We start from the raw sequence: 175781 nt of genomic DNA, 5'->3' as shown, positions 1-175781 counted from the left end.
AATATCTGAAATTCTAGGTAGGGCAGGTTTAGTTTGCGTTTGCCGTTTTTCGGGACACCCCCTGAAAAAGTGACGGTACGCGAGAATCTCCTTCATTCAGGGTCTTGACATCGTACCGCTGCTCTTAATAAGAAAGTATTTTCCATGCAGTAAATGTAACATGGATGGATCAAAAAGTGCTTTGCCAAAATCACTTTTTTCATCAGAAATTTCATTACCGATCCCCCGCCGTCGCCCTCAATGTTGTCAGGTTAAGTAGTAGGCTATGGTTCGATACGACCAACCGCGACAATGATTAAGCCGACTTTTCCGGCTTATTTCGCCCGAATTGGGCTGCGAGAACGATTTAAGCCGACTTTTCCGGCTTATTTCGCCCGGACCGGGCTGAGAGAACGATTTAAGCCGACTTTTCCGGCTTATTTCGCCCGAACCGGGCTGCGACAACGATTTAAGCTGACTTTCCTGCTTATTTCACCCGAACTGGACTACGACGCCATTTTAAGCCGATTTTTTAGGCTCTCAATCAATGGCTGCTTAACCTGACAACATTGCCGTCGTCGCCCCCGCCCCCTCTATCGCACAAGCGCCATCCGCTCGATTCCTTCGCGAATCCGCTCCTCCGGCAAATGGCCAAAACCGAAGCAGGCAAACGGCCGATGCCCGGGCGCCATATCGGAGCCGCCGTCGCTCCACTCGACGCCGGCCGCCCGGCACGCTTCGCGATACAGGCCGTATGCTTCCGACGTTCCCGTCCACCAGGCGAACAAATGCAAGCCCGCATCGGACGGCACGACCTCGAAACGGTCGGCCAGTTTCTCCCGAAGCAGCCCGCCGAGCAGCGCGAATCGGCGGCCGTAGATGCGCTTCATGCGGCGCAGATGCCGCTCGTACATGCCGCCGCTCATGAAAGCGGCCAGCGCGCGCTGCTCCAGCAGCGACGCCGGGTGCGGCTCGAACAGCCGCTTCGCCGCAACGAACGGCCGCACCAGCCGCAGCGGCAGCAGCACGAAGCCGATACGCAGTTCGGGCGGCATCGTTTTGGAGAAGGTGCCGATGTAGACGACCCGGCCTTCCTCGTCCAGCACCTGCAGCGGCTCGACCGGCCGCCCGCGGTGGCGGAACTCGCTGTCGTAGTCGTCTTCGACGACGAAAGCGCCGCGCTGCCCCGCCCAGGCGAGCAGCGCCTGCCTGCGTTCGAGCGGCAGCACCGCCCCCGTCGGATACTGCCGCCCCGGCGTAACGAACGCCAGCTTCGCCTGCCAGCCTTGGACAACGATGCCGTGCGCGTCGACCGGCGCCGGAACGAGCCGGCCGCCGGCCGCCGCAACTGCGGCGCGAATGCCGCTGTAGCCCGGCTCCTCGACGACGACGCCGTCGTCCGCGCCGGCAAGCAGCTGCGCGAGCAGCGCAATCGCCTGCATCGAGCCGCCGGTCACGACGATGCGTTCGGCGTCGGCATCCATGCCGCGCGAACGGCGGAGATGCGCGGCGATCGCCTCGCGCAAGGGCAAATGCCCTTGGGCGGCGAACGCTTCCGCCCGCTCCATTCGCAGCTGTTCGCGCGCCGCCGCGTACAAGCAACGGGCCCATTCGCGCTGCGGGAACGATGCCGCATCCGGCAAGCCCGGCGCGAAACGTACGGCATCCGCGCCGCCGACTGCCGCCGAGAACGCGCGCCCGCTGTCCTGCGTCGCACGCGCGACCCGCTCCCCCCACGCCGACAGCCGAATCGCCGCCAGGTCCGTTGCCTCGCGTCCCGCCTTCAGCTCCAGGAACGCGGCGAACGTGCCGCTGCCGACGCCGGCCGTGACGTAGCCCTCCGCCGCCAGCATGTCATATACCTGGTTGACCGTACCCCGCGACAAGCCGTACGTCGCCGCCAGTTCCCGACTCGAAGGAAGCTTCGCGCCGTATGGCACAAGTCCCGTCACGATCGTTTCCCTGACGGCGTGGTAAAGCGCCTCGTATTTCGTGCCGTACCGCTGCAAATGTGATTGATAAGCGAGCTGCAGCTCCATGGCGCACCTCCCGGTATCGCAATAATTGGTCCAATAGAAATAACCTAAATTGGATCTTATGATTTGTCAATCCAGCCGCTACAATCGTTACCAAGACGAATAAAGGGAGGGCTTGCGATGAGAAGAAAAGAATTTTCCGTGGAAGAGTCGGCGGAAGTGGAGCAGTTTCTGGCCGGCATGACGTTCGGCTTCCTCGGCACGATCGACATGGAAGGCTGGCCGCACATCACGCCGCTCAATTTTGTGTACGAGCAGGGGAATGTTTATTTTCACGGCAGCAAGGTCGGCGACAAAATGAAAGAAATCAAGCACAGCGACCGCGTCACGTTCGCCGTGGCGAAGGAATACGCACTCATCCCTTCGTACTACACCGATCCGAAGCTTGCTTGTCCGGCGACGGCCTTCTTCAAATCGGTGCACATGCGCGGCAAAGCGTCGATCGTCACGGACTTGTCCGAAAAAGCCGCCGCCTTGACCGCTTTCATGCGCAAGCTGCAGCCGGAGGGCGGTTATGCGACAATCACGACGGAGGACGCCGACTACGCGGGACAATTAAAAAGCGTGGCCGTCGTCAAGATCGAAGTCGAAGAACTGACCGCCAAATTCAAATTCGGGCAAAATTGGCAGGAAACGCAGCGCGAGCACGTCGCAACGAAGCTTGAGCAGCGCGGCCAAGCGCTCGACGCGGAAACGGCGGCACTCATGCGGCAATACTGTCCGGCCCATCGGGAATGACAAATCCGCGCGCATGACGACGCAACCTTTTGCCCATTGCGACAGTCTAATGAGGAAAATGATGGCAATGGAGTGATCCCGGTTGCGTCGTATATATCCACTTGGTATGCTGTCGTTGCTTTTGCTGCTGACCGCTGCGGCTTGTCATGAGGAAGTTGCGCCGTCGCAAACGGGAACCCCGGCCCCCTCGCCGGCCGTCAGCCTGGCGCCGATCGCTTCCGCTTCGCCCGTTTCCGCGATTGTACAGGATGATGCGCCGCTGACCGCCCGAATCGAAAATCGCGACGACGGCTTTGCAGTCAAGCTGGAGGACGCCTCCTTCGCCTCCGTCCTGCAAACCGTCGTTTCTGCCGACCGGAACATGCCCGTTGTACATCTGGTGCGGCGATTGACGGCGCTGGACGACGTCAGGCAGCGCTACCGGCTCGATCTTGTCGCCATTGACCCGGACGATCGCAGCGTGCGCGTTTACCCGCTCGTCGATCTTGCGCTGGCGGATACGTATGCCGCCGATTCGCTTGCTTTCATCCGCGGGTTTGCCGATCCGGCGCACCTCGTCCTGACGAAGCTTCGCCAGTCGGCCGATTCGAGTGCGCTCCTGTCCGACATCGCGCTCTTCGACATCCGCAGCGGAAAGACCGAAACGCTGATCGAAGCCGCCGTTCCCATCGCGACGAACGATTTTGTCGCCGTCGCCCGGCTGAGCGCCTCCCGCGACAAGCTGGTCCTGAACAGCTTTACCGGCGGCAAACTATGGATCGCCGATTTGCAGGCGCGCACGATTCGTTCGCCCGAGCGGTTGTTTCGCAATCATTGGCCGCTCGCCAATCTGTACCTCTCTCCGGACGGAGAACGGTTCTGGTATCCGGTTATGGACGTCGGGTTGAAGCTTTACGATACGGAAGGTCGCGAGCTGGCGACAATTGCGGCGGACGGCGGATTGCGCGAATATCCTCCGCTGAAATGGAGCCCGAGCGGCAACTATGCGCTTGAGGAGTACACGCTTACCGATAGCGGCGAGCATGTGTTCTACGGAGAGGAAGGCGTTGCGTTCATCGCCGCGCAGGCGATGAGGATTTATGACCGGGACGGCGGCGTCGTGTGGCGGTACGAGCAGGCGAGCGCGGACGAATTTTTCGAATGGAGCGGCTGGCTGCCGGGAAGCGACAGCGGGGTATTGCGGAGCTACGGCCTGCAGCAGCGTCAGGATCAGCCGCCGCAGCGCACGAACGTCTCCTACCGCCTGACCGACATCGCAAGCGGCAGCATGACTACGCTTGCCCGGGCAAGCTCCTTGGAGCAATTGGATCAACCGCAAGCGTTTGCGACGGAAGAGGGGGACATCCTGTTCGTCGATGCCGCAAATGCCCGCATCGTCTCGCTGCACAACACGCTTGGCTCCTCGCCTTATGCCGAACTGCTTACCGCGCCGGACGACGCGACAATCGTATGGGCAGTTCCCGACTGGGAGCAACAGACGACTTCCGTTTACCGCTACGATCGGTCCACCCGAACGACTACGGTAACGAAGTGGAGTCCCGCGGGCAACCGTTTGCAATTGGTCGATGACGCCTACACGGTCGATTCGGAACTGGTCTATCATTTGCTGCACAAACTGCCGTAACCCCTTGTCACCGAAAGCGAGCGCCGTTTCCGCCTACGGCTACATGCTGGCGTTGCGCCGCCGTTTCTGAATTTCGTGCATGCCTAGCACAACGGCGATCCATTCGAAGCTGTCCACGGCGGACGTCCGGTTGTCGAGGCAATAGGCGGAAGGCTCCAGCCAGCCGCTCACTTTCCGGAACGATGCGGCGAGCATGCCGTTTTCGGCGGTCACTTCATATTCGCCGGAGAAGGCCGGCGACGTAATTTCATATACTCCTCTGCCATAGGCATCGTATTCGTAATGCTTGGAGAAAAACGACATCCGTTGCCGCAATTCGCCGCACTCCTCGCCGGCGCCGTCCATGACCGTCCAGCGGTTCGACAGCAGCGGAAACTGGCCGCCATACAGCCGGTTGCCGCCCCTGCCGTAAATATCGAGCGCCGAACCGAACGCGCTGCGAAGGTCGACCTGGCCGACCGGTTCCCCCGCATCGTTGCGAATGTCCGTCAAGCCGGCATTAAAGAAGTTGTCGCGAAAATAAAGTTGCATGAATGTACCGCCTCCTTGCTACCATTACGTGCGAACCGGCGGCAAAGTTGCGAAACGCCTTCCGGCCCGCGCCTGGGCGGCTCGACGGCCCGACGGCTCGACTTCCGGCCGACACACGCGCCGCCACAACAAATAGGCCATAAAAAATGGCCTATTTGCGCTTTTTTCCTCCGTCGGTCGAGAATAACCAGTGAAAACGCTGGCTATTTGGATCAGACCGCCTCATTTTGGACTTTTCAGCCGAAATAACCAGTGAAATCGCTGGCTATTTCTTCACCGTTGGCCATTTTTAGCGAAATAGCCAACGATTTATGGCCTATTTTCGAAAGGGATCGGTTCCCGTAAAGCCGCTAGCCCGCCTGCTTCATTCACTTGCCCCAATACGCGCCGAACTCGTGCAAAAAAGCGTCGATCATCCGCTCCTCGGCGGCATCCAGCCGGTAGTCCGGCTGGCGGCAGTAGCTGCTGGCGATAAGGCCGCGCTTGTGCAAAATCACCTTCTCCGCCTTGACGATCAACTCGACGCTTTGCATCCAGTAGGTGATATACGGCAGCAGCCGCCCGAACAGCGCGTTCATCTCTTCAAGTTCGTCGCGCCGAAACATCCCGTACAGCGCGACGTACACTTCGCTGAACGAGCAGCCCGGCTGGATGCCGACCGAACCGCGCTGCAGCACGTCGATCATCTGCACGCCGGCATAACCGACCAGAGTTTCGACGCCGCCGCCGGAAAGCTCGTGCAGCCGGGAGGCGAATTTGCCCGGCGGCTGCGTCTCCACTTTGACATAACGGGCGTTCGGGCAATCCTCCCGCAGCCGGACAAACAGCTCCGGCTCGATGCGCACGCCGGTCTGGTTCGGCGCATACTGGACGATGACGGGAATCGACACCGCCTGCGCCACCTTCCGCGCATGCGTCAGAATCGCATCTGCGGACGGCGCGAGAAAAAACGGCGGCAGCAGCATCAGCGCGTCCGCGCCCGCCTGTTCCGCTTGCTGCGCCTGCACCGCCGCGACTTCCCAGCTGTGGTGCGTAATCGAAACGATGCCCGCCACATCGGGCGAAGCGCTCGTTTCGGCGAGCAGCACGCGCATCATCCGCTCTTTCTCTTCGTCGGTAAGCTTGTAAAATTCGGTCGCCAGTCCGAACAAGGTGAGCGCCTTGGCGCCGGTGCCCGTCAAATGCCGGACGAGCCGCGCAAAACCTTCGAGATCGACGCGTCCCCGGTCGTCGAATACGGCTGCGACAATCGGGACGATGCCCGCGATTGTTTTCATCTTCGTTTCCTCCTGCCATCCGTAATCATAGGATCAATTACCTAAATCATATGATCTTTCATTGGCTGCGTCAACGACTTTATGCTACGATGTCATTACGTGAACATAGAGCCACTTTACTGCGATGGAGACGAATAGCGATGAAGAAAATGACTTACGCAACCGCACTGGAACAAATCCGGCGCAAAATCGAAACCGGCGAATGGAAGCCGGGCGACCGGATTCCGACGCTGCAGCAAATCGCCGCCGAACTGGCCGTGGGCGTATCGTCGGTGCGCGAGGCGCTGCGCATCCTCGAGAACCAACGCGTCGTCAGCATCGAACACGGCCGCGGCATGTTCGTCCGCAATGATCCGCAGCTGCTTGAGGACCAGGCCGGCAAGCTGCGCGAGCTCGGCGGCATGTCGCTTCTGACGCTGATGGAGGCGCGGGCCGTTCTGGAGCCGGAGCTGGCGGCGTTCTGCGCGGAGCGGGCGTCGCGGGAGTTGGCGCGGGAGCTGCGCCGGCTGGCCGATCTCATGGCGGAGCAGATGGACAAGGGCGGCGACTTCTTCGCCACCGATCTGCGCTTCCACAGCCTGATCGCCGAAGGCGCCGACAATCCCGTATTGGCCAACATGCTGGCCGCCATTTCCGATCAACTGCTCGAAAGCAGACGGCAAACGAACACGCTGCCGAACATGCGCACCAAGTCGTCGAATTATCACGTGCTGATCGCCATCGCCATCGAGGAGCGGAACGCCGAGCAGGCGCGTTCGCTGATGAGGGCGCATATTCTGGACATGGGCGCCGCGCTGCGCAAAGAGCGCGCCGCCCATGCCAACGACCGCAACTGAACAGGGAGCGGTCTTTTTTTTGCCTCCCCGTTATTGACAGCTGCCGCAAATAGATAATATGATTCATTTTAAAGATCATATCTATTTTACAACGGGAGGCTCAATTATACGTGAAAATCAGTAAAGTCGACGTATGGCTGGTAGAGGGCGTCAAATATAATTGGACGATGCTTAAAATTTACACGGACACGGGGTTGACCGGCGTCGGCGAAGCGACGAACTGGCCGGGAAGCCCAATCGTCGAGGCGGCGGCCAAACACGCCGGCGAACGGATTGTCGGGCTCGATCCGATGCGCACGGATTTTATCTGGACGAAGCTGTACCGCGATCTGAACTGGATCGGGCCTTACGGGGCGAGCCTGTGCGCTATAAGCGCCATCGACATGGCGCTGCTCGACCTGAAAGGCAAGGCGCTCGGCGTCCCTTGCTACGAGCTGCTGGGCGGTGCCTACCGCACGGAAATTCCGCTTTACGCCAACTATTGGTTTACCGGCGGCGGCCATACCGCCGAGGAGTATGCCGCGCAAGCGGCCCGGGTCAAAGCGGCCGGCTTCGGCGGGCTCAAATTCGACCCGTTCGCTCATACGAATTACTTGTACGGAGACGACTTGTCGACGAACCTGTCGCTGACGCCGGATGCGCAGCGCCGGGCAGTCGACGTGAGCCGCGCGGTGCGCGAAGCCGTCGGCGACGACACGGACATCATGATTGAAACGCATGCGATGCTCAACCTGAAAACGGCCATTCAAATGGCCGACCGGCTGGCGGAGCTGAACATTGCCTGGTACGAGGAACCGGCTGGACCGGAAAGCGCGGAAACGCTGCGGGCGATCCGCGAACGTCTTCATCCTGCCGTTTCGATTTGCGTCGGCGAACGCCATTACACGCGCTTCGGCATCCGGCCGGTGCTGGAGAAGTATGTCTGCGATGTGATCATGCCGGACATCACCCGCTGCGGCGGTCCTTCCGAGATGAAACGCATGGCCACGATGGCGGAGGCGTACAACGTGCTGCTGGCGCCGCACAATCCGAACGGCCCGCTGTCGACGCTCGCCAGCGCCCATGTTTGCGCGTCGGTGCCGAACTTGTTCCGCCAGGAATTCATGTTCCATGACGTGCCGTGGCGCGACAGCATCCTGACGCATCCGATCGAGGTGCACGACGGCAAGCTGGCGCTGTCGGACCGTCCCGGGCTCGGCGTCGATCTTGTCGAAGCGGAAATGGAGAAGCATCCGGGCGTACGAGCGGCACGCGCGGGATTTTACGTGTAGACTGGCTTCATAAAACGAAACAGCAGCAGCCTTGGACGAGAAAATAGTCCGGGACTGCTGCCGGTTGATGAAACGAACGTGCCTGTTAGCTTAATTCTTAATCCTCATTCCATAGTCTTATTGCTTCTTTTAATTCTAAATCTTCAAAACTTAATTTATAAATATCCGGTTTCTTTACTTGATTTAAAAAATCCAACCCATAACTTGAATCAAAATAATTCATCATCAAAGTCATTACAAGTCCATGAGTTCCTAAAGCTATTTTTTTCCCGGAGTGTTCTTGCAACAGGTTTTTTATCACTGCTACCGCTCTATTCTGGCAATCGGAATTAGACTCCCCGCCCGGCAAAGAAAAATCAAAATCATAAAATTTCCCTTTAATAAGGGACATTAACTCATTACTCTCAATCATTTCATCGGCAAAATGCCTTTCTCTGAGATCTTCAAATGTTTTGATGTCCGATCCCAAGTTTTGCGCCAATCCCTCAACACTCAGGATTGCTCGCTTATACGGGCTTGATATAACAACATCTATTCCTTCTTCTTTAAGAATTTCTGTAACTTTTTCAACATCGACCTTGCCCTTGACGGTGAGTCCTCTTGTTCTTTCGGTTCCTTCCGTGTATGGTGATTCAGCATGCCTGACCATATAGATGATAGTCTTCAAACAATCCTCCTTGGAATGCTAACTGCCCCCTCTAATCACTTGCACTTAGGAGTATTCGCGAAGTCATTCCATTATCCTTCCCGTTACTGCAATAAAACAGGGAGCCATGTGAGGGCATGTGCTCCCCGTTTCGGTTGAAACCAACATGGCAATCGCTCGGTAGCCCAGTTTGCGCCTCCAAGTATTCACGATGCTCCCCCCCTCCGCCGACAAGGATATCCCAAGATCGACGAAGAACTACTAATAGTGCCACGAATCGACATCTAATTGAGCATTGGCAAAAAGCAAAGGCTTTGCGCATTCATTAGCTGTTGCGCAAGGCGGGAAAAGCGGTGCAACGACGAACGGGGGAGCTTTTTTTGCTGCGAAAACAAGGTTGGGGTATCGCGCTTGCGCTGGTGATGATCGGCAGTTTGTTCGCCTTCTGGAGGCCGGCGGCCGGGTTGGCCGCGTCACCGGCTGCGTCCGGCGCCGCCGCGGGCGGTGTTGTCGATCTGCGGCTCGACGACAGCCCGAAGGGCGAGCAGTCCGTCAAGCTGGACGGCGAATGGCAGTTTTATTGGAAGCGGCTGCTGGGGCCGGCGGACTTGCCGCAGGACCCGGCTTCCGCCGCTTCCATCGAGGTGCCTTTATCGTGGAAAACGAAGCCTGCCGGCGTCGACTCGGCATACGGCTACGGCACGTACCGGCTGCAATTGCGCATCGCCAAGGAGCAGATCGGCCAAAGCAAAGCGCTGTTCGTCCGTTCGATCGGCAGCGCCTACCGGATCTGGATCGACGGCGACGAGAAACCGGGGCTCGGCACCGTCGGCACGCGCCGGAGCGAAGAAGTGCCGCAGTCCCATATCAATCTCCTCTTTTTCCAGCCGCAGCGGGAGACAGTCGATATCGTCATTCAGACGTCGAACTTTTCGTTCCGCGAAGGCGGCATCGTCGGCGACATCGTGTACGGCGATACGGCGGCGCTCATTCCGTCTATCGTGCGTTCGCTGCTGTACGATTTGTTCCTCGTCGGCGGGTTTCTGCTGATCGGCTTGTATCATATCGTCATTTACCGGCTGCGCCGGAAGGATATGGCGGCCTTGTTCGTCGGCATCGCGTATGTGGCGTTCGCCGCGCGCACGCTGTTCCTCAACGGATACGTGTCGTCGCTTGTGCTCGGCATCGACAGCTGGGAACTGCTCGTCAAGCTGGAATACGGCTCGGAAGTGCTCATTTTCCTGTTCCTTGCCCTGCTCATTCAGCGAATGTACCCGCAGGAGACACACCGGCTGGCGATTCCGGCGACCGGCGCGTTTGCCGTTCTGGTTGCCGTATATGTCATCGCCGCGCCGGCTCGCGTGTTTACGCAAACAATGACGATACAATCGGCGGCGGAAGCGCTGATTATGCTGTATTTCCTTTTTTACGTCGGGGCGAAGGCCGTCATGCGCAAGCGGGAAGGCGCGAAGCTGCACCTGATCGGCATGCTCGTGCTGGTTGCGGCGCTGATCAACGACACGCTGTACTGGGCGCGCGCCGCGGAGACGAGGGAATGGCTCGGCGAAGCCGCCATCCTGTTCCTGCTGCTGCAGGCGGTCATCATTTCCTACCGGTATTCGCTGCTGTCCCAGCGCAACGATACGCTCGTCACCGAGCTCGGGCGAATCAATACGACGCTGGAGGATCAGGTTGCGGCAAGAACGCGCAAGCTCAATGAAACCAACGAGGAGCTGTCGGCCATGAAGGCGATCCGCACGAAAATGCTGGTCAATATCGCCCACGACCTCGGCTCCCCGCTGATCGGCGTGCAAACGTACCTGCAGCTGATGGCGGAAGGCAAGCTGACACCGGGCAACCACGAGATGACGAAGCTGCTGATCGACAAAACGGCGTATATCCGCCACCTGATCGACGATTTGTTCGAGCTGTCCAAGCTCGAGTCGCGCTCGCAGCCGCTTCAGCTGGAAACGGTCGACGCCGCGGAATGGATGGCGGTGCTGAAGGAACGGTTTGCCGCCGATCTGGAGGCGAACGGCATGAAGCTGGCTTATGATGCCGCACAGGCGAACAGCGAGGGATTGCCGATCCGGCTGCGGATCGACCGGCAGCGGCTGATGCAGGCGCTGCACAACATCGTCGACAACGCGGTCAAATTCAGCCGCGGCCGCAGCGATACGATCATGCTGCGCGGATATGCGCAGCACTCGGCCGAGCTGGGCAGGATGGCGTTCGTCATCGCGGTAACCGATTACGGCGTCGGCATTGCGGAAAGCGAGCTGCCGCTCGTTTTCCATCGCTTCTACATGAAACGGGAAGGCAATGAGCGGGGAAGCGGCCTCGGCCTGGCGATCGTGCGGGAGATCGCCGAGCAGCACGGCGGCGCCGTCTCCGTCGACAGCGAACCCGGCCGGGGCAGCACGTTCCGGATCGTGCTGCCGGTTGCGGAGCAGGAAGGCGGATGAAGCGAACAAGGCAACGATCCACGCGGCTCCATGCCGGCGATCGTTGCCTTGTTCGTTCATTGCGGTCCGCGTCCTTCGGATCAGATCAGCCCGGACTGTCTCAGCAGCCGCTGCAGCATCGCAGCCGCTTCCGCTTTGGTCACCGACGCTTGCGGCGCCAGTTCGCCGTCCGCTCTGCCGGTTATGATGCCGACTGCCACGGTGTCGGCCGCACCTTGCCGCGCCCAGGCGGCGAGTTGTCCGGCATCGGCGAACGGATGCAGCCGCGCGTCCGGATCGGCCGAAGCGAGCCGGTCCTTCAGGCCGGTCAGCACCATCGCACCCGCGATCATCGTCATCGCCTGTTCGCGGGTCACTTCATCATTCGGCCGGAAGCTGCCGTCCCCGAAGCCGCCGACCAGACGATGCGCGTAAGCGGTGCGTACCGCGTCCGCGTACCATGCGGCCGCGCCGACATCGGAGAAGGACGCCGCTTCGCGCTCCAGCCGCAAACCGAGCCCGCGCACGAGGATCGAAGCGAATTCGGCGCGCGTCACCGCCTGATCGGGTGCGAAGCGGGTCTCGTCAATGCCGTTCACGACCATTCGCGAGCCCATGTCGTTCACGATGTCTTGTGCCCAATGGCCTTCGGCGTCGGCGAACGTCAGCGGATGCCATACGACGGAATACGTGCTGTTCGTCAAGCTGTTGACGATCGCCACATAGCGGCCGTCGGCAGTTCGCTCGACCCGCGTCGGGACATGACGCGCGGTGCCGTCCTTGTCGACGACGACGGCTGTTGTGATGCGCGACGGATCGACGTCGTCAGGCAACACGATCGTCCGTTCCACATAAGCGTTGAACGTCGACACGTCGATCGAACGATCGCCGCTCTTCGCCGTGATCGTAAATTCCAGCGGCGGCAAGAGGAGTTCGAAGCCTCCCTCGACAGCGGCCAGTTCGACATCCTTTACTCTTTCCGCCGGCGGTTCGGCGATTTCGATCTGGATCACGATATCTTCGAGCGCCACTACGCTGCCCAACTGTTCGGAGATGGCGGCAATATTGATTTGTTTGGCTGGCAACGTATACGTGGCTTTGTCGGTCTTGAATTCGACGACCGCTTCCTTGTTCTCCATGTTCCGCACCATTTGCCCGTTCAGTTCGCCAATGACGACCTGGCTGTCGGTGCGAACCGGAATCGTTACGACTGCGCCTTTGCCTTCTTCGGAGAGCTTCTTCTCCAGCTTGGCCGCGTCAATCGCGACCGTCATCACCGATTGGCCATTGCGTTCGCCCTTCGTGGCGGTGCCCGCTTGTTCCGGCTTGCCGTTCACGAGCACTTCCGCGCCGCCGGCAATCGTCGGCGTTGCAGACGGCTTCGCCGTTGCGGACGGCGTCGGCGATTGCGTCGGAGTCGAGGACGGTGTTGGCGAAGGAGTCGGCGTCGGTGTTGGCGTCGGCCCCGGTACGACCGTTACCTTGCCCCCCGACCACGACTTGCCCATTTCCAGTCCGTCGACGTTAACGAACGTCATATTCAGTGCATCCGACGTCGATGCGGTCAAGAGTTTGTCGCCGGCCGAAGCACCGGACTTGATTTTGAACGAAATTTCAAACAATTCGGTGCCGGCAGACACGGCGTTGTCGCCGCCCAACTCGTCTGCCCATCCCGCCGTCATCGTTCCCGAGCCGTTATCGAACGATGAATCGAACCAGTTGCCCGTTTTGCCCTGAATCGATGACACTTCCAGCGCGGCAGCGTCGAAGCCGATCTTGATGCCATAAGCGGCAACGTCCGCGCTCGTGGTACCGATCGACACCGGCACGACAACCGTATCGCCCGGGCTGCCGGACTTGTCGGCCGCCCCGACCGACAAGCTGTATACGGAAACCTTGCCGGAGGTGATATTCGCCTGCTCCACCGGTACGGGATCGATTTCTTCCGTCGTCGTCGCCGACAGGACGGTGATCGGCGAGTCGCCTCCGGCGGCGCCTTGCTTAATTTTGAACGAAACGGTGAACAATTTCATATAAGATTCGACGAATAACAGGTTAACTACGTCGACCTCGGCGTTCAAGCTTACTTGACCGCCGGTCGCCGACGACTTAAACTTAACCAACCCCGGTTCCAACGTCAACCCATCCGCAATCGGCTCCAGCACATTCTCGTCGTACGACAGCTTTACCGCAAACTTATAGAAAGGATGGTCTCCAGGGTCGGCGTAAACTGCAATGCTCACCGTTTCACCCGGTGCGCCCGCAGCGTTGCCAACCGTCAAGACCGGCTGGAGGTCACTCGCTTGAACCCGATAAGACATCAAGCCACAGCACATTGCAATAACGAGCAACAGCGCAAGAACACGCTTTTCCAACCGCGATTTCGAATCTTGCCTCATCCTACTCCACCTCCAACGTACAACTGAAGAATCAGCTTGGCATCTTCCTCGTCGACGACATGGTCGTCGTTCATATCAAGCACTTGCAATTGCTCATCCGTAAGCGTAATTTTGCTTTGCTTATACTTCGTAATCATCAACGCATCGGCCGGAGTCACCAATCCGTCTCCGCTGGCATCGCCTTTTTTCGCGTACACGTTTTGCGTAACCGTAAACGTCACGGGCGTCATTTGCGCCGCCGATACCGTTACCGTCGCCTGGTAATTTCCCCGCGCCAAACCGGCTTTCGCCTTGACCGTAAACGTAGCAACCGGGTTCGTATCGTCGAGGAGCGAAGGCAACGGCTGCGTCACTTCAAAATTGGCGTTGTCAACGGAAACGGCGAGGTTGGCCAAATTGCCGGTCCCAGTACGTGTCACCGTAATCGTCATCTCCTCCTGCGAACCGGACGCATATCCCGCGTTCAGCACCGCGCCTTCCTTATCGGCGATTGCACCGATCGTATAGGAGACCAGCTTCCCCGAAGTGGCGATCGTGCCTTTCTGGCCGACCATAACGAAAGCGCCGTCAGCAACCACCATGTCGTACGTAAGAATGCCTTCAAACGGTTGAATGGTCGCGCGTTTTGTCCAGCTTTCCAAATCCGTCGTCGTATAGATGTCGCCAGCGCCATTCGTCACCACATAAGTTCCCGAGTCATACGCCATCGCTCCGATCGAGCTGATGCCGCTTAACGGCTTTTTATTCAAGGTCGTTCCGTTCGTGTATACAGCTAAGGTTGCCGTATTGCCCGGAAAAAAGAAGTCGCCGTTCAGATAATACACTCCAGAAACGGAGAAACCCGTACCGGCCTTGTCGACCTGAACATAATTGATGCCGTCCGCGGATTTATATATGTCGTTGTAGTATCCACCCACACCGAAATAGTTGCCGTTGCCGTAGGCGATCGAAGTCATACTGATCGGCCCGAGCGAATTGTGATAGGTCCAATTGATGCCGTTATGAGATGTGAACAACACGTTTGTTAGCTCGCTGTTGATGTAGGCGGTTCCTGTCGCGATGAATTGTTCGTCTCCATATGTGACGTTGTCGAGCATATACGTAATGTCGTCGCCCAAATGCGAGGCGTTCCAGTTGTTGCCGTCGCCGGAATAATAGATGTCTTTCCCGGTTCCAACCGCTATAAACTTGCCGCCGCCATACACAACATCCTTAACACCGCCCAAATTGGTATTGAACTTGTTGAACGTAACCCAGTCTGCGGAAGACACGATCGTTGCACTTTCGCCAACCGTTACGAAATTGCTTCCGTTGGTGGCAATCGCCTTCAAATTGAATGAAACGCCGATTGGATAGACTAACGTCCAGTTCTCAAGGTCGGTCGACGTTTGAATCGTGCCGCCGTCGCCAACGGCGTAGTAGCGAATGCCGTCATACGCCGCTTGTCGCAGCGCCATCGTCGAACCGGAATGCTGCTTCGTCCAGGCGGTGCCGTTCGTCGACGTATATACGTCCCCCTGAGCGCCTAACGCCACGAGCTGATTGTTCAGCACCTCAATCCTCGTGACGTTGAAGTCGGTGTCAATCGTCTGGCTTGTCCAACTGGTCAAGCTTGGGTCGCTTGTAATCCATGCCCCCATGCCCATTCCTGCATAGCCCGTCAACACGTAGGTGCTGCCCAGTACAGTAACCGACTGGAAGATGCTCATCAGGCCGGTCGTAATGTCCTGCCAATTCTGTCCGTCGCTCGAAATCCGTAAATTGCCCAACTGGCCGGTGGCGATGAATTGACCGTTGTAAAAACCGAGATCCAAATAGGAAACCATCATTTCGTTCTTCATTTGGGTCCAGGTGATACCGTCGGGAGAACGGTAAATCGAGCCGTAGTTCATCCCCATGTCCGACTTGACGCCCACGGCAACGTACACGCCGTTGCCATATGCCACCGCTTTAAAATCGGTGTTCGCGTTCGACGTCCGTTCGGTCCACTCGTACCCGTCCGCCGACGTCATGACGCTCCCCCCGTTGCCGACCACAACGAATTGGCCTCCTCCGAACGCCACATCGTTAAAGTAGTAAAATCCGGTTTCCTTCACCTTCTTGGTCCACTGCAGTCCGTCCGGCGTCGTCATGATCAGATTGCCGGCGGTGACGCAGACGCCGTTGCCGCAAGCGAGGTTGTACAGATTCACGTAAGTCGGAAGCGCGCTGCGAATCGTCCAATCGTCAAGCGGATCGGCCGGCGCCCCCGCATAAGCTCGCGGCAGTCCGGCGAACAGCAGGGCGTACACAAGCAGCAAGGCAAAAACCCGTTTCATCCTCATCTCATCCTTTCCATTCCCTGGTTCGCTTCGAGTATAAAAGAAGGCACGAGGAGAAGGAAGTGACGTTTCGTCACGATTTTACAGATACCGACAAAATGAGGGGCTGCCCGCGCCGCTTATAGCTGCCAGACGGCGGAAATGGTACTATAGAGGAAGCAACAGGATGTGAGGTGTAGACGATGGACAAGCTGAAGGTGTTGATCGCCGAAGACGATCATTTGCTGCGGACCGGGCTGGCGCTCATTATTGACGCCGAGCCGGATATGACCGTGGTCGGCGCCGTCGCGGACGGCGAGCAGGCGATCGCCGCGATCGAACGCAGCAAACCCGATCTCGTGCTGCTCGACCTGCAAATGCCGAAGATGGACGGCCTCGCCTGCATCCGGCACATTCGCCGCCTGCATGCCGATCTGCCGATATTGATCCTGACGACCTTCAACGAAGAAGAATATATTTTCCAGGGGCTGGCTTACGGGGCGAACGGCTATTTGCTGAAAAATCTCGATTTTCGCCAGCTGACGCAAACGATCCGCGACGCAGCGCAAGACAAGATAATGCTTCCGGGCGAAGTGGCCGCCAAAATCGCCCGTTACGTCATGAACGACGGCACCTATATGAAGGAGCGCGGGCTGGCCCGTTTTTTCGAGCGCAACCCGAACTATACGTCCAAGGAGCAGCAAATGATCAAGCTTCTGCTCGGCCGGCTGTCCAACAAGGAAATCGCCGCTCAGCTGTTCCTCGCCGAAGGCACGGTCAAAAACGCCTTGACCGCCCTCTACGAAAAATTGGATGCCGGAGGCCGCACCGAAGCGATCCACAAGCTGGAAGCGATGATCCAGGAGGCGAATTGACGAAGGAGCCCGTTGGCTTACACCGGGATCGGTGCGAACACGGGCAGCGGAATGCCCAGACTGTCGCGTACGTTCACAACCGGATTTCGCCCGAATCCGTGCCGTATCGTCGCTCCTTGCGGTACCGGCCGATCGAAGGCAAACACGACGCGCCGGCCGTCTTCGGCCACAATTCCGCTGCAAGCCAAGCAACAGCCTTCCGCCTCCACCCGAAAGCCGAATACTTGCCGCACTTCCGCAAGTCTGCCGTTGATGCCGGCGAACGATAACGACAATTCCGTGCGATCCGCGTTCCAAGCGAACGAGCCTGGCCGCGGGCCGGACAACGCCGCCGGCCGGTTGTAGGCCTGACTCAGCGCCGCCCACGCCATTCTTCGACCCACCGCCTGCAAAGACCTGGCGTCCAGATGAATGCCGTCCGACAAAGAAGCGTCGATTGTCGGCACCATCCGAATACCGTCAAGCTGACTCTCCAGCTTCAACTGCTCCTGCTGAACGAAATTCCACCAGTACGGATCTTCCTGGCTATAATGAACCGACAGCTGCGCGTAAAGGAACGGCAGTTTTTCATCGCCGGTATCGCGCCGCAAGCTGTTGATGAACCCGTTCGTCCGCTCCCGATACATCGGGCCGAACGATTCGTTGGCGTCGCTTTCGCCCTGATACCACAGGCAGCCCTTGATCCGTCCGCCCAGCTTGCGTATTTTGCGAAGCATGGCGCCATAGAAGGAATGCCAGCCCTCGTTCGCACGCGCGGGATCCCATTGCTCCATGCGGGTACCGCCATGAGCGGCGATCACGAGACCGATCGGAATGCCGGTTTCCCGCAACAGTTCCTTGGCAAACGTCAACCCGAGCCCGGCTCCGTTCGCCCGCTCGCTGCGCTGTTTTGCCGCTTCCTCCGCCACTTCGCCGGCAGGCACGCGCCAGTGCACCGGATCGATCGCTTCCTGCAGCCAGCAGAGCGGCTCTTCGGCAAGCGCCCATCGGTCTCCCAGATAGAAGCAGCTGACCCCTTCCATCGGTGTTTCGGCGTCGATTTCCTTGCCGCAGCCCTCCATGTTCGATTGGCCGGCAAGCAGCCACAAATCGCCGACAAATACCGGCGACACCGTCACCATCGCCGTATTATCGCCTTTCGTTACCCGGAATTCCAGGCTATACTTGCCTACCGGGATGTTTTCCATTTTGCCGCTGAATGATCCTTCTTCCATTACCCCCATCAGCTGCCAAGGGGCCGAATAGGCGGCGGAGCTTATCCGCGCCTCCACGTTTCCTGTTGCCCGTTCCGATGCTTGCAGACGAAACGGAATGTCGCTCTGTCCCCGGTCGTCGCGCTGATAGACGCGATAGGCTTCCACTTCCAGCAAAGTCAACTTCATGTGTCGAATTCCTCCATTAGCGATTTTGAGACTCTTGAAGAAACAAAACCAGCTTGTCCTTTTGGCGTCTTCCCGTTCCAAGTCGGAGCTGCTGCGCGAAATCGTCGTTGGTTATTTATTTGCAACGTGGTGCTGCCGGCCAAAGCTTTGTTCGAGACCGTGCGCAGACTGTCTCCCGGCACGCTTGTGATCGCCAAAGAACCGAATTTGCGCGTCACCGCCCGCTCCCATTCGACCGTGTTTCGCCTGAGCGGAATGGACGCCGCCTTGTTCCCGGCCTTCGAAACCTCCGATCCGGACGCCTTCGCATTCACCTTGAACATTGCCGACTTCGCCAAAGCGATCAGCCGCGTCGTTTTCGCCGCTTCGCTGGACGAGAACCACCCGCAGTTGACCGGCGTCTCCTTCCGTTTCGTCGACTCGGAACATTTGACAATGACGGCAACCAACGGTGTACGACTTGCTTCACACACCGTCCCCGTCTCCGCGCCGGGACGGAACAGCGGCAACCGCTCTGCGATTGTCCCGGGCCCCTATGTGCGCTGCCTTGCGCAGCTGGCGGCTGCTCCTTCCGAATGCTGCAGCATGACGCTAACGGATAAGTATCTCACCGCGTCGACCGGTGCACGAATCATGCAAACCGCGCTGATCGCAGGTTCGTATCCCCTGTCGGCTGCATTCCCGCCCGCGAGCTTCAGAGCGGAAGTGGCGCTGGATGCGCAGCAGCTTGCCGACGCGCTCGAACGCGCCACACTGCTGGCCGGCTCGACAAAAACCGTGCACCTTTTTTCCGGAGAGCACAGCAGACTCCGATTGTTCGCCAGATCCGGTGAACTCGGCGACATTGACGAAGCTTTGCCTGTCCTCCGCGCCGCCGGCGAACGCTTCTCCGTGCATTGCAACGGCGTTTATCTCAAGGAAATCGTACGGGCCGCACAATGCGAAGCCGTCACGCTGCGCATCGGCGGCCCGTTGGAGCCGATCCGCGTGCTTCCGGTCGACGATCCGGCTTGTTTCTACTTGCTTTCCCCCATCCGCACGAACGATACCGCATAATTGAAAAATAGGCCACAAAAAATGGCTTATTCGTCCCTTTTTATGCGGTGCGTCGGAAATAGCCAGTGAAAACACTGGCTATTTGGAGAAAATCGTGCTCCGGTCGGCCTTTTCGACGGAATAGCCAGCGATTTCACTGGCTATTTTGTTGCTGCCGGCCATTTTATGCGAAATAGCCCATAAAATCGGGCCTATTCCGAAAATTGCGGTGCCGTCACCCCGTCAAAACTCGACGCCTCTTACCTTGGCGAAAATTTTCGTGCTTCGCGGCTGCCCCTCCACGTCGAGTTCATCATGGCGAACGATGCCTTCCAGCTTAAAACCGAGCCGCTCCGCCACGCGGCTGCTTTTTTCGTTTCGCTCGTCGCAGCGGATCACGATCCGGTTGGCGGCCAATTGCCCGATCGCAAACTGCGCGATCGCCTCCACCGCTTCTGTCATGTAGCCCTGGCCCGTGCACGAGGTGCGCAGCCAATAGCCGATTTCGAAGCGGCGAACGCGCCAATCGATCTGGTGCAACCCGCTGCTGCCGATCAATTGCCCGTTCGCTTTCGCGAACAGCAGCAGCCTCATGTCGGTTCGCTGCAGAAAGTGCAGCCGCGCATGGCGAATATTCGCTTCCGACTGCGCGGCGGTGGGCACGCTCTGCGCCCAGGGCATCCACGGCCGCAGCTCGTCGATGCTTTCCCGCACGGCTTCGTTCACTTGCCGCCCGTCGTTCGGCAGCGGCGCGCGAATCAGCAGCCGCTCGCTTTCGAACGATTCGGGGATATCGAATAAAATCGGATCCGGTTCCATCGCCTCTGTTCACCGCTCCTTTCATAATGAAGGGGGAATGCTGTATTTAGCACACTATACCGCATGCCGGGTATCCCGACAAGCATCGCCTTGTCAAAGCGCGCCGCTGTCGTTATGCTGGAATGGAGACAGCAGACAGGCCCATTTTTCGGAAAAGAGGGATCGTATGGAGACGTACTTGTTCGACCAGGTCGCATTCGTCCGCAACCAAACCTTGCGCGCCGTGCAAACGTTGACGGAGGAAGCGCTCGACCGCGTGCCGGAAGGCTTCAACAACAACATCCGCTGGAATTTGGGCCACATTTATCAATCGCAGGAGCGGTTTGCGTTTCAGTTCGCCGGCGAGCCGACTGAGCTGCCCGACGCTTTCCCCCGCCTGTTCGCCAGAGGCACGAAGCCGGCCGACTGGAACGAGGAGCCGCCGAGCGGCGAAACGCTGCTGGCCATGATGGCCCGGCAGCCGGAGCGAATCCGGCAAACGCTGGCAGGGCGTCTCCACGAGACGGCAAGGGAGCCGTTTACGACCAGTACGGGGCTCACGCTGGACACGGTCGGCGCATTCCTCACCTATACCCTGTACCATGAAGGTATGCATTACCAGGCGATTGCGCTTCTGAAGCGGTTCGGCAGCCGCTAAGGTGCCCGGCCCGCGCCGGCGAACGCGCGGCGAAGCTCGCGCCGATGCGTATACGCGAGCAATGCCAGGTTGCCGAACCCTAACCCGAGCACGGGCGCCGGATCCCCGCGGACGGCAAGAAAGATGATCAGCAGAAGCAGCCCGCCCACAACCTGAGCGCCATCGGCGGCGGAGGACACGGGCTGCCCTTTGTTCAGCGCCCTTCCCGCAAGTAACATCACCGCCAATACGACCGCATAAACCAAAGAAGCCGCAAACGAAGCGGCGCTCCACACTCCGAACGTCACCGCAATCGCCTTGCCGCCCCGGAAACCGAGAAAAGGAGAAAACGCGTGTCCGACGATCGGCGCCAGCGCAACCGGCACGAACCAGACGGACGTCGTTTCTCCCCCGCCGGCCAAGTAGAGCCATACAGGCAAATACCCTTTCGCAAAATCGAGCGCCACGCCGGCAAGGCCGAACCGGTAACCGCGCGACGCCCACAAATTGCGGGCGCCCGGGTTGCCGTCGCCGACCGTGCGCAAATTCGTACGGGCGAGCCTCCCGAGCCAATAAGAAAACATGCACGCGCCCGACAGAAAAGAAACGATCGTCCATATCGCATTCATGCGCCCGGTTTGCCTCCCACCTTGACGTTCCTCCCTTTCCAGGCTACGTGCCCGAGGAAAAGAACCTGGTATGCGGAGTACGCCATCACCACAAGGAAAAACAACGTCGATAACGGATGCAGCAGCGGAACGAACCAGCCGAATTTGCCGACGTAACGGCCAAACAGTACGATTTGCGCCGTGTAGAGGGCATAAGCGATCCCAAGCGGAACGGCCCACGACGTGCCCCAGGCGAAAAGCGCCGATTCCGCGGCTATCAGGCCAATCATCCATAACGCCACGCAAACGATCGTCCCCGGCCGCAGCTTGCCCGTGCTGAGCACGGCGCCTTTGCTGAAGCCTTCTAACTCGCTCCTGATGCCTTGCGGGTACATGCGGAACGACACCAGCCCGCAGCCGAGAAAATTGGTGACCGGAATGCCCGCTTCCGTGTATTTGGCGCCAAGGTTCAAGTCGTCCAGCAGCTCGCCCCGCACGCTGGAGTGGCCGCTGACCAGCTCGTAATCCTCCCTCGTCGTCACGATGCAGGAGCCGTAAAGCCCTTTGCGCGGATTGCGCCGCTCCGCCGGCGACGTAAAAGCGAAGGCGCCGAGCAGATTGGTCACCAGCGCCAGCCGTTCGTACAGCTTCTCCGTGTAGTGGAACGGTACGACGGAAATAACGCCGCCGCAGCGGTCGCGCGTGGCGATCAGCGCGGCCAGCGCATCCGGCGCCAGCCGAATATCCGCGTCGAGAAACGCGATAAGATCGCCCGTAGCCTGCCGGTAGCCGTTCCAGACGGCCCAGTTTTTGCCCGTCCAGCCCGGCGGCAGCTCGGTATTGCGGATGACGGTGACGCCGAATGAGGCGGCGATTTCGTACGTGCGGTCGTCCGAAAAATCGTCAACGACGATAATTTCGTGGGGGGTGAACGTCATCTCCCGCAACGAGCCGAGCAAGTGGGGCAAATTAACCTGTTCGTTGCGCGCCGGAATAATGACGGACAGCTTCCGCTCCTTAGGAGCTTTCCCGTCCTCTGCACCGGACGCAGCATCCGCGGCAAGCCGATTGTTTCGGAACAGCCACATTCCCGCCAGGCAGCCAATAACGCACAATACCAACAGCACCATCGCGAACCGCCTTCCGTCGCCTAAGCGAGCCGTATTCGAGCGCAAGTTTCTGTTGTTTATGATTATTTGACTTCCGGCCGGATAATCCTTCTTTTTTGTGCAAAGGCTTTCATGCCGGATCGATCAATAAACCCTGTCGATGACGTCCTCGAAATCGGGCTCCTCCATATGCACGTCTTCGATGACGCCCCATTCGCTTGCGATGCGCAGCACTTCCATGGCCGTCATTTCCTTGCGGTTGCACGCGACGGTAATGCGCCTGTCTTCGGCTGCGACAATTTCGAATGCCCTGCCGCTTCCCGACGCATTCTCCGGCAGCCGCACCTCGTCCCGATAGGCAATCTTCATCAACGTCGGCAGGCCGATCCGGTCGCGCAGCAGGTCTAGCGAACCGTCGTAGATGACGGCGCCGTGGTTGATGACAATGACGCGGCGGCACAGTTGCTCGATATCGTCCATATCGTGCGTCGTCAGCAGAATCGTGGTCCCCTGCTCCTGATTCAGCCGGCGCAAATAATCGCGAATCTGCTTCTTCGCATGCACGTCGAGCCCGATCGTCGGCTCGTCGAGGAACAGCACCTGCGGCTCGTGCAGCAGAGCGGCCGCAAGATCGGCGCGCATGCGCTGGCCAAGCGACAGCTTGCGCGCCGGCGCGGCGAGAAATTCGCCGAGCTGCAGCATCCCGGTCAAATTGTGCAGCTGCCGCGCATAACGGGCGCGGTCCAGCTTGTACAGCGCCGCCAGGATGTCGAACGAGTCGCGCACCGGCAAGTCCCACCACAGCTGCGACCGCTGCCCGAACACAACGCCGAGCCGGCGGACGACTCGGGTGCGGTACAGCTGCGGACTCAGCCCGCCGACTTCGACGGAGCCGGACGTCGGGTGGAGGATGCCGCACAGCATTTTGATCGTCGTCGATTTGCCGGCGCCGTTCGGCCCGATGTAGGCGACGAACTCGCCTTCGGCGATGTCGAACGACACGTCCCTGACCGCCTCCACTTCCTTGTACTCGCGCGAGAACAGCGTCCGCAAGCCTGACATTTTGCCTGCTTTGGCCGCGGAGAGGCGGAATGTTTTGCGCAACGCGCGCGCCGCAATCATCGTCATCGCGATCCCCCTCCTTCAAAGGCCGCCAGCCAGTTGTCCCGGTCCGCGCGGTAAAGCACGTGCTCCCGCAACGGGTGGCCGGGCTCCACCTTCGGATGATCGAACAAACCGACCCGCTGCAGACCGATTTTGTTCATCACATTTTGCGATGGGAGGTTGACGGTTGCCGTAAAGCTGTGCACTTCCGAAAAGCCAAGCTGCCCAAAGCCGTGCCGCAAGCACGCTTTGGCCCCTTCCGTGGCGTACCCTTGCCCCCATGCCGCTTGCTGCAGCCGCCATCCGATTTCGATGCACGGGGCAAACTCCGCTTCGAACGTCACGCGCCGGAAGCCGATAAACCCGATCCAGGCGCCGCTCTCTTTTTCCTCCACCGCATATCGCCCATAACCGCATTCGTGATGCTCCGCCCGAATCGATAGATAGAACGCCGTCGTTTCTTCCGTCGACAACGGTTTCAGCATGAACCTCATCACTTCCTCATCCGCATTCATCCGGCAAAATGGCGCCAGATCCGCTTCCTTCCAGTCGCGCAGGCGAAGCCGCGCCGTTTCGATGTGAATCATGCCGCTCCTCCTTTACGTTCCTGTGCTTTGATAATGCGCGATGCCGAACCGCCAAAACTTGAGCGCCCCCGCAAGCAGCACCCCTGCTACCGCCAAAGTGGCCAGCAAAACCCAGACGCCGGCTTCGTGGCGGATAACATACAGCGACGGCACGTAAGCGGCGAAGCCGGTCGGCACCACCGTCAGCAGGCCGATGCGCAGCCAGCCGGGGTAAATCGTCAGCGGCAGCCGGCTTGCCGTCGATGCGGCGTCGTCGGTCATGCGCTGCAAATCGTCGATGCGATGTGTCCAGAAGCCGACGGTCGCCGTCGCTAGCCCGATAGCGAACAAAATGGTCGTGCCGCTGACCACAACGACCGCCGTAAGCGGGATCGCGATCCACGTCACCTGCTCCGCCGCGATCATATGGCCGATGCAAATCGCAATCGTTGCGCCGCCCAACACCAACTCGCCGAGCATCGGACGGAACTGCCGCGTCGTCAGGACGAGCAGCACCGGTACCGGCCGAAGCAGCAATTGGTCGAGGTTGCCCTCGACGAGGTATTTTTCGAAATAATTCACTTCGCCCGCCAGCATCCGGTAAAACGCCCGAACGAACATCATGATCGCAAACAAATAGCCGACCTGGTACACATCCCAGCCTTTGATCCCGCCGAAGCGGGCGACGACGATGCCAATCGTGGCGAATTCGATGCCGAACATGAACACAACCATCACGCTGGAAAAGATGAAGTTGAACTTGTATTGCATTTGCCCGCGCAAACTGGCCCGCGCCAGCTGTACATAAAGACGAAGCATGTTCACCCTCCCTGCACCTCCAGTTTGCGCCGCATGACATGCGTAAAAGCAAAGCAAGCGCCGGTCAGCAGCGCGCACCAGAACAGCGGTCGCCACAGCACGAGCGGCGAGTCCATTTCCAGGTACAGGCGGGTGGGCAAATATTGCAGGCAGGAATAAGGCGTGTAGACGGCCATGACGCGCAGCCAGCCCGGCAGCCATTCGACCGGGATGAGGAAACCTCCCAGCAGTATGTTGAGGGAATGGTGGACGTAGCCGAGAAACCGCGACTCCGTCGTCCAGAGCGCCGTAACGCCGATCAAATAAGCGATGGCGACTGACAGGTAGGCGGTGCAGGCCAGCGCCAGCATTGTGTACAGCCATGTCGCCGGCCGTTCCGGAGTGCGAATGTGAAGCAGGACCAGGTAAACCAGGTAGATGGGGATCGAGGTGTAGACGAACTGATACGCCATCTGCCCCCATTCCCGGCTGGTCAAATAGCGGTACAGGTGCATCGGCTTCAGCAGCTCGAGCGAGATTTGGCCCGTGCGCACGAGTTCGTCCATGCCGAGGCCGTTCGTCGGAAACATCAGCCAGATGCAGGCCTGATTAAAGGCGATGTAGCTGATCATGCCCTGCATGCCGTATTCGCCGAGCGCCTCCGGCTTGCCGACGCCGGTCCACACCGACACATAGATGAAGCCGAACACGATGCTGGCGAGCGTGCGCATCACATGCGCCTTGCGGTACAACAAATTGCGGGCATACGACTTGCGTGCGACCGTAATCGAAACCATATCCACCTCCGGTTTACATTGTGGCCCTTCGAAGCAACAGAAAAAATATAGCGAAAATCGCAAAAAAACACTAGACTGTTTCTTTGCCGTGTGTTATTCTATTATTATAAGAAACGAAGCACCACCAACTCCTGCTTGGAGTTGCATATTGAATATTTTTTGAAACTTAACTCGATGCGAGGTTTATTTGTATCGTTTTTTTCGTTTATGGGTGTGGTTTTTCTTTGGCTCCGTTTGTTCTGCTGCACCCGCCTCGGTTTCGTTACCTTGCCGCTGCCTTGCCACGCTTCCCTTCCATCGTCCGTGCCCTCGTTGCGCCATCTATTCGCTATGCCGCCTTATCCTCCGTCACCATTCGTTTACTCGTCCGTGCCCCTGATACCGCTCGCCGCTCGCCGCTCGTCGCTCCCTCCCTTCCTTCGTCAGCCTTTTCCGGCCGGTCCACTTGAACAGAACAGCCTCTCCGAAATTCTCACCGTCATGGAACACAGCCGCTCCACATCTCACTCCCCGTTTGCCGCGACGCCAGTGCTACATGAGCGCGCCCATCACCGCTCCAACAATACCTTCCCTCTCCAACTTCACACTATGCCAGTTAACCCCCTATGCAGGACAAACACGTTACTCTCTTTTGTTTTCCGGCCTGTTGTCGAAGCGAAAAACGGCTCTCTTTGGCAGGCTAATTGGACGTGTTTCAAAATAAGCCATGTTTGATTGGCTATTTCGCCCGAAACGGGCCATCGCAACAAAATAGCCAGTGAAATCGCTGGCTATTTCGCTGAAATGGTCGATTCTGCGGTGAAATGGACAAAATAACCAGTGTTTTCACTGGCTATTTTCGACGAGCGTTGCCGAAAAGGGCAAATAGGCCATTTTTTATGGGCTATTTTGGGAGGCGGCACGTTTCGAATCGTTTCCCGCTCAACAAACGGGCTTGCCCGGCACCTGCAGCCTCCCGGCGGGATGCCGGCGAAGCGACAGGCGATCTATCCGTGACTCGTGCCGGCAAAAATGGTATAATATTGAGCGAAAATGACGCTTTGGAAGGATGACCTCCCATGAATCCATTGGCCAAACAGGCGAACGACACGCTGGAACGCGAAAACAAGCACATTCTCGACATGCTTTCGAACTTGGGCAAACAAATTTACTTTCCGAAGGAAGGCATTCTGAGCCAATCCGCGGAAGCCAAAACGAAAGCCAAAACATACAACGCCACCATCGGCATCGCCATCGAAAACGGCCAGCCGATGCACCTGAAAGTGATTCAGGACACCTTGTCCGCCTATGCGCCCAAAGATATTTACGAATACGCGCCGCCGGCCGGCAAACCCGAGCTCCGCGCCGCATGGCGCAACAAGATCGTCGCCGAAACGCCGTCGCTCGCCGGCAAGAAGTTCGGCAACCCGGTCGTCACGAACGCGCTGACGCACGGCCTCAGCATCGTGGCGGACCTGTTCGCAGGCGAAGGCGATGCCGTCATCTACCCGGACAAAAACTGGGAAAACTACGAATTGACCTTCGGCATCCGCCGCGGCGCCGTTACCGTCAATTTCCCGCTGTACAACGAGTCCGGCACGTTCAACGCAACGGGCCTTCGCGACGCCATCCTGGCGCAGAAGGACAAGGGCAAAGCGATCGTCGTGCTGAACTTCCCGAACAACCCGACCGGTTACACGCCCGGAGCGGAAGAGGGCAAACAAATCGTCGCCGCCATCAAGGAAGGCGCCGAAGCCGGCATCAACATCGTTGCCGTCACGGACGACGCGTACTACGGCTTGTTCTTCGAGGACTCGCTGCACGAGTCGCTGTTCGGCGCGCTGGCCGACGTGCATCCGCGCGTGCTGGCCGTGAAGGTTGACGGAGCAACCAAGGAAGAGTACGTGTGGGGCTTCCGCGTCGGCTTCATCACCTACGCGGCGAGCAACGACGCCATTCTGGCCGCGCTGGAGCAGAAGACGATGGGCATTATCCGCGCCACCATTTCAAGCGGACCGCACCCGTCGCAGACGTTCGTGCTGAAGGCGCTGCAATCGCCGGAATTCGAAGCGCAGAAGAAAGAGAAGTACGACATCATGAAAGGCCGCGCCAACCGCGTCAAGTCGTTGCTCGACAGCGGCAAGTTCGACGGCGTCTGGGAGTACTATCCGTTCAACTCCGGTTATTTCATGTGTCTGAAGCTGCTGACCGTAAATGCCGAAACGCTGCGCGTCCACCTGCTCGACAAGTACGGCGTCGGCACGATTGCGCTCGGCGAAACCGATTTGCGCGTCGCTTTCTCCTGCATCGAAGAGAAGGATATCGAAGACTTGTTCCAAACGATCCACAGCGGCGTCAAGGACGTCGAAAAAGCAGTCGTCGGCTAGTGCTGCAAGCCGCACGATCATTAAAAAGGCCGTCTCCCGCGAGACGGCCTTTTGCCTTTTGCCGCGCTCGCAAGCCGCGCCCGGTTACAACGCGATAAGCCGCTTCTCATACCGGAAGCAGCGAATCGGCGGCACGTATTCCTGCATCGTGTAGTCGCACCGGTCATAGAACCGCTGCGCGCCTTCGTTCTGATGATCGACGTACAACTGCACCGTCCGGCAATGTCTGGAGCGCCCGAACAGCTCCGCTCTCGCCAGCAGCTTTTTGCCGAGTCCATGCCCCTGCTTGCTCCGATCCAGCGCCACCATGTCGACCCAGAGCACACGCTCTCGAACAAACAGCGAGATGAACCCGCTCGCCGCGCGGCCCGGCTCCGCCGAAACGAACACGACCGCATTTCGAAGCCGTTTGGCCATTTCCTTGCGGGTCACCGTCAGATCCGGAAACGACTCGCGCGCATAAGGCAGCAGTTCCTTGCGAATGATGCGGGTGATGGATGCGTCGTCCTTACGGGGGATGCGCAATCGAATCATAGGCCGCCTCCCTTCTCGCACCGGCATTGACGTCTGCGGACGCGTTTGCCATATCGTATTCGCGCCGCGGCGGAAACGAATGGTTATCCGCACATTTGCCAAGGAGATAGCGTTCGAATCCAATCGTTTGGACGAAAGTCGCATAGGATAAACATGCAACCGGATCGAAACTGGCGGGAGGAGGTGGATGTACATCATGCAAACCATCCAGCGGAAAGACGTCTTGCCGCTCGTCGGCAAAACGATTTATGCAATCAAAAAAGACGGCTCGCGCATTTCCGGCAAGCTTGTGCGCATCAGCGGCAGCAAGCTGATCCTGGAACAAGCGAAAGGAAAAGTCCGCACGAAAGCGATTATTCCTCTCGTGCTGTTCGATTTGCTTGCGATCGGTACGAGGCCTTTCGGGTTCGGAGGTTTTGACGGCTTTGGTTTTGGCGGTCCCGGCTTCGGTTTTGGCGGTCCCGGCTTCGGCTTTGGCGGATTTCCCGGCAACAACGCATTCTTCTTCTAAACACGCCCGCCGCCGCGCAAAAAGGCTACCCGGCGATCGGGTAGCCTCCTCGTGCCGCTGCTTGCGCACCGCTTACTTCACGCCGGTGTAAATGCGCACCGCATCCCGCAGGAACACGGCAATGCCCGGCTGGTCCTTGTCGTAGTAGGCGGTGAAGCGTTCGTCGTCGACGTACATTTGCGCAAGACCGGCATGCGCTTCCTTGCTGTAGCTGTCCCAGTAGTAACACAGCCATTGCCGGTGCAGGTCGGCGGCCTTCTGGGCCAGCTCGCCGGCCGGATCGCCCGTCGCAAACGCGGTCGCCAGCGCCGCATGCACATCCTGCGCCAATTGCTCGACTTCGGCATATTGCTTTTCGGACATGCCTTTGATTTTGGCGTTCGCTTTGTCGACCTGCTCGTCGCCGTATCTGGCCCGCGCCTCCCGGCCGTATTGCCGCTCGTTGTCGTCGATCAGCTTCTGCTTGAAGCCTTCGAACTTCATCTTGTCGCTCATTGTTGCTCTCCCTTCCCGCTGTGCCAGCGTCATATCGACATTGGCGATCAGCGCGTCCAATTGGTCCCGGCGCGCCAGCAGCTTCGCGCGATGCTGCCGCAGCGCCAGGTCCGCGTCGTAATCGGGCGAGGCCAGCAGCTCGCCGATTTCCTCCAGGCTGACGCCCAGCTCGCGGTAAAACATGATTTGCTGCAGCCGGTCCACCTCTCGCGAACCGTAAATGCGGTAGCCCGACGAGCTGACCCTCGCCGGCGAGAGCAGCCCGATGCTGTCGTAATACCGCAGCGTCCGGGTGCTGACGCCTGCCAGGAGGGCCAGCTTCTGCACGGTATATTCCATGTTCATTCCTCCCCGGATGCATGGGCGAGCAGTTCGCCGCCAGGTTGGACGCATACCCGAGCAGTCAGCGGAGCTGACGACCAGGGCGAACGACCAGCCTTGGCCTTTTCATCGTACACGTTGACGCAGCGTCAAGGTCAATACCCAAATCTTAAAAAAAAGCCTCCGCAAAGGAGGCGATAGATACATTTCGCTGTCAGCCGCCCGACAGATTGCGGCGGAATTCGCTCGGCGACAGGCCAACATATTTTTTGAACGTGGTCGTGAACGTGGTCGAGTTCAAATACCCGATCTTTTCTCCGATTTCGGCAACGGACAGCTCCGGATTTTTCAGCAGCTCTTTCGCATGGGACAACCGCACTTTATTGACGTAATCGACAAAGTTGACGCCGAACGTTTTTTTGAAATAATTCGAAAAATATTTCGCGCTTGTCTCCATCTGCTCCGCCATATGGTCCAAATGCAAATGATCCATGTAGTGAAGATCGATATACCGGGCCACGGAAGCCGCGTCCAGTTTGCTTCTGACTTCGCGCCGAACGTTGTCCGCTATCGCCCGCATCGCCTGCAGCAGCGCCTCGCGAATGTCCTCGTGTCCGAATGCGTCCTCCGTTCGCCGCGCAAACGCCGCCTCCAGCGCAAGATTCCCCTTCGGTTCGCCAGCCTCAAGCAATTGCAGCATGTCGTAGAACATCGTTTTGGCAACAGACAGCAATTGGTGATAGTGAATGCCGCGTTCTGCATTATGGGCGAAAATGTCGTCGATCAACCGTTCGCATTCATGCAAGTTGCCGCCCGCGAGATAACGGGGCAGCTTCTCCGCCTCGTCGAGCGGAAAATAGACGCGCCACACCGGGCGGATCGCCGGCACGTCGATGACGGTTTCCTTCGCCCCGATGTTGCGACGGGCAAAGCCTTCCGTGACGTCGCGATACGACTTGCCAAGATGCTCGATCTTGGCCGGATACGTCCGGCTGACCGCCGCAAGCACGGCAAAACCGCTCCACACGTCCTTCTCCGCCAGCTTGACGAAGCAACGCAGCCGCTTGAGCGTTTGCTCCCGCTCCGCCGGCGAGCCGACGCCAATCGCTGCGAGAAACAGATTTTCCCCGGCCTGAAACGCCGCCGCGCTGCTGTCCGTCGCGAGCAGGCCGCTGCGGATCGCCGCAAGCGTCCGGCCAGGTTCGATCGGCTGCTCCAGCTCGCCGCTCCCTCCCGTCTTGAGCTGAAACGCGGCCATCACAAAATAAGGCTGTTGCACCTGTTCGGCGATCATCCGCCGCAGCCGCTGCTCCCCTTCCCGCGACAACGCGCTGTTCGTCAGCGCACCTACGAACGCGTTCCGCGCCAGATCCGCGTCGGCCTCGTCCAGGCGGGCCTGAAACGCCTCGTTTTCCTCCTTCAGTCTGACGATCCCCGCGCCGATCGCGCGAAAATCGATTTCCCGCGGGTCGCGCCCGCCCATCAGCTTGAAAAGAATCCGTATCGGCTTATACAAGTAAAGGCTGAGCACGCCCGATAACAGAACGGCAAAGGCGATCGCAATCATAATAATCCGCTGATTGGCCTTCGTTACCGGGTTCAGGTCGGCGAACCGATACGGCACTTTGTTGATATACGTGAAATAGTCGGTTTCGTAGATCGTGTACTCGTAGCCGGTTTTTTTGACCGTCGATTCCTGTCCCGGCTTGTCGCTCAGCTCGCTCAGCACATCCACGAGATTCAGCGATTCCTCCGTACCGAGAATGACATTGCGCTCCTTGTCGAGGATCACGAGCGAGGTTCCCTGCATCATCGCTTTCTGATTGACGTGCTCCAGCAGCTTGCTCACATCGAGAAACACCAGGACGTTCGGATTGTAGAGCTGATTGCCGCTCGACACGACCAGCAGCTTGCGCGGATTCTGGTTGACCGCTCCCGAATCGCTGCTCCATTGGCTATACCAGCCCGCGGGAAACACTTTGGACGCATGCATGCTGTTCCCGTAAGTAGTCCAAAACTCATAGTTGTACAGCGGATTGCTGAAGTTCAGCCGGAACAGTTCCTTCAGATGGATCGTTCCGGCTGTGGTAACGGCAAGATCGGAGTAATTGTTGAAGACGACAACCTCTTCGATATAATCGATTCGCGGCACGATTTCGCCAAGCGAACGTTTCATCAAATAAATTTCCGCCATGTCGTCCGCCCCGGAATTCGCGCCGCTTGCATTCCAGGTCGAATACGGCAGCTTCTGGATCGTTTCGGTCATGTCGCGGATGTTGACGAAGCTCTCTTCGAAGATACGGACGATATTGCGGACGACCAATCGGTTGTTTTCGCTCACCTGGTCGTAGATGCCGGAGATGGAGCGTTTATAAACCATATAATTGGAAACGAACATGATCGCCACAATCAGCAGAAGCGCCGTAAAAATTTTGAGGAAGCCCCTGTTTGCCATCCATCTCATCGCTGTCATCCGTGCTTCCCCCCTATGGAAACAACGGGAAGCCTCCCGCGTCCAACCTAAGTTTCGACAAAGGGGGGCGTTATCCCTTTTCGGATCCGAGCATAATGCCCTGGGCAAAATATTTTTGCGCGAACGGATAAATCAGCAGCACCGGCACCATCGAGATGAAAATCGTTGCATTCTTCAGCGCTTGCGGCGCAATCAACGCCTGCTCGATCGCCCCCGCCTGCTTGTTCGTATCGAAGAGCAGCATGTCGCGAAGCACAACCTGCAGCGGATAAAGCTTGACATCGTTGAAATAAATCATCGGGAGGAAGAAGCTGTTCCAGTGGCCCATGAAAAAGAAAAGGCCGATAGACGCAAGCGCCGGCTTGGACAGCGGGATGACGATATGGAAAAGCACACGGTATTCGGATGCCCCGTCCATGACCGCAGATTCGCGCAGGGCAGGCGACATGTTTTCGTAGAAGCTTTTCATGATGAGCAGTTCGACCGTCCAGATCGCATTCGGCAGCACGATCGCCCAGATCGAATCGATCAGGTTCAGCTTCTGCACAATGAGGAACGTCGGGATGATGCCGCCGTTCAGAAACATCGTCAGCACGATCGCCACCATAAAAAACTTTCTTCCAACCATGCCCGGGCGCGACAACGGGTAGGCCGCCACCGCCGTCATCAGCAGGTTAATGAACGTCCCCGTCGAGGTATACTTGATCGTGTTCCAGTAGGCGCGCGGAATTTTCGGGCTCTCGAGGATTTGCTTATACGCGTCGAGATTAAAGCCCCTCGGCCATAAAACCACTTTATTCTGCACAATATAAGCCGTATCGCTGAACGATACCGCAACGATGTACAACACCGGATAAAGCGTGACGACGGCGACCAGGCTCAGCACGACGGCAAGAACGACATCGAAGAAGGAGAAACGTTTGTCCCATCCGCCCCTTGTTACGCCTTTTGTTACCATAGCCCTCTTCCTCCCGCTCTCTTGCTGACCGCATTGGAAATGAGCAGCATGACGAGCGCGATGAGCGCCTCGAACAAGCCGACCGCCGCCGCGTAACTGTAATTCGTCTCCAGCAGCCCTTTTCGGTACACATAGGTCGAAAAGACGTCCGCCACTTCATAGGTCATCGGGTTGTACAACAGCAGCACCTTCTCGTAGCCGATCCGAAACACCGAACCGCTTTTGATAATAAATAAAATTAAAATCGTTGGCATGATGCTCGGCACCGTAATGTACCGCATCATATGCCAGCGTTTCGCGCCGTCCACCTTGGCCGCTTCGTACAAGGTCGGATCGATTCCGGCGATCGCCGCCAAATAAATAATCGCTTCATAGCCCATATGCTGCCAAATTTCCGAAGAAATAAACACCGTGCGGAACCATTCCGGCGACGCCATAAAATAAATGCTGTTCAATCCCAGCGCCTTGAGCGCAGTATTGATCAGGCCGTGCGTCGGCGACAGGAAATCGGTCACCATGCTGCATACGATCACAACCGACAGAAAAGCCGGCAAATAGCTGAACGTTTGCACCGCCTTCCTGAACTTGACATTGCGCACTTCATTCAACAAAACGGCGAAAATGATCGGGAACGGGAACGCCCAGAGGAGCGTAAACAAGCCGAGCAGGAAGGTGTTTTTGAACAGCAGCCAAAAATCAGGACTGTCGAAGAACCGGCGAAAATGTTCCAGGCCGACCCACTTGCTGCCAAGGATGCCCTCGTACACGTTGTAGTCCTTGAATGCGATAATAAGTCCGTAAATCGGGCCGTACCGGAACAAGGCGTAGAATGCTAAACATGGCAGAAGCAATATCAGCAATTGCCGGTCTCGTCTTATATGGTTCCATAGGGAAGAAAGCCCGGAACGAGGTTTGCCGGGGGGCCGCAGCGGGCCGGGGCCGATCTCCGAATGTGTGGTTGGCATAAGTTGTCCCTCCGCGTGTCGCAACAGAGAAGGAAGGGCACCCGAATCCGCTTCACCCGGGTGCCGCCGATCTCAAGCGGTGACGCGTATCCTGTTATTTGGCTTCCCTGTTATTTGGCTTCGTTGAACCGTTTTTGCGCCGAATTGTAGGCGTCGACGTACCTCGCGGCACCCAGCTTCTGGGCCGATTGTTTCCATTCTTCCCATTGCGCGTCGCCAAATTCTTTCTTCATGATATATTTCGTGGAAAACTCGTTGGCCGCCTTGACCATTTGCGCGCGAAGCTCGGCGATCGTTTTCGTTTCTTCGTCGGAAAATTTGAGCACCGGGTCAAGCGCTTCGAACTTCTTCGCCTTGTTGATCTTGTCCTGCGCTTCCTGTTCTTTCTCCGTAAAATTGTAGTAGACGCTGCGGTGATCCGGACGAAGATACATCCCCTGCACCCACATGCCGTACTTTTGCTCCAGCGTTTTGATGTCGACGTTCGGCGCATCCTTCAGCTCCGGATAAACCGGTTTGCCGTTTACGAGGTTATACGTTTCGCCCTCGATCCCCATTGTGATCAACTCGCTGCCGGACGGGCTGGTCAAATAATCGAGCAGTTTCAGCGCAATGTCTTTTTTGTCGTTGTTTGCGACCGCGATGCCGAAATTGTCCACCTTCGGAAGCGAACGGATGTTGCCAGTCGGTCCTACCGGATTGCCGTAGCGCAGATTGTAGGCCGGATTTTGCGATTTGACCTGGTTTGCGAACTGATCCAGCCGTCCGATCCAGTCGAACGTCACGAACGATTTGTCCGTCGTCATTTTTGCCGTCCAGGAAGCGTCGGTATCCGTAATAAATTCCGGGTCGAGCAGCCCTTCGTTGTACAGCTTCTTCATGAAATCGAGCATCGCTTTATATTCAGGCTGTGTATACTGGAGCTTCCACGTTTTGTCCTTCTCGTCGTAGTATGCCGGGAAGCCGGCGCTGCCGATCCCCCAGCCGTACGCCCAGTCAACGAGAATGTTCTCCTTTGTTTTGGACGCATACGGGAACGATTGCGGGTACGCTTCCTTCAGCTTCTTCAGCGCATTGTAGAACTCGTCATTATTCGTCCATTCCTTGATGCTCAGCTTGTCGAAAATGTCCTTGCGGTACAGGAAGCCGTGGTTGACATCGCGCTGCAAGCCGTAAATCGGCCAGGAATAAATATTGCTTTTATCATCCGAGAACGATTTCATCACCCAGTTGTTATCCGCATTGTCGACGTAAAGCTTCTTGAAGTTGGGCAAATCGTTCAAATGTTTGTTGATCGGCTCAAGCGCCCCTTGCAGGCCCATCTTGTTGACTTCGCTCAGCGACAACCCGTGGAAAATATCGGGCAGTTTGCCGGAAGCGACGACAATTTTCAATTTATCGTTAAACGTTTGGGCTGAATACGCTTGCACGTCGAGCTTGACACCGGTACGTTTTTCGATTTCCTTGACCACCATGGAATCGTTAAGGTTCGTATTGTCGGCAACGACCATAATGGACAACGTTGTCGGCTTGTCGACGATCGGCAGCTTCAGTCCTCCCGTATCGCCCAGCTTCGCGTTCGGCGCAGCCGATGGAGCCGCGGATGCGGCGGTCGATGCCGCCGGGGACGACGAAGCGGTCGATCCCGCATTTCCTTTCGTTCCGCTTCCGCCGCCGCAGCCGGCGACGAAGGACGCTACCAACGCGACCGCGGAAAGTACCGCTACCTGTTTTTTCTTGTTTGGCACTTCTTGTTTCCTCCCTTTGATAGATTCCCGAAATGAGGTGCCGGTTATTCCTTTTGGTGATTGACCTGGTGCCTGACCGGTACAGTCCCCATTGTAAAAACGCTTTCATCGTCTGTAAACGAAGCGTTTTCATTTGGCTTGGCTTTTTCGCAGCAAAATGGTGGATATTGCGAAGAACCCTTATGTCGCAAGGGTTTCGCCTTGTAGAAAATGCTAAGCCGGTAGAGAATAGTAAGTTTTTTGCCCGGGAGGAGAGCAAAGAGCAACCGGCGAAATCGGCTCCCGCTGCGCCCGGGGGGTGGTATTCCGATCGCTTCTTGTTTTCCGGATTCTTTGAACAATTACGCCAAGGAGGAATCCGGAAAACAAAGGCGAACGCTATCGCTTCTCCATACCACCCCCCGCTCTCCGCTCCCGCCCAATCGCCTCTATTTGAAACACCGCAAAGCTGGCACGTTGCAAAAACGCGGCATTCTCCCCTAACGCCAACTAACAAATTCGCTTTTTGTGCCGCTCCGAACAAGCATCCTGCCAAAATAGGCCCTATTTGTCAAAAAAAAGAGACCCCGCCGCAAGGCGAAATCTCCTCTTCTCCTGCTTACAACGGCAACAGTTTGAGCTCTCCGCGCTCAGCGAGTCCGTCCATCATCGCGGTCCACGATTCCGGCTTGTTCGGCAAAATCGCATAGTACCACGATAAGAAACGATGAACGAGCGAAGCCGGCAGATCGGCCTGCTCGGGGTCCTCGCTCAGGAAACACAAGTCGAGCCCGCTTACCGCTTCGCCGTCGTTGTTCCACGACGGATGCACGTAAGCGAAATCGAGCCGGCGGTAACCGAGATGCGCCAGCACTTCGCGGCGAACGAACGGGTTCATCGCTTTGACGCCGCCGAACTCATGGTCGCCCGACACGTAAGGGTTGTATATCTCCGCGAACATGCCAAGCAGCTTGCCTTTCTCTGCCGCCACCCAGCGCAGCAAATCCTCGCGCCGGCGCCGCGCCAGGAACGGTCCGACGCCAAGCTGCTCGCGGCCGATGATCGTAAAGTCGGTCATCGCCACCTGCAAGTCCGGCACGTAGCGGTATTCGGTGGCGCCAACGACTTCGCCTTCGCGGACGGCGACATACACGCGCAAACCTTCGTCCGCCAGCGGCTCCGCCCACAAGTCGAACGCCAGCACCTCCTCGCCGGGAAAAATCGTTTGCATCATCCGATGCATTTGTGCAAACAGCGGGTCGTCAATCGTTTGAATGCGTATGTAATCCATTATTTCGTATTCTCCTTCGAACATGTTTGTAAGGGATTCTGCAGCGAAGCTTCAGCCGTGCCGGAACGGGTTGCGCCATTCCATCAGCAGGCTGTAATTGCGGCTTTCCTCGTCGGGCAAATAATCGGGCACAACGGCAACCGGCGTGCGCCCGCAGCGCAGCAGGAACGTAATTACCGGATCGCGTTGCTCGCCGGCCACCACCGCTTCGGCATAACGTTCGGCGCTCATCTCGTGCGCCACTTTGCCGTAGCCGGACATGCGTCCGCCGCCAAGCAGCCGGTCGAGATCGAGGTGCACGACCAGCGCGTACATCCCCTGCATCAGCCATTTGCCGATGCCGTGCCTGCGATACGAAGGCCGGACGCTGATATCGACGACGTACAGCGTATCGCCGGCCATGTCATGGTTGCGGATGTAGCCGTTATCGGTAATGTCCGCCCACGTATGCAACGGATGCGCCGGATCGTAACGCACGATCAGCGCGGTCATCGATCCGACGAGCTTGCCGCCGATTTCCACGCAAAGCGCGCCCTGCGGGAACCGGTCGACATGCTGCCTCAACTGCTCCTTGTTCCACCACAGCTCGGACGGAAACGGCGGCGGGAAGCATTCGCGCTGGATGTCGATCAGTTCGTCGAAGTCGGATGCCGTGTAATTGCGGATCGTCATCGACACCGGTTTATTGTGTTCGTCGAAGGTGTAGTACGTCTGCCGATACATCGCCTTACCTCCTGCCTGGCAAGCTTATTTCCTTGCTCATTTCCAATCGGGGTACAGGTCGGTCCGCCGGTCGCGCCACGTCGTAACCGAACCGCTCTCCCGCACCTGGTACAGCAGCGAAAGATCGAGGTCGCCCGTCACGATCATATCCTGGTTCAGTTCCCCTTCGGCGACGATGCCGCGCGGCGGGAACGGGATGTCGTTCGGTGAAATGATCGCCGCCTGCCCGAAGTTGGCGCGCATGAAATCGACCGTCGGCAGCGAGCCGACCGTACCGGTCGTGACGACATACAGCTGGTTCTCGATCGTGCGGGCATGGCACGTGTACCGGACGCGGTGAAAGCCGTGTCGGTCGTCGGTGCACGACGGACAGAAGATGATGTCCGCCCCTTTGGCCTTGGCCATGCGCACGATTTCCGGAAACTCGATGTCGTAGCACGTCAGCAGCGACACGACGCCTTTGTCCGTCTCGAACACGTCGAACGTTTCGCCCGGCTGCATGTGCCACTCCTTGACTTCGGTCGGCGTAATGTGCAGCTTCGCCTGCTCCGCCACCCGGCCGTCCGGATAAAACAGATGCGCCACGTTGTACAGCTTGTCGTTTTTGCGCAGGACATGCGTGCCGCCGATAAGATACATGTTCGTATCCGCCGCAAGCTTGCGGAACAACGCCGTGTACATCACGGTAAAATCGGGCAGCGCGCCGATCGGCAGCGCATGGCCTTGTTCGTCGCCGATAGACAGCAGCTGCGTGGTGAAAAATTCCGGAAACAGCACGAAGTCCGCTCCGAACTCCTGCGCCGTCTTGACATAGTGTTCCACCTGCGCGGCAAATTCGCCAAAATTGCGAATCGTGCGGAGCTCGTATTGAACGGCGCTGACGCGAATTTTCATAAATACGGTTTCTCCCCTCTTGTGTTCAGCGTTCCGGCTTGTCGGCGATCAGCGTAAACGACTTCGGAATGCCTTTGTCGTACACGTCCGACGACTGGTTCGGCTCTTCCTTGAGCGCCTTGACGACAAGGCCGGCTTCCGCCGCCGAAGTGACGATTTCGCCGAGCGTCCAGAACCGCTCGCGCACTTTGCCGAGGTCGGTCCGTTCCGCTTCGGGCAAAAATTTGCCGTACGGCACCTCCGCCTCATGCACCGTATCGTCGAAATAATCGCCGCTTATTTTGTGCTTGCGCGTCGTATGGCGCGTGCCGCGCGACTCGATCAGCTTCGTGGTGAACGGATGGAAATCCTGCAGCGCGAATCGTCCGCCCGGCGCCAACAGCCCGAAGACGACGGTCATGAGCGGCGCCAGATCGAGAAAATAGTGCAAAATGCCGAACTCCATCAGCACGATGTCGTACTGTCCGGTCAGTTCCGGCTCCGGCAGCGCAAGCACGTCGGCGACGATGTAGCGCAGCGGCACCCCTGCCGCTTCGGCCAGTTCGCGGGCGTATCGCGCGTTGCCTTCGGCGATGTCGACGACCGTCGCTTCGGCGCCGAGCAGCGCCATCGCCACCGCCTTGCCGCCGAACGACCCGAGCGGGTTGATCGCCCGTTTGCCGCGCAGCTCGCCGAGGTACGGCCGCACCGTGCCGAGCCGGGATGCCGGATCGCGAGCGATGCGGGCGGCGGCTTCGGCCGGCGTGCCGTGGCGGTTCAGCCAGGCGGCGTAAGGCCGGTCGTTCCACGCCGCCACGTTGGCCCGGCTCATCTCTTGATTGTCTGGCATGAAAACCTCCGTCGCTTGATTCCTAGGGCGTGTTTGAATACTCCGAAGACAGCAGATTGGACCGAATTTTCGTTCCATGCAAGGAAGTTTTGCGCAGGCTTACCGGGGGTAAGTCAAGCAAAACTGGGTGTGTCTGGGGACCCCGAGGACAGCAGATTGTGCCGAATTTTCGTTCCATGCAAGGAAGTTTTGCGCAGGCTTACCGGGGGTAAGTCAAGCAAAACTGACGCAGCAGGGGGCGAAAAGGCGGTGCAAGATACCTGAGCGGGTTACCAGACACACCCTCACGCAGCAGGGGGGCGAAAAGGCGGTGCTGGATGCACCTGAGCGGGTGTTCAAACACGCCCTAAGTTCTGCGGTGCCAATTCCTGCTGTCATTATACAATGCCGGACGCCGAATCCCAAACGTTTGCCCGCAAACGCAAAGAACCGCCGAAGCTTGTCGCGCGGGGCGACAAGTCGGGCGGTTCTTCCTTTTTCACAGGCTCCCCATCCAATCCGAATCGGGTCTATTTAATTTCGATCGAGGTGACGATGGAATTGCTTCCTTTCAGCTCGACCGCCTGATTCGGAACAAGCAGCGCCGCATTGCCGATAATGGTCAGGCTGGGCGATACGTTGTACAGCGATACTTGCGTCCCGCCGTATACCGCCTGGTTGATGGCAACCGTGGCGATCTGGCCTTGCGAGTTGTGCGTGATCGCGTTCAGCGTGCCTGCGGCCGTAAACGTTTGCGGCGTTGTCGTTGTGCCGGCCTGCTTCGTTACATCGACGAAGATGATGACGTTGTTGTACAGGCGCACTCTCACTTCGTCGCCGACTTGCAGCGCGGACGCTGCCACTTTGACGCCGCCGCGGAAAATGAACGCGTTCGGATCAAGCGCCGCCGTATACGTTTGACCGTCTTGTACGACGGAGAGCGAGTTGCCGTTAGGAATGGCCGCCAGCGTGCCGGCGAGGGCGCCGTCCTGCGGCAGTTGGTCGCTCGTGCGGTCCAGCAGCGCAGCCAGCTCGGCGCGCGTTACAGGGCGGTCCGGACGGAACGTATTGTCCTCATAACCGTTTACAAGACCTTTCTCGACCGCAACCGCGATATAACCGACGGACCCGGCGGGAATTTTGTTCGCGTCCTTGAAGCTCAGCTTCGTGTTCATTTTCGCTTTGGCTTCGTCCTCGAGCTTGAGCGCCTTCACGAGCAGCGTCGTTGCCCACAGACGGTCGGCCGGCTTTTCCGGTTCGACGGCGGTATCGGTTTCCAGGAAAAGATCGTTTTCCGCGGCAACGGCTACATAACCGATCGCCCACGGATATTTTTGCTTCACCTTGTTCGCGTCGCTGAAGTTGAGGTCGGTCGCCATCTCTTCGGCCGATTCCGCCTGATCGCGCAAGCCCATCAGCCGCACCGCCGCCGTAATCGCTTCAATATGCGTGATCGTCTGGCGCGGACGGAACGTGCCGTCGTCGTAGCCTTCGAAGACGCGTTTGGCGGCCAGGCTGGCGATGTTTTTGATCGCCCATTCGACGTCGCCGCCGGTCACGTCGCCGAAGTTCATAATGATTTGCGTGTTATGATTGCCGATTTGGATGTTTTGTTTGCCGCTGGAGGCCGGAATTACTTGCAGATTGCCGGACTTTTTGTTGTCGCGGTCGTTTTTGCCGTTGTCCTTCTGGCTGAAGTTGAACGCATTTTTTGCGTTGCCGTTGTTGCCGCGATCATTCCCGTTGCCGTTCGCAAACGCAGAGCCTGCGCCGCCGACGAGCATGGCAGCCGTCAGCCCCGTAATGAGCATCTTTTTGTAAGGTATATACCGTGTCATATGATTAGATCTCCTTTTTACGTGGAATAAGTATTCGACTTGGCCTTGCTTATCCAAACCGCTTCGCGAAGTGTCCGGTTATGGTAAAGGTTTCGCCCGGTGCGATCGATTTGAGGGGGTGCTCGAAAAAATGTTAAAATAAGATTAGAAGCCATAATCGAAAGAGGGAATGGTATGCGCGGCAAGAAGAAGCTTCTCGGAATAGGAACGATCGTTGTCGCGCTGATTGTGGTGCTGGCGTCTGCGCAATGGCTGCTGAAACGGGGCGACGACAAGCCGGAAAGTGCGGCAACGGGCAGCGCCTCGCCGCTTCCTTCGGCATCGGCATCGACCGCACCGACGCCGACTTCGGCACCGACGCAAACGCCGACGCCGGAGCCGCCGACGGAGACGGTCGACGTCGCACTGATCGGCAGCGAAATCGAAGGGATGTATTTGGCCCGCGCGGCAGCGGACGCCGGATTGACGGTCAAGGTGATCGATCCGCGCGACAAGGTTGGCGGTCAGGTGCTGCAGGGGGAAATGCTGTTCCTCGACGAAACGAAGGACGCGGCGGGGCGTTCGCTTGTGCAGGGGTTGTCCAAGGAGCTGTTTAGCGGCTTCCTGAACGCGAAAATCCGCAAGCTGCCGGAGTTCGAAGCGTATTATGCGAAACTGGCCGCCGGCATTCCGATCGAATCCGGGATCAAGCTGGACAAGGTCGAGGCGGCGCCGGGCCGAACGGCCGGCGAGCAAACGATCGCCGCCGTCGCCTACACCGACAAGAGCGGCGCGCGCAAACGGCTAAAAGCTTCTTATTGGGTGGAAAACAGCGACTTCGCGGCGCTCGTCTCGCGCTTGCAGGCGGTGCGGATGCCGGGATTGGAAGCTTTCTACGGCCAGAGCAACATCGAATACATGAGCGCCGGCTTCATGATGAAGTTCAAGCATGTCGACTGGAACGCGTTCATGAGCGGCATCAACGGGCTGCCGGACGCCGAGCGGAACAAACGGTTCGGCTGCTGCACGGTCAGTGGCAGTTTCGCGATCGGGCTTACTGGCGTCACCAGCGCCTACAAACCGTCGAACGACCGGGTGTTTCTGCGCGGCCTGAACGCGGTCAACCAGCGCGACGGCGACGTGCTGATCAACGCGCTGCTGGTGTATACCGTCGATCCCGCGAACGACGCGTCCGTCGCCGAAGCGATGGAGCTCGGCAAGAAGGAAATGCCGCGTATTCTCGACCATTTCCGCAAATCGTATCCGGGTTGGGGCCAGGCGGAATTAAACGGGTTTCCTTCCTACCCGTACATCCGGGAATACAATCATTACGAAACGGATTACGTGCTGAAAGTGTCGGACATGCTGGGCGGGCGAATGTTTTACGACAACGTGAGCATCTCGGGTTATCCGCTCGACCTGCAGGGGACAAGCGCGAACAAGTGGGGCATCGAGATGGGGCGGCCGGACAAGTACGGGATGCCGCTGCGCAGCTTCCTGCTGAAAGGCTACGACAACGTCGTCATGGCCGGCAAAAATGTCGGCTCCTCCGCCATCGCCTACGGCAGCGCGCGGATCCAGCCGAATACGATGATGGCCGCCGAGGCGATCGGGTTTCTGATGGGCCAGCTGAAGGGCGGCAAGAAGCTGAAGGAGTTGACCGAAAGCGACTGGCCGCAGCTGCACGCGGACTTGCTGGCGAAGCGGCAGCTCAAGTTCACCGGCGTGACCGGCACGAACTACCTCGCCGGCTGGACGGCCGACGAGCTTCGCAAGCTCGACACCGGCGAAATCAACTACCCGGCGTACGCGCCGAAGCGCAAGAAATAGCGCCGATCCCGACAAAAAACCGGCTTCGCCTGGGGAGATTCCCCGGCGGGCCGGTTTTTTTGGACGTGCAGCGCGACAATGGCAGCGCGCAGAAGGCGTCGGCAGCGCTGAAGGGCATCGGCGCGTCGTTAGCGCAGCTTCAGCTCGACGTGCACGCCTTCGCCGTTAAATTTGACGTCTTTGACGGCGACTGCTTTCGGCAGCAAATCGTTCAGGTTGACGTCGATCGGCTGCGGATCGAATTGCGACCTGGGCAGCGATATGCTTTTGATGCGGGCGTCGCGGAAGACGATATGCAAATTTGGCTCCTGCCATTGCAGGTCGTATACGGCGCTTACTTGTGCCGGAATTTTATTTTTGTAGCGGACGTTGGCGGCGATATTCAGGCGATTGCCCGCCAACTCGACCCGCGCGCCGGTGAGCCGCATGTCCGGCGACAGCTGCGGCTGCTCGGCGAGCTGTTTTTTGACAATGTTCTCGACATCGGCTTCGGTCAACTCGACGGCAAATTGCCGCTTCACGATCATCTCGGTCACTTTGGCGCCGATGGACAGCTCCTTGTATTGCAAATCGAGGGTTTCGGTCGGTTTGATGTAACGGATGATGCCGAATGCGATGATCGCCAGCAACAACGCCAGCGTCAACAGCGCGAACAACAATCGTTTCAACTCGGTTGCCCTCCTCGCCTAGAAATGGGTGTTCCCGCCGCATGAAGCGAATCGCTGCTTGGAAATAGGCCATGTTTAATGGGCTATTTCGGTAAAAACGCGCGTTGGCAACGAAATAGCCAGCGATTTCACTGGCTATTTCGCTGAAAAGGTGCGATTTGGGGTTGCCAGGTTGCAATAGCCAGTGTTTTTGCTGGCTATTTGCGATCAGGCGGGAAAAAAGGGGCAAATAAGCCATTTTTTATGGGCTATTTTGACGGAGTAGTGTATTTGTCTGTTGCGCGCCGGCTTTGGCCGGTGCCCGTGGCCCAAAATTGCGGGAAAAGCTCCCGCTAATTTGGCGGTTTGGGCCCGTTTCAGGAAGATAGCAGGAAAACCTCCTGCTATTTTGACCCATTTACGCGTTTAGCGGCATCTTGCGCGATTTTAACGGGAGGTTTTCCTGTTAAATCGGCCAAACAGGCGATTCCGCCAATAATAACAGGAGGTTTTCCTGTTATTGTTTTTTTGTCGGCTCTGACGGAGGCGATCCGCCGACCGCTAAGGGCGCTTGCTCTCTTCGGCTGCCTGCTGCTGCTTCTGCTTCAGCCAGCGCGGCGCGCCTTTGTTCTTGCGGTCGCGCTCCCGCTCGCTTTTGCGCTGCGCCGCAGCGCCGCCGGCTTCGCTCCGCGCACGCGCTCCCGCGCCGCTGCCGCTCCCGCCGCCGACTTCGCCCCGCGCACGCGCTCCCGCGCCGCTGCCGCTCCCGCCGCCGCCGGCTTCGCCTCGCGCACGCGCTCCCGCGCCGCTGCCGCTCCCGCCGCCGGCTTCGCCTCGCGCACGCGCTTCCGCGCCGCTGCCGCTCCCGCCGGCTTCGCTCCGCTCGCGCGCTTCCGCCCGCGCCCGCTTCGCGGCGGCGCTGCGATTCTGCTCGGGCGCAACTACTTTGCCCGCGTACATCGCTTTCTCCGCGAATGTAACGCCGAGCTGCTTCGCCAGCCGCTCGATGACGTAACGCTCGCGCTCCTCCACGATGGAAACGACGGTGCCGCTGCGCCCCATCCGGCCTGTCCTGCCGGCGCGATGCACATAGCGATCCGCTTCATGTGGCGTGTCGAAGTTGAACACGTGCGTCACCTCGGGCAAGTCCAGTCCGCGCGCGGCGATGTCCGTCGCGAGCAGCAGCTTCCCGCGCCCGCCGCGGAATCGGTTCATCACGTTCGTCCGGTCCTGCTTGCCGGCTTCGCCGTACAGCGCTTCGACATCAAGCCCGCCGTAAACAAGCTTGGCCGCCGCTTCGCCGACATCTTCGGTGTCGCTGACGAAGATGATCGCCGACACCGGGTCGTACAGGCGGATCAGCTTGCGCAGCGTATCGATCTTGTCCCGGCGATCGCTGACAAAAAACAGATGCGTCAGCGTATCGGCGACGCGCCGCTCCGTTCCCGGACGGATGACGGCAGGCGTCCGCAGCCAGCGATCGGCGACGCTCTGCAGCGCGTCCGGCATCGTCGCCGACACGAACGCCAGCTGCCGATCGCGCCTGGCGCTGGCCATCACCGCCTCCGCGTCCTGCATCGAACCAAGCTCGAACACTTGGTCGACCTCGTCGACAACAATGGTCCGTACCTCGTGCATAGACAGTTTCTTCTTCTTGATCAGCTCGAGCACCCGTCCCGGCGTACCGACCACAAGCTGCGGATGAAGCCGCAGCTTCTCGATTTGCCGCTGCAGCGCCGCACCGCCGATGAGCGGCTGCACGCCGATGCCGCTGCCGGCCGTCAGCGCCTCGGCGACCCGCACGATCTGCATGCCGAGCTCGCGCGTCGGCACCAGCACGACCGCTTGCGTCCGTTTCGACGCCGCGTCGATGCCCTGGAGCATGGGAAGCAAATAGGCCAATGTTTTGCCGGTGCCGGTCTGCGATTGCACCAAGGCGTCCCGGCCGGCGATCAGCTGCGGAATCGCCTCCGCTTGCACCGGCGTCGGTTCGGCGATGCCAAGCTCCCGCAGCCGTTCCGCCCAAGGAGCAGCGGCAGGCAGCAACGTGTCGAATCCGCATGCCCCCGCTTCGCCTCCCCTCTCGTCCACGCGATCGGTTGCGCGCTCGTCTTCGCCCTTGCCGGTGTCGAATCCGCCCGTCATCGTCATGGCCGCTCCCCTCTTTCCGACAAATGCAAATAACGTTCGCCGGGGACGAACATTTTGAACCGCTGCATCGGGTAGGCGCGATGCAGGTAGTCGACAAAATACGCCGGATTGTCCGTATTGTGCGCGAACAAGTCATAGTGCATCGGGATCACCAGGTCGGCGCCGATCGCATCCGTCAAGTCCGCGGCTTCGCGGAAGTTCATGTTGCCGATCAGATGCCGGGCAAACCGTTTGAAATCGCGGCCGTTGATCGGCAAACAGGCGATCTCGACCCGGTGCGGCCGCAGCGATTCGATCAGCTCCGGGAACGGTACGGTATCGCCCGCATGATAAAAAACGACGCCGTCCAGATCAAGCACATAACCAAGAAACCCGTGATTGCCTTCGGCGTCGAGCATAAACTCCTCGTGCTTCGAGGCGATGCCGGTCGCCGTAATGGCGCCAAGCCGCAGCGGCTCTCCCGCCCGGCAAGCGACAATTCTTTCCGCGGCGATACCGGCGGCGAGCAGCAGCCGGACGTGCGGCACCGGGCACAGGAACCGCGCTTGCGGCGATGCCGCAGCGATGCCGCGCAGCGTCGCCGGATGCAGGTGGTCGTCGTGATGGTGGCTGACGAACACGTAGTCGGCGTTCGTGACGTCTTCCGGGCGAAGCGGCGCCGCGAAGTTATGCTTGGGCGACGAAGTAAAATACGGGTCAAAATAAACGATCGTCCCGTCCTTTGTTTTGACTGCCATGCTTTCCTGCCCGAAATGCCAAATCGCGATGCCGTGATCCGGCACCGCGGTACGCTTAAGCTGCGCGATCAGCGCCGCGCCCGTTTTGCCGCGCAGCGCATAGCGTGATTGTTCCTCCAACAAAACCCATACCCCTTCCGCAGGGCAAGCCAAGGCAACCTTGCGCCTTCGTTTGCCTTCGTTTGTGCCATTATATCACAACGGGGCATGCTATGCTTCGCTGCCGTTCAATCCTGCCGTCAGGTGATGTTCCATTCTTTCTGCAGCTTGTTTTTGATCTCTTCGCGCGCGCGGTGCAGTTTGTGCCGGATCATCCCTTCCTTGACGTTGAGCGTAGCCGCCATTTCCTTATAGGAAAGATGGTGAACAAGCCGCATTTCGAGAATTTGCCGGTATTCCGGCTTCAACTGATGGATGTAGCGGGTGATCGCTTCTTCCATCATTTTCGTCTCGACTTCTTGTTCGATCGGCATTTCGTGCACCGACAAGGCCGCTTCGATCGATTCGAACACTTCGTCCGAATCGAGCTCGCCGCGGCTTTTGCGCCACTTGCGCAAATAATTGAAAGCGACGTTTCTCGTAAGCGTTTTCAACCAACTGGCTACCTTTTCCTGTTCCTGCAGTTGGGACGCCTTGCGAATCGCGCGCAAAAAAGCTTCCTGTATAATGTCTTCCGTAGCTCCGTGATCCTTCATGATAAAACGGACCATCGGGTAAACGAGATGGTAAAATTCCTGATAAACGTCCTGCTGCGTCGTTGCGGGAAGGGAGTCGAACTCCGCCGCGAACAGGTTATGCAGATGACTCGACATATGCACCCCCACTAGTTCACCGATCGAGGTTGTTCAAAAAGCGGCTTTTGATCACGAAGCTATTCAGGAAGCCTATTCGACATCGAATCTTGCGTTCACCCTCGAAGTCCGTTGCTCATTTAGGTATCGCCTAAACTCCGCTACTCCTTCTTCAGGTTCTCGCAACCTTCTCGGTGCTGAAAAGCCGTCCGGCTTTTGATCACAGCTTTTGAACACGCAACGATATCCATTTTCTCCGTATATGAGTCGCTTGACAAAAGTAAACAAAAAAGGACATCTCCGGCGCTACGCATCACCATGCAGTACCATTATTATGCAATGGAATGATCGGAAAAGCTAGCCTGTCGCCGCAACTATTCCGAAATGGCTGTAACCAGTTCCACTAATTGGATTTCCTTCTGCGCAAGCTGCGCAGCGGATGGAGAAAGCGACAAGAAACGACACCCGACAGGGGATTGAATAGCAATCAGTCGGACCATGCACCTGCCTTCGACTCGGCCGGTGGCCCTCCGGGTGCTTCTTATCGCTCCATCGCCTTGCTGGAGCTGCCTTATTAACGGCCTTCGGTTGCCGAACCGACGATTGTCCAAGGCGATCGATCCAATTCTGCCATGCCTCCCGTTCGACGGCATATTCGCAGCGCAGGACGCAACCATCGGGCTTCTCCGGCGTAATCATAACCGTATAAGCGGATGCGCGAATAGTATGATTTTTGAACAAGCCATTTTTTTTGCGGCCTATTTTCGAAGATGAAGTTGAACTAAGCTCATTTACTATAAATAATGGATTCGGAGGGTTAATATGGCCGTCAAAACATGCCCGGGATGCGGGGAAGCGAACAAGGAAACGGCGCTGCAATGCGTCGTATGCAGCCGTTCCTTGAGCGGAGTCAGGCTGGAAGGAACACCCGAAGAGGACAAACAATTCAGCGGCATCTTATCCCGGGGGCAGGCGCCGTCCCACTGCCGCGAATGCGGCGAGAAGCTGGCGGCGGACGCGACCCGCTGCAAATATTGCGGCAGCGTCGTCATCCGCGCGCCTCGGCGCGCGACCGCCTACTACAGCGGCGAAAGGAGCGGCGGCGGTCCTGACGGCTGCGCGTTGGCGCTGCTGTTCGTGGCGACGGTGATTATCCCGCTCGTGGGGCTCATCGTCGGCGGCATCTTTGCGTTCAGCGACGACGACGACAAGCGCGCAACCGGCAAAGGCTTGCTGATCACGGCGCTTGCCGTCATTTTCATCTATATCCTGATTGGCATATTGAGGTAAACGCCGACGCCGCACTTGGCGTCGGACAGTGATAGAAGGAAAACCTCCCGCTATTTCGCGCCAGAACCGCCGATTTGCCAAAATAAAAGGAAAACCTCCCGTTAGGGCGTGTGAAGGCGCTTAAATAACGGGAGGTTTTCCAGCTAAATCCGATTTTACGTTAAAAACCGCCAAAATAGCGGGAGGTTTTCCCGTTAAGACGGGTAATTACTCCTTCACCCACTGCCCTCGCAGCATCACCCGCTGCACGTCCACCCGGTCGTTCACGACAACGACGTTGGCGAGCTTGCCGCACTCGAGGCTGCCCATCTCGCGATCAAAACCCATCGCCCGCGCCGGATTGAGCGCCGCCATCTTGAACGCGTCGACGAAGCCTACGCCCGTATGATCGATCATGTTGCGGACGGCGCCGTCCATCGTCAGCTTGCTGCCCGCGAGCTGGTTTTTGATGTCCCAGTTCAGATCGGACGGCGCGTCCGGATCGAGGCAAGCCCCGTCCATCGCGTCCGTGATGACGATTACCTTGTCCGCACCCTTCGCCTTCAAAATAAGCTTGAGCATCAGCGGCCGGACGTGAACGCCGTCCTTGTCCGGGATCACTTCGGCGAAGATGTCGTCGTGCACGAGAATCGCTTCGACGACGCCAACTTCGCGCGTACCGCCGTAGCGGCTTGGCGACGGCGTCGTGCCGCAGGCGTTCGTCGTGTGGCAGCCGATCATCAGACCGTTGCGCACGAAGCCGAAAATCTGCTCCGCCGTCGCCTCCGAATGGCCGACCGACAAGATCGTGCCGTTGCGGCCCGCCGCTTCGGCAAACCCGGCCGCGCCTTCCAGCTCCGGAGCAAACGTCCACAGCTTGATCCGGCTGCCGCCGGCCGCAATCAATTCCTCATACTCCTCACGATCGATCGGCCGGATCGGCGAGAGGATGGCGCCGTATTTTTTATTGATGAACGGCCCTTCCAGGTGAATGCCGGCAATGCTGCTGCCCGGCTGCTCCATCGCCGCGATAATGCGGCGCACGCCTTCGAGCGTCTGCTCGCGGCTCTCGTTATAAGACGTCGTCGGCAGAATCGCCGTCGTACCGAACATCAGATGCGCCTTGGCCATCGTCGCCGGGTCCAGATAGGCAAGCGCGCCGCCGCCGCCGTGCACGTGAATATCGACGAAGCCGGGGCCGACGAGCGCGCCGCGGACGTCGACGATGGCCGCACCGTCCGGGATCGGCGTTTGCGCCCGGTCCCCGCAGGCAACGATGCGCTCGCCGCTCACGACAAGCACGCCGTCCGGAATGATGCGGTACGGCGTCACGACGCGTCCGCCGACAATCGCGATCGGGCGGGTTTCGCCCTGCTGGTTCAACATGCCGTCATTCCTCCGTTTTCCGCGATCAATTGAATTTTACCGGCCATTTGACCGGGTCGATGATGGCTTCCGGCAGCCCCGACAGTTTCTGCATGATTTCGGCGCGCAGCGCTTCCGGCATCGCCGGACCGTCGATCAGCTTCACGTTGTCTTGCACCTGCTCCGCCGTCTCCGCGCCCATCACGAGACTGTCCACTTCCGGCAAGTCGCGGACGAACGAAATGGCCGCTTGCGCCGCGGACAAACCGTACCGGGCCGCCAGCTCGCGGAAGCGGGACAGCGGTTCCTTCGCGTCCGCCAGATGCGGCGGCACATCGTTCTCCTGCATAACCAGCAAGCCTTGCAGAAACACGCTGCGCACGAAAATCGTTTTGCCCCAGCCGCGCAGTTCGGCCAGCCAGCCATGGTTGATCAGCCGATGATCGAGCGCGTTGAACGCGACCTGGATCGCTTCATAAACAGGCAGCTGCGTATAGCGACGGATGTCCATATATTGCTCATCCACATTCGAGCCTAGCGACAGACCGGCGCGTTCGATCAGCCCTTTTGCTTTGGCCTCCTCGAACAAAGCCGTCACTTCGTCGCCATGCCGCTTCAGAATGTCGGGCTGATGCAGCATCAGCACCGGCAGCGACTCGTACCCAAGCTCCGCGCGCGACTGCTCGACCGAGCGGAAAAATTGCGTGGCCAGCGACTCGTCGGTTCCCGCTTTCAGTACGACTTTCGTGACGATCAGCGGCTTCGTTTTCCCCTGGAAAAAGTGGCCGAGCACTTGCTCCGACTTCCCGTAAGCGCCGGCGGTATCAAGGCAATTGACACCGCCGTCAAGCGCGGCTTGCAGAATCGCGGCGCTCTCTTCCTGGGTAGGCATTCCCGTTTTGTTGCCGATGCCGTACGGCAGTCCCAGCTGCACCGTTCCAAGCGTCAGTTTGGAAACCGAAAGACCGTTCGTTTGCTGCATGATCAGCTTCTCTCCTTATAGAGCGGCGGCGCGCCTGCTGCCGGCTGCGGCGAAACAGGCGCGAACGGCCGTTTATTTTGCGGTATAACCGCCGTCGACCGGCAGATTGACTCCCGTCACATACAGCGATGCGTCGGAGGCGAGGAACACGATCGAGCCCATCAGGTCGGTATCGTTCGCCATGCGGCCGAGCAGCGTTTTTGACGAGTAGCGTTTGATGAACTCCTCCGGCGTGCGGTACGAGGCGATGCCGCCGGGGCTGATGCAGTTGCAGCGCACGCCCTTCGGGCCATAATAGCTCGCCGCGAAGCGAGTGAAGTTGACCATGCCGCCTTTATGGAAAAAGTAGTCCGGCACGAAGCCATGGAAGCCCAAGCCTTCGTACAACGTGCCGTCCGGGCCGATCATGCCCTGGATCGAACCGATCTGGATGATCGAGCCGCTGCCCTGCTCGGCCATCACGTCGCCGAATGCGCGTGTCATCAGAAACAGGCCGGTGGCGTTGATGCGCATGCTTTCGTCGAACTTGGCCGCGTCGTCGTTCCAGCCCGACATCGTGCGGGCGACCGCGTTGTTGACGAGCACGTCGACCCGGCCGCTGCGCCGGATCACTTCGTCCTTCAGCGCGACGATCGATTCCTCGCTGTCCTGCTGCAGCTGCAGCCCGGCAGCCGTTACGCCCGCCGCGGCGAAATCCTGCTCCAGCCCGGCCAGCTTCTCTTGATCCCGCGCCGTAAAATACGTCGTCGCCCCGGCATCGCTCAGCGCCTGCACGATTTGTTTGCCGTACAGCCCCGAACCGCCCGTTACGACCGCCACCTTGCCTTGAAGCGAAAAGCTTGCGAGTGCGTTCATATCGATTTCCCCCCGTAAATGCTGTCGCCCGAGCGGCCTGCGGTTCCTTGCGCAGCGGCTTGCGCCAGCGTCCGTCCGGCCACGGGGCTAAGCTTGCCCATTGTGGAAATGATGTTGTCGAAGTAGCCGCTCAGCGCGACAACGTCGGCGCCCAGACTGATGAACCGATAGCCGAGCCCGATCAGCTCCTCCGCATTGCCGAGGCCGCCGACGGTGCCGGCGAATTTGCCGTGTTTGGCCGCCAGCTCGCCGATGCGCTTGCGCGTCTCCAGCAGCTTCGGATGGGTGAAATTGCCCGGCTCGCCGATCGATTGGGTGAAATCGCCCGGCCCGAAGAAAATCATGTCGAGGCCCGGCAGCTTGATGATTTCCTCCAGCTCGTCAAGCGGCTCCACGTCCTCGATCTGCAAAATGTTGAAGCGCTGCTCGTTGGCCACGCGCAAATATTCCATAAAATCGAGCCGCGTATACGCGCCGTCGGCGTTGCCGCCGTCGATCGGGCGCATGCCGAGCGGATGGAATTTCGTCGTCTTCACTACGGCGCGCGCGTCTTCGAGGCTCATGACGTGCGGCACCATGATCGCCGTCGCGTCAAGCTCGAGCGGACGCACATAATCGCTGTATCCGCCTCTGTCGACGCGAACGACCGTGTCGACGTCGTGCATTTTGGCAGCCATGACCATCTTCTCGATGACGTTCCAGTCGTTGGCCACATGCTCGCGGTCGGTCCAGATGCAGTCGAAGCCTGCCAGGGCGGCGATTTCCGCCACACGCGAATCGGCCAGGTTCAATTTGATGCACAGCGCCACTTCGCCGGCGCGCAATTTCTCAAGCACTCTGCTTCTTCTCATTGCTGCTGCTCTCCCTTGTCTGGTTTGTGATTGGTGCCGCATTCGGCAGGCGATCCCGTTGCATCAGCGGGCGGAAATTTCGCTCAGCAGCACTTCGCGGCCGCCTTCCTCGCGACTGCGGATGCCGGCGATGACCAGCTTCATCAGCTCTTCGGTTTCGGCAAACGGGAACGGATACTCGCCGGTGCGCAAATAGTCGATGAACGCCGCCAATTGCGCTTTGAACGAAAAGAACGAATCGCTGCTCGGCACGAACGCGTTGCCGGCCGTGCCGCACAGCTGCAGCAGCCCGAACGAGCCGTACATATCGGATACGGCGGCGACAACGACGTCGACGCCGCTTTCGTGCGTCAAGTGAACGATATTGCGGTCGATCGAACCGGTATTGCGCACCGAAACGAAGCCGGGTCCGATGATCGGGTACATGCCCTCGAGGGCGTGAATGCCGTAGCGTTCCCATGTTTTGGGCGTCGTAATCGTGGCGAACCGCAGCTTGCCGAGATTGTGCGTCGACATGCGGTACGGCGCAAACTCTTTGGTATACCTCATCGAGCTGGACGACATGATCGGCTTGCCTTCGTCTACCCAGCGGCAGAACGTGCGCAAATCCTGTTCGTTATCGACAAGCGGCTTATCGACGAAGACGGGGATGCCCGCTTCGACGAACGGACGGCAGCGCTCCACATGCTCATGGCCTTTGTCCGTGGCAACGATGACGGCATCGACATGGCCGATGACGTCCTCCGCGCGGCTAACGACGTTCGGCACCAGCGACGCCTTCGACACTTTCTCCGCGTCGGCCGGATCGTCGGTCCAGACGTGCGTCACCTTGGCTCCCGGAATCGAAAGCGCCTCCGGCGGCTGCAAATTGAGGTAAGCCGGGATGCCCGGGAATGGGCATTGCTGCATCAATTCCTTGTTCATTCCATTGAAGATTGCGCTCCAAGAGTACGGATGGCCGTTGCCGTCCACCATGCCGAGCATTGCCAGTCGAATCGTTTCCCCTTGCACAAGCGGTTTGGCCATGATCGCGTTCGTTCCCCTTTCATTCTTGCCATGCTCGTGTTGTCTCTTATTATGAGACTACGTCTCGTAATTTCAATAAAATTATACACCTGCCGATTCAGGTGTGTAAACCTCCATTTTCGCTTAACGCCAGGGTTGTCAGCGGCCGGAATAGCCCAGCCTGCGCGACAACAGGTTGGCGCAATCCACCGTCATGCCGCCGTAAACGTCCGTCTTGTCGGACGGAATCAGCTTCGACGTGCCGCTGATGCTGATCGCCGCCACCACATCGCCCGTGTAGTCGCGCACCGGCGCGGACACGCAGCGCATGCCGAGCACGCTTTCCTCGTCGTCGATCGCATAGCCGCGCTCGCGCACCGCTTGCAGCTCGCGCGCGAACTGCTCGAAGGAGCCGATCGTTTTGCTCGTGCGGCGTTCAAACACGTAGTCCCGCATCGTTTCGGCGATCGTTTCGCTCGGCAGCCAGGCGAGCAGGCTTTTGCCCAGCGCGGTCAAATGAATCGGCCGGCGCTGCCCGTGCGCGGCGTTGCGGGTTCGCGCCCTCTCCTGCTCGATGCTGGCCAGGTACAGCACCGAACCGTTCTCGAGCACCGCCATGTTCGACTCCATGCCCGATTCGGCGACGAGCTGCACCATCGCCTGTTTGCCTTCTTCGATCAAATTGGTCGAATTGGCGAAAACGGAGCCAAGCTCGAACGCTTTCGCCCCGACGTCGTACTTGTCGGTATCGTCGTTCTTCTTCAGGTAGCCGTGGTACTGCAGCGTCGCCATCATGCGGTGGGCCACGCTTTTGTGCAGCTTGAGCCGGGCTGCCACCTCGGTGACGCCAAGCGGTCCGCGCTCGTCGATGAACGCCTGCAGGATGCTCAGCACGCGGTCGACCGATTGCACGACGTAGTAGGGCTGTTCCTCGCTTTTTTTCACGTGCCTTTTGCCTCCTTTCCCGATATTCCGATTTTAGTGGATTGCAGCGCTTCCGGCAACTCCCAATAATCGGACCGTCGGCGGGCGCCGGCCGTTCAGGCTTCGCCAAGCAGACACGTTGCAAAAAAACGCGGCGCTCTCCCTCCGCCAACCAACAAATTCGCGTCTTTGCAACATAGGCCCTGTTTTATTGCCTATTTCGTCAAAAACAGGCCTTGTAGCCGAAATAGCCAGTGAAATCACTGGCTATTCCGGCCAAAATGCCTGATTGGAGGCGTGACGGAGCAAATAAGCCATGTTTCCGCTGGCTATTGCAGGCGGGGCAGGCGAAATCGGGCAAATAAGCCATTTTACATTGGCTATTTTGATTACCCGGCCCGGGCTCGTCGCAGCTGGCGAACCGCTTAGCGCTCGAACGCTCCGATGTCGATCGCCGCGCCGTTCGCGCTGCGCGCCGTACCGTTGCCGGCCGCTTGTTGCGTATGCTGCGGCGGCTCGTATGCCGGCAGAGTCAGCGCGTTCGGCACTTCGTGGCCGGCGTACGAAGCCGGCGCTCCCGTGCCGGCGTCGACCAGCGCGCTGCCGGCGGCCGGCCGGAAGTCGTTCGCCGCCGCGTCGGCGAAACCGGGATCGGCGCCGGACAATGTGCCCGTCAGCTCGGCCGGCGCATATGCCATCCCCGTTTTCCGCCAGTTGTTTTTGCCTGCCACTTTGCGCTGCCCGTCGGTCCAGGCGACGGTCGTCGCATTTTCGAAATAATCGTTGCCGAGGATGACGTTATTGTCGTATTCGACGCCCCCCCCCCCCCCGCTTTCCCGTCCGCGCCGCCGAGCAGCGCGCCGCCGACGATTTCCTTCAGCGCAAGCGATGCCGCGCCGATAATTTTCGAATCTTCGACGAAGCTGGAGAAACGGAACGTCACCCGGTGGTTGGACGGCACCAGCGCGCGTTTGCGCACGATCGCCGTTACGGTGTCGAGAAACGGCTGGCCGAGATGGCGAATATCGCCGTGCAGCACGATCATTTTCGGATTGAGCGCGTTGACGATGTTGACGATGCCGATCGCCAACATCCGGGCGTATTCCCGCACTTGCGCACGCAGCCTGTTGTCTTTGCCGGGATAAATGCTGCCGTTCACAATAATCCCGGTGCCGATCCCTTCCTTCGTCTGAATCGTCACGAAGTGGTTCGATTCCTTGCCGCAGCCGAACCATTTTTCCGCCACCGCCATATTTCGCGATTCGTTGTCCGCCCAGACGGGCATCCGCCGCTTCTCGCCGAGATAGGCGCCGATCGGCACCGCCTGCCACCTTTCCATATGGGCGGCATTAATCAATACGCCTTGGCGCGATTCGATAACGCCGGGTATGCTGGCCCCGATGCCCAGCACCGGTATGCCGCTGCGGGTGCCTGAAGAGCGCAAGCCGCGAGGTCGAGTTCGCGGCTTGCGGCTTATTCGGCGAAAATTGTGCATGGGTTCGACGGCGGTCGCAACCGGTGCCGAAATGTCGATGATTGCGGGAAGCCTCTTCATACATTCGCTTCATTTATGATAATCCGTACCCGTATGGAAATGACGAACCAATCGTAATCGGCAGCTTTCCCGTAGTGGGCATTTGGCCGAATACGGCGTCTACGCAGGCAACGATCGAATATGAATCGTCGCTGTAAGCGCACAGACAATTCGCGGGGCGGCGTACGGAATGGAGGACGTATGGACTTCCGAACAGCAGAATCACCGTTTTATCTATTGCTCCAACCAGCCAATCCGCCAGGTCGGCTTGTTCCTTCGGGATCGCGGCACTGCCGGGTTTATAGGATACGACACGAATGAACGTAGCAAAAACAACGGCATCGTACCGTTCGCTTTGAATGGCTCGCTCCACCTTCCTCCGATCTTCCTCCGTCGGTTTCTCGTGAACGAGGAGCAGCTCGGCATCCGGCGAGAAGCGGCGAACCCTTTCGTATACTTGACCGGCCCTGCTTTCGATGACGAAGCTCATGTCCTCGACTTCTGTGCCTTCCTCATCCCCGATAACCGCGATCAGCAGCAGGTTATCGGCCCGCAGCGGCAGATGGCGGCCCGTCAGCTTCGTAACGGATTGAGCGGCGATGTCGCGCGCGGTCGTCCGATGCTCCTCACAATCCAGCACTTCCCGGGATTGACGAATGTCGATTTCCTTGTTGTCCATTATATTGAACCTGGCCTTGTATTGAAAAATGCGGGATACGGCTTCATCGATCCTTTCCACATCCACCCGGCCGCTTCGGACGGCATGGCAAACGGCCCGTAATGTGATCTCCGGATCGGACTGATAATCTTGCAGAATAAGGTCGTGCCCGGCTTGAATGGCCATAACGGCAGCCTCTTCAATGCCGTATACGGACTTTATTCCCCTCATCGTCAAGCTGTCGGAAACGATCAGGCCTTCGAAGCCAAGCTTCTGACGAAGAATACCGGTGATGACGCTTCTCGACAAGGTTGCCGGCAGCGGCTCATCTTCCTCCTGCAAGGCAGGCACGTACAGATGAGCGGTCATGACGCCGGTGAGACCCCTTGCGATCAGCGTTCGATACGGCTTAAGCTCGATGTCGTACAAACGATCGGAGTAATGGGGCAATGCAGGCATTTCCACATGCGAATCCTGCGACGTATCGCCGTGGCCCGGATAATGCTTGGCTAATGGAATAATGCCCGCTTCCTGCATCCCGGCTACGTAAGCGGCGGCGAGCGACTCGACCAGCGCGGGATCTTCTCCGATGGAACGTATGTTAATGATCGGATTATTCGGATTCGTATTGATATCGACCGTCGGGTTGCTGATCATATGAAACCCCGCTGCCCGCACTTCCCGGCCGATCGCATGTCCCATCCGGTACGCCAGCTCTGCCGAACGGGTCGCCCCCAATGCCATCATGGAGGGAAATCTCGTCCCGAAATCGAATACCGCCCCGAGTCCGGCCTCGCCGTCGCAGTAAAACAAGATAGGGCAACCAGCCAATTTGCGATACTCATTTATTACGGCGATAAGCCGCTCAAGCTTTTTGTCATGCGTCTTGTGGAGCAGAATGTGGCCGACGGCGCCGATCTCGCCTGTTGAAAGCCGCCTGCGAATCGCTTCCTCGAATCCGTGCGCCCGAACAATAACCATCTGACCGACTTTTTGCTCCAATGTCATCTCCCGGAGGTCGGGAACCTTGTGAATCATATGAGAACCCTCCTGTCAGGTGTTCGAGGCGGTGGCGGACCCGCCGGGGATGAAGCCGGAATGTTCCCCTCTTAATCCTTGATAGTAGCCTTCCATCACTTCTTTCGTCCGTCTTGCATCGCTTGTCAGCAACGGAGACCGCGTCTCCGGACTGGAATACAATCCCAACCGGTGGAACAGCATCTTCGTCGCCGGAATTTCGTCGCCTGGCCCGAACATGCTGATGAACGGCAGCAACACCCGGCAGTACAGATCGAAGCTCGCCGCGCCGTTCCCGCTTCGGAACATTTCCCAGCATGCCTTGAAGCTCGCGGGATAAATGATCGGCGCAATGATCATATTGCCGTCTACTCCCGCTTCGAAAGCGCGATAACAAATAATATCGTCGCCGCCGAATACGGAGAGTCCAGTCCGTTCCTTCAATTCGCGAATTTTGCCAAGGTTGTGATCCGTCATCTTGATCGCGGTCACCTTGGGGACCGCATTCGCGAGCGCGATCAGCGAATCGGTAGTGAAAACCGTCTTGGTTGTAACGGGATTGTCGTAAAAGACGATGTCGAGTCCGGTCTTCAGCGCCAATTGTCCGACATAATCGATGATCATCTCCAGCGAATTCGGAAAATAATAGGGGCTCGGAACGAGCGCGGCTCTCGCTCCGGCTTCTGCGGCGGCTGAACCGATGCGAACCGCATCCTCCAGGGAGGAATGCCCTAAACCTACTACCGCCGTCTTCCCCTTGGGCGTGATCCGGGCAACGTAATTCATGATCTCGATTCGCTCCCGAGTCGTGAGCGCCGGCGCTTCGCCGGTGCTCCCGCAAACAACGTACCCGTCAAGATCCTCCAGCACACGATCGAACAGCTTGTCGAACCCCGCATATTCAATCCCGCCCTTCGTGAACGGGGTAGGGATGACGGGCAGATTGCCTTGCAATTTCATAGTCTCACACTCCGTTGTTTGTCTAATTCAGGCCAATGCCAGAAGGTATCCGGAATTGCATCCGCGACTTCACGCCGACGACCGACTCGATCGAAGGGAGCCGTTAAGCCGGAAAAAACCGCCATGAGTTCTCTCCGGCTCGCCCGGTTACTTAACAAGATACGATTTCAGATCCTTACTTTTGAATTTCGCATTATAATCCTTGATTTTGCGGGCGCCGTCCTGCGCCAGCCATTCCTTGACTACGGAGTCCCATTGGGACATCGGCACTTCGCCCCGAATCATCTTCACAATCGTCCCGTACATATCCGGCGGCTTCAGACCGGCAGGCGTGGGGTCGATCTGAACCGCCCACGTCGGGTCGACGAAATGCTGAACCTTTGCGTGCATATCGATCAAATCCTGACTAAGCTTGCGCATGATGTCGGTGTGAAACCACTGCGGATAATTCAGCTTGGATTCGTCCTCCGGCCAGCCGACCGCGCCAAAGTTAAAGTAAATGTTAGGAGCCATGCCGCTGGCGGCGGCGTTCGCCTTCGGCACGGGAACCTTCTTCGCGGCATCCCAATCGTAAGCTGCGCCGTTCAATCCGTTCATCCAATCCCAATCCTTGTTGTCCGGAGTGGCTTGGTCCAACGGGATACTTTTGCGGAACAGGTCGATGATGTCGAGGATGCGTTCAACTTTGCCTTCCTCCTGCTTCGCCTTGGCGCTGATCGCAACGATCGCGCCCCAGCCTTTCGTCGACATCTCGGCTCTCGTCCCGTCAGGCGCGGTGAATGTCGGAATCGGAGCAAGCTTCAGACCGGGGATTCTTTTCAACAGCGGCTCAATATAGGCTTCATTCAAGTTGACCGGGTCGGCATGGTAAATGCCCGCCTTGCCTTCCACCCAGAATTCCTTGTTCAAGTCGGAGCTGCTCAAGGTGACGAAATCCTTCGAAAGGCCGCCGCCCTGATATACTTCATGGAGCCACTGCACATGATCGCGGAAAGCGTCGGAAATATAGTTCGGAATGAAATTGCCGTCCTTGTCTTTATGATAATAGGCGTTATAGAACCAATAAGGACCCATTCCGTAGCTCGGATACAGCGCGTTGCGCATGACGAAAGCGTAGGTGTCGTTGACGCCGTTCTTGTCCGGATCCTGCGTCGCGAAGGCGATCGCCACTTTCTTCAGCTCATCATAGTTTGTCGGCATCTTCAGCCCGAGATTGTCCAGCCAATCCTGACGGATGATCGGCGTCTGCTCGTATCTGGTCAAGAACTCCGGAATACCGTAAATTTTGCCGTTCACGCGGAACTGGTCCCAGATCCATTCCGGTACGGCTTTTAAGGTCGGATATTTGGCGATGTATTCGTCAAGCGGCGCGAAGGCGCCTTGTGCCGCCAGTTCGGCATATTTGGCGAGCTCGTAATTTTTCATCCCCACGATGTCCGGCAGCGATCCCGACGCGATAAGCACCGACAGCTTCTCGTCGTGCGCCGCTGCGGGCACGATCGTCGCCTCCAGATTGACGTTGAACCGCTCGTTGATCATCTCCGCGCCTTTCCCTTTCAACGCCGGAGGGGTTCCCCATGTGAAATCGTGCATCGTGATCGTAAACTTCTTCTTTTTCAGCTCTTCCGCTTTCTTCTCCTCGGCCGATTTTTCCGACGCCGACGGCGACGTCGACGGTTTCACCGACGGGTTCGCCTGAGGCTCTCCATTGCCTCCTTTCGAACACCCGATCGTCCCGACGGCAAACGCCAGCGCCAAACTTGCCGTCAACCATTTCCTGAATGCCATTGCAATCCCTCCATCGTTAGATTTCACTGTCTGGAACCGACAACCCGCCTTGGACACTTTCCCGCTATCCTTTTAGTGAGCCGATCATCACCCCCTTGACGAAATGCTTTTGCAGGAACGGATAAATAATGAGGATCGGTGCCGTCGCCACGAGTATCGCAGCCATTTGAATCGTAATCGGCGACGGAGCCGGACCGTTGAACCGGTTTTCGGACAGCATCATCATCGGATCGTTCTCGATAATCATCTGCCGGAGCACGACCTGGATCGTCCATTTGGCCGGGTCGTTCAAATAAATAACCGCGCTGAACCAGCTGTTCCATGTCCCGACGACGTTGAAGAGAAAGAAGGCCGCCATGATGGGCTTCGACAAGGGAAGAATGATCCTCGTGTATATTTGCCATTCATGCGCTCCGTCGATCATCGCCGCGTCGATCAGCTCCTCGGGGATGCCGAAGATGAATTGCCGAAAGATAATGACGGTCCATGCGCCGACAACGCCGGGGATGATCAAGGCCCCGTACGTATTGATCAAACCGAGCGCCTTGACAAGCAAATAGGAAGGAATCAGTCCGCCGGAGAATAACAAAGTGAACACGAACAGGAACATGATCGCACCGCGGGCTTTGATCGGCCTCGTGAGCGCAAAGGCGGTCATCGAATTGAACAGGAGCACAAGCAGCGAGCTGGCCAGGGCGACTCCCGCCGTGATCCCCATGGAGCGAACAAACGCGCGGGATTGAAGAATATACTCATACGAGCTGGTGGTCCATTGTTTAGGCCAGAGGACGAGCGGATTCTCGAATATTTCTTCATAGGTGGAAAACGACACGGCGAAAATATAAACAAACGGAAATAACATGGTCATCATGAGAACGATCAGGAATAATCGCAACGCGCCGTCTATAATGAGATCGGACGTCGATTTCTGCCGCATGTCGATCCCCCTCCCGAACGATAGTAGTTAGAAGATGCCGTTGTGACCCAATTTTTTGGCGATCCGGTTGGAGCTCCAGATGAGAATCAAGCCTGCGATGTTCTTGAGCAAATTGACTGCTGTCGTGAAGCTGTATTGTCCGCCGCCGCCTATACTCTGCTCGAATACATAAATATCGATCGTACGAGCGACGCTTGCATTGGAGGAATTCATCTGCAGGAACGATTGTTCGAACCCGGTATCGAGCACATCGCCAAGCTTCAGAATGAGCAGGATTACGATGACGCCGCGAATGCCGGGCAGCGTCACATGCCACATTTTCCGGAAACGTCCCGCACCGTCGATGGTGGACGCTTCGTACAGCTCCGGGCTGACAGCTGAAAGCGCTGCCAAAAAGATGATCGTTCCCCAACCGACTTCCTTCCAAATGACCTCGGCCACAATAAGCGGCCGGAACCAGCCTTCCGATGTCAGGATTGGAATCGCTTCCGTATGGAACAATTGTTGCAGCAGCAAATTCAGGAAGCCGTCGGAACGCAACAGGATCAATACGATGCCAACGACAATCACCCAGGACAAGAAGTGAGGCAAATACAAGATCGACTGCGACAACCGCTTGAACAGCCCGTCTTTCAATTCGTTCAGGATCAAGGAAAGGATGATGGGAGCCGGAAACGCGAACGCGATCTGCAGCGCGGATAAAATGATCGTGTTGCGAAGAATGATCCAGGTTTCCTTATACGAGAACATATTCTGAAAGTGCTCGAGCCCGATCCACGGGCTTTTCCAAAATCCCAAAAATGGACTATACTTCTGAAAAGCGATCATGATGCCGAACATCGGCACATATCGAAACAAAATCAAGTGGACCAATCCGGGAAGCAGCAGAAGGTACGCGTATTTGTACTTCAGAAGATGTCTCTTGAACGCTTCGCCTCTGGAGTGTTTTGAACCGGCACTGGATATGATGCTGTTCTCCATGCAATCCCCCGTTCCTTTCCTATTTGCGGATAACTTGGTGAAATCGGTTAAAACGCAAGCTGTCCGCCGTCTACTACGATCGTTTCGCCTGTGATAAATGCGGCGTCGTCCGAAGCGAGAAAAGCGAACACCCCCGCAACATCTTTCGGCTTGCCGACGCGCCCGAGCGGAATTTTCGCCCGGATGTACGCCGCCACAAATTCCGGGTCATCGATCGCTTCCGACATCGGCGTCTGAATGTAGCCGGGACATACGGCGTTTACGCGTATATGGAATCGGGCCAGTTCGATCGCCATTGTTTTGGTCAGCAGGACGACGCCGCCCTTGGAAGCGTTGTAGTGCGCGTAGTTGGCTTCGCCGACAAGACCGTTGGTGGAAGCCATGTTGACGATGATGCCTTCCTCTTGCTTCGCCATCTGCTTTGCCGCATGCTGGGCCATGTTGAACATCCCGTTCAAATTGACGTCCAGCATCTTTCGCCAATTTTCGCGGGTAATGTCGAGAAACGGTTCCTCCCAGGCGATCCCCGCATTGTTGATCAAGATATCGATTTTCCCGTACCGGGCAACGACGCGCTCAACGACTTGCGCGGTCTGCGCGTATTCCGATACGTCGGCTTCGCAAGCCATCGCGCGGTATCCTTGCCGGGTCAGCTCATTTGCGGTGGCGGCCAGCTCGACCGGATCGTTGGATACGATCGCGAGTTGCGCCCCTTCCGCAGCAAATCGTTCCGCCGTCGCTTTGCCGATCCCCCTGCTGGCGCCGGTGACGACGACAACTTTATTTTCGAATCGATTCATCGCCTTGCCCCTCTCTATCGTTTGGTTCAGCGCACTTGTCCCCTCGCCGCGACCTTCCAGATGCTTTCGACGCGATCTCCCCGGACCGCCGCCACTTCATCCGTCAGGCTGATTACGCCACAGCAATGGACGGGTACGATCTCAAGCCTGTCGCCGATCCGCAACCGCTGCTCCTCCGGCGCCAAACGAAGCATGCCGTGCTCCTCGGTCAACCACTCCAAGGCAATGCCGGGATGGCCAATCACCCAACCTCTGCCCGTGCCGAGCGTTGTCGGATTGCCGTCCATCGTAAACAGCTTCGTCCCCGCGTCGATGACGGCGCGATCCGGCGCCGGGCGGCTGACGACCGTAACCAGCACCGTCAGCGCGCAATTCGTCAGCGCATGCGCCCCGATGTCCACTTGCATCAGATCGCCGAACAGATAGGCGCCGGGACGAATTTCCGTTACGCCTTCGCATGATGCGGCATAGCGGCTGCTCGGCGTCGATCCGACGCTGACCGTCTCCATCGCTATGCCGGCGGCTCGGCACATTGCCGCTGCTTCCGCCGCCGCCGCCCCCTCTTGCGCGGCGGCAGCCCGCAATTGTTCACTGCCGCGCGCTTCGTAAGCATGACCGGCAAATGTCAGCACGCCTCGAAGCTTCAACCCGGCAAGGCCGGCGACGAACCGGGCCAAGCGGAGCAGCGGCTCGCCGCGAGGCACGCCCACCCGGCCAAACCCGCAATCCAGCTCGACAAGCGCATCGATCGTGGCGCCGCTCGGCGCAAGCGCCCTGGATAAAGCGGCAGCCGCTTCGCAGCTGTCGACCGCTACCGTCAGCTTGGCGGTCCGAGCCAGCGCAACCAATCTTGCCAGCTTCGCCTCGCTCACGATCGGGTAAGCGATCATAATATCGTTGATACCGGCGGCTGCCATCACTTCCGCCTCGCCAAGCTTGGCGACCGTGATGCCGATCGCCCCGGCCGCAATCTGCATATGCGCCAGCTCCGGCGTCTTGTGCGTTTTGGCATGCGGCCTCAGCCTGACGCCATATCGATTCGCCACAGCCTGCATGCTGGCGATATTGTGCTCCACTTTGTCCAGATCGACGAGCACATAGGGGGTGTCCAACTGACCTTTGACCATATCGACCTGTCACCTCCGCACCGCCATTCGCCATCGCTTCGCCGTATCGCCCCGATCCGAATGTCGCGATCAGGATGGAATTTCGGCTATCACGTCGATTTCTACCAGTATGCCGTCCAGTTCGGCGCCAATACAGGACCGGGCCGGCATCGGATGGTGAAAATGCCGCGCATATACCTCGTTAAATCGGGAAAACAATTTCATGCTGGATAAATAAACATTTACCTTGACCACATCGTCCATCGAACAGCCGGACGCTTGGAGAATGGATGCAACGTTCCGCAGCGTCGCATCCGCCTGTTCCTCGATCGATTCGCCAATAATGACATTCGTCGTTGGATCGAGCGGCCCCTGACCGGATACGAATACGAATCCGTTCGCCGACACAATGGATTGCGAGTAAGGTCCGTCGCCTTTCGACGCGGCATCCGTCCTAATCGATTTCCTCATCCTTCTTCCCCCTCGCACCAGTCTATTACGGTTAACGCATAAATCTCGACCAATTGGCAAAGCCCGGGAATATCGACGAATTCATCGGGAGCATGCGCATGGCCGCCCGGCGGTCCGAGAATAACCGCCGGTGTCGGGCTGTGCAGGTTAAAGACGAACGCGTCGCAGGCGAACGGCGCTCCGCGGACGACGGCGGGCTGGCGCGTGACGCTCTCCACCCGGGAAGACAGGGCCGCGATGATCGGACAGTCGGGCTCCAGCTGCGCTCCTGGAAGGAAGCGGAGCATTCTGGCAAACCGCGGCTCTTCCATTCCCTTCTGTATGCCGTATTGCCGGCGATAACCGGCCATGATCTCCTCCTGCAGCTGCTCCTCCGTCGTGCCCGGATAACATTCCACCCATACGTCGACATGGCATTCGGCAGGCCCGGTATCGCAAAGCGGAGCGCTCATGTCCCCCGCCTCCACACGCGTGATTACGACAGGCAGTTCCCCGCCTTGCTCGTACCAGGGGGCGGGACCGATGCCGCGGGAGCGCTCCCGCTCGTACTGTTCCAGGTAATGAATAAATTTGCCTGCCGCGTAAACCGGGTTCACGATCGTTTCCCCGTTGAACGAAAGCCCCGAAGTGCCCGAGAACGTCACCCGCCATAACGCGCCCCCCCGGCTTGCCGGACATATGGCCAGATTCGTCGGCTCGGGTATGATCGCGGCATCGGCATGAAACCCGCTCACGCGTCCGGCCAGCGTGCCGTTCGCGCCGCCGAACTCCTCGTCGACTACGGACTCGAGCAAGACGTCGCCCGCCAGGTGCACGCCAAGTTCTTGTACGCACCGGACCGCCATAATCGACGCCGCCAGACCGCCCTTCATGTCGTAGGCGCCCAGGCCGTACAACCGGTCGCCCTCCACCGTCGGCTTCCAGGGATCGCGCGTCCAGCCGGGAGCCGCAACGGCGGTGTCCGCGTGGCTGGAGAACAGCAGCGATCGACCGCCGCCGACGCCCTTCAGACGTCCGATCACATTGGGGCGATTCGCATATCGTTTGCCTGGATAATAAGCCGGATGCGCATGCAGCCCGGCCGCATCGTCAGGCGAATAGACCGACGTTTCCAGCCCCATGGACGCGAGCAGCCGCGCCACGTGAAGCTGGCACGCCTTCTCCGATCCATCTGTGAAGCGGTTCACGCTGTCGAAGCGGATCAAGTCCGCCGTCGTCTCCACGATCGCGGATCGGTTCTTCTCCACCCAGCTGCGGACAAGAGCCGCCATCTCCTGTCTTCTCAACTCCGCTCGCCTCCTGCAATCTGTACCTTATGTACCATAATGAAACCGGTGCCGATCTTTCAGGATACTCCTACCCCTTCGCCAAACTCCATTTTTTACTTTTCGGTATACCGAAAGTTAAATCGGTATTTCGCAATTCTTTTACAATATATCATTCAGCAGCGTAAGGAGTCAATATTGTATCGGACGAAAAATCGTCATTCGATCCATTCGCGCGCTTCGCCTTTTTTTCGCATAACAGAAATCTTTTCCCTAATGATCATGTCGGAATAACGCGCTGCAACGAATGAATCGCGCCGAATTGCCCGCCGCATCCGCGATTTCAAATTGAAACAGAGGGCATTATATGTTTAAATAGTACTGAAATAACAATCGATAGTTTGGAATATCGAAAAAGGAGATAGGCTTCATGGCAAAAAGTCGGTACACCGTACCCGCTCTCGAGAAAGGCATTGCGATCATTGAAATGCTGGCTAATTCCGAAAAGCCGCTTGGCATTACGGATATTTATACCTTGTCCGGCGTGCCCAAATCCTCCATCTTCATGATTTTAACCACGCTGGAAAGCTTGCAATACGTGGAGAAAATCGACGGAGACAAATATCGGCCAACGATGAGAATCTATAATTTGGGCATGATTATATTATCCAAGCTCGGTATTCGCGAGGCGGCTCACCCGATCATGGAAGAGATAGCGAAGGAACTGCGCTTTACCGTCCACCTGGCTATGCTCGAGCAAGGGAAAGCGGTCTATATCGAGAAGGTCAAAAGTCCGGGTTTCGTGCAGTTCTCGACGGAAGTCGGCCAGTCTTGGCTGCTGTACAACTCCGCAGTCGGGAAGGTGCTCGCCGCGTATATGCCCGAAGATCAGTTGGACAAAGTTTTGATGTCGACCGAATTCACATCGTTTACGCCGAACACGATGACATCCAAGGAGCAATTAAAGCAATTCCTGCAGTCTGTACGTGAGCAAGGATATGCAGTCGAAGATGAGGAAGGCGAGCTAGGCATTCGCTGTATCGGCGTCCCGATCTACAATCATACCGGAAACGTCGTTGCGGCTCTGAGCATTACGGCACTGCGCAACGATTTGCCGGTGCACAAATTCGGCGAGATCGGCATGCTCATTCGGGACAAGGCGAACCGAATTTCGGAGAGGCTCGGTTACAGACGAGCGGCAGAGTAAAGAACTGAGCTTTCCTGGAGGGCGTGAGCCCTCCATTGTTTTTACGGCCCCCTTCGACAAATCGGGCGGGAGGCTGCCTAACGCCTAATCAATCGTCATGCTTGGCTCACATTCAGAAAAACCCGGCCAGTGGCCGGGCTCTCTTATGGTTGCGCGTTATCCATTAGTTTGTGCTTATAGCCATGAATACTTTTGTAGTATAGGGGGACATCTCGCCTCCGCGCGCTACACATGCGAATCGCGGAGGCACGGATGGATCGCCGGTATCCATGAGAAGCTCACCTGCGCCTGCTTTTTTTTTGTGGATTGCGTTGCCGCTTGCGCGGCAGTTGTGCCGCTGCTCCGGCCGGGCCGTTATTGGGCCAATCCGACGCCGTCGGCAAACACGCCGCTCATCCGCAGCGGCGACGGACTGCCGGTGCCGCCCAAATGGTCCAGCCCGCTCACTTCGACCCGATCCTCGCCGAATGTGAAGCGCGCTTCGGCATAGAACGGCGTTTCCACGGCGCGAATGCGCAGCAGCAGCGTGTGCGGGTCGGTCCAGCTTGCGCCGGCAGCCACCAGCCGCGGTTCGTTATACCACATTCGCGACGAACCTGCCGTCCAGACGTCATAGCCGCAGCGGAACGAAAATTCGCCGCGATCGTTCACAATCGTGACCTCCGCTTCATCCGCGCCGAAGCGGAACGCCAGCTTCCGCATCCCGGTTTCGTTCGCGGAGAAAACATAGGCCTTGTCTTCCGGCCTGGCGGCGGCCCGACTGTCGCCCTCCGCACTCGGATGCTGCAGCGCCAGCAACGCCAGCCGTTCCGCAAGCTGCGCATCGGCCTCCGCATTCTTAGCGCCGGCCGTCGGCACACTATTCAACGCGGGTAGAACGTGCGCCCACACGGCGTCGAGCACCGCTTGCATATCGCCGACGCCGCTCGTGATCGCCAGCACGGCATCCTGCTCCGGGAACACGATGCAGTACTGGCCGAACGCCCCGTCCCCGCGATAAGCCCCGTACCGGCAGCGCCAGAACTGGTAGCCGTATCCGACCTGCCAGTCGGAGTTGCCGGTGTTGCTCCCGGACGCGTCGCCGTTGTCGATTTGCGCCGAAGTCGCTTCGCGGATCCATTCCTCGGCGACAAGACGACGGCCTTCCCATACGCCAAGCTGCGCATACAGCCGGCCGAACTTGGCGATCGCCTCCGTTGTCGTCCACAGCCCCCAGCCGCCTGTCGTCACGCCTTGCGGGCATTCGTCCCAGGCCGCGCCTTCGATCCCGAGCGGCGCAAATAATCGTTGCTGCAAATAGTCGCGCAGCTTCTCCCCCGTCGCCCGCTGCAAAATGGCGGACAGCATGTAGGTTGCGCCGCTGTTGTAGACGAATGCTGTTCCCGGCTCGTGAACAAGCGGCGATTCAAGAAACGCTTTCACCCAGTCGCCGTCCTTGCGGTCCATAAGCGCCGGCAAGGTGTCGACGCCGTGACCGCTGGCCATGGTCAGCAAGTGGCGAACCGTCAAACGGCTCAGCCGGTCGCGATTGTCGGCGAAAGCCGGCGAAGCCGCCAGCTCATCGGCCCGTTCCGGGAAAAAGCTTAGCACAGGATCGTGCAAGCCAAACCTGCCTTCTTCGATCGCGATTCCGATGGCGGTGGAAGTGAAGCTTTTGCTGAGGGAAAACATCATGTGCGGGAGATGTTCGCCGTACGGCGCCCACCATCCTTCGGCGACGACATTGCCGCGGAGCAGCAGCATGAAGCTGTGCAGCTCAAGCCGCTTCTCCGCCAATTCGTCCAGAAACGCCGCCAATCCGGCGGCCGAAACGCCCATCTCCGCAGGCGAGCTGCGCGGCAGGCGAGTCGATGCGTTGCCCATATCGGCCAGACTCCTCTCCTCTTGTCCGTTCGGATGCAGCGCATCGCCGAAGTTGCGGCGAACGACGCTTCCCCTCTATTTTGGCGGAAGCTTCCATTGGCAGTCAACCAGCGGCAAAAAGCCGCCCCCGGCCCAAACGCCGGAAGACGGCTTGCTCTTGCTATCGTGCAGCGCCCGCCACCGCTTACAAACGAAGCGCTTGCTGCCCGTACCCGCCGGCGCCGCGAAAATCGGGCATATCGACCGCACGCCCGCCGTTCATCACCGACAGCTCCGACAGCATCGCCACCGCCGTCCATTCGCACGCGTCGTACACGTCGATCGCCGGCGGCCGCTCCCCTTTCATGGCATCGACAAAATCCTGCACGATAAAAAAGTCGCCGCCCCAATGGCCCGCCGCCTTCTGCGCGTCGCTTGCATGTTTGTACCGGTCCGGCAAATAATCGTAATAGTCGCTGAGCGGCCGCCACTTGGGGCGCTCCGGATCGTCGCCCATCGAGTCGAGCCAAATCTTGTGCGTGTCGCCCAGCCCGCGCGGCGCTTCGAACGCGCCCTTGGTGCCCTGCAGCGTATAGTACGACATATTGTGCGGCCGCTGCGAAATGCAGTCGATGCGCAGCTTGATCAGCTTGCCGCTTTCCATTTGGCAGAGCGTAATCGAGGTGTCCTCCTGCCGGAAGCGCTTGTCCGTATGCCAGCCGCTGCCGAAACAGGATACGGAACGGATGCGGTCGCCCGCGAACCATTGCATCACCGGCCCCAGGCTGTGCGTCGGATAAAACGCACCGCGTTTGCCAAGCTGCCAGTAGTTGCGCCAGGTCGGTTTGCCGTCCGACGCCGCGCCGGCCCGGTTCACGCGGAAAGCGAGGTGGCGGATATCGTGCATATATTCGCCTTCGCCAAAGTAAACGTCGCCGAACAGTCCTTGCTTCACCATGTTGGCGATTAGCTGGTTTTCGGGGATGTAGCAATAATTTTCCGCCAGCATGTACACCAGCCCCGTCTGCTCGACTGTCTCCTTCAGCCACCACAGCTCGTCGAGCGTAACGCCCGCCGTCACTTCGCTCATCACATGTTTGCCCGCGTGCAGCGCGGCAATCGCCTGCGGCACGTGCAGCTGCATCGGCGTCGCAATGACGACGGCATCGATGTCCGATGCCAGCATATCCTCGAATACCCGGTATGTATGCGGGATGCCGTGTTTGGCGGCGGTTTCCTTCGCGTACGCTTCGTCCAGGTCGCACAACGCGACGACCTCCGTGTCTTCAATCGCCTGAAACCCTCTGAGCGTACTAAGCCCTCTTGCCCCTACGATGCCCACTTTGATCGTCATGATTCCCTCCGCACGCTGAAATAGGAATTCATTTTCACACCGGTTGCAGCCAAGAAGGCCGACCCTCCGGGTTCGATGGGAACCCGGGGAACAGCCTGGCCAAACCGCTTATTTCATCTCTTTCAACACCGTTTCGATGATGTCGAGCGTCGTGTCGATATCCGCGTCCGTGTGGCTGTAGCTGACGTGATTGCGTTTGATGTTCATCGGCATTTTGAAAATGCCGCGCTCGATCAGCTTCTTGCGGTACGTCACATACGTTGTCGCGTCGTTGTGCTGCAGGTCGGTATAATTTTTCGGCAGAAAGTCCATAAAATAAGTCGTCCACACCGAACCGAAGCCGGTGACGATCGCCTTGACGCCCAGCCGCTGGTGAATGTCGCGGATGCCGGAGCGCATCTTTTCGCCCAAGCGGAATACGTGCTCGTGCACCGGCTCGTTCTCCATCAGCTCAAGCGTCGCAATCGACGCCGCGGTGCCGACGGCATGGCCGTTGTACGTGCCCGCGAACCAGACGTCGCCGCCCGGATTCGTGTTGAAGCGCATCATATATTCCTTCTTGCCGGCGACGGCGGCGATCGGGAACCCGTTGGCCATCGCTTTGCCCATCGTGGTCAGGTCCGGCGTCACGCCGGCAACCTTCTGGAAGCCGCCGATGTCATGGCGGAAGCCGGTGATGACTTCGTCGAAAATGAGCAGCGTGCCGTTCGCGTCGCACAGCTCGCGCAACCCTTGCAGGAAGCCCGGCTCCGGCAAAATGCAGCCGATGTTGTGCGGGATCGGCTCGACGATCAGCGCGGCGACTTCGCCTTTGTTTTCGTTAAACGTCCGTTCCACGTCGTCAAGATCGTTAAACGTGCAAACGAGCGTGTTGTCGATCGCTTCCTCCATCATGCCGGCCGAACCGGGATCGCGTTTGCCGATCATATCCCAGGCGCTGAGCATATTGCGGGCCACGTAGTCGTGCCAGCCGTGGTAGCAGCCCTGGAACTTGATCAGCTTCGTGCGGCCGGTGATCGCGCGCGTCAAACGAATGGCATGGTAAGTCGCCTCCGAACCGGAGTTGCAGAACAGCACCTGCTCGGCGGAAGGCACGTGGGTCGTGATTTTGCGGGCGGCTTCGACTTCCAGCTCGGTGCAGCCGACGCCGTACAGGTCGGTGCGGCCAAGCGCTTCGATCACTTTGCCGTTGACATACGGGTGGTTGTGGCCGAGAATGAACGGGCCGAAGGCAGCCTGGTAGTCGATGTATTTTTTGCCGTCGGCGTCGTAAATATACGCACCTTCGCCCCGGACGAACACCGGGAACGGATCCACGTTGCGGATCGACGTGTGCACGCCGCCCGGCGTATAAAGCTTCGATTCTTCTTGCAGTTCTTTGTTGCGGGACATATGCGCAAGCCTCCTTGAGTTGAATCGGAACATGAACTCGTTCAATATATTGAACTAAGTTTATAATTTAGCATGATTTTATTATAATTTCCCTTCCGATCTTCGTCAACATGCAAAAAATGTGGCAAAACCTGCCTGCCGATTTATAATTGTCATTCCGAATGTTGAACGATCCGTCATTTTGCGATAAGCTTGCAACAATTTGCCCGCCAAGCGGATATATAGAAGTGACGGCCGTCAGGAGGTGTTGCGCCACGCTGGATGAAACAACGTTGATTATTCGCTTGAAACAGCGGCAGCAAGCCGCGCTTGCGGAAGTTATCGACCGCTATGCGGCTTATGTCGGCACGATCGTGCGCAATGCGATCGGCGACTTCATGAAAGCGGAAGATGTGGAGGAAGTCGTCGCCGACGCTTTCGTTCTGCTCTGGCATCATGCGGAGCGGCTGCAGGAAAGCAGTCCGCTGAAGCCGTACCTCGCGGCGATTGCCCGCAACCAGGCGCGCAAAAAGCTGCGAGGCTACGATCCGCGGCTGAATCCGCTGGACGACGACACGCTCGTTGTCGAAGGAGCCGAGGACGCCCTTGCCCACGCGGAGCGCAAACAACTGCTCGAATGGGCGCTGTCGCAGATGGGCGAAGCGGACCGGGAAATTTTCATTCGCTACTATTATTATATGGAGAAAACGGCTGCGATCGCGGCCCGGCTCGGCATGAAGGAAGCAACGGTTCGAAGCCGGCTGTCCCGCGGGCGCGATAGGTTGCGGCAGCTATTGACGGAGAGAGGAGCACGGCATGAACATTCGCATTTCCGACCTGTTTGACGACAACGAAAACGAGGAAGCGAAGAAGTACGCGGAGAAATTGCAGGTGGATGAAACGAGCGTGGACAAGGAAAAGGTGAAGCGGCTTGTGTTTGCCCGCATCAGCGGCGAGCGGGAGCGGGAGCAGCCGCAGCCGGCGCGGCTCACGGCGCGCAAGCCGGCACGCGCCCTGTTGGTGGCGGCGGTTGTCGCTGCGCTGCTCGGCAGCGCGCTTGCAGCCAACGCGGCCTCCGGCGGCAAGCTGTTCGGCGCCGTTGTGCTTGACAAGAGCAACCGCGGTTTGGCGAAGGAGCCGGCTGTCGCCTCCATGAAGGAAGTGCCGCCAGGCGCCACGCTGCAGCCGGAGCCCAAACCGCGGCTGGAAAGCGGCATCATCCGCCCCGAGCTGCTGCAAGCGGTCAATGCCGCTTCGGTGACCGCGATTCCTGTTGCCGCCGGTTCCGCGAGCGCGTACAGCATCCCGGAACTATTGACCGGCAACGGGCACCTGGTTATTTTCACCAAACCGGACGGCACCGGCTGGCGTTTGCACCAAGGCGACAAGCTGACGATCCGCTACGAGCTCGATTTGCGAACGAACGCGCAATCGGACCCGAACGGCGAATACATGGAGGTTGGTTATGTTCGCAACGGCACGCCCGTCAAGCTCGACGTTCGCAAAGCGCCGTCGTTCGCCTACACCCTGACTGCTGACGAGGGCGGCGACTATTATTTCTACGCCGAGAACTATTCTGCCGGCACGATCATCGTGGCAAAGGGCACGATAGCGTCGTTGCCGTGAGGAAAAGGAAATAGTGTCGGGTGCTGAACATTCTGGATGATTTTTCGGCTATAATTGTTCGATTGGTGCGAATGCTCACCTGCGCCGAAATAAGGCTGATTTCAGCCTTACAGCGACGTTTTGGCGAGCAACGTGCGAAATAAGGCTGATTTCAGCCTTACAGCGGCGTTTCGGCAGGCGGCGGGCGAAATAAGGCTGATTTCAGCCTTACAGCGGCGTTTCGGCGGGCGGCGGGCGAAATAAGGCTGATTTCAGCCTAATATTAGTTCGGTGCAGCCATCACCGCTTAACCTGACAACATTGGCTCACACCCCCTCGCCTCCGTTTACCCCACTCCCCGATACTCGCTCCTGCCTGGCTTCACTCACCATTCCCCTATCTTTCAACTAACACCTTGCAAATAAGCCATGTTTTCTTGCCTATTCCGCCCAAAACGGGCACTTCAAGCGAAATAGCCAGCGATTTCACTGGCTATTTCGCTTAAAGTGCCTACTTGAAGGCGATCCGGAGGAAATAACCAGTGTTTTCACTGGCTATTTCCGTCGAGCCGGGCGATCTGGGGCAAATAGGCCATTTTTTATTGCCTATATTGGTTGCCGGGCACTACATCGGGCCACTTCAGGGGGCAGCCCGCCAGGATCGCTTCTTGCAGTACGAAAATAGCCAGTGTCTCCACTGGCTAATTCGTTGTTGCGCCATTTTTGACGCATCGGCCGGGGTTCACCCTTTAACCGCGCCGAGCGTTGCGCCTTCGATGATCCAGCGCTTGAAGAACACGAACATGAGCACCGACGGCACCATCGCCATCATCACGCCGGCGAACAGCGTGACCCAGTCGGATGTGTACTGCATCATCTGATTGGCGCTGTACATGCTGACGCCGATCGTATACTTCTTCTGATCGCTCAAATAAATGAACGGCGACAGGAAGTTATTGTACAGCGCGAGAAATTTGAAAATCGCCACCGTCACAATGCCCGGCATCGACAGCGGCACGATGATCCGCCGAAACACCTGGAACAAGGTGGCGCCGTCGATATAAGCGCTCTCCTCCAGCTCCTTGGGCAGCGCCTGCATGAAGCCTCCCAGCAGCATGAGGAAAAACACGTTCTCCCCGAAGCTGTCGAGAATAATCAGCCCGGTCAGGCTGTTGGTCAAATGCAGCTCGCGCATGACGACGTACTGGGGGATAAGCGCGTTGATGCCCGGCAGGAACAACGACAGCATAATAACGCCCCAGAGCAGCCGGCGCCCGCGGAATTCCATCCGGGTGAGCGCATAAGCGTTGATGGTCGTGATGAACGTGCCGACGAGCAGCGTGACGCCGACGTAATACAGCGTGTTCACCATCGCGTCGCCGATGCCGTATTTGCTCCACGCTTTCCCGTAATTCGCCCACTGCAGCTGCCCGGGCAGCGACCACACGTCCTGAAAAAACTCGCGGTTCGTTTTTAACGATTCGTACAGCACCCAAACGAGCGGAAACAGGATCGTCAGCGACCAGACAATCAGCACGAGCCACCAGAACCAGTCGATTAAAGAACGTCTTTCCTTCATAGCCGTCTCTGCCCTTTCCAACTGCCAAGTTAGTATTCGACGGACCGGTTCGGCATCGTTTTGTCCATGACGAGCTTGGCAAGCACCAGAATGACGAACAGCAGCATGCCGATCGCGGACGCGTAGCCGTAATTGTGGTAGTCGTTTCCGAAGGCAAGGCTGAACATGTACAGCCCGATCACTTCCGTCGAACCGGCCGGCCCGCCATTGGTCAGGATCAGCACGTGCTCGAACCCTTTCAACGTCCCCAGCACGAGGAACAACACGCCGACGCGAACGATCGGCAGAATCAGCGGCAGCGTAATCCGCACGAATCGCGTGGCGTGACCCGCACCGTCAATGATCGCCGATTCGTAGAACGATCGTGGAATCGTCGTCATGGCATTAACGAAAATAATCACGTACAAGCCAACCCCGCCCCACACGTAAGGAGGGATAACCGCCCACAGCGCGGTGTTCGTTTCGCCGAGCCAATAAAAGCCGCCCGTATCGATGCCGATCATGCGCAAGATTGCGTTCAGAATGCCGAAGCTGCCGTCGTAAATAAAGGCCCACAACAGCGCGATAACGACGGTGGAAAGCACGTTCGGGAAAAAGAACAGCACCTTGAAAAACGACGTGCCGCGATACGTTTTATTGGTCAGCAAATAAGCGAGCAGCAGCGAAATCGCCACAACAAAAAACGGCACCGTCGCCATATAGATCAGGTTGTGCAGCAGTGCGTTCCATACGTTGCGGTCATGCACCATCGTCACGAAGTTGTCGAAACCGACGTATACCGGCTTCGTCATGCCGTCCCAGTTCAGAAACGCATAATACACCGACAACAGATTCGGATACAGCGTAAACAGCAGATAACCGCCAAAAGCGGGCGCAATCGCAACCAGCAAAAAAAGCCGCTTCTGGATGCGGGCCTTCTGCAGCCTGCCTTGGCGCACGGGGTAATGGTCGGTTGAAGCTGCCTTCGGCGAATGCATGGCCGGCCCTCCTTTCTTCGGGCGGAAGCGGAGGAGAATCGACTCCCCCGCCCCTGTTCCCCGCTCCTACTTGGCCTGCGCCTCGACCGCTTTCTTCATCAGCGCTTCCGCTTCCTCCAGCTTCGGCAGCGGATCCTGTTTGCCGGAAGTGATTTCGGTCGTTGCGTCGGTAATGACTTTTTTCGCTTGCGCAAAAGACGGGTCCGTCAAGGTGACAAGGCGGTACTGGCTTTCCATATGCACCTTGTTCGTTTTCGTGTATTCGAGCAGCGCTTTCGGCGCGTCCTGCAGCTTGCTTGCCCGGGCGCTGTCTTCCATGTAGTCCTTGCGCACCGGAAGCTGGCCGCCCTGATCGGCGACGCGCTGCTGGACGTCAAGATTCCACAGCCAGGCGCTGAACTCCTTGGCCCACTTCTTGTTCAGATCCGGCTTGGCCGCCCAGATGTAGAAGCCTTCGCTCAGGTTGTTCTGCACCCAGATCGTCTGGTCCGGGCTGTTGCCCATCGGCACGGCCATGAAGCCCCATTTGAAATCGGCCGGCGTCGAATCCTTCATTTCGTTCTGCACCCACACGCCCGTCGACACCATCGCCGCCTGGTGCTGGATCACCTGCATTTGCGATTGCGTATGAGTCAGTGCGGCTACGCCCTGAGGGAAGAAGCCTTTTTTGGCCAGATCGGCGATCCGCTTCCACAGCTCGATCCGCTCCGGCGACAAGTATTCGGGCAGCTTGAAGTTGCGGTAGTTGTCTTCGAATTTCGCCAGGTTGCCGCTTTGTTCCGCCAGCTCGAACAGCTTGTAATCGCCGAAGCCGGACGAGATGTAGCCGGGGTATTTGCCGGGATACGTAATCGGGATGATGCCTTTTGCCTTGATCGCTTCGCCCAGCTGGACGAATTCGTTCCACGTTTTCGGGTTCTGGTTCCAGCCGTTTTGCTGAAAGAGGTTTTTGTCGAAAAAGAGGCCGCTTCCCGATGCCACGATCGGCAAGGCGTACGTTTTGCCGCTCACGCGCGGAGCGGAAGCGAATTGCCCTTCCAGCGACAGCTCCTTCAACGTTTTGTCGCTGTCGAACGCTTTATGGTTCCATACGTCTTCCTGCGGCTCCACCTTGCCAGCCTTCGACAGCGAAATGATATCGACGCTGTTCGTGGAGAAGATGTCGAACATGTCGTCGTCGTTGCCTGCCGATATTTTCGTCGTAATCAGCTTGGCCATTTCCGGCGAGTACGTAACATCGAAGCTGACGTTCGGAAACTTCTTCTTGAACGTGTCGATCGCATAGTCGATGTACGCCCGGCCCATGCCGCCTTCGAAGAAGCCGACCTTGAGCGTCACCTTCTGATCGTTCGGCAATCCGTTCTCCGGATAACCTTTCGGCGCAGCCGATGCCGTGGGGGCGGCGCTTCCCGTCGCCGTGGGCGAAGGAGAAGCGTTGCCGCTTCCCTGCTTGCTGCTGCAAGCGGCAAGCGACAACGACAGGATAAGAAAAAGCAGCCAAACGGTAACCGCACTCGATTTCCTTTTCAAAACGACCCCTCCTTAAATTGGCTTACCTGGTTATTTGAGGTTCTTTCGTTCGGCATAAAGCTTGTTGGCTTCGTCCGTCGCCGCGAGCAGCCCGGCCTTGTTCAGCAGTGCGACAAAATCGTCGAACCCTTTGGCCGGATCGATGGCGCCGGTAACGAATTTGAGCTCGTATTCCTTGATGAGTTTGGTAATCGCGTCGCTATTGGCCGCCCAACTGGGGAGATACGCCTGCGGCAGCGCGTCGATCAGCCGGATCACGTCGTTCCGTACAATGCCGGCCCGAAAGTCGAGCTGGCTCTTCGGCCGATCCACCGTTGGAAACGTATTCAATTTGAACAACCCGTAATAATAGCCAATGCCGGCAATCGCTCCCGCTTTTTGCTCGTCCGTATACGCCGGCTTCAGCACGGCGGCGCCGTCTATTTCGTCGTAATGAACGCCTTTCTCGCCGTACACGGCGGCACGATACACCTCGGGGTCCATCGCCAACGCGTCCATGATGCGATAAATCGTTTCCCGCTTCTTTACGTCCTTGTGGGCGTCGGCGCTCATGATATAGGGCACCTGGCCGAGCCCTTGCGCACCGGCGTACCGTTTGCCGCCCGGACCTTGCAGCGGCTGTCCGACAACGAACGTCATGCCCGCATTCAGCGCGTCCGCGCCCAGCGTCCCGCTGGGGTCGAGATGATACCAGAGCGCCTGATCGGACATGCCGACTTTGCCGCCGACGAACTTGACCCGGTACTGGTTCCAGTCCATGGTGATGAACTCCGGATCGATCAGCTCCGCCTTGTACCACTTGTTCAGCGTGATGAACGCTTGTTTCGCGCCTTCCAGTGTAATCCCGAACTGCAGCTTGCCGTTCGTTTCCATCCAGGCGTTCGGGTTGATGCCGTACGCGCCGAACACGGTGTTGAAAATCTGGTTGGAACCGAGCGTATCCTTGCCGCGAGCCGAAAAGCCGTACGTATCTTTCTTGCCGTTGCCGTCCGGGTCGTTCTCGCGAAACTTCGTCAGCACGTCCTCCAGCCCGGCAAGCGTCCGCGGCGGCTCGCTGTAGCCGATCGCCCGCAGCCAGGCCGCATTGTAGGCCGGGACAAAATAGGCGTCCCCTTCGGCATACGTTTTCGGGATGCCGTAGTTTTTGCCGTCGATCATCCCGATGTTCCAAAGCGATGGGTCCATGTCGTCGATAAATTTGGCGTACCTTGGCATATAGTGGCGGATTTCTTCCAAGGGGAGCTCCGCCGCAATTCCCTGCTGCACCATGTTGGCATAAGCGTTGATATCGACGTACGGGGGAATGATGTCGGGAATGTCGCCCATGGCCAGCTTCACGTTCAGCTGCTGGGCCGACGCCGTTCGGTCCAGCCTCATGTTTTTGATGGCGACGTGGAATTTCTTTTCCAGGTATTGCTGCACATACGAATTGTCGCTGTCCGGGGGATAGAAGCCGATCCACTTGATTTCAACCGGCTCCTCCGCTGCCTCGGCCGAAACGCCGGACGTCGCCGCGTTCGCCTCCTTCGCGCCGTTCGTCTTGCCGGAACAAGCCGAAAGCGACCAAGCGGCGATCAGCGCCGCCGTCATCACCGTCAACCCCTTGCGGACGTTCATGATAACCTCCCGTTCGATTGGAAACGTACGACACGAATGCCGCTTTCCGGCGCGTCCGCCAGCTCTGTGTCAGGGCCTACTATAACGTAACGCCCGTGCGATTGACTATTTCAAATACCTCGAAAATGCTTCGAAAAGCCACAATTGGCGGAAAAAAACGATCATTCCCCCGCCGCGGACGATTCCGCGGGAATGTACTTTCCTCCGCCGGCCGCTTGCCGGTACTGGATCGGCGTAATGCCGTACTTCGCCTTGAATTTGGTGCAGAAATACGGGACGTTGCGGTACCCCGACTGCGCCGCGATATCCGCCACCGTCGCTCTCGTCTCCTGGAGCAGCTGCGCCGCTTTTTCCAGCCGTACCTTGTTGATGTAGTCGACCACGGATGTGTGCAGCACTTCCCTGAACAGCAAGGACACATAATTGGGCGTAAGCCCCGCCTTGGCCGCCAGCGAATCCAGCGACAGGTCCTCCTCCATATGGCTGTCCACATAAGCTTTCAACTCATGGATCATCCGCGTATGCCCGTTGGTAGCCCGCTGTGCGAACAAGGTGGCTACCGGCAGGCAAATTTCCTTCATCCGCTGCACGGTTTCGGCGAAGGTGGGTTTCTTGACGTCCGCGAACAACGCGGAGCTCGGAAACTCGGCTTGCAGACCGTGGTCGATAATAAACCCGGACAACGACATGACGAATTGCATGATGTTGACTTCGAACGATTCCAGCGACATGTCGGCGACGGCCAGCTCCTCGGCAAATTTGTCGATCATCGGCAGGGCGGCCCGCCAATCGCCGGCGAGCAGCGCGTTCGAGAACGGCTCGAACGGGAACGGCACATGCTGCGGCCTGCGCTCCTTTACATCGTCGTATGCGACGACGGCGGGGCAGCCGAAGATGAAGCTGTACTTGCTGGCATATGCGGCGTTCACCCACGACCGGTGCACCTCTTCCGGGGTTTGCGCCGCGTGCCCGATGCCAACGACGATTTGCCGGTCGCCGGCCGTTTCGAACAACCAGCGCTCCATTTCTTTCCTGACGGCCCGCACCGGCTCCTCCTCCGCGCTGTCGCGGTAGAACAAAATCGCCGTGGATTGCGCGTTGACGCTTACGGTATCGCAACCCGCCGCGCGGGACGGTCCGGCGAATTCGTTCGTGAACCGTTCCCGGACGCCCGCGGCGCCTTTTACATAAACGGCTACGTATTGGCACTGCGTCGGCAAGCTTGTAATGTCGTCGATATCGCCGACGTTCCCGTTGAGCAGATGCACCACGTTGCTGCTGCGGGTTTGTTCGCCCATGCGCAGCACCAGCCGCTTCAGCGGCAAAGAAAACCGGTTCGAGATGAACAACGACGACAACAGGCCGGCAACAAGCACGATCAGGCAGCCGCGCAGAATGTCGTTCTTGAATTGATCCGTCGTCAGCAGGAACGAATTCACCGGCTTGACGAGCACGTAGCTCCATTCGTTGCGTGAATCGCGATTGGGCAAATAGGCGACGATGCTGCCTTCCTTCGTGTCCTTGGTCACGAACGGCTCGGAGCGGTTTTCGCGGACGATGTCCTGCACCAGTCGTTGCGAGCTGTCGCTGCCGGGCTGATTCTGGAAGACGAGCCTGCCGTCTTTGTCGAAAATGAGCAGCCTTTCCTGGGACGAGCTGGTCATCTGGCGGATCATTTTGTTCATATAGTCAAGATCCATATCCAGATACAAATACCCGAGGGCGTATTTATTGATCGATTTGTAGGGAAGCGAATACACATAAGTCAGCACTTCTTTGCCCGTAGAGCCTTTGGTCCGTTTCGTCCAGCGATTGGGCGCCGTTTCGTCCAGCGTGCGGATAAAATCGTAATCCGGCGAGTTGGCGGGGGTGTGATAATAATATTGCTCGTCGATCACGTAATTCGCTTTTTTCAGCAGCACGGTAATGCCGGACATGCCGTCGTTCGCGGAAGCGATCGCACCCATGTCATATATGAAACGCGTAATGCGGTAGGCGTCTTTTTCCGTATCGTGTTCAAGCAGGTATTGCAGTTCATCGAGACTGTCCCGGTTGACGGTCGTCATCACCTTGCTCATGAACGTATCTTCGTATCGCTGCAGAAACGTATTTTCCACGTAATCCTTGATATTGTTCAAATTGTGCTGGCTGTCCTTGAACATTTCGTCGATCATGACCCGATTCGCGCGGTTGAACAAATAGCCGCCTGCAGCGCCGATCAGCAGGACGGCCAACATGCCGTATGAAAGCGCCAAACGAATAAAGTAACGGTTTCTCCACTCCCGGGCGATGATCATGCCGCTTCCTCCTCGGGTGAGATGAGGGGACATGAACCGTCCATGTCCCCTTCTGTTTCTTTATGGTGCAAAATCGGGCGTCGTCGCCAAATGCCACGTATCCCCGCCGTCGTCGGACGTCAGAATCGTCATTTCCGTCGCGGGAATGCTCGCCATCGTGCCGTAAGAGCCGCGCGGCGTTTTGTAGGAGCCGACCGGTCCGGCCACGTTGCGCGGATTCATCAGCTTCTCCCGATCCGGCCAAATGTACGTATAGGCGTCATACTCGTCCTTGTAAATTTGCACCGAACGCGATTGGCCGTAATACGATACGAACAATTTGCCCGTTGTCGGATCGATGGACATCCGCTGGTTCGCCACCTCGTAATACGGCTTGAACCGTTTCACGAGATTGACCGGCCCTTCCCAAGGCTGGCCCGCTTTCTTGCGGAAATACGACTGGTCGAACCGATAGCCGCGCGCCGAATCGCGGGTAACGACATGAATCGTATCGTCCGCGTCCATCGTAATCGCCGCGTAGGAGTTGGCCAACCCGACCAGCTCCGGCACCGACCACGAGGAAATATCGTAGGCGCTGTTCGTTACCGTGTGGGTGAGCGGATTGTGATGGCCGTTGATGAAAGCGTGAAGATGTCCGGTACTGTCGATTTCGATCGCCGGCCAGTCATGGTCGTCGTACGGAACGCTGCCGGCATACCCGATGAAGACGGGAGCGGACACTTGCCCCGTGTTGATGTCGTAGCTGACGACGAACGCGGGAGAGCCGTTTTTGCTCTCGTACGTACGGCCGTTGTACGTCCACGACATCGTATTCGCCGGATGGTTCGCCGGGATCGCCGGACTGCGTTCGATTTCATTTACGCTGTAAGCCAGGTATACCTTGTCTCCTGCCGTTACCGCAATATTGGCGTCGCCGGAATGGTAAACCGTCGTCTGCAGGCAGCTGTCGCAAAACTTCGTGCGCGGCGGAATGACCAGCGTGCCGTCCGGCTGCTTCTGCGGGATGAGGAGGTAGCCGCTTTTGTTCTGTCTGGCGTGATACCAATAATCGTGCAGCGTGATGACGGGCGGCCGATTCAGCGCATCGGCGTTGTTCGAGTCGATGTTCTCGAATTTGGAGAACGGATTCGGCAGCGCGTACGCGGTCCATGTTTTCATCTTGTCGTGCGAATACAGCAGCACCCCGACGATGTCTCCGGTAGTGCCGTTCGCTCTCACTTCCAGCAGCGTGGACAAGATATACGCGTCGCCGTCGTTGTCGAAGCGGATTTTGACATCGTTGTAGAAGCCGTCGTCGCGATGCCAGTAACCGTACCAGCCAAGCGTGTCGGTGACGTACTTGCGATAGACCGGCTCGATGTCATGGTAGAGCCAGCGGTCCGCCCCGGCATGATACGTTTCGATGATCGAATCGCTGTATTTCAGGTACTTGTTGCCGTACACGTCAACCGATACCGGCGCCACCTGGAATTGCGGGTTGTAGCCGTACAGCGCGCGTTCGTTTTTCCAATACGACTGGTATTCGACCGTGCCTCCGGCCGGCGCGGCGTGCAGCTCCGCGAAGCCGTGATTGAGCGCGCCCGGGTCGAACGGCATGACGTCGTGCGACGTGGCGATCGCCGGCTGCGCATCGACGAACTGGTTCAGCGCATAGTCGCCGTCCGTTCCCGCGATGCCGTACTTCGCCAGAATCGCGTTATTTTCCGCCCGGATTTCCAGCTGTCTGGCGGATGCTGCCGTGTCGTACTCGATCTTGTTGTTCACGTACAGCAGGTAGTCCTCCAGCGACACCGCCTTGAAGCCGGCCGGATATTTCGTCATGTAGTTGACCGGCTGCGGCGAAGAAGCGGCAAGCCCGGCCAGCAGCGTGTCCAGCGTCGTCGCCGTTTCGCTGCGCAGATGAATCGCGTCGAGATGAACGACCGTGTCGGGACTCGGCTGCTTGTTTAACGCTTTGGTTGCAAAAGCGAGCTCGCTAACGTCGTTCCAGCCGGCAGGATCGCCGTACGGCGTAAAGGCGGCGAACGGAATGTCGAACGTTTTCCAGCCGGTGAAATCGATCGTGAACGGGAAGTAGTAGAACTCCTCCCAATACGTAGCCGCATTGTCGGAGAAGGCAAGCAGATGGATCGTTTCCCCGGTGGCGACCTCCGAATAAACCGCAAACGAAATCGTGTTGTACGTCGACCAGTCGTGTTCGATCGAACGCGTCGAAATGGTCGGATAATACGGATGATTGCTCCATTTGCCGGAAAGCGCCCCTTCCGCTACATGCTCGTTCGTTTCCACTACGCCGGCGGACAATGCTGCCAGCGAGGTGGTGCGGGATTCCCACAAGTCGGATTCCACGAGATTCGGATTGTCTTCGAGGATATACGCCTCGCTGCGCCATGCCCCGTCCGCCTCGAAGCCCATCGCGTCCGCTGCGGTGAAGTGCGGCGGCGCAACAAACGCCGGATCCGACTCCCACGGCGTAAACTGGCCGATGCTGACATCGTCGAAGAAAACGTTGGCGGTCGAACCGTCCGGCCAAAAGTCGCCCATAGCCAGTCGGGTGAACGCCGTTATCGCCGTTGTCGTCGCCACCTGATGGCCGTCAATGGACAGGGTGACGCCGGTACCGCTGCGATAATCGAACGTCAGGCTGTGCCAGCCGGCCGTACGATCAAGCGTCGTTGCGGTCGTGGTCGCACCGATCCGGTACACGTATTTCGCCGCATTGACCGGCGTGCTTACCCCAAGCCCGACAATGGTAGCGCCGTCGGCGAACGCCATCGCCTGCAGCGTCGGCGCGGCCGTGTCGTAGAACCAGAACGTCGCCGCGCCGTTCGTGCCGGCGACGGTGCGGGTAATCGCGTCGACATCTTCGTTCACCGCGTAGGCGTTATTGCCCGCGTGCTTCTGCGACGAGCTTGCCGAAGGCGTGCCGTACGCTGCCGTCCAGTTGGCAAAGCCGGCTTCGAAGCCGTCGTCGAAGCTGTGAATGACCGGAAGCTGGTCCTGCACCGTCACATCGTCGAAGTACATGCCGTTCGAAGTGACGCCGAGTCCGTAATCGCCAAGCCCGATCCGCGTAAACGATGCCGACGTTGTCGTCGTCGTTACGGTGCGGCCGTCGATATACAGCGTTACGTCGCGGCCGGAGCGGTAATCGAAGACGAAGCTGTGCCAGCCCGGCGTTCGCGGCACCGAAGAAACGCTCTGCGTGCTGCCGATCCGGTAAATATAGTGGGTCGCGCTTGTGGCGCTGACCGCGCCCAGCGCAACCAGCGACGAGCCGTTGTCGACGAAGGCGTACGACTGCACGGCCGAATTGTTGGCCGTATCGTAGAACCAGACGACGGCCACCTTGTTGGCGGAGATGCCCATGTTGTGCTGGATCATCACGACGTCCTGATCGAGCGCGAAGCTCTTCTGCCCGTCATGCGCCTGCGCCGTGCCGAGCGTCGGCGTCCCGGATTGCACGATCCAGTTCGTCAGCCCCGATTCGAAGCTTTCGCGGAACAGCGGCTGTCCGGGCGGAGCAGGAACGGTGTCCTGCACGGCGACATCGTCGAATTCGATATAGCCGGTTACCCCGTCGCTCCAGAAATCGCCGAACGCGATGCGGTTGAACACGGTTTCCGAAGACGAAGCGGCGACTTGTTTGCCGTCGATGTACAGCGTAACGCCGGTTCCGGACGTATAATCGAAGGCGAGGCTGTGCCACCCCGTCTTGCGTGGTACGGAGGAAGCGACGGTTGTGCCGCCGATATGGTACACATAGTTGGCGGCGCTGACGCCCGTATCGACGCCGAGACCGATCGCCGTGACGCCGCGATCGACGAGCGCTTCCGCATGCAGCGCATCCTTCTCGGCATCGTCGTACATCCAGACGACGGCGACTTTGTTCACTTTGTAGCCCATGTTATGCTGCACGGCATCCGTATCTTCGTTCAGCACATAGCTGAAGTTGCCGTTATGGGCGCGCATGGTCGTCGTGTCCGCATGACCGGCTGCAGAGGCCCAGTAGGCGAGCCCGCCGTCGAAGCCGTCGACGAACGGCGCGATTGCCGTATCCCAGGGCAGGCCGTCCTTGACGCTGACGTCGTCGAAATAGACGTTGCTGGTCGTGCCCGACCAATAATCGCCCAGCGCGATGCGATTGAATGCATTGACCGAAGCGGTGGTGCCGACTTGCTCCCCGTCGATGTACAGCACGACGCCGCCCGTCGACCGGTAGTCGAACACGAGCTGGTGCCAGCCGGAGCTGCGCTTGACGGAGGTCGTTGCCGCGGTTGCGCCGATGGCGGAAACATAATACGTTCCGCTGACTGACGTATTGACGCCAAGCCCCACAGCAGCGGACGAATTGTCGACGTAGGCATATGCCGTCGAATTGGCGTTGGCCGCATCGTCAAACAACCAGACGGAGACGACCTTGCGCAAGCTCGATCCCATGTTGTGCTGGATGGCCACCTGGTTCTGGTTCAGAACGAAGCTGTTGCGGCCGTCGTGCGACCGATCCGCGCTGGCGGCGGGAGTTCCCAACTGGGTCGTCCAGGCGGTGAAGCCGTTGTCGAAGCCGTCCATGAATGTGATGCCGGCAGGGGCGGTCGGCGTTTCCCACGGCAAATAGTCCTGTACGGCGACGTCGTCGAAATAGGCGCCGCTCGTGTTCCCGTCCGGCCAGAAATCGCCTAGCGAAATCCGGCTCACGGCAACCTCGGCCGTCGAGGCGGCAATTTGGGTGCCGTCGATATACAAGGTCACGCCGGTTCCCGACCGATAATCGAACGAGAGGCTGTGCCAGCCGGTGCTCCGCGATACGGCGGAAACCGATTCGTCGGTGCCGATCCGGTAAACGTATTTCGTGACGCTTGCGGCACTGTGAACGCCGATGCCGATGAGCGCGAGCGCCGAGCTGTACGCGTCGGCATAAGCCATCACTTGCGTCGACGGTTTCGACGTATCGTCGTAGAACCAGGCGACGACGACTTTATTCGTTTTGGCAATATCGTAGCGAATGGCGCTCTGGTCTTGCGCGACGGCATAACTGGAGGCGCCGCCGTGTTTTTGAGCCGTGCTCGTTGCGGGAGCGCCGTACAAGACGGACCAGCGTCCGAGGCCGTTCTCGAAGTCGTCCCTGATGGTGATGCCGCCCGGCTGGCTCGCCTGCAGCAGCGGAGCCAGCGGCGTCGGATGGTCGACTGTCTCCGGATCCCACGGCAGGCGCTTCTGCACGAAAACATCGTCATAGTACACAGTTCCCGTTTTCCCGTCGGCCCAGAAATCGCCCAGCCCGATCCGGTTGAACGACGTTTCCGCCGTCGTTTCGGCGATCTTCTCGCCGTCCACGTACAGCACCGCCTTGCTGCCGGAGCGGTAATCGTACGACAGGCTGTGCCAGCCGGTCGTTCTCGCGGCGGTCGACACGTACGTGTTGGCGCCGATCCGGTACACGTAGTTCGTCACGCTGACCGTCGTATTGACCCCGATGCCGACGACCGATACATTGCGGTCGGCAAACGCCATCACCGCCATGTCCGAATCGCTCGCGTCGTCGTAAAACCAAACCGCGGCCACTTGATTCGAATTGCTGCCGAGGCTGTATTGAATCGCTTGCTGATTCTGACTGACGGCGAAGCTGTTGCGTCCGTTGTGGGCGCGCACCTTGCTCGTCGCCGGCGTTCCGGCAAGTGTCGTCCAATTCGAGAACCCGTTCTCGAATCCGTCTTGAAACAGTACCGCCGTATCCGAATTATCCGCACTTGCCGGCGTAATCAAAGAAACATTGATAACCCCCGCAAACAAGATGCAAACCAGAAGCCCGGCCAGCTTGCTTTTCCATCGTTTCATCGTCGCGAATTCGTCCTCCTTTAACGCTGATTGTTCGACATTCTCCGCTGCTGCTCGTGCTGTCGACGCAGACGGGACGTCCGTCCCCTTGATGCGCTCCCTCCTTTCGCCCGGATTGGCTTTACTATACCTCTTCCTCCGAACGATTGACTATTTCAATAACCACGAAAACGTTTCGAAATGCACGAAACACGGCGATGTTTCGCCGATGACGAGAGTGGCGGCACCTTGATTGCAAGCGTTTACATCCTTGTGGCAATCGTTGCCGGCTTTAACTGCACCTGCGGCGGATTACATGTAATTTTTATTTATTCTATATAATCATACACTATAAAGAATCCGGTCCGGTTCGTCAATTCTTCCGGTCCCTCCGCGCTGTTTCGCCAAAATAAGCCAAAAAAACGCAGCCTCTCCAAAAGGAGCAGGCTGCGCCATGTGTGCTGCCGTTATTTTTTCACCGTCTTGTACCAATCGTTGACTTCCTTGACGCTGGCGTCGCCGCCCGACGACTTGTACTTCGCCGCAAACGCGTCGTAGTTCGCAAGCGGGTCCGCGCCGACGATGAATTTCACCGTTTGTTCGTTGACCAGCGTATTCAGCGACAGGTTGTTCTTCGAATAGTCGGCCAGGTACGGGCTCAGGCCGAGCGGATCGATTTTGCGCGTGTCGGCCGGCTGCTTCACGTTCAAATATTCCCAAGCCTCGAACAAACGCGGATCCTTGCGCACGCGCGCCTGCCAATACGTCGGGTAATTTTTCTCGTCGACGCCCATCAGGAAGTTGTTCGCGAAGTTGCGCTCATCCGTGAAGATCGGCAGAATCGGCGTATAGGCGCCGTCCTTGAACGTATAATGCTTGTTCTCTTCGCCGATCGCCATCAGCTTGAACGTGGCCGGATCGAGCTTGGCGTTCAGCCATTTGACCGCGTCCTCCGGGTGCTTCGACGCCTTCGGAATGAAGGTCAGGCGATCGAAGCCCGCCGTGGCGGAATAGCCGTATTTGCCGTTCGGCCCCTTCAGCGCGGGGATGTAAACGACCTTGGCGTCGGGAACGGCTTTCTTCAACGCGTCGGAAAGGGTCGGCACGTCGGCCCAGTTGATCGGCGCCATGCCGGCTTTGCCGCTCGAGAACTTCTCCTTCATGTTCGCGTCCTTGTTGATCGCCGCTTCCTTGTCCAGCAGGCCGTCCTTGAACAGGCCGGACAAGTAATTGACGTACTCCTTGTAGCCGGCGTCGAGCGCGCGCGGCACGAGACTGCCGTTTGCGTCGTTCCAGCCGTTCGCCAGCCCGAAGGCGCCGGCGATGCCTTCGATGAACGGCACTTCGCCTTTCATCGTCAGCGGCACGTTTTTGTCGCCGTTGCCGCCCGGATCTTTTTCCTTGAACGCCTTCAGGACTGTCGTCAGTTCGTCCGTCGTCGTCGGCGCCTTGAGCCCGAGCTTGTCGAGCCAGTCTTGCCGGATCATCAGACCGGAGCCGCTGAATTCGAGCGATTTGGTCGGAATGGCGTACAGCTTGCCGTCCACCTTGGCCGCGTCGAGCGAAGCTTGCGAAATGGCCGCTTTAATATTCGGGCCGTACTTGTCGACAAGCGGGCCGAGATCGACAAGCGCGCCGCGTTTCGCATAGTCGGAATAAAGCGCTTTCGCATCGCTGCTGCCCAGCGTCGTAATCGCGTCGTAAGCTTCCCCGGACGCAATCAGCAAATTCAGCTTGTCTTCCGGCTTGTCCGCCGGCAGCATGTCGTATTGCACCTTATAGCCGGTTTTCTCCTCGAGCACTTTGGCGACCGGATACGTGTTGTAGTCGGCGCTTTGCGATATTTGTAGCGAACGAAGCTGCGGCTTGGGCCCTTCGCTCGGTTTCGCCGACGGTGCGGCGGAAGCGGATGTCGCAGCGGAAGGCGACGCGCCGGGGGAATTGCCGGATGACGACTTGTCGGACGAGTTGCCGCAAGCTGCGGCGGAGACGGCCATCGCCGTAATCAGCGACCATGCTGCCGTGCGTTTGACGACTGGTTTCACAGAAAAACCCTCCTTGTTCTGATTCTTACTATATCATTAAGCGCCGGCGTTTGACTTGGCGCATTAATGGCAGCGGGCCATCAGCCCTTGACGGAACCGATCATGACGCCCTTGATAAAATACTTCTGCAAGTACGGATACACCAGCAGAATCGGAATCGTCGACGCGATAATCGTGGCGGCGCGAATGCCTTCGGTCGACACGTTCAAAATATCGTCGGCCGACCGGGTCGCCGTCGTCACCGGAGCGCTCGCTTCCATGACCATATCGCGCAGGTGAAGCTGCAGCGGCTTCAGGTTCGGGCTGTTCAAATACATCATCGGATGGAAAAAATCGTTCCAGTAATACACCGCGTAGAACAGCGCGATCGTCGCCAGCACCGGCATGCTGATCGGCAGAATGATGCGAAACAGCACCGTCAGGTTGCGCGCGCCGTCGATCCGGGCCGATTCCTCCAGCGCTTCCGGCACCGTTTCGAAATAGCTTTTGACGACGAGCAGGTTGAACACGCTAATCATCGCCGGCAGCACAAGCGACCAGAGGCTGTTGATCAGATGCAGCTGCTTCATCAGCAAATAATTCGGAATGATGCCGCCGTTGAACATCATCGTGAACACGAACAGCACCATGATGACGCCGATGCCGGGCAAGTGCCGCTTCGACAGCGGGTATGCGGTGAGCGACGTGATCAGGATCGACAACAACGTGCCCACGACCGTAACCAGGACGGAAATCAGAAAAGCATGCTGGAATTCATGGGAAGTGACGACGAACTTCATCGTCTCCAGTTGGAAGCCGATCGGGTAGATGCCGACTTTGCCGGAGACAACCGCCCATTCCGCGCTGACCGACTTCGACAAAACGTTGGCGAACGGCAGCAGCGTGATCAGCGCGGCAACCAGCAAGCTGCCGTAAATAACCAGGTCCAGGCTCCAATCGCCTCTCGTCCGTTTGCGCATCGTTGCTCCTCCTTACCAGATGCTGCGACGCAGCCATTTTTTGCTGACCAGATTGCCCGACATGATGAGCAGGAAGCCGACCACGGAGTTGAACAAGCCGACCGCCGTGCTGAAGCTGTAGTCCATTTTGCCGAGACCGACGCGGTAGACGTAAGTGCCGATGATGTCCCCGGTTTCGTAGACGACCGGATTGTACATCGTCAAAATTTGCTCCGTACCGGCCTCCAGCAAATTGCCGATCCGCAAAATGAACATCAGCACAATCGTCGGCGCGATTCCCGGCAGCGTAATGTGGAGCATCATCTTGATTCGCCCGGCGCCGTCGACGCGGGCCGCTTCGTACTGGTCCTGATCGATGCCGGCGATGGCGGCGATGAAGATGATCGCGTTCCAGCCGGCTTCCTTCCAGCCCGCCGTAAACACCAGCACGCTGCGAAACCAGTCGTTGTCGATCAGGAACGATACCGGTTTGCCGCCGAGCGCGACGACGAGTTGGTTGACGAGCCCGCCCGAGGGCGACAGGATGTTGACGAACAGCCCCGCAATAATGACCCAGGACAGAAAATGCGGGAGATACACGACCGTTTGCACCGTGCGTTTGAACGCCATGCTTGCCACTTCGTTCAGAAACAGGGCCAGTACGATCGGAACCGGGAACAGCAGCACGATTTTGTAAAAGCTGATGATGAGCGTGTTGCGGAACACCTGCATGAATTCCTCGGAATGGAACAGCTTCTGGAATTGATCCGAGCCGACCCATGCGCTGCCCCGGATGCCGTCGAATATGTTGAAGTCCTGAAAAGCGATGACGACCCCGTACATCGGGGTGTACTTGAACAGCAGCAGGAAAGCGAGCCCGGGCAGGAGCAGCACGTACATCTCGTAATTGTTGCGGAACAGCTTCCAGCGCCGTTTCCGCTCCGCCCGAGCTCGTGCCGGCGCGGCCGGTCGGTTCGGCTCTTCGGCAGCCAAACTCATGTTGTCGCGCTCCTTTCGGTTGTTGGTTACTGGTGTGGAGGTTCGGCGTGATAGTGCCATTATAACGGCGCCGCCGTCCGGGCTTGTAGAAGGCAAACCTTTAATTTCTGGTCGTATTCTTCAACAAACACGCCCCCCACGCACCACGCCGCAGAAATAGGCCATGAAAAATGGCTTATTCGCCCATTTTTCGGCGGTCCGCCGGAAATAACCAGTGAAAACGCTGGTTATTTGGGTCAACTTGCGCCAAAATCAGGCTCCGCGGCCAAATAGCCAGTGAAATCGCTGGCTATTTCGTTGGCAGTCCTTCTTTTTGGCGAAATAGCCAATAAAACATGGCTTATTCCAGCGTCACGTCGAATTGACCCGGCATCCGCCGCTAACATGGCTAAATATGGCGACAAACTGGTGCCTCTGCGGGGCAGATCGTAGCTTAACCGCAAAACACACTTAACCGCCGCCTAAAAACACGTTCGACGTCCGACGCTTCCCGAAGCGCCGCAGTAAGGCTGAAATCGGTCATATGTCGTCCGCTACTCACCAAAATGCTGCTGTAAGGCTGAAATCAGCCTTCGTTTGCCGACATGCCAAGCCATGCTAAAGTGGCTGTCTCAAGTACGTATTTGCTTGTTATCCCATTGACTCAGGCCGGCGCGGCGGCGAGCGCGCGTATACTCAGTAGCAGTTCGCGACTGTTGGTTATCCCATTGGCTCAGGCAGGTTCGGCAGTGAGTGTATGGGAAGAGGAGGGAGCGAGCCGGCGGTGGTCAATGGAAGGCTGTGTTTGCTGGTTATCCCCTTGGCTCAGGTTAACGTTTGGATGTATCAAGTTTGAAGGGGGGTACCTGAATGGTGTCACTGCATCGTAGGGGGTACATTTCTTGAAATGGGATAAAAGTTATTGATGCGTGGGGTTGAGTCAAGGGGATAGCAGGCAGAAAGGAAGTTCCGGAAAGGACAGCCCGGTTCCAGTCTGAGCGAAGGGGATAGCGGGCAGAAAGGAAGTTCCGGAGAGGACAACCCCGTTCCAACGGAGCGAAGGGGATAGCGAGCAGAAGGGGCTGTCCAAAGAAGATATTCCGTTCAGGTCTGAGTCAAGGGGATACCTGACAAAAGAAGCAGGCTCATAAGGGGGCAGGTGCATTGGGAAAGGAGAATGATTGGTTTGTCCGCTAGCGTCTGGCCTGCAGCCGCACGCTGACCGTGGTGCCGACGCCCGGCTCGGACTCGATGGTCAGGCCGTACCTGTCGCCCGCATACAGCTTGATGCGTTCGTTGACGTTGTACAAACCGTACGAGCTGCCCGATTGCCCGGTGCCGGATTTTGCCTGCGGCTCGGCAAGCAGCCGCCGGACCAACTCCGCATCCATGCCGATGCCGTCGTCGGATACGGTCAGCAGCAACTCCTCCCCCCGAATCGCGGCGGAGATGCGGATGACGCCCGTGCGCGACTTCTTCTTGCGGATGCCGTGCATCAGCGCATTTTCAACGATTGGCTGCAGCGTCAGCTTCGGCATCGCATACGCGCCTACGCCCTCCCCGGCGTCGATCTGCAGCTCGAACGAACCGGGAAACCGCGTCATCTGCAGCTCCAGATACACGTTGGCCAGCATCAACTCGTCCTCCACGCTGACTTCGTCGCGTCCGGCGTTCAGGCTCAGGCGGAAATATTTGGCCAGTGCGTCGATCATCTGGCTGATGTCGGTGGCGCCGCGACCGATCGCAATCCAATTGATCGTGTCGAGCGTATTGTACAGAAAGTGCGGGTTGATCTGCGCCTGCAGCGCACGAAGCTGGGCTTCGCGTTCCGTCACGCGCGCCCGGTACGTTTGCTCGACGAGCGACCTGACGCGGTGCACCAGATTGTCGACGCTGCTCTCCAGCATGCCGAAGTCGCCGGAGCCGGCGGACGGCAGATCGGTCAACCCTTCGATGCCTTCGCGCCGGATCACGCCGATCACCTGCTGCACGCGGCGGTTCATGGCCCGGATGATGAAAGCGAGCAAAACGAACACAAGCACGAGAAACAGCGCAAAAATGGCCAGCAACGTGGCGATGCCCGTATACTGCGTCTGGTTCTGCGTGCGGCTGGCGATTTCCGCGGCCGGAATTTCGGCGACGACCCGCAACCCCGCCAGCGGCAAAGCGGCGGACAGCACGTAATCGGCTTGTTTGGCGCCGCCGAGCAGCTTCTGCACCGATTTGCCGGTTGCGAGGGCGCTGGAGGTACGTTCATCCACGGTCGTGCCGATCCGCGCTTCATCCGGATGGTACACGACCGTACCTCTGCCGTCGACCAAATAAACCGCGCTCTGCCAGGTCATCGTCAGCTTATCAAGAAAATCCGCCAACGTTTTCACTTTGACGTCGATCATCATGACGCCGGCAACCCGATCGTACACCAACGGATCGCGCAGCATGCGCGCGCAGGAGATGATGAACGGCGCCGGCTCGTCGAAGCGGTCGACGAACGTTTCCTTGTAGACGCTAGTCCATACGATTTGGCCGTTCCCCTCGATGATGTCGTTATACCATGGGCGCTCCTCCAGGCTGTCCAGCGAAAAAAAATTGATTCGCTCTTCCGCGTACAAACGCGACCGATCGACGAACAAGCGGAATTTGAACACGTCCGCGTTCGTTTGGATCGAATCGACCAGTTGGCGAAAATCTTTGACGATTTCCAGTTGCTTGCCGATCGAGTCGTCGCCGTTGGCGTCGCCCAAATAGGACTGCAGGTTGTAGTTCATCATAGCCGAATTGCTGATGTCCTCCACCCGCTCCATCCGGTTGCCCAGGTTGAGCGCCACCTGTTGCAGCGTTTGCTGCATCGATCGCGTCACTTCCTGCTTCAGGACGGAAGAAGATCGCTGATAGTAAAAATAAAACAGGACCGACGCCGGGACGACGATCAGCAGCACATAGGCGAGCAGCCATTTCCGCGGCATGCTGATGCGGCGGAATAGGCCGCCCGGATGGCGGAACGAGACGTTCTCCTTCAACAAGCTCACCGCCTTACGGAAGTTGATCGCGAAATGCGCTTGGCGTATAGCCGGTCATTTTTTTGAACAGCTTGCTGAAGTAGCTGGGATCCGCATATCCGACCGCGTAACAAATATCGTAGAACTTGTAGCGCGGGTCGCGCAGCAGCTCCTTCGCCTTGTCGATGCGCACCTGCGTGACGTATTCGTTGACCGTTCGGCCCGTTTCCTGCTTGAAGAGCAGCGACACATACGTGTCCGTCAAATAAACCGCCTTGGCGATTTCGGCGACCGTCAGCCCGTTGTCGGCGTATCGTTCCTCGATGACGGAGCGCACGCGTTCGACCACATTGCTCGAGCGGCCGCAGCGCTTCTCGCGAATGTGCGCCGCAGCTCGCAGCAGATACGATTCGAGCCACTCGCGCAGCTCGCCGATCGTCTCCAGTCGGTCCGCTTCCAGCCACAGCGGCGCGGCGGGCTCCTCCAGCCCGGGCGTCCGCACGTTCAGCTCCAGCAGCAGTTGCCCGGCTTGCAGCAGCGCTTGCATACACACATTGCGGGCATATTGAAAACCGTCGCGGCGATGTTGCGCCAGATCGGCGAACAGTTCGTCCGCCGCTTCCCGCAGCGGTTCCTCCTCCGCGGCGCGCAGCGCGGAGACGAGCCGGCCGATGAGGCTTTGATCGGTACGCCGAAACGGTTCTTCCTCCTGCTCCAGGCTGTCCATCGTGATGATCCGGTTTTTGCCGAGGTACCACTTGCGGCTTGCCGCTTCCTTGCCTTGCTCATAAGCATGCGCCAGCCCGGCAAGACCGTCCGCCCGTTCGCCGATGCCGATCGTAACGCTCAGCTTCAGCCACAGCAGCAAATTGCCGCGTATGTCGCCGGCGAGCGCCAGCAATCGTTCCTCCGGACCGCTTTCTTCCGACTGCGCTGGGGCATCCGCATGCAAGATGCCGACGAACTCGCCGCTGTCGTTCTCGAACGCGTACCCGGCCAAGTAGCGATCGATCAGCTCCTGGCAAACGTTCTGCACCGCATAGGAAAGCAGTTGCCGATCCCGCACGGAGCGGGTTTCGTTCCATTCGGCGCTGCCGTCGATCGACACGACGATCACCCAATAAGCCGCCTCCACGGGCAGGGACAGCCCGAGAAAATCGATCCGTTCCTGCAACAGCGCCTGTTTCGGCGCGCCTTCCCGGACAAGCGCCATCAGTTGTTTCTCGCGCAGCAGCGGCATGCCTTCCTTCAATTGCTGCTGCATGTCCTGCAGCAGACGCTGTTCCGAACGTTTCGCATCCAGTTCGGCGACGACCCGCTCGATCACCGCGCGAAGCTCCTGCAGATTGACCGGCTTGAAAATATAATCGACCGCATTGACTTGCAGCGCCGACTTTAAATACTCGGCGTCGTCGTGGCCGCTGATAAACACGATTTTCACATCGGGGTACCGTTCGCGAACGATCCGCGACAGCGTCAGCCCGTCCATGTCGAGCATGCGCACGTCCGTGAGCATAATGTCCGGCCGGCTGCGTTCGATTTCCGCCAGCGCCGGTTCGCCGTCGTCCGCCTCGCCGACAATGCGGATGCCGAAGCGTTCCCATTCGAAATAATAGCGCAGTCCGTAGCGGACAGTAGGTTCGTCGTCCACAATAAGCATGTTGTACATGAGCGCAACCTCCACCTCCCGTCGTCCCTTCATTATAAAAGGTTTTCCCGGAAGACGGCAGTAGACAGTTCTATAGTTTCAGGTGGGAATCTATAGGCAGCCGCCGCGGAATGCACTATAATCGGAGCTAACGATCCGTTTTTTGCGAGGCAGGTGCAGACCCATGATTCTCCGCAGCGAAAATTATTTCGAAAGCGAAGATTATCCGTTTTCCGCCTCGCCCTACCGGGTGCGCGAAAACGAGCCGATCGAACCGCATACGCACGATTTCACCGAACTCGCCTACATCGCCGAAGGCAGCGGACAGCACAGCTACAACGGGCAATCGTCGGCGATTTCGACCGGCGACGTGTTCGTCATCGAGCCGGGCGCCGAACATGGATACATCGTCGACAACGGCTCTTCGCTGCTCGTTTACAACGTCCTGTTCTTCCCGTCGTTTCTTCGCTCCGAGCTGGAAACGCTGTCGGCGGTAACGCCTTTCGTCGACTTCTTCTACGTTGAGCCTTTCGTCCGCAGCATGGCGCACTTTCGGCCGCATCTGAAGCTGCAGCCGCACGAACGAATTGAAATGAAGACGCTGCTCGACCATATCGTAATGGAATTTCAAGCCAAAAAACTCGGTTACCGCATCGTAACGAAAACGCGGCTGATCGAGCTGTTCGTATTCCTCAGCCGCTGCTGCGCGGCAAGCTTGTCCGGCGACCGCGCCGTGCGCGCCGATGACAGCATGCTGCTGCATATCAGCGAATTTATTGCGCGGCATTATGCCGAGCCGCTGACGCTTGCCCAGGTGAGCCGCATGTGCGGGCTCAGCGCCTCCGCTTTTTCCGCCAAATTCAAGCAGCATACCGGCCGCACGTTCATCGAGTACCGCAACGGCGTGCGCGTGCAGCAGGCGATGCGGCTGATCGCCGAAACCGACCGCAAAATGCTGGCGATCGCCCAGGAAGTCGGCTTCGACGACCTCAGCTTCTTCAACAAGCTGTTCAAACAAACGACCGGCCTGTCGCCGGGCGATTATCGCCGCACGTTTCATTAACGAATCAGATCGCCTTCATTCTCTGTAAAATCGACCAAGATCGGCGGCGTCGAAAACCGTATGCTTAAACCAGTTAGTCAACTTCAGGCTGGAAGGGTGCGGAATCGGACATGGCGAACGTACTGACGCAGGAACAGATCGATTTTTACCGGCAAAATGGCTTTTTGCATGTAGAAAACGCTCTCACGGAGGACGAAGTGGATGAGCTCGCCTCCTACATGGATGAAGCGATGGAGGAAACGGACGGCAAGTCCGTCCATAATAGCCGCAATAACGGCTCCTATTACCGTGTGCTTAACCAGAAAGTGAATACGTGGCGCGACCATGCCGGCATGGGGCGTTATGCGACGCATCCGCGGATTTCCCGCATGGCGCTGGAACTGAGCGGCGCGAACGGCATCCGGCTGTTCCACGATCACGCGCTGTGGAAAATGCCGCAGGACTCGAAGCCGACGCCGTGGCACCAGGACTTCCCGTACTGGCCGATGAACGAATCGGGCGCGTTGTCCGCCTGGATTCCGATGCACGACGTCGACGAACACAACGGCTGCATGATGTTCGTGCCGGGCTCGCACAAGGCGGGCAAGCTGACCGGCATCAATCTGGCCGAACCGGAAAACATCTTCGATTTCGTCAAAGGCACGGAGTTCGAAACACGCAAGCCCGTAATCGTGCCGCTGAAAAAAGGCAGCCTGACGTTCCACAACGGGCTCACGTTCCATGCCGCAGGCTCCAATATGTCCGATGCGCCGCGCCGCGTGCTGGCGATCATTTTTATGCCGGACGGCACCACCTACAACGGCAAGCCGCACTTGTGCACGAACGGTCAAAACTTCGTCGAAAACGAACCGCTCCACGGCGGGTTGTTCCCGCTGCTCGCAAAAGCATAGCATCGAAACGAAAAAACTGCCGGAAGCCCCAGGGCCCGGCAGTTTTTTTGCATCAGACTTCCTCTCTCGTGCCGCCATTCCGCCGCGACCGAAGCAGCGCATCGGCCACATAGGTAGGGAAATTGCCGTCCTCGACCGTACATACCGGCTCCGTACCGCGATCGAGAATATCGACGATATGCGCCACCGCGTTCTGGATGTTGCTCGGTTCCCCGTCGACGCCGGTTTCGGTGCGCTCGTGAATCAGATTGTAAAACTGCGGCATATTCGGCACATCGCCCGCACGATAATAGCGGACTTCGTTGCCGGCGTTCGCCATTTCGATTTTGCCGCGCTCCATGTACAGGTCGATTTCGAAAATGCTGTAGTTGCGGTCGTCGAACGCTTCCGCATAACCGGAAACATTGCCGTCAACACCGGCGGCAAACAGAAACGCATATGTCGGATCGACTTCCGCGTTCAGCGCCGTCGCCTGTTCCCGCAGCACTTGCACGCTTGTGATGCCCCCGGTAAAATAACGGACCAAATCGAATAAATGCGAACCGGAGTTGTAAATGCCCCGGGTATAGCGGAGATGAATGGTCAGCAGCCTGCCGTAAAGCTCCTCCCGAACCGCGGCGCGAAGACGGGCCAGCATCTTGTTGTAGCGGCGCGACAAGTTCGGAAGCAGCAGCGTGTTATGACGCTGCAGCAAGCTGACGATGTGCTCCGCTTCCCCGATCGACGTCGCCACCGGCTTCTCGCAGAAAATGACGCGAGGCTTGGCCTGCTCCAGCACCTGCTCGATCAAGTCGTAGCGCACATGGGCCGGTGTGCATATGCTGACGATGTCGAGCTTGTGCCGGCTCATCATTTCGCCGGGGTCCAGATAGAACGCAACATCCGGCGCCACCTTGTGCAGGTTGTCCCGCTGCTCCGTCCGCACGCCGACGGCTGCGGTCAGCTCCACATGCGGATCGCGCAAATAGGCGACCGTATGGCTTAAAGGCTGCTTCCGTTTGCCGTCCAGGTCGAACAGCAGGCCGATTTTTCCAAGTCCGATAACCGCTGCGCTGTACATGGAATTCCTCCTAGGGAACATGGTCGTTCGCAGCCATTATACCGTACATCGCAATTTTAAAACACTGGTTTCATTATTTTTATGACGGGCTGGGCGCCGCCTGCCTATTTGATCGCGCGAAACAGCCGCTCCGTCTCTTCCCGCTGCAGCGACAGCTGAGTCTCGTCCCAACCGAACCGTTCGCTCATGAACGCAAGCACGTCTTCGACCGCTTCCCTGGCCCGATCCGGCTGAAAATACGTCCACCCCGTCCGCAGCCGCAAAAAATCGGCCGCCGTCGCCGTCATCTCCTCTTCCGTCGCATAACGAAGCTGCGCGTACAGCGGCTGTTTCCGCTCGGGCACGCGCTGCTGGCCGGCTTCCAGCCAGTACGCAAGCAGCCGCGACGCATTCGTGCCGTACAGCCCGATCCAGTCCAGCATCGTTTCGCGCGAGACGCCTTGCTGCACTCCTGCCGCGAGCAGCTTGGCGCAGGCGGTTTCGTACGACTCGCCCGCCGTTTCCGCACCGCCTCCGCTGATCGTGATGCGGTCCGTGCTGCAGGCAGCCCGCGCCGAGCCCGCACCGCCTGCCAGTCGCCGCGCGACAAAGTCGACGACCTTCTCCGCCATTTTGCGAAAGCCGGTCAGCTTGCCGCCGGCTATGGTGATGAAACCGCTGGCCGACTCGAACACCTCGTCCTTGCGGGACAGCTCCGACGGCCCTTTCCCTTCCTCGTAAATGAGCGGGCGCAACCCGGCCCAGGCGGAGATAACGTCCTCCGGCCCAAGCCGCGTCTGCGGGAACATGTCATTGACGGCCCGCAGCAAATAGTCCCGATCGCCCGCCGTTGCCGTCGGACGGTCCGTATCGCCCGAGTAAGCCGTGTCCGTCGTGCCGATATAGGTGATGCCGTCGCGCGGGATCACGAAGATCATCCGCCCGTCCGGCGTATCGAAATACGCCGCCTGCCGCACCGGCAGCCGCTCCGCGTGCACAACGAGGTGGACGCCTTTCGTCAGAAACAATCGTTTGCCTTGCAGCGAGCCGTCCATCTCGCGCAGGCCGTCGACCCAAGGCCCGGCCGCGTTGACGATCGTTTTGGCGCGGATGTCGTACGTCTCCCCGCCGATCCGGTCGCGAACGCGCAAGCCGACAACCCGGCCGCCTTCCTTGAGAAGGCCGACTGCCTCCGCATAGTTGACTGCCTTCGCCCCTTGCCGGACGGCCGTTTTCAACGTATCGAGCGTCAGCCGCGCATCGTCGGTGCGGTATTCGACATACAGGCCGCCGCCCCGCAGCCCGTCCCGCCGCAGCAGCGGTTCGCGCTTCGCCGTCTCCGCCGCGCCCAGCATGCGCCTGCGCTCCTTGCGCTTCACGCCGGCGAGCCAGTCGTAGATGGATAAGCCAATGGAAGACGCCCAGTAGCCGTAAGTGCCGCCTTTGTAGATCGGCAGCAGCATCGGCACCGGCTTCACCAGATGCGGCGCGTTGCGGTGCAGAATTGCCCGCTCCCTGCCGACCTCGCGAACAAGCCGCACCTCGCCCTGCTTCAAATAACGCAAGCCGCCGTGCACCAGCTTCGTCGAACGGCTGCTCGTGCCCGAGCCGAAATCGGCCTTGTCGACCAGGCCGATGTTCATGCCGCGGGCGCTTGCGTCCAAGGCGATGCCGGCGCCGGTAATGCCGCCGCCGATAACCAGCAAATCAAGCTCCGCCGTTGCCATCGCGCGCAGCAGCGCGGGACGGCTGGCTGCCGCAAACGGCCGATGGGTCGTCTTCATGAATGTATTCCTCCCGGTTCAGGCTTCGTTCGTCAGCAGCGCCTTCAAGCGCGCCGGATAATCGTTGATGATGCCGGATACGCCGGCCGCGATCAGATCGCGCATCGTTTCCTCGCGATTGACCGTCCACGGATACATCTGAATGCCGCGTTCCGCCGCCTCGCGAATGTCGCTGGCGTGCAGAAGCCGGTAATTCGGGTGCAGCGAATAGACCGGCACCGGCACCGCATCGGCCACTCGCACATGGCTGGCAAAATCGCTTGCATAAAGCAGCCCGATCTTCGCTTCGGGCAACAGGTGCACCAGCTCCACCAGACTTTTGTGGTAAAAGGACGACACCACCACATTTTCCACGCGGTTCGCCCGTTTCATCAGCTCGGCCAGCTTGCGACCCACCTTGCCGTCAAACACCGTATCTTTCGTTTCGACATTGATCATCATATGCGCCGGCAAGGCGGCGAACACTTCCTCAAGCAGCGGCAGCCGCTCCGCCGCGTACTTCTCGCCGAACTTGGCGCCGGCGTCGGCCCGTTTCAGCTCGGCAACGGTCAAATCGCGGATCGTACCCGAACCGGTCGTCGTGCGATCGATCGTTTCGTCGTGACAGACGACGAGCTCCCCGTCCTTCGACAAATGCACGTCGAGTTCGATCGCGTCACAGCCTTGCTCCACGGCGAGCAGAAAGGCGGCAAGCGTATTTTCCGGCGCTTCTCCCGAGGCGCCGCGATGGGCGATATTCAGCGGTTGAGTCATGGTCATGGCAGTAATGCCTCCTTGTGATAGTATGCCGGGCCGTCCGTTCGGCTACGGCGTTTTTGCCGCGGCGGCGACGGCGGCCGGTTTCGCAAGCTGCGGCTGGATCCGGTAAGACTGGACGGAAATGACGCCCTCCTGCAGGGAAATGTCGCCAAGCGCGAGGAGCAATTGGTCGCCGTCATCGCATTTCCCGTCCTTTGTCCAGGCTTACCACAGCTCGGCGCTGCCTACCGACACGGCCAGCGCGCCTGCTTCGAGCGCTTCGTCGATTTCGTGCCGGTAGGCGAACAAACCGCCCGCAATGATCGGCAGCGGCGTCAGCGCCGTCATTTCGCGCACGATGCGCGGCATGATGCCGGGCATTACTTCAATCGCGTCCGGGGTCGCCTGCTCGGCCATCTTGATGCCTTTGCCGATCGCGTTGCGATCGATCAGGAACATGCGCTGGATCGTCAGCAGCTTCAACTCCTTGGCCGTGCGAATCACCTGGCTTCGCGTGGAAATGATGCCGTGCGGCTGCACATGCTGCGCGACGTAAGCGATGCCGCCCCGGTCGGCGGCGATTCCTTCGATGAACTCCATATGAAGGAAAACGACCTTGCCCGCTTCCTTCACCCGGTCGACCATCGCTTTCACATTCAGAATCGACCCCGTCAGCAAAAAAATGACGTTGACCTGGCTCGCAATCGCCTTCGCCAGATCGTCTTCCTTCTGCACGGCGGCAATCGTTTGATGCTCGACCAAATCGACAATCGGATACATGCGTGATCTGCTCCCTTCGGCCGTAAACTAACAAAAAAAGAGCCCCTGCACCGCAGCAAACAAACCTACGACTTTCGTCGCTGATGTGTTTGCCGGTAAGGGTCTCTCTTTGGGCTCCGCCTGACCGTCCTTATTTGATTGCATTATACGGCCGCGGGACGGTTGTTGTCAACCTGGCGAACCGCCTCTCATAAGAAAGGTAAAAAGTAACCTTTGATGCACGCTTCATTTCGAATGCAGATCTGGATATGGTTCTTATCGTGAAATCCAGCCCCCGGGTATAGCTCATCGCCTTCGATAAACATGCCGCGTACACTGTCGTAGGCCGGTTTAGTCAGACTTTCGTTCGCGGCATGAATGAATTGGATTACAGCGCAATCCAGATCCCTGACCAACAGATCGTTCGTATCTCTGCCTCTGCGATTGACCGGGATCGGTTTTTGCTCCTTTTCCAACGTTGCGATCAGAAAGTGGTAATGGGCCTTTATAATCTCCAACGATGCCGCCTCAATCGCATTCAAACAATGTCCCAAATCCAATACGGCTCCAATGACAGCCGGTTCCTTGATCGGAGGCAAACCTTTTTTGCCGCGGTCGGGACGATCCCTCAAATATTCCGCAAAATGCAAAGCCCGATATGGATCGTCCTCCCAAAAATAAACACCATGCCCCAACCAGTCATAACTATTTTCACTCTTCAATAATTTATCTTCGTGCTGCAAAATTTTGTCTGCAACCGATTTGTCGCAACCATGAAACCCTAAAACAAAGCTGGGAAGATTCGCATACAACCGACTTCACTCTCCGGCGTATTGTGGAGCAAGATTGCCCTCTTCGTCAAGTATTCCTGCACAAACAAGCAATGCATTGGCCTTGTCTTCCGAGCTGAGAATTTCACGTTCGAATCGACGAAGTTCCTCCAGGTAAGCGTCCAACTCCTGCTTCGACATGCCGAACACTTCCTTCCCTCCCGTGATCTCTATAGTTTAACACGTTATTACTTTTCAATCTATCGCCTTTTGCATCATCTTCTCTTTATATTTTACGCCAAGTGCCGAAAAAACAACCGAATTGCCGTCACTTTTTGTCCAGAAAGCGGCCGAACAACCATTCGCTGACGCTCGGGAACAGCTGAAACAGGCGCGCGCCGACCCCGGCCGTGCGCGGCAAATCGATTTCGCCTCCGCGCCCGCTGGCGATGGCGCAGACGATCGCGCGCACGACACGCTCCGGCCGCAGCATGTACGGCCGCACCCGCTGCGTGTACTCGCCGCCCGGGTCGGCGCGATCGAAGAATGGTGTGTCAACCGGCCCGGGGTTGACGACCGCCACGGCGATGCCGCTGCCCTTCAGCTCCCGCCGCAGCGCGTTGCTGAAGCCAAGCGCAGCGTGCTTCGACGCCGCGTAGCCGGCCGATTTGGCCGTGGCCAGCTTGCCCGCCAGCGACACGACATTGACGATCGTGCCGCGCCCGGCTTGGCGCATCGCCGGCAGCACCGCTTTCGTGCAGCGGACGACGCCCATATAGTTGACGTCCATCATCGCTTCGAACGACGCGAGCGACGCCGCCTCCACACGTTCGAATTCGCCGAAGCCGGCGTTGTTGACCCAGGCGTCGATGCGGCCGAACCGATCCAGCGTCTTCCGGACGCCCTCCTGCACCTGCTCCGCGGAAGCGACGTCGACGACGTAAGCCGCATGATCGCCGCGCAGTCCGGCCGCCACTTCGCGCAGTTTGCTTTCGCTGCGCGCCATCAGCACCGTCGCCGCACCCAGCCGGTCGAGCTCGCGGCACAGCGCCGCGCCGATGCCGCTCGACGCGCCGGTCACGACGACCACAAGGCCGGCGACGCCACGTTGTCCAGCCATAGTTGACACTTCCTTTTCCGCCCAATTGTCCCGAATAGCGACCGTCACAGGCCAAAACACGCCTCTGGCCGTCTCCCGCCGCCAAAATAGCCCATAAAAAATGGCCTATTCGCACGTTTTCCCCCACCGCGATAAAAATAGCCAGCAAAAACACTGGCTATTCTGACCAAATCGCCCCGGAATCGAACATTTCAGCGAAATAGCCAGCGTTTTCACTGGTTATTTTGCTGCACCCCGCCATTTTGAGACAAATAGCCAATGAAACATGGCTTATTTCATAGCGGGCCCGGCTGGAGCCGTCAAAAAAAGGAACCCCGCCGGATTCCCTTCCTTCTTTCGTTATGTATGGTCCACCGCTTCCGGCAATCGCTGCTATGTAATGACCACTTGAATGTCCAGCTCGCCGATCCCTTCCATAATGAGCGGAATCGTCAGCGCCTTCTTCGGCGTGAAGCCGGCGGCTGTGGCCGATTCGACCAGCTTCGGCGGCGTAATGTCCACCCGCACGCCCTGGTTGAACAGCATCGTGCTCGCATTGCCGCTAATCATATTGCCAAGCTCGGAGATGGCGCTTTTGCCCATTTCGTCCATCTCGCTCAGCACATAACCGCCCATCATGGCGGAAACCAGCTTAAGCGCAACGCTTTCGTGAAGGCCGAACACGATATCACCTTTCATTTGGCCCGTCAAGCCGATCTGGATCCAGATATATTTCTCGGCAAATTTGACGTCTTTGATGCCGAGCTGGCCGGTCGTCGGACGCACGCTGATCATCTGCTCGATGACGATGCGGGCGGATTCCAGGAAAGGATTGATGTATTCTGCCTTCATTACTACGTCTCCTTTTCGACAACGAGTTGTGCGCATGCATAGGATGACGACGCCCCCGAGGGGCACCTCCCGTTCTACCTTTTTCCATTATAATCGAAAAAGGTGCGCCGCGTATACAAGATTTGTAGGATCGTGTCGACGCACCCGGAGGCAGCCGGCGCCGATGGGACGGTCAGCCGGCATGTTGAACGAACCATTCGATCATCCGGTAGGCGTTCTCCTTGCGTTTCGTGTCGAAGCGGAGCACCGCAATTTTCTCCTTGCTGCCGGCGATGCGCACGCCGTCGAACAGGCTGCTGCCGGTCACATCGATGCCGTAAATATGCTCCGACGTGTCGTCCGGCCCTTTGCCTTTGTAAATTTTGTCCTCGGGCAGCGCCTTGACCACGCTTTCCAGCTCATCCATCGGGAAGTAAGCGCCCTGGTTCAGCAGCTTCGAAAAATTCGCCTTGTCGACAAGATACAAGTCGGGTTTGATCTCCATCAGCGAAATCATGCTTTTCTGCTGCATGGCAACGTCAAACTCGTTTTTGGCCTGCTCGGGAAAATAAATCGTGCTCACCTTGACGCGCTGCCAATCGGGGAACGTTTGCAACAAATTGTTCTCCAGCTTGGCGGTTTCATCGCTCTGGTAGTCGCCCATCAACGTCATTTCGAGATTGAGCGGCGGCAGCTTCGCCAGTGCGGCGCGCTCCTGCTGCTTGTCGACAATGCCGATCACGATATACACGATGGCTACGACCAGCACGATCGCGCCGAGCACATGATACTTGTAATAGTGGAAAAAATGATCGATTTTTTCCCGGCGTGCGGAAGAAGAATACGCCTTCTCGTTGAAAGAAGCGTTCGCTTTCTGCTTCTCGAGTCCCATGAGCAGGCGGTACGCCTTGTTCACCTCGTCGAAAGCGGCCTCCGCCGCGGCCGTGTCCCCGCCTTCCTGAACCGCACGCTTATGCTGCTTGACGAGAATAAAATACCGGTTCTCCACCTGCTCTTTCGTCGCGTCCTCCGGTATGCCGAGAACACGATAGGCTTGTTTGTTGTCATCCATCGCGACTTCCACTCCATCCTTTGCGAGTCAGATCGTATTTTAGTAGAAAAGAGGTTCTCTCTCCATTCTACAAAATTACGACCCCCACAAACAAGCGGAGAAAGCAGGAACGCTCTCGCGGCCGTCCCCGGCTACATGCGCGCGCCGATCCGGTTGCCCGAACTGTAGCGCCGCAGGCCGGCGTAGAACAGCCCGCTGCCTCCCGCCGTCAGCACCGCGCAGGCGGTCAGCGCCGCCGCCATGAACGGCGCGTCGAAGCCGCGCAGGAAACCGATCGGCATGTAGCTGATGAAGCCGGCCGGCAGCGCCGTAAACAACAGCACCTTGCCGAAACCGCGGAAAATGTCCGAGGGATAGGTGGAAAAGGTGATGAACGTAATAAAGAACTGGTATCCGAGCCCTTCCGCATTGCCGATGAAAAAGGCGAGCGACTGCGTCAGCACGTGAAAAAACACGTAGATCAGCATCGCCAGGAGCGCCGCGGCGGCGAACTTCAGCGCGCCGACAAGCGACAAGTCGCCGAACCGCAAGTACACCAGCACGCCGAACAAGAAGTCGCCGATCGCCGTAACCGACATCCGGCTGACCAGCACGTGCGGCAGCACCGGCTTCGGCTGGGCGAGGAATGTGTCGAGGTCGCCGCTCGATACAAGGCTCGCGATGCGCAGCGAGTTGCCGAACAGCGTCGCCGACAAACCAAAGCCGGTCGTCGCCACCGCCCACATCATCATCACATCGGCGAACGACCAGCCGTTCACAACCGGGAACCGGTTGAAATAAAGGCCCCAGAAAAAAATCCACACCACATTGTTGACCAGCATCATGCCCGCCGTCAGCAGGAAGCTCAGGCGAAATTCCATCGCGCCGGCCAAATTGAGCTTCCAGCACGTCCACATGAGGCGGCCGAGCTTAACCGCCGTTGACATTGAGCTTCTTCACCCCCTTGCGGTAGACGAACGCAAGCAGCAAGCCGAGCGGCAGCAGCCACGCCGCCTGCGTGCCGAGCATGCGCAGCGCCGCTGCCGCGTCGAACTGCACCATCGTTTTCGCCGGAAAATAGACGATCGCCTGGAACGGCAGCCAGGCGCATACCGCGCGCAGCGCGTCCGGGAACAACTCCAGCGGCAGCATCATGCCGCCGATCGTAAACAGCAGCTTGTCGTACACGAACGTCAGGCCAAGCGTTTCTTCGATCCAGAACGAACACAACGCCAGCGTCATGCGGATAAGGAAATTGATCGTGAAGGCGAGTACGACGACAGGCACGAATACGGCCGGCCCCCAGCCGAACGACGGCGGACCGAACAACAGCAGGCCGAGCAGGCCGCCCATCAGCAGATTGACGGCGAGCCGCACGGACGCTTCCCCGACGTAAGCGGCGTAGCGGTAGCCAATATAGTGCATGGGACGCGTCAGCATATAGGCGACGCTGCCCGACTTGACTTCCTCTTCTACCTCGACCGTCACCCGCGGCGATGCCATGATGATCGATTCGGAAACGATCAAATACCAGATGATCTGCTCGAATGTGTAGCCGGCGATGACCGTTTGACCGACGCCTGCGAAGGTCACCGTCCACAGCTGGACGAAAATGTATAGAATAACAAGCAGAAACAAGGAGCGAACGACCAGGTCAATCGCGTAGGCGAGCTGGTTGCTGACCGTGATGCGGCCGATCGCCGTATATTTGGCCAGCTTGGCGTAAACGTTCATCTCAGCCGGCCCCCTCTTCCTTGCCGAGCCCGGCGGCGTAGATTTGCGTAATGATTTCCTCCATCGGCGGATCTTCGATCGTCACGTCGTCGATCGCATAGTGGCGCACGATACGGCCGAGCACTTCCTCCATCGTCACTGCCGCCGTATCGACGGCCAGCTGCAGCTCCGCGCCGCGGCGATACACGAGCGTGACGCCGTCCATGCCGGCGCCGAACGGCTCCGCATCCGCGGCTTGCCCGCTCCCGCCGGCTTCGTCCGCCCGCAGGTGCAGCCGGATCGTCTTGCGCGTCAAATAATCGCGCTTCAGCCGCGCCACCTTGTCGTCGAGGATAATGCGTCCGTGATTGATCACAATCGCCCGCCGGCACAACTGCTCGATGTCGCCCGCGTCGTGCGACGTCAGGAACAGCGTCGTGCCTTCCTCGCGGTTCATCTCGCGAATCAATTCGCGGATGCGCTGCTTCACGACGACATCGAGCCCGATCGTCGGCTCGTCGAGGAAAATAATCGCCGGCCGATGCAGCAGTGCCGCCACGATTTCGCAGCGCATCCGTTCGCCGAGCGACAATTTGCGCACCGGCGTCTGCAAGTACGGCCCGACCTCGAACCGCCCGACAAGGTCGTCGCGGCGGCGCACGAAGTCGGCGCGGCCGATTTCGTATATTTTGCCCATCAGCTCGAACGAATCGACCGGCGGCAGATGGTACCACAGCTGCGACTTCTGGCCGAACACCGAACCGACGCGGAACGCCAGCCTGCTCCGCTGCTTCCACGGGCACAGACCGAGCACATCGGCTTCTCCCGCCGTCGGATGCAGAATGCCGGTCAGCATCTTGATCGTCGTCGATTTGCCTGCGCCGTTCGGGCCGAGAAACGCCAATACCTCGCCCTGCTCCACGGCAAAATCGATCGGCTGCACCGCCACCTTCGCGGCGAACTGCGGCCGGAACAGCGCTTTGACGCTGCCGGCAAGGCCGGCGGTTTTGGTTTTGACGGCGAACGTTTTGCTCAGCCCGCGCACTTCAATCGCCTTGGCGCTCATACGCCGCTCCCCCTTTGCAAATAGGACCCTTCCGGCGAATCGCCAAATCCGGGTATACCAAATAACCTGCCGCCAGTCCGCACGAATGCGGAGCGTAACGGCAAGCTTAAGCGAAGCTCGGCCTTTGCACGGGCGGCCGGTTTCGGGTTAATTGCTATATATTAACATGGCTTTCCGGCGAGTTCAATGGATTTGTCAAAATTATTTGGCAACTCCGCCGGCGTCTTCGCGATACTCGCCGGGCGGCAAACGCAAACAAACCCCGGGACTCGGGAAGCGAGTTCCCGGGGTTTGTTGTGCCCGCGGCCACTTTCCGCGAGGGCGCGTCAGAACGTGGGCAGTTGGTCGAGGTTGTTGTCTTTCCGTCCATCCGGATCGGAGCGAAGATGTTCGTCGCCGTCGCGGCCGCGGAACACGTTAAGGTGCGCAATTTCGTCGTTTTTGACCATCGTTTGGGCGGTTTTGTAATCGACGACCTTGCCCGACGTCAGCTTGAGCTCGATGATGTCGCCGTCGCCGTTTTTCCGCACCGCCACGACTTGCTCCTGTTGCCGATTCGATTCCATCGCAAATCGCCTCCCGCTATTATTATCGGACAGGCAGCACGCAACTATACCCCCAAAGACCCATTCCATAGTATAGTAAAGATATTCGAACTATGGCGAGTTTTGGCTTTTGAGAGGAGAAGACGATGGCAATTATCGAAGTCGTCAAGTTTGACGGTCCCCCGGACTTGTTGGTGTGGAAATATCCGAACAGCGAACTGGGCACATGGACCCAATTAATCGTCAACGAAACGCAGGAAGCGCTGCTCTTCAAGGGCGGACAGGCGCTTGACCTGTTCCAGGCGGGCAGGCATACGTTGACGACGCAAAACATCCCGTTTCTATCTGCCCTGGTAAATTTGCCATTCGGCGGCAAATCGCCGTTTTCCGCGGAAATTTGGTTTATCAACAAGCTGCTGAGGCTCGATGTCAAGTGGGGAACGCCGACGCCGATTCAACTGCAGGAGCCCAAATACCAGATGGTCGTCTCCGTCCGCGCCTTCGGGCAATTCGGCATCCAGATTGAGGATTCGCGCAAATTTATGCTCAAGCTCATCGGCACGCTGAGCGAATTCGATCAGACGTCGCTGGTCAAATACTTCCGCGGCATTCTGCTGAAACATATGGTGCAGCTGATCTCCTCGTATTTGGTACATAAAAAAATCAGCATTTTCGACATAAACGCCTACCTGTTCGAAATATCCGACCATATGAAGGAACAGGTTGCGCCGGCTTTCGCGGAGTATGGCCTGCGGCTTGTCAACTTTTCGATCGATTCGATCAATTTGCCGGAAAACGATGCCGTCATGTCGCGGATCAAGGAAACGCTGGCCAAAAAAGCGGAAATGGACATTCTCGGCTTCTCGTACGCACAGGAGCGAACGTTCGATACGCTGGAGCATGCGGCGAAAAACGAAGGCCGGCAAGCGGCCTTTATGGACGCCGGCATCGGCTACGGCATGGGACAAGCCGCAGGCGCCGCGTTCGGCGGCACGTTGTCGCATATGACCGGACAAATGGGCATGCCGCCGCAAAACCAAACGTGTCCGAATTGCCGGGCGAACAACGCGACGGGAGCCAACTTTTGCGGCGGATGCGGATATTCGTTCAAACAAGCTGCGGCCCCGATCGTTTCGTGTTACGAGTGCAGGCAGCCGTTGCCTGTCGACGCGAAGTTTTGCACGCATTGCGGGAATCCGTACCGTCCTTGTCCGCAGTGCAAAGCGGATCTTCCGCCGGATGCCGTGAGCTGTCCGAATTGCGGCAGCGGGCTACTGCCGTCCTGCAACCGTTGCGGGAAATCGGCGCAGCCGGGGCAAAAATTTTGTCTCGAATGCGGAAACAACTTGACTCAGTAGGAGAATGCCATGTTGACCAAACGTCTTTCCGGCACCCTGTTCGGCGTTGGCGCGGCAGCAACGCTTGTAGTCTTCCTGTTGCTCATGCGCTCTGTCGGCGATCCGGGGCATGGATGGGTGTCCATGCTTGCCGTCGTTTTTGCCGAGGCGGCGGTTTACGGTAGTTTCGCTTCCGTCGGCAAAGCCCGTCAGGCGCGGGATACGCTCCCCGCCTACTTGCCTCTAGTGATCGTGTCCGCGTTGTACGGGGCCGCCGCCTTGTTCCATACAGTCGTATTCTGGCTGCTCCTGAAGCTGAGCTTTCCGGTTTACGTCTGGATTCATGCAGCCACGTGGATCGTATGGGCAATCGCGGCTACAACTTGTTACCGGATGGCGGGATACATATCGGCTCAGGAGCGGCGAACGGCAAATCGGACGCAGCCGATCAAGCAATTGCAGCAACGCCTCCGGACGATCCGCAACCATCTCGAGCGCGATGCCGCTTCCTCAACAGTCGGCCTGCTGGCCGATATCGGCCAATTGCAGGATCAGCTTGCCTACAGCGATCCGTTCTCTCACCCGTCGCTGTCCGCCCTGGAAGCAAGCATGCAGTGGCAGGCGGAGGAACTGGAGCGCTGCGCGGAGCAAATTGCCCGGAACGGGCCGGATGAAGGCAGCATTGCGCTTTGCCGCAGCCTGGTCGCGGATATCGCCGCCGACCTGGCCAAACGGAGCAAACAAGTGGCGACGGATGAATAAAGCGCGTATTGGCGCCTATAAAAGGGGAAATTACCGTGTACCGTGACGATCGGCCTTCCATTTCGGGGGCATTGCTCTTGCTGATATTCGTTTTGTTTTTTCCTGCCGGCATCGTGATGTTCATTGTTCGCCTTATCAACCATCGCAATCTCAGCTACCAGAGAATCGCGGACTGGAAATTGGCCGGTACCTGGGCGATCGTGCTGTTTCTTGTGTTTGCCATAATGATTTCGTTTCTTCTTGAACCCGAAGACCGAAGCAGCTTGCCCCCTGTGCTCATCTTGTTGGGGATCATGTTTTTATTGCCCGGTCTGCTCCTGCACCTGATGGCGCGGCGAAAAGGAAGACAGCTCGCCGAACGCTACGACAGGTACAGGGATTTGATCTTCAACCAGGGAATCGCATTCCCCGTTAATATGGCGGAGCTGTTGCGCTTGCGGCTGGCCGTCGTGCAAAATGACTTGCGGCGCATGATCGCTTTGGGCTTTGCGAGAGGGGTTTACCTGGATGAATATTCGGGGCAGCTTGTATTTGAGCAGACGTTCTACCACGATCATGTCGACAACCAAGTGTTTGCCAATTCGGTTACGTTCAATGTAAACATGGCCGCAGCCGCGGAGGAAGAACCTGTTCCGTCGTATACGTCGCACAAGCAACCGGAGCCGGTCAAGCGGCCGCCGAAAACCGTAACTTGCTCCGGCTGCGGCTCCAATAGCTTGCTGCAGCCCGACCAGACGCTCTCTTGTCCGTATTGCGACAACAAATTGACTTATCCCGCCTGAAGGAAAGGACGCGTTGCGGATGCGAGGATTTCTGATCGACCTGGACGGCACGATGTACGCGGGGAACCGGCCGATCGAACATGCGGCCGCCTTCATCGACAAGCTGAAAGAAGAAGGTTCGCCGTATTTGTTCGTGACGAACAATTCGTCGCGGCGGCCTGAGGAAGTTGCGGCGCATTTGCGCGAGGTGGCCGGCGTGGAAGCGGCCGGCCGCGACGTGTTTACGTCCGCGCAGGCGGCGGCGCGGTACATCGCGGACCGCAAGCCGGGGGCGCGCGTCCACTTTATCGGCGAAGCCGGGCTTGAGCATGCGCTGCGCGAAGCGGGGCTAACGGTAACGGAGCGGTCGCCCGACTTCGTTGTGCAGGGCATCGACCGCGCCTTCGATTACGCGAAGCTGGAGCTGGCGGCGCGCCTCATTCGCGAAGGCGCCGCTTATGTGTTGACGAACCCGGATCATCTGCTCCCGTCGGACGACGGGCCGAAGCCCGGGGCGGGTTCGATCGCCGCCGCCATCACGACGGCGGCGCAGCAAGAGCCCATAATAATCGGGAAGCCATCCCCGATTATTATGGGCTATGCGGTGGAGCGCCTCGGCTTGCCGGCGTCCGCGATCTGGGCGGTCGGCGACAACGTGCGCACCGATATCGGCGGCGGCGCCGCGGCCGGCTGCCGCACCGCGCTGGTGCTGACGGGCCTGGCGACCGCAGGCAACGCCCTGGCGCACATCGCGGCAGCCGGCGTGCGCCCTGATCTGATCTGCGCGGACCTGCTCGCGCTGCATGAACGGCTGCGCTAAGCCTGCGCCGGCATAAACCGGCGCAGCCACGCGTCGATTTCCCGCATCGCCGCTTCGCGCGCCAGCGGCGGGAACTGATGGCCGACGCCGTCGTACAGCGACAGCGTGTAGCGTTTGCCGGCGTCGTCCAGCGCGCGGCCGAGCAGCCGGGCATGCGCCGCGCTGACGTTGTCGTCGGCGGTGCCGTGAATGAGCAGCACCGGCGGATCGACTTCGCCCGCCCAGGCGACGGGCGAACGCTCCGCGTAGGCCTCGGGATGTTTGCCGGGATGGCCGACGACGCGCCGCAGCATGCGGCGCAGGTCGGTCCGCTCCCGGTACGTGAGCCCGAGATCCGCTACGCCGCTCCATACGACGACGGCGCCTACTTCCGCGCACGTCCTTGCCGCTTGCATCGCCATAATCGCGCCGCGCGAGAAACCGATCAGCGCGACCTTGGCAGCGGCGGCCGCACCGGGCAGCGTTCGCGCCAGCGCTATCGCCGCGGACACGTCATGCCGGTCGGCGCCGCCGAATTCGTCGCGGCCGACGCCGCTGCCGCTGCCGCGGTACAGCGGCGCCAGCACAACATAGCCGCGGCGCGCGAACGGCAGCAGCTGCGCCGGCCCGACCATGCCGACGCTGCCGATGCCGCCGCGGCAATACACGACGACCGGTGCCGGCTGCGCAGCCGGCACCGCAAGCAGAGCCTTGACGCGCAGCCCCTGACTGTCATAGCTTACTTCGTACCAGGCGATGCCCGGCTCCGGATCGGGCAACCGGACGAACGATGCCGCCGGCCGTTCCGTTTCACTCATGATGTTCCTCGAGCGGCCGGCCCACCTCGCGCAGTCGGCCGTCAACGGCGTCGCGGTGGATGCGGCGCAGCCAGTCGAGCTCGAGCCGGGCATGCTCGTAGAAGCCTTTCATGATGTACAGAGACGAGCGCGGCACGAACGGCACATGCTCTTCGTAGTTCGTCTTCAGCATGTCCACACGCTTTTCGGTTTCGGCGATTTTTGCTTCCAGCGCCTCTACAACGAGCTTCTCGTCGCCCAGCGGCGTAAACGCAAGCGCGGCATTGATCGGCTTGTAGAACATCGTGCCGACCGTTATATTTTCATACAGCAGCTCATGGAACTTGGCTTTGCCCGCTTCCGTGATGCCGTAAATCGTTTTGTCCGGCCGGTTCGAATTGTCTTTGACGACATCGACGACGACGATGTTGCCTTCTTTCACCAGTTGGTCGATCGCATAATACAGTGAACCGTCCTGTATTTTAATATAATGGTGCATGTCGCGTTCCTTGATGATTTGGCGAATTTCGTAAGGATGGCGATTTTGGTTCATCAACAGGCCGAGAATGACCAATTTCATCGACAAGACGTTCACCCGATTCTTTTCTTCATAATTTAAGTATAACGTACCGAAGCGGTATTCGTTTCATGCGAACCGCATTTTTCGCCCGGCTTGACAAATTCTGTTTATATGGCTGATAATTTTTGAAAAGAAAAGTTTGTTGACCCAGGGAGTTTCCACCATGAATGTGAACCAGCTCGAAACGTTCATCACCTTGTCCAAGACGATGAGCTTCCGCAAAACCGGAGACGCGCTCAACCTGACCCAGCCGGCCGTCTCCGCGCAAATCCGCAGCCTCGAGGACGAATTCCAGACGACGCTGATCGACCGCAACCAGCCGGTGACCTTGACCGAAAGCGGCAAGCTGTTCCTCGCCCACGCGCAGCAGATCGTCCATATGGTGCGCGAGATGAAGCAGAAGCTGGCCGACCTCGAGAACGTGCCGCAGGGGCATATCGTGCTCGGCACCACGACGTCGATCGCGATGCAGACGCTGCCGCGGGTGCTGTCCTATTTCCAGGACCAGTTTCCTCTGATCAAAATTACGATCCACTCGATGCCGTCCTCGCAGATTGTGACCAGCGTCGAGAACGGTTCGGTCGATATAGGCATCGCTTATTTGTTCGACAAGAACCCGCAGCTCGAAAGCTCCGTGCTGTATTACGATACCTACGAACTGGTCGTATCGCCGAAGCACCCGCTCGCCCGCTCGTCGCACGCAGCGATTCATGAACTGCGCAACATCCCGCTCATCATGCTGTCTCCCGAAACGGCGGGACGGCGTTTTACCGACCACATTTTCCGCAAATTCGACATCGTGCCGCAAGTCGTCATGGAACTGTCGAGCAGCGAGGAAGTGAAACGCATGGTCGAGCTGAATTTGGGCGCGGCGATCATCTCCAAGCTGTCCATCGCCGGCGAAGTCCGGCTTGGCACGCTGAAGATGATCCACGTCAACGAGTTGGACGCGACGCATCCGGTCGGTGTCCTGTATAAGTCGGGCCGATATTTGAGTTCGGCGATGCAGCAGTTTTTGAGCGACTTGCGGGGCATGCCGGAGACGCACTTCCTCGGGACGGAGTAGAACGGGCAGAACGGGCAAACAAGGAGGCCGCACATTCCATGAAATTCGACTTGCATACGCACCACGAACGCTGCGGACATGCCGAGCTAGGCATCCGCGCCTATATCGACGCCGCGGTGAAACGCGGCTTGCAGGTGATTGGCATCTCCGACCATTCCCCTTTTTTCGGGGATGAGCAGGAGCAGCCGTTTCCCGGCATCGCGATGGCAAAGCGCGAGTTTTCGTTTTATGTTTCCGAAGTGCTGAAGCTGAAGGCGGAGTACGAAGGCCGGATCGAAGTGCTGCTCGGCGTGGAGTCGGACTTTTTTCCTGAGCACGCGGGCTTGTACGAAATGATCTACGCCCAGTACCCGTTCGATTATATCATCGGCTCGGTGCATCAATCCGGCGGCACCAGCATCTTTAACAGGAACCGCTGGAAAGACTTGTCCGACGTGCAGAAGATCAAGCAGAAGGAGACGTACTACGACTTGATCGAACAGTCGGCGCGCAGCGGCATGTTCCAGATTCTCGGCCATATCGACGCGATGAAAGGGTACTATCCGGCGTTTTCGGATATCAAGACGAAGGCGGTCGAGCAGGCGCTGCGCACGATCGGCGAATGCGGCGTCGCCATCGAAATCAACACGTCGGGCAGCACCAAAGATTGCGGCGGCTGGTACCCGTCGGACGAAATGCTCGAAATGGCGCTCCGGTACGGCATCGCGGTGACGTTCGGCTCAGACGCCCACAAGCCGGGCCGCGTCGGCGACGAATGGGAGCTAGTGCAGCGGCGGCTGCGGGAAATCGGCTACAAGGAATGGGTATTTTTCCGGCAAAAGCAGCGGGTTTCCGTTCCGCTGTAACCGACCAACCGAGAACTAACCAACCGAGGAGGAATCGGACCGATGGGTTCATTTGCTATTGACCATGTCCATATTTACTGCGAGAACGTCGAAGAAACGGTAACCTTTTACAAAAGCGTGTTCGGCGCCGAGGAAATCCGCCGCGTGCAGGCGGGGGACGCTACCTTGGTGCATTTGCGCATGGGGCAAGGGCGCATCGTCATTTCGCGCGGATCGGAGACGAACCCGACCGGCCTCGGCCACTTCGCGCTGTCGACCGACAATCTGGACGAGGCGATCGCCCGGCTGAAGGAACTCGGCTACACGATGACCGACATCAGGCAGGCAGGTGCGTTTACGAACGTGTTCATGCGCGACCCGGCCGGCGTTTCCGTCGAAATCATGTCGCCGTCCACCGAATAATCGAAAGCCCGCACCGGCGGCAGTTTTGGACCAACATCCGAAGCTGCCGCCTTTTTGTATGACGGCAGATGACAAACTTTTATTCTGGCAAACAAACTTTTCGTTTGAAACTCGTCGCATTCGTGATAGAATACTTCTCGTATTGACGCATTACCGCATATATCCGCATTCCGGGAGGGCACAATACCGTTGGAATCCATCCGCGACGAAATCGGTTTTTTGCAGGATTTGGTGGAAGCCGTCGCCGCGCAGTTCGGCGAAGGATGCGAAGTTGTGCTGCACGACTTGACCGGCTCGTACGAAAGCACCATCGCGGCCATTGCCAATGGGCACGTCACCGGACGCAAAGTCGGCGACCCGGGCACGAACCTGGGCTTGGAACTGCTTCGCGGCACGGAAGCGAACGGCAACAAATACAACTATTTGACGCAAACGAAAGACGGCCGCGTCCTGCGCTCCACCTCGATGTACATGAAAAACCGCAAAGGCGACGTCATCGGTGCGCTGTGCATCAATTACGACATCACGAGCTTGATGGTGGCGGAGAAAACGCTGCAAACGCTGACCCAGGGAGGCTCGCGCGGCATCGTAAACGAAACGTTCGTCAGCAACGTCTCCGATTTGCTCGATGCCCTCATCCAGGAGGCGCAGGAACAGATTGGCAAACCGGTAGCGGTCATGACCAAGGAAGACAAGAGGAACATGATCGGGCTGCTCGACCGCAAAGGCGCCTTCCTGATCAAAAAAGGCGGCGAAAAAATCGGCGCCTACCTGAACATCTCCAAATATACGCTTTACAGCTATTTGGAGGAAAGCAAGCAATAATCTTGCGAAGAAGGCTGGTGCATTCATGAAACCATCGTTTGTTGCGCAGCGCGGTTCGGAGACTTCGTCCGATACCCGGCTGCCGGAAACGCCTTGCGTCGTGATCGACGTCGAGCGGCTGGAACGCAACATCAAGGAAATGGCGGCGCTCGCGGCACGTTCCGGCGTTACGCTGCGCCCGCACGCGAAGACGCACAAGATGCCGGGCGTCGCCCGCATGCAGCTGGAAGCCGGCGCCGTCGGCATCACGGTCGCCAAAGTGTCGGAAGCCGAAGTGATGGCCGAACACGGTATTGCCGACATTTTCATCGCGTACCCGCTCGTGACGCGCACCAAGATCGAGCGGGCCATCCGCATCGCCCGCAGCATCGCGCTTACGCTTGCCGTCGACAGCGCCCGCGGGGCGATGCTTCTGTCGGAGATGGCCGTCGCCCACGATATCGAGCTGAAAGTGCGGCTCGAAATCGATACCGGCCTGCGCCGGACCGGCGTGCCTTACGACGATGCGCTTGACCTGGCGAAGCTGATCGCGGCGATGCCGGGCCTGCGGCTGAACGGCATCTATACGTTCCGCGGCGCGGTGCTGGACGGCAAGCCCACGCTCGACCTCGAGCGCGCCGGCAAGGAAGAAGGCCGCCTTATGGCCAAGCTGGCCGACCGAATGCGTGAAGCCGGCATTCCGATCGTCGACGTCAGCGTCGGTTCGACGCCGACGGCCGCTTATGCCGCCGCGGTGCGCGGCGTAACGGAAATCCGTCCCGGCACATACGTGTTCCAGGACCGGATGCAGGCCCGTTTCGGCGTATGCGGCCTTCACGATTGCGCCGGCACCGTACGCGTCACCGTCGTCAGCCGGCCAACGCCGGAGCTTGCCATCGTCGACGGCGGCAGCAAAACATTTGCCACCGACGTGCAGCCGAACACCGAGCCGTTGCGGCTCGAAGGCTTCGGTCACGTGGCGGAGCTGGAGGACGCGGTGCTGGAGCGGCTGACGGAGGAGCACGGCATGCTGCGGCTCGGGCCGGCAGCGCAGGTGGCCGACCTGCGCATCGGCGACACGCTTCATATCGTGCCGAACCATATATGCAGCACCGTCAATTTGCACAATCGCGTCGCTTTCCGCCATGCGGACGGCAGCGTCGAAGTGGTCCCCGTAGCGGCGCGAGGCATGCTCGAATAAAACCGCGGCCGGCAGTCCGGCCTTAAGTTTACCGGAGGAGAGAAACAACATGCTGGATCTCGTCATCCGCAACGGACGAATCGTCGACGGTACCGGCAACCCGTGGCTTCGCGGCGACGTTGGGGTCAAGGACGGCGTTATCGCCATCGTCGGCCGCGTCGATCAGGAAAGCCGCGAAACGATCGATGCCGGCGGGCTAGCGATCGCCCCTGGCTTTATCGACGGGCATTGCCATTCCGACCTGATGATCTTCGATCACCCGCTGAGCGACATCAAACTTCGCCAGGGCGTCACGACCGAAGTCGTCGGCAATTGCGGCCTGGCCCCCGCCCCGTTCGTCCCATCGCAAGCGGAAGCGCTGCAAACGTATATTCAACCGGTGCTGGGCCGAACCGAATGGGCTTGGCCCTGGGAGACCGTGGAGCAGTACATGGCGAGCGTAGCCGGTTTGGGGCCGGCGGAGAACGTCGCCACTTACGTCGCCCACGGCGCGCTGCGCATTGCTGTCATGGGTTTCGTGAATCGCCCTGCCCGGCCGGATGAACTGGCGCTGATGAAACGGATGCTGGAGCACGGGCTGCAAGCCGGCGCCATTGGCCTGTCGATTGGACTTTTGTACGCCCCGGGCAGTTACACGTCGCGAGAAGAGCTGGCGGAGCTGTGTTCGGTGCTGCCGAAATACAACGGCTTGTTTTCGACGCATATTCGCGGCGAAGGCAACAACCTGATCCCTTCGGTGAAAGAAGTGATCTGGATCGCGGAGCGCGCCGGCGTGTCGCTGCACATCAGCCACTTGAAGGCGGCGGGCAAAGCCAACTGGGGCAAAGTAATTGAGGCGCTGGAGCTGATCGAAGACGCGAGGGCCCGCGGGCTCGACGTGACGACCGATGTGTACCCGTACCATGCCGGCTCGACGACGCTCACCACCGTGCTTCCGCCGTGGGTGCTGGAAGGCGGCATCGAAGCGACGCTGCAAGCGTTCCGCGACCCGGCGCTGCGCAAGCGGATCAAGGAGGAGCTTGGCCGCGAGCAGGAGGCCTGGGACAATCTCGTCTGCTCGACCGGCTGGCAGAGTGTATTCGTATCCGCGGTAATGACCGAAGCGAACAAACCGCTCGAAGGCAAACATATCGCCGAAATCAGCGAAACGCGCGGCGTTCACCCGGTCGATTGCATGATGGACCTGCTGCTTGAAGAAAACGGCCGCGTCTCCATCGTTTATTTTCACATGTCCGATGATGATGTAACTGAGGTCGTCGCTTACGAAAAATCGCTCATCGCCTCGGACAGCCTCACCTGCGAAACGGGCAAACCGCATCCGCGGCTGTATGGCTCATTCCCGCGGCTGTTCGCGCGATATGTGCGGGATAAGCGCGTGTTGTCGCTCGAGCAGGCCGTGCGCAAAGTGACTTCGTTCCCGGTGCAGCGCTTCAAGCTCGGCAAACGCGGGCTGATCGTGCCCGGTTATGCCGCCGATCTGGTCGTGTTCGATCCTGATAAAATTCAGGATCTGGCTACCTTCGAAGAGCCGCGGCAATACCCGCTCGGCATCCCGCACGTTGTTGTAAACGGCAAACTGACGCTGCAGGACGAACAGCACACCGGGACGCGCAGCGGCGGTCTGATCCGTGCCCAGCACCATTGCACTCATCATTCCCATCGTCATTAACATGCTATCTTGAGGAGGAGTCTTTTTATGTCGAAAATCGAACAACGTCTGCAAGAGCTTGGCATCACCCTGCCGCCGTCCCCGGAGCCGCGGTTTACTTACATTCCGTGCAAACGTACGGGCAACCTGCTTTATTTGTCCGGGCAGGATTGCCGGATCGACGGCGAATTGATGTTCGAAGGCAAGCTTGGCGCCGAATTGACCATTGAACAAGGGCAGGCAGCCGCTCGCCAAACGATGATCAACTGTATCGCCGTGCTGAAAGGGTACCTGGGCGATCTGGACCGTGTCGTCGGCATCGTCAAAATGCTCGGCCTGGTCAACAGCGCCCCCGGCTTTGCCAATCAGCCGCTCGTCATTAACGGCGCTTCGAATCTGCTTGTCGACGTGTTCGGCGAAGCCGGCAAACACGCCCGTTCCGCGATCGGCACCAACGAATTGCCGTTCCATACTCCTGTCGAAATTGAAATCATTGTGGAAATTCGCGACTGAACCGTTTCTTAAATTTTCCGCTGTGAGAAAAAAGCGAGGCTGCGCTGGCTGCGGCCTCCTTTTTTATGGAATATTTATGCGATCATGCAAGGGACTTGTCGCCCTCAGCCTCTTTTCAGCCACTATCCCCTTCGATCAGGTGAATGCATGCTTGTTCCCCCCTTTGAAATGACGACCCCCACTACCCACTCCGTCTCCTGCCTCACTCCCCGTTCCGCTGCCTGCCTCACTCTCCCATTCCGTTGCCTGCCTTACTCCCCATTCCGTCGCCTGCCTTACTGCTCATTCCGTTACCTGCTCCATTCCCCACTCCCCATTCCGTTACCTGCTTCACTCTCCCATTCCGTTGCCTGTTTCACAGCCTTCATTTCTCCTTCCCCTCGTCTCACCAGTTGCGACCAAAAGCACATTTATTTTGGAAAATTCACCCTATTACACTTGAAAATAAGAACATACGTTTGTTATAATAAAACCATAACCATTCTGAGTGGGGGGTGTTGTTATGTTTCAAATGCCACAATCGCTGGAGCAAATGAACGAGGAATTTGGCACGGAAGAGAGCTGTATCGAACATCTGATCTGTTGCAAATGGCCGAACGGATTCCTTTGTCCGCGATGCGGCCACACCAGCTGCTACCGGATTGCCTCCCGGCGAATGCCGTTGTTTCAGTGCACCTCCTGCCACTACCAGGCATCGCCGACCAGCGGCACCGTGATGGAGGGAAGCCGCACCCCGCTTTGCAAATGGTTCGTCGCCTTGCACTACATGACAAGGCCTTCGCCTGGAACGAGCGCCATGTTTTTATCCAAGGCAATTAAGGTCACCTACAAGACGGCATGGTTGATGCTGCACAAAATTCGATATGCCATCGGTTTGCAAGATGCCGAAACCCAGCTTTGCGGTTTCGTTCATGTCGATAAAGCTTCTTACGCCCGTCCGGATTTATCGGGATTATTTTTGCATCCGCGGGAAGTGCCTGTTTTCGTCGCCACCACCTCACCCGAATTCGAACACGCTCATGCCGTGAAAATCAAAATCGTTCCGAAGGAATGGCTCTCCCCAACCGGAATCGACAGAACAAGCGTGACCTGGTTCAAGGAACGGCATGTACAACCGGATGCCACCTTTTTTTGTACCGTTGGCAAATACACACACAGAACCGAGAAGCGCGCCCTTCCCTACCACAAAATGGCCGTCTCCTGGATCAACTTGACCTTTCGCGGACTGGGCCGCCGCCATTTGCAGGCTTATTTGAATGAATTTTGTTTCATGATCGGCAGCCATCTGCGCCAGTCGAACCCGTTCGAGTCGATCGCTCGGCTATGCGGCTCCAGCAGAACCATTACCTACCGCAATTTGACCCGACCGGCAAGTTGACACTTGTCGAAAGCAATATTGGTATAGCTATATAAGATTTCTAGTTTTGTCCGTCCGCAAAAAGGTGGGCTTTATTCAGATGCATCAACAGGGATAAACAATCCACCTCTGATAAATGAAGCGAAGACCTCAGCCGAGCAAAAAGCCAGCCTCTAGTAATCGGGGGTAAGGCCCGCCTGTAGCATACTGAGCGAAGGGGATAGCGATCAAAAGCGGCGCGAGCCAGATACATCGCCCCCTCCTCCCAGCCTCCTTCAAAAGAAAAAGCCCGCGATCAATCTTCGCGGACCCGCCTCTATAATCTGCCGCCCTACTTCCGCAGTCTGCCCAACTCCAGCACAATAGCGTCCATTTCGCTGACGCTGAAGTGCGGCTTGCCGTTCACATGATCGTAAATATCCTTCAAATCCTCGTATAAAGCCAGGTTAAAATGTTCCGGCTTGATCGCGGCGCCGGTAGCCACACGCAGTTTCGTTTTGATCGCCTCAATCATGTAGGCCGCGTTCTCGGGTGTTGCCGTCGTTAAATCCATCGTCCCGCCCCCCTCTCCTCATATTTCGTTGTCATGCTCCGCTGCCGTCCAGCGGCTGTGCAACATATCGCGCTTCGCCGCGCGTGATGACCGCCTGACCTTGCGTCAAGTCGGTCATCCAGGCGATGAAGGAAGGCGCTTCCGCCTCCAGCGGCAAACAAAGCAGCGTCACGTTTTCCGCGAACAACGTTTCGCCCATCAAGGTGCCGCGGCCGCGCAGCTCGTTTTCAGCTTTGCCGAGCCACGTGTAATCGAGCGCAACCCGCACTTCGCGGTGCAGCATTTGCGCGATCGGCCGCGCCGCGTCTATGCCCGCCACCGCGCCGTCCGTATACGCGCGAATCAGCCCGCCCGCGCCGAGCATAATGCCGCCGAAATAACGAGTGACGACGACGGCAACATACTTCAGCTTGCGGTGCTTGATGACTTCCAGGATCGGCTTGCCCGCCGTGCCGCTCGGCTCGCCGTCGTCAGACTGCTTCTGAATTTCGTCGCGGTCGCCGATCATGTACGCGAAGCAGTTATGCGTCGCGTTCCAATGCTCCTTGCGCACCGCTTCGATAAACCGCAGCGCTTCCTCCTCGCTGTCCACCGGACGCGCATGGCCGATGAAACGCGACTTTTTGATGACGATTTCGCTGCTCCCCGGTAACTGAACCGTGTGGTATCGTTCCAGCATCCGATCTTCCCCTTAGCCGCGAACGGCGACGGCAAACCGCTCGAGCGCTTCGGTCAGCAACGAACGCGGGCAGGCCAGATTGATGCGCAAATAGCCCTCTCCCTGCTTGCCAAATACCGACCCTTCGCTGAACGCTACACGCGCGCGCCTAAACATCAGTTCCTTCAACTCGGGCACGCTGCGCCCAAGCGCTCGGCAGTCCGTCCACAGCAAATACGTGCCCTGCGGCCGCATCGGTCTCAGCTCCGGCAGCCGCTGCCCAAGAAACGATAACGCATGCTCCGCATTGCCTTGCAAGTAAACGAGCAATTCGTCCAGCCAACGATCGCCATACGTATAAGCCGCCTCCGTCGCCACCGGAGCAAAATAGTTGGACATATGCAACGACAACGCTTTGACCCGCGTTTCGAACGTGCGCCGCATCCGCTCGTTCGGCGTCACGGCAAACGACGACTGCAACCCCGGCAGGTTGAACGATTTGGAAGGAGCCAGGCAAGTAAGCGTAATCGCCGCGATTTCATCCGAAAGCGAAGCGAACGGAATATGCTTATGCCCGGCATACACATGGTCGCAATGAATTTCGTCGGAGACAACGGTAACGCCGTACCGCAGGCACAATTCGCCGAGCCGCAGCAGCTCCTCGCGCGTCCAGACGCGGCCGCCCGGGTTGTGCGGGTTGCATAGCAGCAGCATCGCCGCGCCTTCCTTCAGCAAGCTTTCCAAATGGTCGTAATCCATCTCAAACGCGCCATTACGTTCGATCAGCGGATTGTATGCCAGCTCGCGCCCGTTCATGCGCACAACGTCGAAGAACGGGTAATACACCGGAGGCTGCACGACGATGCGCTGCCCCGGCTCGCTGAAGCATTCCACCGCCAGCGCCAGCGAGGTGACGACTCCGGGCGAATCCGTCACCCACTCCGGCCGAATCGACCAGCGGTGCCGGCGAGCAAACCAACCGGTGATTGCATCAAGGTAACTGTTCATCCGAATCGTATAGCCGTATATCCCCTGTTGCGCCCGTTCCACCAGCGCCTGCTCCACTTCCGGCGGGCTGTTGAAATCCATATCCGCCACCCACAGCGGCAAAATATCCGCATCGCCGAACAGCCGCTCCGATTGGTCCCACTTGTACGAACGCGTCCCGCGCCGGTTCACGATGGCGTCAAAATCGAATGCCATTCCGTCAAACTCCTTTCTTTGGCGAAGAAACGGCCCGCCATCCCTTCCGGTACGGCGTCCGTTTCTCCTGTGCGTTCCTGTTTCCCGACTGTGCTCCTTACTTGGCGAGCCGTGCTTCCAGCTCCGCCTTTTCCTTCTCGAAGCCCGGCTTGCCGAGCAGCGCGAACATGTTCTTCTTGTACGCTTCGACGCCCGGCTGGTCGAACGGATTGACGCCGAGCAGGTAGCCGCTGATGCCGCATGCCTTCTCGAAGAAATACACCATGTAGCCGAACGTATACGCCGACAGATCCGGCAGCGTCACGATCAGGTTCGGCACCCCGCCGTCGGCGTGGGCGAGCATCGTGCCTTCGAACGCTTTTTTATTGACGAAATCCATCGTTTTGCCGCTGAGGAAGTTAAGCCCGTCGAGATTGGCCGCGTCCGTGCCGATCACGATCTGCTCCTTCACTTCGGCTACCTGAATGATCGTCTCGAACAAGTTGCGCGAGCCTTCCTGCACAAACTGGCCCATCGAGTGCAAGTCCGTGGAGAAATCGACCGACGCCGGGAAAATGCCTTTGTTGTCCTTGCCTTCGCTTTCGCCGTAAAGCTGCTTCCACCATTCCGAAACAAAATGCAGCGAAGGTTCGTAGTTAACGAGAATTTCGATCGCTTTCCCTTTGCGATAGAGCGCATTGCGCACCGCCGCATATTGGTAGCTTTCGTTGGCCGTTACGTCGGCAACCGCATAAGCTTCGCGCGCGTCGGCCGCCCCCTGCATGATCGCGTCCACGTCGATCCCGGCTGTGGCGATCGGCAGCAAGCCTACCGCGGTCAGCACGGAGTAACGCCCGCCCACATCGTCCGGAATGACGAACGACTCGTAGCCTTCTTCGGTCGCCAGCTTCTTCAGCGCGCCCCGCTCGCGGTCGGTTGTCGCATAGATGCGCTTGCGCGCCGCTTCTTTGCCGTACTTCTTCTCCAGCACTTCGCGGAAAATGCGGAAGGCGATCGCCGGTTCGGTCGTCGTGCCCGACTTGGAAATGACGTTGACGGAAAAGTCTTTGCCTTCAAGCAGTTGCAGCAGGTGCGTGACATAGGTCGAGCTTATATTTTGGCCGACGAAATAAATTTCCGGCGTCTTGCGGGCGCCTTTCGGCAGCAAATTGTAGAATGAGTGCGACAGCATGTCCAGCGCGGCGCGTGCGCCCAGGTAAGAGCCGCCGATGCCGATGACGACGAGCGCGTCGGAATCTTGCTGAATGCGGCCGGCCGCTTGTTTGATCCGGGCGAATTCCGCCTTGTCGTAGTTTGCCGGCAGGTCGATCCAACCGAGGTAATCGGAGCCGGCGCCGGTACCGGCATGAAGCTGCTCGTGTGCAAGCCCGATCGGGGCCGCCAAATAGTCCACCTCGTGCTGCGAAATAAAACCGAGCGCTTTGCTGTAATCGAATTGAAGCTTGGAACCCATGAATGCAACTCCCCCAACATGATTTTCACAACATTTTCACATAAACCTAGCATACTTAGTAACCTGGTCTTTTGCAAGCTATGTACGCCTTTCCGCAAGTCGGAACGTCCTACTGTACAAGCCGCATAGCTATGATAAAATGTGGGGAGAGGTGATGACAATGAAATCCATCGGGTTTATCGGGCTCGGAACGATGGGGTTGCCGATGGCGACCAATCTGCTGGGCAAAGGTTATCCGCTTACGGTGTACAACCGCACGGCGGCGAAGGCGGCCGAACTCGTCGACAAAGGCGCGGAGCTCGCCGCAAGTCCGGCGGCCGTGGCGCGCAGCGTGGACGTACTGTTCACGAACGTCAGCGACGACCGGGCGCTGCAAGAATTGTTTTACGGATCGAAAGGAATCATGGAAGGCGTTCACCCGGGGCTGACTGTCATCGACTGCAGCACCGTAGCGCCGGAAACGAGCCGCGGCCTGTATGAAGAGCTTGGCGCTCACCTCGTCGATTTTCTCGATGCTCCCGTAACCGGCAGCAAAATGGGAGCGGCGGCGGCAACGCTGTTCTTTATGGTCGGCGGCCGGGAGGAAGTGTTCGAGGAGCAGCGGGAGCTGTTGTCCGCGCTCGGCACGAACGCGCTTTATTTCGGACCGTCCGGATCGGGCTCCTACGCCAAGCTGGCGCATAATACGATTGTCGGCATCAATGCTGCCGGATTCATCGAAGGCATGGCGTTGGCGGCGAAAGCCGGGCTCGATCCGGAAAAGTTCGTGCAAGTAGTCGTAGCCGGCGGAGCAGGCAGCAAACAAGCCGAACTGAAAGGACCAAAAATCATCGGTCGCGATTTCAGCGTACAGTTTGCGCTGCAGCTCATGCTCAAGGATCTGCTGCTGGCCTCGCGCGAAACGAGCCGCTTCCAACTCCCTTCGCCCATGCTGCATTCGGCGTCCAGCCTGTTTCAGATGGGGCTGAGCAAAGGGTTCGGCGCGGAGGATTTAAGCTCGCTGGTTAAAGTATATGAAGAATGGCTGCACTTGACGGTGCAGAAGCACCCTAACGAAACGCCGTCGGACGTGCCGATGCAGCTCAGCATGCCGCTTCCCGCCGCCGCGTCGGCGTCGGAGCGGCGCCGCGCGAACCGCGTCAGCGTCGGCATCAAGCTGCAGCTGTCCGTCTACCAATGGGAACAGGAAGGCGCGTTCACGGGACAAACGATCGAAGGCGTGCTGTACGATTTGTCCGAGAGCGGGCTGCAGATCATTTCTACGTTCCCGCTGGCCAAAGATATGTTCGTCGTCATCCATTTCCCGCAGGAAGCCGATCTGCCCCCGATTACCGGCAAAATCGTCCGCATCGAGGCGAAGGAAGGCAAATTCCGCTACGGCTGCATGCTGTCAGGCATCGCGCCGTATATCCGGCTCAAGCTGGAAGCGTATATCGCCGATCGCGAGAAGGAAGTGGAGTTTCCATAACCGCGTTTCGTCCAGGCTGCCTTCGGGCAGCCTTTTTTGGCGTTCCGCTCCGGTTCGCTTGCAAATGAAGGCAAGATCGGTTATTTTTATATCGACATATCAGTAGGTCAAAATAAGGAGTGGTTTCCTTGTCGCCTCGAACAAAGGAACAGAACGATCAAATTCGCGATAAACGCATCCGGCAAATGCTCGAAGCCGCGGCGGAAGTATATATGGCCAAAGGAATGGCGATGGAAATGCGCGATATCGCCGACAAAGCGGCGCTTGGCTACGGCACGGCGTATCACTATTACCGCAACAAGCTCGATCTGCTGCACGACATGCTGGAGGAAGCGGTCGACCTGGCAAAAGCAGCAGCAGACGACAGTCTTGGCAGCCAAGGGGAACCGGAAATGCGGCTGCGGCGGCATTTTCACAAGCTGACGGAACTGTGGACGGAACGAACCTCCGTCTACATTTTGTATAAACTGATTGCAGATAACTTTCACCATTTGCCTGACGAGCGGTTTGCCCTGCTGTATGACCGGTTTCAGGCGGAATTATACCAACCTGTCGCTCGAACTATGCGAGAATGGGCGCAAGGCCATCCCGACCCGGAGAAGCTGGCGAACTGGACGCTTGGCGCCCTGGTTGGCAGCGCCGGCGTGTATAAGCATTATCGACGGTTCGACGATTCGGCAGCGGAAGCGGTCGATCTGTGGTTCGACGGGCTTCGGTCAACGATCGGCAGCGCCGAGCGGCAGCAATAAGCGAGAATGCGGCAAAAACAGGCGAAGGTGCGGCAGCGCCGAGGGAAGGGGAATTACACGGTGATTATTTTAAAATCGAAGGAAGAAATCGCGGAAATGAAAAAAGCGGGCGCGCTCGTCGCCGCCTGTCACAAGCAAGTGGCAGCAATGATCAAGCCCGGCGTGACGACGCTCGAAATCGACCAGGCCGTCGAACGGTTCATGAGAAGCATGGGCGGCTCGCCGGTCACGAAAGGATACAAAGGCTATCCGTTCGCTACCTGCGCTTCGGTCAACGACGTCATTGCGCACGGTTTCCCGAACCGGCAGCCGCTGCGTAGCGGCGATATCGTCAAGATCGACATCGTCGCCGAATTCGGCGGCTGGGTCGGCGATTCCGCGTGGTGTTACGCGGTGGGCGACATTTCGCCGGCCGCGCGCAAGCTGATGCGGGTGACGAAGGAATGTTTGCTCCGCGGCATCGAAAAGGCGGTCGTCGGCAACCGGATCGGCGACGTGATGCATGCGATCCAGTCGCATGCCGAACAGAACGGCTATTCGTCGGTGCGCGACTTGCTTGCCCACGGCGTAGGCCGTTCGCTGCACGAGGAGCCGAACCTCGTCCATGTCGGCAAACCCGGGCGCGGCTTGCGGCTCAAGGAAGGCATGGTATTTACGCTGGAGCCGATGATTAACGAGGGCACCCATTTGATGTATGTGGACGACGACGGCTGGACGGCGCGCACGTTCGACGGCAAACTGTCGGCCCAGTACGAGCATACGATTGCGATTACGGCGAACGGACCGATTATTTTGACCGCGTAATAAAAGTTATTGGCGGTTTGGCGTGAAAAAACGTTGACAGCGGGGTTGTCAGTGTGTTATTTATTAGTCAATAAATGATTTTGAGCGCCGTAACCGAAAGGAGCCGCCATGACCCCGAAGGAAGAGGAGGCACTCTCCCGCAAGCAGCAAATTCTTGATGCCGCCGCCGCCTTGTTCGCCGAGCTCGGATACTACAAAACGACGACCGCCGCCGTGGCGAAAGCGGTAGGCGTCACTCAACCGTATGTGTTCCACTTTTTCAAAACGAAAGAGGAGCTTTATCTCGCCGTTCTGTCGCAAGCGTCGCAGCGGATTTTGCACGCTTTTGCCACCGTGCAGGCGCCTCCCGAAGAGCTGGTTGAAGCGATGGGGCATGCGTTCATCGACCTGTTGCTCGAATACCGCAACGAAATATTGCTCGTCATGATGGCGTTCGCCACGCCGGAAGAAGCCGTAAGGGACTATACGCGGCGCGAATTCGACGCCGTTTATGAACGGGTAAAAAGCCGCTTCGAGAACGCCGGCATTCCGGAACCGGGCCGCGAGGCAAGCCTGTTTATCAGCCAAGGCCTTATCATCGCCATGTCGGAAACGCTCGGCATGCCGAAGCTTTGCCCCTGGCGGGAAAACGGGCCCAAGAGTTGCACCGGTCCGTCCTCTCCCGCGTAACCGTCGGCATGCGGCCGAATCCTCTGGACGCGCTGCATCGCCGTTTTTTAACCAGATCCATTTATTTATCAATAAATCAAGCTTTCAAAAGGAGATGAAATCACATGTTCACCGCTTCCCGCGTCCGGCTGCTTGTCGTTACTTGCGCCGCCCTGTTCATGGCCATGCTCGACAACCTTGTGCTCGGCGTCGCCCTGCCGGCGATCCAGCAATCGTTCCACGCGACGATGTCCGATCTCGAATGGTTCATGAACGCTTACACGCTCGCTTTCTCCGTCTTGCTTATCCCGTTCAGCCTGCTTGGCGAACGGATCGGCCGCAAGCGGATGTTTCTCGCCGGCGTCGTGCTTTTCACCCTCGGCTCCGCGCTGTCGGGTTTAAGCACGAGTTCGATCGCGCTCATCCTCTCGCGTGCGCTGCAAGGTATTGGCGGCGCCGCCGTTGTGCCGCTCAGCCTGACGCTTGTCAACGCGGCGTTCCCTGCTGACAAACGCGCCGCCGCGCTCGGCATCTGGTCCGGCATATCCGGCCTCGGCTTGTCGGTCGGCCCGCTGGTCGGCGGCATGATCGTCGAAGGCGCGCCGTGGCAGCTTATTTTTTGGGTGAACGTTCCCGTTGGCGTTATTGCCTTCCTGCTCGGTCTGAAATGGCTCGACGAATCGCGCGGCGAACGACGGCCAATCCGCATCTCCAGCGTGCTGCTGGTCGCCGGCGGACTATTCGGCCTCGTCTTCGGCCTCGAGCGCGGCAACGCCGAAGGCTGGGGCTCGGCGCCGGTGCTCGTCTCGCTGCTCGGCGGCGCTGCGTTGCTCGTGTTGTTCTATGTATGGGAGCGGGCGCGCCGTTTGCCGCTCATCCGCTTCGATCTGTTCCGCAACCGCCAATATTCCGCGCTGGTGCTTACCGGCTTCTGGATGAATGCGGGCATCTTCTGCGCCATCTTCCTGTTGACGCTGTTCCTGCAGCAGGCGCAAGGTTATTCCGCGCTTGGCGCCGGCATTCGCGAGATGGCGTGGACCGGCTGCACGATGATCGCCGCTCCGCTGGCCGGGCTCGCCGTCTCGCGCTTCGGCACGCGCTCCGTGCTGTCGGCCGGCCTGCTGCTGCAAGCGGTCGCCATCGCCGGTTTCGCCGTGCTCATCCTGACCGTCGGCGTCGACTTCCCCTTCGGCTACCAGGCGCCGATGATGATGGCCGCGGGCGCCGGCATGGGCCTGAGCTTCACGCCGCTGTCGCACGGCATCCTCTCGTCCGCGCCGGACGGCGCTTCCGGCGAAGCGAGCGGCGTCAGCAACGCGACCCGCGAGCTGGGCGGCGTGTTCGGCATCGCCATCGGCGGCCTCATCTTCCAATCCGGCGCCGCCGTCCGTACTCCCGCCGACTTCGGCGACCATATCGTGCCGTCGCTGTTCGCCGGCTCGGCGATGATCGCCCTGGCGCTGATCGGCGTGCTGCTGTTCGTCCGCGGCGCCGGACGCAAGCCGGCGCCGGGTACGGCAGCCAACCCGTCCGCCGCCTCCGCTCCGCTGCATGCGGAAACGGCGGGCTGACCACCCCAAAATCGGACTTTAACGCGTAATAGCCAGCGATTTCACTGGCTATTTCGTTGCGACCTCCCATTTTTAACGAAATAGCCAAGAAAACATGGCCTATATCCAAACTCACGCCGTACGCTCAACTCTCCTCGCCGCCGCTCAGCCACAACCGGTTCTTTTTCCGCGTTTCGCCGGGCGTTTGCTGGAATTGGCGTTTGTATTCCCTGCTGAAATGCTGCAGGTTGGCAAAGCCGTACCGCTCGGCAATCGACGAGAACGTGTCGGAAGTAGCGCAGATGCGGCGATATGCTTCATGCAGCCGCACTGTCTTCCAGTACTCCATCGGCGTCAGCGCAAAATAGCGATGGAACAGCTTAAACAACGCCGTGCGGGAAATCGGGAACCGCTCGAGCATATCCGCGATGGCAAGCGGTCCCGCCATTCGCTCGCGGATGAAGGCGGCGATAGGCGTCAGCAGCTCGTTGTCGCCGTGCAGCAGCAGCTTGGACCCGGGAGCCGGCGAACTGATCGCCAGAAGCGTCGACAGGATCCGGTAAGCGATCGCCTTGCGCTCGGTCAGGACCGGAATGCCCGGCGGTTCGGCCGCCAGCCGGACCAGCTCGCCGATCCATTCGGCGAGCCAGGCGCCGACGGCGGCATCGGTTTTCGGCGGCAGCGCAAACAACGAAAACACGTCGATCGCTTCATACAAGTAAAACTGGACATGAAGATAACGGAACGTCATCCGCGGGGCTCCCGGCTCCGCGAGGTGCCGGATCGCAAGCGGGGTATCGGCCGCGGCCAAAAACGCCTCGTCCCCCGTCACCCGCGTGCTGCCGCCGGGCGAATTCACTTCATAAGAGCCCGTAACGGCCTGGGCGATTATCGTGTACGGAACGGTTTTTTCGTGCAGCCAGTTGTGCAGCCCCGTCCCGCTGCCAACCTCCAGCAACTGGATCTGCAACGCCCGGTCGGGCAGACGCAGCTTGTCCTCCATTCCGCTCCCCCTCCTGTTTGAATACTTTCAGATAAAAAGTCGGCATTGCAAGACCTAACGATTGTTCGAGAAAATCGTTATGCTAATCCTAGCATATCAATCACGCGAACATAAGGAGGAAAGCATGGCGATGGGATTTGCCGTTTGTTTCACAGGAAAAGAAAAAGCCGATCTGCTGCCGCTGCCCGCACCATCCGCAGCAGCTTCCGGGCATGTGCTCGGCCGGACGATTTGCACGCTGATCAGCCCGGGAACGGAGTTGAACCATGGCTATTTGCACAGCCACGAGAAGGAGTATTTCCCGGGGTACGCGGCGGTGTTCGCGGTCGAGCAAATCGGAGAAGACGTATCCGGCATCAAGCCGGGCGATCTTCTGTTCTGCATGGGGCGTCACCAGAGCTTCCAGCATGTCCCCGCGAAGGACGTCATCCCCGTTCCGGAGGGAATCGCGCCCGAGCAAGCGGTACTCGTCAGGTTGATGAATATCGGACTGACCGCCTTGGCAACGACTGCGGCCAAACCGACCGAGCGGGTCATTATCAGCGGTGCGGGGCCTGTTGGGTTGCTCGCTTCCTGGCTGTTCCGGCAATGCGGATACGAAGTCGGGGTATGCGAACCGGATGAACGACGCAGGGGATTTGCCGCGGCGATGGGAGCGGAACGGGTTTGGCCGGCGTTCCCCGCAGGCGACCCGGCATGGGACGGGCAAACGGCGCTCGTCCTGGAATGCTCCGGCCATGAAGCGGCTGCGCTGGACGGTTGCCGCATCGTTCGTCGCCATGGGGAGGTCGTCCTGTGCGGAGTCCCTTGGAAGCGATATACCGATGCAACCGCGCAGGAACTGCTGTCGCTGGTGTTTCACCGCTACGCCGTGCTGCGCAGCGGCTGGGAGTGGTCGATCCCGCTGCACGCGGACGTTTTCTCTCCCCGCGGCATTTTCGATCATATGCGCCGAGGGCTGCGCTTGCTTGGAGAGCGGCTGCCGGACGTCAGTTCCCTGTCGCATCGTTGTTTGCCGGACCAGGCGCAGCAAGCATACGGCAGCCTGGCGGCCCGGGAAATCAAGGAGCCATTCGTCTTGTTCGATTGGAGCGACCAGCCGGCATCTCGCTTTGCATGAAAATCCCGTTGGACCGGCCTATGAGGCAGAAACGCCTCTCATGGAGCAGACACGTTGCTTCATGCGCGCCATTCCCCCTCCGCCAACTAACCCCTTGCCAATTAGGCCCTATTTTCTTGCCTATTTCGCCAAAAACAGGCACCCCCTTCAAAATAACCAGCGAAATCACTGGTTATTTCGATTGAAATGCCGATTTGAAGGCGATCCAGGACAAATAACCAGTGTTTTCACTGGCTATTTCCGTCGAGCCGCCCGATAAGGAGCAAATAGGCCATTTTTCATGGGCTATTTTCGTTGCCGAGCAATCAATCGGATTCTTACATGTTGAAAAAAAAGGACCTCGTCTTCCAAGGTAGCGGAAGACAAGGTCCTTTTCTTTTGCGGCGGGGGCACCGCCACAATCGCTTATTCGGCGATATAAGAGCAGCAATAGTCGGTTGTGGCGGCTACCTGCAGCTTGAACTTCGCGTTCGCAGGCACCGTAAACTCGCCCGTACCGCTGATCGCGAGCCACTCCGTTTCGCCAGGCAGCAGTACCTTCAGCTCGCCGGCGAGAATTTCCATGATTTCAACCGTATCGGTACCGAACTCGTAGTCGCCCGGCAGCATAATGCCCAGCGTCTTCTTCGTGCCGTCCGGGAACACCACGGTGCGGCTCGTTACTTTGCCGTCAAAATAAATATTCGCTTTCTTGACGACGGAGACTTGCTCAAATTGAGACATGGACTCGAACTCTCCTTCGGATCGATTGAATTAGCCGAGCAGCGCCTTCACGCGGCCGACAACATTCTCCACGGTGAAGCCGTACTCGCGGATCACGACCGGACCCGGCGCCGATGCGCCGTACTTCGTGATGCCGAGCACGTCGCCTTCTTCGCCGACATACCGCTCCCAACCCATCGGGTGGGACATTTCCACGGCGAGACGTGCTTTCACTTGCGGCAGGATGACCGATTGCTTGTATTCCTTCGATTGCTTCTCGAACAGTTCCCAGCTCGTCATGCTGACGACGCGCACGGCGATGCCTTCTTCGGCCAGCTTCTTCTGCGCGTCGATCGCCAGCTGCACTTCCGAGCCGGTGGCGATAATTTGCGCTTGCGGCGCGCCGTTCGGCGCATCCGACAGGACGTAAGCGCCGCGGGCTACGCCTTCGCGCGCCTTCTCCGCCGTGCCTGCGAGGTTCGGCAGCGCCTGGCGGCTAAGCACGAGCGCGACCGGGCCTTGCTTGTTGCTGATCGCGTAGCGCCAGGCTTCGCTCGTTTCGTTGCCGTCCGCGGGACGCAGCACCGTAACGCCCGGGATGACGCGCAGCGCCGGCAATTGCTCGATCGGCTCGTGAGTCGGGCCGTCTTCGCCGACGCCGATGCTGTCGTGTGTCAGCACGAAGACCGACGGAACGTTCATGATCGCCGCAAGCCGCACAGCCGGACGCAGGTAGTCGGAGAACACGAAGAACGTGGCGCCAAAAGCGTGCAAACCGCCGTGCAGCATAATTCCGTTAACCGCGGCGGCCATCGCGAACTCGCGTACGCCGAAGTATACGTTGCGCTCCTGATAGCTGCCCGGCTTGAACTGGCCGATGCCGTTCAGGTGCGTCATCGTCGACACTTCCAGGTCGGCGGAACCGCCGAACAGCGACGGCAGGTTCGGCGCAAGGCCGTTCAGCGCGTTGCCGGAAGCGTTGCGCGTTGCCAGAGCCTTATCCGACGGCTGGTAAACCGGCAGCTTCGCGTCCCAGCCTTCCGGCAGTTCGCCGGCAATGGCCTGCTTCAGCTGCTTCGCCAGTTCCGGATGCGCGGCTGCATAGTCGGCCAGCAGCGCTTCCCAAGCGGCGTCTGCCGCTTCGCCGCGCTCCTTGACGCCGGCGAAATGCGCGCGCACTTCGTCCGGCACGTAGAAATCCGGCTCCGCCGGCCAGCCGAGCGCTTCCTTCGTCAGCTTCGCTTCTTCCGTGCCGAGCGGCGAACCGTGCGGTCCGACGTGGCCGCCTTTGCCCGCCTTGTTCGGGCTGCCGAAGCCGATCGTCGTTTTCACTTCGATCAAGGTCGGACGCGACGTTTCCGCTTGCGCTTCGGCGATGGCGCTATTGATCGCTTCCAGATCGTTTTCGTTGTCGACGCGCAGCACTTGCCAGCCGTAGCCTTCGAAACGCGATTTGATATTTTCCGAGAAGCTTAGTCCAAGCTCCCCGTCCAGCGAAATGTCGTTGGAATCGTAAAGCACGATCAGCTTGCCGAGCTTCAAGTGGCCGGCCAGCGAAGCGGCTTCGCCGGAAATGCCTTCCATCAGGTCGCCGTCGCCGCAAATCGAGTAGGTGTAGTGGTCGACGACTGAGAAGTTCTCCTTGTTGTAAACAGCGCCGAGATGCGCTTCCGCCATCGCCATGCCGACTGCCATCGCAAACCCTTGGCCGAGCGGCCCGGTCGTCGCGTCGACGCCCGCCGTATGGCCGACTTCCGGATGGCCCGGCGTCAAGCTGCCCCATTGGCGGAACTGCTTCAGCTCGTCCATCGGCAAGTCGTAGCCGCACAGATGCAGCAGGCTGTATTGCAGCATCGAGCCGTGGCCGGCGGACAACACGAACCGGTCGCGGTTGAACCACGTCGGGTTCGACGGGTTGTGCTTCATCTGCTTCGTCCAAAGCACATAGCCCATCGGCGCAGCGCCCATCGGCATGCCGGGGTGGCCGGCTTTGGCTTTCTCAATTGCATCGATCGCAAGCGTACGGATCGTATTCACCGCGAGTTGTTCGACTGATTTGCTGGTTACCGTCATTGAATAAAGCCTCCTAATCCATGTTATCGCATTTCCCCATCATATCATGCAGCCGGGATCAATGCCAGCTTCAACCAGGCTTCGTCTAGGCTTCATCCGCCAGTTCGCCGGCCTCTTCCGCATCCGCGTCTACCGTGCCGCGCGCCGCCAGCGGGCCAAAAACGAACAGCAGCACGATCAGCGCAAACGCCGTCAGCGCAAGAATCGGGATCGTAATGAAGCCGAGCCAGTCGATATAGTCGACATTGCACGGCACGCCGATCCGGCACGGCGCAATGTCGGCGAAGCCGGGCAGCTTCTGCTCGAGCACGTGCCAGAGCGAAATGAAGCCGCCGATCACGGCAAGCGGCAGGGTGTACGGCACGATGCGGCGGTCGCCGCGATAAGCGGCAATGCTGAGCACGATGGCGAGCGGGTACATGAAGATGCGCTGGAACCAGCACAGATTGCAGGGAATGTAGTGCATCACTTCGCTGAAATACAAGCTGCCGCCGGTAGCGACGAGCGCCACTACCCAGGCCGCATACAAATACGAGGAACCGAGCAGCCGACGAAACCGGGCGCCGCCGCTCATCGGTTATTGGCCGGCAGCCGCTTTGTCGATCGCGGCCTTCAGCTTGTTGTAATCGAACGGCGAATCGTACATCTTGCCGTTGATGAACAGCGTTGGCGTGCTCGTCACCTTCAGCTTGCCGCCCTTGTCGTTGTCGCTTACGACATCCGGCTGGTACGTCTTGCCGTCAATGTCGCTGCGCAGCTTGTCGAAGTCGATCGGCAAGTTCGCCTGTTTGGCCAAATTGACGAGGAAGTCCGTGGTGGCCCACCGCACCTTTTCGTCGCCCTGGTTTTTGTACACCGCCTCGTAGAACGGCCAGAACGCGTCTTTGTTCTGATGGAACACGGCTTCGCCGGCCAGGGCGGCCGTCACCGAGTCGACATCAATGAACGGCAAATTCATGAAATGAAACTGCACCTTGCCGGTATCGATGTAGTCCTTTTTTAGCTGCGGATAAATTTGTTGTTCGAACGCCTGGCAGGCCGGGCATTTGAAATCGCCGAACTCGACGATTTTGACCGGGGCGGTAGCGCTGCCGATCGCGGGCTGCGCCGCGTAATCGAACTCGGCGGGCTTGTTCTTGGCGGTTGCCGCTTTCACGATGGCGAAAATAACGAATGCCACGATCACGACGGCAATCGTGGAAATGACGGCGATTTTGCGATTGCGCTGCTTAAGCGCCTCCTCGCGGCGGTTCACTTTGCGATTCACCTTAACGGCTGGATTCTTGCCATCCATAATAAAGCCATTTCCCCCTTTCGTTTCTTAACGATAACAAACGTACTTGCGCGGCAAACGGTTCGTGACCGTTTCGTGAACGCGCATGACGCCGGACGGCTGCACAGGCAACCGCCGCGGCGCGCGCGATCGATTCAGTTGAAAACGACGGTTTTGTTGTGGTGCACCAGAATCCGGTCCTCCACATGCCAGGCAACGGCGCGGGCCAGCACGATCCGTTCGATGTGGCGGCCGATCCGCTTCAGATCCTCGACATTGTCGCGGTGGCTGACGCGCTGCACGTCCTGCTCGATGATCGGCCCGCCGTCGAGCTCCTCGGTGACGTAGTGGGCGGTTGCGCCGATGATCTTGACCCCGCGGTCGTAAGCTTGCGCGTACGGCTTGCCGCCGACGAACGCCGGCAGGAAGGAATGGTGGATGTTGATGATCCGGTTGGCGTAATTTTCGATGAAGGTGGGCGAAACGATCTGCATGTACCGCGCCAGCACGATCGCGTCCACCTTGCCGGACACGAGCTCAAGCTGGCGGGCTTCCGCCTCCGCTTTCGTTTCGGCGGTCACCGGCACGTAATGGTACGGGATGCCGAACGACTCGACGCGCTCGCGCATGACATTGTGATTGCTGACCACCATCGCGATGTCGGCGTCGAGATCGCCGGCCTGCCATTGCCACAGCAGTTCGAGCAGGCAATGGTCCTCCTTCGAAACGAAAATCGCCAGCTTCTTCTTCCGATCGGCTCTGGCGATGCTCCACCGCATGTTGAACCGTGCCGCCACAACCTCTTCAAAATCGAGCTCCAGCGCGTCAAGACGGCGCTCCAGCTCGTTCAAGTCAAACTCGATGCGGATAAAAAACATCCCGCCCTCGGGGTCCATCGTATACTGGTCGGACTGCACGATGTTCGCGCCGTGCTCATGCAGGAAGCGCGACACCGCAGCCACGATGCCCGGCTGATCCGGACAGGAGATAAGCATGCGCGCGCGTTCGCGGTTTGCGTCCTTGCTTTTGCGCGTCGATGCGGTTGTCATTCGGTTCATAAAGTTGGGTTCCTCCGCCAAAAATAAACTCGATTGCGCCCTCGCCCCGGCTTAGGCTTATGCCGAAACGAGCGCTTCCTTGCCGGCCAGCCAGCCGGTCAACCGGTGATTGATTTGCTCTTCGCTCAGCTCGGTGAACAGGCGCTCTTCTTCGATCATGTCGTACAAGCGTTCCATCGGCTCGCGGCCGTCCGCTTTTTTCGCTTTGGCGTCGTTCTTGAGCAAGTCCCACGTTTCCAGCACGAAGGCGCGATGATGAATGCTGCGCTTGTCGAAGAAGTAGCCGAGCCGCTCGATGTGGTCGAAAAACTCGCCGCCGAACCGTGTCGTAGCATCCCCGCGCAGCAGCGCGATTTCCGCTTCGTACATCGGGCGTTGTTTGGCGTCGTCCTTGCCGATCCACGGCGTTTCGAGAATCATCGGCACATGCTGCAGCTGCGGATGGTTCACGATATAGTGCATCGCCTTGAAGCCGATCAGACCCGAGCCGACCGGGGCATGGCGGTCCTTGGCGGCGCCGCGCATGTTTTTGCTGTCGTTGAGATGAAGCACGGCCAGCCTGTCCATCCCGACGATGCGGTCGAACTGGTCCAGCACGCCGTCAAAATCGTCCACCACATCGTAGCCGGCATCGTGAATGTGGCACGTGTCCATACAGACGGTCAGCCGGCGGTTGTCTTCGACCTTGGCCATGATGGCGGCGATCTCCTCGAACGAGCGGCCGATTTCCGTGCCTTTGCCTGCCATCGTCTCAAGAGCGATGTTGACGTTCGTGTCGCTTGTGCCGCGCAGCACCTCGTTCAAGCCTTCGGCGATGCGGGCGATGCCGTATTCGGCGTCCTTCTCCGTATAAGCGCCGGGATGAAGCACGATATTGCGCACGCCGAGGTAGTCGGTGCGGCGAATTTCCTCCTGCAGAAAACGGACGGCAAGTTCGAACGTGTCTTCCTTATAAGAGCCAAGATTGATAATGTACGGCGCGTGCACGACAATTTCGCCGATGCCGTTTGCCGTCATGAGTTCCTTGCCTTCAGCGATGAACTGCTCCTCGATCGGCTTGCGTCTCGTATTTTGCGGTGCGCCGGTATAAATCATGAACGTACTGGAACCGTATGAAACCGCTTCTTCCGCCGCGTTCAGCAGCCCTTTGTCGGAGAACGATACATGAGAACCGATTTTGACCATTCGTTATCAACCTTTCGTTACGGGGGAACGCCCGGGATTTGTGATCTCGGCGTCCGCCGGAATCGTTTGGCCGCGGCGCTTGAACGCGCCGGACAAGCCAATTTTGCTGCCTTCTATTTTACTAATATTCTCGAAATAAAGCTAGGAATAGGGTATAATTTCATCGGCGCAGGATAATGAAGCATACAGAGGTGATCCCGCTTGGGCGGTTACGGAATGTTTATGTGGTTTCTCGTTTTTTGGGCGATTGTACTGCTGTTTTTCATGTCGGTGGGCGGCTATTTCATGTTCCGCAAATTTATGAAGGTGCTGCCGAAGGCGGACGGCAAGTCCAAGCTCGATTGGCAAAATCATTACGTCGACGCGTCCCGCCACCTGTGGACCGACGACAGCAAGGCGTTTCTGGAGAAGCTGGTGTCTCCCGTACCGGGCCCGTTCCGCGACATCGCCCGCCACTCCATCGCCGCCCGAATCGGGCAAGTGACGCTGGAGAGCGGCGCGTCGGAAGTGACGCGCGACCATTGCATCGAAGGCTATATTCTGGCGACTCCGAAGCGCGATCACAAGAGCCTGATCGAATTCCTGAACAAAAACGACATCGACTACAGCAACATGCGGCATTTGCTGGAAGCCCCATAAGTCGACTTGCCTAAAACCGATTATTATGTCAAAATTAGATGACGATTATTCGGCTTTACCGCAGGATTCGATCCAAACCCAGCGAACAGGAGATCAGAACTATCATGTTACAGACCGAAACCAACCGCGCCTCCGCAGCGCAAGCGTATGTCGCAGAAGTATTCGAGACGGTGAAACGCCGCAACCCGGGCGAAACGGAATTCCACCAAGCCGTCAAAGAAATCGTGGATTCGCTCGTCCCGGTTTTCGAGAAGCACCCCGTGTACATGGAGCAAGGAATCCTGGAGCGGCTCGTCGAGCCGGAGCGGCTCATCCACTTCCGCGTGCCGTGGACGGACGACAAGGGCAAGGTGCACGTCAACCGCGGCTTCCGCGTCCAGTTCAACAGCTCCATCGGGCCGTACAAGGGCGGTCTTCGTTTCCACCCGTCGGTTAACGCCAGCATCGTCAAGTTCCTCGGCTTCGAGCAAATTTTGAAGAACTCGCTGACCGGCCAACCGATCGGCGGCGGCAAAGGCGGCTCCGACTTCGATCCGAAAGGCAAATCGGACGCCGAAGTGATGCGCTTCTGCCAAAGCTTCATGACTGAGCTCGGCAAGTACATCGGCTCTGACCTCGACGTGCCGGCAGGCGACATCGGCGTCGGCGGCCGCGAAATCGGCTACATGTTCGGCCAGTACAAACGCATTGCCGGCGGCAATGAAGCGGGCGTGCTGACAGGCAAAGGCATCGGCTACGGCGGCAGTCTGGCTCGTACCGAAGCAACCGGCTACGGCTGCATCTACTTCGTGAACGAAATGCTCAAATCGAAAGGCCTCTCCTTCGACGGCAGCAAAGTCGTCGTCTCCGGCTCCGGCAACGTGTCCATCTACGCCATCCAGAAGGCTACCCAGCTCGGCGCTACCGTCGTGGCGTGCAGCGACTCGAACGGCTACATTTACGATCCTACCGGCATCAAATTCGAAACCGTACAGCGTTTGAAAGAAGTGGAACGCAAGCGGATCAGCGAGTATGTAAACGAGCATCCGACAGCGACGTATTTCGAGGGCTGCAGCGGCATCTGGACGATTCCGTGCGAGATTGCCTTGCCGTGCGCCACGCAGAACGAAATCGATGCCGATTCGGCAAGGAAGCTTGTCGCGAATGGCGTGCAAGCGATCGGCGAAGGCGCGAACATGCCGTCGACATTGGAAGCGATCGATATTTTCCACGCGAACGATGTGCTGTTCGGACCGGCCAAAGCGGCCAACGCCGGCGGCGTAGCGGTTTCCGCGCTGGAAATGGCACAGAACAGCATGCGCTACGCTTGGTCTTTCCACGAAGTGGACGACAAGCTGCATGCGATCATGAAGAACATTTATACCAGCAGCGTGAAGGCAGCCGATGAATACGGCCACCCGGGCAATCTGGTGATCGGCGCGAACATCGCCGGCTTCCTGAAAGTCGCCAATGCCATGTTGGCACACGGTATCGTTTAATATATTATCCATGCATAAGAATCCCGGGAGGGCCGATGGGCTCCCCCGGGATTTTTGTAGTTGTTGGCTAGCTGGCGAAGGGATGCGACTCAGATTTCCGGAACAAAGTTGCCTGCCGCATTGCCGTTCGCTTCGGCCGATTTGTTGCCGGCGCTGTCAACCACGGCACCTTCCGCAAGATCGATTGTCACCGGTTGACTGTGCGATATCGGCGTACCCAGCAGCTCGATGACTACGGTTTTGCCGTCGGGATCGCTGCCGTCAAGCGTAATGGTCCGATTCGCTTCCGTAACTTCCACGCCGTCAACGTAGATCGTGATTTTGGCGTCGTCGACGCTATCCAGCCGTTCGTCGAAGATCAGCTTCACTTCGTCGCCGGCTACGTTCGTCATGGCGTCCGTCAGTGTTGGCGGCACCATGTCCAGCGTCACGTTGACGACAGCCGCGCCGTCGTCGCCGATGCCGACGTTGAAGGCACTCGATGTGGCATGCGAGTCGCCTTTGCTGACCTCCAGCGTATAGCCGCTGCCAACCGGCACGTTCGGGATGCGGAAATGACCGCTTGCGTCGGTTTGCGCATCGTAAGTGTCAATCCCCACCGTGACGACTGCTGTCGCTCCGGCCACGGCGACTCCCGCCGTGTCCTTCACGGTGCCGGTGATGGCGGTAACGGCCAGTTCCTCCGGCGGACGAGTGCTATAGCTGCCGTCCGACACCTGAATGCCCCGGACGACATTCGTGACGTAACCGTCCTTGCTGAACTTCAAATCGTATGTGCCTGGATAAATCCAGAACGAATAAGTGCCGGCATCTGCCGTCGTATAGGTGGACATCGCCACGCTTGAAGGCGTATCGACGTTGGTATATACGGCAACCGTTACTCCGGTCAACGGCTGATGATCGGCTTGTGCATATACATAGCCGGTCACGGACCCTGGCGACGGGTCGTACACATCAGGCGTCGGTGTCGGCGTTGGCGTTGGTGTCGGTGTTGGCGTAGGCGTTGGGGACGGCGAGCTTGCCGGAGACGGCGTCGGCGTTGTTGTCGTGCCGTCCGCATGCTCGATGACCGCCGGCTGCGATTCGAACGTCGTGCCTTCCGCTGCGTCGGTCATCACCGCTTTGCTCACGGTGCCGCCGCCGGTAACCGTAACGGGCGCCTCCAGTTGCAGCGTGCCGATCGTTGTGTCCGGGTTCAGATTGATCGTCACCGGTTCCGTCACTGCCATCGTGCCGATCGAAGCGTTCTCGACGTTGATTTCGATTGCCTTCGAATTCACGAAAACGTTCTCGTAGTTTCCGCGCAGCACGACCGTCGTATTGTTGTCGAGCTCACGGGGAAGGATCACTTCGGTAACCGCCGGTTCCTCGCTGCTGCCGGCATTCGCATCGATGACGGCCGGCGTGTTCAGGATAACGCGCGTAATGGTCGAATCGCCTTCCACCGCGACGCGCACTGTGCCTTCCTCGCGGTTGACAGTCGCTTCGCCGAGATTGGAATCCTTAACGTGCACCGACTGGTCGCCGCCGCCTTCAATGTAGGTTTTGCCGTACACTTTGACGTGGTCCAGCATGACATTGCCGTTGCCGATTCCATCGGTAAGCGTCAAGTCGCCGCCGATGACCATGTGCTGCAGCGTCACGTCGGCCGCCGAAACGGTAACGTTGCCGCTGATGATATGTTCGCCGTCGTACGGGCCGTACACTCCTGCCGTTTCGAAGGCAAAGTGCTTCTTGCCAAGCGCCCGTGCCAGCGTGACCACCGTTTCCGCCCGGGAAATGTACGCCGTCGGCTGGAACGTCGTATCCTGGTAGCCCTCCATAATGTTCCACTTGGCTACGGCGCCGATGTAGTCCTTGCTCCATGCGCCCATGAGCGCGGCGTCGCCGAACTTTCCGAGCGAGTCGAGCGCCGGAGGCAGCTGCAGCAGCCGGCTGATGATGACGGCCGTTTCCTGACGGGTGATCGGACTGTTCGGGCGCACCGTGCCGTCTTCGTAGCCTTGGATGTAGCCGGCTTTGACGGCGATTTGCACGTCGGCGTTGGCCCAGTCGGATTCGCTCAAATCCGTAAACGTGGCCGCGGAACGCTCCTTGAAGCTGAAGGAGCGGTTGACCAGCGCCATAAATTCGGCGCGAGTCACGGAAGTGTCCGGATGGAACATCCCGTCATTGTACCCTTGAATATACCCTTTTTCGGTCCAGTCGGTGACCTCCTTTTCGGCCCAATGCCCTTTTACGTCGGGCATCGGCGTCGCTGCAGCAGATGCGATGCCAACCGAAGATACGGTAAGCAGCGAGGCTAGTGCGATCGTAAGTGTTTTGCGCGCAATACGGCTTGGCTTCATCGGAATCCTCCATCCCATTTTTTAATCTGCTGTAAACCGGTTCATTATGGGCTTACCCTGCTCCGCTGGCAAGTGAAACCAGTTGCGCGAAAATTGCCATGCGCCAAAAGAAAACAGGGTTGTCCCCTCGTAATCGGAATGACGGGACAACCCTGTTGTTCCTGCGCTGCGGCGGCTTTGCGGGGGTTGAACGAGCGTTCATCGCACCTGATCGTTCGGCTCGGCGAAATTGGCCATCAAACATGGCTTATTGCCCCCGTTTCGCCTGTCACATCGAAAATAGCCAGTGAAAACACTGGTTATTTGGGCCGTAAAGCCCCAATCCGGGCAGATAGACACGTATAGCCAGCGAAATCACTGGCTATTTTGTGTCGACTGGGTGTTTTTGCCGAAATAGGCCATAAAACATGGCCTATTTTGCAATCCCATTGCCGTTTCCGACGGCGGCGGGCCCGGTCGGGCGCTGTAAGGCCGATACCGGCCTTATTCCACTGGCGCCGGCATGGTTCAGCCGGCGATAAAATGCAGCGCCTGAAGCAGCCGCTTCAGCATAACCGCCGCTTCCGCACGACTGGCCGGCTGCTGCGGCTCGAATGCGCCGCCGTCTGCAGCGCGCACGATGCCGGCGTCGATCGCCTGCGCCACCGCGGGCCGCGCCCATGCGGCGATCGTGTCGCCGTCGACGAACGGCGCCAGCAGCTTGCCGGGCTCGCCGGCATACGGCGTACCGCCCGCGAAGCGAAGCGCCCTCACGAGCATCGCCGCCATCTCTTCGCGCGTAATCGTTGCATCCGGCGCAAATGTGCCATCATCGCGGCCTTGTACGAGCCCGGCTTGCGTTGCCTCCGCAACCGCTGCATAAAACCAATCGTCCGACTTCACATCGATGAAAGCCGGCGCATGCAACGCGTCCGGATCGCTCTCCCCTATTGCCAGCGACCTCACCAGCAGGGCGGCGAATTCGGCTCGCGACACGGCGGCATCCGGGGCAAATGTCGTGTCCGACATCCCTTGCACGATCAGCCGCGAAGCGAGCCGCTCGATGTCGCCGCGCGCCCAGTGGCCTTCCAAGTCGGCGAAGGTGCGCCGCGAATGGGCCAGTGTGTAGATGCTGTTGTGCGGCGCCGTGAGGCGAACGAGCTTGGCGCCATTCACCGTTTCCACGACGGCCGGCACGAAAGTGAACAAACCGGTCAGCGGATCGAAAACAACCGCAATCAAATCGCCTGTTGCTTCGCCTTCGTCCAGTTCCAGGAACCGCGAAACATACACATCGCCGAAGTCGGATATTTCCCACTTCTTGCTGCCCGCTTCCACGGCAATGACGAAGTCGTAAGCTTCGCCCGCCAGCTTCAAGCCGGTCTTCCCGGCTTGTTCGCGGAGCTGTTCCGCCAGCTTGTCGTCCGCTTGGCGCAGCGTCACGCTGACAACCGCGTCAGCCGCGTCGATGGCGTCGCTGCCTGTCACATGCTGCAGCCAATCGCCGCTGAACAGGCGCAATGGCAGTTCAAACGCGGTGAAGCCGGTTTGAAGCGTCACCCGCGCCTCCGGCGCAAGCTTGGCCGCTTCGCTCAGCGCATCGGCGGGAAAGTCCGCGCTGGCGGAGGTGCCGCCGGTGCCCGCGAGCGGCACCGCAAGCTGCAGCGGCGCATCGCCGCCGGCGGCTGCGGCTTCGCGAAGCAGACGCAGCAGCTCTTCGCCGCTGACGGCGAAGTCGGCGCCGTCAGCGCCAGGCGCTTGCGGCTGTAGCGTAGGCGCGTCGGGCAGCGCCAGCAGAAGCGGCTGCGGCGCAGCCGACGGAGCGGGCGTGGCGCTCGGCTGCGGCGTCGGTGTCGGCGTTGGCGTTGGCGTCGCGCTAGGCGCCGCCGACGGGGTGCCTCCTGTCGGCGGAGGTGGAACCGGTCCGCCTCCGCCCCCGCCTCCACCTCCGCCCCCGCCACCATCACCAGGCGACGTACTCGGCGTCGGTGTCGCCAAAGGTGTTGCCGCTGGTGTTGCCGTTGGTGTTGCCGTTGGCGTCGCCGTCGGCGTCGGTGTCGCCGTCGGTGTCGGCGTTGGTGTCGGCGTTGGTGTCGCCGTTGGTGTCGGCGTCGGTGTCGGCGTTGGCGAAGGCGTTGGCGGCGGCGACTCCACGAGCGCATAATCCGTAAATGCGATGGCAACGTCGTTCCTGACCGCAGACGGATACTGCGCCGCATTCCCGCTGGCAAAAGCGGTGTTGCGGAATTCGACGCGAATGTTGCCCACATTGTTCGCAGCGGCATGCGCCGCCGCAACGCCGAGCAATTGAACGCTCACCGAACCATCGCCCGTTTTGATGACGCGCGGCTTCAATCCGCCAGGCACGCCGCTGACGGTCGCTTTGCCCGCCGCGATCAGATCGTCCCCTTTTTGACCGGTGAACGTATCGCCGTTTACTTGCACAGCGACGCCCCCCAATATGGTTCCGTCGTTATTGTAAGATTCATGGAATACAGACCCGTACGGGTATACCAAACTTTTTCCACCTGCAAGCTGTACCCCGTTCAAAGAAAATCGACCGGAAAACACCTCTTTAATTGGCACTCTAAAAAATGCGGTATTTGCTCCCAAACCTTGATCCAGTGTAATCCGAACCGCGGACAATCCTGCTTGCAGCTCCGCTTTTTGCACATGAAACGGACCGCCGTTCAAAATGGGAAGCACAATGTATTGATCCGTGTTTTCGGCATCAGCCCGATCCAGCGGAGCGTCAAACAGAAGCATCGCCGTCGTATCCGAAGTCAGATAAGCTCCCGTTTGACGGGGATAGCCGAATGAGCTGCTCAAATACAACGGGCCAAACGGTTCTACCGGCAAGCCGCTGCGGTAACGCAAGCCGTTCTCCCCGCCCGAATATTGAATGCTTATGTTCTTGTCCGGCGCCAACAGGCCGCTGGTGACCAGGCTGACTGCCGAATCGGAAGCAAAAACGGCGAGCGGCCGCACGTCCGCTCCTCCCGTTTGAATCGTAAACAAATCCGGAGAAACGGTCCCGTTGCGAAACATACCCACCCCTAATTGAATGAGCGTGTCATCGCCGTTGAGATAGTAGCCGGATGTGGATTCCGGAGACAAATTTGGCGTAAACGCAAACGTACGCCGGTTTCCGTTCGGATCGATGGCGTTGCCTTCCGTATCGACAACCGACGTCGTCACCTGCAGCTGCATGGGCGGCAAGCCGTTCAAAGCTGCTGCATCCAGCATTAGCGTCACAACAGTCGGATTATTTTGACGGACAGCCTGCACGATCGAAATCATGCCGGACGTCCCGATATTCTGTGCTTCGTAATTCGCCGTATTGCCTGCCGACAACGGGTCGAGCGGCCGATTGAACGTCAACTGCAACGTCGTGCCGTCGATTTGCTCGGCTTTTTCGAGATGCAACGACGACGACGATGGTTGCGTTCGCGCCACAACGACATTGGAGTATCCGTCTATCGTACCGGGCCTGCCGGCGACCCGCTGCCGGAAGCGATAATCGCGATCCGGCTGCAATCCCGTCACGATCACGGGGGTGCTCGTCGGATTGACGGCAATGGACACATTCGTCCATGAGACACCGTCAGTCGATTGCTGCAAATCGACCCAGTACGCGTCAGTCCAGGACCGCTGCAGGGTCACCGCCGTATCGCTCGTCGACGCAACAGCCAGACTGCCGACCTGCTGCTGCGCGTTCCAATAACCGGTACGCACATGCAACGGCGCAGAAACGACATTGTACGCGCTCCCGTAAACGCGAAGGCGGAAGTAGTAGTCGGTATTTGGCGACAATTCGCTTACCGTCGCTCTTTCATCGACTGCGGCTTCATATTGGGCGGCCGGCGTCCAGTGCGTTCCTCCATCGGTCGATTGCTCGACTACCGCCAGCTTCGCCCCTGCCATAGGCTGCCACGTGAATCGCGCTTTTCCATTCGCCTGATCGGTCAAAATAAACCGCTCAACCGCCGGAGCTTCGCCCAGCGTGACAAGCTCAACCGTATTCGTATATCCCGTCGCAACGCCGCCACCGCCGATCAGTTGCAGCCGGAACCAATACGTCGTGCCTGCTTGCAGCTGCCCTACCGCAGCGAACCCCGCCCCGGGCGTCGGAGCCGCACCGGGCGCCACCGACCAGTTGAGTCCGCCATCCACGGACATCTCGATCCTGACCTGCGAGGCTCCGGACACAGCGCTCCAGTATAATTGCGCCGTATTGTTCGTTGCTCCGCCGGCAGCAAGCTGCGCCGCTCGCGGGACGACCGAAAACGCAACCGTTTGCGGCGACGTGTCCTTGGCGGTGGTAACCGACACGTTGTAGCTCCCCGGTACACCCGGATTGCGCACACCGGCGGCGGAAGTGACGACGATCGTCATTTGGCTGCCGCCCGCAATCGCCACCGGAGTGGCAATCGTCGCCGTTTGCCCGTTTATCGCAATGTTCGATGCCGGCACAACCGCGCCGTTGATGCGCACGACCTCGTTCCACGGCTTAAACGTCGGCACGGATGCTTGCGCCGGAAAGGAAATCGTCACTTTATCGCCAACCGCAAGGCCGCCCGAAGCACTTGTGCGCAGTGTCAACGTGTACACCGGCGCCGCATAAACCGTCGAGTCGCTGACGGCGAGCTTGGCTGTCGACGGCTCCGGTGTAGAAGTCGGGAGGCTGATCATCAGGCTGCGGTACAAATCCGCCATCCCGCCCGTTACCGTTTTGCCCGCTAATGACGATTCCGGTTTGGTCCCGCTCTTGAGTCGCGATATCACTTCCGCGGCCGACATCTGCCGCTGGCCCAGCAGTACGGCGGCAATGCCGGATACGAACGGCGCCGCCATCGACGTCCCGCTCAAAAATGCGTATCCGTGCTCCGTCCCCCCGCCCGCTTGCGGAAATGGATACGTGCTGGCAATATTGACCCCGGGAGCGGCCAAATCGACTTTGCTCGCGCCGTAGTTGGACGATCTCGCCAAATTGCCGTCATTGTCGATCGAGGCCACGCTGACGATGTTGCCGGCGCCAAGCCCCGCAGGCGAGTATGGAGTCGCGTCGATGTTGATGCCGTTCCCGTTCTCGTCCCCATTGCCGGCCGACGCAACGAACACCATGCCGGAAGCGGCGATCGCCTCGTTCAGGGCGGCATCGGACGAACCGGCCGGCGAGCCCCAACTGGCGTTGGCGATTTTGACGCCGAGCGAAGCGGCGTAGTTGATCGCTTGAATCGCATTCGCCGTCGTACCCGACCCGTTCGGACCGCCGAGAAACTTCAGCGGCAAAATTTTGACGTTGGGCGCCACGCCGCGAATCCCGTAATTGTCCGCAGCAGCGGCGATAATGCCGGCGACATGCGTGCCGTGAGCGTCTTCGAATAGACCGCCGAACACCTCACTTGCATCGAACACCGTGCCGTCCCCATGGTAAAAATCTTTGCCGCGAGAATCGATCTTGCCGACCAAATCGGGATGATTGATGTCGACGCCGGTGTCGATCACCGCTACGACAACCTCCTGCAAATTGCCCGCCAATGCCCATCCTTCCGGTGCATCGATATCGACATCTGCCGTACCCGTATCGACGGAAGCTCCTACTGTGAGCGATTGACCGATGTTGTGCAGTCCCCACTGCATGCTCCAAAATGTATCATCAATGGCAGTCGTCTGAACATCGTTGGCATAATACAAATAGTTCGGCTGCGCCGAAACGACCTCTCCGCTCGCCTGCAGTTCGGCGATCGCCTCGGGCACCGAACGTTCGCTGCCGATTTGCAGCACTTCCGTTTCCCCGTCCGCCAGCTTCCCGGCAGCTGCCGACGAGAATCGCGCTTTGACGCTGCTTGCCTTCATGGCGCCGGCTTCCTCCGACTTGAACTTGACGAGCACCTCGCCGGGTACATAGGCCGGCCTGTCTTGCGCGCCGTACACCGCCGCTACTGCGCTGATCGGCCCTTCCGCGATGCCGTGCGGAACGTCGGCTGCTTGCACCACACTTTCGACCGCCCTGCCGCCGAAAGGCTGTATTAGCAGCAAGGCCGCCAGAACGACGCGGGTAAACCCATTTTTGACGAACACCGGATTCCCTCCCAAAAGATAATGATGATACATTTCGTAACTGTACAAAATGTATCTTCTCTGTTTGGTCTCCGTTTCCTGCCAGCGATTTTCCATTCGACAAAGGTTCCCAGCGATTCGCCTTTTGCGACAAAATGCGAACCAGCCTTGTCCCGCCCCCGGCCGCGGCAGCAGAAATCTTGCAAAGCAGGTAAACATGCTGTGCCCCAAACAAATTGTCAGTCAGGTTACGCGACTGCTGCGCAACATACCGGTTGCCGGCTCCAAAGAGGGGCGATGTGGGTTCGCTCAAGCGACAACGTTCTCGTTTCGAACTGCCATTCGAGCACTGGAGCGATTCACCTACCTGATCGTTCTGCTGGACCTGTTGGGCTTGTTGGGCTTGTTAGGCTTGTTGGGCTTGTTGGACCTGTTGGGCTTGTTGGGCTTGTTGGGCTTGTTGGGCTTGTTGGGCTTGTTGGGCTTGTTGGGCGCAAAATAGGCCATGAAAAATGGCTTATTCCTCCCATTTCGGCTTTATCATCCCAAATAGCCAGTGAAAACACTGGTTATTTTGGCGAAACACTCCCAATCCGGGTAGATTGACACGAATAGCCAGTGAAATCACTGGCTATTTTGTGGCGATAGCCCATTTTTGACGAAATAGACCATAAAAGATGGCCTATTTCGCAACCGTATCGTCGTGTCATTCTTCTGAGGGAAGAGGGGAAGCGTGGCTGGAGTGGCTGGAGTGGCGATCATTTTTCGTCCAGTGGGTGGTATGTTTCCGCAGCAACTCGAACACGCGACGAGCAACCCCGGCATGGATTACGCCGGCCGTCAGATGGTCTCCTTACTGCTTAACCGGTTTCTTTGCAAGATTCCCGGCTTATTCGCTCCGCCCTGGGCCGCCGGTTCGCCTGAGCGAATGCGTTCATGCCACAATCGGCCGCCTCTCGGCCGCCACACAAAAAAGCCCCTCCACGGTTCACCACCGGGAGAGGCCTTGCATTTCATGTGACGCTTCGATCAACTGCCGGCGCCAGGGCCGGGATCGATAATTTGCCGCAGCAGCGCGAGTACGTCTTCGCGATCGAACACGCCGTCGTGGTTGACGTCCCGGATCGAATCCGGCGCATGCAGGACGACAGCCATCAGGTCGTTGATCCCGATGCGGCCGTCACCGTTGGCGTCGAGCGCGCGGAACATCGTGACCGGCAACTCGACCGGCGCGGACAGCTTCAAATCGTTGCCGCCGGCGTCGTCCGTCCGATTGCTGACAACGTACACTTTGATGCGGTACGTTGCGCCTGCGGACGATTCCTGCAGGGAGAACTGCGCGGTATACGGCCCGGAGGAGCCGCCGGCAAAAAGCTGCACCCGTCCGGTAGTCCCGGCATCGTCCCAAAGCTCGAAGGCGATCGACTGATCGGCGGTAAGCGTCTGCGACGACACTAGCTGCGCGACCGCGGTAATCGCGCCGTTCGCGGCCTGGAACGCCATAGCCGCACCCGACACGCCGTTCAGCAGCGCCCATTCGCTTGCCGGGCCGCCTACCGATTGCAGCGCGACGTTCGCATAGGTGTACCCGGCTACCGCAACTCGAATCTGGTGCTCGCCGGCTGCCAGCACGCCCGCCTTGATGACCAGCTTGCTCCCGCTGAAGCCATACTGGTTGGCCGACAACTCGTAGGTAACGCCGCCCACCGTATGAGTAACGACAGCCCCTGACGCAGCCGCGGTCCACCAGCCGAGCGCCGCTGTGTCGCCCGTTGCGGTCGTAATCTCGAGCGGCACATCGCTGAACGCGTCGATCGTGTCCGCCTGCAGCGACGGCGCCGCCTGGAAATGCATCGCGGTTGCCACTTGGAAAGCAACGATGCGGCCGCTTGTATCCACCTCGGCAATGCCGATCAACTGATTGGCCGCGGCGGCGATCGCCTGCCCGTTCGTCGCCGTCTGCCAGGAGCCGCCTACCGCGGTTATCGAAGCTCCCGCCTGCGGCGGCTGCACGTCGCCGGTGCCGCTGTAAAGCCTGTATTGGTACGTATTGCCGGCCGCTGAAGGAGTGACGAGCGAAATCACCGTTTTCGCGCTGTCCTCGTACGAGCCCGACAATTGCGCGGCTCCCACCGGCAGCGGCGCAAGCACCGTTTTTGCCGTGCGTTCGCTCGCCTCTTTGCCGGTTTGCCTCAGTTCGACGTAGATCGTGCCGAGCAGCGGGCTCAAGCCGCCCTGAACCGCAACCGCGACACTTCCTGCCAACGTCCCCGTATTGCTCGCTTTTCCCAGCTCCATCTCGCCGCTTGCCGCATCGTACACGTACACGAACGCTCCCGCCGGCACGTTCGCGACCGTCACCGTGTCGGCGCCGCTCGCGTTGTTCACAACGGCGATATCCGCCGCGGCCGGTGCCGCCAGTGCGTCGATCACTACCGCCGTACTTGAGCCGTAGGCCACATACTGCGTACCGCTCAGCACCGCGACCTGAATCAGGTCGCCCTGCGCGACGCCGCCAACAACACCGCTCGTAGCACCGGCAACGCCAAGCGCCGTCCAGCCCGTTCCTGCAGCGCTCCCCGCTTGCGGCTGCGGCACAACGACGCCGCCCGTTCTGTAAACGACAACAGCTCCCGACGGCACGCCTGACACCGTCACTTGCGTCATGCCATTATACGCGGCGCCGGACAGGTCCGCTGTCGTTACCGCAAGCGGCAGCGACAGCACGTCGACAGCCGTGCGCTGGCTCGTCTCTTTGCCTTCCTGCGCCAATTCGACGTAGATCGTGCCAAGCATCGGATCCAGTCCGCCTGCGATCGTTACCGTCACCGCTCCCGCGGCAGCTCCGTTCGTTGCGCTGCCCAGCATCGATCCGCCGCTCGCCGTTCCGTAAACGTTCACCGTCGCTCCTGCCGACACATTCGCCACCGTCACCGTATCGGCGCCGCTCACGTTGTTCGCGACGGCGATGTCCGCCGCAGCCGGAACCGCCAGCGTGTCGATTACCTGAGCCGCAACCGAGCCGAACGCCACATATCGCGTACCGCTCTCGCCAAGCACCGCGGCGTAGATCCGGTCGCCCGGGGCGACGCCCGACACCACTCCGCTGGCAGCGCCGGCAGCGCCCAGCGCCGTCCAGCCCGTTCCGGCCGCTCCTCCCGCTTGTGCCTGCGGCAATACCGATGCGCTGACTTTATACATAACGATCGCATCTGCCGGCGCATCCGCCACCGTAACCTGCACTTTGCCGTTGTTCGCCAAGCCGGGCAGGTCCGCTGTCGACACCGTCAGCGGCCGCGCCGCTACCGCCTTGACCGTTCGTTCGCTCGTCTCCTTGCCTTGCTGCGCCAGTTCGACGTAAATCGCGCCAAGCAGCGGATCCAGCCCGCTCGGAAATGCAACGGCGACGCTGCCGAGAGCGCCGCTGTTGTTCAGCGCTTTCCCCAGCTCCGTCCCGCCGCTTGCCGTATCGTATACATAAACGAAAGCTCCTGCCGGCACGTTCGCAACGGTTACGGAATCCCCGTTATTCCATGTTTTCGAAATGACAATATTGCCTTCCGTCGGCGCAGCCAGAGCGTCAATGACAACAGCAATTCCACTGCCAAAAGCGACAATCCGATTCGACTCGTCCACTTCCACAATATTGACGTACTTGCCGTCCTCCGTTGCGACGAGCCTGTCCAGTCCGAGCGTTGTCCAACTTCCTTCCAGTTCGTCCTGATCGATCACGTACGCCGGTCTCGGAAGTGGCGTTCCGGACGTCACACGGTAGCGGTAGGAATGCCCTTCCGTATTTGCCGCGATCGTCACTTTGGCCAGACCGTCGTTGCCGGCCCCCGGGGCATCCGCAATCGTAAACGGCAATAAACTGGCCGGTATCGAAACTTCGGTGCGTTCGCTCTCTTCCATGTTCGGGTTCGTGAGACTGACATACACCGAACGAAGGTCGGCGCCAAACCCCGATGCAATGGATAGAGTTACCGAATCGGCGCTCCCTTCCGTTTGGAAAGCAGAGCCGATGACGTTGTCTCCGATTGCCGCATCGTATACTTTGACCTGTACATGGGGCAACACTCCAGCCACCGTTACGGTATCGGGCCCTGCCGCGGCATTGGTCAGCGTAATATCGCTGCTTAGAGGCGCGGGTGTTGCGTCCATGGTCACCGCTTGTACGGTGCTGAACCGCACTACCTTGCCTTGCCCGTCGACCTCGGCAATACCGAGCTGCTGCGCTTGCGCCGCGACGATCAAACCGCTGACCAGATCGTCCTGCCATGACTCGAGCGTCAGCTCATTCCATGCTGTCGCGTCGTCTCCGGCATGCGGGTAATCGACCGTATCCCCCGTATTCGCCAGCACGTAGCGATAAGCATTTCCGCTGGATGGCGCGCCCAGGACGATTCTCGTTTTGCCGTCGTTCCCGCTTCCCCCCGCATCGACTGCCGACGGAGCAACCGTCAATGCCGGCGGCAACGTCGTATCGATCGAGCCGATGAAATAGCCGACCGGGTGGTTGTTCGCATCGAACAGGATGACTAGCGGGTGCCAAATCCCTTGAGAAGGCACGCCGACGCTATATCCATACTCCTCGTGATACTCGTTCACATCGGAAATCGTTATCCCGTCATTAACAACCGGCGTTGTCTGCCACGATTGCACTTCGATCTTGCTGAAGCCTCGCACGTCTTCAGGCAAATCTTCTCGGTTGATATACGTCCGGTATCCGCCGCTGGCGGTAAGCTTTTGCACGAAACCCGTCGTGATCGGCATGCCCGGATTCCGCGTCGTATTCACCCGGCCTGCACTGAACCGGATCGCGCGATCGGCGCTGTCCACCTCCGCAATCCCGATGCTTCGCCCGCTGTCCGCCGCGATCGTCTCGCCGTCGGTTATTTCTGTCCAGGAATCAAGCGATTGTCCGATAACAGGAGGCGTTACCGGCGAATAATCCGGCGACAGCACATACCGGTATTTATGGCCTCCCCCGCTCAACTCGCCCAGCCCGATTGTCGACTTGACGACATTGTCACTGCCGCGAACATACGTAAACTCCGGTTCTTCCAGAAGGGCCGGAAGAGAAAGCGCAACACTTGTCGGCAAGCTGTCTTCCATGCCCTCCTTCGTAAAACCGACCCGGATTTCGGCAAGCAGCGGAACAAAACCGCCCGCAATCGCAACTTGCTTCGTCGCCGGCGAGTCATCGGTGTTCACTGCTGCCCCGATTCGTGTGCCGCCGCTTTCGTTGACGAATACCGTAGCCCCTGCCGGCACGTTCGCCACCGTCACCGTATCCTCGCCGCTCGCGTTGTTCACGACAGCGATATCCCCCGCCGCAGGCGCCTGCAGCGCGTTGGCAACAACCGCCATTCGGCCGGCCAAAGCGACCACATTGCCGTCCGCATCCGTTTCCGCAATCGTCACAAATAGTCCCGTCGCATCGGCGATGTATCCGTCGCCTCCGAGCAACTGCCATTCCGGTGCGGCAATGTGGCTGGATATCCCGATACCGCTCAGAGCGCTTTCGCTCAGCTTGTAGTAGAACTTATGCCCGGATGCGCCCGTCCCTGCAACCGTCGCCTTCGTTGTCCCGTCGTTCGCGATGCCTTCTACATCCGCGAGCGTCAAACTCAACTGCGGCGTCGGCACATACTGGAGCGTTCGCTCACTGTCCTCCATCCCGTTCCGCGAATAGCCGACATAGAAACTCGTCCGCAGCGGCTCGAATCCGGCGTTAATCAATACTCGCACATCGGCGGCATACGTTTGTACATTGGCGGCGCTGCCCAGTTTCGTTTCGCCGCTTCCCTCGCTATACACGTTAACGGTTGTGTTTGCCGGTACATTGACTACCTTGACATAATCGACGGCGCCGGCTGCCAGGCTGTTCTCAACCGTGATCTGGGTATCGTTCGGCGAAGCCAAAGCCTCCTTGACGACCGCCTGACTGACACTGTAAGCGATGATCGTGTCTTCATCGTCCACCTCGACCACGATGATATACTGGCCGTTCGCCGCATCAAATTCCTGACCGTTCACAATGGCGCTCCAGCCGGTCGCCTTATCGCCCGAGACGGGGAACGGAATTTCCGTCCCCGTCACCTTCCAATACCGGAACGTATGCCCGGCCACGCTGGGCGAACCGATGGCTGCCTTCGTTTTGCCGTCGCTCGCAGAACCCGGCGCGTCTGTGAAAGACACCGGAGGCACCAAAACCGGCAGCGGCAAACGATACTCCATCCGCTCGCTTTCCGCCAAGCCGTTCGCGTGGTTGGTAAGGCTGATATAGACGACATGCAAGCCGCTTGGGAAGCCGCCGGGGAACGTAAGAACAACGGGAACCCCGCTGGTGCTTCCTTGTGTTTTCGTTGCGATCGGAGTGACTGCATCTGCGGCATCGTACACCCGCACTTCCGCATAAGCCGGCACTTCAAATACATTGACGTTGTCTTCGCCCGTCAACGCATTGACGGCCGATACCGTGTATTCCGTCGGCGATGCCGATCGGCCCAGCACCTGCTGGCTCGCATTAGTCGGCGAATAGCCGTTTGCCAGCACCGTTATGTCGTACTCGCCGCCTGCCGCGAACGTGCCCTTGGCCAGCACCACCTTGCTCTCCAGCACGGAATAGACGGCATTGACGACCGCTTGATCGCTGTGCCGCTTGACCGTCACCGACGTCACGTTCGCACGCCAATCGGCATTGTCCGGGAAGCTGAGCTCAATTGGCTGGTCCACATTATTATCGGTCGCATCCGCGGTCAATGCCGGCGGCTCCTTGGCCACAACGGCGGATACGAAGCTGAGGCCAACCATCTGTCCATTCCCGTCCACTTCCGCAACGGCAAACAACTCATGATTGCTCGCTTCCAGCAGATCGCCCGACTGCACGGCGATCCAGCCGTCGGCCCCGGCCAGCAAGTCGCCCACATGAGGCATCAACGAAGAACCGGACCACCGCTTGTACAGGTACGAATGGCCGGAAGCCGGCTCGCCCAGCACAATCTCCGTTTTGCCGTCGTTTGCCGCGCCGCTGGCGTCAATCATCTGCAACGCGCCCAAGATCGCCGGAGGCGGCAGCGGAAAGCTTGATGTTGCAATCGACGAATACGATCCGTCCTCCGCCTGAACGACCACGTACACCGTATAGATCGTATCGGGTGTCAATTCGTTCAGCGATACGGCAATCGAATCGCCGGCCTGAACTTCGGGTTGCACCGCCGTATAGATCGCCTGCTTGCCCCCATGGCTGCCCGAGAGAATATCCGCCAAATTCCAGGGCCATGCGTCGCTGTCGGTTACCACCACATGCGCCGTGCCGGCGCTTGCAGCCGGAATCGTGAAACCAAGCGAAGTCGCGTTCAAGCTGACGCCGCTGAACGACATGCCGGCCGCATCGATCAACTCGACGTAGGCAGGAGCAGACTCGCCTTGCTCGTTGATTGCGACCGCAACCAGTCGGGCCGCTTGCGCCGGTATGGTCGTATCTCCATCGAAAAGGTAAGCAAGCGGGTCCGCAGACTTCGGCAATGTGGCGATGGTAGCCCCGACCTGCGTCAGATCGCTTTTGGCCCAGTACAGGCGGTATCCTTCTATATCGGACTCGTCCTGCGCCCGGCCGATGGAAACGGCCCCCTGAATGGAACCCGCATACTTGTTCTCATCCGTAAAATGGACCAGCCAAGGAGCGTTGGCCGGCGCCGCGGCGCGGTTCTCCACCGCCTGCCTGTTGATAGCCCCTTGCGGGACGCCATCCATAGAGGTTACCGCGCCGGCGTCAAGCGTAATCGTAACCGTGTCGCTTGCGGCAACATAACCGTCAAGCGCTACGGCAAACGTACGGCCCGAATTGTCGGCAACCGTGTCCTTGCCTGATTCGGCCCAGTTGATAGCAACCTCGCTCATTCCAACGTACACATGAAATTTATCTGTATCCCACGATGACGCAAGGGGACGATTGAAGACCAATTGCACCACGTTGCCGATTCGGTTCGTCGTTGCCCCGGTCAGCGCCGGCGCGTTGACCGTCACCTGGAATTGCTGCGGGAACTGGTGGCCGTGTCCGTCGTCCGCCGTAATCGTAACCGTTGCGGTGCCGGATCCGGCGATCGTCAGTGTAATATAACTGCCGGAAACGGCCCATGTGCCAAAAGCGACGACGGCGTCATCGGATGACGAAGCGGAATAGATCAAGTAATCATCGTCGACATCGGCAAAATAGTTGCCAACATACATGGTGCTGCTCGTCACAGACGAGGATTCGAAAAGAAGATCGGGCATCGTAACAACCGCATGAGGCGATACATTTTCGCCGGAGGCATTGTCAAACCCGCTGTACACCGCGAATTGTCGCGAAAGGCCATACTCATTCCGGGCGTACACGGCAAGAGCGACCGCCCCTCCCGGCACGGGATAATTCGAATAAAATTCGAAGCTCGTATCGTTGTCTTTCGCCAAGCTGGCAATTTCTCCGCCGTAGCCGTTATCGATGATGCGGCCATTCTGATCCAGCCAATAGAACGCGTAGTCGACAATATCCGACTCGTCGGACGGCAGTGCCGGAGTAAAGGAAACGGTACCTTTCACTTGTCCCGCATCGGTATCCAGATCGGTGAATGCGATGCTTAGCGGCCCGTGCTCGGGATAACCGTAAGACAAGCCGTTAAATACATGCTGCAGCGACGCGAATCCGAACGAGTTGACAATCGTCAGCGAGGCGTCCGCGCGCGAGGCCGGATGGGGCAGCGTCACCAGTCCCGGTTGGCCGACATAGCGCAGCGTATACGTTTCATTCGCGTTAAGCGCCCCGCCGAGCGGGAAGCGAAGCACACGAATGCCGAATTCATTCTCCGTTGCCAAATTGCTCGGATTCTCCGCCCACGCCACGATTTCGTCCTGCGCGTTCAGCAGCTCGAAGTCGTCACGCTCGAGATCCTGGGAGAGTAAGGTTTGATTGCCGGCATGCTCGGCAGGCAGCTGCACTTCAAGCGTCATGCCCGGCGAAACTTCCTCCGCCAACCGGAAGACGGCCACGTCTTCGCCGCTTTCCAGCAAGTAGCCGTTGTTGTGATCAGCCGCCGGCATACTGGCGGAAGCAAAATCGTCCGCCGTCGCATTCGTAATCTCAGGCTCGTAAAACGAACCGAGCGGGACGCCCGCCCAGTTGCTAAGGCCGCCCGAGTAAGGCGCCGTATAACCGCCTTCGATTGTTTCGCCGACCGCCGCCGCCGTATCGAATTTCAGCGTCAAATAATTGTTGTAGAACGATGCGGCAATGACGTGGGCCGTCCGGCCGCCGATGCCGTCTACTTTGCCGATGACAAAGTGGAATAGCTCAAACGCGTTCGTGCCCAGACTGGTCACACCCAGCTTCTGGTTGTATCCGAGTACGATCGTATTGCCGTAGACGTTGGCGGACTCAAGCTGCGGCTCCCGGTAGTCGACGTTGAAGTAGCCTTGACCCGACTGGGCCAACTTGCCTTCGGCGGCTGCGTTTGCCGTCACGATGAAACGGGTATATTCGTCCGGCCGCTGCAAGGCCGCATTCGGCAGGGTCCATGTCCAGTTGCCGCTCTCGTCGACTGGCACCTCGAACTCGTTCAGCGGATCGCTTCCGCTGACCCAGGAGTACTCGCCTTCGCCGGTTTGACGCAAATACGGCCCGTATCTTTCGCGGATCGTCAGCTTCACGACCGCTATCTCGCCCGCATCCGCTCCCGACACATGCCCGCTGAACGTAAAATTCGACTGAACCGAAGCATATACGGGGATCGGGATGCCCGACATTTCTTCCATCTCCGGCAGACCGTTGACGCTCAGCTCAATATCGCTGTATAACACGGATTGCTGGATCGCTTCGCTCAGCACGGGCACTCCCGTCGTCACTCCGGTGAGCGAAACAGGCGTCACCAGCACGCGGATATATTTTCCCAGATCGGCGGCGGTTGGATGATACTCGGAACCGTTCGCCCCCGCAATCGGCGTCAGCGATCCATCCGCTTCATTGGCGCGGTACCACTGGATCTGGTGCGTTCCTTCGACATCACCGTCGTCATCCTCTACGTAAAACTGCGCTTCCAGCACAGGACCGAACGCGTCGATCGCCAACTCCCGAACCACGGGAGCGACATTCGGCAGCAAATGCAGCGGCCCGGACGTTCCTGTCAGCGCGACTTGTTCGGCATTTTGAAAATGATTCGACGCCATTGCATTCGGCCTCAGCTCTACTGTATCCGTCGCGCCGAGAGCGCCTGCAAGCCGGGCCACGATGCTGCCGCTCTCGACCCGGACGCTTTCGATGTGAACGTGGGCGGCGGCCGGCGTTAAACGGTTGCCCGCCTCGTCGCGCGCGATCAGCGTGAAGCTGTCGGGGCCGATAGTGGCCGGATTCAGCGCAGCCACAACTTCGCTGGCCAGCATCGCGACCTGCCAGCTGGACAATACCGCCGAAGCAATCCGCGGCGACGGCGGCTCTGCTGAGTCAAGCGAGTCATTAGCATCGCTAATCAGCTCTTGCAAACTCGTCAAATCGAAGGTTTCCGCAGCGGAAGCTAGCCCGATCGCCGCCTGATAGGCGTCGAGACGAGTTGCAGTGACGGCTGTCGCTCCCGCATCCAGCAGGTCCTGCAGCGTAACCTCGGCCGCCAACGTCGCATTGCCTCGCGCATGCGCAATTTTGGCCTGCGGGTTGAAGATCGACAACGGGTACGAGTCCTCATAGCCGCCAAAATCGGTCGTAAGAGTATATATGCCTGTAGGCAGCGTGGCCAAATAGTCGTGTTTGAGCCATACCTCTAGAAATTCATATTGATCGTAAGTTTTCGACTCCAGACGGTACTGGTCGCTTGTCACATCGACACCGTTCAACTGCAGCTTCTGCAAACCCTCAATGTAGGATAGCGTGCCAACATAGAAATCGCCGCCATCGGATATCACAGTGTACGAGTCCATAATCGTCTGCTCGACCGTTGCCTTCTGATAGCCGGGCACCGTCACGCTGATCCACCATTCGCCGGCCGGCAACTGGCCGGGCAATATCGTAATCGTCTTGTCGCGGGCCGTAAACTGCAACCCGTCATCGCCTTCCCCCTCGTCGCCTTCGAAGAAGCTGGCCTCCGACATAACAGGTTCAAAGCTAATCTGGATCTGTTGACCGACTGGCAGTTGATCCAGCCTCGAACCGATATTCGGCAATGTCAACGTGATCGGATGGAACGCATCGCTGTACGTCGAATCGGCCACAAGCTCCGGCTCCGGGTAGTCGGTAATGCCCATAAACGAAATGTATTCCGATGCGTATTCATCACCGAATCCCTGAACGCCCTGAAGCTCAATGGATACCGGCAGCATCGGAGTAATGGCGCCGGTAATATGCACGCGAAACGTATGCGCCAAGGAAGACGGCATGACGGGAAGCGCATCGACAGTATAAAGTCCGTTCCAACCCATATCATCAAGCGCAGAAGCGATCTTCTGCGCAGTCGTGTCACTGTCTACCGGCCGGTCGAAATGAAGCAGCAGCGTATCGCCCTTCTTCAGCTGCAGGTCTCCGGGCATCAGGTAAGGAAACAACGCCTCGTTCGCACTGTGCACCTCGTAAGGATCGGGCCAGCCGACAGATACGGTTCCGGCCTCACGCACATAGAAGAAGCTTGTCAACACAGGGGAAATGTTCCCCTCATCGTCCGTGATGACCGCATAAATCCGCTTCATGGCGAACGGATCGAGCCCAAGCAAATAAAATTCGTTGTCTCCCCCGGCCGTCACGTTGAAGCTGCCCGAAACCTCCACGCTTTCCCATTCGCTGTCCGTACCGGAAGCGATTTGTGTCGGCGAAGGGACCGGATCGACGGAATCCAGCACCAGATAGCGCAGCGTTCCCGTAACGGCGGGGTTCAGCTTGAAGCCGGCAGCCTGGTTGAAGCTGTTCACAAATGTCAGCTCGTGCGTGCGATCCTGCTTGTCGATCTGCACCCGGCCGCTCTCGGCCCACCCGTAATCCGTCAGCGTGACCCACAAGTCTTTCCCTGCCGCCCCCAGATCCTCGTGCAACTGATAAGTGATCGTGCCGTCGAATGCCTGTTCCCCGCCCATCAGCTTGTCGCCGCTCAGTATCCGTCCGCCTTCGGCAGCATCATAAACGCGAACCGTTTTATTCCAGAACGATGACAAGCCGGAGATGACAATCGTATCGCCAGTGCCTGCCGCGGGATAATAGTGCACCTGGCTTGCGGCAAGCGCCGTAGGAGCAGACTCCTCGACCGATAGGTTGAACGTCTGGCTGGCCTGGGCGCCGAACATGTCCGTCGCCGTAACGGTTATTGCTGTCGTCCCGTTCTGCCCGCTTAGCAGACTCAATTTGCCGTTGTCGATAAAATAGGCGCTATTGATTACACTTGTGCTGTAACCTCCGGCAAACGTATAACCCAGCACATCGTCATCGGCAAAATAATTCGCCACATCCAGCGTAAACGAAGAGCCTTGCTGAACATGCTGTACTACGGGCTCCCCTGTGAGAAAAGGCACGGCCTTATTGACCAACTTCGCCACATCAGGATCAATGCCGTAAACCGTCTCGTTGTAGCTGTCGTAGAAGCCGCTGGAATAATTCCCTCCCCGCCCTTGCGCAACGACAACCAACTGCTTGCTCGTATCGTGACTCCCGATGTTGAAACGGAAGGAACCGTCCTCGTTGCTGTATGCCCAAGCGATTTGTTGCAGATGATTGTTGGAGGAATCAATCTTTCCCCCCTCGTCAGTCGCCCCGTCCCAGTCATACAACGCAATCGTCGCGCCGGACTGGTTGACGGCTCCCGCCTGGCCGTAAATCTGCGGCGTCCCGTAATAATCGTCCTGATCGAAACCGATTTTGCCGAGATCCAGCACCGGTCGAACATCGCTCCAATCGCCGACGATGTCGAAAGCGATGTAATCGTCGTTCGTACGACCGGAACGGTTCGTAACGGAGCCCGGCGCAAGCGCAATGCGATGGTCCCCTTCCGTCAAGGAAATCGTGTCAAGGGCGATCACGGTGAACTGGCTGGACCAGCCGGAATCGGTACCGTCCTGGGTCGCAATCCTGCCTGCAAAATCGGACCCCAGCCCCTGCCGAATCGCCTCGGCCGCCTGGCCGTTACGGTTGTCCAGCAGCGAGTTGAACTGCAGCTTGAACGATTGTCCCGGGGCGATCGTTCCTTCCTGTCCCTCCAACGGTTCATATGTATAAATAACCGGAACCCCCGCTGCCCCGGGAGCCGGCTCACCGATATTAATTTGCTCCACGTTCGATATGCCGGACTGCGTACCGCCTGAAGCAACAAGCCGGAACCAGTAGTTCTGTCCGTTTGTCAGCCCGCTTACGCCGACACTCGTGACAGCCGGATTCACCGCCTGCTTCTGTCTGCCGTAGAAAGAGGGATTATCGGCATATTCCAGCGTCACGCTGTCCGCACCGACCGGCGCGAAGAACGCAACGGTCGCCTGACCGTCGCCGCCAGCCGCTTTCAAACTGCTTTGCCAAGCCGCGGCAGGAGCAGGCGGCGCAATCGGAATCGCATCCGACGTCAAACTGCCGCCGCCCGCTCCAAAAGCGCTCGCATTCGCCGTAATCGTCAAGCTGTTCCACGGGCTGGCGATGGCCGATCCCGTATAAGCAAGCTTGACATCCAACACTTTATCGCTAATGCGATACACACTGGCGATCTCCATGCCTTCCGGCGCGCCGTTCAAAACAAAGTCGCCGGCGGCGATATTTGTTTTCCACTTGTATGTGTTGCCGAATATATTCATCCGCACAATCGAGGCATCCAGCTGCGACCCGTTCAACGTCAGCGCGGTACCGTCCGTACGGGTGACGAACAATCCCGCTTGCAGCATGCTTTCGTCGATTGTGACCGGCGTGAAGCGCAGCACCTTGCCTAATGCGTCGACCGTATAAACGCCGACATACGGTTTCGCCCTCAAGTCGGCGCCGGTAATATCGGCACCGCTCGTATAAGCAACCGCTCCTTCAGGCAGAGTCGACTGCAGCCCGGGCAGCTGCTTGAACGGCTGGTTCGAGAACACCAGTTGGAGCGCTTCTCCGCTATCGACGGCGGCGACGATTTTGGCGCTGCCCGGCGCGTTGCCCTTGGACGCGTGCGGGCTGTCGTTCCCTACCGTCACGCTGAAATTCAACGAGGTTTGGTTGCCGTGATGATCGTCCGCGCTGATCGTCACCACCACCGTACCCGGCGAATACGTAGGGGCGAACTCCAGCCCGCCTGTCACAAGATCCATGTGCAGGACACACGGGTTCCCGGTATAGGAGTATGTATAGGAAAGCGTGTCGCCATCTACATCGTCAAACAAATTGTCCAGCGACAGCAGAATCGGCGGTTTTTCGTCGCCACCGTTGGAGTACGCCGCAAGAGTAGCCCATCCGGTATACTTCGCCACCGGCGCGGCGTTGAACTGCACCGGCGTGCGGGCGCTTTCGAAGCCGTTCTCCACGAAGGCAATGTATACGGTGTTCAGCGATGCCAAGGAATCGATAGGCACCGTTGCATGGATTTCGTTTGTTCCGACATTCGGCGCGGTGACAATCGGATACCCGGCGCCGCTCGCCCCCGTCGTGTAAATCGCTACCGACGCGTCGGCAGGCACATTCGGCACGACAAACTCGTAGTCGTCCGCCAGCTTGTTTACGGTAATGCCGGCAGGCAACGGAAAGTCAGACGGTCCCGTCACCGTGGCGACAAACTCGGGCAGATACGCACTCCACCTGTGAAGATCGTTCACATGTAGGGGAGAATAATTCACCTCATAAGAAGCATTGCGCATCAACGTCTTCTCCAGCGTGAGCGTAACAACCGCTCCGGCGACGTGTACACTTTGGACGTCCACCGGGGTGTTCCCTCGCTTGACGGTAAACGCATTCTTGTCGGCGTCGATGCCATCAAGCGGCGTGGTCATCACCAAATGAAGGACATTCGGATACGCACTGTCCGTGTCGTCGATAATCGGCAGTTCCCCCGTGTATACTGCCACTCCCGAGAATCCCGGCACGTACAGACCGATGTTGGCGAACACCAACTTATTCTCTGTCGGCGGCGTATAGGACAAGGTCAGTGCTTCGCCGGGTACCATAGCGCGACTGAGGACCAGTTGCATCCTCCCGCCGATAATAGCCGCCGATGCAACATGAATTTCGTCCGCCCCGGTCAGCGCAAAATCCGTTGCCGAAATCGTCCCCGAATTGGCTGCAATCTCATCATTGAAGACCACCTCGATGGAGAGGCTTTCGATCGCCTCTGTCTGGGCGGCAATATCAGTGAACCCAAGGGAAATGCCGTCCAATTCCGCCCCCTCCGACGTGTAGGGAACGACAAACAATCCCGTCGCCCCGTCGGGAATCGCAACACCGTCCATAACATCATTCAAATCGCCGGAGCTGGCCGTCAAACCCGTCCATTCCCGAATCGGGTCCCCCCGCTTAATCCCGCTGTAATCCGCCCAATACAGCCGGTACCCTACAATGCCTTGCGCCGTCTCGGCGGCATAAGTCAACCGTGACACGGTTACCGTCGTGCTCAGGTAACCGAGACGACCGTCCGCGTCGCCGCTCATCAGCACCGAAATCGGCGCCGAACCTCCCTCGTCCAGCAGTACCTCTTCCGCCACCGCCGTTCCCGGCAATATCGGCAGCGCCGCAACGATCGGCGATACCGCCATCGTTGCCGCCATCAGCTGGGAGACCGTTCGCGCGGTTGCCGATGCTTTCGTCCTTCTCTTTTTCGCCATGCACATTCACTCCTCTATTGGGGTAACCGGCTTCTTTTTCCGCTTTCGTCTTTTTCGCCTGACTCATTATCCGCTCAGCTTATCTCGCGAGCTTGACCCGTCTCCATCTCCCTCACCTGAAAAACGCGCCATCCGTCATCCCCAAACCGGATCATGCTGATCCGATATCCTTTCGTGGAACGCCCCGTCTCCGCGTCCTGCCAGAACGCCGACAACTGACATCGCACCATCTCGCTCCCGCGCCGATCCTGCGAAACGACAGAGACGAACACTTCGTTATCGATCGCAAACCCCAGCCTCCAGGAAACCAGTCCCGGATCAGTAGGAAACACATACTCTTCAAGATGCTTCCGAGCCTTATGGATAATCTGAAGCTGTTCCTCCAGCGCAAGAAAAGCCTTGTTCCGCACCACTTCATCCGCCGCAAGCGTCTTTGGATCCGGCAGCGGCGCGCCGTCCCCGGCTTTATCGCCCGTCGACTCGCGATTAGCCAGCCGCTTCTTCCATGCCGCCCAGAAGCTTTTTTGCTCCGCCATTGCCGTCCTCCGCCCCTTCTCCTGCTTTATCAACTGGCCACCCCGGCTTCTTCCGGGTGAATATTCCTTGCCGAAGGCATATCGTCGCGGGTAGCCTCAACCACTTCGCGAACGAATCGCAATCCAATTCCGCCGGTCAGTTCGCCGTCCATCTCGTGAAATCTCCGCCACGTTTCCGCTTCAAACGCCACAATCGGATTGCGCTGCGCGTACCCCATATAGGGAATGCCTTGCCGAACTTGCTCCACTTTGTCCAGATGGTCCATCCACAACCTGTCCAGCTCCCGGATCAGCGCAAGCCGCCATCGCTCCAGCCATTGCTCCGCATCGGTCGCAGCGGCAAGATAACGCTCCAACCGCTCGTGCCAGATTCGAACGAGCCGCGTTTCCGCTTCGTCCGGATTTTCCAACACACCCAGCTCCAACCGAACACTATCGGCAAAAGACAACGCACTGCACAACCCGGCCATATCCCAATCTTCCGGCACCTCGCCAATCGGGCAATACCGTCCTACCGCATCGCCGATCGTTAAAGCCGCAAGCTCCGCCATCATTTCCCGCCGATCCGCGTCCCGCGCGATCAGCTTGTCCCGCCGCTCATAAAAGTGCTGCCGCTGCTCGTGAACGATCGTATCCAGCGCATACACCGACTGGCGAATGCCGTACATGAACTGCTCGACACGCCTTTGTACGGTCGTCACCCATGCCGCAAGGCGCCGCTGCCTTTTGGCATCGTCGTCTCCCGGAGTTCCTCCGACTCCCTCCGCTTTCCTCCAACGCTCGCGTTGCCGCTCCGTCTCCTCCGGCTCGAAGCGTTCCAACCATTCGTCCTCCAGCGACACCACAAACTGCGACGAGCCGGGGTCCCCTTGCCGCCCGGCCCTTCCGCGCAGCTGTTGGTCGACGCGGCCGCTTTCGTGCCGTTCCGTACCGATCACATACAAACCGCCAAGCTCCGCTACGCCTTCGCCCAGCTTGATATCCGTGCCGCGTCCCGCCATATTCGTCGCGATCGTAATCGCGCCCCGCTGTCCGGCGTCCGCGATAATTGCCGCTTCTTCGGCTTCCGTCAGCGCATTCAGCACCCGGTGGGCCATCCCCTTGCCGGCCAAAAAACGGGAGAGCTCCTCCGACTGCCGCACCGAAGCAGTCCCGATTAGCACCGGCTGACCATTATGATGACAGCGCTCGATCAATGCCGTTACATACTCGTATTTCTCCTGCTCCGTGAGCACGATCCGGTCCGGTTCGTCCACGCGCACGACCGGTTCATGCGTCGGAATCGCTACCGTCTCCAGTCCGTAAATGCGGGCAAACTCCGCCGACTCCGACAGAACCGTCCCGCTCATGCCGGTAATTTGCCAGTAGAGGCTCCAATACTTCTGTACCGTAATCGTCGCATGCGTACGAATTTCCGGGCTGAGCGGCACCTTCTCTTTCGCTTCGATGGCTTGCTGCAAGCCGTCGCCGTACTGCCGTCCGGTCAGAATCCGCCCGGTGAACGGGTCGATCAGACGAACCTCGTCCTCTTCCACGATATAATCCACATTCCGTTTATATAGCGTATGCGCCCGCAAACTCTGCAGCAGCGCGTGATACACGTCCGCGTGCTCCGTATCGAACAAATTCTCGATCCCGAAAACCGTCTCCATTCGCCGGATCTCGTCATCCGTGAACATGACTTGCCTCGTTTCCGGGTCAATCTCGTAATCGCGCTCCTCGCGCCAGCCTGCCGCATAATGGGCACAAATCGTATACGTATCGGGAGCCGCCTTCGTCTGCCCTGCAATAATAAGCGGCGTCCGCGCTTCGTCGATCAGAATACTATCCAATTCGTCAATTACCGCATAGGCCAGTTCCCGCTGCACCTGCTGACCGGCATCGCTGACAAGATGGTCGCGCAAATAGTCGAATCCGAACTCCGTACAAGTCCCGTATGTAATGTCGGCCGCGTAGGCGGCTTGTTTGCTCCGAATCGACGCCCCGGCTGTTGTCAGTCCCGCCGACAAGCCCAGCAGGTTCCAGACGCCGGCCATCGCTTCATAATCCCGCCGAGCCAAATATTCGTTCACCGTCGCCAGATGGACGCCTTCCCCTTGCAAAGCGAACCAGAAGGCGGGAATCAGCGATACCAGCGACTTTCCTTCGCCTGTTTTGATCTCGGCGGCGCAGCCGTCGCACAGCAGCCATCCGCCGATCAGCTGCACATCGTGCAACTGCAGACCCAGCTTGCGGCGAACGGCCTCCTTCAGCAGCGCAAGCGTCGCTTGCCGCTCCTCAAGACCTAGTTCCCCTTGCCGTGCCTTCACTTTGAGTTCATTCACAATATCGGCCAGTTGGTCGTCTGCAAGCGATTGATAGATCTGATAGACCCGCTCCACGCCAGGCAACAATGCCAACACCCGCGCTGTCGATATTTGCGATTCATAGCTTTGCCACCGTGCCAGCCAATTTCGCAACCGTTGCTCACTCCCCGGACCCATGTCCGCCCGAACCGTATGTATCCCTGGCACCTTGATAATCCCGTGTCAATACGAAGCTGATAGCAAAAATTATACCGTAATCTGTCGAAAATAGGAATAAAGGCTGGCGCGGCGGAAGCGTTTACGTGAAAATTTACAAAGTAAAAAACCGCCCGGTTGCGGACGGTTTTGCTATATGGCCTTCTATTTGTAATTGCTTAACTGTTTCTCCTTCTCGTTTGCATACCCGCTTTCGTATGTGGCGATGATCGAAGTATCGTATCCGTTGGCCGTCAACTGACTACGAAGCGAGTCCATAATTCCGGCGAACTCGGCGTCGAAGCCGCTCAACGCAGCCGATCCCTGGCTCCTCAGTTGGTTCCTCTCCTCTTGACTGGATGCGAATAAATATCGTAACGCCAAATCTTTAAAATAATCTTGGGCTCGATCGTGCAAAGACGAAATCCGTCCCTCGGCAGCCGACGTCAGCTCGCTATAGCTCGGCTTGCTCGCCGGGCCGGACGCCCCGGCTCCTCCCGGAGCGCCTCCGCCGACAGGAACTCCGCCACCAACCGCTGCCCCTCCGGGCGCAGTTGATGCGGACGGCTTTGGCGACGCCGTCGGCGATGCCGTTGGTGTCGGAGTCGGCGAGGGCGACGGCTTTGGTGTAGCCTTAGCCTCGTCATTCTCCGTCTGAACCGTTGTTTCCACCTTCACCGAATAAGTCTTCGGATCCCAGTCAATTTGCCTGCCCACCGACTGCGAGAAAAAACGCAGCGGCACATACAAACTGTCATTCACAATCAACCCGGGCTGATCCTTCGGCGGCTCCTTGACCTTCCCGTCGAATACATACGTCACATCTTCGAAATACGCCTCAATCCTTTCCGGCTTCAATTGCGCCGCATCCACCGGCTCGGCCTCACCCGGGTTGCTTTCCACTTCATGGTTGGCCCGATACGCGTCAACTTCCTTCTGCCCAAGCCCCACCGGCTTCGAAATCGAAACCGTATACGTCTCGCCGTCCCAAGCAATATCTTTATTCAGCGCGTACGTAATGAACCGAAGCGGAACGTAAGTGCTGTCATTATATAGAAATCCTTCCTGCCCTCCCGGAGGCGCATACTGCTTCCCGTCAAACAACAGCTTCAGCGGGGCAAAATATACCTCCACCCGCTCCGGCGTTTGCGCCGCCGTTGCCGAATACATGCTGATGTTGCCCGTCGCCACGAGCGCCGCCAGCAACCCAGCCAATTTTACCGCCACTCTCCCCTTCTTCATCCATTCACGCAACTTTCGCTTTCAATTTGTGGCCGTTATTGATTTTCCAGCCATTGCTCCTCGGGAACAGCGCGCAGCTTCTTGGCCGGCGCCCCTGCGACAATTTCCCGGGACTGGACATCGCGGGTTACCACACTGCCCGCCGCCACGACCCCATCTTCCTCAATCAGTCGGCCGGGCAGAATCGTCGCGTTGACCCCGATCCTTCCGCCGCGCTTCACCGTCACGCCTTTAAACTTATCGAATCGCGCCTTTGTCCGCGCCATATAATTGTCGTTCGAAGTTACCACGCAGGGGGCAATGAATACATCGTCTTCCAACGTGGAGTAAGCCGTTATGTAACAATTCGTTTCCAGCTTGCATTTCGCACCGATTTGGCAATCATTTTCGATGGCTACGCCGCGGCCCACGATCGTTTTCGCGCCGACCGTAACCCGTTCCCGGATCGTGGCCAGATCCGCAACGAACACATCGTTCCGGAGCTCCGCCCCGGCATATACAATAGCCGACGTGCCGATCGTGCAGCCGGAATGAATAACCGCGGGGGTCAGCGCCGCCCTCGATCCGGACAGAGCTGAATTTTTCGCGCGCATCGGCTGCTTGCCAATTACCGCATGATCGTGAATCGTCACATTGTCCCCGATCCGGGTACCTTCATAGATGATGACATGATTGCCAATGACGACATTTTCGCCCATTTCCACATCATCTTTAATCAATACATATTCACCAGCGGTGACCTTCATCAACTCTGCCTCCTGTCGTGTGCCGCGGCCATTCCCGGCTGCGCCTCTCCCTATTACATTACGGGATCGACAGGCGAATTCCTTCCAGTCTCAACCATTTTCGTTGAAGTGATCTTCTTGCCGGCCTATTTCAAATTCTCTTTGAGCGAGTTTTGATAGTCTTTCCCTTCGCTCAGGCCCAGCTTGGCGGCAATGCCGATCAGTTGATTGTATTCACTCTCCGACAGCTTCTCGAGGAAAACCTTCTTCGCTTCCTTCTTCTCTTCAACCGACAGCCCGCCGCTGGCCAACTTGGCGAACATATTCAGCTCCGAAGAACTGAACCGCTTCATAATCACCGACGTGATGAACGCCTTGTCCTTTAGCGTAATTTGCTCTTCGACCTGTTTCGCCTTATCCGTCGAAATTTCGGCGGAGTAGGTTAATTTGTCGTCTTTTGTCGGCGCCGCGGACGACTGCGCAGGCGCCTGACTCACAGCGCCTCCTTGCTGCGTGTTGCCTCCGCTGCTCTGCTGCGTACTTCCGCCCGAGCCGTTATTCGGCGAAGCGGACGCACCACTTGCTGCTCCATTCGCTTTATCTCCGGCACCAGCAACATTGCCGCTCCCCCCAGCCGGTGCCGTCACTCCATTCTTCTCATCCATGCGTACATTCCCTACACCCTGCAACTCCCGATCCAACGAATCGAGATCGATTCCCTCTGCCATCATGTGAATCATCCGATTTACGGCGTAATTCATTGCGAAATAGCCGCCGACTGCCAACACAATAAGAATAGCCCCTGTCCATAATAGAAGCTTTTTGATTGTTTTTTTCTTCATTGTGTTGGCTCCTTCCGTGAAAATATACATCATACCTAACCAAAAAAATTTATTTGCCGATCAACCTTCGTAACCATTAGGATTATTTTTCTGCCAACGCCACGCATCACGACACATGTCCGAAAGAGTCTTTCTCGCGACCCAGTCTAGTTCAACCTTCGCTTTTGTCGGATCCGCATAACACTTATCAATATCTCCTGGCCTCCGATTAGTTAATGAATAAGGGATATTACGACCCGTGACGGACTCGAACATTTTAATTACCTCAAGTACGCTATGTCCCCTGCCGGTTCCAAGATTATAATAATTGATCCCGGAAACACGATTGATTTTCTCTAGTGCTTTCAGATGCCCTTTTGCCAAATCGACGACATGAATATAATCACGAACCCCTGTACCATCAGGCGTATCATAATCACTGCCGAATATAGACAACCTATCGCTCCTCCCCACAGCAACTCTTGAAATATGTGGCATCAAATTATTCGGAATACCATGAGGGTCCTCACCAATCCTACCGCTTTCATGAGCACCAACTGGATTAAAGTATCTTAAGATTGATATGTACCAATCCGGATTAGATCGATACAAATCACCTAATATTTCCTCTATCATTAATTTTGACCGGCCATATGGATTGTTGGCTTTTAGAGGTGAGTCTTCCGAATTGGGAACGCTTGAGGAAGCCCCGTATACTGTAGCGGAGGAACTGAAAACCATTTTATTCACTTTGTACTTATTCATTATTTCCAAGAGATTCAAAGTACCAGTAATATTATTTTTATAATACCATAGGGGATTATCAACCGACTCCCCTACCGCCTTAAGCCCCGCAAGATGAATTACAGCTTCTATGGCATTTACCTCAAAAACACCTTCCAACGCCTCTCTATGTAACAAATCAATTGCATATAACTTTAACGGCTTACCGGTTATACTCTCTATTCGATTAAGTACCACAGACTTGCTGTTAGAAAAATTATCAACGACAATTACTTCAAAACCCGCATCTAATAGTTCAACGCAGGTATGACTCCCAATATATCCTGCCCCTCCTGTTACTAAAATCGACATATGCACTCTTCTCCCATAACATAGTACCCTAGTTGTATGCCTTTGTAAGGCGTGAAATCGATACTCTTAAAATTCTATGTCCAATCAGCAAAAGCCGATTTATTTGGAAGTCATTCTTCATACTGTAAATTGCCAGAACTTATTAAATTAAGTGTTTCAACAATAACCTAAGTCTTGCTTTATCTTTGTTGTTGAAATTTCAGGAGTTCTATTTAGATAGACTACTTCACAGTAGGTTCGAAGAAAATCAAATTTCCCTTCCCAGTCACTCCCCATAACGAACGTGTCAATTTTGAACTCATGTACATCGTTTATTTTCTGTTCCCAGTTATTTTCAGGAATAACTAAATCAACGAACCGTATGGATTCGAGGAGAGTCTTTCTTTCATTATAGGAAAAATAGCACTTCTTCCCTTTAGTCTCATTGAATTCATTGGTTGAAAGTGCAACAATCAAATATTCACCAAGTGCTTTTGCTCGCTTAAGTAAATTTATATGTCCATAATGTAACAAATCAAATGTCCCATAAGTAATTATTTTTTTCATATTTTCTCCTTAAGCAAGTTTATCGGTAATCATCATTGAGAGTTCAAATCTAGCGTTTCCACGAATTCACATGTTTTTCGATAAGCTTAGCTTTCAAACGGTATTTCAAGTAATAGGTAGCAACAGAGTCTCCTGCTATATCCTATCATATAGATTTGTTGGATTCAGCGGATAAGTTCACTCATACAGGCAATAAACAGTTATTCATGCCTTCCTCACTCTATCTTTTAATAACTTAAATACTTGCAAGTCTCCGACTCTCATAAAATAAATAATCAACCAATAAACAAACACTCCAGCAACAATTGATATGAGTAAAGATAAATTCATATTTTTTGTATAAGAACTTAAAGAATTAAAACATAACTTTGTAATGACCCCCATGATCAATGAAGCAAATACAATCTTTAAACATGATACTGCCACTCGCTTCAAGTTGAAAAAACCTATTTTTCTTACTAGACTAAAAAACATTAGAATTGTAGTAACAATTGCTGAAATACTTGTAGCTAATGCTAGTCCTCCGATTCCCATATACCTAGTTAATATAACATTCAAGACTATGTTTAAAAACATTCCCAGCCCTGCATTGATCATTGGCGTTTTTGTATCCTGCATTGAATAGAAAACCCTTGCCAACACTTCTCTTAAACCAAAACCAATCATTCCAATTGAGAAAAAAAATAGTGCTTCAGATGTTAAGTTTGCCGCCTGAATATCAAAGGCTCCTCTGCCAAATAGCATCACTACAATCGGTTTAGCGAAGAACATAAAACCAACTGTAGCAGGAATCACCAACAAATTTATCCCCGTAATCATATCAAATATTGCTTTTTGAATTCCGGTCTTATTATTATCTACAGCCAACTTTGAAATTATTGGGTACATGACAGTAACCAATGGCATCACGAGTACGCTTTGAACAAACCCATTTAGTGTATTGGCATAATTTAAAGCAGATATCCCACCTTCAATTGTTTGAGAAGCGAGCGTCCTATCAATTAAAATATTTATCTGATTCATTGAAATTCCAATAATCAATGGAACGGAAATCACTGCCATTTCAATCAAGTATTTATTTTTTATTTCAAATGTAAACCTAAACCGATAGCCTATTTTATATAAAAACGGGATCAAAAAAAGTAATTGGGACGCTAACGCTATGACGGTTCCTATTGACAATATTAATACATGCACTTTTACACTTAATAATAATGACAAAATTATCACTATATTAAGTGGAAATCCAATCAGTGCAGGAACTATGTATTTCCCCTTCACTTGCAGTAATCCGCTATATATATATATAATCCCAGTAAAATACATACCATATAGACTTATTCTAGTGAATTTGATTGCTAATTTTAATGTTTCGCCTTCAAATCCAGAAGCAAATAATTTTACAACTTCTTCAATGAAAATATTTCCTAATATACATATAATTGAACATAAAATGACCAAGATTGTAACCAGATTGTTAGTGAATTTCAGGCTTTCTTTTTCTCCATGTTTCTGTTGGATTTTACTGATCATAGGAATATATCCAGTGGATATCCCTATACCAATAAATCCAAATATTGCAGTAGGAATGCTTAATGAAACAAGGTATGCATCAGTAACGTTAGTGGCACCATAAAGATAAGAGAGTATGATATCTCTAAAAAATCCAATCACCTTGGAGAAAACGGTTACCAACATAATTATTATAGTGATTCTACTCATATAGTTACTCCAAACATCTCATCTCTACCCTTAAGTCATTTCTAATTGCTTTTTAATTATTTGTACAGCTTTCTCCGCAGCTATTCCTTCTTCTTTATTTCCAATTTGATTTAAAAGCAAAGACGTTCTTTCTATTAAATTTTCTTTATCAATAGAACGAATCAGATAAACCAGTTGCTCAGATGT

General features: G+C 58.1%; 136 protein-coding genes (1 of these 136 only partly in view). 38 read left to right on the top strand and 98 right to left on the bottom strand.

The genetic code is table 11. The features are described from left to right. Positions 1-572: 572 nt before the first annotated feature. Positions 573-2018, bottom strand: coding sequence for a MocR-like pyridoxine biosynthesis transcription factor PdxR (gene pdxR, locus EXY20_RS20260; RefSeq protein ID WP_135553917.1), 1446 nt, complete (start codon positions 2016-2018; stop codon positions 573-575). Between the two features lie 117 nt (positions 2019-2135). Here pdxR and EXY20_RS20255 point away from each other — a divergent pair, with 117 nt between their 5' ends. Together EXY20_RS20255 and EXY20_RS20250 are read left to right on the top strand one after the other, a co-directional pair. Then, complete coding sequence (locus EXY20_RS20255) at positions 2136-2753, top strand: pyridoxamine 5'-phosphate oxidase family protein (RefSeq protein WP_135553916.1); 618 nt, start codon at positions 2136-2138, stop codon at positions 2751-2753. Between the two features lie 82 nt (positions 2754-2835). Further along, positions 2836-4377 carry a hypothetical protein gene (locus EXY20_RS20250; protein WP_135553915.1) on the top strand — a complete coding sequence of 514 codons (1542 nt, stop codon included), beginning with the start codon at positions 2836-2838 and terminating at the stop codon, positions 4375-4377. A 39-nt stretch (positions 4378-4416) separates the two neighbouring features. Here the strand turns inward: EXY20_RS20250 and EXY20_RS20245 are convergent, their stop codons facing one another. Then, positions 4417-4908, bottom strand: coding sequence for a hypothetical protein (locus EXY20_RS20245; RefSeq protein WP_135553914.1), 492 nt, complete (start codon positions 4906-4908; stop codon positions 4417-4419). 368 nt (positions 4909-5276) lie between these two features. Continuing rightward, on the bottom strand, positions 5277-6185 hold the full coding sequence (locus EXY20_RS20240; RefSeq protein ID WP_135553913.1) for a dihydrodipicolinate synthase family protein: 909 nt from the start codon (positions 6183-6185) through the stop codon (positions 5277-5279). 140 nt (positions 6186-6325) lie between these two features. Between EXY20_RS20240 and EXY20_RS20235 the strand changes: the two genes are divergently transcribed. Together EXY20_RS20235 and EXY20_RS20230 are read left to right on the top strand one after the other, a co-directional pair. Further along, positions 6326-7021, top strand: a complete 696-nt coding sequence (locus tag EXY20_RS20235) for a FadR/GntR family transcriptional regulator (protein WP_135553912.1) — start codon at positions 6326-6328, stop codon at positions 7019-7021. 110 nt (positions 7022-7131) lie between these two features. After that, the gene (locus EXY20_RS20230) at positions 7132-8292 is read left to right on the top strand and encodes a mandelate racemase/muconate lactonizing enzyme family protein (RefSeq protein ID WP_135553911.1); all 1161 of its coding nucleotides are present in this window, start codon (positions 7132-7134) and stop codon (positions 8290-8292) included. 97 nt (positions 8293-8389) lie between these two features. Here the strand turns inward: EXY20_RS20230 and EXY20_RS20225 are convergent, their stop codons facing one another. Beyond that, positions 8390-8959, bottom strand: a complete 570-nt coding sequence (locus EXY20_RS20225; RefSeq protein ID WP_135553910.1) for a histidine phosphatase family protein — start codon at positions 8957-8959, stop codon at positions 8390-8392. Positions 8960-9318: 359 nt separating this feature from the next. On the opposite strand from EXY20_RS20225, the gene EXY20_RS20220 reads away from it, so the two are divergent. Next, complete coding sequence (locus tag EXY20_RS20220; protein ID WP_135553909.1) at positions 9319-11403, top strand: ATP-binding protein; 2085 nt, start codon at positions 9319-9321, stop codon at positions 11401-11403. An 80-nt stretch (positions 11404-11483) separates the two neighbouring features. Here the strand turns inward: EXY20_RS20220 and EXY20_RS20215 are convergent, their stop codons facing one another. Continuing rightward, positions 11484-13703, bottom strand: coding sequence for an S-layer homology domain-containing protein (locus EXY20_RS20215; RefSeq protein ID WP_268966421.1), 2220 nt, complete (start codon positions 13701-13703; stop codon positions 11484-11486). 74 nt (positions 13704-13777) lie between these two features. Next, a complete protein-coding gene (locus tag EXY20_RS20210) occupies positions 13778-16099 on the bottom strand; it encodes a dockerin type I domain-containing protein (protein ID WP_135553907.1) in 2322 nt (773 codons plus the stop codon). A gap of 185 nt (positions 16100-16284) precedes the next feature. Between EXY20_RS20210 and EXY20_RS20205 the strand changes: the two genes are divergently transcribed. After that, positions 16285-16956, top strand: a complete 672-nt coding sequence (locus EXY20_RS20205; protein ID WP_135553906.1) for a response regulator transcription factor — start codon at positions 16285-16287, stop codon at positions 16954-16956. A gap of 17 nt (positions 16957-16973) precedes the next feature. Here the strand turns inward: EXY20_RS20205 and EXY20_RS20200 are convergent, their stop codons facing one another. Beyond that, a complete protein-coding gene (locus EXY20_RS20200) occupies positions 16974-18338 on the bottom strand; it encodes a sialate O-acetylesterase (RefSeq protein ID WP_135553905.1) in 1365 nt (454 codons plus the stop codon). A gap of 126 nt (positions 18339-18464) precedes the next feature. Between EXY20_RS20200 and dnaN the strand changes: the two genes are divergently transcribed. Next, complete coding sequence (gene dnaN / locus EXY20_RS20195; RefSeq protein ID WP_167859385.1) at positions 18465-19394, top strand: DNA polymerase III subunit beta; 930 nt, start codon at positions 18465-18467, stop codon at positions 19392-19394. Between the two features lie 222 nt (positions 19395-19616). Here dnaN and EXY20_RS20190 read toward each other — a convergent pair whose 3' ends face one another. Beyond that, positions 19617-20192, bottom strand: coding sequence for a GNAT family N-acetyltransferase (locus EXY20_RS20190; protein WP_135553903.1), 576 nt, complete (start codon positions 20190-20192; stop codon positions 19617-19619). A 166-nt stretch (positions 20193-20358) separates the two neighbouring features. On the opposite strand from EXY20_RS20190, the gene EXY20_RS20185 reads away from it, so the two are divergent. Beyond that, positions 20359-20829: a DinB family protein gene (locus tag EXY20_RS20185; RefSeq protein WP_135553902.1), complete on the top strand. Its 471-nt coding sequence runs from the start codon at positions 20359-20361 to the stop codon at positions 20827-20829. On the opposite strand, the gene EXY20_RS20180 is transcribed toward EXY20_RS20185, so the two are convergent. The 6 genes from EXY20_RS20180 to EXY20_RS20155 all read right to left on the bottom strand — a co-directional run bounded on the left by EXY20_RS20180 (position 20826) and on the right by EXY20_RS20155 (position 25790). Beyond that, positions 20826-21437 (bottom strand): glycerol-3-phosphate acyltransferase, encoded by a 612-nt coding sequence (locus EXY20_RS20180; RefSeq protein WP_135553901.1) that lies wholly within the window; start codon positions 21435-21437, stop codon positions 20826-20828. The two genes, EXY20_RS20185 and EXY20_RS20180, sit on opposite strands and share 4 nt — an antisense overlap. Beyond that, entirely contained in the window at positions 21434-22546 is a 1113-nt protein-coding gene (locus tag EXY20_RS20175) for a glycosyltransferase (protein WP_135553900.1), read from the bottom strand. The genes EXY20_RS20180 and EXY20_RS20175 overlap by 4 nt, the downstream gene beginning before the upstream one ends. A gap of 123 nt (positions 22547-22669) precedes the next feature. Continuing rightward, positions 22670-23647 carry an ABC transporter ATP-binding protein gene (locus EXY20_RS20170; protein WP_135553931.1) on the bottom strand — a complete coding sequence of 326 codons (978 nt, stop codon included), beginning with the start codon at positions 23645-23647 and terminating at the stop codon, positions 22670-22672. A 2-nt stretch (positions 23648-23649) separates the two neighbouring features. Continuing rightward, positions 23650-24216 carry a GNAT family N-acetyltransferase gene (locus EXY20_RS20165; protein WP_135553899.1) on the bottom strand — a complete coding sequence of 189 codons (567 nt, stop codon included), beginning with the start codon at positions 24214-24216 and terminating at the stop codon, positions 23650-23652. A 12-nt stretch (positions 24217-24228) separates the two neighbouring features. Continuing rightward, positions 24229-25014, bottom strand: a complete 786-nt coding sequence (locus EXY20_RS20160) for an ABC transporter permease (protein WP_135553898.1) — start codon at positions 25012-25014, stop codon at positions 24229-24231. Positions 25015-25016: 2 nt separating this feature from the next. Continuing rightward, entirely contained in the window at positions 25017-25790 is a 774-nt protein-coding gene (locus tag EXY20_RS20155; RefSeq protein WP_135553897.1) for an ABC transporter permease, read from the bottom strand. Positions 25791-26848: 1058 nt separating this feature from the next. On the opposite strand from EXY20_RS20155, the gene EXY20_RS20150 reads away from it, so the two are divergent. Then, positions 26849-28156: an aminotransferase class I/II-fold pyridoxal phosphate-dependent enzyme gene (locus tag EXY20_RS20150; RefSeq protein ID WP_135553896.1), complete on the top strand. Its 1308-nt coding sequence runs from the start codon at positions 26849-26851 to the stop codon at positions 28154-28156. A gap of 84 nt (positions 28157-28240) precedes the next feature. Here the strand turns inward: EXY20_RS20150 and EXY20_RS20145 are convergent, their stop codons facing one another. After that, positions 28241-28690, bottom strand: coding sequence for a GNAT family N-acetyltransferase (locus EXY20_RS20145; protein WP_167859384.1), 450 nt, complete (start codon positions 28688-28690; stop codon positions 28241-28243). 193 nt (positions 28691-28883) lie between these two features. Between EXY20_RS20145 and EXY20_RS20140 the strand changes: the two genes are divergently transcribed. Further along, positions 28884-29201, top strand: coding sequence for a hypothetical protein (locus EXY20_RS20140; protein ID WP_235886113.1), 318 nt, complete (start codon positions 28884-28886; stop codon positions 29199-29201). A 72-nt stretch (positions 29202-29273) separates the two neighbouring features. Here EXY20_RS20140 and EXY20_RS20135 read toward each other — a convergent pair whose 3' ends face one another. The 10 genes from EXY20_RS20135 to EXY20_RS20090 form a co-directional block, all read right to left on the bottom strand. After that, complete coding sequence (locus tag EXY20_RS20135; protein WP_135553894.1) at positions 29274-30035, bottom strand: MerR family transcriptional regulator; 762 nt, start codon at positions 30033-30035, stop codon at positions 29274-29276. A gap of 196 nt (positions 30036-30231) precedes the next feature. Next, positions 30232-32490, bottom strand: coding sequence for a helix-turn-helix domain-containing protein (locus EXY20_RS20130; RefSeq protein ID WP_135553893.1), 2259 nt, complete (start codon positions 32488-32490; stop codon positions 30232-30234). Positions 32491-32560: 70 nt separating this feature from the next. Then, positions 32561-33448, bottom strand: a complete 888-nt coding sequence (locus EXY20_RS20125) for a carbohydrate ABC transporter permease (protein ID WP_135553892.1) — start codon at positions 33446-33448, stop codon at positions 32561-32563. Next, positions 33442-34413, bottom strand: coding sequence for an ABC transporter permease (locus tag EXY20_RS20120; RefSeq protein ID WP_207671304.1), 972 nt, complete (start codon positions 34411-34413; stop codon positions 33442-33444). Before EXY20_RS20120 ends, EXY20_RS20125 begins: the two co-directional genes overlap by 7 nt. 110 nt (positions 34414-34523) lie before the next feature. After that, positions 34524-36161, bottom strand: a complete 1638-nt coding sequence (locus EXY20_RS20115) for a type 2 periplasmic-binding domain-containing protein (protein ID WP_235886108.1) — start codon at positions 36159-36161, stop codon at positions 34524-34526. A gap of 598 nt (positions 36162-36759) precedes the next feature. Further along, a complete protein-coding gene (locus EXY20_RS20110; RefSeq protein ID WP_135553890.1) occupies positions 36760-37431 on the bottom strand; it encodes a GNAT family N-acetyltransferase in 672 nt (223 codons plus the stop codon). Between the two features lie 51 nt (positions 37432-37482). Next, a complete protein-coding gene (locus tag EXY20_RS20105; RefSeq protein ID WP_135553889.1) occupies positions 37483-38154 on the bottom strand; it encodes a GNAT family N-acetyltransferase in 672 nt (223 codons plus the stop codon). A 36-nt stretch (positions 38155-38190) separates the two neighbouring features. Then, positions 38191-39048 (bottom strand): carbon-nitrogen hydrolase family protein, encoded by an 858-nt coding sequence (locus tag EXY20_RS20100; protein WP_135553888.1) that lies wholly within the window; start codon positions 39046-39048, stop codon positions 38191-38193. Positions 39049-39073: 25 nt separating this feature from the next. Beyond that, the gene (locus EXY20_RS20095; protein WP_135553887.1) at positions 39074-39877 is read right to left on the bottom strand and encodes a class I SAM-dependent methyltransferase; all 804 of its coding nucleotides are present in this window, start codon (positions 39875-39877) and stop codon (positions 39074-39076) included. Positions 39878-40386: 509 nt separating this feature from the next. After that, complete coding sequence (locus EXY20_RS20090) at positions 40387-41694, bottom strand: S-layer homology domain-containing protein (protein ID WP_135553886.1); 1308 nt, start codon at positions 41692-41694, stop codon at positions 40387-40389. Positions 41695-41868: 174 nt separating this feature from the next. Here EXY20_RS20090 and EXY20_RS20085 point away from each other — a divergent pair, with 174 nt between their 5' ends. After that, positions 41869-43503 (top strand): FAD-dependent oxidoreductase, encoded by a 1635-nt coding sequence (locus EXY20_RS20085; RefSeq protein WP_135553885.1) that lies wholly within the window; start codon positions 41869-41871, stop codon positions 43501-43503. Positions 43504-43631: 128 nt separating this feature from the next. On the opposite strand, the gene EXY20_RS20080 is transcribed toward EXY20_RS20085, so the two are convergent. The 4 genes from EXY20_RS20080 to EXY20_RS20065 form a co-directional block, all read right to left on the bottom strand. Next, a complete protein-coding gene (locus EXY20_RS20080; RefSeq protein WP_135553884.1) occupies positions 43632-44171 on the bottom strand; it encodes a hypothetical protein in 540 nt (179 codons plus the stop codon). A 540-nt stretch (positions 44172-44711) separates the two neighbouring features. After that, on the bottom strand, positions 44712-46301 hold the full coding sequence (locus tag EXY20_RS20075; protein WP_235886107.1) for a DEAD/DEAH box helicase: 1590 nt from the start codon (positions 46299-46301) through the stop codon (positions 44712-44714). Continuing rightward, positions 46298-47158 (bottom strand): MBL fold metallo-hydrolase, encoded by an 861-nt coding sequence (locus EXY20_RS20070; RefSeq protein WP_235886106.1) that lies wholly within the window; start codon positions 47156-47158, stop codon positions 46298-46300. The genes EXY20_RS20075 and EXY20_RS20070 overlap by 4 nt, the downstream gene beginning before the upstream one ends. 119 nt (positions 47159-47277) lie before the next feature. After that, positions 47278-47850, bottom strand: a complete 573-nt coding sequence (locus tag EXY20_RS20065; protein WP_135553883.1) for an RNA polymerase sigma factor — start codon at positions 47848-47850, stop codon at positions 47278-47280. Between the two features lie 801 nt (positions 47851-48651). Between EXY20_RS20065 and EXY20_RS20060 the strand changes: the two genes are divergently transcribed. Continuing rightward, on the top strand, positions 48652-49119 hold the full coding sequence (locus EXY20_RS20060) for a double zinc ribbon domain-containing protein (RefSeq protein WP_135553882.1): 468 nt from the start codon (positions 48652-48654) through the stop codon (positions 49117-49119). Between the two features lie 207 nt (positions 49120-49326). On the opposite strand, the gene EXY20_RS20055 is transcribed toward EXY20_RS20060, so the two are convergent. From EXY20_RS20055 to EXY20_RS19975, 17 genes are all read right to left on the bottom strand, one after another. Continuing rightward, positions 49327-50484: an N-acetylglucosamine-6-phosphate deacetylase gene (locus EXY20_RS20055; protein ID WP_135553881.1), complete on the bottom strand. Its 1158-nt coding sequence runs from the start codon at positions 50482-50484 to the stop codon at positions 49327-49329. A gap of 25 nt (positions 50485-50509) precedes the next feature. Beyond that, positions 50510-51445, bottom strand: coding sequence for an aldo/keto reductase (locus EXY20_RS20050; protein WP_135553880.1), 936 nt, complete (start codon positions 51443-51445; stop codon positions 50510-50512). Between the two features lie 72 nt (positions 51446-51517). Further along, positions 51518-52300, bottom strand: coding sequence for an SDR family NAD(P)-dependent oxidoreductase (locus EXY20_RS20045; protein WP_135553879.1), 783 nt, complete (start codon positions 52298-52300; stop codon positions 51518-51520). Then, positions 52297-53151 (bottom strand): HpcH/HpaI aldolase family protein, encoded by an 855-nt coding sequence (locus tag EXY20_RS20040; protein ID WP_135553878.1) that lies wholly within the window; start codon positions 53149-53151, stop codon positions 52297-52299. Before EXY20_RS20040 ends, EXY20_RS20045 begins: the two co-directional genes overlap by 4 nt. Positions 53152-53214: 63 nt before the next feature. Beyond that, on the bottom strand, positions 53215-54177 hold the full coding sequence (locus tag EXY20_RS20035) for a Gfo/Idh/MocA family oxidoreductase (RefSeq protein WP_207671303.1): 963 nt from the start codon (positions 54175-54177) through the stop codon (positions 53215-53217). A gap of 138 nt (positions 54178-54315) precedes the next feature. Beyond that, positions 54316-55101 (bottom strand): IclR family transcriptional regulator, encoded by a 786-nt coding sequence (locus EXY20_RS20030; RefSeq protein WP_135553877.1) that lies wholly within the window; start codon positions 55099-55101, stop codon positions 54316-54318. Between the two features lie 404 nt (positions 55102-55505). Continuing rightward, positions 55506-55778: a hypothetical protein gene (locus tag EXY20_RS20025; protein ID WP_135553876.1), complete on the bottom strand. Its 273-nt coding sequence runs from the start codon at positions 55776-55778 to the stop codon at positions 55506-55508. Beyond that, positions 55754-56635, bottom strand: a complete 882-nt coding sequence (locus EXY20_RS20020) for an ROK family protein (RefSeq protein WP_135553875.1) — start codon at positions 56633-56635, stop codon at positions 55754-55756. Before EXY20_RS20020 ends, EXY20_RS20025 begins: the two co-directional genes overlap by 25 nt. A 13-nt stretch (positions 56636-56648) precedes the next feature. Continuing rightward, the gene (locus tag EXY20_RS20015; RefSeq protein WP_135553874.1) at positions 56649-58310 is read right to left on the bottom strand and encodes a glycoside hydrolase family 3 protein; all 1662 of its coding nucleotides are present in this window, start codon (positions 58308-58310) and stop codon (positions 56649-56651) included. 15 nt (positions 58311-58325) lie between these two features. Continuing rightward, complete coding sequence (locus tag EXY20_RS20010; RefSeq protein ID WP_135553873.1) at positions 58326-59249, bottom strand: dihydrodipicolinate synthase family protein; 924 nt, start codon at positions 59247-59249, stop codon at positions 58326-58328. 147 nt (positions 59250-59396) lie between these two features. Further along, positions 59397-61037, bottom strand: coding sequence for a type 2 periplasmic-binding domain-containing protein (locus EXY20_RS20005; RefSeq protein ID WP_135553872.1), 1641 nt, complete (start codon positions 61035-61037; stop codon positions 59397-59399). Between the two features lie 64 nt (positions 61038-61101). Next, positions 61102-61974, bottom strand: a complete 873-nt coding sequence (locus EXY20_RS20000) for a carbohydrate ABC transporter permease (protein ID WP_135553871.1) — start codon at positions 61972-61974, stop codon at positions 61102-61104. Positions 61975-62001: 27 nt separating this feature from the next. After that, on the bottom strand, positions 62002-62955 hold the full coding sequence (locus tag EXY20_RS19995; protein ID WP_135553870.1) for an ABC transporter permease: 954 nt from the start codon (positions 62953-62955) through the stop codon (positions 62002-62004). A 47-nt stretch (positions 62956-63002) separates the two neighbouring features. After that, positions 63003-63755, bottom strand: a complete 753-nt coding sequence (locus EXY20_RS19990) for an SDR family NAD(P)-dependent oxidoreductase (RefSeq protein ID WP_135553869.1) — start codon at positions 63753-63755, stop codon at positions 63003-63005. A 26-nt stretch (positions 63756-63781) separates the two neighbouring features. Further along, entirely contained in the window at positions 63782-64882 is a 1101-nt protein-coding gene (locus tag EXY20_RS19985) for an alanine racemase (protein ID WP_135553868.1), read from the bottom strand. Between the two features lie 69 nt (positions 64883-64951). Continuing rightward, positions 64952-65332, bottom strand: coding sequence for a Rid family detoxifying hydrolase (locus tag EXY20_RS19980; protein ID WP_135553867.1), 381 nt, complete (start codon positions 65330-65332; stop codon positions 64952-64954). Then, on the bottom strand, positions 65329-66618 hold the full coding sequence (locus EXY20_RS19975) for a M20 family metallopeptidase (RefSeq protein ID WP_135553866.1): 1290 nt from the start codon (positions 66616-66618) through the stop codon (positions 65329-65331). The genes EXY20_RS19980 and EXY20_RS19975 overlap by 4 nt, the downstream gene beginning before the upstream one ends. Positions 66619-67027: 409 nt before the next feature. Here EXY20_RS19975 and EXY20_RS19970 point away from each other — a divergent pair, with 409 nt between their 5' ends. Continuing rightward, the gene (locus EXY20_RS19970; protein ID WP_135553865.1) at positions 67028-67804 is read left to right on the top strand and encodes an IclR family transcriptional regulator; all 777 of its coding nucleotides are present in this window, start codon (positions 67028-67030) and stop codon (positions 67802-67804) included. 354 nt (positions 67805-68158) lie between these two features. Here the strand turns inward: EXY20_RS19970 and EXY20_RS19965 are convergent, their stop codons facing one another. The 3 genes from EXY20_RS19965 to EXY20_RS19955 all read right to left on the bottom strand — a co-directional run bounded on the left by EXY20_RS19965 (position 68159) and on the right by EXY20_RS19955 (position 72392). Then, entirely contained in the window at positions 68159-69667 is a 1509-nt protein-coding gene (locus tag EXY20_RS19965; protein ID WP_135553864.1) for a serine hydrolase domain-containing protein, read from the bottom strand. Positions 69668-69851: 184 nt separating this feature from the next. Continuing rightward, entirely contained in the window at positions 69852-71000 is a 1149-nt protein-coding gene (locus EXY20_RS19960; protein ID WP_135553863.1) for a Gfo/Idh/MocA family protein, read from the bottom strand. Between the two features lie 108 nt (positions 71001-71108). After that, positions 71109-72392: an aspartate aminotransferase family protein gene (locus EXY20_RS19955; protein WP_135553862.1), complete on the bottom strand. Its 1284-nt coding sequence runs from the start codon at positions 72390-72392 to the stop codon at positions 71109-71111. Between the two features lie 272 nt (positions 72393-72664). Here EXY20_RS19955 and EXY20_RS19950 point away from each other — a divergent pair, with 272 nt between their 5' ends. Together EXY20_RS19950 and EXY20_RS19945 are read left to right on the top strand one after the other, a co-directional pair. Beyond that, positions 72665-73216, top strand: coding sequence for an RNA polymerase sigma factor (locus EXY20_RS19950; protein WP_167859383.1), 552 nt, complete (start codon positions 72665-72667; stop codon positions 73214-73216). Further along, complete coding sequence (locus tag EXY20_RS19945) at positions 73188-73997, top strand: hypothetical protein (RefSeq protein ID WP_135553860.1); 810 nt, start codon at positions 73188-73190, stop codon at positions 73995-73997. The genes EXY20_RS19950 and EXY20_RS19945 overlap by 29 nt, the downstream gene beginning before the upstream one ends. A 720-nt stretch (positions 73998-74717) precedes the next feature. Here the strand turns inward: EXY20_RS19945 and EXY20_RS19940 are convergent. From EXY20_RS19940 to EXY20_RS19890, 11 genes are all read right to left on the bottom strand, one after another. After that, on the bottom strand, positions 74718-75554 hold the full coding sequence (locus tag EXY20_RS19940; RefSeq protein ID WP_135553859.1) for a carbohydrate ABC transporter permease: 837 nt from the start codon (positions 75552-75554) through the stop codon (positions 74718-74720). A 29-nt stretch (positions 75555-75583) separates the two neighbouring features. Beyond that, entirely contained in the window at positions 75584-76531 is a 948-nt protein-coding gene (locus EXY20_RS19935) for a carbohydrate ABC transporter permease (protein ID WP_135553858.1), read from the bottom strand. Between the two features lie 66 nt (positions 76532-76597). Further along, complete coding sequence (locus EXY20_RS19930; RefSeq protein ID WP_135553857.1) at positions 76598-78061, bottom strand: type 2 periplasmic-binding domain-containing protein; 1464 nt, start codon at positions 78059-78061, stop codon at positions 76598-76600. Between the two features lie 30 nt (positions 78062-78091). Further along, positions 78092-79678: a type 2 periplasmic-binding domain-containing protein gene (locus EXY20_RS19925; protein ID WP_135553856.1), complete on the bottom strand. Its 1587-nt coding sequence runs from the start codon at positions 79676-79678 to the stop codon at positions 78092-78094. 161 nt (positions 79679-79839) lie between these two features. Next, a complete protein-coding gene (locus EXY20_RS19920; RefSeq protein WP_167859382.1) occupies positions 79840-81975 on the bottom strand; it encodes an AraC family transcriptional regulator in 2136 nt (711 codons plus the stop codon). A gap of 60 nt (positions 81976-82035) precedes the next feature. Then, positions 82036-87813 (bottom strand): carbohydrate binding domain-containing protein, encoded by a 5778-nt coding sequence (locus tag EXY20_RS19915; RefSeq protein ID WP_135553854.1) that lies wholly within the window; start codon positions 87811-87813, stop codon positions 82036-82038. A gap of 446 nt (positions 87814-88259) precedes the next feature. Continuing rightward, positions 88260-89837 carry an extracellular solute-binding protein gene (locus EXY20_RS19910; RefSeq protein WP_135553853.1) on the bottom strand — a complete coding sequence of 526 codons (1578 nt, stop codon included), beginning with the start codon at positions 89835-89837 and terminating at the stop codon, positions 88260-88262. An 80-nt stretch (positions 89838-89917) separates the two neighbouring features. After that, on the bottom strand, positions 89918-90796 hold the full coding sequence (locus EXY20_RS19905; RefSeq protein ID WP_135553852.1) for a carbohydrate ABC transporter permease: 879 nt from the start codon (positions 90794-90796) through the stop codon (positions 89918-89920). A 12-nt stretch (positions 90797-90808) separates the two neighbouring features. After that, on the bottom strand, positions 90809-91774 hold the full coding sequence (locus tag EXY20_RS19900) for an ABC transporter permease (protein WP_135553851.1): 966 nt from the start codon (positions 91772-91774) through the stop codon (positions 90809-90811). Between the two features lie 1172 nt (positions 91775-92946). Next, positions 92947-94782, bottom strand: a complete 1836-nt coding sequence (locus EXY20_RS19895) for a sensor histidine kinase (RefSeq protein ID WP_407944931.1) — start codon at positions 94780-94782, stop codon at positions 92947-92949. Positions 94783-94786: 4 nt separating this feature from the next. Then, positions 94787-96421, bottom strand: coding sequence for a response regulator (locus EXY20_RS19890; protein WP_135553849.1), 1635 nt, complete (start codon positions 96419-96421; stop codon positions 94787-94789). Between the two features lie 163 nt (positions 96422-96584). On the opposite strand from EXY20_RS19890, the gene EXY20_RS19885 reads away from it, so the two are divergent. After that, positions 96585-97463: an AraC family transcriptional regulator gene (locus EXY20_RS19885; protein ID WP_135553848.1), complete on the top strand. Its 879-nt coding sequence runs from the start codon at positions 96585-96587 to the stop codon at positions 97461-97463. 110 nt (positions 97464-97573) lie between these two features. Further along, entirely contained in the window at positions 97574-98353 is a 780-nt protein-coding gene (locus EXY20_RS19880; protein ID WP_135553847.1) for a phytanoyl-CoA dioxygenase family protein, read from the top strand. 52 nt (positions 98354-98405) lie between these two features. Here EXY20_RS19880 and EXY20_RS19875 read toward each other — a convergent pair whose 3' ends face one another. The 13 genes from EXY20_RS19875 to EXY20_RS19820 form a co-directional block, all read right to left on the bottom strand. Continuing rightward, a complete protein-coding gene (locus tag EXY20_RS19875) occupies positions 98406-99413 on the bottom strand; it encodes a Gfo/Idh/MocA family protein (RefSeq protein ID WP_167859381.1) in 1008 nt (335 codons plus the stop codon). A gap of 104 nt (positions 99414-99517) precedes the next feature. Continuing rightward, the gene (locus tag EXY20_RS19870; RefSeq protein ID WP_207671302.1) at positions 99518-101176 is read right to left on the bottom strand and encodes a glycerol-3-phosphate dehydrogenase/oxidase; all 1659 of its coding nucleotides are present in this window, start codon (positions 101174-101176) and stop codon (positions 99518-99520) included. A gap of 18 nt (positions 101177-101194) precedes the next feature. Then, positions 101195-101935 (bottom strand): glycerophosphodiester phosphodiesterase, encoded by a 741-nt coding sequence (locus tag EXY20_RS19865; protein WP_135553845.1) that lies wholly within the window; start codon positions 101933-101935, stop codon positions 101195-101197. Positions 101936-102139: 204 nt separating this feature from the next. Next, positions 102140-102694, bottom strand: coding sequence for a glycerol-3-phosphate responsive antiterminator (locus EXY20_RS19860; RefSeq protein ID WP_135553844.1), 555 nt, complete (start codon positions 102692-102694; stop codon positions 102140-102142). 188 nt (positions 102695-102882) lie between these two features. Further along, positions 102883-103485 carry a hypothetical protein gene (locus EXY20_RS19855; RefSeq protein WP_135553843.1) on the bottom strand — a complete coding sequence of 201 codons (603 nt, stop codon included), beginning with the start codon at positions 103483-103485 and terminating at the stop codon, positions 102883-102885. A gap of 6 nt (positions 103486-103491) precedes the next feature. Further along, complete coding sequence (locus tag EXY20_RS39080) at positions 103492-103644, bottom strand: hypothetical protein (RefSeq protein WP_167859380.1); 153 nt, start codon at positions 103642-103644, stop codon at positions 103492-103494. 127 nt (positions 103645-103771) lie between these two features. Continuing rightward, entirely contained in the window at positions 103772-104563 is a 792-nt protein-coding gene (locus EXY20_RS19850) for an SDR family NAD(P)-dependent oxidoreductase (protein ID WP_135553842.1), read from the bottom strand. 372 nt (positions 104564-104935) lie between these two features. Then, on the bottom strand, positions 104936-105394 hold the full coding sequence (locus EXY20_RS19845) for a chemotaxis protein CheX (protein ID WP_135553841.1): 459 nt from the start codon (positions 105392-105394) through the stop codon (positions 104936-104938). A gap of 172 nt (positions 105395-105566) precedes the next feature. Then, positions 105567-106445: a J domain-containing protein gene (locus EXY20_RS19840; protein WP_135553840.1), complete on the bottom strand. Its 879-nt coding sequence runs from the start codon at positions 106443-106445 to the stop codon at positions 105567-105569. A 131-nt stretch (positions 106446-106576) separates the two neighbouring features. Then, on the bottom strand, positions 106577-107371 hold the full coding sequence (locus EXY20_RS19835; RefSeq protein ID WP_135553839.1) for an ABC transporter permease: 795 nt from the start codon (positions 107369-107371) through the stop codon (positions 106577-106579). Next, the gene (locus tag EXY20_RS19830; protein ID WP_135553838.1) at positions 107355-108158 is read right to left on the bottom strand and encodes an ABC transporter permease; all 804 of its coding nucleotides are present in this window, start codon (positions 108156-108158) and stop codon (positions 107355-107357) included. Before EXY20_RS19830 ends, EXY20_RS19835 begins: the two co-directional genes overlap by 17 nt. Position 108159: 1 nt before the next feature. Next, positions 108160-109203, bottom strand: coding sequence for an ABC transporter ATP-binding protein (locus EXY20_RS19825; protein WP_135553837.1), 1044 nt, complete (start codon positions 109201-109203; stop codon positions 108160-108162). A 326-nt stretch (positions 109204-109529) separates the two neighbouring features. Continuing rightward, positions 109530-109769, bottom strand: coding sequence for a DUF3892 domain-containing protein (locus EXY20_RS19820; RefSeq protein WP_135553836.1), 240 nt, complete (start codon positions 109767-109769; stop codon positions 109530-109532). 125 nt (positions 109770-109894) lie between these two features. Here EXY20_RS19820 and EXY20_RS19815 point away from each other — a divergent pair, with 125 nt between their 5' ends. The 4 genes from EXY20_RS19815 (at position 109895) to EXY20_RS19800 (ending at position 113428) form a co-directional block, all read left to right on the top strand. Next, complete coding sequence (locus EXY20_RS19815; protein ID WP_135553835.1) at positions 109895-111106, top strand: SPFH domain-containing protein; 1212 nt, start codon at positions 109895-109897, stop codon at positions 111104-111106. Positions 111107-111115: 9 nt separating this feature from the next. Further along, positions 111116-111847, top strand: a complete 732-nt coding sequence (locus EXY20_RS19810; protein WP_135553834.1) for a hypothetical protein — start codon at positions 111116-111118, stop codon at positions 111845-111847. Positions 111848-111924: 77 nt separating this feature from the next. Then, positions 111925-112629 carry a hypothetical protein gene (locus tag EXY20_RS19805; RefSeq protein WP_135553833.1) on the top strand — a complete coding sequence of 235 codons (705 nt, stop codon included), beginning with the start codon at positions 111925-111927 and terminating at the stop codon, positions 112627-112629. Positions 112630-112648: 19 nt separating this feature from the next. Further along, positions 112649-113428, top strand: coding sequence for an HAD-IIA family hydrolase (locus EXY20_RS19800; protein WP_135553832.1), 780 nt, complete (start codon positions 112649-112651; stop codon positions 113426-113428). Here EXY20_RS19800 and EXY20_RS19795 read toward each other — a convergent pair. Then, on the bottom strand, positions 113425-114225 hold the full coding sequence (locus EXY20_RS19795) for an alpha/beta hydrolase family protein (RefSeq protein WP_135553831.1): 801 nt from the start codon (positions 114223-114225) through the stop codon (positions 113425-113427). The two genes, EXY20_RS19800 and EXY20_RS19795, sit on opposite strands and share 4 nt — an antisense overlap. Further along, entirely contained in the window at positions 114218-114784 is a 567-nt protein-coding gene (locus EXY20_RS19790) for a PadR family transcriptional regulator (protein ID WP_235886105.1), read from the bottom strand. Before EXY20_RS19790 ends, EXY20_RS19795 begins: the two co-directional genes overlap by 8 nt. Positions 114785-114947: 163 nt before the next feature. On the opposite strand from EXY20_RS19790, the gene EXY20_RS19785 reads away from it, so the two are divergent. From EXY20_RS19785 to EXY20_RS19750, 8 genes are all read left to right on the top strand, one after another. After that, positions 114948-115850, top strand: coding sequence for a LysR family transcriptional regulator (locus EXY20_RS19785; RefSeq protein ID WP_135553829.1), 903 nt, complete (start codon positions 114948-114950; stop codon positions 115848-115850). A 38-nt stretch (positions 115851-115888) separates the two neighbouring features. Continuing rightward, complete coding sequence (locus EXY20_RS19780; protein WP_135553828.1) at positions 115889-116695, top strand: histidinol-phosphatase; 807 nt, start codon at positions 115889-115891, stop codon at positions 116693-116695. 42 nt (positions 116696-116737) lie between these two features. Then, positions 116738-117097, top strand: coding sequence for a VOC family protein (locus EXY20_RS19775; RefSeq protein WP_135553827.1), 360 nt, complete (start codon positions 116738-116740; stop codon positions 117095-117097). A gap of 189 nt (positions 117098-117286) precedes the next feature. After that, the gene (locus EXY20_RS19770; RefSeq protein ID WP_135553826.1) at positions 117287-117922 is read left to right on the top strand and encodes a helix-turn-helix transcriptional regulator; all 636 of its coding nucleotides are present in this window, start codon (positions 117287-117289) and stop codon (positions 117920-117922) included. 25 nt (positions 117923-117947) lie between these two features. After that, positions 117948-119102 (top strand): alanine racemase, encoded by a 1155-nt coding sequence (locus EXY20_RS19765; protein WP_135553825.1) that lies wholly within the window; start codon positions 117948-117950, stop codon positions 119100-119102. A 49-nt stretch (positions 119103-119151) separates the two neighbouring features. Continuing rightward, entirely contained in the window at positions 119152-120771 is a 1620-nt protein-coding gene (locus tag EXY20_RS19760) for an N-acyl-D-amino-acid deacylase family protein (protein ID WP_135553824.1), read from the top strand. Between the two features lie 27 nt (positions 120772-120798). Beyond that, positions 120799-121263 (top strand): RidA family protein, encoded by a 465-nt coding sequence (locus tag EXY20_RS19755; protein ID WP_135553823.1) that lies wholly within the window; start codon positions 120799-120801, stop codon positions 121261-121263. A 532-nt stretch (positions 121264-121795) separates the two neighbouring features. Continuing rightward, positions 121796-122641, top strand: coding sequence for a transposase (locus EXY20_RS19750; protein WP_167859379.1), 846 nt, complete (start codon positions 121796-121798; stop codon positions 122639-122641). Between the two features lie 310 nt (positions 122642-122951). Here the strand turns inward: EXY20_RS19750 and EXY20_RS19745 are convergent, their stop codons facing one another. From EXY20_RS19745 to EXY20_RS19730, 4 genes are all read right to left on the bottom strand, one after another. Continuing rightward, positions 122952-123173 (bottom strand): DUF1128 domain-containing protein, encoded by a 222-nt coding sequence (locus EXY20_RS19745; RefSeq protein ID WP_135553821.1) that lies wholly within the window; start codon positions 123171-123173, stop codon positions 122952-122954. 31 nt (positions 123174-123204) lie between these two features. Next, complete coding sequence (locus tag EXY20_RS19740; protein WP_135553820.1) at positions 123205-123852, bottom strand: YigZ family protein; 648 nt, start codon at positions 123850-123852, stop codon at positions 123205-123207. Positions 123853-123864: 12 nt separating this feature from the next. Continuing rightward, positions 123865-125034 carry a MalY/PatB family protein gene (locus EXY20_RS19735; RefSeq protein ID WP_135553819.1) on the bottom strand — a complete coding sequence of 390 codons (1170 nt, stop codon included), beginning with the start codon at positions 125032-125034 and terminating at the stop codon, positions 123865-123867. A gap of 97 nt (positions 125035-125131) precedes the next feature. Continuing rightward, positions 125132-126487: a glucose-6-phosphate isomerase gene (locus EXY20_RS19730; RefSeq protein WP_135553818.1), complete on the bottom strand. Its 1356-nt coding sequence runs from the start codon at positions 126485-126487 to the stop codon at positions 125132-125134. A 160-nt stretch (positions 126488-126647) separates the two neighbouring features. Between EXY20_RS19730 and EXY20_RS19725 the strand changes: the two genes are divergently transcribed. From EXY20_RS19725 to EXY20_RS19705, 5 genes are all read left to right on the top strand, one after another. After that, entirely contained in the window at positions 126648-127955 is a 1308-nt protein-coding gene (locus EXY20_RS19725) for an NAD(P)-binding domain-containing protein (protein WP_135553817.1), read from the top strand. A gap of 128 nt (positions 127956-128083) precedes the next feature. Next, a complete protein-coding gene (locus tag EXY20_RS19720) occupies positions 128084-128704 on the top strand; it encodes a TetR/AcrR family transcriptional regulator (protein ID WP_135553816.1) in 621 nt (206 codons plus the stop codon). Positions 128705-128764: 60 nt separating this feature from the next. Next, positions 128765-129508, top strand: a complete 744-nt coding sequence (gene map, locus EXY20_RS19715) for a type I methionyl aminopeptidase (protein ID WP_135553815.1) — start codon at positions 128765-128767, stop codon at positions 129506-129508. Between the two features lie 108 nt (positions 129509-129616). Next, complete coding sequence (locus EXY20_RS19710; protein WP_135553814.1) at positions 129617-130177, top strand: TetR/AcrR family transcriptional regulator; 561 nt, start codon at positions 129617-129619, stop codon at positions 130175-130177. Positions 130178-130281: 104 nt separating this feature from the next. Beyond that, complete coding sequence (locus tag EXY20_RS19705) at positions 130282-131727, top strand: MFS transporter (protein ID WP_135553813.1); 1446 nt, start codon at positions 130282-130284, stop codon at positions 131725-131727. A 124-nt stretch (positions 131728-131851) separates the two neighbouring features. Here EXY20_RS19705 and EXY20_RS19700 read toward each other — a convergent pair whose 3' ends face one another. Further along, on the bottom strand, positions 131852-132709 hold the full coding sequence (locus EXY20_RS19700) for a helix-turn-helix transcriptional regulator (protein ID WP_135553812.1): 858 nt from the start codon (positions 132707-132709) through the stop codon (positions 131852-131854). A gap of 124 nt (positions 132710-132833) precedes the next feature. Here EXY20_RS19700 and EXY20_RS19695 point away from each other — a divergent pair, with 124 nt between their 5' ends. Then, positions 132834-133829: a zinc-dependent alcohol dehydrogenase gene (locus EXY20_RS19695; RefSeq protein ID WP_135553811.1), complete on the top strand. Its 996-nt coding sequence runs from the start codon at positions 132834-132836 to the stop codon at positions 133827-133829. Between the two features lie 405 nt (positions 133830-134234). On the opposite strand, the gene ppnP is transcribed toward EXY20_RS19695, so the two are convergent. The 6 genes from ppnP to EXY20_RS19665 all read right to left on the bottom strand — a co-directional run bounded on the left by ppnP (position 134235) and on the right by EXY20_RS19665 (position 140120). Further along, positions 134235-134552, bottom strand: coding sequence for a pyrimidine/purine nucleoside phosphorylase (gene ppnP, locus EXY20_RS19690; protein WP_135553810.1), 318 nt, complete (start codon positions 134550-134552; stop codon positions 134235-134237). Positions 134553-134582: 30 nt separating this feature from the next. Continuing rightward, positions 134583-136604 (bottom strand): transketolase, encoded by a 2022-nt coding sequence (gene tkt / locus EXY20_RS19685; RefSeq protein ID WP_135553809.1) that lies wholly within the window; start codon positions 136602-136604, stop codon positions 134583-134585. A gap of 85 nt (positions 136605-136689) precedes the next feature. Next, positions 136690-137178 carry a disulfide oxidoreductase gene (locus EXY20_RS19680; protein WP_135553808.1) on the bottom strand — a complete coding sequence of 163 codons (489 nt, stop codon included), beginning with the start codon at positions 137176-137178 and terminating at the stop codon, positions 136690-136692. 3 nt (positions 137179-137181) lie between these two features. After that, the gene (locus EXY20_RS19675; RefSeq protein ID WP_135553807.1) at positions 137182-137898 is read right to left on the bottom strand and encodes a DsbA family protein; all 717 of its coding nucleotides are present in this window, start codon (positions 137896-137898) and stop codon (positions 137182-137184) included. Between the two features lie 134 nt (positions 137899-138032). Continuing rightward, positions 138033-138935 carry a formyltetrahydrofolate deformylase gene (gene purU, locus EXY20_RS19670; RefSeq protein WP_235886104.1) on the bottom strand — a complete coding sequence of 301 codons (903 nt, stop codon included), beginning with the start codon at positions 138933-138935 and terminating at the stop codon, positions 138033-138035. Between the two features lie 57 nt (positions 138936-138992). Then, the gene (locus EXY20_RS19665) at positions 138993-140120 is read right to left on the bottom strand and encodes a deoxyribonuclease IV (protein WP_135553806.1); all 1128 of its coding nucleotides are present in this window, start codon (positions 140118-140120) and stop codon (positions 138993-138995) included. Here EXY20_RS19665 and EXY20_RS19660 point away from each other — a divergent pair. From EXY20_RS19660 to gdhA, 3 genes are all read left to right on the top strand, one after another. Then, the gene (locus EXY20_RS19660) at positions 140100-140297 is read left to right on the top strand and encodes a hypothetical protein (protein WP_135553805.1); all 198 of its coding nucleotides are present in this window, start codon (positions 140100-140102) and stop codon (positions 140295-140297) included. The genes EXY20_RS19665 and EXY20_RS19660 overlap by 21 nt on opposite strands. Positions 140298-140336: 39 nt before the next feature. Beyond that, positions 140337-140759 (top strand): DUF2621 domain-containing protein, encoded by a 423-nt coding sequence (locus tag EXY20_RS19655; protein ID WP_135553804.1) that lies wholly within the window; start codon positions 140337-140339, stop codon positions 140757-140759. 104 nt (positions 140760-140863) lie between these two features. Then, positions 140864-142237 carry an NADP-specific glutamate dehydrogenase gene (gdhA, locus tag EXY20_RS19650; protein WP_135553803.1) on the top strand — a complete coding sequence of 458 codons (1374 nt, stop codon included), beginning with the start codon at positions 140864-140866 and terminating at the stop codon, positions 142235-142237. An 89-nt stretch (positions 142238-142326) separates the two neighbouring features. Here the strand turns inward: gdhA and EXY20_RS19645 are convergent, their stop codons facing one another. The 12 genes from EXY20_RS19645 to EXY20_RS19585 form a co-directional block, all read right to left on the bottom strand. Then, positions 142327-144585 (bottom strand): S-layer homology domain-containing protein, encoded by a 2259-nt coding sequence (locus EXY20_RS19645; protein WP_167859378.1) that lies wholly within the window; start codon positions 144583-144585, stop codon positions 142327-142329. Positions 144586-145092: 507 nt separating this feature from the next. After that, complete coding sequence (locus tag EXY20_RS40320) at positions 145093-150648, bottom strand: S8 family serine peptidase (protein WP_167859377.1); 5556 nt, start codon at positions 150646-150648, stop codon at positions 145093-145095. Between the two features lie 1008 nt (positions 150649-151656). Next, positions 151657-166407, bottom strand: a complete 14751-nt coding sequence (locus EXY20_RS19630) for a hemoblobin-interacting domain-containing protein (protein ID WP_167859376.1) — start codon at positions 166405-166407, stop codon at positions 151657-151659. A 74-nt stretch (positions 166408-166481) separates the two neighbouring features. Then, positions 166482-166943 (bottom strand): hypothetical protein, encoded by a 462-nt coding sequence (locus tag EXY20_RS19625; protein WP_135553799.1) that lies wholly within the window; start codon positions 166941-166943, stop codon positions 166482-166484. A 29-nt stretch (positions 166944-166972) separates the two neighbouring features. Next, a complete protein-coding gene (locus tag EXY20_RS19620) occupies positions 166973-169402 on the bottom strand; it encodes a preprotein translocase subunit SecA (protein ID WP_167859375.1) in 2430 nt (809 codons plus the stop codon). 207 nt (positions 169403-169609) lie between these two features. Further along, a complete protein-coding gene (locus EXY20_RS40315; RefSeq protein WP_135553797.1) occupies positions 169610-170686 on the bottom strand; it encodes a copper amine oxidase N-terminal domain-containing protein in 1077 nt (358 codons plus the stop codon). Positions 170687-170721: 35 nt separating this feature from the next. Next, positions 170722-171432, bottom strand: coding sequence for an N-acetyltransferase (locus EXY20_RS19610; RefSeq protein ID WP_135553796.1), 711 nt, complete (start codon positions 171430-171432; stop codon positions 170722-170724). A gap of 125 nt (positions 171433-171557) precedes the next feature. After that, on the bottom strand, positions 171558-172253 hold the full coding sequence (locus EXY20_RS19605) for a hypothetical protein (protein ID WP_135553795.1): 696 nt from the start codon (positions 172251-172253) through the stop codon (positions 171558-171560). A 60-nt stretch (positions 172254-172313) separates the two neighbouring features. Continuing rightward, positions 172314-173327, bottom strand: coding sequence for a UDP-glucose 4-epimerase GalE (gene galE / locus EXY20_RS19600; RefSeq protein ID WP_135553794.1), 1014 nt, complete (start codon positions 173325-173327; stop codon positions 172314-172316). Between the two features lie 156 nt (positions 173328-173483). Further along, entirely contained in the window at positions 173484-173873 is a 390-nt protein-coding gene (gene tagD, locus EXY20_RS19595) for a glycerol-3-phosphate cytidylyltransferase (protein ID WP_135553793.1), read from the bottom strand. 204 nt (positions 173874-174077) lie between these two features. Then, positions 174078-175595, bottom strand: coding sequence for a murein biosynthesis integral membrane protein MurJ (murJ, locus tag EXY20_RS19590; protein WP_135553792.1), 1518 nt, complete (start codon positions 175593-175595; stop codon positions 174078-174080). A 30-nt stretch (positions 175596-175625) separates the two neighbouring features. Continuing rightward, a protein-coding gene (locus EXY20_RS19585) for a CDP-glycerol glycerophosphotransferase family protein (RefSeq protein ID WP_135553791.1) crosses the window boundary here: on the bottom strand, positions 175626-175781 show its end. 1014 nt of this gene lie beyond the right edge of the window; the window shows 156 of its 1170 coding nt (coding positions 1015-1170); the start codon falls outside the window, past its right edge; the stop codon is at positions 175626-175628.

This window comes from Paenibacillus cymbidii (assembly GCF_004764705.1).
Lineage (GTDB): Bacteria > Bacillota > Bacilli > Paenibacillales > NBRC-103111 > Paenibacillus_AN > Paenibacillus_AN cymbidii.
This window is presented reverse-complemented; position numbering and strand designations above follow the sequence as displayed.

Coding starts and splice junctions, on each gene's coding strand:
- pdxR (WP_135553917.1), bottom strand. CDS start 2,018: ATGGAGCTGCAGCTCGCTTATCAATCACATTTGCAGCGGTACGGCACG.
- EXY20_RS20255 (WP_135553916.1), top strand. CDS start 2,136: ATGAGAAGAAAAGAATTTTCCGTGGAAGAGTCGGCGGAAGTGGAGCAG.
- EXY20_RS20245 (WP_135553914.1), bottom strand. CDS start 4,908: ATGCAACTTTATTTTCGCGACAACTTCTTTAATGCCGGCTTGACGGAC.
- EXY20_RS20240 (WP_135553913.1), bottom strand. CDS start 6,185: ATGAAAACAATCGCGGGCATCGTCCCGATTGTCGCAGCCGTATTCGAC.
- EXY20_RS20235 (WP_135553912.1), top strand. CDS start 6,326: ATGAAGAAAATGACTTACGCAACCGCACTGGAACAAATCCGGCGCAAA.
- EXY20_RS20215 (WP_268966421.1), bottom strand. CDS start 13,703: ATGTCTTATCGGGTTCAAGCGAGTGACCTCCAGCCGGTCTTGACGGTT.
- EXY20_RS20210 (WP_135553907.1), bottom strand. CDS start 16,099: ATGAAACGGGTTTTTGCCTTGCTGCTTGTGTACGCCCTGCTGTTCGCC.
- EXY20_RS20205 (WP_135553906.1), top strand. CDS start 16,285: ATGGACAAGCTGAAGGTGTTGATCGCCGAAGACGATCATTTGCTGCGG.
- EXY20_RS20200 (WP_135553905.1), bottom strand. CDS start 18,338: ATGAAGTTGACTTTGCTGGAAGTGGAAGCCTATCGCGTCTATCAGCGC.
- EXY20_RS20190 (WP_135553903.1), bottom strand. CDS start 20,192: ATGGAACCGGATCCGATTTTATTCGATATCCCCGAATCGTTCGAAAGC.
- EXY20_RS20185 (WP_135553902.1), top strand. CDS start 20,359: ATGGAGACGTACTTGTTCGACCAGGTCGCATTCGTCCGCAACCAAACC.
- EXY20_RS20180 (WP_135553901.1), bottom strand. CDS start 21,437: ATGAATGCGATATGGACGATCGTTTCTTTTCTGTCGGGCGCGTGCATG.
- EXY20_RS20175 (WP_135553900.1), bottom strand. CDS start 22,546: ATGGTGCTGTTGGTATTGTGCGTTATTGGCTGCCTGGCGGGAATGTGG.
- EXY20_RS20170 (WP_135553931.1), bottom strand. CDS start 23,647: ATGATTGCGGCGCGCGCGTTGCGCAAAACATTCCGCCTCTCCGCGGCC.
- EXY20_RS20165 (WP_135553899.1), bottom strand. CDS start 24,216: ATGATTCACATCGAAACGGCGCGGCTTCGCCTGCGCGACTGGAAGGAA.
- EXY20_RS20160 (WP_135553898.1), bottom strand. CDS start 25,014: ATGCTTCGTCTTTATGTACAGCTGGCGCGGGCCAGTTTGCGCGGGCAA.
- EXY20_RS20155 (WP_135553897.1), bottom strand. CDS start 25,790: ATGGTTTCGATTACGGTCGCACGCAAGTCGTATGCCCGCAATTTGTTG.
- EXY20_RS20150 (WP_135553896.1), top strand. CDS start 26,849: ATGAATCCATTGGCCAAACAGGCGAACGACACGCTGGAACGCGAAAAC.
- EXY20_RS20145 (WP_167859384.1), bottom strand. CDS start 28,690: ATGATTCGATTGCGCATCCCCCGTAAGGACGACGCATCCATCACCCGC.
- EXY20_RS20135 (WP_135553894.1), bottom strand. CDS start 30,035: ATGGAATATACCGTGCAGAAGCTGGCCCTCCTGGCAGGCGTCAGCACC.
- EXY20_RS20130 (WP_135553893.1), bottom strand. CDS start 32,490: ATGACAGCGATGAGATGGATGGCAAACAGGGGCTTCCTCAAAATTTTT.
- EXY20_RS20125 (WP_135553892.1), bottom strand. CDS start 33,448: ATGGTAACAAAAGGCGTAACAAGGGGCGGATGGGACAAACGTTTCTCC.
- EXY20_RS20120 (WP_207671304.1), bottom strand. CDS start 34,413: ATGCCAACCACACATTCGGAGATCGGCCCCGGCCCGCTGCGGCCCCCC.
- EXY20_RS20110 (WP_135553890.1), bottom strand. CDS start 37,431: ATGGATTACATACGCATTCAAACGATTGACGACCCGCTGTTTGCACAA.
- EXY20_RS20105 (WP_135553889.1), bottom strand. CDS start 38,154: ATGTATCGGCAGACGTACTACACCTTCGACGAACACAATAAACCGGTG.
- EXY20_RS20100 (WP_135553888.1), bottom strand. CDS start 39,048: ATGAAAATTCGCGTCAGCGCCGTTCAATACGAGCTCCGCACGATTCGC.
- EXY20_RS20095 (WP_135553887.1), bottom strand. CDS start 39,877: ATGCCAGACAATCAAGAGATGAGCCGGGCCAACGTGGCGGCGTGGAAC.
- EXY20_RS20090 (WP_135553886.1), bottom strand. CDS start 41,694: ATGACACGGTATATACCTTACAAAAAGATGCTCATTACGGGGCTGACG.
- EXY20_RS20085 (WP_135553885.1), top strand. CDS start 41,869: ATGCGCGGCAAGAAGAAGCTTCTCGGAATAGGAACGATCGTTGTCGCG.
- EXY20_RS20075 (WP_235886107.1), bottom strand. CDS start 46,301: ATGACGATGACGGGCGGATTCGACACCGGCAAGGGCGAAGACGAGCGC.
- EXY20_RS20065 (WP_135553883.1), bottom strand. CDS start 47,850: ATGTCGAGTCATCTGCATAACCTGTTCGCGGCGGAGTTCGACTCCCTT.
- EXY20_RS20060 (WP_135553882.1), top strand. CDS start 48,652: ATGGCCGTCAAAACATGCCCGGGATGCGGGGAAGCGAACAAGGAAACG.
- EXY20_RS20055 (WP_135553881.1), bottom strand. CDS start 50,484: ATGTTGAACCAGCAGGGCGAAACCCGCCCGATCGCGATTGTCGGCGGA.
- EXY20_RS20050 (WP_135553880.1), bottom strand. CDS start 51,445: ATGCAGCAAACGAACGGTCTTTCGGTTTCCAAACTGACGCTTGGAACG.
- EXY20_RS20045 (WP_135553879.1), bottom strand. CDS start 52,300: ATGAACGCACTCGCAAGCTTTTCGCTTCAAGGCAAGGTGGCGGTCGTA.
- EXY20_RS20040 (WP_135553878.1), bottom strand. CDS start 53,151: ATGAGAAGAAGCAGAGTGCTTGAGAAATTGCGCGCCGGCGAAGTGGCG.
- EXY20_RS20035 (WP_207671303.1), bottom strand. CDS start 54,177: ATGGCCAAACCGCTTGTGCAAGGGGAAACGATTCGACTGGCAATGCTC.
- EXY20_RS20025 (WP_135553876.1), bottom strand. CDS start 55,778: ATGGCATATGCGCCGGCCGAGCTGACGGGCACATTGTCCGGCGCCGAT.
- EXY20_RS20020 (WP_135553875.1), bottom strand. CDS start 56,635: ATGAAGAGGCTTCCCGCAATCATCGACATTTCGGCACCGGTTGCGACC.
- EXY20_RS20015 (WP_135553874.1), bottom strand. CDS start 58,310: ATGATTCACAAGGTTCCCGACCTCCGGGAGATGACATTGGAGCAAAAA.
- EXY20_RS20010 (WP_135553873.1), bottom strand. CDS start 59,249: ATGAAATTGCAAGGCAATCTGCCCGTCATCCCTACCCCGTTCACGAAG.
- EXY20_RS20005 (WP_135553872.1), bottom strand. CDS start 61,037: ATGGCATTCAGGAAATGGTTGACGGCAAGTTTGGCGCTGGCGTTTGCC.
- EXY20_RS20000 (WP_135553871.1), bottom strand. CDS start 61,974: ATGCGGCAGAAATCGACGTCCGATCTCATTATAGACGGCGCGTTGCGA.
- EXY20_RS19995 (WP_135553870.1), bottom strand. CDS start 62,955: ATGGAGAACAGCATCATATCCAGTGCCGGTTCAAAACACTCCAGAGGC.
- EXY20_RS19990 (WP_135553869.1), bottom strand. CDS start 63,755: ATGAATCGATTCGAAAATAAAGTTGTCGTCGTCACCGGCGCCAGCAGG.
- EXY20_RS19985 (WP_135553868.1), bottom strand. CDS start 64,882: ATGGTCAAAGGTCAGTTGGACACCCCCTATGTGCTCGTCGATCTGGAC.
- EXY20_RS19980 (WP_135553867.1), bottom strand. CDS start 65,332: ATGAGGAAATCGATTAGGACGGATGCCGCGTCGAAAGGCGACGGACCT.
- EXY20_RS19970 (WP_135553865.1), top strand. CDS start 67,028: ATGGCAAAAAGTCGGTACACCGTACCCGCTCTCGAGAAAGGCATTGCG.
- EXY20_RS19965 (WP_135553864.1), bottom strand. CDS start 69,667: ATGGGCAACGCATCGACTCGCCTGCCGCGCAGCTCGCCTGCGGAGATG.
- EXY20_RS19960 (WP_135553863.1), bottom strand. CDS start 71,000: ATGACGATCAAAGTGGGCATCGTAGGGGCAAGAGGGCTTAGTACGCTC.
- EXY20_RS19955 (WP_135553862.1), bottom strand. CDS start 72,392: ATGTCCCGCAACAAAGAACTGCAAGAAGAATCGAAGCTTTATACGCCG.
- EXY20_RS19945 (WP_135553860.1), top strand. CDS start 73,188: ATGAACATTCGCATTTCCGACCTGTTTGACGACAACGAAAACGAGGAA.
- EXY20_RS19940 (WP_135553859.1), bottom strand. CDS start 75,554: ATGAAGGAAAGACGTTCTTTAATCGACTGGTTCTGGTGGCTCGTGCTG.
- EXY20_RS19935 (WP_135553858.1), bottom strand. CDS start 76,531: ATGCATTCGCCGAAGGCAGCTTCAACCGACCATTACCCCGTGCGCCAA.
- EXY20_RS19925 (WP_135553856.1), bottom strand. CDS start 79,678: ATGAACGTCCGCAAGGGGTTGACGGTGATGACGGCGGCGCTGATCGCC.
- EXY20_RS19920 (WP_167859382.1), bottom strand. CDS start 81,975: ATGATCATCGCCCGGGAGTGGAGAAACCGTTACTTTATTCGTTTGGCG.
- EXY20_RS19915 (WP_135553854.1), bottom strand. CDS start 87,813: ATGAAACGATGGAAAAGCAAGCTGGCCGGGCTTCTGGTTTGCATCTTG.
- EXY20_RS19905 (WP_135553852.1), bottom strand. CDS start 90,796: ATGCGCAAACGGACGAGAGGCGATTGGAGCCTGGACCTGGTTATTTAC.
- EXY20_RS19900 (WP_135553851.1), bottom strand. CDS start 91,774: ATGAGTTTGGCTGCCGAAGAGCCGAACCGACCGGCCGCGCCGGCACGA.
- EXY20_RS19890 (WP_135553849.1), bottom strand. CDS start 96,421: ATGTACAACATGCTTATTGTGGACGACGAACCTACTGTCCGCTACGGA.
- EXY20_RS19885 (WP_135553848.1), top strand. CDS start 96,585: ATGATTCTCCGCAGCGAAAATTATTTCGAAAGCGAAGATTATCCGTTT.
- EXY20_RS19880 (WP_135553847.1), top strand. CDS start 97,574: ATGGCGAACGTACTGACGCAGGAACAGATCGATTTTTACCGGCAAAAT.
- EXY20_RS19875 (WP_167859381.1), bottom strand. CDS start 99,413: ATGTACAGCGCAGCGGTTATCGGACTTGGAAAAATCGGCCTGCTGTTC.
- EXY20_RS19870 (WP_207671302.1), bottom strand. CDS start 101,176: ATGAAGACGACCCATCGGCCGTTTGCGGCAGCCAGCCGTCCCGCGCTG.
- EXY20_RS19865 (WP_135553845.1), bottom strand. CDS start 101,935: ATGACCATGACTCAACCGCTGAATATCGCCCATCGCGGCGCCTCGGGA.
- EXY20_RS19860 (WP_135553844.1), bottom strand. CDS start 102,694: ATGTATCCGATTGTCGATTTGGTCGAGCATCAAACGATTGCCGCCGTG.
- EXY20_RS39080 (WP_167859380.1), bottom strand. CDS start 103,644: ATGTCGAAGCAGGAGTTGGACGCTTACCTGGAGGAACTTCGTCGATTC.
- EXY20_RS19850 (WP_135553842.1), bottom strand. CDS start 104,563: ATGGCTGGACAACGTGGCGTCGCCGGCCTTGTGGTCGTCGTGACCGGC.
- EXY20_RS19845 (WP_135553841.1), bottom strand. CDS start 105,394: ATGAAGGCAGAATACATCAATCCTTTCCTGGAATCCGCCCGCATCGTC.
- EXY20_RS19840 (WP_135553840.1), bottom strand. CDS start 106,445: ATGGATGACAACAAACAAGCCTATCGTGTTCTCGGCATACCGGAGGAC.
- EXY20_RS19835 (WP_135553839.1), bottom strand. CDS start 107,371: ATGTCAACGGCGGTTAAGCTCGGCCGCCTCATGTGGACGTGCTGGAAG.
- EXY20_RS19830 (WP_135553838.1), bottom strand. CDS start 108,158: ATGAACGTTTACGCCAAGCTGGCCAAATATACGGCGATCGGCCGCATC.
- EXY20_RS19825 (WP_135553837.1), bottom strand. CDS start 109,203: ATGAGCGCCAAGGCGATTGAAGTGCGCGGGCTGAGCAAAACGTTCGCC.
- EXY20_RS19820 (WP_135553836.1), bottom strand. CDS start 109,769: ATGGAATCGAATCGGCAACAGGAGCAAGTCGTGGCGGTGCGGAAAAAC.
- EXY20_RS19815 (WP_135553835.1), top strand. CDS start 109,895: ATGGCAATTATCGAAGTCGTCAAGTTTGACGGTCCCCCGGACTTGTTG.
- EXY20_RS19810 (WP_135553834.1), top strand. CDS start 111,116: ATGTTGACCAAACGTCTTTCCGGCACCCTGTTCGGCGTTGGCGCGGCA.
- EXY20_RS19800 (WP_135553832.1), top strand. CDS start 112,649: ATGCGAGGATTTCTGATCGACCTGGACGGCACGATGTACGCGGGGAAC.
- EXY20_RS19795 (WP_135553831.1), bottom strand. CDS start 114,225: ATGAGTGAAACGGAACGGCCGGCGGCATCGTTCGTCCGGTTGCCCGAT.
- EXY20_RS19790 (WP_235886105.1), bottom strand. CDS start 114,784: ATGAAATTGGTCATTCTCGGCCTGTTGATGAACCAAAATCGCCATCCT.
- EXY20_RS19785 (WP_135553829.1), top strand. CDS start 114,948: ATGAATGTGAACCAGCTCGAAACGTTCATCACCTTGTCCAAGACGATG.
- EXY20_RS19780 (WP_135553828.1), top strand. CDS start 115,889: ATGAAATTCGACTTGCATACGCACCACGAACGCTGCGGACATGCCGAG.
- EXY20_RS19775 (WP_135553827.1), top strand. CDS start 116,738: ATGGGTTCATTTGCTATTGACCATGTCCATATTTACTGCGAGAACGTC.
- EXY20_RS19765 (WP_135553825.1), top strand. CDS start 117,948: ATGAAACCATCGTTTGTTGCGCAGCGCGGTTCGGAGACTTCGTCCGAT.
- EXY20_RS19760 (WP_135553824.1), top strand. CDS start 119,152: ATGCTGGATCTCGTCATCCGCAACGGACGAATCGTCGACGGTACCGGC.
- EXY20_RS19755 (WP_135553823.1), top strand. CDS start 120,799: ATGTCGAAAATCGAACAACGTCTGCAAGAGCTTGGCATCACCCTGCCG.
- EXY20_RS19750 (WP_167859379.1), top strand. CDS start 121,796: ATGAACGAGGAATTTGGCACGGAAGAGAGCTGTATCGAACATCTGATC.
- EXY20_RS19745 (WP_135553821.1), bottom strand. CDS start 123,173: ATGGATTTAACGACGGCAACACCCGAGAACGCGGCCTACATGATTGAG.
- EXY20_RS19740 (WP_135553820.1), bottom strand. CDS start 123,852: ATGCTGGAACGATACCACACGGTTCAGTTACCGGGGAGCAGCGAAATC.
- EXY20_RS19735 (WP_135553819.1), bottom strand. CDS start 125,034: ATGGCATTCGATTTTGACGCCATCGTGAACCGGCGCGGGACGCGTTCG.
- EXY20_RS19730 (WP_135553818.1), bottom strand. CDS start 126,487: ATGGGTTCCAAGCTTCAATTCGATTACAGCAAAGCGCTCGGTTTTATT.
- EXY20_RS19725 (WP_135553817.1), top strand. CDS start 126,648: ATGAAATCCATCGGGTTTATCGGGCTCGGAACGATGGGGTTGCCGATG.
- EXY20_RS19710 (WP_135553814.1), top strand. CDS start 129,617: ATGACCCCGAAGGAAGAGGAGGCACTCTCCCGCAAGCAGCAAATTCTT.
- EXY20_RS19705 (WP_135553813.1), top strand. CDS start 130,282: ATGTTCACCGCTTCCCGCGTCCGGCTGCTTGTCGTTACTTGCGCCGCC.
- EXY20_RS19700 (WP_135553812.1), bottom strand. CDS start 132,709: ATGGAGGACAAGCTGCGTCTGCCCGACCGGGCGTTGCAGATCCAGTTG.
- EXY20_RS19695 (WP_135553811.1), top strand. CDS start 132,834: ATGGCGATGGGATTTGCCGTTTGTTTCACAGGAAAAGAAAAAGCCGAT.
- ppnP (WP_135553810.1), bottom strand. CDS start 134,552: ATGTCTCAATTTGAGCAAGTCTCCGTCGTCAAGAAAGCGAATATTTAT.
- tkt (WP_135553809.1), bottom strand. CDS start 136,604: ATGACGGTAACCAGCAAATCAGTCGAACAACTCGCGGTGAATACGATC.
- EXY20_RS19680 (WP_135553808.1), bottom strand. CDS start 137,178: ATGAGCGGCGGCGCCCGGTTTCGTCGGCTGCTCGGTTCCTCGTATTTG.
- EXY20_RS19675 (WP_135553807.1), bottom strand. CDS start 137,898: ATGGATGGCAAGAATCCAGCCGTTAAGGTGAATCGCAAAGTGAACCGC.
- purU (WP_235886104.1), bottom strand. CDS start 138,935: ATGAACCGAATGACAACCGCATCGACGCGCAAAAGCAAGGACGCAAAC.
- EXY20_RS19660 (WP_135553805.1), top strand. CDS start 140,100: ATGAGAACCGATTTTGACCATTCGTTATCAACCTTTCGTTACGGGGGA.
- EXY20_RS19665 (WP_135553806.1), bottom strand. CDS start 140,120: ATGGTCAAAATCGGTTCTCATGTATCGTTCTCCGACAAAGGGCTGCTG.
- EXY20_RS19655 (WP_135553804.1), top strand. CDS start 140,337: ATGTTTATGTGGTTTCTCGTTTTTTGGGCGATTGTACTGCTGTTTTTC.
- gdhA (WP_135553803.1), top strand. CDS start 140,864: ATGTTACAGACCGAAACCAACCGCGCCTCCGCAGCGCAAGCGTATGTC.
- EXY20_RS19645 (WP_167859378.1), bottom strand. CDS start 144,585: ATGAAGCCAAGCCGTATTGCGCGCAAAACACTTACGATCGCACTAGCC.
- EXY20_RS19630 (WP_167859376.1), bottom strand. CDS start 166,407: ATGGCGAAAAAGAGAAGGACGAAAGCATCGGCAACCGCGCGAACGGTC.
- EXY20_RS19625 (WP_135553799.1), bottom strand. CDS start 166,943: ATGGCGGAGCAAAAAAGCTTCTGGGCGGCATGGAAGAAGCGGCTGGCT.
- EXY20_RS40315 (WP_135553797.1), bottom strand. CDS start 170,686: ATGAAGAAGGGGAGAGTGGCGGTAAAATTGGCTGGGTTGCTGGCGGCG.
- EXY20_RS19610 (WP_135553796.1), bottom strand. CDS start 171,432: ATGAAGGTCACCGCTGGTGAATATGTATTGATTAAAGATGATGTGGAA.
- EXY20_RS19605 (WP_135553795.1), bottom strand. CDS start 172,253: ATGAAGAAAAAAACAATCAAAAAGCTTCTATTATGGACAGGGGCTATT.
- galE (WP_135553794.1), bottom strand. CDS start 173,327: ATGTCGATTTTAGTAACAGGAGGGGCAGGATATATTGGGAGTCATACC.
- tagD (WP_135553793.1), bottom strand. CDS start 173,873: ATGAAAAAAATAATTACTTATGGGACATTTGATTTGTTACATTATGGA.
- murJ (WP_135553792.1), bottom strand. CDS start 175,595: ATGAGTAGAATCACTATAATAATTATGTTGGTAACCGTTTTCTCCAAG.